At 64.1% G+C, this 223,874-nt stretch carries 220 protein-coding genes, 1 tRNA gene and 5 pseudogenes (1 of these 226 running past the window's edge); 116 read left to right on the top strand and 110 right to left on the bottom strand.

The genetic code is table 11. The features are described from left to right. The 8 genes in view from ABIB66_RS31810 to ABIB66_RS31775 are tightly spaced (at most 19 nt apart) and all read left to right on the top strand, a layout consistent with a single transcriptional unit that may run on beyond the window. Positions 1–712 carry the 3' portion of an ABC transporter ATP-binding protein gene (locus tag ABIB66_RS31810; protein ID WP_354204646.1) on the top strand. The gene continues 323 nt to the left of window position 1, outside the view, so the window shows 712 of its 1,035 coding nt (coding positions 324–1,035); its start codon lies beyond the left edge, outside the window; it ends in the stop codon at positions 710–712. After that, a complete protein-coding gene (locus ABIB66_RS31805) occupies positions 709–1,584 on the top strand; it encodes an ABC transporter permease (protein WP_354256934.1) in 876 nt (291 codons plus the stop codon). Before ABIB66_RS31810 ends, ABIB66_RS31805 begins: the two co-directional genes overlap by 4 nt. After that, positions 1,581–2,387: an ABC transporter permease gene (locus tag ABIB66_RS31800; RefSeq protein ID WP_354065880.1), complete on the top strand. Its 807-nt coding sequence runs from the start codon at positions 1,581–1,583 to the stop codon at positions 2,385–2,387. The genes ABIB66_RS31805 and ABIB66_RS31800 overlap by 4 nt, the downstream gene beginning before the upstream one ends. An 8-nt stretch (positions 2,388–2,395) precedes the next feature. Beyond that, a complete protein-coding gene (locus ABIB66_RS31795) occupies positions 2,396–3,532 on the top strand; it encodes an NAD(P)/FAD-dependent oxidoreductase (protein ID WP_354204651.1) in 1,137 nt (378 codons plus the stop codon). Between the two features lie 19 nt (positions 3,533–3,551). After that, positions 3,552–3,848, top strand: a complete 297-nt coding sequence (locus ABIB66_RS31790) for a (2Fe-2S)-binding protein (protein ID WP_007614350.1) — start codon at positions 3,552–3,554, stop codon at positions 3,846–3,848. Continuing rightward, positions 3,845–5,263 carry an FAD/NAD(P)-dependent oxidoreductase gene (locus ABIB66_RS31785; protein ID WP_354256930.1) on the top strand — a complete coding sequence of 473 codons (1,419 nt, stop codon included), beginning with the start codon at positions 3,845–3,847 and terminating at the stop codon, positions 5,261–5,263. The genes ABIB66_RS31790 and ABIB66_RS31785 overlap by 4 nt, the downstream gene beginning before the upstream one ends. After that, on the top strand, positions 5,260–6,381 hold the full coding sequence (locus ABIB66_RS31780; protein ID WP_354204655.1) for an NAD(P)/FAD-dependent oxidoreductase: 1,122 nt from the start codon (positions 5,260–5,262) through the stop codon (positions 6,379–6,381). The genes ABIB66_RS31785 and ABIB66_RS31780 overlap by 4 nt, the downstream gene beginning before the upstream one ends. A gap of 15 nt (positions 6,382–6,396) precedes the next feature. Continuing rightward, positions 6,397–6,744 carry a RidA family protein gene (locus tag ABIB66_RS31775; protein ID WP_007596366.1) on the top strand — a complete coding sequence of 116 codons (348 nt, stop codon included), beginning with the start codon at positions 6,397–6,399 and terminating at the stop codon, positions 6,742–6,744. A 264-nt stretch (positions 6,745–7,008) separates the two neighbouring features. Here ABIB66_RS31775 and ABIB66_RS31770 read toward each other — a convergent pair whose 3' ends face one another. Further along, positions 7,009–8,343, bottom strand: coding sequence for a dicarboxylate/amino acid:cation symporter (locus tag ABIB66_RS31770; protein ID WP_354204657.1), 1,335 nt, complete (start codon positions 8,341–8,343; stop codon positions 7,009–7,011). A 125-nt stretch (positions 8,344–8,468) separates the two neighbouring features. Between ABIB66_RS31770 and ABIB66_RS31765 the strand changes: the two genes are divergently transcribed. The 11 genes from ABIB66_RS31765 (at position 8,469) to ABIB66_RS31715 (ending at position 21,771) form a co-directional block, all read left to right on the top strand. Next, positions 8,469–9,788: a solute carrier family 23 protein gene (locus ABIB66_RS31765; protein ID WP_354256926.1), complete on the top strand. Its 1,320-nt coding sequence runs from the start codon at positions 8,469–8,471 to the stop codon at positions 9,786–9,788. Between the two features lie 72 nt (positions 9,789–9,860). Continuing rightward, on the top strand, positions 9,861–10,697 hold the full coding sequence (locus ABIB66_RS31760; RefSeq protein ID WP_354204661.1) for an SDR family oxidoreductase: 837 nt from the start codon (positions 9,861–9,863) through the stop codon (positions 10,695–10,697). A gap of 52 nt (positions 10,698–10,749) precedes the next feature. Next, positions 10,750–11,556: an NAD-dependent protein deacetylase gene (locus ABIB66_RS31755; protein ID WP_354204663.1), complete on the top strand. Its 807-nt coding sequence runs from the start codon at positions 10,750–10,752 to the stop codon at positions 11,554–11,556. A gap of 141 nt (positions 11,557–11,697) precedes the next feature. Next, positions 11,698–13,782, top strand: a complete 2,085-nt coding sequence (locus ABIB66_RS31750; RefSeq protein WP_354256923.1) for a hydantoinase/oxoprolinase family protein — start codon at positions 11,698–11,700, stop codon at positions 13,780–13,782. Positions 13,783–13,784: 2 nt separating this feature from the next. Continuing rightward, positions 13,785–15,443, top strand: coding sequence for a hydantoinase B/oxoprolinase family protein (locus ABIB66_RS31745; RefSeq protein WP_354204667.1), 1,659 nt, complete (start codon positions 13,785–13,787; stop codon positions 15,441–15,443). Between the two features lie 39 nt (positions 15,444–15,482). After that, a complete protein-coding gene (locus tag ABIB66_RS31740) occupies positions 15,483–16,481 on the top strand; it encodes a TRAP transporter substrate-binding protein (RefSeq protein ID WP_354204669.1) in 999 nt (332 codons plus the stop codon). 9 nt (positions 16,482–16,490) lie between these two features. After that, positions 16,491–17,084 carry a TRAP transporter small permease subunit gene (locus ABIB66_RS31735; protein ID WP_354204671.1) on the top strand — a complete coding sequence of 198 codons (594 nt, stop codon included), beginning with the start codon at positions 16,491–16,493 and terminating at the stop codon, positions 17,082–17,084. Positions 17,085–17,118: 34 nt separating this feature from the next. Next, entirely contained in the window at positions 17,119–18,423 is a 1,305-nt protein-coding gene (locus ABIB66_RS31730; RefSeq protein WP_354256920.1) for a TRAP transporter large permease, read from the top strand. Between the two features lie 358 nt (positions 18,424–18,781). Further along, positions 18,782–20,500: a pyrroloquinoline quinone-dependent dehydrogenase gene (locus tag ABIB66_RS31725; protein WP_275169622.1), complete on the top strand. Its 1,719-nt coding sequence runs from the start codon at positions 18,782–18,784 to the stop codon at positions 20,498–20,500. Between the two features lie 88 nt (positions 20,501–20,588). After that, the gene (locus ABIB66_RS31720) at positions 20,589–20,969 is read left to right on the top strand and encodes a c-type cytochrome (protein WP_354256917.1); all 381 of its coding nucleotides are present in this window, start codon (positions 20,589–20,591) and stop codon (positions 20,967–20,969) included. Positions 20,970–21,003: 34 nt separating this feature from the next. Further along, on the top strand, positions 21,004–21,771 hold the full coding sequence (locus ABIB66_RS31715; protein ID WP_354256914.1) for a substrate-binding periplasmic protein: 768 nt from the start codon (positions 21,004–21,006) through the stop codon (positions 21,769–21,771). Positions 21,772–21,858: 87 nt separating this feature from the next. Here ABIB66_RS31715 and ABIB66_RS31710 read toward each other — a convergent pair whose 3' ends face one another. Beyond that, on the bottom strand, positions 21,859–22,503 hold the full coding sequence (locus ABIB66_RS31710; RefSeq protein WP_275169619.1) for a glutathione binding-like protein: 645 nt from the start codon (positions 22,501–22,503) through the stop codon (positions 21,859–21,861). Positions 22,504–22,619: 116 nt separating this feature from the next. Between ABIB66_RS31710 and ABIB66_RS31705 the strand changes: the two genes are divergently transcribed. Continuing rightward, positions 22,620–23,264, top strand: a complete 645-nt coding sequence (locus tag ABIB66_RS31705) for a TetR/AcrR family transcriptional regulator (RefSeq protein ID WP_354204681.1) — start codon at positions 22,620–22,622, stop codon at positions 23,262–23,264. Between the two features lie 113 nt (positions 23,265–23,377). Here ABIB66_RS31705 and ABIB66_RS31700 read toward each other — a convergent pair whose 3' ends face one another. Beyond that, a complete protein-coding gene (locus ABIB66_RS31700) occupies positions 23,378–25,345 on the bottom strand; it encodes a methyl-accepting chemotaxis protein (protein ID WP_354204683.1) in 1,968 nt (655 codons plus the stop codon). Positions 25,346–25,463: 118 nt separating this feature from the next. Continuing rightward, a complete protein-coding gene (locus tag ABIB66_RS31695; protein ID WP_275169616.1) occupies positions 25,464–26,429 on the bottom strand; it encodes a 2-hydroxyacid dehydrogenase in 966 nt (321 codons plus the stop codon). Between the two features lie 143 nt (positions 26,430–26,572). On the opposite strand from ABIB66_RS31695, the gene ABIB66_RS31690 reads away from it, so the two are divergent. The 4 genes from ABIB66_RS31690 (at position 26,573) to ABIB66_RS31675 (ending at position 29,336) form a co-directional block, all read left to right on the top strand. Further along, complete coding sequence (locus ABIB66_RS31690; RefSeq protein WP_275169615.1) at positions 26,573–26,941, top strand: YciI family protein; 369 nt, start codon at positions 26,573–26,575, stop codon at positions 26,939–26,941. After that, on the top strand, positions 26,938–28,248 hold the full coding sequence (locus ABIB66_RS31685) for an RNA polymerase sigma factor (protein WP_275169614.1): 1,311 nt from the start codon (positions 26,938–26,940) through the stop codon (positions 28,246–28,248). Before ABIB66_RS31690 ends, ABIB66_RS31685 begins: the two co-directional genes overlap by 4 nt. A gap of 99 nt (positions 28,249–28,347) precedes the next feature. Continuing rightward, positions 28,348–28,884, top strand: a complete 537-nt coding sequence (locus tag ABIB66_RS31680) for an SRPBCC family protein (protein WP_354065926.1) — start codon at positions 28,348–28,350, stop codon at positions 28,882–28,884. 38 nt (positions 28,885–28,922) lie between these two features. Then, complete coding sequence (locus tag ABIB66_RS31675; RefSeq protein WP_354256910.1) at positions 28,923–29,336, top strand: VOC family protein; 414 nt, start codon at positions 28,923–28,925, stop codon at positions 29,334–29,336. A gap of 107 nt (positions 29,337–29,443) precedes the next feature. On the opposite strand, the gene ABIB66_RS31670 is transcribed toward ABIB66_RS31675, so the two are convergent. From ABIB66_RS31670 to ABIB66_RS31655, 4 genes and pseudogenes are all read right to left on the bottom strand, one after another. Continuing rightward, positions 29,444–29,797 carry a hypothetical protein gene (locus tag ABIB66_RS31670; protein WP_275169611.1) on the bottom strand — a complete coding sequence of 118 codons (354 nt, stop codon included), beginning with the start codon at positions 29,795–29,797 and terminating at the stop codon, positions 29,444–29,446. Positions 29,798–30,326: 529 nt separating this feature from the next. Continuing rightward, positions 30,327–30,764 carry a hypothetical protein gene (locus tag ABIB66_RS31665; protein WP_275169610.1) on the bottom strand — a complete coding sequence of 146 codons (438 nt, stop codon included), beginning with the start codon at positions 30,762–30,764 and terminating at the stop codon, positions 30,327–30,329. An 82-nt stretch (positions 30,765–30,846) separates the two neighbouring features. Continuing rightward, positions 30,847–31,636 (bottom strand): annotated as a pseudogene (locus tag ABIB66_RS31660) (SDR family NAD(P)-dependent oxidoreductase). Positions 31,637–31,754: 118 nt separating this feature from the next. After that, positions 31,755–33,419 (bottom strand): methyl-accepting chemotaxis protein, encoded by a 1,665-nt coding sequence (locus tag ABIB66_RS31655; RefSeq protein WP_275169608.1) that lies wholly within the window; start codon positions 33,417–33,419, stop codon positions 31,755–31,757. A 314-nt stretch (positions 33,420–33,733) separates the two neighbouring features. Here ABIB66_RS31655 and ABIB66_RS31650 point away from each other — a divergent pair, with 314 nt between their 5' ends. The 5 genes from ABIB66_RS31650 to ABIB66_RS31630 all read left to right on the top strand — a co-directional run bounded on the left by ABIB66_RS31650 (position 33,734) and on the right by ABIB66_RS31630 (position 36,519). Then, positions 33,734–34,096 (top strand): nuclear transport factor 2 family protein, encoded by a 363-nt coding sequence (locus tag ABIB66_RS31650; RefSeq protein WP_354065931.1) that lies wholly within the window; start codon positions 33,734–33,736, stop codon positions 34,094–34,096. A gap of 100 nt (positions 34,097–34,196) precedes the next feature. Beyond that, entirely contained in the window at positions 34,197–34,604 is a 408-nt protein-coding gene (locus ABIB66_RS31645; protein WP_354065933.1) for a YciI family protein, read from the top strand. Between the two features lie 66 nt (positions 34,605–34,670). Then, positions 34,671–35,036 carry a YciI family protein gene (locus tag ABIB66_RS31640; RefSeq protein WP_354065935.1) on the top strand — a complete coding sequence of 122 codons (366 nt, stop codon included), beginning with the start codon at positions 34,671–34,673 and terminating at the stop codon, positions 35,034–35,036. Positions 35,037–35,172: 136 nt separating this feature from the next. Beyond that, the gene (locus ABIB66_RS31635; protein WP_063994768.1) at positions 35,173–35,913 is read left to right on the top strand and encodes a TetR/AcrR family transcriptional regulator; all 741 of its coding nucleotides are present in this window, start codon (positions 35,173–35,175) and stop codon (positions 35,911–35,913) included. A 120-nt stretch (positions 35,914–36,033) separates the two neighbouring features. Next, the gene (locus ABIB66_RS31630; RefSeq protein ID WP_007596323.1) at positions 36,034–36,519 is read left to right on the top strand and encodes a DUF2852 domain-containing protein; all 486 of its coding nucleotides are present in this window, start codon (positions 36,034–36,036) and stop codon (positions 36,517–36,519) included. A gap of 189 nt (positions 36,520–36,708) precedes the next feature. Here ABIB66_RS31630 and ABIB66_RS31625 read toward each other — a convergent pair whose 3' ends face one another. Continuing rightward, the gene (locus ABIB66_RS31625) at positions 36,709–37,872 is read right to left on the bottom strand and encodes an acyl-CoA desaturase (protein ID WP_354256907.1); all 1,164 of its coding nucleotides are present in this window, start codon (positions 37,870–37,872) and stop codon (positions 36,709–36,711) included. 313 nt (positions 37,873–38,185) lie between these two features. Here ABIB66_RS31625 and ABIB66_RS31620 point away from each other — a divergent pair. Next, positions 38,186–38,945: pseudogene (locus ABIB66_RS31620) on the top strand (serine acetyltransferase domain-containing protein). A 35-nt stretch (positions 38,946–38,980) separates the two neighbouring features. Here the strand turns inward: ABIB66_RS31620 and ABIB66_RS31615 are convergent. Continuing rightward, entirely contained in the window at positions 38,981–39,499 is a 519-nt protein-coding gene (locus ABIB66_RS31615) for a DUF2231 domain-containing protein (RefSeq protein WP_354204693.1), read from the bottom strand. Positions 39,500–39,912: 413 nt separating this feature from the next. Here ABIB66_RS31615 and tolQ point away from each other — a divergent pair, with 413 nt between their 5' ends. The 11 genes from tolQ (at position 39,913) to ABIB66_RS31560 (ending at position 53,796) form a co-directional block, all read left to right on the top strand. Next, positions 39,913–40,629, top strand: coding sequence for a protein TolQ (gene tolQ, locus ABIB66_RS31610; RefSeq protein ID WP_007596319.1), 717 nt, complete (start codon positions 39,913–39,915; stop codon positions 40,627–40,629). A 43-nt stretch (positions 40,630–40,672) separates the two neighbouring features. Beyond that, positions 40,673–41,122: a protein TolR gene (gene tolR, locus ABIB66_RS31605; protein ID WP_018453789.1), complete on the top strand. Its 450-nt coding sequence runs from the start codon at positions 40,673–40,675 to the stop codon at positions 41,120–41,122. 3 nt (positions 41,123–41,125) lie between these two features. Next, complete coding sequence (gene tolA / locus ABIB66_RS31600) at positions 41,126–42,085, top strand: cell envelope integrity protein TolA (RefSeq protein ID WP_354065944.1); 960 nt, start codon at positions 41,126–41,128, stop codon at positions 42,083–42,085. A gap of 41 nt (positions 42,086–42,126) precedes the next feature. After that, complete coding sequence (tolB, locus tag ABIB66_RS31595) at positions 42,127–43,470, top strand: Tol-Pal system beta propeller repeat protein TolB (RefSeq protein ID WP_275169703.1); 1,344 nt, start codon at positions 42,127–42,129, stop codon at positions 43,468–43,470. Positions 43,471–43,713: 243 nt separating this feature from the next. Further along, positions 43,714–46,044, top strand: a complete 2,331-nt coding sequence (locus ABIB66_RS31590) for a putative bifunctional diguanylate cyclase/phosphodiesterase (protein WP_354204695.1) — start codon at positions 43,714–43,716, stop codon at positions 46,042–46,044. 161 nt (positions 46,045–46,205) lie between these two features. Beyond that, complete coding sequence (locus tag ABIB66_RS31585) at positions 46,206–46,970, top strand: N-acyl amino acid synthase FeeM domain-containing protein (protein WP_275169598.1); 765 nt, start codon at positions 46,206–46,208, stop codon at positions 46,968–46,970. A 270-nt stretch (positions 46,971–47,240) separates the two neighbouring features. Then, positions 47,241–47,729, top strand: coding sequence for a peptidoglycan-associated lipoprotein Pal (pal, locus tag ABIB66_RS31580; RefSeq protein WP_026232595.1), 489 nt, complete (start codon positions 47,241–47,243; stop codon positions 47,727–47,729). Between the two features lie 187 nt (positions 47,730–47,916). Then, on the top strand, positions 47,917–48,972 hold the full coding sequence (ybgF, locus tag ABIB66_RS31575) for a tol-pal system protein YbgF (protein WP_275169597.1): 1,056 nt from the start codon (positions 47,917–47,919) through the stop codon (positions 48,970–48,972). A 76-nt stretch (positions 48,973–49,048) separates the two neighbouring features. Then, positions 49,049–50,101 carry a tRNA lysidine(34) synthetase TilS gene (tilS, locus tag ABIB66_RS31570; protein WP_354204698.1) on the top strand — a complete coding sequence of 351 codons (1,053 nt, stop codon included), beginning with the start codon at positions 49,049–49,051 and terminating at the stop codon, positions 50,099–50,101. Between the two features lie 266 nt (positions 50,102–50,367). Beyond that, positions 50,368–52,290 carry an ATP-dependent zinc metalloprotease FtsH gene (gene ftsH, locus ABIB66_RS31565; protein WP_007596301.1) on the top strand — a complete coding sequence of 641 codons (1,923 nt, stop codon included), beginning with the start codon at positions 50,368–50,370 and terminating at the stop codon, positions 52,288–52,290. 291 nt (positions 52,291–52,581) lie between these two features. Then, complete coding sequence (locus ABIB66_RS31560; RefSeq protein WP_354204700.1) at positions 52,582–53,796, top strand: ABC transporter substrate-binding protein; 1,215 nt, start codon at positions 52,582–52,584, stop codon at positions 53,794–53,796. A gap of 889 nt (positions 53,797–54,685) precedes the next feature. Here the strand turns inward: ABIB66_RS31560 and ABIB66_RS31550 are convergent. Continuing rightward, a complete protein-coding gene (locus ABIB66_RS31550; protein WP_354256903.1) occupies positions 54,686–56,167 on the bottom strand; it encodes a hypothetical protein in 1,482 nt (493 codons plus the stop codon). 298 nt (positions 56,168–56,465) lie between these two features. Between ABIB66_RS31550 and ABIB66_RS31545 the strand changes: the two genes are divergently transcribed. Beyond that, positions 56,466–56,630 carry a Flp family type IVb pilin gene (locus ABIB66_RS31545; RefSeq protein ID WP_106941974.1) on the top strand — a complete coding sequence of 55 codons (165 nt, stop codon included), beginning with the start codon at positions 56,466–56,468 and terminating at the stop codon, positions 56,628–56,630. Between the two features lie 233 nt (positions 56,631–56,863). Here the strand turns inward: ABIB66_RS31545 and ABIB66_RS31540 are convergent, their stop codons facing one another. Continuing rightward, entirely contained in the window at positions 56,864–57,847 is a 984-nt protein-coding gene (locus ABIB66_RS31540; RefSeq protein WP_354204707.1) for a phosphatase PAP2 family protein, read from the bottom strand. Positions 57,848–58,117: 270 nt separating this feature from the next. Here ABIB66_RS31540 and ABIB66_RS31535 point away from each other — a divergent pair, with 270 nt between their 5' ends. After that, positions 58,118–58,798: a TetR/AcrR family transcriptional regulator gene (locus ABIB66_RS31535; protein ID WP_063994778.1), complete on the top strand. Its 681-nt coding sequence runs from the start codon at positions 58,118–58,120 to the stop codon at positions 58,796–58,798. 151 nt (positions 58,799–58,949) lie between these two features. Here ABIB66_RS31535 and pyk read toward each other — a convergent pair whose 3' ends face one another. After that, positions 58,950–60,386 (bottom strand): pyruvate kinase, encoded by a 1,437-nt coding sequence (gene pyk, locus ABIB66_RS31530; RefSeq protein ID WP_354065960.1) that lies wholly within the window; start codon positions 60,384–60,386, stop codon positions 58,950–58,952. Continuing rightward, a complete protein-coding gene (locus ABIB66_RS31525) occupies positions 60,383–60,976 on the bottom strand; it encodes a DUF1036 domain-containing protein (RefSeq protein WP_354204709.1) in 594 nt (197 codons plus the stop codon). Before ABIB66_RS31525 ends, pyk begins: the two co-directional genes overlap by 4 nt. Positions 60,977–61,153: 177 nt before the next feature. Here ABIB66_RS31525 and ABIB66_RS31520 point away from each other — a divergent pair, with 177 nt between their 5' ends. After that, positions 61,154–61,456 (top strand): DUF1244 domain-containing protein, encoded by a 303-nt coding sequence (locus tag ABIB66_RS31520; protein ID WP_354204711.1) that lies wholly within the window; start codon positions 61,154–61,156, stop codon positions 61,454–61,456. Between the two features lie 210 nt (positions 61,457–61,666). After that, a complete protein-coding gene (locus tag ABIB66_RS31515) occupies positions 61,667–61,939 on the top strand; it encodes a DUF2312 domain-containing protein (RefSeq protein ID WP_007596286.1) in 273 nt (90 codons plus the stop codon). Between the two features lie 61 nt (positions 61,940–62,000). Here ABIB66_RS31515 and ABIB66_RS31510 read toward each other — a convergent pair whose 3' ends face one another. From ABIB66_RS31510 to ABIB66_RS31500, 3 genes are all read right to left on the bottom strand, one after another. Then, a complete protein-coding gene (locus tag ABIB66_RS31510; RefSeq protein ID WP_354204713.1) occupies positions 62,001–63,623 on the bottom strand; it encodes a peptidoglycan L,D-endopeptidase MepK in 1,623 nt (540 codons plus the stop codon). 287 nt (positions 63,624–63,910) lie between these two features. Beyond that, entirely contained in the window at positions 63,911–66,064 is a 2,154-nt protein-coding gene (locus tag ABIB66_RS31505) for a L,D-transpeptidase scaffold domain-containing protein (RefSeq protein WP_354204715.1), read from the bottom strand. A gap of 347 nt (positions 66,065–66,411) precedes the next feature. Further along, the gene (locus ABIB66_RS31500; protein WP_354204717.1) at positions 66,412–67,905 is read right to left on the bottom strand and encodes a sigma-54-dependent transcriptional regulator; all 1,494 of its coding nucleotides are present in this window, start codon (positions 67,903–67,905) and stop codon (positions 66,412–66,414) included. A gap of 127 nt (positions 67,906–68,032) precedes the next feature. On the opposite strand from ABIB66_RS31500, the gene ABIB66_RS31495 reads away from it, so the two are divergent. The 11 genes from ABIB66_RS31495 to ABIB66_RS31445 all read left to right on the top strand — a co-directional run bounded on the left by ABIB66_RS31495 (position 68,033) and on the right by ABIB66_RS31445 (position 81,520). Next, positions 68,033–70,045, top strand: a complete 2,013-nt coding sequence (locus ABIB66_RS31495) for a M3 family oligoendopeptidase (RefSeq protein WP_354256900.1) — start codon at positions 68,033–68,035, stop codon at positions 70,043–70,045. Positions 70,046–70,320: 275 nt separating this feature from the next. Continuing rightward, entirely contained in the window at positions 70,321–73,287 is a 2,967-nt protein-coding gene (locus ABIB66_RS31490; protein WP_354204721.1) for a patatin-like phospholipase domain-containing protein, read from the top strand. Between the two features lie 141 nt (positions 73,288–73,428). Continuing rightward, complete coding sequence (locus tag ABIB66_RS31485; RefSeq protein WP_007596280.1) at positions 73,429–73,581, top strand: aa3-type cytochrome c oxidase subunit IV; 153 nt, start codon at positions 73,429–73,431, stop codon at positions 73,579–73,581. Positions 73,582–73,718: 137 nt separating this feature from the next. Further along, positions 73,719–74,846: a Re/Si-specific NAD(P)(+) transhydrogenase subunit alpha gene (locus tag ABIB66_RS31480; protein WP_354204723.1), complete on the top strand. Its 1,128-nt coding sequence runs from the start codon at positions 73,719–73,721 to the stop codon at positions 74,844–74,846. 11 nt (positions 74,847–74,857) lie between these two features. After that, a complete protein-coding gene (locus ABIB66_RS31475) occupies positions 74,858–75,175 on the top strand; it encodes a proton-translocating transhydrogenase family protein (RefSeq protein ID WP_007596278.1) in 318 nt (105 codons plus the stop codon). A gap of 42 nt (positions 75,176–75,217) precedes the next feature. Then, the gene (locus ABIB66_RS31470; RefSeq protein WP_085349147.1) at positions 75,218–76,615 is read left to right on the top strand and encodes an NAD(P)(+) transhydrogenase (Re/Si-specific) subunit beta; all 1,398 of its coding nucleotides are present in this window, start codon (positions 75,218–75,220) and stop codon (positions 76,613–76,615) included. Between the two features lie 164 nt (positions 76,616–76,779). Continuing rightward, complete coding sequence (locus ABIB66_RS31465) at positions 76,780–77,577, top strand: alpha/beta hydrolase (RefSeq protein WP_354204726.1); 798 nt, start codon at positions 76,780–76,782, stop codon at positions 77,575–77,577. Further along, positions 77,531–79,012, top strand: coding sequence for a sodium:proton antiporter (locus ABIB66_RS31460; protein WP_354204728.1), 1,482 nt, complete (start codon positions 77,531–77,533; stop codon positions 79,010–79,012). The genes ABIB66_RS31465 and ABIB66_RS31460 overlap by 47 nt, the downstream gene beginning before the upstream one ends. A gap of 50 nt (positions 79,013–79,062) precedes the next feature. Beyond that, the gene (locus tag ABIB66_RS31455; protein ID WP_275169582.1) at positions 79,063–80,160 is read left to right on the top strand and encodes a calcium:cation antiporter; all 1,098 of its coding nucleotides are present in this window, start codon (positions 79,063–79,065) and stop codon (positions 80,158–80,160) included. A gap of 35 nt (positions 80,161–80,195) precedes the next feature. Then, positions 80,196–80,480 carry a cupin domain-containing protein gene (locus tag ABIB66_RS31450; protein WP_354204730.1) on the top strand — a complete coding sequence of 95 codons (285 nt, stop codon included), beginning with the start codon at positions 80,196–80,198 and terminating at the stop codon, positions 80,478–80,480. A gap of 92 nt (positions 80,481–80,572) precedes the next feature. Beyond that, positions 80,573–81,520: a prolipoprotein diacylglyceryl transferase gene (locus tag ABIB66_RS31445; RefSeq protein WP_354204732.1), complete on the top strand. Its 948-nt coding sequence runs from the start codon at positions 80,573–80,575 to the stop codon at positions 81,518–81,520. 27 nt (positions 81,521–81,547) lie between these two features. Here the strand turns inward: ABIB66_RS31445 and ABIB66_RS31440 are convergent, their stop codons facing one another. Further along, on the bottom strand, positions 81,548–82,198 hold the full coding sequence (locus ABIB66_RS31440; RefSeq protein ID WP_354204734.1) for a tetratricopeptide repeat protein: 651 nt from the start codon (positions 82,196–82,198) through the stop codon (positions 81,548–81,550). A gap of 125 nt (positions 82,199–82,323) precedes the next feature. Further along, entirely contained in the window at positions 82,324–82,632 is a 309-nt protein-coding gene (gene rpsU, locus ABIB66_RS31435) for a 30S ribosomal protein S21 (protein WP_007596265.1), read from the bottom strand. A gap of 260 nt (positions 82,633–82,892) precedes the next feature. On the opposite strand from rpsU, the gene aqpZ reads away from it, so the two are divergent. Continuing rightward, positions 82,893–83,615, top strand: a complete 723-nt coding sequence (gene aqpZ, locus ABIB66_RS31430) for an aquaporin Z (protein WP_354059752.1) — start codon at positions 82,893–82,895, stop codon at positions 83,613–83,615. A gap of 36 nt (positions 83,616–83,651) precedes the next feature. Here the strand turns inward: aqpZ and ABIB66_RS31425 are convergent, their stop codons facing one another. Together ABIB66_RS31425 and purE are read right to left on the bottom strand one after the other, a co-directional pair. Beyond that, on the bottom strand, positions 83,652–84,758 hold the full coding sequence (locus tag ABIB66_RS31425; protein ID WP_354204737.1) for a 5-(carboxyamino)imidazole ribonucleotide synthase: 1,107 nt from the start codon (positions 84,756–84,758) through the stop codon (positions 83,652–83,654). Next, positions 84,755–85,243, bottom strand: a complete 489-nt coding sequence (gene purE, locus ABIB66_RS31420) for a 5-(carboxyamino)imidazole ribonucleotide mutase (protein ID WP_354204739.1) — start codon at positions 85,241–85,243, stop codon at positions 84,755–84,757. The genes ABIB66_RS31425 and purE overlap by 4 nt, the downstream gene beginning before the upstream one ends. A 141-nt stretch (positions 85,244–85,384) precedes the next feature. Here purE and ABIB66_RS31415 point away from each other — a divergent pair, with 141 nt between their 5' ends. Then, positions 85,385–86,158 carry a GGDEF domain-containing protein gene (locus ABIB66_RS31415; RefSeq protein ID WP_354256897.1) on the top strand — a complete coding sequence of 258 codons (774 nt, stop codon included), beginning with the start codon at positions 85,385–85,387 and terminating at the stop codon, positions 86,156–86,158. Here ABIB66_RS31415 and ABIB66_RS31410 read toward each other — a convergent pair whose 3' ends face one another. From ABIB66_RS31410 to ABIB66_RS31400, 3 genes are all read right to left on the bottom strand, one after another. Further along, positions 86,159–86,410: a hypothetical protein gene (locus tag ABIB66_RS31410; RefSeq protein WP_354204743.1), complete on the bottom strand. Its 252-nt coding sequence runs from the start codon at positions 86,408–86,410 to the stop codon at positions 86,159–86,161. A 23-nt stretch (positions 86,411–86,433) separates the two neighbouring features. Continuing rightward, complete coding sequence (locus tag ABIB66_RS31405) at positions 86,434–86,652, bottom strand: hypothetical protein (protein WP_275169573.1); 219 nt, start codon at positions 86,650–86,652, stop codon at positions 86,434–86,436. A 116-nt stretch (positions 86,653–86,768) separates the two neighbouring features. Further along, positions 86,769–86,975, bottom strand: a complete 207-nt coding sequence (locus ABIB66_RS31400) for a YdcH family protein (RefSeq protein ID WP_027519980.1) — start codon at positions 86,973–86,975, stop codon at positions 86,769–86,771. Between the two features lie 328 nt (positions 86,976–87,303). Between ABIB66_RS31400 and ABIB66_RS31395 the strand changes: the two genes are divergently transcribed. Next, positions 87,304–87,483, top strand: a complete 180-nt coding sequence (locus ABIB66_RS31395) for a YdcH family protein (protein ID WP_007596254.1) — start codon at positions 87,304–87,306, stop codon at positions 87,481–87,483. Between the two features lie 166 nt (positions 87,484–87,649). Here ABIB66_RS31395 and ABIB66_RS31390 read toward each other — a convergent pair whose 3' ends face one another. Beyond that, positions 87,650–88,753, bottom strand: coding sequence for an NAD(P)/FAD-dependent oxidoreductase (locus ABIB66_RS31390; protein WP_354256894.1), 1,104 nt, complete (start codon positions 88,751–88,753; stop codon positions 87,650–87,652). 202 nt (positions 88,754–88,955) lie between these two features. Between ABIB66_RS31390 and ABIB66_RS31385 the strand changes: the two genes are divergently transcribed. The 5 genes from ABIB66_RS31385 (at position 88,956) to ABIB66_RS31365 (ending at position 96,116) form a co-directional block, all read left to right on the top strand. Beyond that, a complete protein-coding gene (locus ABIB66_RS31385; protein WP_354204748.1) occupies positions 88,956–91,643 on the top strand; it encodes an EAL domain-containing protein in 2,688 nt (895 codons plus the stop codon). 39 nt (positions 91,644–91,682) lie between these two features. Continuing rightward, complete coding sequence (locus tag ABIB66_RS31380) at positions 91,683–93,143, top strand: glycerol-3-phosphate dehydrogenase (protein WP_354059767.1); 1,461 nt, start codon at positions 91,683–91,685, stop codon at positions 93,141–93,143. A 75-nt stretch (positions 93,144–93,218) separates the two neighbouring features. Further along, on the top strand, positions 93,219–94,388 hold the full coding sequence (locus tag ABIB66_RS31375) for an ABC transporter ATP-binding protein (RefSeq protein WP_354059769.1): 1,170 nt from the start codon (positions 93,219–93,221) through the stop codon (positions 94,386–94,388). Continuing rightward, positions 94,385–95,299, top strand: coding sequence for an ABC transporter permease (locus ABIB66_RS31370; RefSeq protein ID WP_354059771.1), 915 nt, complete (start codon positions 94,385–94,387; stop codon positions 95,297–95,299). The genes ABIB66_RS31375 and ABIB66_RS31370 overlap by 4 nt, the downstream gene beginning before the upstream one ends. A 4-nt stretch (positions 95,300–95,303) precedes the next feature. Further along, positions 95,304–96,116, top strand: a complete 813-nt coding sequence (locus ABIB66_RS31365; protein ID WP_354059773.1) for an ABC transporter permease — start codon at positions 95,304–95,306, stop codon at positions 96,114–96,116. Here the strand turns inward: ABIB66_RS31365 and ABIB66_RS31360 are convergent. From ABIB66_RS31360 to ABIB66_RS31335, 6 genes are all read right to left on the bottom strand, one after another. Beyond that, entirely contained in the window at positions 96,049–96,843 is a 795-nt protein-coding gene (locus tag ABIB66_RS31360; RefSeq protein WP_354204753.1) for a hypothetical protein, read from the bottom strand. The genes ABIB66_RS31365 and ABIB66_RS31360 overlap by 68 nt on opposite strands. After that, positions 96,828–97,040, bottom strand: a complete 213-nt coding sequence (locus ABIB66_RS31355) for a hypothetical protein (protein ID WP_354204755.1) — start codon at positions 97,038–97,040, stop codon at positions 96,828–96,830. Before ABIB66_RS31355 ends, ABIB66_RS31360 begins: the two co-directional genes overlap by 16 nt. Before the next feature lie 113 nt (positions 97,041–97,153). Next, positions 97,154–98,005, bottom strand: a complete 852-nt coding sequence (locus ABIB66_RS31350) for a carbohydrate ABC transporter permease (protein ID WP_007596245.1) — start codon at positions 98,003–98,005, stop codon at positions 97,154–97,156. Beyond that, positions 98,002–98,874, bottom strand: a complete 873-nt coding sequence (locus ABIB66_RS31345; protein ID WP_354059779.1) for a carbohydrate ABC transporter permease — start codon at positions 98,872–98,874, stop codon at positions 98,002–98,004. Before ABIB66_RS31345 ends, ABIB66_RS31350 begins: the two co-directional genes overlap by 4 nt. A 94-nt stretch (positions 98,875–98,968) precedes the next feature. Then, positions 98,969–100,354 (bottom strand): ABC transporter substrate-binding protein, encoded by a 1,386-nt coding sequence (locus ABIB66_RS31340; RefSeq protein ID WP_354204757.1) that lies wholly within the window; start codon positions 100,352–100,354, stop codon positions 98,969–98,971. A 206-nt stretch (positions 100,355–100,560) separates the two neighbouring features. Beyond that, on the bottom strand, positions 100,561–102,489 hold the full coding sequence (locus ABIB66_RS31335; RefSeq protein WP_354205507.1) for an AsmA family protein: 1,929 nt from the start codon (positions 102,487–102,489) through the stop codon (positions 100,561–100,563). A 288-nt stretch (positions 102,490–102,777) separates the two neighbouring features. On the opposite strand from ABIB66_RS31335, the gene ABIB66_RS31330 reads away from it, so the two are divergent. The 3 genes from ABIB66_RS31330 to ABIB66_RS31320 are packed head-to-tail and all read left to right on the top strand — an operon-like array spanning position 102,778 to position 104,812. Continuing rightward, the gene (locus ABIB66_RS31330; protein WP_354204759.1) at positions 102,778–103,485 is read left to right on the top strand and encodes a CoA transferase subunit A; all 708 of its coding nucleotides are present in this window, start codon (positions 102,778–102,780) and stop codon (positions 103,483–103,485) included. Between the two features lie 18 nt (positions 103,486–103,503). Further along, the gene (locus ABIB66_RS31325; RefSeq protein ID WP_354204761.1) at positions 103,504–104,154 is read left to right on the top strand and encodes a 3-oxoacid CoA-transferase subunit B; all 651 of its coding nucleotides are present in this window, start codon (positions 103,504–103,506) and stop codon (positions 104,152–104,154) included. A 22-nt stretch (positions 104,155–104,176) separates the two neighbouring features. Continuing rightward, positions 104,177–104,812 carry a GNAT family N-acetyltransferase gene (locus ABIB66_RS31320; RefSeq protein ID WP_354204763.1) on the top strand — a complete coding sequence of 212 codons (636 nt, stop codon included), beginning with the start codon at positions 104,177–104,179 and terminating at the stop codon, positions 104,810–104,812. A 43-nt stretch (positions 104,813–104,855) separates the two neighbouring features. Here the strand turns inward: ABIB66_RS31320 and ABIB66_RS31315 are convergent. The 3 genes and pseudogenes from ABIB66_RS31315 to ABIB66_RS31305 all read right to left on the bottom strand — a co-directional run bounded on the left by ABIB66_RS31315 (position 104,856) and on the right by ABIB66_RS31305 (position 107,323). Then, a pseudogene (locus ABIB66_RS31315) lies at positions 104,856–105,730 on the bottom strand (SUMF1/EgtB/PvdO family nonheme iron enzyme). A 51-nt stretch (positions 105,731–105,781) separates the two neighbouring features. Further along, complete coding sequence (gene nirK / locus ABIB66_RS31310) at positions 105,782–106,879, bottom strand: copper-containing nitrite reductase (RefSeq protein ID WP_354256889.1); 1,098 nt, start codon at positions 106,877–106,879, stop codon at positions 105,782–105,784. Between the two features lie 237 nt (positions 106,880–107,116). Continuing rightward, complete coding sequence (locus ABIB66_RS31305) at positions 107,117–107,323, bottom strand: hypothetical protein (protein ID WP_275169560.1); 207 nt, start codon at positions 107,321–107,323, stop codon at positions 107,117–107,119. Between the two features lie 156 nt (positions 107,324–107,479). Here ABIB66_RS31305 and hemN point away from each other — a divergent pair, with 156 nt between their 5' ends. Together hemN and ABIB66_RS31295 are read left to right on the top strand one after the other, a co-directional pair. Next, entirely contained in the window at positions 107,480–108,832 is a 1,353-nt protein-coding gene (gene hemN / locus ABIB66_RS31300; RefSeq protein ID WP_275169559.1) for an oxygen-independent coproporphyrinogen III oxidase, read from the top strand. A gap of 180 nt (positions 108,833–109,012) precedes the next feature. Then, complete coding sequence (locus ABIB66_RS31295; RefSeq protein ID WP_007596228.1) at positions 109,013–109,210, top strand: DUF1858 domain-containing protein; 198 nt, start codon at positions 109,013–109,015, stop codon at positions 109,208–109,210. 87 nt (positions 109,211–109,297) lie between these two features. On the opposite strand, the gene ABIB66_RS31290 is transcribed toward ABIB66_RS31295, so the two are convergent. After that, the gene (locus ABIB66_RS31290; RefSeq protein ID WP_275169558.1) at positions 109,298–110,008 is read right to left on the bottom strand and encodes a Crp/Fnr family transcriptional regulator; all 711 of its coding nucleotides are present in this window, start codon (positions 110,006–110,008) and stop codon (positions 109,298–109,300) included. Positions 110,009–110,136: 128 nt separating this feature from the next. Between ABIB66_RS31290 and ABIB66_RS31285 the strand changes: the two genes are divergently transcribed. Next, positions 110,137–111,348, top strand: a complete 1,212-nt coding sequence (locus ABIB66_RS31285; protein ID WP_354204770.1) for an NnrS family protein — start codon at positions 110,137–110,139, stop codon at positions 111,346–111,348. Positions 111,349–111,350: 2 nt separating this feature from the next. Here the strand turns inward: ABIB66_RS31285 and ABIB66_RS31280 are convergent, their stop codons facing one another. Beyond that, positions 111,351–112,379 carry an AraC family transcriptional regulator gene (locus ABIB66_RS31280; RefSeq protein WP_354204772.1) on the bottom strand — a complete coding sequence of 343 codons (1,029 nt, stop codon included), beginning with the start codon at positions 112,377–112,379 and terminating at the stop codon, positions 111,351–111,353. 203 nt (positions 112,380–112,582) lie between these two features. On the opposite strand from ABIB66_RS31280, the gene ABIB66_RS31275 reads away from it, so the two are divergent. Together ABIB66_RS31275 and ABIB66_RS31270 are read left to right on the top strand one after the other, a co-directional pair. Further along, complete coding sequence (locus ABIB66_RS31275; protein WP_275169555.1) at positions 112,583–113,203, top strand: response regulator transcription factor; 621 nt, start codon at positions 112,583–112,585, stop codon at positions 113,201–113,203. A gap of 168 nt (positions 113,204–113,371) precedes the next feature. Next, positions 113,372–115,048 carry a mucoidy inhibitor MuiA family protein gene (locus tag ABIB66_RS31270; protein WP_354059802.1) on the top strand — a complete coding sequence of 559 codons (1,677 nt, stop codon included), beginning with the start codon at positions 113,372–113,374 and terminating at the stop codon, positions 115,046–115,048. Here ABIB66_RS31270 and ABIB66_RS31265 read toward each other — a convergent pair. From ABIB66_RS31265 to ABIB66_RS31250, 4 genes are read right to left on the bottom strand one after another with little or no spacing between them, the layout of a single operon-like run. Further along, positions 115,045–115,854, bottom strand: coding sequence for a heme ABC transporter ATP-binding protein (locus tag ABIB66_RS31265; RefSeq protein ID WP_354256885.1), 810 nt, complete (start codon positions 115,852–115,854; stop codon positions 115,045–115,047). The two genes, ABIB66_RS31270 and ABIB66_RS31265, sit on opposite strands and share 4 nt — an antisense overlap. Beyond that, a complete protein-coding gene (locus tag ABIB66_RS31260) occupies positions 115,851–116,948 on the bottom strand; it encodes a FecCD family ABC transporter permease (RefSeq protein WP_354059806.1) in 1,098 nt (365 codons plus the stop codon). The genes ABIB66_RS31265 and ABIB66_RS31260 overlap by 4 nt, the downstream gene beginning before the upstream one ends. Then, positions 116,945–117,898, bottom strand: coding sequence for a heme/hemin ABC transporter substrate-binding protein (locus ABIB66_RS31255; RefSeq protein WP_354101499.1), 954 nt, complete (start codon positions 117,896–117,898; stop codon positions 116,945–116,947). Before ABIB66_RS31255 ends, ABIB66_RS31260 begins: the two co-directional genes overlap by 4 nt. Before the next feature lie 6 nt (positions 117,899–117,904). Then, the gene (locus ABIB66_RS31250) at positions 117,905–118,111 is read right to left on the bottom strand and encodes a hemin uptake protein HemP (protein WP_354060862.1); all 207 of its coding nucleotides are present in this window, start codon (positions 118,109–118,111) and stop codon (positions 117,905–117,907) included. A 257-nt stretch (positions 118,112–118,368) separates the two neighbouring features. Between ABIB66_RS31250 and ABIB66_RS31245 the strand changes: the two genes are divergently transcribed. The 6 genes from ABIB66_RS31245 to ABIB66_RS31220 all read left to right on the top strand — a co-directional run bounded on the left by ABIB66_RS31245 (position 118,369) and on the right by ABIB66_RS31220 (position 123,861). Further along, complete coding sequence (locus ABIB66_RS31245) at positions 118,369–120,765, top strand: TonB-dependent hemoglobin/transferrin/lactoferrin family receptor (protein ID WP_354204778.1); 2,397 nt, start codon at positions 118,369–118,371, stop codon at positions 120,763–120,765. Positions 120,766–120,899: 134 nt separating this feature from the next. Continuing rightward, a complete protein-coding gene (gene hmuQ / locus ABIB66_RS31240; RefSeq protein WP_354204780.1) occupies positions 120,900–121,232 on the top strand; it encodes a heme-degrading protein HmuQ in 333 nt (110 codons plus the stop codon). 29 nt (positions 121,233–121,261) lie between these two features. Then, complete coding sequence (gene hutX, locus ABIB66_RS31235; RefSeq protein WP_354204782.1) at positions 121,262–121,774, top strand: heme utilization cystosolic carrier protein HutX; 513 nt, start codon at positions 121,262–121,264, stop codon at positions 121,772–121,774. A 27-nt stretch (positions 121,775–121,801) separates the two neighbouring features. Further along, positions 121,802–122,581: a tonB-system energizer ExbB gene (exbB, locus tag ABIB66_RS31230; RefSeq protein WP_354256882.1), complete on the top strand. Its 780-nt coding sequence runs from the start codon at positions 121,802–121,804 to the stop codon at positions 122,579–122,581. A 3-nt stretch (positions 122,582–122,584) separates the two neighbouring features. Then, on the top strand, positions 122,585–123,031 hold the full coding sequence (gene exbD / locus ABIB66_RS31225) for a TonB system transport protein ExbD (protein ID WP_354204786.1): 447 nt from the start codon (positions 122,585–122,587) through the stop codon (positions 123,029–123,031). After that, positions 123,031–123,861: an energy transducer TonB family protein gene (locus ABIB66_RS31220; RefSeq protein WP_354204788.1), complete on the top strand. Its 831-nt coding sequence runs from the start codon at positions 123,031–123,033 to the stop codon at positions 123,859–123,861. Before exbD ends, ABIB66_RS31220 begins: the two co-directional genes overlap by 1 nt. Before the next feature lie 164 nt (positions 123,862–124,025). On the opposite strand, the gene ABIB66_RS31215 is transcribed toward ABIB66_RS31220, so the two are convergent. The 7 genes from ABIB66_RS31215 to ABIB66_RS31185 form a co-directional block, all read right to left on the bottom strand. Then, on the bottom strand, positions 124,026–125,381 hold the full coding sequence (locus tag ABIB66_RS31215) for an esterase-like activity of phytase family protein (protein ID WP_354204790.1): 1,356 nt from the start codon (positions 125,379–125,381) through the stop codon (positions 124,026–124,028). A 103-nt stretch (positions 125,382–125,484) separates the two neighbouring features. Next, on the bottom strand, positions 125,485–126,489 hold the full coding sequence (locus ABIB66_RS31210; RefSeq protein WP_354204792.1) for an alpha/beta fold hydrolase: 1,005 nt from the start codon (positions 126,487–126,489) through the stop codon (positions 125,485–125,487). A 50-nt stretch (positions 126,490–126,539) separates the two neighbouring features. Further along, a complete protein-coding gene (locus ABIB66_RS31205; protein WP_354204794.1) occupies positions 126,540–127,511 on the bottom strand; it encodes an MBL fold metallo-hydrolase in 972 nt (323 codons plus the stop codon). Between the two features lie 132 nt (positions 127,512–127,643). After that, positions 127,644–128,540 (bottom strand): carbohydrate ABC transporter permease, encoded by an 897-nt coding sequence (locus ABIB66_RS31200; protein ID WP_106942023.1) that lies wholly within the window; start codon positions 128,538–128,540, stop codon positions 127,644–127,646. After that, complete coding sequence (locus ABIB66_RS31195) at positions 128,533–129,489, bottom strand: carbohydrate ABC transporter permease (RefSeq protein WP_354204797.1); 957 nt, start codon at positions 129,487–129,489, stop codon at positions 128,533–128,535. Before ABIB66_RS31195 ends, ABIB66_RS31200 begins: the two co-directional genes overlap by 8 nt. A gap of 136 nt (positions 129,490–129,625) precedes the next feature. After that, positions 129,626–130,969: an ABC transporter substrate-binding protein gene (locus ABIB66_RS31190; RefSeq protein ID WP_354059826.1), complete on the bottom strand. Its 1,344-nt coding sequence runs from the start codon at positions 130,967–130,969 to the stop codon at positions 129,626–129,628. Positions 130,970–131,056: 87 nt separating this feature from the next. Then, the gene (locus ABIB66_RS31185) at positions 131,057–132,100 is read right to left on the bottom strand and encodes a C-terminal binding protein (protein ID WP_354256879.1); all 1,044 of its coding nucleotides are present in this window, start codon (positions 132,098–132,100) and stop codon (positions 131,057–131,059) included. Between the two features lie 251 nt (positions 132,101–132,351). On the opposite strand from ABIB66_RS31185, the gene ABIB66_RS31180 reads away from it, so the two are divergent. After that, positions 132,352–134,037, top strand: coding sequence for a methyl-accepting chemotaxis protein (locus ABIB66_RS31180; RefSeq protein WP_275169539.1), 1,686 nt, complete (start codon positions 132,352–132,354; stop codon positions 134,035–134,037). 154 nt (positions 134,038–134,191) lie between these two features. Here ABIB66_RS31180 and ABIB66_RS31175 read toward each other — a convergent pair whose 3' ends face one another. Both ABIB66_RS31175 and ABIB66_RS31170 read right to left on the bottom strand, forming a co-directional pair. Next, on the bottom strand, positions 134,192–135,169 hold the full coding sequence (locus tag ABIB66_RS31175) for a Bug family tripartite tricarboxylate transporter substrate binding protein (RefSeq protein WP_354256875.1): 978 nt from the start codon (positions 135,167–135,169) through the stop codon (positions 134,192–134,194). 97 nt (positions 135,170–135,266) lie between these two features. Beyond that, positions 135,267–136,202 (bottom strand): DMT family transporter, encoded by a 936-nt coding sequence (locus ABIB66_RS31170; protein WP_354204802.1) that lies wholly within the window; start codon positions 136,200–136,202, stop codon positions 135,267–135,269. Between the two features lie 105 nt (positions 136,203–136,307). On the opposite strand from ABIB66_RS31170, the gene ABIB66_RS31165 reads away from it, so the two are divergent. Beyond that, a complete protein-coding gene (locus ABIB66_RS31165) occupies positions 136,308–136,697 on the top strand; it encodes a DUF1330 domain-containing protein (protein WP_473320591.1) in 390 nt (129 codons plus the stop codon). Positions 136,698–136,748: 51 nt separating this feature from the next. Here ABIB66_RS31165 and ABIB66_RS31160 read toward each other — a convergent pair whose 3' ends face one another. Next, a complete protein-coding gene (locus ABIB66_RS31160) occupies positions 136,749–137,681 on the bottom strand; it encodes a DMT family transporter (protein ID WP_354204806.1) in 933 nt (310 codons plus the stop codon). A gap of 368 nt (positions 137,682–138,049) precedes the next feature. Here ABIB66_RS31160 and ABIB66_RS31155 point away from each other — a divergent pair, with 368 nt between their 5' ends. Beyond that, on the top strand, positions 138,050–139,342 hold the full coding sequence (locus tag ABIB66_RS31155; RefSeq protein WP_354204808.1) for an adenylosuccinate synthase: 1,293 nt from the start codon (positions 138,050–138,052) through the stop codon (positions 139,340–139,342). A gap of 37 nt (positions 139,343–139,379) precedes the next feature. Then, positions 139,380–141,005 carry a hypothetical protein gene (locus tag ABIB66_RS31150; RefSeq protein WP_275169533.1) on the top strand — a complete coding sequence of 542 codons (1,626 nt, stop codon included), beginning with the start codon at positions 139,380–139,382 and terminating at the stop codon, positions 141,003–141,005. A gap of 160 nt (positions 141,006–141,165) precedes the next feature. Here the strand turns inward: ABIB66_RS31150 and ABIB66_RS31145 are convergent, their stop codons facing one another. The 3 genes from ABIB66_RS31145 to ABIB66_RS31135 form a co-directional block, all read right to left on the bottom strand. After that, positions 141,166–141,441 carry a hypothetical protein gene (locus tag ABIB66_RS31145; RefSeq protein ID WP_354059840.1) on the bottom strand — a complete coding sequence of 92 codons (276 nt, stop codon included), beginning with the start codon at positions 141,439–141,441 and terminating at the stop codon, positions 141,166–141,168. Between the two features lie 259 nt (positions 141,442–141,700). Continuing rightward, positions 141,701–141,928: a hypothetical protein gene (locus tag ABIB66_RS31140; protein ID WP_007614124.1), complete on the bottom strand. Its 228-nt coding sequence runs from the start codon at positions 141,926–141,928 to the stop codon at positions 141,701–141,703. Between the two features lie 37 nt (positions 141,929–141,965). After that, positions 141,966–142,211, bottom strand: a complete 246-nt coding sequence (locus ABIB66_RS31135; RefSeq protein WP_247431606.1) for a hypothetical protein — start codon at positions 142,209–142,211, stop codon at positions 141,966–141,968. A gap of 143 nt (positions 142,212–142,354) precedes the next feature. On the opposite strand from ABIB66_RS31135, the gene ABIB66_RS31130 reads away from it, so the two are divergent. Both ABIB66_RS31130 and ABIB66_RS31125 read left to right on the top strand, forming a co-directional pair. Beyond that, on the top strand, positions 142,355–142,780 hold the full coding sequence (locus tag ABIB66_RS31130) for a DUF5413 family protein (protein WP_275169530.1): 426 nt from the start codon (positions 142,355–142,357) through the stop codon (positions 142,778–142,780). Positions 142,781–142,841: 61 nt separating this feature from the next. Next, positions 142,842–143,399, top strand: a complete 558-nt coding sequence (locus ABIB66_RS31125; RefSeq protein WP_354204812.1) for a DUF4112 domain-containing protein — start codon at positions 142,842–142,844, stop codon at positions 143,397–143,399. 79 nt (positions 143,400–143,478) lie between these two features. Here ABIB66_RS31125 and ABIB66_RS31120 read toward each other — a convergent pair whose 3' ends face one another. From ABIB66_RS31120 to msrA, 4 genes are all read right to left on the bottom strand, one after another. Then, positions 143,479–143,772, bottom strand: coding sequence for a hypothetical protein (locus tag ABIB66_RS31120; protein WP_007596188.1), 294 nt, complete (start codon positions 143,770–143,772; stop codon positions 143,479–143,481). 210 nt (positions 143,773–143,982) lie between these two features. Continuing rightward, positions 143,983–144,147 (bottom strand): DUF3309 family protein, encoded by a 165-nt coding sequence (locus ABIB66_RS31115; protein WP_354059843.1) that lies wholly within the window; start codon positions 144,145–144,147, stop codon positions 143,983–143,985. Positions 144,148–144,256: 109 nt separating this feature from the next. After that, positions 144,257–144,676: a peptide-methionine (R)-S-oxide reductase MsrB gene (msrB, locus tag ABIB66_RS31110; protein ID WP_354204814.1), complete on the bottom strand. Its 420-nt coding sequence runs from the start codon at positions 144,674–144,676 to the stop codon at positions 144,257–144,259. Positions 144,677–144,719: 43 nt separating this feature from the next. After that, positions 144,720–145,424 carry a peptide-methionine (S)-S-oxide reductase MsrA gene (gene msrA / locus ABIB66_RS31105; protein ID WP_354204816.1) on the bottom strand — a complete coding sequence of 235 codons (705 nt, stop codon included), beginning with the start codon at positions 145,422–145,424 and terminating at the stop codon, positions 144,720–144,722. A gap of 245 nt (positions 145,425–145,669) precedes the next feature. On the opposite strand from msrA, the pseudogene ABIB66_RS31100 reads away from it, so the two are divergent. Further along, positions 145,670–147,320: pseudogene (locus ABIB66_RS31100) on the top strand (tetratricopeptide repeat protein). A 99-nt stretch (positions 147,321–147,419) separates the two neighbouring features. Here ABIB66_RS31100 and ABIB66_RS31095 read toward each other — a convergent pair. From ABIB66_RS31095 to napE, 6 genes are all read right to left on the bottom strand, one after another. Further along, the gene (locus tag ABIB66_RS31095; protein ID WP_007596183.1) at positions 147,420–148,535 is read right to left on the bottom strand and encodes an ATP-dependent DNA helicase; all 1,116 of its coding nucleotides are present in this window, start codon (positions 148,533–148,535) and stop codon (positions 147,420–147,422) included. Positions 148,536–148,635: 100 nt separating this feature from the next. After that, positions 148,636–149,289, bottom strand: coding sequence for a NapC/NirT family cytochrome c (locus tag ABIB66_RS31090; RefSeq protein WP_354256871.1), 654 nt, complete (start codon positions 149,287–149,289; stop codon positions 148,636–148,638). Then, positions 149,286–149,756 carry a nitrate reductase cytochrome c-type subunit gene (locus ABIB66_RS31085; protein WP_354204822.1) on the bottom strand — a complete coding sequence of 157 codons (471 nt, stop codon included), beginning with the start codon at positions 149,754–149,756 and terminating at the stop codon, positions 149,286–149,288. Before ABIB66_RS31085 ends, ABIB66_RS31090 begins: the two co-directional genes overlap by 4 nt. Continuing rightward, a complete protein-coding gene (napA, locus tag ABIB66_RS31080) occupies positions 149,753–152,266 on the bottom strand; it encodes a nitrate reductase catalytic subunit NapA (RefSeq protein WP_354204824.1) in 2,514 nt (837 codons plus the stop codon). Before napA ends, ABIB66_RS31085 begins: the two co-directional genes overlap by 4 nt. 16 nt (positions 152,267–152,282) lie before the next feature. Further along, entirely contained in the window at positions 152,283–152,597 is a 315-nt protein-coding gene (locus ABIB66_RS31075; protein WP_007614109.1) for a chaperone NapD, read from the bottom strand. 26 nt (positions 152,598–152,623) lie between these two features. Continuing rightward, complete coding sequence (napE, locus tag ABIB66_RS31070) at positions 152,624–152,809, bottom strand: periplasmic nitrate reductase, NapE protein (protein WP_007596178.1); 186 nt, start codon at positions 152,807–152,809, stop codon at positions 152,624–152,626. A gap of 273 nt (positions 152,810–153,082) precedes the next feature. Here napE and ABIB66_RS31065 point away from each other — a divergent pair, with 273 nt between their 5' ends. The 10 genes from ABIB66_RS31065 (at position 153,083) to ABIB66_RS31020 (ending at position 161,970) form a co-directional block, all read left to right on the top strand. Beyond that, complete coding sequence (locus tag ABIB66_RS31065; protein ID WP_007596175.1) at positions 153,083–154,288, top strand: LLM class flavin-dependent oxidoreductase; 1,206 nt, start codon at positions 153,083–153,085, stop codon at positions 154,286–154,288. 37 nt (positions 154,289–154,325) lie between these two features. After that, positions 154,326–154,685 (top strand): DUF2200 domain-containing protein, encoded by a 360-nt coding sequence (locus ABIB66_RS31060; protein ID WP_354204827.1) that lies wholly within the window; start codon positions 154,326–154,328, stop codon positions 154,683–154,685. Between the two features lie 116 nt (positions 154,686–154,801). After that, entirely contained in the window at positions 154,802–155,590 is a 789-nt protein-coding gene (locus tag ABIB66_RS31055; RefSeq protein ID WP_354256867.1) for a helix-turn-helix transcriptional regulator, read from the top strand. 77 nt (positions 155,591–155,667) lie between these two features. Beyond that, positions 155,668–156,834 carry a cytochrome P450 gene (locus ABIB66_RS31050; RefSeq protein ID WP_354204831.1) on the top strand — a complete coding sequence of 389 codons (1,167 nt, stop codon included), beginning with the start codon at positions 155,668–155,670 and terminating at the stop codon, positions 156,832–156,834. 360 nt (positions 156,835–157,194) lie between these two features. Beyond that, on the top strand, positions 157,195–158,145 hold the full coding sequence (locus ABIB66_RS31045) for a sulfonate ABC transporter substrate-binding protein (protein ID WP_354204833.1): 951 nt from the start codon (positions 157,195–157,197) through the stop codon (positions 158,143–158,145). Between the two features lie 142 nt (positions 158,146–158,287). Then, positions 158,288–159,445: an FMNH2-dependent alkanesulfonate monooxygenase gene (gene ssuD, locus ABIB66_RS31040; RefSeq protein WP_354204835.1), complete on the top strand. Its 1,158-nt coding sequence runs from the start codon at positions 158,288–158,290 to the stop codon at positions 159,443–159,445. After that, positions 159,442–160,248: an aliphatic sulfonate ABC transporter permease SsuC gene (gene ssuC / locus ABIB66_RS31035; protein ID WP_354204837.1), complete on the top strand. Its 807-nt coding sequence runs from the start codon at positions 159,442–159,444 to the stop codon at positions 160,246–160,248. Before ssuD ends, ssuC begins: the two co-directional genes overlap by 4 nt. Before the next feature lie 20 nt (positions 160,249–160,268). Next, complete coding sequence (locus ABIB66_RS31030) at positions 160,269–161,105, top strand: ATP-binding cassette domain-containing protein (protein ID WP_354204839.1); 837 nt, start codon at positions 160,269–160,271, stop codon at positions 161,103–161,105. 31 nt (positions 161,106–161,136) lie between these two features. Next, on the top strand, positions 161,137–161,718 hold the full coding sequence (locus tag ABIB66_RS31025) for a flavin reductase family protein (RefSeq protein WP_354256864.1): 582 nt from the start codon (positions 161,137–161,139) through the stop codon (positions 161,716–161,718). Positions 161,719–161,811: 93 nt separating this feature from the next. Then, the gene (locus tag ABIB66_RS31020) at positions 161,812–161,970 is read left to right on the top strand and encodes a hypothetical protein (protein WP_018453881.1); all 159 of its coding nucleotides are present in this window, start codon (positions 161,812–161,814) and stop codon (positions 161,968–161,970) included. 151 nt (positions 161,971–162,121) lie between these two features. Here ABIB66_RS31020 and ABIB66_RS31015 read toward each other — a convergent pair whose 3' ends face one another. From ABIB66_RS31015 to ABIB66_RS30975, 9 genes are all read right to left on the bottom strand, one after another. Beyond that, the gene (locus ABIB66_RS31015) at positions 162,122–163,270 is read right to left on the bottom strand and encodes a M20 family metallopeptidase (protein ID WP_354256861.1); all 1,149 of its coding nucleotides are present in this window, start codon (positions 163,268–163,270) and stop codon (positions 162,122–162,124) included. A gap of 327 nt (positions 163,271–163,597) precedes the next feature. After that, entirely contained in the window at positions 163,598–164,983 is a 1,386-nt protein-coding gene (flbD, locus tag ABIB66_RS31010; RefSeq protein ID WP_275169513.1) for a sigma-54-dependent transcriptional regulator FlbD, read from the bottom strand. A gap of 44 nt (positions 164,984–165,027) precedes the next feature. Next, a complete protein-coding gene (gene fliN, locus ABIB66_RS31005; RefSeq protein WP_007614079.1) occupies positions 165,028–165,378 on the bottom strand; it encodes a flagellar motor switch protein FliN in 351 nt (116 codons plus the stop codon). 3 nt (positions 165,379–165,381) lie between these two features. Next, positions 165,382–166,002, bottom strand: a complete 621-nt coding sequence (locus ABIB66_RS31000) for a FliH/SctL family protein (RefSeq protein ID WP_219681649.1) — start codon at positions 166,000–166,002, stop codon at positions 165,382–165,384. After that, positions 166,002–167,093: a flagellar motor switch protein FliG gene (fliG, locus tag ABIB66_RS30995; RefSeq protein WP_275169511.1), complete on the bottom strand. Its 1,092-nt coding sequence runs from the start codon at positions 167,091–167,093 to the stop codon at positions 166,002–166,004. The genes ABIB66_RS31000 and fliG overlap by 1 nt, the downstream gene beginning before the upstream one ends. 17 nt (positions 167,094–167,110) lie before the next feature. Beyond that, positions 167,111–168,721 (bottom strand): flagellar basal-body MS-ring/collar protein FliF, encoded by a 1,611-nt coding sequence (gene fliF, locus ABIB66_RS30990; RefSeq protein ID WP_354204844.1) that lies wholly within the window; start codon positions 168,719–168,721, stop codon positions 167,111–167,113. A 192-nt stretch (positions 168,722–168,913) separates the two neighbouring features. Beyond that, on the bottom strand, positions 168,914–169,189 hold the full coding sequence (gene sciP / locus ABIB66_RS30985) for a CtrA inhibitor SciP (RefSeq protein WP_002714638.1): 276 nt from the start codon (positions 169,187–169,189) through the stop codon (positions 168,914–168,916). Positions 169,190–169,558: 369 nt separating this feature from the next. Continuing rightward, complete coding sequence (locus tag ABIB66_RS30980) at positions 169,559–170,266, bottom strand: flagellar hook assembly protein FlgD (RefSeq protein WP_275169509.1); 708 nt, start codon at positions 170,264–170,266, stop codon at positions 169,559–169,561. Between the two features lie 13 nt (positions 170,267–170,279). Further along, complete coding sequence (locus tag ABIB66_RS30975) at positions 170,280–171,914, bottom strand: flagellar hook-length control protein FliK (RefSeq protein ID WP_354204847.1); 1,635 nt, start codon at positions 171,912–171,914, stop codon at positions 170,280–170,282. A gap of 348 nt (positions 171,915–172,262) precedes the next feature. Between ABIB66_RS30975 and mnmA the strand changes: the two genes are divergently transcribed. From mnmA to ABIB66_RS30950, 5 genes are all read left to right on the top strand, one after another. Next, complete coding sequence (gene mnmA / locus ABIB66_RS30970) at positions 172,263–173,444, top strand: tRNA 2-thiouridine(34) synthase MnmA (RefSeq protein ID WP_354204849.1); 1,182 nt, start codon at positions 172,263–172,265, stop codon at positions 173,442–173,444. Between the two features lie 21 nt (positions 173,445–173,465). Beyond that, positions 173,466–174,104 (top strand): class I SAM-dependent methyltransferase, encoded by a 639-nt coding sequence (locus ABIB66_RS30965; RefSeq protein WP_354059888.1) that lies wholly within the window; start codon positions 173,466–173,468, stop codon positions 174,102–174,104. 44 nt (positions 174,105–174,148) lie between these two features. Then, positions 174,149–174,505 (top strand): hypothetical protein, encoded by a 357-nt coding sequence (locus tag ABIB66_RS30960; protein ID WP_027519907.1) that lies wholly within the window; start codon positions 174,149–174,151, stop codon positions 174,503–174,505. Positions 174,506–174,854: 349 nt separating this feature from the next. After that, a tRNA-Met gene (locus ABIB66_RS30955) sits at positions 174,855–174,931 on the top strand. A 426-nt stretch (positions 174,932–175,357) separates the two neighbouring features. Beyond that, positions 175,358–175,627, top strand: coding sequence for a hypothetical protein (locus tag ABIB66_RS30950; RefSeq protein ID WP_354256858.1), 270 nt, complete (start codon positions 175,358–175,360; stop codon positions 175,625–175,627). A gap of 109 nt (positions 175,628–175,736) precedes the next feature. Here ABIB66_RS30950 and ABIB66_RS30945 read toward each other — a convergent pair whose 3' ends face one another. Then, on the bottom strand, positions 175,737–176,465 hold the full coding sequence (locus ABIB66_RS30945; protein ID WP_354204853.1) for a DUF72 domain-containing protein: 729 nt from the start codon (positions 176,463–176,465) through the stop codon (positions 175,737–175,739). 44 nt (positions 176,466–176,509) lie between these two features. Next, positions 176,510–177,436 (bottom strand): non-homologous end joining protein Ku, encoded by a 927-nt coding sequence (gene ku / locus ABIB66_RS30940; protein ID WP_275169476.1) that lies wholly within the window; start codon positions 177,434–177,436, stop codon positions 176,510–176,512. A 1,262-nt stretch (positions 177,437–178,698) separates the two neighbouring features. Here ku and ABIB66_RS30935 point away from each other — a divergent pair. From ABIB66_RS30935 to ABIB66_RS30925, 3 genes are read left to right on the top strand one after another with little or no spacing between them, the layout of a single operon-like run. Next, entirely contained in the window at positions 178,699–178,893 is a 195-nt protein-coding gene (locus ABIB66_RS30935) for a hypothetical protein (RefSeq protein WP_275169475.1), read from the top strand. Between the two features lie 22 nt (positions 178,894–178,915). Next, positions 178,916–179,317, top strand: coding sequence for a hypothetical protein (locus ABIB66_RS30930; RefSeq protein WP_473322740.1), 402 nt, complete (start codon positions 178,916–178,918; stop codon positions 179,315–179,317). 57 nt (positions 179,318–179,374) lie between these two features. Further along, positions 179,375–181,201: an SDR family oxidoreductase gene (locus ABIB66_RS30925; RefSeq protein ID WP_354204858.1), complete on the top strand. Its 1,827-nt coding sequence runs from the start codon at positions 179,375–179,377 to the stop codon at positions 181,199–181,201. Here the strand turns inward: ABIB66_RS30925 and ABIB66_RS30920 are convergent. The 12 genes from ABIB66_RS30920 to ABIB66_RS30865 form a co-directional block, all read right to left on the bottom strand. Then, entirely contained in the window at positions 181,161–183,560 is a 2,400-nt protein-coding gene (locus ABIB66_RS30920; protein WP_354256853.1) for a glucose/quinate/shikimate family membrane-bound PQQ-dependent dehydrogenase, read from the bottom strand. The two genes, ABIB66_RS30925 and ABIB66_RS30920, sit on opposite strands and share 41 nt — an antisense overlap. Before the next feature lie 5 nt (positions 183,561–183,565). Further along, positions 183,566–183,934, bottom strand: coding sequence for a c-type cytochrome (locus tag ABIB66_RS30915; protein WP_354204862.1), 369 nt, complete (start codon positions 183,932–183,934; stop codon positions 183,566–183,568). Between the two features lie 19 nt (positions 183,935–183,953). Next, on the bottom strand, positions 183,954–184,589 hold the full coding sequence (locus ABIB66_RS30910) for a c-type cytochrome (protein ID WP_354205509.1): 636 nt from the start codon (positions 184,587–184,589) through the stop codon (positions 183,954–183,956). Then, positions 184,589–185,428 (bottom strand): substrate-binding domain-containing protein, encoded by an 840-nt coding sequence (locus tag ABIB66_RS30905; protein WP_275169470.1) that lies wholly within the window; start codon positions 185,426–185,428, stop codon positions 184,589–184,591. The genes ABIB66_RS30910 and ABIB66_RS30905 overlap by 1 nt, the downstream gene beginning before the upstream one ends. After that, on the bottom strand, positions 185,412–187,247 hold the full coding sequence (locus tag ABIB66_RS30900; protein ID WP_275169469.1) for a methanol/ethanol family PQQ-dependent dehydrogenase: 1,836 nt from the start codon (positions 187,245–187,247) through the stop codon (positions 185,412–185,414). Before ABIB66_RS30900 ends, ABIB66_RS30905 begins: the two co-directional genes overlap by 17 nt. A 111-nt stretch (positions 187,248–187,358) precedes the next feature. Then, on the bottom strand, positions 187,359–188,150 hold the full coding sequence (locus tag ABIB66_RS30895) for a GlcG/HbpS family heme-binding protein (protein WP_275169468.1): 792 nt from the start codon (positions 188,148–188,150) through the stop codon (positions 187,359–187,361). A 58-nt stretch (positions 188,151–188,208) separates the two neighbouring features. Continuing rightward, a complete protein-coding gene (locus ABIB66_RS30890; protein ID WP_354204867.1) occupies positions 188,209–189,147 on the bottom strand; it encodes a cytochrome c oxidase assembly protein in 939 nt (312 codons plus the stop codon). Beyond that, positions 189,135–189,488 carry a hypothetical protein gene (locus tag ABIB66_RS30885; RefSeq protein ID WP_354059975.1) on the bottom strand — a complete coding sequence of 118 codons (354 nt, stop codon included), beginning with the start codon at positions 189,486–189,488 and terminating at the stop codon, positions 189,135–189,137. Before ABIB66_RS30885 ends, ABIB66_RS30890 begins: the two co-directional genes overlap by 13 nt. Beyond that, positions 189,485–190,084 (bottom strand): cytochrome c oxidase subunit 3, encoded by a 600-nt coding sequence (locus tag ABIB66_RS30880; RefSeq protein ID WP_354204869.1) that lies wholly within the window; start codon positions 190,082–190,084, stop codon positions 189,485–189,487. The genes ABIB66_RS30885 and ABIB66_RS30880 overlap by 4 nt, the downstream gene beginning before the upstream one ends. Beyond that, positions 190,081–191,994, bottom strand: coding sequence for a cytochrome c oxidase subunit I (gene ctaD, locus ABIB66_RS30875; RefSeq protein ID WP_275169464.1), 1,914 nt, complete (start codon positions 191,992–191,994; stop codon positions 190,081–190,083). Before ctaD ends, ABIB66_RS30880 begins: the two co-directional genes overlap by 4 nt. Continuing rightward, positions 191,991–192,965 (bottom strand): cytochrome c oxidase subunit II, encoded by a 975-nt coding sequence (coxB, locus tag ABIB66_RS30870; protein ID WP_275169463.1) that lies wholly within the window; start codon positions 192,963–192,965, stop codon positions 191,991–191,993. Before coxB ends, ctaD begins: the two co-directional genes overlap by 4 nt. 150 nt (positions 192,966–193,115) lie before the next feature. Then, on the bottom strand, positions 193,116–193,238 hold the full coding sequence (locus tag ABIB66_RS30865; RefSeq protein ID WP_275169462.1) for a hypothetical protein: 123 nt from the start codon (positions 193,236–193,238) through the stop codon (positions 193,116–193,118). Positions 193,239–193,369: 131 nt separating this feature from the next. On the opposite strand from ABIB66_RS30865, the gene ABIB66_RS30860 reads away from it, so the two are divergent. Both ABIB66_RS30860 and ABIB66_RS30855 read left to right on the top strand, forming a co-directional pair. Beyond that, positions 193,370–193,588 carry a DUF6894 family protein gene (locus ABIB66_RS30860; RefSeq protein ID WP_354059982.1) on the top strand — a complete coding sequence of 73 codons (219 nt, stop codon included), beginning with the start codon at positions 193,370–193,372 and terminating at the stop codon, positions 193,586–193,588. A gap of 14 nt (positions 193,589–193,602) precedes the next feature. Continuing rightward, a complete protein-coding gene (locus tag ABIB66_RS30855; protein WP_354204873.1) occupies positions 193,603–194,070 on the top strand; it encodes a metallophosphoesterase family protein in 468 nt (155 codons plus the stop codon). Positions 194,071–194,321: 251 nt separating this feature from the next. On the opposite strand, the gene ABIB66_RS30845 is transcribed toward ABIB66_RS30855, so the two are convergent. After that, positions 194,322–194,891, bottom strand: coding sequence for a DUF1236 domain-containing protein (locus ABIB66_RS30845; RefSeq protein ID WP_354204875.1), 570 nt, complete (start codon positions 194,889–194,891; stop codon positions 194,322–194,324). A gap of 150 nt (positions 194,892–195,041) precedes the next feature. On the opposite strand from ABIB66_RS30845, the gene ABIB66_RS30840 reads away from it, so the two are divergent. Continuing rightward, positions 195,042–195,215 (top strand): hypothetical protein, encoded by a 174-nt coding sequence (locus tag ABIB66_RS30840; protein ID WP_354059987.1) that lies wholly within the window; start codon positions 195,042–195,044, stop codon positions 195,213–195,215. Between the two features lie 779 nt (positions 195,216–195,994). Here the strand turns inward: ABIB66_RS30840 and ABIB66_RS30830 are convergent. Together ABIB66_RS30830 and ABIB66_RS30825 are read right to left on the bottom strand one after the other, a co-directional pair. Beyond that, positions 195,995–196,210: a hypothetical protein gene (locus ABIB66_RS30830; protein WP_354204879.1), complete on the bottom strand. Its 216-nt coding sequence runs from the start codon at positions 196,208–196,210 to the stop codon at positions 195,995–195,997. An 88-nt stretch (positions 196,211–196,298) separates the two neighbouring features. Next, on the bottom strand, positions 196,299–196,778 hold the full coding sequence (locus ABIB66_RS30825; protein WP_354204881.1) for a DUF4142 domain-containing protein: 480 nt from the start codon (positions 196,776–196,778) through the stop codon (positions 196,299–196,301). Between the two features lie 227 nt (positions 196,779–197,005). On the opposite strand from ABIB66_RS30825, the gene ABIB66_RS30820 reads away from it, so the two are divergent. The 5 genes from ABIB66_RS30820 to ABIB66_RS30800 all read left to right on the top strand — a co-directional run bounded on the left by ABIB66_RS30820 (position 197,006) and on the right by ABIB66_RS30800 (position 199,920). Beyond that, entirely contained in the window at positions 197,006–197,515 is a 510-nt protein-coding gene (locus ABIB66_RS30820; RefSeq protein WP_354256848.1) for a DUF2243 domain-containing protein, read from the top strand. Further along, entirely contained in the window at positions 197,487–197,651 is a 165-nt protein-coding gene (locus tag ABIB66_RS30815) for a hypothetical protein (protein ID WP_354256845.1), read from the top strand. Before ABIB66_RS30820 ends, ABIB66_RS30815 begins: the two co-directional genes overlap by 29 nt. 74 nt (positions 197,652–197,725) lie before the next feature. Further along, positions 197,726–198,511, top strand: a complete 786-nt coding sequence (locus tag ABIB66_RS30810; protein WP_354059995.1) for a succinate dehydrogenase iron-sulfur subunit — start codon at positions 197,726–197,728, stop codon at positions 198,509–198,511. A 74-nt stretch (positions 198,512–198,585) separates the two neighbouring features. Further along, positions 198,586–199,059 (top strand): NUDIX hydrolase, encoded by a 474-nt coding sequence (locus tag ABIB66_RS30805; RefSeq protein ID WP_354204884.1) that lies wholly within the window; start codon positions 198,586–198,588, stop codon positions 199,057–199,059. Further along, complete coding sequence (locus ABIB66_RS30800; protein WP_354204886.1) at positions 199,060–199,920, top strand: SIR2 family NAD-dependent protein deacylase; 861 nt, start codon at positions 199,060–199,062, stop codon at positions 199,918–199,920. A gap of 153 nt (positions 199,921–200,073) precedes the next feature. On the opposite strand, the gene ABIB66_RS30795 is transcribed toward ABIB66_RS30800, so the two are convergent. Continuing rightward, positions 200,074–200,310, bottom strand: coding sequence for a DUF3551 domain-containing protein (locus ABIB66_RS30795; protein WP_354059999.1), 237 nt, complete (start codon positions 200,308–200,310; stop codon positions 200,074–200,076). A gap of 162 nt (positions 200,311–200,472) precedes the next feature. Here ABIB66_RS30795 and ABIB66_RS30790 point away from each other — a divergent pair. Next, positions 200,473–200,889, top strand: a pseudogene (locus tag ABIB66_RS30790) (NADH-quinone oxidoreductase subunit D-related protein). A gap of 316 nt (positions 200,890–201,205) precedes the next feature. Here ABIB66_RS30790 and ABIB66_RS30785 read toward each other — a convergent pair. The 4 genes from ABIB66_RS30785 to ABIB66_RS30770 all read right to left on the bottom strand — a co-directional run bounded on the left by ABIB66_RS30785 (position 201,206) and on the right by ABIB66_RS30770 (position 204,183). Next, the gene (locus ABIB66_RS30785; protein WP_027566451.1) at positions 201,206–202,093 is read right to left on the bottom strand and encodes a manganese catalase family protein; all 888 of its coding nucleotides are present in this window, start codon (positions 202,091–202,093) and stop codon (positions 201,206–201,208) included. A 204-nt stretch (positions 202,094–202,297) separates the two neighbouring features. Beyond that, positions 202,298–202,639 carry a hypothetical protein gene (locus ABIB66_RS30780; RefSeq protein ID WP_354060001.1) on the bottom strand — a complete coding sequence of 114 codons (342 nt, stop codon included), beginning with the start codon at positions 202,637–202,639 and terminating at the stop codon, positions 202,298–202,300. 72 nt (positions 202,640–202,711) lie between these two features. Continuing rightward, positions 202,712–203,566, bottom strand: coding sequence for an MBL fold metallo-hydrolase (locus ABIB66_RS30775; RefSeq protein WP_354060003.1), 855 nt, complete (start codon positions 203,564–203,566; stop codon positions 202,712–202,714). 29 nt (positions 203,567–203,595) lie between these two features. Then, positions 203,596–204,183: a NuoB/complex I 20 kDa subunit family protein gene (locus tag ABIB66_RS30770; RefSeq protein ID WP_354060005.1), complete on the bottom strand. Its 588-nt coding sequence runs from the start codon at positions 204,181–204,183 to the stop codon at positions 203,596–203,598. A gap of 227 nt (positions 204,184–204,410) precedes the next feature. On the opposite strand from ABIB66_RS30770, the gene ABIB66_RS30765 reads away from it, so the two are divergent. Continuing rightward, entirely contained in the window at positions 204,411–204,908 is a 498-nt protein-coding gene (locus tag ABIB66_RS30765; protein WP_354204891.1) for a ferritin-like domain-containing protein, read from the top strand. Positions 204,909–205,040: 132 nt separating this feature from the next. Beyond that, on the top strand, positions 205,041–205,301 hold the full coding sequence (locus ABIB66_RS30760; protein ID WP_275169442.1) for a hypothetical protein: 261 nt from the start codon (positions 205,041–205,043) through the stop codon (positions 205,299–205,301). A gap of 43 nt (positions 205,302–205,344) precedes the next feature. Here the strand turns inward: ABIB66_RS30760 and ABIB66_RS30755 are convergent, their stop codons facing one another. The 15 genes from ABIB66_RS30755 to ABIB66_RS30685 all read right to left on the bottom strand — a co-directional run bounded on the left by ABIB66_RS30755 (position 205,345) and on the right by ABIB66_RS30685 (position 221,045). Then, the gene (locus tag ABIB66_RS30755; protein WP_275169441.1) at positions 205,345–206,412 is read right to left on the bottom strand and encodes a UDP-glucuronic acid decarboxylase family protein; all 1,068 of its coding nucleotides are present in this window, start codon (positions 206,410–206,412) and stop codon (positions 205,345–205,347) included. A gap of 11 nt (positions 206,413–206,423) precedes the next feature. Beyond that, on the bottom strand, positions 206,424–207,548 hold the full coding sequence (locus ABIB66_RS30750; RefSeq protein ID WP_354204894.1) for a CgeB family protein: 1,125 nt from the start codon (positions 207,546–207,548) through the stop codon (positions 206,424–206,426). After that, positions 207,545–208,633, bottom strand: coding sequence for a CgeB family protein (locus ABIB66_RS30745; protein ID WP_354204897.1), 1,089 nt, complete (start codon positions 208,631–208,633; stop codon positions 207,545–207,547). Before ABIB66_RS30745 ends, ABIB66_RS30750 begins: the two co-directional genes overlap by 4 nt. After that, entirely contained in the window at positions 208,630–209,760 is a 1,131-nt protein-coding gene (locus tag ABIB66_RS30740; protein ID WP_354204899.1) for a CgeB family protein, read from the bottom strand. Before ABIB66_RS30740 ends, ABIB66_RS30745 begins: the two co-directional genes overlap by 4 nt. Beyond that, the gene (locus ABIB66_RS30735) at positions 209,757–210,860 is read right to left on the bottom strand and encodes a glycosyltransferase family 4 protein (RefSeq protein WP_354204901.1); all 1,104 of its coding nucleotides are present in this window, start codon (positions 210,858–210,860) and stop codon (positions 209,757–209,759) included. Before ABIB66_RS30735 ends, ABIB66_RS30740 begins: the two co-directional genes overlap by 4 nt. Further along, positions 210,857–212,143, bottom strand: a complete 1,287-nt coding sequence (locus ABIB66_RS30730; protein ID WP_354204903.1) for a TIGR04295 family B12-binding domain-containing radical SAM protein — start codon at positions 212,141–212,143, stop codon at positions 210,857–210,859. The genes ABIB66_RS30735 and ABIB66_RS30730 overlap by 4 nt, the downstream gene beginning before the upstream one ends. Beyond that, positions 212,140–213,204 carry a GDP-mannose 4,6-dehydratase gene (locus ABIB66_RS30725; protein ID WP_354204905.1) on the bottom strand — a complete coding sequence of 355 codons (1,065 nt, stop codon included), beginning with the start codon at positions 213,202–213,204 and terminating at the stop codon, positions 212,140–212,142. Before ABIB66_RS30725 ends, ABIB66_RS30730 begins: the two co-directional genes overlap by 4 nt. Continuing rightward, positions 213,204–214,316: an NAD-dependent epimerase/dehydratase family protein gene (locus tag ABIB66_RS30720; RefSeq protein ID WP_354204907.1), complete on the bottom strand. Its 1,113-nt coding sequence runs from the start codon at positions 214,314–214,316 to the stop codon at positions 213,204–213,206. Before ABIB66_RS30720 ends, ABIB66_RS30725 begins: the two co-directional genes overlap by 1 nt. Positions 214,317–214,526: 210 nt before the next feature. Then, positions 214,527–215,732, bottom strand: a complete 1,206-nt coding sequence (locus ABIB66_RS30715) for a phosphopentomutase (RefSeq protein ID WP_354256840.1) — start codon at positions 215,730–215,732, stop codon at positions 214,527–214,529. Continuing rightward, on the bottom strand, positions 215,720–216,673 hold the full coding sequence (locus ABIB66_RS30710; RefSeq protein WP_354204911.1) for a glycoside hydrolase 5 family protein: 954 nt from the start codon (positions 216,671–216,673) through the stop codon (positions 215,720–215,722). The genes ABIB66_RS30715 and ABIB66_RS30710 overlap by 13 nt, the downstream gene beginning before the upstream one ends. Continuing rightward, positions 216,670–217,437, bottom strand: a complete 768-nt coding sequence (locus tag ABIB66_RS30705; RefSeq protein WP_275169432.1) for a TIGR04290 family methyltransferase — start codon at positions 217,435–217,437, stop codon at positions 216,670–216,672. The genes ABIB66_RS30710 and ABIB66_RS30705 overlap by 4 nt, the downstream gene beginning before the upstream one ends. After that, positions 217,434–218,243: a nucleotidyltransferase family protein gene (locus ABIB66_RS30700; RefSeq protein ID WP_354204913.1), complete on the bottom strand. Its 810-nt coding sequence runs from the start codon at positions 218,241–218,243 to the stop codon at positions 217,434–217,436. The genes ABIB66_RS30705 and ABIB66_RS30700 overlap by 4 nt, the downstream gene beginning before the upstream one ends. Positions 218,244–218,245: 2 nt before the next feature. Further along, positions 218,246–219,349: a CgeB family protein gene (locus ABIB66_RS30695; RefSeq protein ID WP_275169430.1), complete on the bottom strand. Its 1,104-nt coding sequence runs from the start codon at positions 219,347–219,349 to the stop codon at positions 218,246–218,248. After that, the gene (locus tag ABIB66_RS30690; RefSeq protein WP_275169429.1) at positions 219,346–219,945 is read right to left on the bottom strand and encodes a histidine phosphatase family protein; all 600 of its coding nucleotides are present in this window, start codon (positions 219,943–219,945) and stop codon (positions 219,346–219,348) included. The genes ABIB66_RS30695 and ABIB66_RS30690 overlap by 4 nt, the downstream gene beginning before the upstream one ends. Next, entirely contained in the window at positions 219,945–221,045 is a 1,101-nt protein-coding gene (locus ABIB66_RS30685; RefSeq protein ID WP_275169428.1) for an inositol-3-phosphate synthase, read from the bottom strand. The genes ABIB66_RS30690 and ABIB66_RS30685 overlap by 1 nt, the downstream gene beginning before the upstream one ends. Positions 221,046–221,415: 370 nt before the next feature. Here ABIB66_RS30685 and ABIB66_RS30680 point away from each other — a divergent pair, with 370 nt between their 5' ends. Both ABIB66_RS30680 and ABIB66_RS30675 read left to right on the top strand, forming a co-directional pair. Beyond that, positions 221,416–221,703 carry a hypothetical protein gene (locus tag ABIB66_RS30680; RefSeq protein WP_354204916.1) on the top strand — a complete coding sequence of 96 codons (288 nt, stop codon included), beginning with the start codon at positions 221,416–221,418 and terminating at the stop codon, positions 221,701–221,703. Between the two features lie 14 nt (positions 221,704–221,717). Further along, a complete protein-coding gene (locus ABIB66_RS30675; protein WP_275169426.1) occupies positions 221,718–222,668 on the top strand; it encodes a glycosyltransferase family protein in 951 nt (316 codons plus the stop codon). On the opposite strand, the gene ABIB66_RS30670 is transcribed toward ABIB66_RS30675, so the two are convergent. Further along, positions 222,634–223,416: a Crp/Fnr family transcriptional regulator gene (locus ABIB66_RS30670; protein WP_275169425.1), complete on the bottom strand. Its 783-nt coding sequence runs from the start codon at positions 223,414–223,416 to the stop codon at positions 222,634–222,636. The genes ABIB66_RS30675 and ABIB66_RS30670 overlap by 35 nt on opposite strands. Positions 223,417–223,874 lie beyond the last annotated feature (458 nt).

Here is a 223,874-nt window from a genome sequence, read left to right as displayed (position 1 = left end):
TGAACGGACCGAGCGTGTCCGCGCCGCGCTTGCGATGGTCGGGCTTGCCGGCTACGAGGAGCGTCATCCGCGCCGCATGTCCGGCGGCCAGCAACAGCGCGTGGCGCTGGCGCGCGCGCTGGTGATCAAGCCGAGCGTGCTGCTGCTCGACGAGCCGCTATCCAATCTCGACGCCAAGCTGCGCGAGGAGATGCAGATCGAGCTGCGCCAGATCCAGCGCACCATCGGCACCACCACGATCCTCGTCACCCACGACCAGAACGAGGCGATGTCGCTGTCCGACCGCATCGTGGTGATGAGCCAGGGCCGGATCGAGCAGATCGGCACGCCGCAGGAGACCTATGAGAAGCCGGCCTCGGCCTTCGTCTCGCAGTTTTTGGGCAAGACCAACGACTTTGCCGCGACGATCGATCGAACGAGTGCGCCTGCGCGATTGATCGCGGGCTCGTGGAGCGCGCTCGCGCCTGCCGGGCGCAGCGGTGCCGTCACCATCAGCATTCGCCCCGAGCGGATCGACTTTGGCGACGCAGGCCTCAGCGCAAAGATCGTCACGCGCATCTTCCAGGGTAATCACTGGCTGTTCCAGTGCGAGAGCGAATGTGGCCCGGCGACCGTGATCCGCCAGAATGACGGCCAGTCGCAGCCGGTCGAAGGCGAGGCAGTTCACCTCACCTGGCGGCCGGAGGACATGGGCGTGAGGGGCGCCGCATGAGCGCTTCTGCCGAGGAACGAAACGCGCGCACGCCCTGGGTGCTGACCGCGCCCGCTTTGATGCTGTTCGTCGGCGTGCTCCTGATTCCGCTCGCAATGACCGTGATGCTGTCGTTCCACGACTGGGGCCAGTACAAGGGCATCGAGCCCGTCTTCATCCTCAAGAACTGGCATGAGATCGTAACCGATCCCTATTACGCCGAGATGTTCGGACGGACGTTTCGCATCGCGATCCTGACCACGCTGCTCACCGCCGTGCTCGGTGCGCCCGAAGCCTACATTCTCAACCGCATGAGCGGACGCTGGAAGAGCGTTTTCCTGCTGGTCATCCTGGGGCCGCTGCTGATTTCCGTGGTGGCGCGGACGCTCGGCTGGGCGCTGCTGTTCGGCGGCAACAACGGGCTCGTCAACAAGCTGCTGATGTCGGCCGGGGTGATCCGCGCGCCTATCCCCTTCATGTTCACCGAAACCGGCATGGTGGTCGCGCTCGCGCACGTGATGATGCCGTTCATGGTGCTGTCGGTGTGGGCGGCGCTGCAGCGTCTCGATCCGCAGATCGAGAATGCCGCGCTGTCGCTCGGCGCCGGCCCCTTGACCATCATCCGCCGCATCATCATGCCACAGATCATGCCGGGCGTGCTGTCGGGGGCGATCATCGTGTTCTCGCTCTCGGCCAGTGCGTTTGCGACGCCCGCGATCATCGGCGGTCGCCGGCTCAAGGTCGCGGCGACGCTCGCCTATGACGAATTCCTCAACACGCTGAACTGGCCGCTGGGTGCGGCGGTCGCCACGCTGCTGCTGGCCGCGCTGGTCTTGATCGTCGTCGGCAGCAACGCACTGATCGAGCGCCGTTACGCCGAGGTGTTCCGATGAGCCGGAACGGGCCGCTCGCGCTGATCTTCCACACCATCTTTGTCATCGTCATGGTGGCGCCGATCCTCGTCGTCTGCCTCGTTGCGTTCACGCCTGAAGGCTTCCTGTCGCTGCCGACAAACGGCTTTTCGCTGCGCTGGTTCAGGGCGATCGCCAACTATCCCGAATTCGTCCATGCTTTCTGGGTCAGTCTTGGTCTTGGCGCACTGTCCTCCTTCGTGGCGCTGCTGTTCGCGGTGCCCGCGGCGCTGGCGATCGCGCGCTATCGGTTCCGCGGTCGAGACACATTGGCGGCGTTGTTCCTGTCGCCGCTGATGATCCCGCATGTCGTGCTCGGCATCGCATTCCTGCGCTTCTTCACCTCGGCTGGACTCGGCGGCAGCTTCGCCGCGCTGATCATCGCGCATGTCATCATCGTGTTTCCGTTCGCGCTGCGGCTGACGCTGGCGGCGGCGACCGGTATGGACCTCTCGGTCGAGATGGCGGCGGTCTCGCTCGGCGCCGGCGGCTGGACGCTGTTCCGCCGCGTGACGCTGCCGTTGATCCTGCCCGGCGTCATCAGCGGCTGGGCGCTCGCCTTCATCCAGTCCTTCGACGATCTCACCATGACCGTCTTCCTCGCGGCACCCGGCACCGAAACACTGCCCGTGCGCATGTTTCTGTACATCCAGGACAACATCGATCCACTGGTGACGTCGGTCTCGGCCTGCGTGATCGCGATCACCATGACCGCCCTCATTCTGCTCGACCGCTTCTACGGGCTCGACCGCGTGCTCGCCGGCAAGGGCGATACAGGGCGATAGGAGAATCCATGCGAACAGATTACGACGTCGCCGTCGTCGGCGGCGGATTGCTCGGCTCCGCCATCGCCTGGGGCCTCGGCCGGCTCGGCAGACGCGTCGCCGTGCTCGACGAAGGCGACATCTCCAAGCGTGCCTCGCGTGCCAACTTTGCGCTGGTCTGGGTGCAGAGCAAGGGGCTCGGCATGCCGGCCTATACGGTGTGGACCGTGCAGGCGTCACAGGCATGGGGAAGGCTTGCCTCGGAGTTGAAGCAGCAGACCGGCCTCGACGTCTCGCTTCAACAAAATGGCGGCTTTCACCTCACCCTCGGCGAAGACGAATTCGGCCAGCGTACCGAGCTGGTCAAGCGCATGCACAACCAGACAGGCGCCGCCGACTACAAGATGGAGATGCTGCCGGCGTCCGAGGTGAAGAAGGTGCTGCCGCTGATCGGGCCTGATGTCTCCGGCGGTAGTTTTTGTCCGCTCGATGGTCACGTCAATTCGCTGCGCACGTTCCGAGCGTTCCACACCGGCTTCAAGGCATTCGGCATCGATTATCATCCGGAGCGTCCGGTCTCGGCGATCAGCAAGAGTGGCGACGAATTCCGCCTGACCACGCCGCAGGGCGAGCTCCGTGCCGCCAAGATCGTGCTCGCCGCCGGCAATGCCAACCAGACGCTGGCGCCGATGGTCGGTCTCTACGCCCCGATGGGCCCGACCCGTGGCCAGATCGTGGTGACCGAGCGCACCATGCCGTTCCTGCCGCATCCGCTGACCACGATCCGCCAGACCGACGAGGGCACGGTGATGATCGGCGACAGCAAGGAAGACGAGCTCGACGATCGCGCGATGAAGCATTCGATCAGCGCCGTGATGACCGATCGTGCGCAGCGGATGTTTCCGCATCTCGCGCGGCTCAACGTGGTCAGGAGCTGGGCCGGCATCCGCGTCATGCCGCAGGACGGCTTTCCGATCTACGACCAGTCGGAGACGCATCCCGGCGCCTTCGTCGCCTGCTGCCATTCCGGCGTGACGCTCGCCTCCAACCACGCTTTCGAGATCGCGCGGATGGTCGCGCAGGGCGCGCTCGAGCCGGACCTGGTCGGCGCGTTCTCGGCCAGCCGTTTTGGTGCCGCCGGTGCTGCGAACAACAGCGGCTACTAGAGATATTGAAGGAACCCAGATGTTCAAACGATCCGAGCAGGACAAGCGGCCGCCGGTGCAAATCTTCGTCGATGGCGTCGCCGTCGCGGCGCGGCAGGGCGACACCGTCTCCGCGGCGCTGCTGGCCTCGAGCTGCGATGCACGCCGTTCGACCGCGGTGAGCGGCGCGCCGCGTTTGCCCTATTGCATGATGGGCGTGTGCTTCGATTGCCTCGTCACCATCGACGGCGTCGGCAACCGACAGGGCTGCCTGGTGCCGGTCACTGAGGGCATGCAGATCGAGATTCAGAAGGGCAAGCGGGAGATCGGGAAATGACTGTGGCTCCCAAACGCGAAGAATACGACGTCGTGGTGATCGGGGCCGGGCCCGCCGGCCTTGCCGCTGCTACGACGTCCGCCGAAGCCGGCCTGTCGACGTTGCTGCTTGACGAGAATGTCGGGCCCGGCGGCCAGGTGTTCCGCGCCATCTCCTCGACACCGGTGACCGAGCGCAATCAGCTCGGCGCCGACTACTGGGTGGGCGCCGAACTCGTGCAGGCGCTGCGCGGGAGCGACGCCGAGGTCATCCACCGTGCCACCGTCTGGAGCCTCGACCACAACCTCGATATCGCCGTCTCGATCGGTGGCGCCTCCGCGTTCGTCAAGGCGAGGCGCGTGATCCTCGCGACCGGAGCGCTGGAGCGGCCGTTCCCGATTCCGGGCTGGACGCTGCCGGGCGTGATGACCGCGGGTGCCGCGCAGACGATGTTGAAATCATCGGCCCTGGTGCCGGACGGCCGCGCGGTGATCGCGGGGCAGGGGCCGTTGCTCTGGCTGCTCGCCGCGCAGATTTTGCGTCTCGGTGGCCGCATCGATCGCATTCTCGACACCACCGAGCGCGGCAATTATTCTGCGGCTCTCCCCCACGCCTTCGCGTTTCTGACCTCGCCCTATTTCGCCAAGGGCCTGTCAATGATGCGCGAGGTGAAGGCGAAGGTGCAGGTCGTCTCCGGCGTCACCGAACTTTCGGCATCCGGCGACGGCCAGCTCGCGAGCGTGAGCTATGTCGCCGGCGGCAAGCGCGAGACCATACCTGCGGATCTCTTGCTGCTGCATCAGGGCGTCGTGCCCAACGTCAATCTGGCGATGGCGGCCGGAATCGAGCATCGCTGGGATGATCTGCAATTGTGCTGGTCTCCGGTGCTCGATACCAGCGGAAATTCGTCGGTCGCGGGCATTGCGATTGCTGGCGACGGCGCCGGCATCGGCGGTGCGAACGCAGCCGTGGTGCGCGGCCGCATCGCGGCGCGCGCGGCCGTGGAGGCGTTGGCGCCTGCGGCCGCCGCGAAGCTTCCAGCAATGGCGAGCCTCCGCGCCGATCTTGCCAAGGCCGAGCGTGGCCGCGTTTTCCTCGACACGCTGTTCCGTCCGGCGCCGCAGTTTCGCATTCCCGCGGGCGACACCATCGTCTGTCGCTGCGAGGAGGTCACTGCCAAGGATATTCTCGACGCCGTCGCGATCGGCGCGACCGGGCCGAACCAGCTCAAGGCCTATCGCCGCACCGGCATGGGTCCGTGCCAGGGCCGGCTCTGCGGCCTCACGGTCACCGAGCTGATGGCGCAGGCGCGGGGCAAGAGCCCGCAGGAGATCGGCTATTACCGGCTGCGAGCGCCGGTCAAGCCGATCACGCTCGCCGAGCTTGCCGCCGTGCCGAAGAGCGAAGACGACATCAAGGCGGTGGTGCGCGGATGACGAAAAACGTGGATGCGATCGTCGTCGGCGGCGGCATCCACGGATGCTCGACTGCGCTGCATCTGTGTCTGGCCGGCCTGAAGCCGGTGCTGATCGAGAAGGACTATGCCGGCCGGCACGCCTCCGGCGTCAACGCCGGCGGCGTGCGCCAGCTTGCGCGGCACATCCCCGAAATCCCGCTTTCGATCCGCTCGATGGGAATCTGGGAGAAGATCACCGATCTCCTCGACGACGATTGCAGCTTTGAGAGCTATGGCCAGGTCCTCGTCGCAGAGAACGAGGAGGAACTCGCGATCTGCCGTGCACGTGTGGCCGAGCTCAACGCGCTCGGCTTTACCCACGAGGAGCTGATCGATGCGGCCGAGCTGCGGCGCCTCGTGCCTGCGGTCGCCGAGACCTGTCCCGGCGGCGTGGTCTCGCGCCGCGACGGCGCCGCCAATCCAGCGCAGGCGACGACCGCGTTCCGGCGCAAGGCCGGGCAGCTCGGTGCGACCGTGCGCGAGGGCGTTGCCGCCACGAACATCCGGCACATCGATGGCCTCTGGCATGTCGATGTCGGCGCCGAGACCTTTGCCGCGCCGGTGCTCGTCAATGCCGCCGGCGCCTGGGCCGGGACCATCGCAGCCGCGCTTGGTGAGCCCGTTCCGGTCGAAACCGTGGCGCCGATGCTGATGATCACCTCGCGCGTGCCGCACTTCATCGATCCCGTCGTGATCCTGCGGGGGCGCAAACTGTCCTTCAAGCAATTCAAGAACGGCACGGTGCTGATCGGCGGCGGCCATCTGGCGACGCCCTATCAGGATCGAAACGAGACGGTGCTGGACTGGAAGAGTCTCGCGACCAGCGCCCGCACCGTGTTCGAGCTGTTCCCGGTGATGCGCGACGCGACGATCATGCGGGCCTGGGCCGGTATCGAGGCGAAGATGAAGGACGACATCCCGGTGTTCGGACCGAGCAGCCGCCACAAGGGCCTCTATCACCAGTTCGGATTTTCGCTGCACGGTTTCCAACTCGGCCCCGGGGCGGGCGCCGTCATGGCGGAGCTGATCGTCAACGGCGGCACTCAAACCCGCATCGGCGATCTCGGCATCGACCGTTTCCACCCTTCCACGCTCTAGCATCAAGAGGACATCATGAGCATTACCCGCAGCATCCGCACCCCCATCATGCACCGCGCCGTCGAAGCCAACGGCTTCGTCTTCATTGGCGGCACCATCGCCGACGACACCTCGGTCTCGATGGGCGAGCAGACCCGCAACATCCTCGGCAAGATCGCCGGATATCTGAAGGAAGCGGGCACCGACAAGTCGCGCGTCGTGAGCACCTCGATCTTCGTCACGGATCTTTCCAAGAAGAAGGAGATGGACGCGGTCTGGACCGAGTTCTTCGGCGACAATCTGCCGACCCGCGCGACCGTCGGCGTCGCCGATCTCGGCGGCAGCGCGCTGATCGAGGTCGTGGTCACCGCGCTCAAGGGCTAACGGCGTCTGCCGATGTGGACTGAAGCCCGGCGTCCAGCCGCAGGAACGACGATGCCAATCCAGGCCGTCGACGGCGCGCCGGTCCCGGCGCGTCGTCCCTTGCAGTGATTTTCAAAAACCCGACGCCCTGCCCCCAGCGCGTCGGGTGGAAAACATGAGTATCAATCCGTGATCCCAACGCGATAGTTGTGACTCGCGGCGCGCCAATTGACCACTCCGGGAAACTACCGCGTTGGAACCGGGCTCCGCCAACCTGCGCGCGGCCTAGGAGGCGGCGCTGCCGCCCGGTTCAAGCGCCTCACCCATCTCCAGCGGATGGGCCATGGTCTCGTGCAGCGCATCGCGGTCGAGCTCGCCCTCGGAGATACTGATGACGACGCAGGCGACGCCATTGCCGATCAGATTTGTCAGCGCGCGGCACTCGCTCATGAACTTGTCGATGCCGACCAGGATCGCGATCGACTGGATGGGGATGTCAGGCACAATCGAGAGCGTCGCCGCGAGCGTGATGAAGCCCGCCCCGGTCACGCCCGAGGCGCCCTTCGAGGTGATCATGGCGATGCCGAGAATACCGAGCTCCTGCCAGATGGTCAGATGCGTATTGGTCGCCTGCGCCAGGAACAGCGTCGCCAGCGTCATGTAGATGTTGGTGCCGTCGAGGTTGAAGCTGTAACCGGTCGGAATGACGAGCCCGACCACCGAACGCGAGGCGCCGAGATGCTCCATCTTCTGGATCATCTGCGGCAGCACCGTCTCTGATGACGAGGTGCCGAGCACGATTAGCAGCTCGTCCTTGATGTAGGCGATGAAACGGAGGATCGAGAAGCCGGCGAGCCGCGCGATTGCGCCGAGCACGACCACAACGAACAGGATGCTGGTGAGATAGAACGTGCCGATCAGGGCCGCGAGGTTGAGCAGCGAGCCGAGGCCGTAGGCACCGACGGTGAAGGCCATCGCGCCGAACGCCCCGATCGGGGCGACGCGCACGATGATGCGGATGATGCCGAAGAACATCTTTGCGGCCTTGTCGATCGCTTCCGCAATGGGCTCGCCTGCCTTGCCGAGAAAGGCGATGGCGAAGCCCGACAGGATCGAGATCAACAGCACCTGCAACAGATCGCCGCGTGCGATGGCGCCTAGATAGCTGTCGGGGATGATCGCCATCAGATGGGCGACGATGCCTTCTTCCTTGGCCTTGGTGACGTAGGTCGCCACCGACTTCGGGTCGATCGTGGCGGGATCGATGTTGAAGCCGTGTCCGGGCTGGAGCACCTCGCCGACCAGCAGGCCGACCGCGAGCGCGACGGTCGAGACCGTCTCGAAATAGATCAGTGACTTCAGCCCGACCCGGCCGACGCGCTTGAGGTCGCCCATCGAGGAGATGCCGTGCACCACGGTGCAGAAGATCACCGGCGCGATCATCATCTTGATCAGCGCGATGAAACCGTCCCCGAGCGGCTTCAGGGCCTTGCCGAGATCGGGATAGAAATAGCCGACTAGCACCCCGAGTGCGATCGCGATCAGCACCTGGATGTAGAGGATCTTGTACCAGGGCTGGTGCCGCCGGTGGATGGCTGGCTGAATCGCGATCTGTGTCATAGAATAGGCCCCGGAACGTATTGATCTTATTTGATTTGCATCATGTGATGGCCGCTGCAGAAGCGACAATCACATTTTTGTCTGTTCGCACGAAGATCGGTCGCTGCACCGCAACTGGGGGGAACATGCCGATTGCAACGGGCTCCGACGAGCGAGCGCGAGGCTATTTCCCGCATTGGACTCTGAAGTCCTCCGGCGTGATCATGCCCGAGGAACGGCTGCCGCTTGGCCAGACCGTCGTCTCCGGTCTCCAGCATTGCGTCGCAATGTCGGGCTCCACGATCATCGCGCCGCTGCTGATGGGGTTCGATCCAAATGTTGCGGTGCTGTTTTCAGGCGTCGGCACGCTGATCTTCTTCGTCATCGTCGCGGGGCGCGTGCCGAGCTATCTCGGCTCAAGCTTCGCGTTCATTGCCGTCGTGATCGCGGCCACCGGCTACGCCGGGCACGGGCCGAACCCGAACCTGTCGGTTGCGCTTGGCGGCATCGTCGGGGCCGGCGTGCTCTACGGCGTGATCGCGCTGATCGTGATGTGGTCGGGGGTTGGCTGGGTCGAGAGGCTGTTGCCGCCGGCCGTCACCGGCGCCGTGGTCGCCGCGATCGGCCTCAACCTCGCGCCGGTGGCGGTCAAGGCAGTGAGCGCCAATGCATTCGACACAGGAATCGGGCTCGCGACCGTTCTGATCATCGCCGTGGTTGCCGTTGGCGCACCGGGCCTGTGGCGCCGCCTGCCGATCATTCTCGGCGCGATCGGCGGATATCTTGTGTACTTGCTGTTCGCGAACGGCCTCGGCTTCGGCAAGCCGATCGACTTCACCCAGCTTGCGGCCGCGCCGTGGATCGGCCTGCCGAGTTTTACCACGCCGACCTTCCAGACCGATGCGATCGTCCTGATCGCGCCGGTCGCGATCATTCTCGTCGCCGAGAACCTCGGTCACATCAAGGCCGTCGGCGCCATGACAGGCCGGAGCCTCGATGACTATCTCGGCCGCGCCTTGCTCGCCGACAGCCTCGCAACCATCGTGGCTGCTTTCGGCGGCGGCACCGGCGTTACCACCTATGCCGAAAACATCGGCGTCATGGCGGCCACGAAGGTCTATTCGACCTTGCTGTTTGCGTTCGCGGCCATGGTATCCATCCTGCTCGGCTTCTCGCCGAAATTCGGCGCGCTGATTCTGTCGATCCCTGGTCCCGTCATCGGTGGGCTCTCGATCGTGCTGTTCGGATTGATTGCCGCGATGGCCGGCCGGATCTGGGTCGAGAACAAGGTCGACTTCTCAAGTCCGGCAAACCTGATCACCATCGCGGTCGCGCTCACCGCAGGCGCCGGCGATCTCACGCTCAAATTCGGCGCCTTCACGATCGGCGGGATCGGCACCGCAACCTTTGGCGCTATCATCCTGTATCAGATACTGACCTCGCCATTCGCGCGCCGCGCCGAATGAATCGCAGCGATGCGCTGAGGGATGGAACAAAAAGCCGGTTCCGTCGCTGATCAGGCATCCCGGAGAGAACCCATGCCACAAACCGCTCGCTCGACCTCGTTTCACTCGCGTCTTGTCGGCCAGCACGCGCTGGTGACCGGCGCCTCACAAGGCATCGGCCGTGCCGTCGCCATCCGGCTCGCTCAGGAGGGCGCGACCGTCGCCATCAACTATTTCGGTCACCCTGAAGGGGCCGAGGAGACGCTCGCGCTGGCACGGACGGCATCGGGTGATCGCGGCCACGGCAGGCTCGATCACATTATCGTCAAGGCCGATGTCGGTCATGAGCAAGAGGTCGCCGCGATGTTCGAGACCATTCTGGCGCGCTGGAAGCGCCTCGACTGCCTCGTCAACAATGCCGGCTTCCAGCGGGAATCGCCGAGCGAAGCGCTCGACATCGAAACTTACCGCCGCATCATCGACGTCAATCTCAACGGCGCCGTGTTCTGCGCCCAGAAGGCGCTCGCCCATTTCGTCGCGCGCGGCGCAGACGGCAGCATCATCAACTGCTCCAGCGTGCACCAGATCATCCCGAAACCCGGCTACCTCGCTTATTCCATCAGCAAGGGCGGCATGGCCAATCTGACGCGCACGCTGGCGCTGGAATTCGCCGGCCGCGGCATTCGCGTCAATGCGGTAGGGCCCGGTGCGATCGATACGCCGATCAACGCGGCCTGGACCGGCGATCCGGAAAAGCGCGGCGTGGTCTCCAGCCACATTCCGCTGGGTCGCGTCGGCACGCCGGAAGAGATCGCTGCGGTGTTCGCCTTCCTCGCCTCGGATGATGCCAGTTATATCACGGGGCAGACCATCTACGCCTGCGGAGGCCTGACGCTGTTTCCCGAATTCCGCGAGAACTGGGCAAGCTAGCGGGCTTCCTCGCCATCTGGCGAAACCGGCCTGCGCAGACTACATCTGCGCCATGACAAACCATCCGCTCCGGGATTTCGTCGGCCAGCACGAAAATCTGTTCGTGCTGACCGGTGCTGGCTGCAGCACCAATTCGGGCATTCCCGATTATCGCGACAGTCACGGCAACTGGAAGCGAACCCAGCCGGTGAACTTCCAGGCGTTCATGTCTGAAGAGCATACGCGCCGGCGCTATTGGGCGCGCAGCCTGATCGGCTGGCGGCGGTTCGGCCAAGCGAGGCCGAACGATGCGCATCACGCGCTCGCCCGGCTCGAGACGAGCGGGCGTTGCGGAATGCTGCTGACCCAGAACGTCGACCGGCTGCATCAATCCGCCGGCCACCGCCAGGTGATCGACTTGCACGGAAGGCTCGATCTGGTCCGCTGCATGGGCTGCGGCCGAAAGACGCCGCGGAGCGAATTCCAGGAGACGCTCGGCCACGCCAATGCGGAATGGTTGACGCTCGATGCCGCCGACGCACCCGATGGCGATGCCGACCTGGAGCATGCGGATTTTTCGTCGTTCCAGGTGCCTCCTTGCGAAGCCTGCGGCGGCATCCTCAAGCCCGATGTCGTGTTCTTCGGCGAGAACGTCCCGCGCGACGTGGTCGCTACCGCGCAGGATCATCTGGCGCAGTCCGACGCCATGCTCATCGTCGGCTCGTCACTGATGGTCTATTCCGGCTTCCGCTTCGTGCAGGCTGCTGCGCAACGGCAAATCCCGATCGCTGCGGTCAATCTCGGACGCACCCGGGCCGATGATCTCCTCACCCTGAAGGTCGAGGAGCGCTGCGAAGCGGCGCTTGCATTCCTGCTCTGATCGCGCGGGCTGCGAACACGCCTTGCCTATTGCATAGGTGCCAAGCAGAATAGCTGGACACAGCATGTTCCTTGTCATCCATGGCATGGAAATTGCTGCGCTTTTGTCCTCAGTCTTGACGATCAGCACGGAGAATTTGGAATGCTTGAGGGAGCCGAGGTGCGGCTTGCCGTTGATATCGGTGGCACGTTCACGGACATCGTGCTGGACGTGGGGCAGGATCGCAAGACGCGCAAATTGCTGACGACGCCGCAGCGGCCCGAACAGGCGGTGCTCGATGGCATGCGGCTCATTCTCGCTGATGCGCGTGCCCATATCAGCGACATCGACGTCTTCATTCACGGCACGACACTCGCGACCAACGCCATCATCGAGCGTCGCGGCGCCAAGACGGCGCTGATCGCGACCGAGGGCTTTCGCGACGTGCTCGATATCGGCACCGAGAGCCGCTACGACCAGTATGACCTCACCATCGACAAGCCGAAGCCGCTGGCGCCGCGATCCCTGCGCTTCACCGTGCCGGAGCGTATCGACGCCCACGGTGGCGTCCGCCTCCCGCTGGACGAAGCTGCGGTGCGTGCGCTCGCGCCAAGATTGCGTGCGTTGAACGTGAAGAGCGTCGCGGTCGCCTTCCTGCACTCCTACGCCAATCCCGAGCACGAGCGCCGCACGGCCGCGATCATCAGCGAGGAGATGCCCGGCATTTCCGTGACCGTATCGTCCGCGGTGTGCCCGGAGATCCGCGAATATGAGCGGACATCGACTGCGGTGGCCAACGCGTATGTGCAACCGCTGATCGACGGTTATCTTGCCCGCATGTCCGATGCCTTGCAGGTCGAGCAGTACCGCGGCGCGATCTATCTCGTCACCTCCGGCGGCGGTGTCACCTCGATCGAGACGGCGCGGCGCTTTCCGGTGCGCCTCGTCGAATCCGGTCCTGCCGGCGGCGCCATTTTCGCGGCGCAGATCGCGGCGCGTCTCGGCGAGAGCAAGGTGCTGTCCTTCGACATGGGCGGGACCACGGCAAAGATCTGCCTGATCGAAAAATACCAGCCCGAGACCTCGCGCGTGTTCGAGGTCGATCGCGCTGCACGCTTCCTGAAAGGTTCGGGTCTGCCGGTGCGGATTCCCGTGATCGAGATGGTCGAGATCGGCGCCGGCGGCGGCTCGATCGCCCATGTCGATGCGATGAAGCGCGTCACGGTCGGCCCGGAGAGTGCCTCCTCGGAGCCCGGGCCCGCCTGTTACGGCCGCGGCGGCCTGCGCCCGGCCGTGACGGATGCCGACGTTGCGCTCGGCATGATCGATCCCGACGACTTCGCGGGTGGAACGATCAAGCTCGACCCTGAACTCTCGAAGCAGGCCCTGCTGCGCGCCGTGGGCGAGCCGCTCGGTCTGTCGGCGGAGACTGCGGCCTATGCCGTGCACGAGGTCGTCTGCGAGAACATGGCGAGCGCGGCGCGCGTGCACGCGGTCGAGCGCGGGGAGATTGTCGGTCAGCATACGCTGATCGCCTTCGGCGGCGCGGCACCGCTGCATGCAGCGCGCGTCGCCGAGAAGATCGGTGTCTCTCGCGTGATCGTCCCTTCCAATGCCGGCGTCGGTTCGGCCGTTGGCTTCCTTGCGGCTCCGATCGCCTATGAGCTGGTGCGCAGCCGTCATGTCCGGCTCGACGATTTCGACACCGATGGTGTTTCCGACCTGCTCCAGGAGATGGTGACCGAGGCGCGTGCGCTGGTCGAAACCGGGGCAGCAGGTGCGCCGGTGCGCGAGCGCCGCGCCGCCTTCATGCGCTATGTCGGCCAGGGCCATGAGATCTCGATCGAGTTGCCGAACCGGCGGTTGGCGCCGACCGATCTGGCCGGCCTGCGCCAGAAGTTCGAAGCGGATTATGCGGCGATGTTCGAGCGATCGATCCCGGGTGCGGCGATCGAGGTGTTGAGCTGGTCCGTGCTTGCGACGACCGAGGCGCGCAATCCGGCTACGGTCGCGGCCGTCACGCGCAGGCCCGCCGGGAAGGCGACCGGCAGCCGCAAGTTCTTCGATGGCCGGGCGGGGGAGGTGATCGAGATCCCGCTCTACCGCCGCGAGGATATGGCGCCAGGCGCGACGATTGCAGGTCCCGCCGTGATTGCGGAGGACGAAACGTCCACCTTCGTCTCCAACAGTTTTGACGCGCATATCGACGGTGCCGGCAGCATCGTCATGGAACGGAAGGCGGCCTGATCATGAGCAAGGCAAGCGGCGCGAGCCTGATCGACCTTCAGATCATGTGGCACCGGCTGATCGCCGTGGTCGAGGAGCAGGCGCAGGTGCTGCTCCGCACCGCCTTCAGCCCGATCGTGCGCGAATGCGGCGACCTCTCGGCCGGCGTGTTCGACCTCAAGGGACGGATGCTGGCGCAGGCGGTGACCGGCACGCCCGGCCACGTCAACTCGATGGCGGAATCCGTCAAGCACTTCATCGCCCACTTTCCGATCGAGACGATGAAGGAGGGCGACGCCTATATCACCAACGATCCCTGGATGGGCACCGGCCATCTCAACGATTTCGTCGTTACCACGCCCTGCTTCAAGGACGGCAAGCCGGTCGCGCTGTTTTCCTGCACCAGCCATCTCATGGACATCGGCGGCATCGGCTTCGGACCCGACGCCACCGACGTGTTCATGGAGGGGCTCTACATCCCTATGCTGAAGCTGATCGACCAGGGCGTCGTCAACGAGACGCTGATGGCGATGATCCGCACCAACACGCGGCTGCCGATCGACACCGAGGGCGACACCTACTCGCTCGCCGGCTGCAACGACGTCGGCTGCGAGCGCCTGGTCGAGATGATGACCGAGTTCGGCATCGACACGCTCGATGCGCTCGGCGACTACATTTGCGACCGCTCGCGCGAGGCCGTGCTGGCCGAGATCGCCAAACTGCCGAAGGGCACCTGGCGCAACACCATGGTGGTCGACGGCTATGACGCGCCGGTCTCGCTTGAGGCGACGCTGACGATCTCGGACGAAGGCATCCACGTCGATTTCGACGGCACCTCGGCCGCGTCCAGGTTCGGCATCAACGTGCCTCTGTCCTACACCATCGCCTACACCGTGTTCGGTCTCGGGTGCGTCGTCGCTTCGCAGATCCCGAACAATGCCGGCTCGCTCTCGCCGCTGACGGTGTCGGCTCCCCCAGGCGCGATCCTCAATGCGCCGAAGCCGGCGCCGGTCGCCTCGCGTCACATCATTGGCCAGATGCTGCCCGACGTCGTGTTCGGCTGCCTGCGCCAGATCATTCCGGAGCGCGTGCCCGCGGAAGGCACCTCGTGCCTGTGGAATCTCAACGTTCGCGGACAGACCCGCTCGGGCGCCGGCGGCAATTACGGATTCTCGATGGCGGTGACCTCCAATGGCGGCACCGGCGCGCGTTTTGCGAAGGACGGGCTGTCGGCGACTGCCTATCCCAGCGGCGTGCGCGGCACGCCGGTCGAGATCGCCGAGACGCAGACGCCGCTGATCTTCTGGCGCAAGGAGCTGCGTCCGGATTCCGGAGGAGCAGGGCGCACCCGCGGTGGCCTAGGCCAGATCATCGAGGTCGGCAGCGGCGTCGATGCGCCGTTCGACATCCTGGCGGCGTTCGACCGCATCGATCATCCGCCGCGCGGCCGCGATGGCGGCAAGAACGGCGAGGCCGGCTATGTCGGCCTGAAGTCCGGCAAGAAGCTGCGTGGAAAGGGCTTTCAACAAGTGCCGCCGGACGACCGGCTGGTGGTGCTGACACCAGGCGGTGCCGGCATCGGCGATCCCCGGGAGCGCGCGCCGACAGCCGTCAACGACGACATCGAAAGCGGCCTCGTGTCTGCCGACAACGCGGTTGCAGTTTATGGGCATACGCGATGACGCCTGAGGCGTCATGCGCGTAGCAAACGGAGGGGCTCAATGATCACGCGACGGAATTTTACAGCGGGCGCAGCGACGCTGCTCGCAGCCGGCCACATCTCGACCCGCGCGCGGGCGGCGACGGTGAGCTGGGACATGTCGACGGTATGGCCCGACGGCAATTTCCACACCCAGAACGCGTTTGCCTTCGCGGAAGAGGTGAAGAAGCAGAGCGGCGGCTCGGTCGCGATCACCGTGAAGGCCGGTGGCCAGCTCGGCTTCAAGGGCCCCGAGCATCTGCGCGCCGTGCGCGACGGCCTGGTGCCGCTTGCCGACGTCCTCAACATCCAGCAGGTCGGCGACGAGCCCTTCATGGGCGTCGAAAGCATTCCCTTTCTCTGCGGCTCGATGGACGAATTGAAGGTGCTGCACAAATATGTGCGGCCCGAATACGAGAAGGTCGCCGCGCGCAACAACCAGAAGATCCTCTACATCGTGCCATGGCCGACGCAATATCTGCATCTCAAGGTCAAGGTCGCCGATGTCGACGGGTTGAAGAACATCAAGATCCGCGTGCCCGACAAGAACGCCGTCGATATGCTTGCCGTGGTCGGCATGGCGCCGGTGATGATTCCCTGGGGCGAGACCATCCCGGCGCTGGCCTCCGGCGCGGTCTCGGGCGTCTCCACTTCGGCCGTGTCGGGCGTCGACGGAAAATTCTGGGAATTCCTGAAATACATTTACCCGACCAACCACGTCTGGTCGTCGCAGATGCTCACCGTCAACCTCGATTCCTGGAAGGCACTGAGCGCCGATCAGCAGCAGCTCGTCGCCGGCATCGCCGCGAAGATGGAGCCGGGCTTCTGGGCGAACTCGCTCAAGGCGGACGTCGACAGCCTCAATCGCCTCAAGGAAGGCGGCATGGAGGTGGTACCGGTCTCGGAGGCCATGATCACCGACATTCGCGCCAAGACGGCGCCGCAGCTTGACGCTTTCGTCAAGCGCGTGCCGACGGCCGACAAGCCGGTGCGGGCCTATCTCGCCGAAATGAAGCGCTGAGGCCGGGCCGTGGTCAGCGTTTCGCCGGCAGCTCCGCAGAGTCTCAACGCAGCGGCGCCGGCGCCGCTGCGCATCCTGCTCGACGGCATTGACCGTCTTGGCCGGCTGGACGGCTGGATCGGTGGCGGCTGCCTTTTGATGCTGACGCTGCTGATGCTGTGCGAGGTCGCAACGCGCTTCCTCTCGAACTTCCTGCCGTTCTTTCCGCCCACGATCTCGATCGCCTGGGAATATTCCTCCTATCTGATGGCGGCGTCCTTCACCTTCGGCGCTGCCATGACCCTGCGCGTCGGCGGCCATATCCGTGTCGTGCTGCTCCTGAAGAACGTCCCGGCTCCGTTTCAGCGCGCGCTCGAAATCCTGTCGGCCGCCGCCGGCTTCGCCTTCATGGCCTTCCTGACATCGTCGATGGCGAAGTTCGCCTTCGGCGCCTATGTGCGCGGCCAGGTTTCGACCTCGAGCGACACCCCGCTATGGTTTCCGCAGGCCGTCGTCACATTCGGCATGCTGCTGCTGACGCTCCAGTTCCTGGCGCGCGCGATCCAGGCCGTGTTCGGCCTGCCGCTGGAGGATCACCGCATGAAGGCCTCGCCCGTCGAATGATCGCCCACGCGCCAGCCAGCGGACACCGGGCCCCATGACCATCGAAGTCGTTGCTCTCTTCGCGATGCTGTTTGCGCTTCTGGCGTGCGGCGTATGGATTGGCCTGACGCTTGCGCTCACTGCGACGCTGCTGCTGGCGATGTTCCGTTCGATCCCGCTCGACAAGCTGCTGCCGCAATACGCCTGGAACATCTTGACGACGCAGGAACTGCTGGCGTTGCCGCTGTTCATCCTGATGGGCGAGTTGCTGTTTCGCACCCGTCTGTCACGTTCGCTGTTCCAGGGGCTCGCGCCCTGGGCGGGGCTTCTGCCGGGTCGTCTTTTGCATGTGAACGTGATCGGCTGCACCATCTTCGCGGCGATCTCCGGCTCGTCGGCGGCGACGACGCAGGTGATCGGCCGCATGTCGCTCAACGAACTCACACGCCGCGGCTATTCCCGCGACATCGCGATCGGCTCGCTCGCCGGCGCCGGCACGCTCGGCTTCCTGATCCCGCCGTCCAACATCATGATCATCTATGGCGTGCTGGGCGACGTCTCGATCCTGAAACTGTTCACGGCCGGCGTGCTGCCCGGCCTGCTGCTGGCCGCCACCTTCATGGGGTGGGTGATGCTGCACACGACCCTCAACCCCGGCATGGTGCCGGAGACGGAAGCCAAACTCTCGCAGGTGCCTTGGCGCGAACGTTTTGCGGCGTTGAAGGACCTCGCGCCGGCGCTGTTCCTGATCGCCTGCGTGCTCGGCTCGATGTATGGCGGACTGGCGACGCCGTCGGAGGCCGCAGCTGTCGGCGTGTTCGGCGCGGCGCTGGTCGCCTGGGCGCAGGGCTCGATGTCGCAGCAGGTGATGCGTGACGTGCTGATCGGCTCGGTCGTGACCTGCTCGATGATCGCGCTGATCGTGCTCGGCGCCTCGATTCTCGGCAACGCTGCGGCCTTCCTCGGCATCCCGCAAACAGTCGCCGCCTTCGTCAAGGGGCTCGGGCTGTCGCCCTTCATGCTGATCGTGGTGCTGATTTTATTCTATCTGATCCTCGGCTGCTTCCTCGATGGCTTCTCGATGATCGTGATGACGCTGCCGATCGTGCTGCCGATCGTGAATGGCGCGGGTTTCGACGAGATCTGGTTCGGCATCTTCCTGGTGCTGGCGGTCGAGATGGCTCAGATCACGCCGCCGGTCGGCTTCAACCTGTTCGTGATCCAGGGCCTGACCGACGACGGCCTCGGCTACATCGCGCGTGTCACGATGCCCTATCTCCTCATCATGGTCGGCTTCGTGCTGCTGCTGACGCTCTGGCCCGGCATCGTCACGATCCTCCCGAGGGTGCTGTACGGATAAATCCGTCGTCGGAGCCCTGGCGTTACCGCCCCGCACGCAGCAGTCTGAGATCTGCGAGGCGAAACGAACCGGTCAGCGCACCTGACGTTTCCAATCTGCGCCGCGCGTCAAATTCGCTCCGTGCACGTATTGTATCTTTGCGCTCCTCGTCATCCGGCGTACGCTGCCGGAGCGAGGATAAGCGCAACTGCAACCAGTCCAGAGAACGTAGCACCTTTTGGCGATGTCCGCCGAGAGAGGTCGAGCCGTTCGTGGCTCGTATCGGATGGAGAAGAACCGACAGATAGCGGACTGCAGCATCCCTCGCGGCGGCATCTGTGAGACGCACGTTAAGCAAACATAAAAGCGGGAGGAACGGATGAAGAAGCGTTGGTGTAAGTCTGGTCTACCTCTTGTTGCCGGCGCGACGCTGATGGTGTCGTCAGCCTTTGCCCAGTCCGTGGATACTGCGCGGATCGAGAACGGCGGTCAGAACGATTGGCTGACCTATCACGGTTCATACAAATCCTATCACTACAGCCCGCTGGCGCAGATCAATGCAAACAACGTCGGCAATCTGAACGTTGCCTGGACCCATATTCCAGGACGCTCGACCCGCGGCCTGCAGTCGATGCCGCTCGCGGCGGATGGCGTGCTCTATTACTCGGGTTCTTACAGCCGGGTCTTTGCGCTCAACGGCGCGACAGGCGAGGTGATCTGGTCCCATTTTCCGGAGCTCGACGAGGCGCTGATCTCCCGTCAGACCCATTCCCCCTATAATCGCGGCGTAGCGCTCGGCGAGGGCAAGGTTTTCGTCGGCACCATGGATGGCAGGGTTCTTGGCCTGGATATGAAGTCGGGGAAGGTCCTCTGGGAAACCAGGCTGATCGACTCGCAGAAGCTCACGGTCGGTTTCACCGGTGCGCCGCTTTACGCGAAGGGCACGGTGGTCATCGGAGCGCAAGGCGGTGAATGGCCGGGCCGCGGCCCGATCTTCGGCCTGGATGCCACCACCGGGAAGAAGAAGTGGGAGTTCTTGACCGTCGCCGGCACCGACGAGGCCATGAAGACGTGGGGAAACGATTCCTGGCGCACGGGCGGGGGCGGTGGCTGGATGCCGGGCACTTACGATTCCGAGACCAATACAATCCTGTGGGGCACCGCAAACCCGGCGCCGCTCTACGATTGGTCGGGCGCCGATTACAAGACGCAAGGCGCGCGTCCGGGCGACAATCTCTACACGAGTTCGGTGATCGGTCTCGACGTCGATACCGGCAGGCTGAAATTCCATCATCAGGAGTTGCCGCACGACGCCTGGGATTTCGACAGCGCGGTCGGCGAGTTTGTGATGCTCGAACGCGACGGTCAGAAGTTCGTGGTTCACCCGAACAAGGGCGGTTTCGTCTTCGTCTATGACCGCAATCTCGCCGTGAAGAATGTCTGGCGGCTCGTTGAGAACATCAATTTCGTCAAGGATATCGATCCCAAGACGGGTGCCTTGATCGGCCGTCGCGACTTCACGGCCGGGAAGGTTACCGAACCGCCGCTGTGCCCCTTCATTGGCGGCGGCGTCAGCTGGAATGCCGGCTCCTACAACCCGAAGACCGGCCTGTACTACAAGATCGGCCAGGAATGGTGCATGACGCTCGACGTCCAGAAGACGACGCCGGTCACAGCGCCCCAGGTCCAGCTTAACATTGGCGCCGATTTCAAGATGGTACCCCCTCCGGGCGGAGAGATTTATGGACATCTCGACGCGCGCGACCCCATCACCGGCGCCAAGAAGTGGGAGGTTCGCTATCCCGAGCCGCCGCTCGGAAGCGTGCTGTCGACTGCGGGCAATCTCGTATTCGTGCCCGACTCCCGCGGCATCCTTCATGCTTACGATGCCGAAACCGGGGCCGAGCTGTGGAGTCACAACAACGGCACCGGCCACCAGGGCGGCATCGTCAGCTATTCCGTCAACGGCAAGCAGTACATTGCCGTGGCCGCTGGCTTTGGCGGCATGCTGGCGGACGAATACGCGCCAAACTTCGGCGGCGTCTACAAGAGCATGCCGCGTGATGACGGGGCGCTCGTCGTCTTCAGCTTGAAATAAATCATCGCAGATTGCCGGGGAGCAGGCGCAAGCTTGCTTCCCGTGCATTGGAATTTTCGGGTGTGCTTCAGGACTCGTGCTTCGGGGCGTGGCGCTTCAGGATATGGAGCTGGATACCTTGAACTTGCATGTGAAGAAGATCACCGCGCTGCTATTGGCGGTGCTGGGCGCCTCGTCGCTGTATGCCGCACCGGTTCAGGCGCAGTCTGCCACTCCTGCACCCGACAACGTGACGTTCGACGTCGAACAGCTATTCGCGGGGACTTGCGGCTTTTGTCACTCTGCTGGCGGTCGGGCCGCCGGCAAGGGACCGCAATTGATGGATTCCCCACGCGACGACGACTTTCTGCACAGCCGCATCAAGAACGGCAAGTCCGGTGCGATGCCGGCATTCGGCGGGGCCTTCACCGACGCGCAGATCGACCAGATCGTCAAATATATCCGCGCCCTGAAGCCGCGCGAGGGCTGAATCGACCAGGCCGATGTCGATACGAGGACGCGGAATGAAGACAGTTCTCCCGCTTGTGGTCGGCGCCGTGATCGCACTGCTGAATCCTGCGCAGGGGCGAACCCTGGACGCGATCCGCGCGTCCGGCGTGCTCGGATTGTGCGCCCATCCGAACTCGCTTCCGTTCGCAAGCAAGGCCGCCGATCCTCCCGGCTTTCAGATCGAATTGGGCGAGGCGCTGGCACACGAGCTCGGCGTCTCCCTGCGACTCGATTGGATCATCACCCAGTACCAGATGCGGAGCGCCGGTTGCGACATCGTTCTGGATGTCATCGCCGACCGCGAAGCGCAGGGTGAAACCCGCTTGAGAATCTCAAAACCGTATTATCGCACGGGCGTCGCACTCGCCGTCCCCTCATCCAGCGCGCTCGCCTCGTTCCAGAGCCTCAACGAGCATACCAAGGTCGGGGTGCAGGTCGGCTCCGTCGCTGCCATGATCATCAGTCAACGGCACGTCCCGACGTCGACTTTTGGCTTCGAGAGCGACAGCCTCGATGCCCTGTCAAACCATGAGATCGATGCCGCTGCGGTCACACCCGCCGCGGCGAGTTATTTCAACCTGACGCATCCGGACAAGGCATTCCGCATCCTGGATCGCGACGAGTCCATAGCCGATCTCAACTGGAACGTCGCGGTCGGCATGGTCCGTCCGGATGATGCATTGCGCGACACCATCGATGGAACGGTTGAACGGCTGCGAAACGATGGCACGATCGATCGGATATACCGACGCTACGGGGTCGTACTCCACACGCCGAAATAGCCAATTGTTCCGGTGAGCGGTCTGTCGCGCTGTTTAACCGGTCGTCCCGGCCGCATTGGCCGGAACGACGGGTCGTTTCGAGTGCCGCTACGCCGCAGCCTTCTTCCGCGCCTGCTCGGCCTTGTACAGCTCGAACTCTTCCGCGATCGCTTTGGCGATCGACGGCCGTTGACGCAGGCGTTCGTAATAGGCCTTCACGTTCGGCCATTTGGCGAGCTCGATCGGCGGCGTCGCCATGGTCCAGTTGATGACCGTGACGAGATAGGCGTCGGCGACGCTGAAATGGTCGAGCAGGAAGTCGCGCCCCTTCAGGTAATTGTCGAGATAGTCCAGCCGCGACAGGTTCTTCTCCAGCGCATAGGCTTTCGTCTCCTGCGGCGCCTTGCGGTCGAGCACCGGGATGAACAGGCCCTTGTGCAGCTCGGTGCCGATGAAGCAGAGCCATTGATGCAGCCGCGTGCGATCGATGCCCGCTGCGGCGCCGAGGCCCGATTGCGGGAAGCGGTCGGCGATATATTGCAGGATCGCGGCGTTCTCAGTTAGCACCACGCCCTCATCGGTCCGCAGTGTCGGCACCAGGCCGATCGGGTTCACGGTTCGAAAGTCAGTGCCGTCGCTCAGCACTGTCTTGGTCGGCGGGTCGACTTCGAGATAATTCGCTTCGGCGCCGGCTTCATAAAGCGCGACGCGGGTCGCCATCGAACAGGCGAGCGGCGAGAAATAAAGATCCATCTTGAGCCTCCTTGGGCAATTCCTCGATGTGACTTCTGGAGTGTCGCTCAACCCGGCCAGATTGATTTTTGTACTGTCTTGCATATTATAGCGGCGGTCAAGGATTAAATTGCGAAATGGTACAAAAACAGAAGCCGCCAGCTGCTGCCAGCGAACCCAAACGCCGCGGCCGTCCGCGCGCCTATGAGCCCGACGTCGCGCTTGGCAAGGCGCTCGACCTGTTCCGCACGCAGGGTTTCGCCGCGACCTCGCTCGACGATCTCAGCGAAGCCACCGGCATGAATCGCCCGAGCCTCTATGGTGCCTTCGGCGACAAGCGCGAGCTCTACATCAAGAGCTATCAGCGCTACCGCGAGGAAGCGCGCGCATCGATGGTGGAGATCTTTCGCCAGGAGATGCCCGTGCGCCAGCGGCTGGAGCGCATCTTCGCCGCCGCGCTGAACATCTATCTCTCCGGCGAGGCCGGCCCGCGCGGCTGCTTCACCGTGGTCACGGCGGCTTCCGAGGCGGTCGGCGATCCCGACATCCGCGCGATGGTGCTCGATGGCCTCAACGAGCTCGACAAGGCATTTGCGAGTTGCTTCCGCCGCGCCAAGGAGAAAGGCGAGTTGCCCGAGAGCGCCGATCCCGCCGTGCTGGCGCAGCTCGCTTCAGCAACCGTGCACTCAATCGCTATTCGCTCCCGCGCGCGTGTGTCGCGGAAGGAGCTCGAGGCGATCGTAAAGGGGACGATCGACGTGATAGTGGGAGGAAAGAGCTAGATCCACCGAATCTGGTTTGGCGAAGATTTGGAGTTGACGCCGTCGCGCCGCAGTTCCTCATTGGGGTAATGGGTCCTGGCTTTCGCCAGGACGACACTGAGTTTGTAGCCTCGCTACGCAGCGCGAATATGCGCGAGGAAACGATCCACCTCGTCGCGCAGCCGCTGCGATTGTTTTGACAGCTCGATCGCCGAGCCCAGGACTTCCTCCGCTGCTGTTCCCGTCGCGGCGATGCCGGCGGTGACGCCCGCGATGTTTTGCGAAACCTCGCCGGTGCGAGCGGCTGCCTGCTGGACGTTCTGCGCGATCTCCTGCGTCGCGGTGCCCTGCTGGCCGACGGCGGCGGCAATCGCCGCGGAGATCTCGTCGACCTCCTGGATCGTGGCGCAGATCGACTGGATGCCGTCCACCGCGCCGGTGGTCTCGCCTTGGACCGCCGTCACCTGCGCGCCGATCTCCTCGGTCGCCTTGGCGGTCTGGGTTGCCAGCGCCTTCACCTCGGAAGCGACCACCGCAAAGCCGCGGCCGGCTTCGCCCGCGCGCGCCGCCTCGATCGTCGCGTTGAGTGCCAGCAGATTGGTTTGCTCGGCAATGCCGCTGATGAAGGAAACGACGTCGCCGATTTTCTGCGCGGCGTCGGCCAGACTCTGCACGCGCTCATTCGACCGTCGTCCGTCGCTCGCAGCTTTGCCGACCACCGCGGTCGCGTGCGCAAGGCGCCGGCTGATCTCTGTCATCGACGACGACAGCTCTTCCGCGGCGGCAGCAACCGTCTGCACATTCTCCGAGGCGAGCGCCGAGGCCGACGACACCGTGCCGGTCTGCTGCCGTGACCGCTCGACGATATCAGACATCGAGCGCGCCGTGTTCTCCATCTCGACCGCGGCCGAGGAGACCGTGGTGACGACGTCGCGGATGCTGGCTTCGAAATTGTCGGCGAGCGCGGCGAACGCGCGTCGCTTCTCCGCTTCGGACTGCACCTTGGCCTCGAGCTGATCGGTCTGGAGCTTGTTGAAGCTCATCGCATTGTCACGGAACACCGCGACCGCCCTCACCATCGCGCCGACCTCGTCATTCGCCTTGCTGGCGGGGACGGCAACATCGAGATGTCCGTCGGCCAACTCGCGCATCACCGTGGTGATGGAGATAATCGGACGCGAGATGCTGCGGGCGATGAGATAGCCGACGATTGCGGCGAGCACGAGCCCGAGCGCGGCGATGCCGAATGCCAGCAGCCAGGCACGGTCGGCAGAGGCCACATAGTCGGCATTATCCATCACCAGTTCGACCGCGCCGAGGGGCTTGCCGGAAAAATCCCTGATCGGTCCGAGCAGCGCGGCCACCGGCGTTGTGTCGAGCTTGGCCTGCCGCATCGTGAAGTCACCGCCGGCGGCGCGGCCGTAATCGGTCGCGTCGAAGAAGCTCTTGCCCTTCAGCGTGCCGCCGAACAGCTTGAAGCCGCCGCCGTCCGCGAGATGGAAGGCGATGTCGACATGGCGGTTGGTCTTGAAGTCGTCCAGGAAGGACTGGCCGAAGGTCAGGCCAAATTCCACTGAGCCGAGATGCTTGCCGCCTTGCGCGATCGGCACCACGCCGCGGATGCCGAGCCCGGCCAGGCCGCCCTCCAGGCCAACCACGACCTTGTGCTCCTGATTGGCCATGATCACGGTTTTGCGGAAGCCGGAGAGGTCATCGCCGAATTTAGCAGGCTGGTGCACGCGCAGGAACGAGGTCGCGGGCGCCACGTGGAACTGGAACTGTTCGACTCCGTACTCCGATTTGGTCGCGGCAAACACCGGCCCGAACAGGCTGACCAAGGCATTGCGATCCTGCTTGGCCATCGCGTCCTGCGTCGCCGGCATCGCGGCGACGACGGCGCTCATGGCGGCGGCGCGGCGGGACTCCTCGGCGATGCGCGATTGCAGGGCATCGTAATGGCTGCGCAGCTCGCGCTGGTCGGCGCGGTCGATGATCCCCGCGATGATCCACATTGCACCGAGCACCGCAAACAGCGCGGTCGCGGCAGCCGTCACCGCCAGCGCAACCGTGATCCGCATCCTGAGGCCGAGCGTAAAGCGCATGTCCGACTCGTTCGTTGAGCGTTGATTAACAACGCGTATCAACTTCTCGCTAAGAGAGGGTGAACGGGATACCGGCCGGCGATCAGTGATTTTACGGGCTCGGGTGGCACATGAGGTCTCAATACCCCCGCGCCCGGTCCACCACGTTCTCCAGCACACCACCCGCCTCGAACCGCGCGATCTGCTCAGCGACATAGGCCGAGATCGCATCGGCGTCGGTATCGGCGGCGTTGTGCGGGGTCAGCAGCACCTTGGGATGGGTCCAGAACCGGCTGTCGTTCGGCTGCGGCTCCTGCACGAAGACGTCGAGCGAGGCGGCGCCCAGCGTGCCGTCGTCGAGGCAGGCCAGGATGTCGGCTTCGTTCTGAAGGCCGCCGCGGCCGGCGTTGATCAGCACGGGCGCACCGAGTGGGCTTTTGCGGTTGAGCTTGGTGAAGACGTCGCGGTTGAGGATGCCGTGTGTATCGGGCGTCAGCGGCAACAGGCTGACGAGAATATCGGTCGTGCGCAGGAACGCGTCGATCTGCCCGGCGCCATGGAAGCATTCGACGCCCGCGATGGTGCGCGGGCTGCGGCTCCAGCCGGCGACACGGAAACCAAGCCGCCGCAGCACTTCGGCCGCATCGGTGCCGAGCGTGCCCAGTCCCATGACACCGACCGTGACCGCGCTCGCCGGCCATTGATAGGTCGGCTCCCAGCGCTTTTCGCGCTGCGACTGGCGCAGATAAAGCTCCTGGCGGTGGTGCATCAGCACGTGCTGAACGACGTATTCGGTCATGCGGCCGGTCAGATCGGGCACGGCCACGCGCACCAGCGGCACGTTCGGAAGGCTCTTGTCCGCCATCAGCGCGTCGACGCCGGCGCCTAGATTGAAGATCGCACGCAGATTGGGGAAGGAGCCGAGATCGCCCGGCACCGGCTTCCACACCGCGGCATAGTGCACCTCGGCCGGATCGAGCCCGGCATCGGGCAGCAGCACCACGCGGCGGCCGCCGCCGACCGCGTCGAACCGGGCCTTCCAGCGCTCCGGCAGCCAGTTTTGCTGCGTGCTGTTGATCAGGACGGCCAGTGTGCCCACTGTCATTCGAAGTGCCTCTTGAGGTTCCGCTTTGATGGCCCTCCTTGCCACGATCTGTCGGATTTTTCTTGCAATTTTTTTCCGCAGCCGTGTCGGGGCGAGGCATAGTAGATCGTCTTCAAAACAAGCGTTCAGAGAAGGTACTGCCCATGCTTTATGCGATCCTTTGCTATCACGACGAGGACTTCGTCGGCTCCTGGAGCAAGGACCAGGATGAAGCCGTGATGAAGAAGCTCGCCGTGGTGCAGGAGAAGCTGACACAGCAGGGCCGGCTCGGCCCGGTGGCGCGGCTGCTGCCGACCACTGCGGCAGCGACGCTGCGCAAGGAAGATCCGCCGTTGGTGCTCGACGGCCCCTATGCGGAGACCAAGGAGCAGTTGCTCGGCTTCTATATCGTCGATTGCAAGAACCTCGACGAGGCGCTCGACGTTGCGCGTGACCTCGGATCGGCCAATCCGGGTGGCGCCTATGAGGTACGCCCGGTAGGCGTGTTCAGGCCCGGAGGGAATCTGACGTGAGCGAGGCCGATACCGCCTGGATCGAGACCGCGCTGACCTCGGCGCGCCCCCAGGCGGTCGGCGCGCTGCTGCGCTATTTCCGCGATCTCGACACCGCCGAGGAAGCGTTTCAGAACGCCTGCCTGCGCGCGCTGAAGACCTGGCCGCAGAACGGACCGCCGCGCGATCCCGCGGCCTGGCTGATCATGGTCGGCCGCAACGTTGCGATCGACGAGGTGCGCCGCACCCGCAAGCAGCAGCCGCTGCCGGAGGACGACCAGGCGATCTCCGATCTCGACGACGCCGAGGGCGCGCTCGCCGAGCGGCTCGACGGCTCGCACTACCGCGACGACATTTTGCGACTGATGTTCATCTGCTGCCATCCAGGGCTGCCGGCGACGCAGCAGATCGCGCTGGCGCTCCGTATCGTCTGCGGCCTGACGGTGAAGCAGATCGCGCGCGCCTTCCTGGTGTCGGATGCGGCGATGGAGCAGCGCATCACGCGTGCCAAGGCCAAGGTGGCGGAGGCCGGGACGCCGTTCGAAACGCCGGGCGCGGTCGAGCGTTCGGAGCGGCTCGCCGGTGTGGCCGCGATGATCTATTTGATCTTCAACGAGGGCTATTCCGCGAGCGGCGACACCGCCGAAATCAGAAAACCGCTGTGCGAGGAAGCGATCCGGCTGGCGCGGCTGCTGCTGCGGCTGTTCCAGAGCGAGCCAGAGATCATGGGGCTCACGGCGCTCATCTTGTTGCAGCATGCTCGCAGTGCCTCGCGCTTTGCCGCGGATGGCTCGCTGATCCTGCTGGACGACCAGGATCGTTCGCTGTGGAACGGCACGATGATCGCGGAAGGCCTCGCGCTGATCGACAAGGCGATACGCCATCGCCGCAGCGGGCCCTACCAGATCCAGGCAGCGATCGCCGCGCTGCATGCCCGCGCGTCGACGCCTGAGGAGACCGACTGGGCTCAGATCGACCTGCTCTATGGTGCGCTGGAGGTGGTGCAGCCGTCGCCGGTGGTGACGCTCAACCGCGCGGTCGCGATTTCCAAGGTGCGCGGCCCGCAAGCCGCGCTCGACCTGATCGAGCCGCTGGCGCCAAAGCTTGCCAATTACTTCCATTTCTACGGCGTGCGCGGCGCTTTCCTGATGCAGCTCGGCCGCAACGACGAAGCCCGCATCGCATTCGACCGCGCCATCGCTCTCGCCAACACGTCCGCAGAAGCGGCTCACATCCGCATGCATCTCGATCGCCTGATCCGGGACAGCCAGCCCAAGGTCGCAAATGGCGGCGCAAGGCAAGACGCCAAAGTCAAGGCGCCAAGGTGACGTAGGGAGCGCCTGCTTCGGGCGTAGCAAAATTTCCGCCTCGCCTTGTCGGGCCCGGCGCCCTCCCTTCGTCCTAGGACCGTATCCAGGGAGCCATTCATGCTGAAAGCTATTGCCGTCATCGCCGTCCTGTTCGTAGTCGGAATCGTGGGCGTGCTCGTCTTCGCCCTGACGAAGCCCGACACATTCCGCGTCGAACGCAGCCTCGCCGTGAAAGCGCCAGCCAATGCGATCTATCCGCAGGTCGCCGATTTCCATCGCTGGACCGCCTGGTCACCCTACGAGAACCGCGATCCTGCGATGAAGCGGACGTTTGGCGGCACCGCGCAAGGCAAGGGCGCGACCTATGCCTGGGACGGCAACAACAATGTCGGCGCCGGCCATATGGAGATACTCGAGGCGAGTGCGGCGTCAAAACTCCGCATCAAGCTCGATTTCGAGCGGCCTTTCGAAGGCCACAACACCGCCGAGTTCACCTTTGTGCCGCAAGGCGATGCCACACTGGTCACGTGGGCGATGTCCGGTCCGGCCCCGTTCCTGTCTAAGGTCATGCAGGTGTTCATCAACATGGACAACATGATCGGCAAGGATTTCGAGGCCGGCTTGGCGAGCCTGAAGAAGCTCACCGAGAAGTAGCGCCGTCACCCCGAACGAAAGCCAAAAGGAGAGAAACGATGCTCAATGCATATCTGTTCTACCAGGACACCTGCGAGGTGGCGTTCAATTATTACGCCAAGGTTCTCGGCGGCAAGATCGATGCCATGATGCGTTCGTCGGACGCACCGCCGGACATGGCGGCTGCGCCCGGCCGCGAGAAGACGATCATGCATGCGCGGATGTCGCTGCCCGACGGCGGCGTGCTGATGGGGTCGGATGCGCCGCCCGAGCATTTTCACAAGCCGCACGGCTTTTCGATCTCGCTCACGGTCGCGGACCCCGCGGAGGGCGAGCGCAAGTTCAACGCACTCGCCGATGGCGGTAAGGTCACCATGCCCTTCAGCAAGACCTTCTGGGCCAAGGGTTTTGGCATGTGCGTCGACAAGTTCGGCATTCCCTGGATGGTGAACTGCCCGGCCGAGGGAATGTGACAGGCGCGATCGCCTGACGCGCCAAGCGGCGATCCCCTCTCCCTGACGACGCGGGAGAGGGGCGCGCATGAGGCCGTTGCGTCATGCGCCGATCGACAGCATGTCCATCAGCGGATTGATCCTGTCACGTCATTGCTCGGTGATTGGGACGACGGAACGCAGCGCGGGCAGATCACGAGCTTGGTCCCGAGCTGCCTGTCGTTCTCCGCTTCGATTTCGTCATGGATTGCCCACCACGCCGCGGAGTACGGGCGCAAGGTGCCGAGTACTTTTTCCCGCTCCTGATTCGGATCACTCGCCGCGGGAGCTTGGGTCGCCACACGACGCTTCATGACAGAGGGACGGTTCGGATCCTGACCGAGGCCGTCCCATGCGATCGGACGGCGTTCCTGCGCAGGCGCGACCGCGCATCCCATGAGTGTTGCGCAAAAAGTGAGCAAGACAAAGCCGTGTCGCATCATGCCGGACCCTTGGGTGTTGTATGCGACGCGCCAACTCCGCTTGCCGAAGCTTGCGTCGCACCGCTCAAATGGAACCTAAGGGAAACGCGTGGCCGACATGGCCGAATATGGATTCTCCTGTCGCACCACATTGCGAGAGCAGTGAGGCCGCTTCGTGAAATGATGCGGACCGCATCGCACAACAACTGGCGCAATATTAGGCTGTGAACTCCGGGACAGAATCGTTATTTATTTCGTCATAAATCTAAAAACTGGGGCGGGCGGACTTGGAAGGGGAGCGACCGATGGCGGCGGCGCTGCAGATCAACTTTGCACTTTGGGGTATGCTCATCTGCGCGAGCATGGAATTGAGCCAGCTGATCCAGAGTTATTATTAGGGCTCACGAAGCGCGTGACCGGCCCAATTTTGCCGGCGCGCTTGTTTGCTGGCTCACGAAGCAACGCGATGAGCGTGAAGCTGACGCTCGCGATCATCGAAACGATGTGGTTGCGCGGCGCTGCGGTGCGGGCGCTTGGGTCCGCCTGATCATCACCGGCAGCGCGGATAGATCGCGGCGAGGTCGCGCCCCTTCAGCAGAAGCAACCGCGACGACAGGCCGCCGCGGCGGCTGATCCAGTCGCGCACCGGGCCGGGATAGGCCGCAAGCACCGCATCTGATGCTTCCGGCTCGGCGTAGAAGCGCCCGCGTCGATCGACCGAGCGCGCCGCATGGAAGCCGAGCACGGCACGCTTGGTGACGCAAATCCGCTCGCCCGGCACGATGCTCAGCAACAGCGTGCAGGCGGACAGGCAGGGACCGTCGATCACGACGCGCTCGCCGCTCTCGCGCACCTTCTCGAACAAATCGAGGAACGGCCCGACCTGTCCCCCGGGCGACTGGATGATGCGGATTTCGGCCAAGGCAGGCGTGGCGGCGAGCAGCGCGGATGCGAGCATCAAGGCCTTGATGAGGGTGACGCGTCGCATGAAGCCTCCGCGAATTCGAGTCCATAGGATAGGTCAACGAGAAGAGGTGGGTGACGCTTCGCTAAGCCAACCTACGCCGTGTCTATCCGTTCCGCCGTTCGCCGCGCAGCGTCGGCAGGCCGATGCCCGCCGCATCGAAGCCGCCATCGACGGCCAAAATTTGGCCGGTGATGTAGCTCGATCGTTCCGAGCAAAGGAAGTAGATCGCTTCGGCAAGTTCCTCTTCCAGGCCGTAGCGGTTGAGCGGGATGGCGTCGTGATAGTCGGCGCGGATCTCCCTGGTGTGCACCTGCTTTGCCATCGCGGTGTCGACCGGCCCCGGCGCGACCGCGTTGACGCGGATGTTGAGGGACGCAAGCTCGACCGCGAGCTGCTTGGTGAGGTGCGCGAGGCCCGCCTTGCTGGTGCCGTAGGCCGAGCGCAGCGTCGAGGCGCGCACCGCCGAGATCGAGGTGATGTTGACGATGGCACCGCCATTGCCGTCGCGCATCAGCGGCACCGCCGCCTTGGTGCAGAGGAACGGACCGAGTGAGGTTGACCTCGAGCACGCGCCGCCAGTCGGTCTCCGACGTCTCCATCAGCGGCGCGAACACGGCAATGCCGGCATTATTGACGAGCGCGTCGAGCCGGCCAAACCGCCGTTCGAGCATCGCCATCGCGGCGGCAACCGCGGCTGCGTCCGAGACGTCGCAGGTCAACGCCAGCGTGGTCTCGTCCCGGCCGATCTCGGCGACCGCGCGGCCGAGCAGCTCACCCTCGATGTCGAGCAGCGCCACCCGCCAGCCCTCGGTCAAAAACTTCTTCGCGGTCGCAAGCCCGATGCCACGCGCGGCTCCGGTGACGAGGGCGATTTTCTGCGGGGAGGCGGTCATAGCTTATCCGTGGTTCGGGAGTTGAGGCGGTCTCCCTACCATGAAAGCCGTGAGGAGACGCGACAAACTATCGCGCCTTTGCTCTTCGAGGCTCTCCTTTTGCGGCCGCGCAGGGCGCCTAAGCAAGCTCCGCCGTGGCGCGCTGCATGTTGGCCGACATGTCGGCCGTCACGATGCTCTGTTCCTCGACCGCGGCGGCGGTGGAGGCGATGAACTCGTTGACGCCGGCGATCGCGACCTTGATCGCGGTCAGTGAGCTTGCAACGTCGCCGGAGATGGTGTTCAGCGCGTCGATTTCGGAGGTGATGGTGTCGGTCGCCTGCTTGGCCTGGTTGGCGAGGCTCTTCACCTCGGAGGCGACCACGGCGAAGCCGCGGCCGGCTTCGCCCGCGCGCGCCGATTCGATCGTGGCGTTGAGCGCGAGCAGGTTGATCTGGCCGGTGATGCCCGAGATCATCTCGACGATGCCGCTCATCGCCTGCGCCGCCGCGTTCAGCCGCTGCGCTTGGCCGTCGGCGGCCTCGACGCGGGTGGTCGCGACCTTCGAATTCTCGCGTGACTTTGCCATGGTCGCGGAGATCTCGCGAATCGAGGCACTCATCTCTTCGCTGCCGGCCGCGACCGCCTCGATCAGACCGCGCGCGTTGTCGGCCTTCTTGCGGCCGATCGCCTGCGCGGTGATGTCGGTGGCATATTTCACCACCTTGTAGGGTTTGCCGTTGAGGTCGAGGATCGGGTTGTAGGACGCCTGGATCCAGATTTCGCGGCCGCCCTTGGCGATCCGCTTGTATTCGGCGGCCTGGTATTCACCGCGGTTGAGCGTCTCCCAGAACTGGCGATAGGCCGCCGAATTCTTTTCGTTCGGCTCGATGAACATGGAGTGGTGCTGTCCCTTGATCTCCGCCAGCGAATACCCCATCGCCTTCAAGAAATTCTCGTTGGCGGTGCGGATGGTGCCATCCATGTTGAACTCGATCACCGCTTGCGATTTCTGGATCGCGGCGAGCTGTCCGTCATTGTCGGCCGCCTTCATCTTCTGCGCGGTGACGTCGGTCGCGAATTTCACCACCTTGAACGGCTTGCCGGTCTCGTCGAGGATAGGGTTATAGGTCGCCAGAATCCAGATTTCGCGTCCGCCCTTGCCGATCCGCTTGTATTCGGCGGCTTCGAACTGGCCGCGGTTCAGCCGCGCCCAGAAGTCGGCGTAGGCCGAGCTCGCGCGATCTTCCGGCGTGACGAACATGCTGTGGTGCTTGCCCCGGATTTCGTCGAGCGAGTAGCCCATTGCGCCCAGGAAATTCTCGTTGGCGGCGACGATGGTGCCGTCCATGTTGAATTCGATCACGGCCTGGGCACGGCTGATCGCGGCGATCTTGCCCGCGTCCTCCATGGTCTTGACCTTGTATGCCGTGATGTCGGTGGCGAACTTGATGAAGCTCACCACCTTGCCGTTCTCGTCGCGCAGCGGCGCGTAGGAGGCGTGGACCCAGACTTCCTTGCCGTTCTTGCCGAACCGCTTGTATTGCGTGGTCTGGAACTCGCCGCGGTTCAGGCTGGCCCAGAAGTCGCGGTAACGGGCGCTCTCCCGTTCAGTCGGGCTGACGAAGATACTGTGATGCTTGCCCTTGATCTCCGAGAGCGAATAGCCGCTCATCTTGAGGAGATTTTCATTGGCATCGAGAATGGTGCCGTCGAGGCCGAATTCGATCACGGCCTGGGACCGGTCGAGCGCCTCGACCTCCGCGACTGCGTGCCTGACTTTCTTGCTCTGGAAATTGAACACGTAAGCTCCGCGTCATGCTGAGGGGCGAATCAGCCGGATTGTCATACCGTTCGCTCAAGCCGAAAAGTTGCATGCTGTTCTTGAGCAACTGTAAATTCCTGCACGAGGCGGCACCCGTTCAGTCATTTCACGTGCGCGCGCCATGTTGCTCAGGTCGCAAGCATTCTCGATTCATATGCACGGCGGAGTTCATAGGAGGCCCGTATTTGTACGGCCGCCGCGTTGCATTATTTTTCGCATGGTTGAAGCCGTGCTCGATGTCGGCGCGGCCGTGCGTCGACCGTCTTCAAGACGATTGTCCATGGAACCGCTCGATGACCGACCCCGAACACCTGATTCGAGACCTCTTCGCCGCCTATCTCGGCAACGACCGGCAACGGGTCGCCGACGCGTTGGCGGACGACTTTCGCTTCACCAGCCCGTTCGACGACGACCTCGAGAAGGCGGCCTATTTCGAGCATTGCTGGAGGGACACCGGCTGGATTGCGCGGCACGACATCGAGCGGATTTTCGTCCAGGGCGACGAGGCCTTCGTCACCTATCTCTGCTTGGCGACAGATGGCAGGAGCTTTCGCAACACCGAGTTCTTCACCTTCGCCGGCGGCAAGGTTCGTCGTATCGAGGTCTATTTCGGCGCTGCCCGGCAGGACGGTCGTTTCCTGCCGCAGGCGCGCTAGCGGCCAGCGCAATCATCTCCAGAATAATTTTCGTCACCTGTCGGTTTCGTCAAGGTTCGCTCGTCTTGGGTAAGGGCGACTAAGCAAGCAAGGAACCTCCATGCGATTCATGATGCTGATGATCCCGCTCGGCTACGAGACCGCGCCGCCGGATGTCCAACTCGATCCCGAGCGTGTCGCCGCGATGATGCGCTACAACGAGGCGCTGAAGGACGCCGGCGTGCTGATCACGCTCGACGGCCTGCATCCGCCGTCGATGGGTGCGCGCGTCTCCTTTGCGACCGGTGAGCCTGTTGTGACCGACGGCCCCTTCACTGAGGCCAAGGAAGTCTTGGGCGGCTACTGGATGATCGAGGTCGATTCGCGTGGCGAGGCGATCGCCTGGGCCAAGAGATGCCCGGCCTCAGCGAACGAAATTATCGAGATCCGGCAGGTGCAGGAGATGGTCGATTTTTCACCCGAGGTGCAGGAGGCTGCCGCCGGGTTTGCCGACCTGAGGAGCAAATAACCAAGGCGACCGCCGCGGCCGAAGTCCCGAATTTTTCTCCAACCCACCAAACCTGAGGACACCCCCATGAGCACCGAACACACGTTTCTCGCCGTCTATCTTGGCAGCATGACCGGCACGAAAATGGCAGCCTGGCACGCGATGCCTGAGGCTGAACGGAAGGCGAAGGAGCAGGAAGGCATGGCTGCCTGGCACGGCTGGGTCGAAAAGCACAAATCCGTCATCGTCGAGATGGGAGGCCCACTCGGCAAGACCCGCAGGATCGACGCCGGCGGTGTCACTGAGGTCAGCAATGCGCTGACCGGCTTTACGGTGGTGCGCGCGGCCTCGCAGGAGGCCGCTGCAGAACTGTTCAAGAACCACCCGCATTTTGCGATCTTCCCGGGCGAATCCATCGAGGTCATGCCGGTGCTGCCGATCCCGGGGCGTTAGTCCCCGGGGCGCCAGGCCTGGCATCATTCCGGGGTCCGATGGTTCGGATCGGCCCGGAATGACTGCGGGAAATACGGGCTGATCAAACCGTTGCCGCTAGTGACCTTCATGCCCGGCTCATGTAAAGCTCGTTCACATGAGCTGGCGCAAGGAGACGCGCCGCGCCGAGCGCGGCTATCACCACGGCAATCTGAAGGAAGCCCTGTTGCAGGCCGCCCTTGGGCTGATCGCCGAGAAGGGCGCGGCCGGCTTCACCTTTGCCGATGCCGCGCGCATGGCCGGCGTCAGTGCGGCGGCGCCGTACCGGCATTTTCGCGACCGCGAAGAACTGCTGTCCTCCATCGCGCAACGCGGCTTCGAGCAGTTCGAATCGCGCCTGACCGCGGCCTGGGACGACGGACGGCCCGACACCGTCACGGCGTTCGAGCGTGTCGGCAGGGCCTATCTCGCCTTCGCCCGCGAGGAGCCCGCGTTCTATAACGCGATGTTCGAATCGGGCGTGCCGGTGGATTCCAATCCGGCGCTGCAGGCCGCCAGCGAGCGTGCTTTCAACATTATTCGTGCCGCGGCGGAGCGGCTTGCCGCGCTGGCGCCACCGGGCACGCCGCGGCCGCCGGCGATGATGATGGCGTTGCACATCTGGTCGATGGCGCATGGTGTGGCCTCGCTGTTCTCGCGCGGCGATGCCGCGCGTCGAAAGCTGCCGATGTCGCCGGACGAGCTGCTCGAAGCTGAGGTGCTGATCTATCTGCGCGGTCTCGGCTTCCCGACCGATCGCCGTCCTCCGGCGAAAAGCGCCGAGCCGCCGCCGGTGCCACCGGAGGCATCCTCCGGTTCAGGCGTGCCGCCCGGTGGCCCCTGGGGCAAGCCGAAATAAAGTTACCCAAATAATTCCCGCGCCCTGTCAGGCGGTCGGCTTGACAAAATCGCGGGATGATCTACCTATGTAAATGTTATTTACATTCACAACGGCGCTGATGCCGTCATGGAGAGGGAAATGGCCTACACCGCTGATGTCAATCGATGGCGCGGCCCTTCGGACCAACACTACGAGCGCCCCCACATGCTCAATACGCCCTGGCATCCCGGCTGGATCGCCGTGACCATCCTCGGCTTCATCATCTGGTGGCCGATCGGACTTGCCCTTCTCTTTTTCACACTCGGGAGCAGAAGAATGTCGTGCTGGAGCAACCAGGATCGCTGGCAGAACAAGATGGAGCGGATGCAGTACAAGATGGACCGTATGCGCGGCCGAATGGAGCGCCACGGTTTCGGCTTTGGCTTCGGCCCGCCCTCGAGCGGCAACCGCGCCTTTGACGAGTACCGCACCGAGACGCTGCAGCGGCTCGAGGAGGAGCAGGTCGAGTTCAAGAACTTCCTCGACCGTCTGCGTCACGCCAAGGACAAGGAAGAGTTCGACCAGTTCATGGCGCAACACAAGACACGCCCGACCCCGCCGCCGACCGACCAGCAGCAGGGTTGATCTCAAGGTTGATCTCGGGACTGACGCCTCTCAAAGCCGTCAGGCGCATGCCCCCAAAGTCCTGATGGCCCCGAGCCGCCCGCCTGCGCAACCCGCAGGCGGGCGGTTTGGTTTTGGGAATGCGCGGCAGGCCGCCGCGACCGTCTGGAAAGTCCTGGCCCGGAGAGCCCCGGTCCGGAGAGACCTTGGTCAGCGCGCCGTGGCGAGCTGCGCGCGAACCGACTCCAGGAAGTGTTCGTAAGCGTAGTCCACGATCTCATTGAGTGATCGCGTTCGCGCGAACATCGCCTTGGCCTCGGCGAGAAACTCCTCGCGGGTCGGAATCTTCGGCAAATGCAGATGCGTCAGTGCATCGACGCCTTCGTGCGCGCGACTTAAGATCTCGTGCATCGTCGGCAGTTGCAACTGGGCCAAATCGGCCCGGCGTAGTGCTGACGAGATCGCGTGCGCCAGTGTCTGCGCATCGAACCGTCCGGCCAGCTCGCGGGCCGCCCGGTTGATGACGCGTGCGCCGAGCGGCTGCTCGTTGCGCAGCACCTGCTCGGGCGGCGATTTCATGTTCCAGACAACGCCGAACCAGGACAGCACCTTCAAGATGTAATAGGTGACGTCGATTTCCCACCAGCGAAAGCCTTGCCGCACGCTGCTCTGATAGGCGTGGTGATTGTTGTGCCAGCCCTCACCGAGGGTGAACAAGGCCAGCAGCCAATTGTTGCGGGAATCATCGCCGGTCACGTACCGCTTGCGTCCATGCACATGGGCGAGGGAGTTGATGCAGAACGTCGCATGATAGACCAGCACGGTGCTCCACAGGAAGCCGACGACGAGACCGGACCATCCGGCAACCAGGAAGCAGAGCGCAGCCAGCGTAACGGCCGGCAGCAGCTCCAGGCGATGCAGCCACATCAGCTCCGGATAGGCGGCGAAATCGCCGACTTTCACGAGGTCGGTGCCATCGTGCTCCCGGTAAAAAATCCAGCCGAGATGGCTGTAGAGGAAGCCTCGATGACGCGGCGAATGCACGTCGTCTTCGGTATCGGAATGGAGATGATGATGTCGATGCTTGGCCGCCCACCACAAAACGCTTTTCTGCGCGGTGCTTTGCGCGAGCCAGGCCAGGATGAACTGAAACACCCGGCCGGTTGCAAAAGCCCGATGGGAGAAATAGCGGTGATAGCCTGCTCCGATTGCGAACATGCGCACGACATACAGCGAGGCGCAGATCGCGAGGGCTTGCCAGGTAACGCCGGTCCAGATGGCTGCAACGCAGCCGAGATGGACCAGCAGGAACGGCAGGGCGGAGGGATACATGATGTCGTCGTGTTGGTCGTCGGCGGAGGCGTTGGGCGACATGTATTGGCGTGACCTTGGATGACGGGGATTCGGGATTCGCTTCGGCAGCACTGAGAGCCGCTGTGTACGACAAACCCGGGGATGCGGACCACTGCGGGGTGTTGAATGAGATACTTTGCCTGAACACTCGGGCCAGCGCGGCAGCACGAACCTCAGACCATAGCTTCGGCCGGGAACTCGACTGACTTCATATATATGATCGCCGCCGCCTGGCATGCAAGCTCGTAGCCTCACGGGGAGCGTGGCGTGCGGGCTGCCGACGGCCTATATCCGACAGTGAAAAGGAAGCGTCAAAACACCGCAGGCGGCAACGATGACGGAAGCTGCGATCATGCCGAGCGAGAGCCTCTGGCAGAAAATTCGCGACGAGGCGCAGCGCGCAGCGGCAGCGGACCCCATCTTCGGCAAGGCTCTTGTCGGTCTCATTCTCGCCCATGACGATTTTACCGCCGCACTTTCCGATCTGATCGGACGCCGGCTTGGCGGCAGCGCGGCCGAACGCGAGCGCTTCACAACATTTTCCCGCGACGCCTTTGATAGCCAGCCGGATCTGATCGAGGTGGCCGGCCGCGACCTGCAGGCCATCGTGCTCCGCGATCCCGCCATCGCGGGACTGTTGGCGCCGCTGCTGCACTTGAAGGGCTACGTCGCCCTGCAGGCCTGGCGCGTCTCGAACTGGCTCTGGCATCATGACCATCGCGACGCGGCGCTGCTGTTTCAGAACGAGGCATCGAACGTCCTGCAGGTCAGCATTCATCCGGCGGCGAGCCTGGGATCGTCGGTGTATCTCGACCACGCCACCGGCATCGTGATCGGTGCCAATCGGCGACGAGGCCACCATCCTTCAGAACGTCAGCATCGGCCGCAGCACGGAACTGCCGGCCCGCTCGCCTCGCATTGGTCGCGGCGTTTTCATCGGCTCCGGCGCGACAATTCTCGGCGACGTCAGGATCGGCGATTTTGCAAAGATCGGCGCCGGGACGGTCGTGACGAGCGACGTGCCCCGGGGCTGCACCGCAATCGGCAATCCCGCGCGGCTGACCAATCGCCCCGAGCCTGCCGCGGCGGTCTGACTCGCCCTCACGTCATCAAGCGACGTGCTCCTCGTTCAGGCGGCGCGGCGGTGGCTCTCGCCGCCATGATGCGGCGTGACCGGCTCCGAACTGGTCTGGCCCGGCGCGTCAAGTACCGCGACATGATGCCGGTAGACCATTTCCCAGCCCTTCCATCCCGTGAACAGCAGGATGCCGACCACGATCAGCGAGAGCGCCACGCCCCACGGCTTGACCGCAGCCTCCGCGCCTTGCGCGTAGCGAAGGTAGAAATTGATCACGGCCAGCACGACGGCCACGAGATTGCCGATCATGTGATACCAGGCATCGTTGAGACCGCGGATACGCGGCTCGCTGAAAAAGTCGACAAAGCCCGCCACGGCGGCAACGAGCGCCATGACGATGCCGGCGCCGATCAGCCACATGGCGGCTCTGGCCCAGAAGCCGTCACCGGTTCCGATGAAGGCGAGATCGGCGATGGGCGCGCCGACCAGGAAGGCGATGGGGAACGGGATGATCATGGGGTGGAGCGGATGATCGCCGATGGCGGCGGTCGTCTTGGGGTTGATGCTCATGGCAAACCTCGCCGAAGGTTGATTTTCCGGACAATCGCCAAGGTAAGGGCTGGTTCCTCCGCCGCGATGTCAGCAACCGCCGGGGCCGGCAGCTTGCCAACCGCCTGCAACGCCTGGCTTTCCTGCAGCCAAATTCGGTCCCGGTAATCCCGCATTAACCATCGCCGGGCTCTGGTAAGGGCGGACAATCGCGCCCAAAGCCCGAAGTCAAGCCGCTGGGGTCGAGGCCCATAGTTTTGACATCTTGGCAGGGAATGCAGGCGGCCGGCTTTGGACGAGCCCCCTGCACCCCAAAAAGATTAAGGCTTTGAGCGGGCTTGCCGGTCGCGCCGGTGCTAGCGCGGCAGTTGGGAACCGGCGGTGATTTGCCGGCCGGGACATTAGGTAACGATCGCCTTGAGAGGATGCCGCTTATGAATCCGGCCGACGTGGCTCAGTCAGCCCTTCCGGTTGCCGCTTCCGCGGACGTGTCGCTGATCGCGCTGTTCTGGCAGGCTCACTGGATCGTGAAAGCGGTGATGCTGGGGCTTCTCGCCTGCTCGGTCTGGGTCTGGGCGATCGCCATCGACAAGATCTTCCTGTTTGCCCGCACCCGCCGCTCGATGGACCGCTTCGAGCAGGCTTTCTGGTCCGGCGAGTCGATCGAAGACCTCTATCGCACGCTCTCGGCCAAGCCGACGCATTCCATGGCGGCCTGCTTCGTCGCGGCGATGCGCGAGTGGAAGCGTTCGTTCGAGAGCCAGGCCCGCTCGGTCGCAGGCCTTCAGATGCGCATCGACAAGGTCATGAATGTCTCGATCGCCCGCGAGGTCGAGCGGCTGGAACGCCGGCTGCTGGTGCTCGCCACCGTCGGCTCCGCTGGCCCCTTCGTCGGCCTGTTCGGCACCGTCTGGGGCATCATGTCGAGCTTCCAGTCGATCGCGGCGTCGAAAAATACCTCTCTGGCGGTGGTGGCCCCCGGCATCGCGGAGGCGCTGTTTGCGACCGCCGTCGGCCTTATCGCCGCCATTCCTGCCACTATTTTCTACAATAAGTTCACCTCCGAGGTGAACCGGCAGGCCCAGCGGCTCGAAGGCTTCGCCGATGAATTTTCAGCCATCCTGTCACGCCAGATCGACGAGCGGGGCTGACGGACGGCATGTATAGTGTGAAGGGCAATTTGGGCACCAGACCATGGGCATGAACGTTGCGAGTTCGTCCGGAGGCGGTGGGCGCCGTGGCCGGCGCAAGCCGGTCGTGGCCGAAATCAACGTCACGCCGATGGTGGACGTGATGCTGGTGCTGCTCATCATCTTCATGGTGTCGGCGCCGATGCTGACGGTCGGCGTGCCGCTCGACCTGCCGCAGACCCAGGCCAAGAGCCTCGAAAACAACGACCAGAAGCCGATCCAGATGTCGGTCGACATCAAGGGCAAGGTGTTCATCAACGACGCCGAGATCGCGATCAACGAACTGATCCCGAAGCTGAAGGCGATCACGGACGCGCGCGGCGGGCTCGAGGAACGCATCTATCTGCGGGCCGACAAGAAGGCCGATTACGGGACGGTGGCCAAGGTGATGGGCCAATTGTCCGGCGCAGGATTCAAGAAGCTGGCGCTCGTCACGGAAGCGGATCAGGGGTAGACCGTGAAGGTGAAGGTCGACAAAACACTCGTTGCGTCGATTGCCCTCCACGTCCTCGTGCTGGGATGGGGGCTCGTCACCTTTAGCAGCAGGGCTTTCGTCGCGCCGGAAGAGTCGCTGCCGATCGACATCATCTCCACCGACCAACTCGCGCAGATGATGTCGGGGCAGAAGACCGGCGACAAGAAAGAGCCGAAGCCGAAGGTCGAGAAGATCGCGGAAGCCAAGCCCGAGGAAGACGCCGTCGGCAAGGTCACCGAGAAGAAAGAGCTGATCAAGACCAACTCGACACCCGAGCCGCCGCCCAAGCCCGTCGAGAAGCCGGTTGAGAAAAAGCCAGAGCCGCCCAAGCCCGTGGCTGAAGCCAAGCCCAAGGAAGAGCCGAAGCCGCCGGAAAAAAAGCCTGACCCGGCCAAGGAAGATCCGATCGCCGAACTGCAGAAGAAGCTCGAAACCAAGAAGCCGCCGCCCAAGCCGCCCGAGCAAAAGGTCGCGGCGGTGCAGCCGCCGCAGCAGCCGAAACCCAAGGAGCGCAGCTTCGATCCAGCGCAGATCCAGCGCGATCTCGACAAGCGCGCCGCGACCCGGCACGAACTCGCCGGCTCGACGCTGAATGCGTCGGCCTCGCTGGGATCGACGACCGGAACGGCCGCCAACAACATTGCGACCTGGCGGGGAGCGTTCCAGGGGGCGGTGAAGCGCTGCTTCACGCCGACCTATAACGGGCAGGATGCGGATCAATACGAAGCCGACATCGACATTCCCATGAAGATCGACGGATCGCTCGCCTCCGAGCCGATCGTCGTTGCGGTGAGGGGACCGTCGCGGTCGATCGCACAGGCGGTGGCGGAGAGTGCCAGACGCGCCATCGTGCAGTGTCAGGTCTATTCGTTCATGCCGAAGCAGCAATACGAGAGCTGGAAGCTCATTCCGATGACTTTCGGCCTGAAAGACATGTTGTGACATCCGAACAAAAGAATTTTGCGATGAATGACGTTCGATCGATGAACCGCCGCCGCTTCATGACCCTGACCGGATCGACGCTCGCGATGCTGGGGGGCGGCCACGCCTTCGCCCAGGGTCAGCCGCGGCTTCGCATCGATCCCACCGAGTTTCGGCCGATCCCGATTGCGATCACCAACTTCGTGCCGGGCTCGCCGGCCGACGGCGATGTCGGCAACGGCGTCACACAGGTCATCACCAACAATCTGAAGCGCTCGGGCCTGTTCGCGCCGGTCGACCAGGCCGCTTTCATCGAGCGCATCAGCAACATCGACGTCGCGCCGCAATTCGAGAACTGGAAAACCCTCAACGCGCAAGCCCTCGTCACCGGCCGCATGACGCGGCAGCCGGACGGACGCCTCAAGGCCGAATTCCGCTTGTGGGACGTGGTCACCGGCCAGCAGCTCGCCGGCCAGCAATATTTCACCTCGCCGGAATATTGGCGCCGCATCGCCCACATCATCTCCGACCAGATCTATGAGAAGCTGACCGGCGAGAAGGGCTATTTCGACAGCCGCGTGGTGTTCGTCGACGAGACCGGGCCGAAGGAGCGCCGCGTCAAGCGGCTCGCGATGATGGACCAGGACGGCGCCAATGTGCGCTATCTGACCCGCGGCTCCGACCTCGTGCTGACGCCGCGCTTCTCGCCGAACTCGCAAGAGATCACCTACATGGAGTTCGGCCAGGGCGATCCGAAGGTCTACCTGTTCAACATCGAGACCGGCCAGCGCGAGATCGTCGGCAACTTCCCGGGCATGACCTTTGCGCCGAGGTTCTCGCCAGACGGCCAGCGCGTCATCATGAGCCTGCAGCAGGGTGGCAATTCCAACCTGTTCGTGATGGATCTGCGCTCGCGCTCGACCACGCGCCTCACCGACACGCCCGCGATCGACACCTCTCCGTCCTACTCCCCGGACGGCACCCGCATCTGCTTCGAGTCCGATCGTGGCGGCAGATCGCAGATCTATGTCATGGCCGCAGGCGGCGGAGCGGCGCAGCGCATCTCTTTCTCCAAGGACGACAACAACGCCACCTATTCGACGCCGGTGTGGTCGCCGCGCGGCGATTACATCGCCTTCACCCGGCAAGGCGGCGGGCAGTTCTCGATCGGCGTCATGAAGCCGGACGGCTCCGGCGAACGGCTTCTTACCTCCGGCTATCACAACGAAGGTCCGACCTTCTCGCCGAACGGCCGCGTGCTGATGTTCTTCCGCGATCCCGGCGGCAGCGGCGGGCCGTCGCTGTTCTCGGTCGACATCTCGGGACGAAACGAGTTGAAAGTGCCGACGCCGGGCTTCGCCTCCGACCCGGCATGGTCGCCGTTATTGTCCTCGACATCGGGCTAGCCGCCCGTCCTCGGTGCGCGATGATTTGACCGCGCGCCTTTTTCGAAAACTTGGCGCGATGTTTCCCCGCGATAATTGTTCTTTAAGGTTGCACTCGGCAAACTTTTCCCATCGGTTTGTTTCTATTGATGTATTTCGACTATTGGTCGCTCAAAACAACTCGACTTTAACGATGTTCCCTCAGAAAGACTTCATACCGGATCGGTAAAACTGCGCTCCAGACAGGACGCGCGTAAACACCAGATGCAGTTTGCAAGTCAGAGCGGAGAGCCGGAACAGCGGCCGCCGAAAACTTCGGCGGCGCAAATCGATTCGCTGTTCGAAGCGCCTGGTCCGCTGCTGGCAGGACTCATTTTCGTGTCGATCGGTGCGGCCCTCACCGCCCTGAGGACGGGCGAGCCGCTGATCTGGGCGTGTGTCGCGCTTCTTGTCCTGGCCGGGTCCGCACGGGCGATCGACCTGCGCCTCTATCAGGCACGTCAGTCGGCCATGACAGTCGAGGCGGCCGCACGCTGGCAGAAGCGCTATCAGATCGGAGCCAAGATCCAGGCGGCTGCGATCGGCATCTGGTGCGCCACGGCCCTGTTGGCCACGGACGACGCCGTGGCCCACATGATCGCCTTGTCGGTCACCACCGGAATCGCGGCGGGCGGCGCGGGCAGGGCATATGGCCGGCCTGCGATCTTCCACCTCCAGGCCGTGCTGATTTTCGGTCCGGCCGTGCTTGCCTTGGCACTGCGTGGAACGCCCTACTACATCGCGATGGCGCTGGTCAGCGCCGCGTTCCTGATGGCGATCATGCAGCTCTCGGTGAATCTGCACCGAATCTTCATGGGAGCGGTCGTGGCACGGGAGCGTGAAGCCGCGCTCGCCGGCCAGTTCGATACGGCGCTGAACAACATGCCGCACGGCCTCTGCATGTTCCGCGTCGACGGACAGCTGGCGGTCATGAACCACCGCTTCGGCGCAATGATGAATCTGCCGGAAGGTCTTGCGCAGCGCGGCGTCAACGCGCGTGACATCGTCGCGGCATGCGTCAGCGCCGGATCCATCTCGGCTGGGAGCGGCGAGCGGATCGTCGCGGACATCGAGAGTTCGCAAGCCACGGAGATCATCACCGCCGACCCCGATACGCAGCGAAACCGGTCGTTGTCCTGGACTGTCCAGCCGATGGCTGACGGTGGCGCAGTGGTGCTGCTCGAGGACATTACCGACCGTCGCAGCGCCGAAGCCAAGATCACGCATCTGGCGCGCTACGACGACCTCACCGCGCTGCCCAACCGCGTTCATTTCCGCGATGAGATCGAACGGCTGCTGGCGATCTCGCACGATGCCGAGCGCCTGTCTGCGCTCTTGTTCGTCGACCTCGACCAGTTCAAGCAGGTCAACGACACGCTCGGCCATCCCTGCGGCGACCAGCTCCTGTGCGCGGTCGCCAACCGTCTGCGCGAGATGCTGCGCCCGGAGGATTTCGTCGCCCGCTTCGGCGGTGACGAATTCGTCGTGTTCCAGGAGAACATCTCCTCGCCCGAGGACGCCGCTGCGCTGGCGCGCCGGATCGTCGAACGGCTGAGCGAGCGCTACCGCATCGACAATCATCTGGTCGAGATCGGCGCCAGCGTCGGCATCGCGTTGACCGCGCCCGAGGGCATCAGCGCGGACACGCTGCTCAAGAACGCCGACATGGCGCTGTATCGGGCCAAGGCCGACGGCCGCGGCACCTTCTGCTTCTTCCGCGACGAGATGGCGGCGACCGTCGAGGCGCGCCGCATCCTCGAGCTCGATCTGCGGAAGGCGCTCGCTAACGAGGAGTTCGAGCTGTTCTACCAGCCGCTGGTCAATCTGAAGTCCGGCAAGATCACGACGTGCGAGGCGCTGCTGCGCTGGAATCATCCGGTGCGCGGCACGGTCTCGCCGGTCGACATCATCCCGGTCGCCGAGGACATGGGCCTGATCGTCGATCTCGGCCGCTGGATCCTGCGCCGCGCCTGCATGGAATGCATGAAATGGCCGGAGGGCGTCAGCGTCGCCGTCAACTTCTCGCCGCAGCAATTCCACCAGCGCGACGTCTTGAGCGAAATCCGCTACGCGCTCGAGGTTTCGGGGCTCCCGGCGCATCGGCTGGAGATCGAGATCACCGAATCCTCGCTGTTGCGCAACACCCAGCTCACGCACGACATCCTGTCGCAATTGCATGCGATCGGCGTGCGCATTTCGCTGGATGATTTCGGCACCGGCTATTCGAGCCTCAGCTACCTGCATAATTTCCCGATGCAGAAGGTGAAGATCGACCGCTCCTTCCTCGAAGGCATCGATGCCGACCGGCCGCTGACGCTGCTGCGCGGCGTGGCGCGGCTATCGGCCGATCTCGGCATGGCCGTCGTGGTCGAGGGCATCGAGACCAATGATCAGCTCGAGCTGATCAGCGCCGACGGCACCGTGACCGAAGGGCAGGGCTATCTGTTCAGCCGGCCGGTGCCGGCGGTCCGGATTCGCCAATTGCTCAATGCCTCGCATGGCCGTCGCGGGGCTGAGGACCAGATCGTCATGGTGTCCTCGCGATCGATCGCCTGATCTTTCACTGCCTGCTCCCTCAACGCCCTTGGCTCTTGTTCGCCCGTGTTTTTGCGGGCTGCAAAGGTTAACCCTAACGTTTCTAAGCCTTTGCAATTCCGTTAATGAACCATTAATCTCGTCACACTCGCAGAAGTTGCTTTGGAGTGTAGGGGTACTGGATGACGTCTGGAGCTGAACCGCAAACGGTGCTCCTTCCGCGGGGAGCCGCTCTGTTTGACCGCATCGATTACCGCCTGATCGAAACTCCTGAGGACCGAGACAACCTCTATCTGATGCGGTACCGGGCCTATCTGCACGCCGGACTGATCGAGCCGTCGGAGTCGCGGCGCGTGACCGATCGCTTCGATGATGCGCCCAACACCTGGAATTTCGGGGTCTATGTCGATGGAGAGCTCTGCAGCTCCGTTCGCATTCACGTCCTGACGTCGGACTGGCGGATGTCCTACACGACCGAAGTGTTTGGCGACGTCCTGCATCCCCGCCTCGACCGCGGCGAGGTTCTCATCGATCCATGCCGGTTTGTTGCTGATCCCGAAAAGCACCAGCGTTTTCCGGAGCTGCCCTATCTGACGGTGCGGCTGGCTTTCGTGGCTTGCGATCATTTCAACGCCGACACCGGGCTGGCCATGATCCGGACCGATCATCAGGCGTTTTATCGTCGCATCTTCCTGCACGAGACCATTTCACCGGAGCCCCGCGGGTTTCCGGGCTGGCCTACCAAGAAGGCCGTGTTGATGGCGTCCGATTTCCGCAACCAGCGGGAAAAGGTCCTGACGCGCTTTCCGATCATGCGCTCCAGCGCTTTTGAGCGGCGCATGTTGTTTCAACGCAGCAGCCCGCGCCAGGCGGCCCCGCGCCCGGTGTCGCTGGCCACGCAGCGGACCCCTGATGTCGCCGCCTCGGCAACCGGTTCTGCCCGCTAGGCCCCAGGGTCTGGCCTCAGGGTCTGGGCCGAGGGGCTCCACGCGACGAGCCTAAATTCCAGCAAAGGCCGCGGTTTTTGCCGGTCGGCGCAGCTTGCCTTCACCATCGCGCCACATTTACAACCCATTAACCATGACGTTTGCTTTTCGCTGGTTGGGGGCATTTGACCGGCTGTGGCAAGGTTCCATCAAGGTTGACGGAACGTTCGCTTAACCAACCCCCTGTAGACCGGACAGCAGTGGACGAAACGTGAGCGTGGAGGCTCCGGAATGAAACATCCTATGCGCATCCTCCAGGGATTGAAGCTGGCCGCGGTGCTTGCCGTCGCGTTGTCGATGGGTGCCTGCGCCAACAAGAACTCTGCCACGGATGCGATGGCCAACGCGGCGACGCCGGGCAGCCAGCAAGACTTCGTCGTCAATGTCGGCGACCGCGTGTTCTTCGAAAGCGACCAGACCGATCTGACCCCGCAGGCGATCGTGACCCTGGAGAAGCAGGCGCAGTGGCTCCAGAGCTATCCGCGCTACAGCTTCACCGTCGAAGGTCATGCCGACGAACGCGGCACCCGCGAATACAACATCGCGCTCGGCGCTCGCCGCGCCCAATCGGTGCGTTCGTTCCTCGCCTCGCGCGGCATCGATCCGAACCGCATGCGCACGATCTCGTACGGCAAGGAGCGGCCGGTGGCCGTTTGCAACGACATCTCCTGCTGGTCGCAGAACCGCCGCGCCGTCACCGTGCTGAACGCGAGCTCCTGACGACCGGTCAGGCGCCGTTCATCTTCAGAAACCGATTATGCCGGCGCCCTTTCGGGCGCCGGTTTCGTTTCAGCGATCTGTGACAGAAACCCGTTTGTTACAGTCACAGTTTTGGCGTACTCCCCTTCAATGTGTGGCGCGTCGAATGTTCGGTCGCAGGCCATTTCGCTTTCGTCGTCAGGGCAAGATGTCATCCAGATTTAAGGTCTTCACCGGCACCGTGGCGATCGCCGCGCTGCTCTCTTTGTGCTCGCCCGCCCTCGCACAGTCGGACGATGCAGATCCCGAGATGCGGATCGAGCGGCTGGAGAACCAGCTGCGCCAGCTCACCGGCCAGAACGAAGAGCTGCAATATCGCAACCGCCAGCTCGAAGAGCGGCTGCGAGCGCTTGAGGGCGGCGCGCAAGGTGCGCCCGGCCAGGCGGCGGTCCAGCCCAACGTCGCGGCCATGCCGCCCGCGCAAGCCGCGCCGGCCTATCGCCAGCAGCCGCCGCACCAGCAAGCGGCCCAGCCGAATTACGAGCAGCCGCAGATCGCCTCTCCCGCGCCGATCGTTCAGGAGCAGCCAGCGCCCGGCGCGCCGGGCACGCGCCGCCGCGGCGATGCCTTTGACCCGAACCAGAGCCCGAATGCGCCGGGTGCGCCGCGCGCGCTCGGCGGCGGGCAGCAACCGATGCCTGCAGGTGCCCCAAGCGGCGCGCCCGGCGGCCGTGGCGCCGGCGAACCGCTTGATCTCGCCAACACCGGTCCGCGCTACCAGCAAGGGGTGCCGCCGGCAGCGCAGCCCGGTTATCCGCCGGCCCAATCCGGATCTCCGGCATCATCAGGCGCCCCGGCGCTGACGACCCTGCCGCCCTCGGCCACGCCGCGCGACGAATTCGACCTCGGCATCGGCTACATGCAGCGCAAGGACTATGCGCTGGCCGAGCAGACCATGAAGAATTTCTCGCAGAAATATCCGAGCGACCCGCTGCTCGGCGACGCGCAATACTGGCTCGGCGAGAGCTATTTCCAGCGCCAGCAATATCGCGACTCCGCGGAAGCCTTCCTCGCCGTCACCACCAAATACGACAAATCCGCCAAGGCGCCGGATGCGCTGCTGCGGCTCGGCCAGTCGCTGGCCGCGTTGAAGGAGAAGGAGGCCGCCTGCGCCGCCTTCGGCGAAGTCGGCCGCAAATATCCGCGCGCTTCCGCCGGCGTCAAAGCCGCGGTCGACCGCGAGCAGAAGCGGGTGAAGTGCTGACCCGCGGCGATTGATCCTGACAAGGCGGATCGCGCTGCGCTAAACATTCGGTCCATCCGCGGACGATTGCAGCGTCATGTCAGACGACAACTCACCGATCTCGGCGCGTGAGGCCAAGCGCCTCTTCGCAGGCCTGAAAGGCGCGCAGGGACTATTGCTCGCGGTCTCCGGAGGGCCCGACTCCGTCGCGCTGATGTGGCTTGCGGCGCGCTGGCACCGCAGCCTCGCGCGCGGCCCGCGTCTCAGCGTCGTCACCATCGACCACGGCTTGCGGCCGGAGGCGGCGCGCGAGGCGCGCGAGGTCAAGCGTCTGGCGACCGGGCTTGGCTTGCCGCACCGGACCGTGCGCTGGCGCGGGGCAAAGCCGAAAACGGGACTGCCGGCCGCCGCGCGCGAAGCCCGCTACCGTCTGCTTGTGCAGGCCGCGCGTGTCGCCGGGGCGAGCCACGTGCTGACCGCCCACACCCGCGACGACCAGGCCGAGACCCTGTTGATGCGTCTTGTCCGCGGCAGCGGATTGGTCGGGCTGTCGGCGATGGCCCGTCTCACCGAGCGCGGCGGCGTCGTCCTTGCGCGTCCGCTGCTCGATGTTCCGAAGGCGCAGCTGATCGCGACCTTGAGGAGGGCGAAGATCAGCTTTGCCGACGATCCCACCAACCACGACGCTGCCTTCACCCGGCCGCGGCTGCGTGCGCTGCTGCCGCAGCTCGCGGCGGAGGGCGGTGATGCCCGCAGCCTGGCTCGGCTCGCGGCAAGGCTGGCGCGCGCCAATGCGGCCGTCGAGGTGCTGACCGATGGAGCCGAGCGCTTCCTCCGTTTGCGGGATCGCGGCGATGCGCCGCAGGCCGGCCTTCGAAGCCTCGAGGCCTCCGCGTTTGCCGCCCTGCCGGAGGAGGTCCGGCTGCGGATCCTACTGCGGGCCATCAACGCGTTCGGGCACGAGGGACCGGCGGAACTCGGCAAGGTCGAATCCCTCCTGGCCGTACTCGATCAGGCCATTGCCTCGCGTCCCCGCGCACCCGCAAATGGCCGGCCAGCCCTGAAGCAGACGCTTGCAGGAGCCCTGATCAGCCTTGCCGGGGAGCGTATCCACATCGCGCCGGCGCCGGCCCGGCGCAAGGGGGGATAAGGCGGATCATGGCACCGGCTCGTTTCGCGACCGCGCCGTGAGGACACCTTAACCAGGCCGGAAAAAGCGGGATCAGGGCGCCATTATTTCAGCGGGAATCGGACTAAGATGGGCTAAATAGTCCCATCTCGTTCCCTTGGCAGCGACCGGAGCGACACCTAGATTGTATCCGTCTAACCGAGAGGATTCCTTGGGGATTTCCTCGCGCTGCCCAAATAACTGCCCAAGGCTCAGGCCGCGATCCGCGCGACCACGAAGGAAGATCGATGAACGCCAATCTGCGCAATTTCGCCCTCTGGGTCATCATTGTCCTGCTGCTGTTGGCGTTGTTCACGCTCTTCCAGAATCCGGGTCAGCGCGCCTCCTCGCAGGACATCGCCTTCTCCCAGCTCCTGAGCGAGGTTGACCGCGGCAATGTGCGCGACGTCGTGATCCAGGGGCCGGACATTCACGGCACCTTCACCAACGGCTCGAGCTTCCAGACCTATGCGCCGAGCGATCCGACGCTCGTGAAGCGCCTCTATGACAGCAAGGTGCAGATCACCGCGAAGCCGCCCGGCGACAACGTGCCGTGGTTCGTCTCGCTCTTGGTCTCCTGGCTGCCCTTCATCGCGCTGATCGGCGTGTGGATCTTCCTGTCGCGACAGATGCAGGGCGGCGCCGGCAAGGCGATGGGCTTCGGCAAGTCGCGCGCAAAAATGCTGACTGAAGCGCATGGTCGCGTCACCTTCGAGGACGTCGCGGGCGTCGACGAAGCCAAGCAGGACCTGCAGGAGATCGTCGAATTCCTGCGCGACCCCGGCAAATTCCAGCGCCTCGGCGGCCGCATTCCGCGGGGCGTGCTGCTGGTCGGCCCTCCCGGCACCGGCAAGACCCTGATCGCGCGTGCGGTCGCGGGCGAAGCCAACGTGCCGTTCTTCACCATTTCGGGTTCTGACTTCGTCGAGATGTTCGTCGGCGTCGGCGCCAGCCGCGTCCGCGACATGTTCGAGCAGGCCAAGAAGAACGCGCCCTGCATCATCTTCATCGACGAAATCGACGCCGTCGGTCGTCATCGTGGCGCTGGCCTCGGCGGCGGCAATGACGAGCGCGAGCAGACGCTGAACCAGTTGCTGGTCGAGATGGACGGCTTCGAGGCCAACGAGGGCGTGATCCTGATCGCCGCGACCAACCGTCCCGACGTGCTCGATCCCGCGCTGCTGCGTCCCGGCCGCTTCGACCGTCAGGTCGTGGTGCCCAACCCGGACGTCGTCGGCCGCGAGCAGATCCTCAAGGTCCACGTCCGCAAGGTGCCGCTGGCGCCGGATATCAACCTCAAGACCATCGCGCGCGGCACCCCGGGCTTCTCCGGCGCCGACCTGATGAACCTCGTCAACGAAGCCGCGCTCACCGCCGCCCGCCGCAACAAGCGGATGGTGACCCAGGCCGAGTTCGAGGAAGCCAAGGACAAGGTCATGATGGGCGCCGAGCGCAAGTCGCTCGTCATGACCGAGGAAGAGAAGCTGCTGACGGCCTATCACGAGGGCGGCCACGCCATCGTCGGCCTCAACGTCGTCGCGACCGATCCGATCCACAAGGCGACGATCATTCCGCGCGGTCGTGCGCTGGGTATGGTCATGCAGCTGCCCGAGCGCGACAAGCTGTCGATGTCGCTGGAGCAGATGACCTCGCGCCTTGCCATCATGATGGGCGGCCGCGTCGCCGAAGAGCTGATCTTCGGCCGCGAGAAGGTGACTTCGGGTGCGTCGTCGGACATCGAGCAGGCGACGCGTCTGGCGCGCATGATGGTGACGCGCTGGGGCCTGTCCGAGGCGCTCGGCACCGTGTCCTACGGCGAGAACCAGGACGAGGTTTTCCTGGGCATGTCGGTGTCGCGCACCCAGAACGCATCGGAGGCGACGGTTCAGAAGATCGACACCGAGATCCGGCGCTTCGTCGAAGAAGGCTACAACGAGGCAACGCGTATTCTCACCGAGAAGCGCGCCGATCTCGAAGCTCTCGCCAAAGGCCTGCTCGAATTCGAGACGCTCTCCGGCGACGAGATCATCGACCTGCTCAAGGGCAAGAAGCCGAACCGTGAGTCCGTGCTTGAGCCGACCACCCCGCGCGCCTCCGCCGTGCCGCCGGCCGGCAAGTCGCGCCCGCGGCCCGATCCGGATCCCGGCCTGGAGCCGCAGCCGCAGGCGTAATCGAGAGCGGCAGATGGAATTGAAAAACGCGGCGGAAACGCCGCGTTTTTTGTTTGAGCGGCGCTTTTCAAACGTGGGCAGCTGAGTATCTCGCGACGAATAGGTAGGTGCGCAAAGCCGCCCTTGCGCAGTGCCGACCATCCATGGGGCGCCGCCGTTGCCGGCACCCTTACCTTTGCTCGCTCTCCGATCCCCGCGACTCATAGCGATTGGAGTCTGCGATGATGTCGTGGCATGCTCTCCTCAATGAACGCGCGGCTCGACCGCGCAGACAAAGGGGAGGGCAAGCCGATGCGTTTTGCGAGGGCATTGGGCGCGCTTGGCGCCGTATCGTTCGTGACATTCTCGTTCCTGTCCGCCCCATCCGCCGCCGCCGAAATGCGCGGCGTCAGCGCGACCGAGATCAAAATCGGCCAGACCATGCCCTACAGCGGGCCGGTGTCGGCCTTCGGGGCGCTCGGCAAGGGCGAGGTCGGCTATTTCAAGATGCTGAACGAGAAGGGCGGCATCAACGGGCGCAAGGTCAATCTGATCTCGCTCGACGACAGCTATGCGCCGCCGAAATCGGTCGAGCAGACCCGCAGGCTGGTGGAGAGCGACGAGGTGGCACTGATCTTCTCCTCGATCGGTACCGCCCACAACACGGCGATCGCGAAATACCTCCAGTCCAAGAACGTGCCGCAGCTCTTCATCGGCTCCGGCGCCTCGAAATTCGCCGACCTCGCGCAATATCCGCAGGCGACGATGGGCGTGCAGGCGCCGTTCCGCTATGAAGCGCGGCTCTATGCGCGTTACGCGCTGGCGAAGAATCCGAACGCGAAGTTCGCCGTTATCTCGCAGAACGACGATTACGGCCGAGACTATCTCGCCGGGCTGAAGGACGTGCTCGGTGCAAACTACGATAGCGTCGTCACGGGCGCGACCTACGAGATCCAGGACCCGACCATCGATTCCCAGATCGTGAAGCTCAAGGCCTCGGGCGCCGACGTATTCGTGATCGCGGCGACGCCGAAATTCGCGGCGCAAGCGATCCGCAAATCCTTCGAGATCGGCTGGCGGCCCATGACGTTCCTGTCCAACGTTGCGGTGTGGGTTTCGACGGTGATGGAGCCTGCGGGACTGGAAGCCGGCACCGGCATCCTCTCCACTGCTTACGTGAAGGACCCCGACGATCCCGCCTGGAAGGACGATTCCGGCGTCAGGGGCTGGCGCGAGTTCATGACCAGATATTTGCCGGAGGCCGACCAGCACGACACCAATTACGTCAACGCCTACAACAGCGCCATGGCGCTGGAGGCGGTGCTGAAAGCCTGCGGCAATGATCTGTCGACCGAGAACATCCTCAGGCAGGCGTTTGCGATCCGCGATCTCGAATTGCCGATGCTGCTGCCCGGCATCAAGGTCAACACCGGCACCACCGACCATGTCCCGGTCGACCAGATGCAGTTCATGCGCTTCAATGGCAAGAGCTGGGAGCGCTTCGGCGAACTGCAGACGGGCAATTGATGATTGATGAGGGATCGGCTTTTTGGTCGATCCACTGCGAGTCCGGAACTCGATCATCTCTCCCGATTGGGGAAGGTTTGACTTCCTGGACGCCCAATTCAAAGCGCTGAGACGGGTACTGAAATCCCGATCAGCCCGCGAACACTTGCTATGTCCGCTACGCCCACGGAAGCGAAGAGCGGCAACTTGCCTTGGCGCGTCGACTACGGGGCCAACAGCAGAAATACCTGCTATCGTTCGACGTATGTTGCGAACACACAATTGGATAACGACAACCGGCGGTCCTCACCTGCTGATTGCTGACGAACAACTCCCGCATTGGCGGGGTATCGAAGGATGGCGCGGTCATGAAGATCCGGCCGACCAAAGCGACTATGCCCGTGCATGCAGAGTGAGAACTTGGCTGGGATCAATTGCCTGCTACCAAGGCAGCGCTGTTGTGCTATCTGGCGATGCCGGCGACATCGCGTGGTGCTCCAGTGGTCACCGTGACAGGGGCTTTCTCGTCAATGGCTTGGGGTTGATGACGAAAGACTCATCGAACCTGCGTTGCAAAGTCCACAACTGCGGAACCTTCTGAAAAGTTCAAATGCTGAACGCCTGGAATTCGGCACAGGTGCGTCCGGTGCAATGTGGTTGCTAGATGCATCGGATAGAGGAGACGATTTGCGCAGTAAACATCAGGTTCTGGCGTTACGACCAGGAAGCTATCTCGCGAGAGCCGCTTGCTACCGATCTGCCGGGCTTGCGATCGTCGTTCGCGAAATTTGCTGGATCGGTCCACTTTCCGACGAAGTCGGCTAAGGAGCAGACGGCGAGGTGGCCCGAGCGCCTGTTCAGGTCTGCTTCACGCTTTGAAGCGGACGTCCCATTCACGGGAGCTACGTTTTCACTTCGGCGGCGTCACAGCCGCATCGTCCCGAACATGGATCACTGCGATGTCGTCCGTATAGATCCGCTTCCAACCCTTGAGCATGTCCAGGATCTGCGGTCCGGGCGCATCGGCGGTCAATAGCGTTGCGTCGATCTTGTATTCGTCGAGCAGGCGCGGAAGCAGCTCGGGCTTCCTGCCCTCGGTCGCCTTGAAGAAGTCCATGACGAATTTCTCGCCATAGAGCTCGGCGCGGCCGTCGACGTAAACAGGGACGTCGCGCGAGATCAGATAGCCGCCGAACTGGTAGGCGTTGAAGATGCGCTGGACCTTGCGTTGTTCGAGCAAGTCGACTGCCGCGACCGGGGTCTGCGTCATGGTGAAGGTGAAGTGGTGATGCCGCATGTAAAGCGAGGTCGAGGTCCAGCTCGCGGCCACGATCATCAGCGCGCCAAGCGCGGTGACATAGCGGGCCGGCCAGCGGTCGGCACCGGTTGCGTCCGGCTGCGGGCGCGAGGCCAGCTGGCCCAGCGGCTTCGCCAGCACCAGCGGCACCAGGAACGCGAACGCCTCGATGCTCCTGACGTGGGTCAGCGCACTCCAGGTCAGGAACAGGATCAGGAATATCCTGGGCGCCGAGAGCACGAGGCCGCGATAATAGCCGAATGCGATCAGACCGAGCAGGGCGCCCTCGAACGAGGAGAAGGTGGCAAAGTTCGCCGGCATCCATTCGTAGATCAGCGAGAGCAGCTCGCCCAGGCTCAGGATGTTGGTCGCGCCCAGCAGCGTTCTCCAGCCGTACGGCGTACAGCAACTCGCGACCAGTGCACCGATCCCGAACAGCACCCAGCGCAGGAACAGCTGCAGCCGCCGTCCTTTCTCGGCGTGCTCGATGGCCTCGAGTGAGATCGGACCGATCAGCGCCAGACCGAGCACGAAGCCGCCATGCAAGTTCGCCCACAGCGCCATCAGCGGCAGCCAGTACCAGGACGGTGCGCTCCTGCGGTCGGCAGCCGCCATCAATAGGCCGACCCACGCCACCATCACAGGCAGCGCCAGGATGTGGGGACGCGCCAGGACGTGATGCAGCGACAGCAGCAGGGCCAGCATCGCAAACAGCACTGCGCGGGGTGCCTCGATCTGTGCCTCGAGCAGATGGACGAAGATCGCGGCCGTGAGCGCGACTCCCATCGCGGTGATGATGACGGGACCTGCCCAGCCCCCTTGCGCATGAGCGAAAGCGAACAGCACTTGCGACAGCCACGACGTTGAAATCCACGGCGCGCCCGTCCGCGTGAAGGAAAAGATGTCCGTGTACGGCATGGCGCCGTGATCCAGGATCCATTGTCCGATCTTGATCTGCCAGAACGAGTCAGAGTCCTGAAGCAGCGTGTCGCCGACATACACGAAGAAGAGATAGGCACCCGCACCGACGCACAGCGGCACCAGGGTTCGCGCACGACCCTGCACCGTGATGCTGTTGGCAAAGGAAAGGGACATGCCGCCTCGTCGTCCTGTTGTTTCTGTCGGGGTGCCGAGCGGTCGACATTGGACCACGGCGGTCATAATTCCGGGTAAACCGGTCGTGCCGGGCGGCTTGAATGTCTCAACATTTAACGGATCGTTTTAGATTTCGGTTTACCATCGGCGAATACACGCAAACCGCTCTGTGTTTCCGCAGTCGAATTAACTGCGGCGCAATTCTTTGCCACTACGTTCGGTTCCATGGTCAAGCGGCGCTGGGAAGCCCAAAAAGACCAGATCAGTTGTAGCCTCGTGTACTCATTTGGAGCTCTTTATGAAGAACCTCGTTGCGCGTTTCGCGAAGGATGAATCCGGCGCCACCGCCATTGAATACGGTCTGATCGCCGCCGGCATCGCGCTGGCGATCATCACTGTCGTCAATAACCTGGGCACCACGTTGAACGCCAAGTTCACCTCGATCTCGACCAGCCTCAAGTAAGGCCGGACAGATCGCGAATTTAGAGAGCCCCGTCCTTGACGGGGCTCTCTGCTTTTGGCCGACGATTTCCGGATCTGGGAGGTCGTGAAGCTGTAGCAAGCTTGTGATGCGGCAAAGCGTCTGCCGCAGCTCCAAGAGCGCAGACGGAAGTGCTCGCACCGTTGAGAACATTGAAGGTTGAAAGTTGCTGGTGGGACAGCGCTACGCGCGGACCCTAGGCAACTTGCCGCCCGTCATTCCGCGAGGCCGGTCTGCCAGACCGCCGACGGTGCAGGCGCGGCAGACGTTTGCTGCGCGCGGCGCTGCCATTCGAGATAGAATTTCGCCGCCCAGATCGACGCTGCGGCGACTGCGATGCCGCCGGCGACGTCGATGACGTAATGCGCGCCGATCACCGGAGTCGCCGCGATCATCAGCAGATTGAGCGCGGCCGCGATGCCGCCGAGGCCGCGCACCGGCCACAACGCCCACATGTAGAGCACGGCGGACGCGGCGTGGAAGCTCGGAAACGAGACAATGCCGGCGAGGAAGAACAACCGGAGCTCGTGCAGGCTACCGTCGCGAAGCGCGAGAATGTCGCGCAACTGCCCGGCATAGATCGCGGTGTTGATTTCGGGAAAATGCGCGGCGGACAGCTGCAGCCCCCAATAGGTGCCGATCGCGGGCACGACGGCGGAGATCGCGATGGTGACTGCGAGCGCGAGGCTCATCGCAAGCATGAACAATTGCAGCCGCATATAGTGCGCCGTCAGTGCCAGCACGACGGGGATGCCCAGCAGCGGCAATTTGATCAGCCCGTATCCGCGAGCCAGACAGTCCGCGAGCCAGGGATGGTCGTTGACGTATCGCGCGATCGGTTCGGGATCGAGGCCGAGAGCACGGTCGATCGCAAGCAGCGCCTGGTCCTGCAGTGGCCAGTTCAGCTTGGCCGCCACATAGCTGAGCGGTCCGACGATGGCGCAGGTGAGAATGATCTGTCCGATCGTGCCGAGCGAAAACAGCAGCTTCGGGTCGGCAAGCTCGCCTTTGACGATGCGGTGGCCATAGGCCACCGCGAGCAGGAGTGCAGCGACTGCCAGCGTCACGCCGTAGGCGACCGGTTCGAGGCTCAGGCCGGTGAAGGAGAGACCGAGCGCCAGCAGGGTGCCCATGGCTGCGATGGGAAGCCAGTTCAGGTGGAAGAGCTGCCAGGCGGTCCGGGCGTCCGTGTCGACCATGCTGCACCGAGGTGGGATCGCAATACCGCAGCACAGTCGCGGAGCAGGTTTAAGATGGCGGTAACGATCGTGGTTACCCCTTCACCAAAGCAGTTCGCGAGGTTTTCAGCTGTTTGAGCTCGCACTTATTTTTGGCGTGACGCTTCATGCATTTGCACCTTGTCATCCACTCTGAATAGTTGTTCAGTCCTTGCGGGGCGATTTGCGACATCAGTGACGAAGCGTTCGGCCGCAGGGCGTGCGGCTGGCGTGTGGGACAGGAAGCGCGCCATGGTTTATCGGCGGACGCATCAAGTGGTGAAGCGCCTTGCGGCTCGGCGCAGTGCGATACTGGCGGCGGCGCGGGAGGCAGCGGCGGAAGGCGGGATGGCGGCGGTGCAGATTGCGCCGGTCGCGGTTCGCGCCAGCGTCGCGGCGGGTACGGTCTACCGCTACTTCCCCTCCAAGGCCGATTTGATTTCCGAATTGATCGCCGAAGTCTCGCGCGACGAGCTCACGGCGATCCGGCGAGCCGCCGATGCCGCGCCGGGGCCGTCCTCGGCGCTGGCGGCAGCCGTGACCACCGTGGCGGTCCATACCCTGTCGCAGCGCAGGCTCGCCTGGGGCATCCTGGCCGAGCCGGTCGATGTCGATGTCAGCGCTTCACGCCTCGCCAGCCGGCGCGAGATCGCGGGCGAGATGGCCTCCCGGATCGACGCCGCCGTGCGCGCCGGCCACCTGCCGGCGCAGGACACTGCGCTCGCCGCCACCGCGCTGCTCGGCGCACTGCACGAGGCCCTGGTCGGACCGCTTGCGCCGGACAATCTCGACGACCCCGCCAGGATGCGCGATGCGGTGCAGACCGTGACGCTACTGGCGCTCCGCGCGGTCGGCGTCATGGACGCCCGCGCCAGGGGTCTCGTTGTGCAGCAGACGCTGCTGCCGACGGCGAAAGCGCTGGTTGGGGCCTAAAACGTCCGCCTGATCGACCGGCGGACCTGATCGCGCCCAGGCCATTGCCCGAGTTCGCCTTTGCGACAAACCCCAGTACATTCGCCGGACCCGCCGGCTACTGTGCATGGGGTTGTTTTCGACGTTTTTTGTTTGCCGCGTGCTGGCGGACCTAGATATTCGCTTCGCCCTCGGGGCCGACCGAGGCGATGCGCACCATGTTGGTGGTGCCGGGGATGCCGAGCGGCACGCCGGCGACGATGATCACGCGCTGGCCGGCCCGGACGAAGCCGTCGCGGAACGCGATCTGGCCGGCGCGGCTCACCATGTCGTCCTGGTCGCGCGCGTCTTCCGCCACCACGCAATGCACGCCCCAGACGACCGACAGCCGGCGTCCAGCCGCGACGTTCGGCGTGATCGCCACGATCGGCGGCTTCGGCCGCTCGCGCGCCACGCGCACGGCGGTCGATCCCGAGCTGGTCCAGCAGATCAGGGCCGGCAGGTCGAGCGTCTCGGCGATCTGCCGCGCGGCGTCCGCGATGGCGTCGCCTGCGGTAGCTTCCGGGGCGGGACGCTGTGCGGTGATGACGGAGCGATAGATCGGGTCGCGCTCGACCTCCTCGCCGATGCGGTTCATGGTCGAGACGGCCTCGACGGGGAATTTGCCGGCCGCCGATTCCGCCGACAGCATGATGGCGTCGGCGCCTTCGTAGACGGCGGTGGCGACGTCGGAGACTTCGGCGCGGGTCGGCACCGGCGACTGGATCATCGATTCCAGCATCTGGGTCGCGATCACCACCGGCTTGCCGGCGCGCCGCGCCATGCGCGTCATCTGCTTCTGCAGGCTCGGCACGCGTTCCAGCGGCAGCTCGACGCCGAGATCGCCGCGCGCCACCATCAGGGCGTCGGAGGCGTCGATGATGTCGGCCAGGCGATCGATCGCCTGCGGCTTCTCGATCTTGGCCATCACCGCGGCGCGGCCGCGGATCATCTTCTTGGCCTCGAGCACGTCGTCGGCGCGCTGCACGAAGGACAGCGCGATCCAGTCGACGCCGGTGACCAGCGCCGCCTCGAGGTCGGCGCGGTCCTTCGGCGTCATTGCCGAGACCGGCAGGTCGGTGTCCGGCAGGCTGACGCCCTTGCGATCGGACATCCGGCCGCCGACCACGACGCGCGTCACCGCGTGCTCCTTCGAGGTCTCCTCGGCGATCAGCCGCACCTTGCCGTCGTCGAGCAGCAGCGAATGGCCCGGCCGCAGCGCGGCCAGGATCTCCGGATGCGGGAGCTGGACGCGGGTGGTGTCACCCGGCGCCTTGTCGGAATCCAGCGTGAAGGTCTGGCCGTTCTGGAGCTGGACCGCGCCTTCGGCGAACGCGCCGAGTCTGAGCTTTGGTCCCTGGAGATCGACCAGAATGCCGATCGGCCTTCCATAGCTGCTCTCGACGTTGCGGATCGTCGCCACAAGCTCCCGCATCTTGTCATGCGGGGTGTGGCTCATGTTGATGCGGAACAGGTCGGCGCCGGCCTCGAACAGGCGGCGGATCATCGCGAGGTCCGAAGAGGCGGGTCCAAGGGTCGCGAGAATCTTGATACGGCGAAGACGCCTCATGGCTTACTTCCAGACGGGGGCGAGGGAGCTGGCGGGAGGCCAGGCGCGGCGGGGGGCGTACCACCGGGCGGGCCATTGGGCAAACCGGGAACCCCCGGACCAACCGGGCCGGGTAGACCGGGCACGCGCTGCTGTTTTGACGGCTGCTCGTTGGCATCGGTGAGCTGCACCGTCCAGGCCCGCTGCTCGCCGGTGTCGACCTCGAAATAGCCGGTCCGGTCATAGCCGCGCGCAAGGCAGTCCTCGGTGCCGCGGATGGTGAACTCCTTGTCGCGCGAGCACATGAAGGCCTGCCCCGACCATTCGCCGCCGCGGTCATAGTCGATGGCGTAGATGTAATAGAAGCGGGCCACCAACGTTCCCCGCAGCAGCGTCTCGCAGGAACGGGACGAGATGTTCCACCAGCCCTCGGTGGTCCAGCCCTCGGCATCCTTGTAGCCGAGCGCGATGCCGACCCGGCTCGATGTGTTGTTGCAAAGCCGGAAATCGGCGGAGGCCGGGCTGGCCCAGAGGCACAGCAGGCCAACCACCAGCACCGGGACCAACCGGGCGAGCAGGCGAAGGCGGGAGCGGGGAGATTCGGCGATCATTGTCGCGGAAGCTATATCAGATCATTGACGATTTGGCGTAGGGCCCGGGAACTGTCCCGAAGCCGGCTTCGCGCCCGTCTGCGCCGCGATATGGCAAAATCTGTGACAGGCCCCACCTGATCTCGTAAGGGTGACCCATCCAGGTCACAGCCAATTCGTAAGCCGAGGGATCCAGCCATGGCAATCGACGACAAAACCAGAACGGAACTCGAGGCTGCCGCTTTCCGGCGCCTGGTCGATCATTTGAAGACACGGACAGACGTCCAGAACATCGACCTGATGAATCTCGCGGGCTTCTGCCGCAACTGCCTGTCCAACTGGCTCAAGGACGCCGCCGACGCCCAAGGCGTCGCCTTGAGCAAGGACGAGAGCCGGGAAGCCGTCTATGGCATGCCCTACGACGCCTGGAAGTCGAAATACCAGGGCGCGGCCACGCCTGAGCAACTCGATGCTATGAAGAAGGTTCATCCCGGGCACTGAACGGCCTCGCCGGCAGCCCGATAATGCGGTGCCCTTGAGTCGCATCACACAACAGCTTTCTTCGACGCGCCGCAGGAAGGTGTGGGCGCGCTGTGGACGAGCGCGATGCTGCCTTGAACGCGAGAGGTCCGAACCCTAAGGGTCTAACCAGCACGCGCGGTGAGGATGCCGGCGTCACCTCGTTTTGCCAGTTCCATTGGGAGTACCAAGATGGCCACCTCCGCCGCCGTCCGCGACGACGAGCCCGCGACGAAATTTGCCAAGGACCAGCTCAAGTCCATCATCGAGCGCATCGAGCGGCTGGAAGAAGAGAAGAAGGCGATCTCCGACGACATCCGCGACGTCTTCGCCGAGGCCAAGGGCAACGGCTACGACGTCAAGGCGCTGCGCACCATCGTGCGCATGCGCAAGCAGGACCCGAACGAGCGCGCCGAGGCCGAGACGATTCTCGAGACCTACATGCAAGCTCTGGGGATGATCTGAACTATCGCGGTCGTCCTGGCGAAAGCCAGGACGGCTGCGGAGGTTCTTGAAGGCCCGCGCCTCAGCGCAGCGAAGCTGTCCGCATGACGAACGATGTCGTCTCGAGCTTGGCGGTCGCGGTGCCCGAGAAAGTGTCGCAGGACAGGCCCTGCATCGGGTCGTCGGCAAAACCCATCGCGATCACGGACTGCGGCTTGACGAAGTAGGCGCGCATTGCGGCCGTGTCGAGTTCGCCCATCAGCGTCACCGACATCGCGCGGCTGGCGCTCGGCGATAGCATCACGATCTTGAGCCAGATGCTTTCGCCCTTGGCTGCGGAGAGCCGGGTCGCGGTTGCGACCATGCCGTCGACGCGCTTGCCGACAACCGTGTTGATCTCGGTCGCGGGCGCAACGTTGCGCGACGCGGAGGCGGGACGGGCGGAGCGCGGGATCGGCGCGGAGGCGGCGACGACGTTGGCGCGGTCGACCGGGGAGGCGGATGCCGGCGCGTAGGCCAGGGCCTGATAGGCGGCACTGGACACGCTCGCGGTCGGCTGCGGATCGGTGGCGGCCGAAAGCGCCTGGCGGGCCTTCAGCGCAGCCACTTGAGCAGGCGTCGCCTGCTGCGGCGTAGCCGGGGCGTCCCAGAAGCCACGGGCATTGATGATGTCGGCGGGGGTCTCGGGCTTGGCATCAGCAGATTTGCCGGCGGCCGGCTTGTCAGCCACGGGCGCGGGCTTCGACTTGGGCAACGCGACGATCTGCGCATCGGCCGAGGCGAGCTGAATGGTCGCCGCGACTGACGGCTTGGCGCGCGGCGTCGGCACCGGATCGGCCGGCTTGGTCGCGGCGGCGACCACGGTCGGCGCGACAGTCTTCGCGGCCGGCGCGGGCGCGCCCTCGTCATCCTCGTCGTTGCTCGCGGCGGCCGGAGCCGGCTTGCCCTTGAACAGGTTGGCAAAGAAATTCGATTTGCTGCCGGAATCCTCGCCGCTGCCGCGCCGCTCGATCTCGGCCTTGGCCAGCTCATAGCCCTTCAGCGGCGTGCCGTCGGTCGGGACGTGGACGGTGCGTCCGTCCGGGAAGACCCGGGCGAGTTGGTCATGCGTCATGCGCGGCCAGTGCCGGATGCTGCCGGTGTCCAGATGCACGAACGGCGAGCCTGAGGTCGGGTAGAAGCCGACGCCGCCGCGCTGGAGGCGCAGGCCGGCGAAGCGGATCTGCTCCAGCGGCACGTTCGGGATGTAGAAGTCCATCGCATGCCCCAGCATGTGCTGGCTGAAGCGCGCCACGCCGGAGGAGCGGCGGCGGAGCATGGAGTTGGTGGCGGGCGAGCGGTAGGCGGAGATGATCTGGATCGGCTGCTTGCCGTCGACGTCGCGATAGACTTCCCAGAGGATGTCGAAGAGGTGACGGTCCATGACCGTCTCGTCCTGGCTGCGCCAGTCGCGCAGGAAGTGGTTGAGCTGCTTCAGCGCCGCTTCGTCGTAGCGCCCGTCGCGCTTGAAGGTGACGGTGAGGTCTTCGCCGGAATGGGTGTGGTGGAAGGAGAGCGTCTTGGTCTCGTTCAGCGCGGCAGCGTCATGAACTGAACCCGCGGCAGCAAACAGCAATACGGCAGCGAGGCCGATCCTGGATCCGGCCTTCACTCCCGCATGGGACAACGACAGCACAGCGAATTGGCGTGCGATACCAGTCAGCACGTTAGAGCCCACCCAGTCGACGAGCGTTCAAAATGGACTCTCCCGCAAACCCCTAAGCGCGCGAAAGAGGATGAACGCTTTGTTAAAGCGAGAAGGTTAATTCGAGGTTGACCTTCCCGCCCCCAAACCAAGTCAGATTGCGAACCTAACCGGGTGAGTGTGGCGAAAAAACGCCCGCTGCCCGAGGTTAGGTGGAGAATGGTTAACGTTAAGCGACCCCATCCAGAGGATGAGGTCGCTGACTTTATTGGAGAATTTCAGGAAATCAGGGGTCGGGGGGGCCTGCCTCAGCGGGTGAACACCCGCTGCTGCTGGGGACGGCGGCCGACCGGAGCCGGCGGCGGGGTCGGGGCTCCGAACAGCCGCTCGAAGAAATTCGGGCCGGACGAGCCGCCATTGTTGGCTGCCAGCACGCCGTTCGGCAGCGTCGTTGCCGGGCGTGAATAGCTCGGCTGGGAGTGCGCCACGACGTTCTCGAGATCCTTGCCGCGGCCGTTCTTCAGGATGTTGATCATGGTCGCGTCGCGGCCATAGACGTCCTTGCGGAATTGCAGCTTGCCGCCATCATCCACGAATGCGGTCTGATAGGTGATGTTGACCGGGATCGGGGTCGGGAATTTCAGGTCGATCTCGCTCTTGCCGTACATGCTGCGCACGCGCTCCGGCGTGTACTTCTCGTTCGGCAGCGCGATGTTGAGCAGGACCGAGGCGTACTGATCCGGGTTCTGTACGCGCATGCAGCCGTGGCTAAAGGCGCGTTCGTCCCGGGCGAACAGGTTCTTGTCCGGCGTGTCGTGCTGATAGACTAGGAACTTGTTCGGGAAATTGAAGCGGATGCGGCCGAGCGCATTGGCTTCACCGGGCGGCTGCGAGATGTGCACCGAGCCGTCGCGGTTCTGTTCGAGCTTGAGCCCCATCCGCTGGAGCACGGTCGGGTCCTGCTGAAGCGCCGGCAGATATTCGTTGTAGACGATCGACGGCGGCACGTTCCAGGTCGGATTGACCGTGATGTACTTCATCGTCTCGGTGAGCAGCGGGGTCGCATGCGTGCCGGGCTTGCCGGTGACGACGCGGGTGGTCCAGACCTGCTGGCCGCGCTGCATCACCTTCAGCGTGTAGTCGGGAATGTTGAGGATGACGTAGGCATCGCCGAGCGAGGGAACGCCCAGGTCGCGCGGCAGCCAGCGCCAGCGCTCCATGTTCACCAGCACCACGTCGATCTGCTTGTCGCGCTTCGGGGTGTTGATCGCCTTGACCGTCTTGTCGTCGAGGATGCCGGTCGGCTTGAGCTCGGCGCTGTTCTGGAACTTGCGCACGGCTTCGGCGACCGCCGCGTCATAGCGGGTGTCGCTGGCGTTCTCGGCGATGCCGAGCTTCGCGCGCAGCTGCGGCACGCGCGGATCTTCAACGACGATTTCAGCCTGCTTCTTGCCGGCCGGGGTGTATTTCAGCGTCGGACCATCGGCGATCTCGATCATCGGGCCGTTGCCCTGGCCGCGGAGCTCCGCGAGCTTCGCCTTCAGCTCCTTGTAGAGCTTGTGCGGCGGATTGTAGCTGTCGAGCGCCGCGGAGGCGTCCGCCGCGGTCGTGACCTTGGCGAGCACCTCGTTCGGATCGACCGGATGCTCGGGATAGAGGATGTCGCCGCTGACCTGCGACCAGTGCATGCGGCCGCTCTGGGCCTGGCGCGCATAGTCGAACATGCTGGCGGTGAGCTTGAGCTCGGCATCGGCGAGCGCATCGGGCGTCGTGGCGGCGGCGAAGTCCGGCAGCGGGTAATCGGCGGGATTGAGACCGTCGGAGGCCGCATCCTTGAGCCGGGCGATCACGCCCTTGGCTGCAGCGGTCAGGCTGCCGCCTTGGGTCCAAACTGGTGCGAAATCGCGTGCGCCGTAAAACTTCTCGATCGCCGCGCGCTCGTTCTTGCGGTCGAAATAGCGCGCAGTCTTGGCGCCGACGATGTCCTTGAGCTTGTCGGCGACCGGCTGGTCGGCCGCGGGAACGTTGCTCGCGGCCTTCACCGGCTCCGAGGCCGGAGCAGCAGCGGTGGCGGGCGCGGCCGGCGTGTCGGCCTTGGCAGGTTCGGTCTTCGCCGTCTCGCTCTTCGGCGCCTCGGCGGCGGGCGTGGTGGCGACGTCGGAAGGCTTGGTGTCGACCTTGTTTGGCGCGGGAGCGGCTTCCGCATTCACGGGTTCCTTGACCGGCTCCTTTGCCGAGTCCTGAACCGTGGCGGTGGTGTCGAGCTTGATATCGGATGCGGTCGGGGGCGGGACGTTTGCGGGTTCGGGACGCGGGATCGCAGCTTCAATCGCAAGTTCGGCAGCGCTGCTGCGCGCCTGATCCTGCGCCAGGGCCGAGCTGGCCGATACCGTGAGGAAGGTCGCCGCGACCGTCATCAAGACGCGGTCAAAGCCTGCACGGTGGTTCAAACAGTCACGCATTGTGTCGCACCCCTCGGGTGAACTGTCCCCCATGGAACAGCTTCGTTATCGCCTATTGAGCTTCGGCTAAACCGCGCCGGCCTCTCGAAAGTTGCACGCCTGCACGCAACGATTCCCACGCAGACGATATACAGGCCCCGATTTCGCGGCCAGCGCTACCCGGGACAACTCACGACAAACTGACTTCAAGGAGGCCTCTTGGCAACGGATTGTGCGCTTCTGCCACGCGCTTTTCCCTGTGTCTGTCACTTACAAGTCACGGTTCAAATCGCAGTCGAATTCCGTCGTCATGCGAACGGCTTACAGTCGTATCGCACCGCCCGGACGAACCTCTGTTCGCGTCAGGCTCAGTGCGTCTCCTCACCGCTTTTGCCGCCATGGCCGGGAACCCCGGCTTCATCGAGTTTGCGGTAGAGGGTGGACCGGCCGATTTTGAGGCGGCGGGCGACCTCCGACATCTGCCCGCGATAATGCGAGATCGCGAAACGGATGATCTCGTTCTCGATCTCCTCCAGCGGCCGGACGTCGCCGGTCGCGGTCAGCATGGAGAGAGCACCAGCTTGGGGCAGCGGCGCAATCGGTATTTCATTACCTGACACAACGGAGGGGGCCGCGACTGGCTCCAGCATCAGCGGCGCGGTTGGAATGTCTGTTCCGGGATACGGCTGCGAGGCGATCAGGGGGAAGTCGTCGAGGCCAAGCTGGTCGCCGTCGCTCATCACCACGGCGCGGTAAACCGCGTTTTCGAGCTGGCGGATGTTGCCGGGCCAATCGAGCTGGGCAAGGTGCGCCACGGCCTCGCCGCTGATGCCGGTGATGGAGCGGTTCTCCTCGGCGGCAAAGCGGGCCAGGAAATGCCTGAGCAGATGCGGAATGTCCTCGCGCCGGGCGCGCAGCGATGGGATCGTCAGCGGCAGCACGTGCAGCCGATAGAACAAGTCTTCCCGGAAGTGGCCCTGCTTGACCCGCTCAAGCAGCTTGCGGTTGGTCGCCGAGATGATGCGGACGTCGACCTTGACGGGTTTGCGGCCGCCGACCGCCTCGACCGCGCCTTCCTGAAGCGCGCGAAGCAGCTTGACCTGCGCGCTCAGCGGCAGCTCGCTGACCTCGTCCAGGAACAGCGTGCCGCCATGGGCTTCGACGAACTTGCCGGTGTGGCGTTCGGTGGCGCCGGTGAAGGCACCCTTCTCGTGACCGAACAGGATGGACTCGACGAGGTTGTCGGGGATAGCGCCGCAATTGACCGCGACGAACGGCTTTGCCTTGCGCTCGCCGCTGCCATGAATGGCACGCGCGAACATCTCCTTGCCGACGCCGGACTCGCCCTCGATCAGCACGGGGATCGAGGAGTTTGTTGCTTTCTGCGCCGCGCGCATCACGCCCGCCATCGCCTCGGCGCGGGTGATGATATCGGAGAAGGTCAGCCGACCTTCGCGGCTGTGACGGATGCGCTGCAATTCGCCCTTGAGCGCGGACGAATTGAGCGCGTTGCGAAGAGAGACCTGGAGCCGCTCGAGGCCGACCGGCTTGACCACGAAATCGGCCGCGCCCGCGCGCATCGCCGAGATAACATTGTCGATGCCGCCATGGGCCGTCTGCACGATGACCGGGATGCTGAGGCCCGCTTCGCGGATTTTCGCCAGCACGCCCATGCCGTCGAGGCCGGGCATCACGAGATCGAGGACGACGCCGTCGATGGCCGCGTCAGGGGCGGTGAGGGCGGCGATCGCCGCGTCGCCGGAGTCCACCACGATCGTCTCATAGCCGCATTTCTGCACCATGTTTTCGACCAGCCGGCGGGCTACAGCGTCGTCGTCGGCGATCAAAATACTGGCAGCCATGGTGTTCCCCGCACGCTACTACTATCTGTCTCGAATCGGGGCACTCTGGCCGAAGCCGATTAACGCACTGTTAAATCCTGATGCCCCCGCCCGCCGTCGCGATTGTTGAACACAGGTTTCCCACACAATGAATTCGCGCTCCAAGTCTGCAGTTAAGAAGTCCGCCATCAGCAAGCCCGCTCTTCGCAAGCCGAACACCAAGACATCCGCAGCCAAGGCAAAACCCTCCAAGCGTTCACCCACCAAGCGTTCACCCACCAAGCGTTCACCCACCAAGCGTTCACCCACCAAGCGTTCACCCACCAAGCCTTCACTCGCCAAGTCTTCACTCGCCAACTCTTCGCCTGCCAAGCCTGCGAGCAAGACCGGCAAGCTTCCGGAGTGGAACCTCGCCGACCTCTATTCCGGGATCGATGCGCCGGAAGTGGCGCGCGATCTCGAAAGGATGGACGCCGATTGCGTCGCGTTCGAGACGGACTACAAGGGCAAGCTCGCCACAGGAACAGCAAAGGAAGATGGCGGAAAATGGCTCGCTGAAGCCGTGCGACGCTATGAGGCGATCGACGACCTCGCCGGCCGGCTCGGCTCGTACGCCGGCCTCGTTCATGCCGGCGACAGCGTGGACCCCAAGATTTCAAAGTTTTACGGCGACGTTTCCGAGCGCCTGACGACGGCATCGACGCATCTGCTGTTCTTCGCGCTCGAGCTCAATCGAATCGATGACGATATTTTGAACCGCGCGATGCAGGCCGCTGAGCTCGCGCACTACCGTCCCTGGATCGAGGATCTGCGCAAGGAGAAGCCGTACCAGCTCGACGACAAGCTCGAGCAGCTCTTCCTGGAGAAGTCGCAGACCGGCTATTCAGCCTTTAACCGGCTGTTCGACCAGACCATCTCGAGCCTGCGTTTCAAGGTCGGGCCCAAGGAGCTCGCGATCGAGCCGACGCTCAATCTTCTGCAGGACCGCGACGGCGCCAAGCGCAAGGCCGCGGCAGAGGCGCTCGCAAAGACCTTCAAGGCCAATGAGCGCACCTTTGCGCTGATCACCAACACCCTGGCCAAGGACAAGGACATCTCCGACAGCTGGCGCGGCTTCAAGGACGTCGCGGATTCCCGGCATTTGAACAACCGCGTCGAGCGCGAGGTAGTGGATGCGCTGGTCGCCTCGGTGCGCGCGGCCTATCCGAAATTGTCGCATCGCTACTACGCGCTGAAGGCACGCTGGTTCGGCAGGAAGCGCCTGGCCTATTGGGATCGCAACGCGCCGCTGCCTTTTGCGGCCACCGACATCATCGGCTGGCCCGACGCACGAAGCATGGTGCTCTCCGCCTATCGCGGCTTCTCGCCAAAGATGGCTGATATCGCCGAGCGCTTCTTCACCGACCGCTGGATCGACGCGCCGGTGCGTCTGGGCAAGGCGCCGGGTGCCTTCTCGCATCCGACCACGCCGTCCGCGCACCCCTACGTGCTGATGAACTACCAGGGCAAGCCGCGCGACGTGATGACGCTCGCCCACGAGCTCGGCCACGGCGTGCACCAGGTGCTGGCGGCCAGGAACGGCGCGTTGATGGCGCCGACGCCGCTGACGCTGGCGGAGACCGCGAGCGTGTTCGGCGAGATGCTGACCTTCCGGCGGCTGCTGGCGCAGACCAAGAGCGCAAAGCAGCGCCAGGCGCTGCTCGCCGGCAAGGTCGAGGACATGATCAACACCGTGGTGCGGCAGATCGCGTTCTATTCCTTCGAGCGCGCGGTCCACACCGAACGCAAGAACGGCGAACTCACCGCGACGCGGCTCGGCGAGATCTGGCTCTCGGTGCAGGGCGAGAGCCTTGGTCCGGCAATCGAGATCAAAGCGGGCTACGAGAACTACTGGATGTACATCCCCCACTTCATCCATTCGCCGTTCTACGTCTACGCCTATGCGTTCGGCGATTGTCTCGTGAACTCGCTGTACGCCGTCTACGAGAACGCGGCCGAAGGCTTTGCCGAGCGCTATCTCGACATGCTCGCCGCCGGCGGCACCAAGCATTATTCCGAACTGCTGCGGCCGTTCGGGCTCGATGCCAAGGATCCAAAGTTCTGGGACGGCGGCCTGAGCGTCATCGCCGGCATGATCGACGAGCTGGAAGCGATGGGCTGAGGCAGGCACGAGCCGGCTATCACCGGAGCGGCACGAGACGAGCCAGCCGGCTCAGCGAGCGGCCCGCCCCGGCGGACCGGTCTCGAACGAGCAGGCGCCGGCGGCGGCGCCATATTTTCAGCCAGCGCATTTCGCCGCGACGTTCGAGACGGCCTCGATATCCTGGTAGGGAGTATTGAACGTCCGAGCCCGAGGCGAGACTAACCCCGTAGATACCCGCTTTATTTTTACAATTATTGATTGCAGATCACCCTCTTGCCGCTCGGGAGGCCCGCATGCCCGATCAAGGACAGGTCCGCCTACCTGGCGCGCGGAACGCCGCTGCCTTCGAAGAGGAAACGCCCTGGTGCGAGAAGCACCAGCAGATCGTCCGCGACGAAATCGAGGCGATCAACACGCGCCGCGAAGAGGCGCGGCAAGTCGATCCGGAGGGCACAGAGGCGTGCCAGATGCTCGACGTGGTCGGGCTCGCGCTCTCCGGCGGCGGGATCCGCTCCTCGGCCATGTGCCTCGGCGTGCTCCAGGCGCTGAACCACCACGATTTGATCGGACGGATCGATTATCTGTCCACCGTGTCGGGCGGCGGCTACATCGGCACCTCGCTCAGCACGACCATGACGGTGACAGGGCGGTTTGTGTTCGGCCAGCGGTCCGCCGGGAGAGCTGCGACCGCCAGCGAGATCAGCGATACGCCATCGGTCGGACATATCAGGAATTATTCCAACTATCTGATCCCGGCCGGCTTCCGCGATCTCTTGACCGGGATTGCAATCGTGGCGCGGGGCCTGATCGCCAATATCGGATTGACCCTACCCGTCGTGCTGCTGCTCGCAGCTGTCACGATCTGGTCGACGCCGCTGCGGAGCTGCCTCACGGTCGCAAATTTCTTCGGCGTCGATATCGCCGAAGGCGCTTTGCCGCAGTGTGAGCTGCATCATTTCGGCTGGATCGCGGACCGCTTCGGGTTCACTGCGATCGGGGCGATCGTCGCGCTGGCGCTGCTTGCTTGCGGCGGGATCGCTTATCTGAGCTCGCGCACGGAGCGGGGCATCGGCCCGACCATCTTCCTGACCTATGCTGCGGCCATCGCGTTCCTGCTCGGCATCGCATGCGACTTCGCGCGCGTCCTTCAGATCGCGCATTTCGCGCTGACGCTGGCAACGGCGATCATCGGCGTCGCCCTGTTCTTCGGCTGGGCGCTCAAGCAGTCATTTGCAAGTCCCGAAAAGCGTCAGGAGTTCCGCTCGCATTGGCCGACCGCCGGCGCGACTTTCTTGGTCCTGCTTGCCGCGATTGCGTTCTTCGAATTCCAGCCCTTCATGCTGTCGCAGATGTTCGATGTCGCCGACAGCAACGCGATCGGCGGGCCGGTCCGCGGCGTCGCGGTCACCTGGATTCAGTCGCTGGCTGCAATTGCCGCGCCAATCGGTGTTTTCGTTACTGCTTTCAGGCAGCAATTCGCCGAATTCCTGAAGGGAGACAGCGTATCCTCGCAATGGGGCTCGATGATGCTCGCGATCATTGCCAAGGTCGCGTTGTGGACCGCCGGATTGGCGCTGCCACTGATCATCTGGGTCGCCTTTCTCTACTTGTCTTATTGGGGCATCGCCAACGATCCGATCGAAAAATGCCAGGCGCCTCTGACCGCCATGGCGCAGAAGGGTTGCCTAGCGGCCAACAAATCAACCGTGCCCGCGTCGGGCAATCTGTCGGGCAAGATCGAGTTCGACGCGAGCGCCGGCACCTTCTCGGCCGAGATCACGCCAACGGCCGCCGCAACCACCGCGACCACGGACTGGCTGACGCCCGTATCCCACGTTCCGGCCTGGCTCAGGTCTGGCGCGAGCAATATCGCACGACAATTCGACTGGTTGGATAGAGGCTCCGGCTATGCGCACAGCCTGCCCGTGGTGATCCTGTATACGCTCGTCGGCCTGCTGCTGTTTGCGATCTCATGGTCGCTGACGCCCAACGCGAATTCGCTCCACCGGCTTTACCGCGACCGGCTGAGCAAGGCTTTCCTGTTCGATCCGGGCCGGTCGGCAGACGGCAATATCGCGCGCGCCGAGGCCAGCCTCGATCAGGGACGCGATTTCAAGCCGCTCGATCGCATGAGGTTGAGCGAGCTCTATGCGGCCCCGAGTGACCAGGTCGCGACGGGGGACCGGCCTGCCGCGCGGAAGCTGGGGGCGCCCTATCATCTCATCAACACGGCGCTCAACATCCAGGGGTCGGACTTCGCCAACCGGCGCGGCCGCAATGCCGACTTCTTTGTGTTCTCGCCGCTCTATGTCGGCAGCGAGGCGACGCGCTACGCCAAGACCCCGGCGGTCGAGCATCTTGAGCAAAGCCTCGACCTCGCCACCGCAATGGCGATCTCGGGGGCGGCGGCGTCGTCGAACATGGGCTCGAACTCGATCAGGGCGCTGACGCCGACGCTCGCGCTGTTGAACGTGCGGCTGGGCTACTGGCTGAGCAATCCGCGCTATGTCGAGGCCACTGTCCGGCCGCAGCGCCGCTCCACGCCGCTCTTCCTGTGGTCGGAAATCTCGGGCCGTCTCTACGAGAATAGCGACGGCGTCTACCTCACCGACGGCGGCCACATCGAAAACCTCGGCGTCTACGAGCTGCTGCGCCGGCGCTGCAAGGTGATCGTTGTGGTCGACGCGGAAGCCGACGCGGCGATGAATTTCTCCTCGCTGATGAAGCTCCAGCGCTACGCCCGCATCGATCTCGGCGTCCGGATCGATTTGCCATGGACGCCGATCCGCGACCGCACGCGCGCCATCATGGCGGCGAACGCCGACAAGAAGTCCACACGAACCTCTCCTGAGACGCCGGACGAGGCCGGCGAGCACGTTCATGTGGCGATCGGCACCATCGACTATGGTGGCGATGACAGGGGCTATCTCGTCTACATTAAGTCCTCGCTCTCCAACGACGAGAACGACTACATCCGCGACTACGCGCGGCGTAACGATACGTTCCCGCACGAGACCACCGGCGATCAGTTCTTCTCGGAGGAGCAGTTCGAGGTCTATCGCGCGCTTGGTTTCCACATGACCCATGGCTTCTTGGCCGGGGACCACGTGGTGGCGGTCGGCCCCGGGACGGCCCCGCGGATGGCTCGATTCACCGAAGCAGGCGAGCCGGCGGTTGACGCGGTCCGCGAGGCGCTCGGTCTCCCGGTACCCCAGCGAGCGGCCGTGAACATCACCGCCACGATGATTGATCAGGGCTGAGCGGCTGTAGCGCGGGGCTTTCCCGCCAATCGGAATTCCAAATGACCTGATTTGCCGGGAAACCGCGCCCCCGTGCCGTTGCCCTGCCCGAAAGTTTGCGGTATCCAGCCATGAAATTCGACTTTCGACTGGGGACAATTCATGGCCGACCATAGCGAAGTGGCGTACAGCACCGCCGACGGCAACGACTACGTTGCCCACGAGCAGACCTACGAGGGCTTCATCAAGCTGGTGAAGTACGGCACGGTCTCGGTCGCGCTTATCGTGATCCTGATGGCGATCTTCCTGACCTGATCCATCCCCTGCAGCACCGCCAGCGTCGTCGGTGCCCATAAAATTTGCAATCAAGCCGGATTGAAAACCGGTATCCAACGTTGCGGGAGTAACGCTAAGTTCGCGTGCGCGCTTCTTCCCGCGTCGCCGGAGGGCCTATGAAGATCGCCGTTGCCAAGGAAATCGATCCGTCGGAGCCGCGGGTCGCCGCTTCGCCGGATACGGTGAAGAAGTTCAAGGCGCTGGGCGCCGAGATCGCCATTGAGCCGGGCGCCGGCCTCAAGTCGGGCCTGCCGGACTCCGAATTCACCGCCGTGGGCGCCACCGTCAGCGCCGACGCGCTGAAGGACGCCGACATCATCATCAAGGTGAAGCGCCCTGAAGCCTCGGAGTTGGCGCAGTACAAGCGCGGCGCGCTCGTCATCGCCATCATGGACCCCTACGGCAACGAGGCCGCGCTGAAGACGATAGCCGATGCCGGCGTCTCCGCCTTCGCGATGGAATTGATGCCGCGCATCACGCGCGCGCAGGTGATGGACGTGCTGTCCTCGCAGGCCAACCTTGCCGGCTACCGCGCCGTGATCGAGGGCGCCGAGGCCTTCGGACGCGCCTTCCCGATGATGATGACCGCGGCCGGCACCGTGCCCGCCGCAAAAGTGTTCGTGATGGGCGTCGGCGTCGCCGGCCTCCAGGCGATCGCGACCGCGCGCCGTCTCGGCGCCGTCGTCACCGCGACCGACGTCCGGCCCGCCACCAAGGAGCAGGTCGAATCGCTCGGTGCGAAATTCCTCGCCGTCGAGGACGAGGAATTCAAGAACGCCCAGACCGCCGGCGGCTACGCCAAGGAAATGTCCAAGGAGTACCAGGCCAAGCAGGCCGCGCTCACCGCCGAGCACATCAAGAAGCAGGACATCGTGATCACCACCGCGCTGATTCCGGGACGGCCTGCGCCGAAGCTCGTCACGGCCGACATGGTCAAGTCGATGAAGCCGGGGTCGGTGCTGGTCGATCTCGCCGTCGAGCGCGGCGGCAATGTCGAAGGCGTCAAGGCGGGCCAGGTCGCCGAGGTCGATGGCATCAAGATCGTCGGCTACACCAACGTCGCCGGCCGCGTCGCGGCGTCGGCCTCCAGCCTCTACGCGCGCAATTTGTTTAACTTCATCGAAACGATGGTCGACAAGACCAGCAAGGCGCTGGCCGTGAACTGGGACGACGAACTCGTCAAGGCGACTGCGCTGACCCGGGACGGCGCCGTCATCCACCCGAATTTCCAGCCGAAAGCGTAAGGAGAGCCGTCATGGAGCATATTGCACAAGTCGTCGACCCCTTCGTCTTCCGGCTGTCGATCTTCGTTCTCGCCGTCTTCGTCGGCTATTTCGTGGTGTGGTCGGTGACCCCTGCGCTGCATACGCCGCTGATGAGCGTGACCAATGCGATCTCCTCGGTGATCGTGGTCGGCGCGCTGCTGGCGGTCGGCGTCGGCATGATCTCGAGCGGTTCGGGCTGGGCGCGCGGCTTCGGCTTCATCGCGCTCATTTTCGCCTGCGTGAATATCTTCGGCGGCTTCCTTGTCACCCAGCGCATGCTGGCGATGTACAAGAAGAAAGTGAAATGAGCGGCGTGCACCTCGGGGTGACGAAGACAAAGGGGACCTGAGATGAACGCCAATCTGGCTGCAGTTCTGTATCTCGTGGCAGGTGTGCTGTTCATCCTGTCACTGCGCGGGCTGTCCAGCCCCGCCTCATCGCGGCAGGGCAATTTCTTTGGCATGATCGGTATGGCGATCGCGGTCGCCACCACGCTCGCCAGCCATCCGCCGGCGGACGGCCTCGCCTGGATCCTCGTGATCCTTGGTATCGCGATCGGCGGCAGCGTCGGCGCGGTGATCGCCCGTCGCGTGCCGATGACCTCGATGCCGGAACTGGTCGCCGCCTTCCATTCGCTGGTCGGTATGGCCGCGGTGCTGGTCGCTGCCGGTGCGTTCTACGCGCCGGAAGCCTTCGACATCGGCAGCCCCGGCAACATCCATCCGCAGAGCCTGGTCGAGATGTCGCTCGGCGTCGCCATCGGCGCGCTGACCTTCACCGGTTCGGTGATCGCGTTCCTGAAGCTGTCCGCGCGCATGAGCGGTGCCCCGATCATCCTGCCGTTCCGTCACATCATCAACATCGCGCTTGCGATCGCCCTCGTCGTCTTCATCGTCGGGCTGGTCATGACGGGCAGCGCGCTCGACTTCTGGCTGATCGTCATCATCGCGCTGGCGCTCGGCGTGCTCATGATCATCCCGATCGGCGGCGCCGACATGCCGGTCGTGATTTCGATGCTGAACTCTTACTCGGGCTGGGCCGCGGCCGGCATCGGCTTCACTCTCGGCAATTCCGCGCTGATCATCACCGGGGCGCTGGTGGGATCGAGCGGCGCGATCTTGTCCTACATCATGTGCCACGCGATGAACCGCTCCTTCATCTCCGTCATCCTCGGCGGCTTCGGTGGCGAGACCGCGGCGGCGGGCGGTGGCGGCGGCGAGCAGAAGCCGGCCAAGCTCGGCTCGGCCGACGATGCGGCCTTCATCATGAAGAACGCGCAGAAAGTCATCATCGTGCCCGGCTACGGCATGGCGGTGGCGCAGGCTCAGCATGCGCTGCGCGAAATGGGCGACATCCTGAAGAAGGAAGGCGTCGAGGTGAAATACGCCATTCACCCGGTCGCCGGCCGCATGCCCGGCCACATGAACGTGCTGCTGGCCGAAGCCAACGTGCCCTATGACGAGGTGTTCGAGCTCGAGGACATCAACTCCGAATTCGCGCAGGCCGACATCGCCTTCGTGATCGGCGCCAACGACGTCACCAATCCGGCGGCCGAAGAGGACAAGACCTCGCCGATCTACGGCATGCCGGTGCTCCAGGTCTGGAAGGCCGGCACCGTGATGTTCATCAAGCGCTCGCTCGCTTCGGGCTATGCCGGCATCGACAATCCGCTGTTCTATCGCGACAACACCATGATGCTGCTCGGCGACGCCAAGAAGGTCACCGAGAACATCGTCAAGGCGATGTAGCGCGGAGGCATGTGGGCGAATGCGACGCGCGAGCACGCGTCGCATGGAGCGCCGCTCAGCAGGCGGCGTGCGGCCGCCGCGCCTTTCCGGCGCGCCCTCGGGCGATGTCATGAAATTGCTGCGGAGCTGTCGCAAGCCCTGAACGGGGGCCGGGCCGCGTCATCATGACCATCGTCAAGTGGATCGCCATCCTGCTCGTGACCGTCTATTTCGCCGGTCTCCTCGTGCTGTATGTCAGGCAGCGCGAGATGCTGTTTCCGATCCCGCCCGTCGGTCGCACCACGCCGGACGCCGCGGGCCTCCCTGAGGCCGAAGAGCACGTCCTGACCACCTCCGATGGCGAGAAGGTCATCGTCTGGCACGTGCCGGCGAGGCTTGGCCGGCCCGTGATCCTGTATTTTCCCGGCAATGGCGATTATCTCGCCGGTCGCATCAGCCGTTTCAAGGCCATGACGGCGGACGGCACCGGCCTCGTCGCGCTGTCCTATCGCGGCTATGCCGGCTCGAGCGGGGCGCCGAGCGAGACGGGCCTGCTGCGCGATGCCGCGGCCGCCTACGCCTTCACCACTGTGCGCTACGCGGCGGAACGAATCGCCGCCTGGGGCTTTTCGCTCGGGACCGGCGTGGCGGTCGCAATCGCCTCGGAGCATCGTATTGGAAAACTCATCCTGGAAGCTCCCTACACATCGACGGCCGACATTGCAGCTTCATCGTTCTGGTACGTTCCGGTGCGCCTGCTGATGCGCGATCCATTTCATTCCGACGAGCGTATCCCGCGCGTCACTGTGCCGCTATTGGTGATGCATGGCACCAATGACCTTGCCATTTCGATCGTGTTCGGAGAGCGTCTGTTCGCGCTCGCGCACGAACCGAAGCAGTTCGTTCGCTTTGCAGGCGGGGGACACGACAATCTCGATGCGTTCGGTGCGATCGAAACGGCGAGGCGCTTCATTGCTTTCTAGACGGCTTGTCGTTCGGCGCGAGAGCGGGTTCATCGCCGCGATCCTCGTCGTGTTGTTGCCACAGCACGCATGGGCTGCGACCGGGCTCGACGGCGCGGCGATGGGCTGGCCCTATGCGCTGCCCTTTGCCGGCCTCCTGCTGTCGATCGCGCTCGGGCCGCTGCTGTTTGCAAAAATCTGGCACCATCATTACGGCAAGATCGCCGCGGCCTGGTCGCTGCTGGCACTCGCTTCGCTTGTCATGCTTGCCGGGAGCATGGCGACGCTGGCTGCGCTCGTTCACGCCATGCTCGCCGAATATCTCGGCTTCATCGTGCTGCTGTTCTCGCTCTATGTCGTGGCGGGGGGCATTCTCGTGACGGGCGACATCAAGGCGACCCCGGCGGCCAACGCCGGCATCCTCGCGCTCGGTACGGCGATGGCGAGCGTCGTCGGCACCACCGGGGCGGCCATGATCCTGATCCGCCCTCTGATCCGCGCCAACCGGCCGCGGCGCTACAACGCCCATGTCGTCATCTTCTTCATCATCCTGGTCGCCAATGTCGGCGGCGCGCTGAGCCCGCTCGGCGATCCCCCGCTGTTCGTCGGTTTCCTGCATGGCGTCGACTTCTTCTGGACCACGCGGACCATCTGGCTGCAGACGGCGATCGTTGCCGGACTGCTGCTCGCGATCTTCGTCGTCATCGACGTCTGGCGCTTCCGTAGCGAACCCTTGCTCGGCGCCGCCGGCGCCGCGAAGCCGGTCCGCATCCGCGGCCTCGTCAACCTGGTGCTGATCGCAGCCATCGTCGCGAGCCTGCTGGCCTCGGCGATGTGGAAGTCCGGCATCGCCTTCGACATTCTCGGAACCAGGCTGGAGCTGGAAGACATTGCCCGCAACGCGGCGCTGCTGGCGATAGCGGCCCTGTCGGTGTGGTTGACGCCGGACGAGCACAGGCAGGCCAACGGCTTCACCTGGGAGCCGATCCGCGAAGTCGCAAAGCTGTTCGCCGGCATTTTTATCGCGATCATCCCGGTCATTGCCATGCTCGATGCCGGCCATCACGGCGCGTTCGCCTGGCTGTTGTCGGCTGTGACCGGGCCGGACGGCGCGCCGCGCGAGGTTGCCTATTTCTGGTTCACCGGCCTGATGTCGGCGTTCCTCGACAATGCGCCGACCTATCTGTTGTTCTTCGAGCTCGCCGGCGGCGACCCGCAGGTGCTGATGCACGAGCTTTCGGGCACGCTCGCCTCCATCTCCATGGGAGCAGTCTACATGGGCGCGCTCACCTATATCGGCAATGCGCCGAACTTCATGGTGAGCAGCATTGCGAGCGAGAACGGCATCGAGATGCCGAGCTTCTTCGGTTATTTCGTGCGTGCCAGCGCGGTGCTGATCCCGCTATTCTTGCTGCTGACGCTACTACCGTTCGCGCCGATCCTGCGCTGGCATTGAATCTGCCGCCCGATTTGCTACTGCTCGGCTGAGACGATTGGAGCCGATGGATGAGCGCGCATAATCCGATGCCTCGGTCGGCCTGGATCTTTCCGGCGCTGGCCGTGCTGCTGTTCGTGGCCGTCAGCGCGACGGACTATGTGTTCACGCTGTCGTTCGGCGGGCTCGTCTTCGCCCTCCTGCTCCTCGTCATCCTGTTCGGCACGGTGTTTGCCGCGGTCCATCATGCCGAAATGATCGCCGAGCGGGTCGGCGAACCCTACGGCACGCTGGTGCTGACGCTCGCGGTGACCATCATCGAGGTGGCGCTGATCACCACGATCATGCTGGGCGACAAGCCTGCCCCGGAACTTGCGCGCGACACCGTGTTCGCCGTTGTCATGATCGTCTGCAATGGCCTCGTCGGGCTCTGCATCTTCATCGGCGGCCTGCGGTATCGCGAGCAGGGCTTTCAGCTCTCCGGCGCCAACGTCTATCTCAGCGTGCTGTTCGCGCTCGCGACCATCACTCTGATCATGCCGAACTACACGACGACCACGCCGGGCCCGGTTTATTCGGCGGTTCAACTCGGCTTCGTCGACGTGGTCACGCTCGCGCTGTATGGGGTGTTTCTCTACACCCAGACCGTGCTGCACAAGGATTACTTCGTTCACGAGCGGGCGGATGGCGGCAGCGGCGAGGGGCATCGGTCGGGCCGGACCATGGTGCTCAGCGTCGTGCTGCTGCTGATTGCGCTGCTGGCGGTCGTGCTGCTGTCCAAGAAATTCTCGCTGGTCGTCGATGCCGTTGGGGCCAGGATCGGTGCGCCGCCTGCCTTTGCCGGACTTCTGGTCGCGCTCCTGATCCTGCTGCCGGAAGGCGTCGCGGCCGTGTCGGCCGCCCGCAAGAACGACCTCCAGAAGAGCATCAATCTCGCGCTCGGCTCGTCGCTCGCCACCATCGGGCTGACCATCCCGGCCGTCGGTGTCGCAACCTATGCGCTCGACAAGGAGCTCACGCTCGGCCTCAGCGACCAGGGCAGCGTGCTTTTGCTCCTGACCTTCTTTTTGAGCATGCTGACCTTCGGTACGGGCAGGACCAATGTCCTGTTCGGGCTGGTCCATATGGTGGTATTTGCCGTCTACGTGTTCATGGTTTTCGTGCCCTGAACCGGTTTTCCGGACGTGCCCCCAGGAGAGTTCCGATGCTTGCCGCCAAGTCCGAAGTTCAGGTCGACAATGAGCAGGTTCGGGTGACCGAGTGGCGGCTCGCGCCAAACAGCGCCACCGGGCATCACACCCACGGCATGGACTACGTCATTGTTCCCGTGGTCGCAGGGGAAATGACCATCGTGGCACCCAGTGGCGAGCGGTCCAAGGCACAGCTCGCGGCCGGAAAATCCTATTTTCGCAAGGCCGGCGTCAAGCACGACGTGCTTAACGAAACCGCAACCGAGATCGTGTTCCTTGAGGTCGAGCTGAAGCCGTAATTCCGGCGTACCCCTTTGCCATTGATCCGTCGCAGTTGATCCCTCACTATGCCTCAAAGTTCCCGCATCAGATCGCGCGGGGAGTGGCCGGAATGCTGAAATACATCGCTAAAATCTCGATGGACATCTTCCCCTCGGTGCTCGCAACGATCATCGGGGCATACATCGTTAATCATTACATCAACGCCAAGCCGGCGGCGGATGCACCCGCGGCCGTGATGGCGCCCGCCGAGGCTGGCAAGAACGGCAAGCCCGCCGATCTGGCAAACCTGCCCGCGCCAGGCGTCAAGGCCAAGGGCATTTCCGAGAAGAAGGTGGCGGACAAGCCGGCGGCCGAGAAGGCTGCCGATCAGCCCACCGCGGAGTCGAAGACTTCTACGGCGGACGTGGCGCCGGCCGAGGCCACCCCGCGCGGCAAGCCGTCCGCGCGCGACAAGGCAGTCGCCAAGTCCACCCCGGCCGTCAGTGCACCCGCTCCCGCCACCCCGGTGGTGGAGGCTAATTCGGCGCCGGCTGCTGCCGCGCCGGCCGCCACCCCCGACGCCAATGATCTCGTGCGCGCCGCGATCGAGCGCCTGCGTAAGTCGCCTGAGGGCAAAGCGGTTGAGGCCAAGTCGATTGAAGCCAAGTCGGTTGAGACCAAGTCTTCGGAGGCCAAGCCGCCCGAGAAGACTCAGGAGCCTGCGGTGCGCGAAGCCGCCCGCACTCCGGAGGCCCCGCGTATCATCCCTCTGGATCCGTCAACGGTGCGTCCGTTGCCGCCGCCGATCACGGTCTCGACGCCCGCAGCCGAGGCCTATGGTAATGGCGGCTCGTCGCAGGCGAGCCCGCCCTACACGGCCTCGGTCGGCAACGAGAACCCGAGTCGGCTGACGCCTCCGGCTGATATTCCGGTCCCGATGATTGCGCCCCCGCTCGATCTACGCGCCGATGCCGGCGGGTCCATGCCGCGGCCGAAGACCAATGTCGCCGAAGACATGCTGTCGGGCGTCAAGTCCATGTTCCACTCCGTTCTGCCGAAGAGCGTCACCCCGGATTAAGACGGCGCCTGCGCTGCGCCAGGATCGTCAGCCGCCGACGCGGGCAAGGCCGCTGCGGGCGGCGTCGTCGCGTGGACGAAGCGAGACCGCCTTGGTGTAGGACGCCGCCGCCTTGGTCCTGTCGCCCAGCCGTTCATAGGCTTGCCCGCGTATGGTCCAGACCTGGGCATTGTGGGGATCGGCCTCGGAAGCCTCATCCAGATCCGCCGCGGCCTCCTTGACCTTGCTGAGGGCGAGATAGCTGATGGCGCGGCCGAGCAGCGGCTCGACCTTCTGCGGGTTGAGTCCGCTTGCGGCGCTGAAATCGGCGATGGCGAAGTCGTGCTGGTTCTTGCCCTGATAGATCAGGGCGCGGCCATAGAGCGCCTGCGCATTGTAGGGATCGAGTCCGACCGCGTGATTGAATTCATCGAGCGCAGCAGCTGCGTCGCCGGACTTTGCCAGGGCCTGGGCCTTTGCCGTATGGGCCTGGGCTTCGCTGACATTGCTGGCGCTGACCACGTTCTCGGCGGTCGTAGCCGCCTTGGGTGCCTCCTGCGGCTTGTCCTTCTCCGGCGTCAGCGACCCCAGGTCGAAGGAGCAGCCGCACAGCGAGATTCCCATCAAAGCCAGCGCAAACGGCTGCAGCAGGATCTGGCGTAACCGCGCCAAGCCGCGCTTGGGGAAAGGGGAGGCCATCTACGGTTCGCTCGCGCCAGTGCCGCATCGGTAGTGCCCCATCCCAGGAAGGCACCGCTCACAAAACAATAACGCGGGCCAGGGGCCCGCGTCATCGAAAACTGATGTGTCTCAAGTCCGGTAAATCAGCGCGGTCCGCGCGGACCGGCACTTGCACCGGCACCCGGGCCGCCGCGACCGCCACGATCACCGCCGGGGCCAGCGCCGAAAACCGGCTTCGGCTTCATCGGCAGCAGGCCTTCGCGCTGCAGCTTCTTGCGGGCCAGCTTGCGTGCGCGACGCACGGCTTCGGCCTTTTCGCGGGCCTTCTTCTCGGAGGGCTTTTCGTAGTGACCGCGGAGCTTCATCTCGCGGAAAATACCCTCGCGCTGCATCTTCTTCTTCAGCGCCTTGAGAGCTTGATCGACATTGTTATCGCGAACGAGAACCTGCACGCGGCATCCTCTTCAGTGGATCGGATTTGAATTCTGGTAAGTCAAAGGGGATGGCGAAACGCACAAGCCCTTAACCTTGAGGGCGCGGATGTATCAGACAAAACCTGGGATGTCCACCGGCCAAGCGGGTTTTCGGGCCAAGTTCAGCCATTAAATGAGGCGAAATACCTCTGTGCGGCCCTGATTTGGGAGATTTGACGCCAAGGGTGGGGCCGTTTTCGGAGCTTTGTTCCGGAATCTTTGAAAGCAGGGGACGACACATGGATATGAAGAAATACGCAGCCGAAGCTATCGGCACCTTTTGGCTCACATTCGCAGGTTGCGGAAGTGCGGTGATCGCAGCCGGCTTTCCGCAGGTTGGCATCGGTCTGGTCGGTGTCTCCCTGGCATTCGGGCTGAGCGTGGTCACCATGGCCTATGCGATCGGCCACATCTCAGGCTGCCATCTCAATCCGGCCGTCACCGTCGGTCTCGCCGCCGGCGGGCGCTTTCCGGCCGGGCAGATTCTACCTTATGTGATCGCACAGGTGGCCGGCGCGATCGTGGCCGCGTGGCTGCTCTACGTCATCGCAAGCGGAGCTCCCGGCTTCGACGTCAGCAAGGGCTTCGCGTCCAACGGCTACGACGCCCATTCTCCCGGCCAGTACAGCATGATGGTATGCTTCCTCACCGAGGTGGTGATGACCATGATGTTCCTGTTCATCATCATGGGCGCCACTCACGGCCGCGCGCCGGCGGGCTTTGCACCGCTGGCGATCGGGCTCGCGCTGGTGATGATCCATCTCGTCAGCATCCCCGTCACCAACACCTCGGTGAACCCGGCGCGCAGCACGGGTCCCGCGCTGTTCGTCGGCGGCTGGGCGCTGTCGCAGCTCTGGCTGTTCTGGGTCGCGCCTCTGATCGGCGGCGCGCTGGGCGGGGTGATCTATCGCTGGCTCAGCGACGAACCCTCTGGCGTCGTCGCGGGCGCGAAGACGGCGTAGCTGCAAAGCGGGATCGCGGCATGTGCCGCGGTCCCGTTACTTGCCAGTCGTGGGTCGCACTTCAGTGACGTGGCCCATCTTGCGGCCGGGACGCGGCGCGCCCTTGCCGTAGATGTGCACGGTCGCGCCCGGCACGCTCAGCCACTTGTCATAGTCGTTGATCTCGTCGCCGATCAGATTGGTCATGGTGACGACTTCGCCGTGGCGCACGGGCTTGCCGAGAGGCCAGCCGGCAATGGCGCGGATGTGCTGCTCGAACTGCGAGACGGACGCACCGTCGAGCGTCCAGTGTCCGGAATTGTGCACGCGCGGAGCGATCTCATTGACCAGCACCTTGGGTCCGGTGCCGTTGGCGAGCACGAACATCTCGACGGCAAGCACGCCGACATAATCGAGCGCGCCCGCGATCTTGCCGGCAATGCTCCGCGCTTCCTCGGCGAGCTCGTCCTGGATCCGGGCGGGCGCACGGGAGATCTTCAGGATGTGATCTCGGTGCTCGTTTTCGGTGACGTCAAAACACTCGACCTGGCCTGTGGCCGAGCGGGCGGCGATGACGGAAATCTCACGTTCGTAGGGCACGAAGGCTTCCAGGATCGCCGATTTGGTGGCGAGACTGGTCCACACTTTCGCAATGTCGTCGCCCTCGCGGATGATGGCTTGGCCCTTGCCGTCATAGCCGAAGCGGCGGGTCTTCAGCACCGCCGGAAGGCCGATCCTGGCGATCGCCTCGCGCAACGACGGGACCGAGGTGACGTCGGCATAGGCTGCGGTGCCGATGCCCAGCCGCGTCACGAAATCCTTCTCGGCGAGCCGGTCCTGGGTGGTCTCGAGGATCTTGCGGTTGGGCAGCACCGGGCGGCGAGCATCCAGCACCATCGCGGCCGCGGACGGCACGTTCTCGAATTCGTAGGTGATGACGTCCACGTCGTTGGCGAACAGCTCGAGCGCTTCGACATCGGCATATTCGGCGCAGGTCGCATTCAGGACGACGTCGAAGGCCGGTGAGTCCGGATCGGGCGAGAACACTTGGCAGCGCAGGCCGAGCCGGGCCGCCGCCATCGCCAGCATCCGCCCTAATTGTCCGCCGCCGAGGATGCCAATGGTGTCGCCGGGTTTCAGCTTCAACTGCTTTGCGTCAGTCACGCCTTGTCCTCCGGGCGCTCGGCAACGGCCTCGGTCTGCGCCTTGCGCCAGGCGGCGAGGCGGTCGGACAAGGCCGGGTCGGACAAGGCCAGCACGGCTGCCGCCAGCAGCGCCGCATTGATGGCGCCGGCCTTGCCGATGGCGAGGGTGCCAACCGGGATGCCTGCGGGCATCTGGACAATCGAATAGAGCGAATCGATGCCCTTGAGCGTCCGGGATTCGATGGGAACGCCGAACACGGGCAGTTCCGTGAGCGCCGCCGCCATGCCGGGCAGATGGGCTGCGCCACCCGCGCCGGCGATGATGACCTTGTAACCAGCCGTCTTGGCGCCCTTGGCGAACGCAAACAGCCGGTCGGGGGTGCGGTGTGCCGAAACGATGCGGGTGTCGGTGACAACGCCGAGCGCTGCAAGCGTGTCGGCGGTATGCCGCATCGTGTCCCAGTCCGACTGGCTTCCCATGATGATGGCGATTGGCGCGGTCATGACGTCAATTGTGCTCGAAAAACAGGAAGATAGGCCAGATTAGCGGTTCCGGCCGGTGGCTCGCAAGGCGGTGGCAAGGAGAAGGGAATGCACTATCCTGTCTTGGTGAATCCCCGCAAGCCTTCATTGAGCAGGATGCCCATGAAGAAACCGAAAAGGGCGAGCGCTGCGAAGGCCAAAAAGGGCCCGAAAATCGGCGCCGGTCGCTCCAAAGTTGCTCTCAAGCGTCAGGGCAAGAGTCCGGCCAAGAGTCCCGCCAAGAGTCCAGCGCGGCGTCCGAGCAGGCCGCCGCGGCGCGAAGCGTCTGCCGATGACGGCGCCAAGGCGACCATCAAGCCGGCCATCAACGCGACCATCCGTGACCTCCGGAGCAAGCTCAAGGGGGCGCTGCGGCGGGTCGCGGAGCTGGAGGCGGCCGCCGACACCGACTTCCTGCTCGAAATTCCGAACCGGCGCGGCTTCGAACGCGAGCTCGCACGCGCCGTCGCCTACATGAAGCGCTACAGCGCCAGCGGCGCCCTTATCGTGCTCGACGTCGATCGGCTGAAGCCGATCAACGATTCCTTCGGCCATGCGGCCGGCGACGAGGTGCTGAAGGCGATTGCCACCACGCTGACGCGGCAGATCCGCGCCTCGGATGTGGTCGGCCGGCTCGGCGGCGACGAGTTCGCGCTGCTGCTCTGGAACCTCAGCGAGACCGACGCCAGGGCGAAGGCCGCGGCCTTCGAGCAGGCCATCGACGAATTGTCCTTTGTCTTTCGCGGCCAGCACGTGAGCGCGGGCGCCTCCGCCGGGGTCGCCCTGCTCGGAGTGCAGTCCGACGCCGCGCGCGCCCTGGAGGAGGCCGATGCTGCCATGTATGTGCGCAAGGCCCATCGGCGACACGAGCCGCGCATCAGGCTCGTCAGCAGCTAATTACAGCGTGCCGAGGTCTTTCGGTACGTTGCCGAAGCTGCGGAGCAGTTTGGCGTCACCGAATTCGCCGGTCATGGGATCGCCGCTGCGGCTGAACGCGACCGCGCCGGTGTGGCCGGCGCCGTGCGACATAATCTCGGCGCGCCGTAACGCGGCCGCCACGCTCTGGCATTCCTCGGCCGCACCTGCGACCGGCGATCCGTCCTCGTCGGTGAGGAAGGGTAATGCAACGTAGTAGGTGACATCGGACATGGTCGGCTCCGATAGTTGACAGCTCAGGCGGCGCTGCTCTTGCTCCGCATCTTGCTGCGCGAGGTCTCCGGAATGCAGCCGGCGGAAATCGCCGCCTGCAATTCCTCCAGCTCGGCCTCCAGATATTCGTTGGCCATGATTAGCGCCTTGATGGTGCTGCGCAGATTGCCGTCGCACATCGCGATCGCCTGATCGCAGGCCTGTTCATAATGGCTGTTGTCGAGAAGGACGGTTGCCGACATCTGCGTTTTCCTTGGACGGTTTTCCGGGGCGTTGGTGCTCAAATGTTCTTATTTTGTTCCTTTCGAGTCAAGCGGATTCAGGTGCGGCGGGGCCGCCCTAAAGTTCTACCTGTGGATCAGGCGATGATGTCGGGCGTGATCTGGTCTTCGATGAACGCGATACGGTCACGCAACAACAGTTTGCGTTTCTTCAACCGCTGTAACCGCAACAGGTCGGGGGCGGGCGATTGATGCAGTGCATCGATCGCCGCATCGAGATCTCGGTGTTCCTGGTGCAACCGGGCGAGCTCGGATTCGAGTTCGCGCGCATCTTCATTGGTCATGTCTGCGGTGGCCGAAAAACCGATAGGCGTGAGATTAAGGCTGTGGATGCCCTGTGGAAACTATCGTCCTTGCGCGCCGTGATCGCAAGCGATCTCGGGCTGTCCCGCGTCGATCTCCCGCGAGATATTTCTGCGGTCGCTCCCGAGTTGCGCAAGCGCATTGATATCACGGATTTATCCCGCGTGGTTCCCTTACTCACGCTTCGTTACATATGAATTTTCAAAAATGACAGTGCGACGACGGATACCCCATCGACAGAACGAATCGGTGATGTACACTTCGTTGTCCGGTCGAATCCAAGGTTCCCCCCTACCGAGGAGGTTTCGAATGACAATTCAGGCACATCTGGTTGAATTGGAACGGAAGCATAAAACTCTCGAAAACGAATTGCACGAAGCTCTCGTGCACCTTTCAACAGACGACCTGCAAATTGTTGAGTTGAAGCGCCGGAAGTTGATGGTCAAGGACCAGATCGAGCGTCTCAGGCACGGCGACACGCTCCACTAGTAACCCCTGCAACAGCGTAGAGTTGAACGTACCCTTTCTGGCAGGGATGGGAGCCTTTGCGCTCATCCCTGCTGCGAGGTGCATCGTGCAAGGATTTGCGCGGCTCTAGATTCGTGTCTGGGCGCGGTTCTTCACGCGCAACCGCAATCCACTTCGCTTTAGAACACTAGATGTTTGCGAGCTCGGCGACGTGATCCGCGATCGCGAGCGATGACGTCAATCCCGGCGACTCGATGCCGAACAGATTGATCAGGCCTTCGACGCCGTGATCGCGCGGACCTTGCATCAAGAAATCCTGCGTGGCCACCGCCGGCGGCACGATCTTCGGACGGATGCCCGAATAGCTCGGCATGAGCGCGCCGTCAGGCAGCGTCGGCCAGTATTTGCGGATGGCCGGGTAGAAGCGTTCGGCGCGCGACGGATCGACCTCATAGTCGATCGTTTCGATCCACTCGACGTCGGGGCCGAAACGTGCCTGCCCTGCCATGTCCAGCGTCAGATGCACCCCTAGGCCACCGGGCTCTGGCACCGGATAGATCAGGTGCGAGAACGGCGCCCTGGCATTGCAGCTGAAGTAGTTTCCCTTGGCGAGGTAGGCCGTCGGAATCCGTTCCAGCGGCATGCCCTCGATGTTGCGCGCCACCGCGGTCGCCGAGAGCCCGGCGGCGTTGACGAGGAGGCTGCATTGCAGCGTCATCGGCGCTTCGCCGCCCGCCTCGATCTCGATCACGCCGGCGGTTGCCTTGGCACGGATCAGCGGGGTGTGAAACGCGAAGGCCGCGCCCGCGTCCTCGGCTTCGCCGCGCAGCGAGAGCATGTAGGCGTGGCTGTCGATGATGCCGGTCGACGGCGACAGCAGCGCGGCGTCGCAGGCGAGCGCCGGCTCCAGCGCAGATGCCGCATCGCCCGCGAGCAGCTGCATGTCGAGCACGCCGTTGGCCTCGGCATGCGCCTTGATCGATTGCAGCTTCTCGGTCTCTTTCGGATTGGTCGCGACGATCAGCTTGCCGCAATTCCTGTGCGGGATGCCGCGCTCGGAACAGTAACGGTAGAGCGCGTGCTTGCCGTCGACGCACATGCGCGCCATCCAGCTTCCGGCGCGGTAGTAGATGCCGGCATGAATCACCTCGCTGTTGCGCGAGGAGGTGATGGTGCCGATGGCATCGGCTTCCTCGAGCACGATCACCTCGCGCCCGGCCTGCGCCAGCTTTCGAGCCACCGCGAGCCCGATCACGCCGGCTCCGATGACAACGCAGTCGACCCTATCCATGGTTGTGCAGGACGTCCGTTCGAAGCGACGATGGCCTCACGCCTGGGGACGGCGGCGCGGGGGCGTTTTCCGTTAAGGAAGCATTTATCATGTCAGGGCAATTGCCGTATTTGATGCCACATTTTTCCGTTGCGCGTACAGGCGTTTACCCGATCCAAACCCGCGAGGCCAGACAATCCGACGTTGAAATCGCGGGTGGCTGATGGCTGAGAAGAACTGGCACGCGGGCAGCGCGCTTCCGATTGCGGTGCAGGCCGTCGTGTGCCTGGTCGCAGCGGTGGCGCCTGCGCGCGCCTTTGCCCTCTCCGACAGCTTCACTCCTCCGAGCTATCTCGGCCACCTCGATCCCGACGTGATCTGGGAAGCCCTGATCGCCGGCGTCGTGATCTGCTCGTTCCTCGTCGCGGTCGCGCTGTGGATCCATTCCTCGCTGCGCCGGACCAGGCGCCTGCAGCTGCGGCGCAATGCCTTCGTCTCATCCGCGATGAACAACCTTAACCAGGGCGTGGTGATGACGGATGCGCAACGGCGCATCATCTTCTGCAACGACCGCTATCTCGATATCTACGGCCTGATGCGGTCGGACATCTGGGCCGGAATGACCGGCCATGACATCCTTGAGCTGCGACGCAAGCGCGGAGTGCTCGGCGGCGCCTCCGACGAGGAGTTTTACGAGGAAGCGGCAAGCACCAACGGCCTGATCACCGAACTGCCGGACGGCCGGGCCATCCTGGTGAAGTATTTCGTGCTGCCCAATGGCGGCTCGGTGGCGACGCATCTGGACGTCAGCGAGCAGCGCAGGCTGTCTCGGCAACTCGCCTCCACCAAGCAGTTCCTGGAAACATTGCTGGACCACGTGCCGGCCTGCGTGGCCGCGAAGAACATCGATGATGGTCGCTACATCTTCGCCAATAGCGCCTATGAGCGCTTCTGGGGATTTTCGCGGGACCAGGTTGTCGGCAAGAACGCGCGCGAGCTGTTCGGGCCAAATTCGGCGGCCACCATCGAGGCGACCGATCGGGCGGCGCTCATCGCGCCCGCCGGCCAGTACCGCAACGAATTCGAGGTCGAGCGCGGCGCGACCCAGCGCATGGTAGCCTCGATCCGGATCGTGGTTCGCAACGAGAGCAACAAGCCTGAATTTCTGCTGGTGGTGTTCGAGGACATTACCGACCGCCGCTCGCTGTCGCAGGAGCTGGAGAGCACGAAGAAGTTCTTGGAGCTCGTGGTCGACAACATCCCGGTGGCCCTGATCGTCGAGCAGGTCAAGGACGGTCGCTATCTGCTCGCCAACCGCAGCGCGGAGACGATCCTCAACCGCAGGCGCGAGGAAGCCACGGGCCTGACCGCGTCCGACATCTTCAATCCCAAGGAAGCCAAGCTGATCATCGCGCGCGACGAAGCCGCGATCAAGAAGCGCGGGATGATCACCGAAGAGCACCCGATTTCCACCAAGGACGGGCTGCGGCTGTTCCTCACCCGCCGTGCCACCGTGCTGAGCGACACCGGCGAGCCGCAATATCTGATCAAGACCCACGAGGACGTCACCGATCGCCGGCAGACCGAGTCGCGCATGGCGCACATGGCCTATCACGACGGCCTCACAGATTTGCCGAACCGTGCCGCTTTCCTGCAGGCTTTGACCCAGATGATCGAGGCCTGCGAGGGCACCGGCGAAGAGTTCGCGGTTCTGTGTGTCGATCTCGACGGCCTCAAGGAGGTCAACGACGTCTTCGGTCATGCGCACGGCGACAAGCTCCTGGTCGAGGTGGCCCAGCGGCTCCAAGATTCCGCGCGCGGCGGCGTGGTGGCGCGCCTGTCCGGCGACGAGTTCGGCCTGATCATCGACGGCAAGCAGCCGGAGGCAGGTCTCGCGCTGGCGCAGCAGATCGGTAAAGCCATCGCCGAGGAATTCCAGATCGACGGCCGCCCGGTCCGCGCCGGTGTCACCACCGGCATGTCGATCTTCCCGCACAACGGCGCCGACGCCGCCTCGCTGCTCGCCAATGCCGGCGCGGCGCTGTTCCGCGCCAAGCAGAAATCGCGCGGCACGATCAGCCTGTTCCAGCCGGAGATGGACCAGCAGATTCGCGATCGCCGCGTACTGCACCAGGACCTCTCGATGGCGATCAAGAACGGCGAGCTCTCGCTCGCCTTCCAGCCGCAGGGAGCCGCGGGCCACAGCGTTGCGGAGAGCGAGATCATCGGCTTCGAGGCGCTGGCGCGCTGGCAACATCCGGTGCGCGGCCAGGTCTCCCCGGTCGAATTCATTCCGATCGCGGAGGAAAGCGGCCTGATCGTCGAGATGGGCGAGTGGATCCTGCGCGAGGCCTGCCGCGAGGCAGCGTCCTGGCCGACGCCGCTTCAGATCGCGGTCAACCTGTCGCCGGCGCAGTTCATGCACGGCGACGTGGTCGGGCTCGTCCATTCCATCCTGATCGAGACGGGTCTCGCACCCGGCCGACTGGAACTCGAGATCACCGAGGGCGTGCTGATCGAGGACTTTGATCGTGGTCTTGCGCTGTTGCGCCGGCTCAAGGCGCTCGGCGTGCGCATTTCCATGGACGATTTCGGCAGCGGTTATTCCTCGCTGAGCTATCTCCAGGCGTTCCCGTTCGACAAGATCAAGATCGACCGCGCCTTCATCATCAATCTCGGCCGCAACCCGCAATCGGCGGCGATCGTACGCGCGGTGATCGATCTCGGCCATGGCCTGGACATGTCGATCGTTGCCGAGGGCGTCGAGACGCTCGAACAACTCGCCTTCCTCGCCGCGGAAGGATGTGACGGCGTGCAGGGCTATCTGCTCGGCAAGCCCTTGCCGATCGGGAAATATGCCGGCCTCGTCGGCCGCGCCGAAGTCATGGAGCTCGCGCTCAAGACCGGCTAGTGAGGGTGGGCGCTTCTTTCGCTCTCATTCGACGGCCTCATGGCGGATTACGACCTTGCGATCATCGGCGGCGGCCTGAACGGTGTCAGCCTCGCGCGCGATGCTGCCGGCCGCGGCCTGCGGGTCATCCTGTTGGAGCAGGGCGATCTGGGCGGCGCAGCGTCCTCGGCAACACCGCGGCTGATCCATGGCGATCTCTCGGTCCTGGAACGGCGCGGCTTCCGACGGGTGCGCCGGGCGCTCGCCGAACGGCGGACCTGGCTTCGGATCGCGCCGCATCTGGTTCGGCCGATGCGATTCGTGATCCCGGCGCATTCCGACGAGCGCCCACCATGGCTGCTGCGCGTTGGCCTGTTCCTCTACGACAGCCTCACCAGCCGGAGCGGCCTGCCTGCAACGGCGGTCCTCGACATCACGCATCATCCGGTCGGCAACGCGCTGAAGCGACCGTTCGGCACGGCCTTCGAATATTCGGACTGCGTCGTCGACGATTCCCGACTGGTCGCGCTCACGGCACTGGATGCGGCCGAGCGCGGCGCCGTGATTCGGACTGGAGCGCGCTGTGTGCGCGCCGACCGAACCGACACATGGCGGCTCGCGGTGGTCGACCGCGGCCATCGCCGCACGATAACGGCCCGGGCACTGGCCAATGCCACCGGCGGCTGGACATCGATGGTCGCCGAGACCGTGCTGCGGCAGCCGCAACCCGCCATGGCGGCGATGCAGATGAGCCAGATCATCGTCCCGCGGTTGTTCGATTCCGATAACGTCTACGTTTTCCAGAACAGCGATGGCCGGTTGATCTTCGCGAGCCCTGTCGAACGCGATTTCACGCTGATCGGCACAGTCACGCACGATTTCACCGGCGATCCCGCGATCGTCGCGATGCCGGGGGCCGACATCGGCTACCTCTGCGAAGCGGCCAGTCGCTATTTCCGCGAGCGTGTCGCCCCGACCGACGTGGTGCGCGCGGTCTCCGGCGTCAACCTGACGCTTGCGTCCGCGCGCCGACGTGACGGCACGACGCTGTTCCACGCGCGGCGGCGCAAGGCGCCGCTGATCACGATGTTCGGCGGTGACGTCACCACCTCGCGCCTGCGGGCGGAGCGCGCGGTGGCGAAGTTGACGCCGTTCTATCCGATGTCGCCGCCCTGGACGGCTGGCGCTGCGCTGCCGGGCGGAGATTTTGCCTGGGATCGTTTCGACACCGAGGTCGATCTTGCGCGCGACCGCTGGCGCTTTTTGTCGGAGACGCAGGCCCAACGCCTCGTCGCGGCCTATGGCTCGCGGTTATCGGCTGTGCTTGCCGAGGCGAAGACCCGCGACGATCTCGGCCCCGCCTTCGGTCCCGAGTTGACCGGCGCGGAGGTGCGCTATCTCGTGACCCACGAATGGGCGCGTTTTCCCGAGGACATCCTGTGGCGCCGCTCCAAGCTCGGCCTGACGATGTCGGCGGAGGGATGCGATGCGCTGGCTGCGTTCATGGCGAATCCGATGTGAACGAACCGCCTCTAACCGGTTGAGTGAGGAACGATCGGCCGCTAGCGTGCGGCGGGATTGGGGTTGGCAGGGACCATGACTGACGAGTTGCCCGGAACAGACGCTATTGCGGAGGCGGTCGGAGAGAGGCAGTTCGCGGCCGGCGAGCCGCTGCTGCGCATTGAGGGCGTCGCCAAGGCGTTCGGGACGTTCCGTGCCGTGGATGGCGTGTCGCTCGACATCAAGGCCGGCGAGTTCTTTGCACTGCTCGGGCCGAGCGGCTGCGGCAAGACCACGCTGCTGCGCATGCTCGCCGGCTTCGAAGCGCCGGATCAAGGCCGTATCCTGCTCGGCGGCAAGGACATCGCGCAGGCGCTGCCGCATGAGCGGCCGATCAACATGATGTTCCAGAACTACGCGCTGTTTCCGCACCTGTCGGTGCGCGACAACATCGCCTTCGGCCTGAAGCGCGCCGGCATGGCGCGCGTCGACATTGCCACGCGTGTCGCGGAGATGGTTGCGCTTGTGAAGCTCGACGGGCTCGAGAAGCGCAAGCCCGACCAGCTCTCCGGCGGTCAGCGCCAGCGCGTGGCGTTGGCGCGCGCACTGGCGCGACGCCCGCAGCTCCTTCTGCTCGATGAGCCGCTCGCAGCGCTGGACAAGAAGTTGCGCGAAAGCACCCAAGGCGAGCTGATGGAGCTGCAGCGCCGGCTCGGCATGACCTTCATCATCGTCACCCACGACCAGGAAGAGGCGATGACGATGGCGAGCCGGATCGGCGTGATGAGGGACGGCAAGCTCGCGCAGGTCGCGAGCCCGCGCGAGCTCTACGAGGCGCCACGCTCGCGCTGGATCGCGGAGTTTGTCGGCGACATCAACCTGTTCGACGCCGAGTCCAAATTGCGCGACGGTCATCGTCTGGTCATCGGCACGCGCGATGCGGGACCGCTGGTGGTCGCGGAGCCGCGCGAGCCGCTCGGCGAGGTCAGATTATCGGTCGCGATCCGCCCCGAGAAGGTCAAGCTGTCGCGCCGTGGTCCCGTGAGGGAAGCCGGTCATGAAACGGCGATCAACCAGCTGGACGGCATGATCGCCGACATCTGCTATCTCGGCGGCACCACCACTTACAAGGTAAAGCTCGACGCCGGCGGGATGCTGCAGGCTTCGGTCGCCAACAGCGCGCGCCTCGACGTCGATGCCTACAGCCTGAACCAGCCTGTCGTCGCCTGGTTCACGCCCGACGACTGCGTGGTGCTGCCGTCATGAGCGCGCGCCGCATTTTTGCGCGACCGGCTCGCCTTGCCGCGATAGCGCCCTATGTCTGGATGGTGCTGTTCTTCCTGGTGCCGTTCGGCTTCGTGCTGAAGATCAGCCTGTCGCAGACGGCGATCGCGCAGCCGCCTTACGAGCCGGTGTTCGACCTGATGGCGGGATGGGGGGCGCTGAAGGCCGCCTTTGCCGCGCTCTCGACCGACAATTTCAAGCTGCTCGCCTCCGACGACATCTACGTGTTCGCCTATGTGCGTAGCCTCACAGTCGCCGTCACCGCGACCGCGCTGTTGCTCCTGATCGGCTATCCCATCGCCTACGGCATGGCGCGGCTGCCGGCGCGCTGGCAGGCCGTAGCGATGGTGCTGGTGATCGTGCCGTTCTGGACTTCGTTCCTGATCCGCATCTATGCCTGGATCAACATCCTCCAGCACGACGGACTGCTCAACCAGATCCTGCTGGCGCTGCATCTGGTCGGCCAGCCGGTGGTGTGGCTCTCGACCGACAGCGCGATGTATATCGGCATCGTTTATTCCTATCTGCCGTTCATGATCCTGCCGCTCTACGCCACGCTGGCGAAAATGGAGCCGGTGCTGGAGGAGGCCGCCTCCGATCTCGGCGCGCCGCGCTGGCAGGTGTTCTGGCTGGTCACCTTCCCGCTGTCGCTGCCCGGCGTCGGCGCCGGCGTGCTGCTATGCTTCATCCCCATCGTCGGCGAGTTCGTCATTCCGGATCTCCTGGCCGGCTCCAATTCCCTGATGATCGGCCAGACGCTGTGGCTCGAATTCTTTACCAACAAGGACTGGCCGGTCGCCTCGGCCGCGGCCATCGTGCTGTTGGTGGTGCTGCTGGTGCCGCTACTGCTGTATGAACGGCTGCAAAAGCGTCAGCTGGAACAGGGTCGGTGAGACGATGCGCAAGGTCTCCCGCCTGTCCCGCTTCAACGTCGCCTCGCTCTCGCTGGGTCTGGCCTTCCTCTATCTGCCGATCCTGATCCTCGTCATCTATTCCTTCAACGCCTCGCGGCTGGTGACGGTGTGGGGTGGCTGGTCGCTGCGCTGGTATCACGAGTTCTTCAATGATCGCGCCATGATCGAGGCGGCCTGGATGAGCCTGCGCGTCGCCGTTTCGTCGGCGACCATTGCGACCCTGATCGGCACGCTCGCCGCAGTGGCCCTGTCGCGCGGCGAGCGGTTCCGCGGCCGCACCCTGTTCTCCGGCATGCTCTATGCGCCGCTGGTCATGCCGGAGGTAATCACCGGCTTGTCGCTGCTGCTGCTGTTCGTGGCGCTGAATGCCGAGCGCGGCTTCTGGACGGTGACGATCGCGCACACCACGCTGACGATGTGCTTCGTCGCCGTCGTCGTGCAGTCCCGCCTCGGTTCGCTCGACCGTTCATTGGAAGAGGCCGCGATGGATCTAGGCTGCGATCCGGTGCGCGCGTTCGTGGCCGTGACGCTGCCGCTGATCGCGCCCGCGATCGTCGCGGGCTGGATGCTCGCCTTTACGCTGTCGCTGGACGATCTCGTGATCGCGAGCTTCACCACCGGCCCGGGCTCGGCGACGCTGCCGATCCGGATCTATTCGGAGGTGCGGCTGGGAGTGAAGCCCGAGATCAACGCGATCTGCACGCTGGTGATCGCCTTGATCGCGGTCGTCATCGTGATCGCCTCGCTCGCCTCGAAATTGTCGAGCTCGCAGGGCGAGAGCGCGGCGCCGCTGTAGCCGTTCGTCCGGTGAACCATGCGCGTACCGCGTCCTGAGCCGCAGCTCCAAGCTGCCGCAGCGCAAGGCTGTCGAGCGGAAATTCGAGCAGGATGTGGATCAGGCTCAGCGCCAGCAGGAAGGTGAAGCCGAAGGCGTAATCGTAGAAGTACAGCGCGGTCGAGACGGCGCTGTCGCCGGCCATCGCCACCAGCCGCGCCTTTGGCACAGCGGTCCAGCGGATCACGTCGGCTTTGATGAACCAGTTGAGATAGTGATAGGTATAGACGAAGGCGAGCAGGCTGGTCAGCCTGACATCGAGGACGAGTCCGGGCATGCCGAACAGCCGGCCGAGCGCCGGGCCGACATTGCCGAAATAATCCTGTCCGACGCGGGCAAAGCTCGTGATCCGGATTTCGGCGGTTGGCGGCAGCAGCAGGATCGTGGCGATCGCGACGAGGTAGACAGCCACCAGCGCGGCCTGCACGCGGCTGCCGGATCGGTAGGCACCGAGCACCATGAAAATCAGCGTGAACAGGCAGACGTGGATCAGGGTCGGAATCAGGATGCCGATGACCGCGAGTGACGACCCGCTCGAATACATGATCGCGGACAGCACGATGGCCGCCATGAACAGCAGCATGCTCTCGATCGCCGAGGTGGTGGCTGCCAGCATGGCGCACACGACCAGCGCGCCCCACATCGCAAAGCCGAACCATGACGCATTGTCGATCAGGGCGGCGACCACGGGACAATCGCCAGGACAGCGGCTATCCCGCGGTGAGGCAGATAGTAGCTGCGATCGTGCAGCCATGGGATCTCGGTGAAATAATGCGCCGGGCCGAGCACGACATAGGCCAGCAGCAACAGCTCGAACGGCACCAGATAGGACGCCGCGAGCGCCCCGAGCATCAGGCCGAGATGGAGTGCATCGTTGCTGCGCATGAGCGCCCCGCTGGCTTTGCGGGACGCAAGTTAGAGCAGACGCGAACAACTTGCAATTGTCCGCTAGCCTGCGCGAGCGCCTTGCTTGTGGCGTCCGGATCCGTCCTGTTGCGTCAGGACTTCACCGCACCTGCCGTGAGCCCGCCCACCATGTAGCGGCGGAAGGCATAGTAGATCGCCGCCGGCGGCAGCGCGTAGATGAAGCCGGTCGTCATCAGCAGCTCCCACGGCGAGTCGTCGGCGGCCAGGAAGTTGCCGAGTGCGACCGGCAGTGTGATCTCGCGGTCGTTCGAGAGCAGCAGGAACGCGTAGAGGTATTCGTTCCAGGCGAGCAGCACCGCGTAGGTGCCGATCGCGACCAACGAGGGCATCATCAGCGGCAAATAGACCAGGCGGAAGATCTGGAGGGTCGTCGCGCCGTCCATCACGGCGGCCTCGTCCAGCTCGACCGGCAGCTTGTCGGAGGCCTGCTTGAGCACCCAGATCGCGTAAGGGCTGGCGATCGTCACCATGGCCAGGATCAGCGACCAATGGTTGTTGAGCAGGCCGTAATTGCCCATGGTGCGATACATCGGCACCGCGAGGAACGCCGCCGGGATGAAATAGGTGAACAGCGCGAGGTTCATCACGATGCGCCCGCCGGGCACGCGCAGCCGCGAGATCGAGAACGCCGCCGCGGTCGCGATGACCAGTGTCAGCACGCCGACGGCCGCCGCGATCACCAGCGAATTCCAGAACTGCACATAGAAGTCGCGCAGGAAGTAATGCTGCTGTTTGAACACGATTTCGAAGTTGTGCAGCGTCGGATGATCCGGCCACAGCTTGCCCGAGAACGCGTCCTCCTTCGGCGAGATCGCGAACAGGAACATGTGATAGATCGGTATCATCGTCCAGAGCAGGACGGGAATGCCGATCAGGAGCAGCCGCGCCTCGGTCGCGACGTCACGGAGAGAGGGAAGCTTCATCGCGACAACCGTTTCATCATGAAGTACATCAGCGGCAGGACGAACGGTATCGCGCAGACGATGGAGGCCATCGCGAGCGAGAGCTGGTCGAGCCGGAGATAGCGGATGCCGAGTGTCGACAACACGTGCGTGAGGTCGGCCGGGCCGCCGCCGGTGAGCAGATAGACGCTGTTGAAGTCGCCAAGCGTCCAGATCATCGAGAGCAGCGTGCAGGTGATGTAGAGGGTCTGCAGCGACGGCCAGGTGATGTAACGGAATTTCTGCCACCAGCTCGCGCCGTCGACCTCTGCGGCCTCGAACAGGTCGTGCGCGATCGCAAGCCGTCCGGTCATCAGAATCAGCGTCCAGAACGGCAGCGACTTCCAGATGTGGACGCCGATCGCCATGGTCAGCGCCACCGTCGGGTCGTTCAGCCAGTTCGGACCGTCATCGCCGGTCAAGGAGAAGATGAGGTGGTTGACCATGCCCCATTCGGGGTTGAACATGAAGCGCACCGACAGAATGGTCGGGATCGACGGCACTGCCCAGGGCAGGATGAAGACCACCGAGAGCCATTTGATCCAGGTGCGCTGCTGCGCGAAGAAGCCGGACAGGAACAGCGCGATCAGCATCTTGATGTTGATGCCGATGACCAGGAAGATCAGCGTGTTGACGGCGGCGCGCGCGAAGATCGGGTCGTGATAGAGCGCGACATAATTCGACGGAGCCCGCGCCAGCCATAGTCCGTAACAGACGGGGTAGACGACGAAGGCGAGGAAAACGAGCAAATAGGGTGCGAGCAGCACGATGCCCCAGATTTGCGCCGGGGTCAGCCGCGACGACAAGGGCGGTGCGGGGATAGACTGATCACCAGAGAGCGTAATCGCCATTCTTTTTGGACTCTTCAAAGAGTTGCCGGCCGCGAAACGCGGCCGGTACTGTTCTTATACCTTCACCCGCAGGGCGGGGCGAGGGGATGATGACTTAACCCGCGACCTGCTTGATGCGGGCGATCAGTTCGTCGACGGCCTTGTCGACTGGAACCTTCTCGCTGACCACCCGGTTCATCGCCTTGGCCCACACGTTCTCGTTGTTGAGAATCGTGAACTTCCAGTTCTTGGTGAAGTCGAACGCAGCCGTGCCGCCGGTGAACTGGGCGTAGACCGCCTTGCGGTGCTTGTCGGCCTGCCAGAACGGGCTGGCCTGGCTTTCCTTCGTCACCGGGAACCAGCGGCCGAGCGCGCCCTCGATATAGGGCCGGACGTTCTCTTCCTGGAGCAGGAAGCTGATGAACTGCTTGGCCTCGGCCTTGTTCTTGGCCGCGGTGAACACCAGTCCGGTCTTGACGTCGGAGCGGTAGCGGATGGTCGAACCATCCGGCGCCTTCGGGAAGGACGCCGTAACGATGTCCTGCTCATAGGCCTTCTTGCCGGCGTCGCGCTGCTCCTGCGTCAGAGACTGATTCTGGGAATCCTCGAACCACTTCGCCGCGATCGAGATCGTGAAGTTGTGGGTCATCACGATGGTCTTGTTGTGGAAGGCGACGTTGTTGTCCGGATCCTTCCAGGTCGTGGAGGACGGCGGCGTGCAGCCCTTGATATAGGTGTCGGTGTAGTCCTTCAGCGCGCCGATCAGGTTCTCGCGCACCTTGGGATCGTCGACCGTGAGCTTGCCGTCGTCGTCGACCAGCTTGACGTGGTAGGCGTCCATGAAAGTGTAGAACGACTGGAAGGCGTCGGTGGATTCGACGCCCATCGGCTGGCCGACGCCATAGATGCGCTGGCCGGTGGCCTTGCGGATTCCCGGCTGCACCTTGTCGCACCAGAACGTCCAGTAGCCCGCCCAGTCGGTCGGGATGTCGGCGAGCTTGAAGCCGGCCTTCTCCAGCATGTCGTTCCAGATCTCGACATGCATGCTCTGCTGTTTCAGCGGGAAGCCGTAATAGGCCTTCTTCTTTGTGACGTCATTATAGAGGATCGACGCATCCAGCGTGTTCTGCACGAACCGATCCTTGATCGGCTCCATGATCTCGGAGAGGTCCTCGAGCTTGCCCTCATAGGCCCACTTGCCCTGCGCCTGCACGTCATAGGAGTCGGAATAGGCGACGTCGGGCACGGTGCCGGCATCGAGCGCGGCCACCGTCTTCGGAATCATGTCCTGGATCGCGTACTGCGACAATTCGACCTTGATGCCGGTCTTGGCTTCGAACTTCTTGATCGTATCGAGCAGCGCGTCGTCTTCGGAGCGGTAGAAGCCCTTGCCCCACCAGACCGTAATCGTCTTCTGCTGCGCAAATGCGGGTGCAGCGGCTGCGAACAGCCCGGCCGCAGCGACCGCCAGTGATACTGCGCCAATAACCTTGGATTTCACGTTTTTCTCCCTCAAACGGCCGGTGTTTTTAACCGGTCGTATAAAACACTAGCGCATGGCCGTGATACGATCTAGCGGCTTGTTGTCAGACATAGGTCGTGGGGGATCGCCCTGTGGAGATGCTTAATGTGCGCATCGATCCAATCGCCGCATCAATGCGCCCTGATCAATTCGCACGATCGGCTGGTGCCGCTTGATCGCCGTGCTTAATTGGACTTCGCGCCTTCCTTGGCGTTCTGCGCCGTCGGCGATTCGGCCGGTGCGGGACGTTTTCCGGTGCCGGTGATGCGCTCGATCGCGGAGCGCACCGCGTCGCCCGGCTTGCGGTCCTTCAGCATGTCGAGCAGGGGCGCAGAGGCCGGCGAGCGGCGGATCAGGCTTTCCGGATCGGGAAAGACGAGGGGATCGTCCCAGGGGCCCTGCACCACGAAGGGCAATTCGAACCCCGACGCGCTGTTGAGGCTGGCCACGCCCTTCATGTCGTATTCGCGCGTCGGCACCGAGGCGGTGCCGGTCATCGTGATCTTCGCTGCCGGTCCTTCGACGCGAATATCCTCGGCGGTGGCGACGCCGTCGGAGAACTTCACCGCGATCGTGAGATTGTCGTAAGGGGTGGAGCCGTTGCGGAAGTTGCCGCCACCGGACAGCGGCCGGCGCTCGAGCCGCTTCAGGAGTTGCTCGGCATTGAAGCCCGAGATCGCGCCGTCATGCCCGGTCACGGTGGCGCTGCCGTCGAGCGACTGCACGAGGCCGAACGGGCTCGAGCCGGACGCGAGGAGCGAGACGTTGATGTTGCCGCGCCCGGACAGCTTGTTGATACCGAACAGCTCGGAGGCGCAGGCCTGAAGGTCGACATCGGTGAACTGGAATTGCGCCTTGATGTCGGCGACGGTGTCGGAGCGCGCGATGCCGAACGAGCCCTTGGCGATGCCGCCATAGACCTGGGCCTCGCCGACCGAGAGCGCCAGCGTGCCGTTGCGTAGATTCGCGCCGATCGCGGTGCGGCCGAGTTTCGACGCCCCGACCGTCAGCTTGGCTGCCGACAGGCGCATGTCGAGGTCGGTGGTCGACAGGGCGTTGAGGTCGAACAGCTGCCTGTTCCAGTCGCGCGCGCCGCTCGCGAGCAGGCGGAAGGTCGAGATGTAGGGTGTGAAGTCGAGCGCGTCGGCTGCGAGCGTCGCCTGCAGCGTCTGCCGGCCGTTATTGGCGTAGGTCATCACGCCCTCGGCGGTGTTGCCGTCGAGCTCGACATTGACGTTGGTGAGTGCGATCGAGGCGCCGACGACATTGGCCCGTGCCTTCAGCGCGAAGCGGCCGAAGCCGCCGCTGGCGGGCTGCGGCTGGCCGGTCCAGCGCAACGCGTTGCGCAAGGACGGGCTGTCGATCGTGAGCGTGCCCTCCATCATCGGGCTGGTGCGGTTGGCGACGTTGCCGTCGAAGGCGAGCTTGAGCGGCGCGCTCGCGATCCGCGCCTTCAAGCCCGAGCGCTCGCCGGAGAGGGCGGCGACGAAATCGGAAAAGCTGATCGAGCCGTCGACCCGTTCGCCGCGCCAGTCGAACTGTCCGGTCGCGGCGAAGGAGCGCGAGATCGAGGGCCAGGCCAGCGACAGGTCGATGTCCTCGAACTTCTCGGTGCCGTGCGTGGCGGCATCCTCGTAATTGAGCACGCCGTCCTGGATCCGGATCTCGGAGAAAGACACCTGATTCTCGGCGCCGGGCTTCATGGTGCGCGCGATGGTCTGGATGAACGGCGTCCAATTGCTTTCGCCGTCCGGCTTCAGGCTGACATGGATGCGCGGCCGCAACAGCGTCAGGTCGGCGATCTCGAACCGTTGCAGCAGCAGCGGCAGCAGTCGCAGGTTCGCGGTAAGCACGTCGACACGGAGCGCGGGGTCGCTGGTGCCGCCGCCCTTCAGGCCGACGTCATGGAAGGAGATGTAGCTTGCCGGCAGCACCGAAATGTCGATCGCGCCTGCGACATTGACCTCGAGCCCGGTGACGTCGCGGATCTGCGTTTCCACGGCCTTGCGCAGCGCGTCGCGGTTGATGAGCCATGAGGTCGCGATCAGGGCGATCAGCGCCACGCCGAGCAGCGCCGCGATCGGCGTCCCGAGGCGCTTCATTCCTTGGGCCATGGTCAATGGCATGTCCTGATCGAGTTGGTCGCTGGAGCCAGAAGGCGGGCCGGGAAACCTGCGTGCCCCACGCCCAAGACCTATTGTGTTAAGTGCCGAAAGTTGATGGGTTTTCTTGTCGCTTTCAAGGCCGCGGGAACGGTTGCGCCCACAGCTTGGGCAGCTTCTATCACCCAGCGGCGGAGCGGAGAACCCCGTATCATTGACGGCTTTGGACGATTTCGCCTAATAATCGCCGCCAATAAGGCGCGACGCCTGCAAGCCGAAGGTTCAGTCGAGGTTTTTTGCATGAACAAGGTCTATCCCGACGCCAAGTCGGCTCTCGAGGGCGTTCTGAAAGACGGCATGATGATCATGTCGGGCGGCTTCGGCCTCTGCGGCATCGCCGACACGCTGTCGGACGCGATCCGCGACTCCGGCGTCAAGGACCTGACGGTGGTCTCAAACAATGCCGGTGTCGACGGCATCGGCCTCAGCCGCCTGCTCGAAACCCGCCAGATCAAGAAGATGATCTCGTCCTATGTCGGCGAGAACAAGCTGTTCGCCCAGCAATTCCTCGCCGGCGAGCTGGAACTCGAATTCAATCCGCAGGGCACGCTGGCCGAGCGCATCCGCGCCGGCGGCGCCGGCATTCCGGCCTTCTACACCAAGACCGGCGTCGGCACGCTGATCGCCGAGGGCAAGGAAGTGAAGGAATTCGACGGACAGAAATACCTGATGGAGCGCGGCCTGTTCGCCGACCTCGCCATCGTCCACGCCTGGAAGGGCGACACCGCCGGCAACCTCATCTACCGCAAGACCGCGCGCAATTTTAACCCGATGATGGCGACCGCCGCCAAGGTCACGGTGGCCGAGGTCGAGCATCTGGTTCCGGCCGGCGAACTCGATCCCGACCACATTCACACGCCCGGTCTTTTCGTAAAGCGCATCGTCGAGGTCGGAACGGCCAAGAAGCGCATCGAATTCCGCAACACCCGCCCGCGCACCGCCGCTTAAGCGTATCAGGAGAACCACATGGCCTGGACCCGTGAACAGATGGCTGCGCGCGCCGCGAAGGAACTGCGTGACGGCTATTACGTCAATCTCGGCATCGGTATCCCGACGCTGGTCTCGAACTACATCCCGGACGGCATGGATGTCAGCCTCCAGAGCGAGAACGGCATGCTCGGCATGGGCCCGTTCCCCTATGAGGGTGAAGAGGACGCCGATCTCATCAACGCCGGCAAGCAGACCGTGAGCGAGCTGCCGTCGACCTCGTATTTCTCGAGCGCGGATTCCTTCGGCATGATCCGTGGCGGCCACATGGATCTGTCGATCCTCGGCGCCATGCAGGTGGCCCAGAACGGCGATCTCGCCAACTGGATGATCCCCGGCAAGATGGTCAAGGGCATGGGCGGCGCGATGGATCTCGTCGCCGGCGTCAAGCGCGTGGTCGTGGTGATGGAGCATTCGGCCAAGGACGGTCCAAAGCTCCTGAAGCAGTGCAATCTGCCGCTGACCGGCGAGCGCGTGGTCGACATCGTCGTGACTGACCTGGCGGTCTTCACCATCGACAAGCACGGCAGCGGCGGCATGGCGCTGATCGAGCTCGCCGACGGCGTCTCGCTCGACGAGGTCAAGGCCAAGACCGAAGCCGAATTCCGCGTCGCGCTGAAGAATACATAAGGTCTTCGCGAAGGGGGCGCGCATGACGATACGGTCTGCGCGTCCCGAAGACGCCGATTTCATCGCACAAACCATCCTGTCATCGCAGCGCGGCTACCGGCTGCGCGGCTGGTTCGACGTTGCGCTCGGCTGGCCTGAAACACAGTGCCGCGAGTTCATCGCGCGTGTCGCGACCGCAGATGCAGTGTCGATGTGGCACGTCTCGCAATTTCTGGTCGCCGAGATCGATGGCAAGCCTGCTGCCGCCTTGTGTGCGCTACCGGCGGCCGGCACGGGACCAGCGGCCTGGCGTGCGATCGAGGAAGTCGCAGCCGCGTCCGGGCTCGCCCCGGCAGAGCTGGAGGCCATTCGCCAACGTGGCGGCTACACGCGCGCCTGCTGGGTTCAGGGCGGCGAGGGCGACTGGATGATCGAGCATGTCGCGACCGATCCCGCCTATCGCGGCCGCGGCCTGGTGCAGTCACTGATCGCGCATGCGCTGGAGAAGGGGCGGGCAGCTGGATTTGCCCGGGCGACGATATCGTTCCTGATCGGCAACGAGCCGGCCGAGCGCGCTTATGCCAAGGCCGGCTTCGTCCTTGCCGAGGAGAAGCGCGATCCTGCCTTCGAGGCGATCATCGGTGCGCCCGGCTTTCGCATGTTCGCGCGGGCGATGTGAATTCCCGGTGTCGTGCTGGCGAAGGCCATGACGCTACGATCCCTCACGACCTCGCTGCCCACGTCTTGCTCCACCGCGCCGACACGCTGGCGACCCACGACGTTTCCTCGCGAACCAGGCGGAAGCCGAGATTGGCGGGCGGGACGCCTTGCGCGCAGCCGCCGGCGCGGGCGTCGCGGATGAAATCGGTGACATAGGCGCGGTGCGCACCCTCGGCGACACGCACGCCGCAATTCACGGTGGGGCGGCCGGCATTGCCGGCCTCGTCGATCCGCGAGCGCACGAAGCAGGTCGAGGTCCACTCCCAGACATTGCCGGCGAGATCCTCGATGCCGTGCTCGTTCGAACCGAACCTGCCGAACTGATGGGCCGTCGTGTCGAAGAGGTCGCGCTCGGATTCACGCTCGTAGCGGCCGATCCAGCGCTTCGATGGATCTGCTGCGTCCACCGGAAGGCCGTCATCCTTGAATCTTGAGCCGGCCGCAAAAGCCCATTCCGCGTCGCTCGGCAGGCGGTAACTGTGACCGGACTTGCGCGAGAGCCAACCGGCATAAGCCTCGGCATCGTGCCAGCTCACCTGCACCGCGGGTCGATCGGAGGCGATTGCTACGTCGCGATCAAGCGCGCGACAAGCTCCCTCCTGCACGCAAATCTGGTAGTCGGATGACGAGACCTGATGCCGCAGTGCAGCGGCCTCTCGAAGCGCATCGCGCTCAGCGGCGCTTCCGCCTGCTGCCCGCCACGGGTGAAATCGCCGGCCTCGCGATAGGACAGGCTGCCTGGTGCGACCCTGACGATGGCGGGCTCCGTCACGGTGCCGCCAGGCCCGATGTCCGACACCAGCGGCGCTACCGCGATCGGCCCTGCGAGCCCGGCGGCGCAGGCGAGGAACAGTTTCAGCTTGAATGCGATCAGCATGGTCGTTCCCCAAGGAAAAAGGGGCCGGTCATCACCCGCCCCTCGTCGCGTCTAGTTGGTGTTGGGGGCCGGGATATCGGCAGGGGCCTTCACCTGCATCATCAGATCGTCGTTCCATTTGCCTTCGACCTTGAAGTGCGCGGTGGCGCCGAGGTCGGCGGCCTCGATCAGATTGTGCGTGACATAGGCGTAGATGCCGGGCTGCATGAACTTGTACAGCGCAGCTCCCGCCGAGCCGCCGCGGATGAACCAGGTCTCGAGCCCGGTCTCCGGCGCGTTGGAGAACTTGCCGGTCTCCCAGACATAGTCGCCATGGCCGCCGATCAGATGCGGACGGCTGTCGCGATTGGCCTGCGAATGCACGATCAGCACGTTCTCGCCGACATTGGCGGTGAGCGCGTTCTTGCCGGTGAGCGCGCCGATCTTGCCGTTGAACACGACATGGGAGGGGATCAGCTTCCTCATCACCTCTTCGGTGTCGGTGAAGGCTTCGCCGGGCGATTCATAGGACTTGAAATTGCCCTTGTCGTCGCGCGGCACGTACATGTCCTGCTCGCCGACATAGTAGACCTTGTCGTATTTCAGCGCGTGACCCTTGCCGTCGTTCAGTCCGTCGCGGGGCAGCACCATCACGGCGCCGTTCATTCCGGAGACGACGTGCCAGGGGATCATCGGACCGCCCGGTGCGCAATGGTAGACGAACACGCCGGTCTTGGTCGCCTTCCAGCGCAAGACGACCTGCTCGCCGGGATTGACCAGCGTGAGCGCGCCGCCGCCGAGCGCACCGGTCGCGGAATGGAAGTCGATGTTGTGCGGCATGGAGTTGGTTGCGGGATTGACCAGCGTCGTTTCGACGTAGTCGCCCTCGTGCACGACCATCATCGGACCCGGCATCGAGCCGTTGAAGGTCATCGCCTGGAATGTGGTGCCCTTCTCGTCGATGACGACCTTCTTCTCCTCGATCGTGAGCGTGAACTCCACGATCTTGGGGCCCTGCTTGGTCGCTTGCTCGTGCGCATGCACGAAGGGCGGAGCGACCAGCTCGACCTTCTGGCGCGGCAGTTTGAGATCGTCGGCAGCCAAGGCGGGGGTCGCCAGCATCAGGGCGGTTGCGGCGGCGCTGATCAATGCGGCTCGGCGGGTGAACATTGGAAGCATCCTTCATCTGAAATGGTCTTGATGACGGAATGCAGTGTGCGCCGATCGCGGCAAGTGTGTTTGTGCTGCGACAAGCTTTTGCCGAATTCGCCTCCGGTAAAATGCTTAGGCAGTTTGTTGAAGATCGCACCGGCGATACGAAAGACGCGATGGCGCCCGACGTCAGCCGCATCGGCCGCAAATCGCTCGCATGTTCAGTTGCGTTTATTGTGAATGGATTGTTGTCGACTAGAGCAGCTGGATCGCAATCCAGACCGTGCCCCAAACCGCGAGCGACAGCGCGGCGAAGACGGCGGCCGTGATGATCATCACGCGGACCACGTGGCCGGCGCCAATGGTGGGCGTAGAGGGGACGGGACGAAAATCGTCGAAGCGCGGGATATGGCCGCGAACGCCGGTGAGCCACAGAACGAGATCGAGCGCGAACGACGCCATAACCTGTCTCCAGAGGGCAATCATCAAATGTCACCATGGCTCCGATCCCGTGCTCGGACTTTGAGCGAGCGCAAGGTTTCGCACCCGAAAACGGGTAATTTGGTGCCATCCGGGATGCGCCCCGCTGCGCAGCATTGATTTACGAATGGGTAGGATATGAGGGCCGATCTTGCGGTGAGTTACGGCGAGGAACGACTGCCGCGCTACACGAGCTACCCGACCGCACCGCATTTCTCGCCGGCGATCGGCGCGGGTGCCTACGCCCGGTGGCTGGCGGAGCTCCCGTCGTCGGCCAGCGCGTCGCTTTATCTGCACGTGCCGTTCTGCCGCGAGATGTGCTGGTATTGCGGCTGCCATACCCAGATCGTTCGTCGAGACGGTCTCATCGCGGCCTATCTGCGTACGCTGCGCAGCGAGATCGCGCAGGTGTCCGAGACCATCGGCCGGCGCATCAAGGTCGAGCACATCCATTTCGGCGGCGGCACGCCAACGATCATGGCGCCGGAGGCTTTTGCCGAGTTGATGGCGGCGATGCGCCAATCGTTCTTCGTGGCCCCGTCGGCCGAGATTGCAGTCGAGATCGATCCTCGCACGCTGACCGCCGACATGGTCGAGGCCATGCGGCTCTCCGGCGTCAATCGCACGAGCCTGGGCGTGCAGAGCTTCGACCCTGTCGTGCAGCGCGCGATCAACCGGGTGCAGAGTTTTGAGCAGACGGCTTCCGTGGTCGACATGCTCCAGCGTGCCGGCATCAACGGGATCAATTTCGATCTGATCTACGGACTGCCGCACCAGACCGTTGCCTCATGCCTGGCTACGGTGCGACGTTCGCTCGAGCTTGGGCCCGACCGCTTCTCGGTGTTCGGCTACGCGCATGTGCCTGCTTTCAAGAAGCACCAGCGCATGATCAACGAGGCGGTGCTGCCCGACGGCCTTGCGCGCCACGACCAGGCCTGCGCGATCGCCAATGCGTTGAAGGAGGCCGGTTACGTGCAGATCGGGCTTGATCATTTCGCGCGGCCCAACGATGCCATGGCCGTGGCCTTCGAGCAACGCACGCTGCGGCGCAATTTTCAGGGCTACACCACCGACAAGGGCGAAGTTCTGCTCGGCTTCGGCGCGAGCGCGATCGGACATTTGCCGCAGGGCTATGTCCAGAACGAGGTGCAGATCGGCGCCTATGCGCAGAGCATTGCCGCGGGTCATTTGGCCACCGCGAAAGGCTATGGGCTCACCGACGACGACCGGCTGCGCGCCGACATCATCGAACGCATCATGTGCGAGTTCAGCGCCGATCTCGGCGACATCTGCGCGCGTCATGGCGCAGAGGCCGGGGCAATGCTGAAGTCGGCATCGCGTCTGAAGCCGCTGATTTCGGACGGCGTCGTGAGACTGGATGGCGACCGCATCGCAGTCGCCAAGGACTCGCGCTTTCTCGTGCGCAGCGTCGCGGCCGCATTCGACGCGCATCTCGATCCCGCGAAGCAGTTGCATAGCCGGGCGGTGTAGTCCCGTCATTCCGGGGCGCGCCACTTGGCGCGAGCCCGGAATCCATTTCACCTCTTGGTCTGCTGCCCGATGGATTCCGGGCTCGCGCTTCGCGCGCCCGGGAATGACAACCAGCTTGCGCTCCAACAAAGAAACCGCCGCCCACTCCGCTATCGTGGTTTCGGAACGGAGGTGGTGTCCATGCCTTTTGGATCCGACGATCTGGTCGATGACATCATGCGCACGGCGCCGCACACGATCCGCGTGTTTCTCGCCTTCAGGATGGCCTGCGTGGGCTGTCCGATCGCAACCTTTCACACGGTCGATGACGCCTGCCGCGAGCATGGCATCGATCGCGACAAATTCCTCGCCGCGCTGTGCGACCGCGTGCCGGCGTGAACCGGTCTGGACTTCGCGCGGGCCGCGCGCGGATTCCCGGGTGAGGGGCGCTTTCGCCGTAAGCGGACGCGACCCTCACCCCTGGCCTTAAGCCGCGCCGCTGTCCGGGCTTCGCTCCGCCAGCACGACGATCCCATGCGGATCGCGCAGGATAATGCGCTGACGGCCGCTTTCGACCAGCCCCTGCTGTTCCCAGCCGCTCAGGATCCGGCTCACGGTGTGCAGCGTGGTGCCGGTCATCTGCGCGATGTCCTGGCGGCTGATCGGGAAGTCGATCTCGATGCCGCGGTCGAGCTTCTTGCCGGATTGTTTGGCGAGGCGCAGCAGCGCATGCGCGACGCGCTGCTCGACCTGCTGGGTCGACATTTCCAGGATTCGGGTGTGGCTCTCCTGGAGCCGCGTGCCGACAGTCTGGAGCGTGTTGGCGGCGAGCGAGGGAAATCGCTCGACCAGTCGCGGCCAGGCCGAGGTCGGCCAGATCAGGGCGACGCTGTCGTCGACCGCGATCGCCGTGGCCGGATAGCGCGCGGCCCCGATCGCCATCGCGAGACCGAACGTTTCGCCCGGCGCGACATAGCGGACCACGATCTGCTCGCCGGTCGGTGTGGTCTTGGCCGCGCGAACATGGCCGTGCAGCAGCAGGAAGAAGGATTGCGCGTCCGCGCCCTGCTCGAAAATGGCGCTGTTCTTGGGATAGCGCGCCGAGCGGGCTTCGCGCAGGATCTCATCGAGGTCCTCCGGTTTGACACCCCCAAACAGCGGCAAATGCGCAACCAGCGATGTGTCGACCTTGGCCATCCTGCCTCCTTGGCGCTGAAAGTGTGATGACACCTGCAATCGTCAGGGTGTTTGCGATAGCTCAAAAACGAGCCGGCCGGACGGCAGTATTTTTCCAGGCGACGATTTGAATCGACTGGAGTTGACCCATGGCTGGCGCCCGATCCCGTAACTTTGAGGGCTGGCCGCTGTTTGCGAACAGCTTTCGGCCCTTTTTCCTGCTCGCCGCCATCCAGGCAGGGCTTTCGATCCTGGCCTGGCTGCCGATGTTCTACGGCGAATTGTCGGTGAGCTCCGCTTTCGCACCGCGCGACTGGCACGTCCATGAGATGCTCTACGGGTTCCTGCCGGCGGTGATCACGGGATTCCTGTTCACGGCGATTCCGAACTGGACCGGGCGGCTGCCGATCCAGGGGACGTCCTTGGGCGCGCTGCTGGCGGTCTGGCTCGCCGGCCGGGTCGCGGTGACGGTGTCCGCCGATATCGGCTGGGCGTTTGCGCTTGCCGTCGATGCAGCCTTCCTGACGCTGGTCGTCGCTGCAGCAACCCGTGAAATCATCGCCGGCGGCAACTGGCGCAATCTTCCCGTGGTGGTGCTGGTACTGGTGCTGCTCGCCGGCAATGTCGCCTTGCATCTCGAAGCGCATTATGCGGGTGCGGCCGATCTCGGCATCCGCGTCGGCATCGGCGTGGTCGTTTTGATGATCTCGCTGATCGGCGGCCGCATCATCCCGAGCTTCACCCGCAACTGGCTGGTCAAATTCAACCCTGGCCGTCTCCCGGTGCCGTTCGGGCGCTTTGACGGTGTGGTGATCGGCTGCAGCGCGCTGGCGCTCGTCTCATGGATTGTCGCGCCGTTGAGTACGGTCACCGGGGCGGCGATGGCCTTGGTCGGCGGGCTCCATCTGGTGCGGCTTGCGCGCTGGGCCGGTGACCGCACCTTCCGCGAGCGGCTGCTCCTGATCCTCCATGTCGGCTATGTCTTCGTGCCGCTTGGCTTCCTCCTGCATGCTTTTGCCGTCTTCGGCGCGTTGCCGCCGAGTGCGGGCATCCACGCCTGGATGGCGGGCGCGGCCGGGACCATGACGCTCGCGGTGATGACCCGTGCGAGTCTCGGCCATACCGGACAGGCGCTGACGGCTTCGCCGGCGACACAAGCCATCTATGCCGCGATCATCGTCGCGGCGCTGGCGCGGGTCGCGGCGGTGGCTTGGCCTGCGCACAGCGATGCATTGCTGCACCTTGCCGCCTGCGGCTGGATCGTTGCGTTCCTCGGCTTTGCCATCGCGTTCGGCCCGCTGCTCGCCGGCAGCCGTCGCCGCGCACTCGCCATCATGGGCGTGCCCGTCCCGGCACGCTGAATTCAAGCCGCGGTCGCCACGCTCGATGATTCCGGTGGCCGGACGCCTTTGCGCCATGCGGTGATGGTGCAGCCGAAGCGGCCGCGGAACCAGCGGGCCATGGCGCTCTGTGCGGAGAAGCCGAGCTGCACGGCGATGTCGGCCAGCGGCCGGCCGGGGTCGTGGATCAGCTGGACCACGAGATCGGCGCGCTGGGCGTCGAGAATGGCCGAGAAGCTGGTGCCGGCTTCGGCGAGGTGGCGGTGGATGGTGCGGCGGGTGCAGCCGAGGTGCTCGGCGACGCGCTCGACCGTGCAGTCGCCGCCGGCGAGCAGGAGACGCACGACCTCGTCGACCTTCTCCTCCCAGCTTGCCGGCCGCGTCTCGATCGCCTCGATCCGCTTCCGTAGATAGATCGCGATCAGCGGATGCGCGCTCGGGATCCGGCGCTCCATGTCGTGTGCCGACAACAGGATCGAATCGTCCTCCGCGTTGAAGGTCACACGACAGCCGTAGAACTCGCGGTAGCGCTTGCGGTCGTGCGGCGGTGGATAATGCAGGTGCACTTCCTGCGGCCGCCAATCGCTGCCGAACAGCGACTGGATGATGCGGTGGACGCTGCCGAGCGCCATGTCGATCGATTGGCGTGGCGCGGTCGGCTGCCGGCCGCGCAGATGCAGCGTGACGGTTACGGTTTGCTTGTCGCGGGTGACGTCCAGCTTCATGCCGTCGTGATGGATCGGGATGAAGCGCGAGAAGGCTTCGATGGCTTCACCAACCGTCGCCTGTTCACGCACGATCAAGCCGACCGCTCCGAAATTGGTCAGCCCGCCGCGCTCGGCAAGGCGCAAGCCGAAATCTTCGGCTCCGGACGCCTCTGCCGACAATTCGAGCAGACGTCGCAGGCCGGTGACGGCAATGGGCGTGTCGGGCTTGTCGAGGCAGGCTAGCGGCAGCCTGACCTTGCGCATCATTTGTTTGGGGTCGAGCCCGACCGACCGGGCGACCTCCGGGTAATAGCTCAAGCCTGCGCTACGAATGAGGTCGGTCATGCGACCCGTTCCTGCCAGCCATTCCCGCAGATGTCCCGAAATGTAAAGTTTATGTCCCGATCCGTCAAATCCGGGAACCAGGTGGAACATACATAAGTGAAACCGAAGCACGGGCGCGAATGCCGTGCATATGACGGCGCGGCGCGATGAGGCCCCGCTGCCGTCTCGGACCATTTGACCAAAGACATTGCTGGATCGGAATTATGCCGGGGAACATGCTTTCCAAGGGTGAGGTATTCGTCATCGACACCGATGCCGCCTCCCGCGAACAACTTTCCACCGCGCTTCAACAGAGCGCATACAACGTGATCTGCTTCGCCGACGGCGCATCTCTGCTCTCGGAAGCCAAGGCGCGGATGCCGGCCTGCGTGCTGCTGGAGATGCCGCCCGATCGCTCCGGTCTCGACGTGCTCAAGCGCCTGCGCGAGGAAAACTGCATGGCGCCGGTGCTGGTGACCGCGGCAAACGGCAGCATCGCCATGGCGGTCGACGCCATCAGGAGCGGTGCGGCCGACTTCATCGAGAAGCCGTTCCGCACCCGCGACATCGTCGACCGGATCGGTGCCGCCATCGACGAGTTCGCGCAGCCCGGCTCCAACCGGCAGCGCTGGTTGCCGGGCTGCGAACCCCTGAGCGCGCGTGAAGGCGACGTGCTCGAGCATCTCGCCGCCGGCCTGACCAACAAGGAGATCGCCCGGCGCATGCATCTGAGCGCACGGACGGTCGAGGGCTATCGCGCCGGCATTCTGAGGAAGGCCGGTGCCAAGAACGTGACAGACCTGCTTCGCCGCATCTTCGGGCAGGGTTCGTCCGCTCAGGATTAAGGGCTTCGTCGCGGGCCGACGACATATTGCGGGCCTTGCTGCCGCCGCGGCGACGCCCCACGGAAACCCCAATCGAACCAATTCCTTCCCTGCCGCGTCCAACCATGTTGGCGAGGCATTGGATCGCGCGTCCGGCTGGCGGCGGCGATGAGTTGGAGGAGGGACTTGATGCGCATCACCGCAAAATGTTTGGCAACGACGAGCCTGGTTCTGTTGACCACGGCATTCGCGTCGCCGTCATGGGCCGCAGAATTGGACGCCACATCGGCCATCGATACCGTCACCGTTTACCCCGATGGCGCGACCGTCACCCGCGTCATCGCGGTGGACCTGCCGTCTGGTGACTCGACGCTCATTGCCAAGGACTTCCCGCTTGGTCTCGACACCTCCTCGATCCGGGTGGAGGGCGAGGGGGGAGCGAAGCTCACCATCGGCACGATCGATGCGCGAACACCGCGTGCGGCGCCGGTCAATTTGCCGGAGCTGGACAAGCGCATCGAGGCGCTGAACGACCAGCGCGCCGACCTGCAAGGCGCGATCGACTCGGCCAATGCGCGGCGCAAATTCGCGGAGCATTTTGCGGAAGCGTCGCCCGCGGGCATTGGCGACAAGGGCGAGGCGCGGCCGATTGCCGAATGGCGCACGGCCTTTGCCACCGTCGGTGAGGAAATTGCGAGCGCCGATACCGCCGTCCGCGACGCCACGCGCAAGATGCGCGAGATTGATCGGCAGATCGCCCAGCTCGAAGTCGAGAGGAAGGCCAAGCCGCCGAGCAAGCTCGAAGTCCGCATGGACATCGCCGCGCCGGCAGCAACCAAGGCGACGTTGAGGGTCACCTACAATGTCCGCAACGCCCGATGGCTGCCGCTCTATGACGCCCGGCTCGACACCGGCGCCAAGGACCGCAAGCCGCAGCTCGAATTGGTCCGCCGCGCCGAGGTCACGCAATCAACCGGCGAGGACTGGTCCAACGTCACGCTCGGCGTCTCCACGGTCCGCATCGGCCGCGGCGGCAGCGCGCCGGAGCTGAATTCGCTGGTCGCACAATATCCGCAGGTACCGAGGCCGCGGGCGCTGGGTTCGCTTTCGGATTCGTCAATGCCTGCGGCGGCGCCAATGCAGCAGCGAAAGATGGAAACGTCCGCGGCCAAGGCGGCCGACGACATTCGCGAGCGCGCCGAAGAACAGCAGGCGGTCGCCGAGATCGGGGACTTCCAGGCTACCTACAAAATTCCCGGCCGCGTCAGCCTCGGCGCCGCCGAGGGCGCCAAGAGCCTGCGCATCGCCTCGGTGACCGTGCCCGCCGATCTCACGGTGCGCGCGGCACCGGTGATGGATCCCACCGCCTTCCTCGAAGCCAGCTTCAAGCAGGCCGACGACACGAGCCTGTTGCCGGGCAAGGTCGCAATTTATCGCGATGGAACCTTCGTCGGCCGCGGCAAGCTCTCGCCTTCGGCCAAGGACGATATTGTGCGGCTCGGCTTCGGCGCAGACGACAAGGTCAGGATCGAGCGCGCGGTGCTCAAGCGCAACGAAGGGTCGGCCGGTCTCCTGGTCACGACGTCGAAGACCGACGAGCGATCGTTCAAGACGACGATCCGCAATGGTCACGACTTCCCGATCAAGGTCGCGATCGAGGACCAGTTGCCGATCAGCGAGAGCGAGGACATCCTCGTCGAGATGCTGCCTGCGACCACGCCGCCGACCGCAAGCAACATTCGTGACCGGCGCGGCGTCCTGGAATGGTCGTTCGACGCCAAGCCCGGTGAGGTCAAGGACATCAACTTCGCCTGGCGCATCCGTTGGCCGAAGGACAAGAGTATGGTGATCGTGCCGGCGGGCTAAATTCCCGCCACAGGCGGCACCGCGCGCATCGATTGCGGCAACACGTAAGGTACGCCGTCGTCAGCCTGATGGACGACGGCGTCGATCTCGAAGATGTCGCGGATGGTCTCGCGTGTGACGACATCGGCGCGCGGGACGTCGGAGGCGAGCCGGCCGCGGTTCAGCACGACCAACCGGTCGGCAAATCGGATCGCAAGATTGAGATCGTGCAGGATCGCGATGACGGCGGTGCCATCCGCCGCGCGGCGGCGCGCGGCTTCGACGAGGTCGATCTGGTGACGCAGGTCGAGGCTCGAGGTCGGCTCGTCCAGCAGCAGAAGGCCCGGTCCGTGCTCGGCCTCGCCGCAGGCGAGCTGCACCAGCACGCGGGCGAAATGGGCGCGCTGCTGCTCGCCGCCTGACAGCGTCGGCAATTGTCGTTCGCGAAATTTCGTCAGGCCAACCTCGTCCAGTGCGGCATCGACAAGCGGACCGGGATCGCGCAAGCTGCGGTCGCCCGCGCCCATCAGCACGATCTCCCCGACCGTGAAGGGGAAGGTGACGTTGATGTGCTGGGACAACATCGTGCGGCGCGCGGCGAGTTCGCGTGGCGTATAGCTGCGGAGATCGCGCTGCTGCAGCCGCACCTCGCCTTCGCTCGGGCGGAGGTCGCCCGAGAGCAGCCGCAGCAGCGTCGACTTGCCGGCGCCGTTCGGACCGATGATGGCGACCATCTCGCCGGCCCCCACGCTCAGGTCGACGCCATCGAGTAGCGTCGCGCGTCCGGCGCGCTTGGTTAAAGCACGGGCTTCGATCACGGCGCTCATAGCGAGGCCAGCCCGCGCTGCCGCAGCAGAATCCCTAGGAAGAGGGGGGCGCCGACCGCGGCGGTCAAGATGCCGATCGGCATTTCCGCCGGCGCCACGATGGTGCGCGCCAGCGTGTCGGCGCCGACCATCAGGATCGCACCGAGCAGCACCGAGGCCGGAAGCAGCAGGCTGTGCGTCGGGCCGATGACGAGGCGCAACAAATGCGGCACGACAATGCCGACAAAGCCGATGACGCCGCTGATCGACACCGCGACGCCGGTCATGGCGGAGACCATGACGATCGAGATCCGCTTCAGCCGCTCGACGTCGACGCCGCCATGAAAGGCGTCGGCCTCGCCGAGCACCAGGAGATCGAGACCGCGCGCGATGTAGGTGCAGGCCAAGAGCCCGACGACCAGGATGGGCGCGAGCACGGCGGCCTTGGTCCAGGTCGCGCCGCTCATCGAGCCCAGCAGCCAGAACGTGATGTCGCGGAGCTGGCGGTCGTCGGCGACGAACACCAGCAGGCCGATGCCGGCATTGGTGATCGCGGTGATGGCAACGCCGGCGAGCAGGAAGATTGCGATCGAGGTCCGCCCCGAGCGGCTGGAGATGCCGTAGAGGGTCGCGGTCGTGACCAGCGATCCCGCAAAAGCCGCAAGCGGCAACAGCTCGGTCTGCAGGAAATGCAGCGTCTCGCCCAGGCGTGAATCGGTGAAGACAATGGCACTTGCGGCCGCGAGCGCGCCGCCGCTGGAGACGCCGACCAGCGCAGGATCGGCGAGCGGATTGCGGAACAGGCCCTGCATGATTGCGCCGGCCGCGGCGAGCAGGCCGCCGACTATCGCGGTCGCCGCGATCCGGGGGATGCGGATCGACCACAGTACGAGCTGGTCACGGGCAGTCATGGCATCGGCGGCTGCGTTGCCGGCAAAGCCGAGCGCGGCAGGCAGCCGCGAGAGGGGAATGCCGGCCGCGCCGACGGTTAGCGCAACGGTCGCCATGACGGCGAGCGCCGCGAGGAGAAGGGGAAGCGCAACCGACCCGAACCTGCGTCCCCTGCCGGCGCGTTGCGCAGCGCTACGCGCTCCAGTCCCGACCGCAACACTCATTGCCGGCAGTTCGCCGCCGACAAGGCCGAGGCGAACGTACCACCCCGGTCGGACAATGCCGGATAGAGCTTGACGGAGAGATCGCGCGCCGCCGCCGCGGTGCGCGGCCCGAAGCCGAGCAGGTAGAGCCCGTTCATCGTGATGAAACTCTTGTTGGCTGCGACCGGCGTCAACGCAAAGCCGGGATGGGCATAGATCGCGTCGGCCTGGAGTGAGTCCTTGCCGCGCTCGATCGAGAGCACGACATCGGGCTTCGCCGCTACGATCGCCTCGTCGCCGATGATCTTGTAGCCGTCGTAGTCGTCCACGGCATTGGCGGCGCCCGCGAGCTGGATGATCTCGTCGGCGGCGGTCTTGTGGCCGGCGACCATGGCGCGTCCGTTCTGGAGCGACATCACGAACATCACGCGGACCGGCTTCGTCACCTTGGCGCGCAGTGCGCGCAGCTGCGCGAGATCGGCGCTGACCGCCGCGCTCAGACATTCGGCGCGCGCGTCGACGCCCATGGCATGGCCGACCAGTCTTATTTTCTCGATCAGGCCGTCCTCAGTGAAAGTCTCCGGCACCAGCACCAGCGGCACCTTCGCCGTCTCCAGCAGGTCCATGGTCTCGCGCGGGCCCGACCCCTGGATCGCCAGGATCAGAGTGGGGTTGAGGCCGAGCACGCCCTCGGCTGAAATCTGGCGCATGTAGCCGACATTAGGTTTGTCGCGCAGCGCCGCTGCCGGATAAAGACTCGTGGTGTCGACACCGACCAGCCGGCTCTCGAGCCCGAGCGCATAGAGAATCTCGGTGATGGCGCCGCCGATCGAGACGGTCCGTGCAAAGTCGGCGACAGCGACATCGCGGTTGCGCGCGTCATGCACGGTGATACCGGCGGCGTACGCGCTGGACGCGAACGCGATCGTGCCGGAGAGCAGGAGCTTCTTGAGGGTGCGACAAAATGCCATTGCAGGTTACTTCGTCAGGATCAGCTTGTTCTGCGAGGTCAAACGCAGGCGATAATTGTCCTCGCCATGCGCGATGATGATCTCGCGCTCGGCCGCAAACAGCTCGCGGCTGTCGATCCGGCTCCCTCGCATAATGAGGGTTCTCGTTGTTGCAGAAGGGCTTTGTGTCGGCCCTGCCGCATCGCCGTCGCTGTCTCCGGACGTTGCTGACATGGTAGGTGTGATGCGCTTTCGAAATTTCAGATGCGTCTTGCTTGTATAAGCGGCGCGAAGCGCATTCCAACGGCGACGATTTACAATCGATATAAACTGCAACCTGATGTCATTGACCGTCGAAGTGTTGCCACGTAACCAATTAAGGCAGCGGACAGCTTGTCCGCGTCTCGAGAACATCAGCCAGCCAGTCGTTCGCTTTGCGAACGCACGCCAGCCAAAAGACTCCAAAAAGTGAAGTGCAGGCTGGGGCTGATATGGCTGACGGGGCTAGGTATTCGCGCGCCCTTATTTTGGGCGCGTCGGTGGTTTCAATTGCGGCATTGGTGACGGAGAGCGGCCTCGCGCAGACTGCTCAGCCGCAAGCCGAGAGTGTGTCGCCGGAGCGGCCGAAGCAGGCCAAGCGCAAGCAGCCCAAGCCGCGGGTCGCGCAGCAGGCGGCGCCCGATGCCATGAACGCCCGCGCCCAGGCCGGCGGCGTCGCGCCCGTTCAAGCGCTCGACACCATCACGGCCGCGGCCTCAAAGACCGAGGAGCGTGCCGTCGATGCGCTTGCGCCGGTCAGCGTCGTGACGTCGGCGCAGATCGAGGCGCGGCAGGCCAGTACCGTCGGCGATCTCATCTACAACGTGCCGGGCGTGTGGGTTCAGAATCGCGGCGACGAGCCGTCGACCTCGATCAACATCCGCGGCTTGCAGGATTTCGGCCGTGTCGCTGTCGTCGTCGACGGCGCGCGGCAGAACTATCAGCGGACCGGTCATTTCGCAAACGGCTCGTTCTTCCTCAATCCCGAGCTGATCGGCGGCATCGACATCGTCCGTGGCCCCACCGCCAACATCTACGGCTCCGGTGCGATCGGAGGTGTGGCGTCGTTCCGTACCAAGGACATCGAGGATGTCGTGCGCGCGGGAGAGCGATGGGGCGTGGACGTCAAGACCATCCTTGGCAGCAATTACGGGCGTGCGCTCGGCTCAGCCTTCGGCGGCGTCCGCGTCAATCCGGATGTCGACGTGTTCGCCGGCGGCACCTACTCCACGCAGGAGAACTACAAGGACGGCACGGGCTTCGAGGTTGCCAATACGGGCAACCGCCTCACGAGCGGCATCGCCAAGCTGACGGTGCGGCCTGCGGACGGGCACGAGGTCAAGCTCGGCACGATCTTCCAGGAAGACATCTACCGCGTGGGCCAGCCGCCACGGCGCGTCGGTGATCCCAACTCGACCAATGCGAACGGCACCAACAATCTCGGCGGCACGTCGATCTACGCATCCAATGTCAAGAACTACACCACGACGCTCGGCTGGAAATATTCACAGCCGGACAATCCATGGGTCGATTGGGACGCGAAGGTGTACTGGAATCGCACCGAGAACGATCAGGTCAAGAGCGCGCATACGAGCGTAACGCCGTCGGTCTATTGCGGCGGCGTGCCTGGAAATGCCGTGTCGGGCTGTATCGGCAGTAATCGCGGATATCTGCTCGACACGATTGGCGTCGACGTGCACAACACGTCGCGCTTCGAGACCGGAAGCTGGCGTCACGCGTTGACCTACGGACTGGACGCGTTCCAGGACAAGGTATCGTCGCGCGACACGACCGGCACGTCGGAGGTCACGACGCCCGGCGGTCAACGCACGGTGTCTGGCGGTTTCGTGCAGTGGAAGGCGAACTATACCTCGATGCTCGAGGTGATCGGCGCGCTCCGGTACGATAACTATCAGCTTTCCTCGGCTTCCTCGTCGTCCGGCGGCGATCGGCTGTCGCCGAAGATCACGGTTGCGCTTGTTCCCACCGCGGTCGTGACGCCGTATGTCAGCTATGCCGAAGGCTATCGCGCTCCATCGATCACGGAGACGCTGGTCAGCGGGCCGCATTCGGGTGCCACGATCAACGACTCCTTCTTCCGCTGTCCGTCAGGCACACCGGGACCGGGCGCGGATTCGACTTTCTGCTTCGTGCCCAATCCGAACCTGCGGCCCGAGGTCGGCAAGAACAAGGAGATCGGCTTCAACATCAAGAAGAATGACCTGTTCACTCCGGGTGATACGCTGCGCGGCAAGATCAACGTATTCCGCAACGACATAACGGACTTCATCGATCAGGTCGCCTACGGAAATCCCCTGGTCGTTCCCACCGGTCCGCCGCCGGCACCGAGCATCACCGTGCTGCCGTTCCTGCAATATCAGAATGTGGCGTCGGCACGCATTCAGGGCCTGGAAGCCGAGGCGATGTACGACGCAAACCTCTGGTTCCTCGGTCTCTCCGGCACTTATCAAAATGGCAAGAACCTGCAGACGGGGTTTGGCCTGTACAGCGTTCCACCGCAGAAGATCACCACGACGGCCGGCGTGCGCCTGCTCGACCGTACCCTGATCCTCTCGGTGATGTGGACATCGGCCATCGCCAATTACGACATCCCACTGAGCTACACTCCGGCGACCTCGTACGATCTCGTGAATCTCTATGCCCAATATCAGCCGACGTCGGACCTCACGCTCAATTTCTCGGTCGAGAATCTCTTCAACCGGTACTACCGGCCTTACGCCATTCCGGTCGGCAGTACCGGCGATACGCAGAACGACGTGAAATGGGCGAGCGCCGGCGCGGGGCTCGTGATCAAGGGAGGCCTCAAGTACCACTTTGGCGGCACCTAAACAGACTGCCGGCGATCCCGATGGGGGCCGCATCGGCCTCCAAAGCCACGCCGATGTCCCCGGCGTGGTTTCGGCGCGTTCTGAAGACCCGATCGGCGTTCGCCGATCTGCATGACTGACAGGAGAAGAGTCGAATGTTCATCGCCATGAACCGTTTTCAAGTGAAGAAGGGCGCGGAGACCGCGTTCGAAACCGTCTGGGCTACCCGGGAATCCTATCTCGGCAGCATGCCGGGCTTCGTCGAGTTTCATCTCTTGAAAGGCCCCGAGGCCGAGGATCACACGCTCTATTCCTCGCACACCACCTGGGTCGACAAGGCGACGTTCGAGGCCTGGACGCGCTCGGATCAGTTTCGTCGTGCCCATGCCCGCGCCGACAATCCGACCGGCGAGAGCCTCTATCTCGGCCATCCCAAGTTCGAAGGTTTCGAGGTGATCCAGAGCGAGCGCAAGGCCGCGGCTGCCTGAGGCAGCGCGAAACACGAAAGGAGCTGGACATGCTGAGCACCGATCTCGCCGATCTCAAGGCGTATATGGCCGACAACCCCGGCGCGGTGATCGAGGACGTCGCGCGCGAGCGCAAGGTCACGTCGCGTGCGGTGATCGAGGCGCTGCCGTCGTCGATGGTTCGGGTGGGGGGCGGCGGGCATTTCGTCGCCGCCATGCAGGACATTGCCGCGTGGGGCGAGGTGACGCTGATCGTGCACACGGATGACGCGATCTTCGAGTTCACCGGCGCGATTCCCGCGGGCGAGATCGGCCGCGGCTATTTCAACCTGATGCAGCCGAAGGGCTTGCACGGCCATCTCCGCCACGAGCGCTGTGCGGCCGTTGTTTTCGTCGAGCGTCCGTTCATGGGCAAGACTTCCGCCTTCGTCGCCTTTGTCAATGCGGACGGCGGCATCATGTTCAAGGTCTTCGTCGGGCGCGACGAGACTCGGGCGCTGCGTGCGGACCAGCTTGTGCGGTTCCGGCAGCTTGCGGATCGCACGGCCGCGCCGGCCGCGTAGCTTTCTCTGTCTGTCGGGAGATCAGGCATGCGAAGCATTTCCAGCCTTCGGCACATGATTGGATCCATCCTGCTGGCGGCGCTCGCACCGACTCCAGCTTTCGCGATCGACGAAGCGCTGTTGCCGCGCAATTTGTCGCCCTGGGGCATGTTCCTCGGCGCCGATATCATCGTGAAGACGGTGATGGTGGGGCTCGCCGTCGCCTCGCTGGTGACGTGGACTATGTGGCTCGCCAAGTCCATCGAACTACGCCGCAAAGGCGCGCTCGCCTTGCAGCGGACGCGCGCGCTCGAAGGCAACATCAAGCTGATCGAGGCGGCAGAACAGACCGGCGACGCACACGACGCCGTCGCCCAGCTCATCCAGTCCTGCGTGAAGGAAGCAGAGCTCTCCGGCGGTATCCTCGACGACGGCCTTCAGGAACGCGTGGCGTTGCGGCTGGAGCGGGTCGAAGCCGCGATGTCGCGGCAGATCGCGCGCGGCACCGGCGTGCTTGCGACCATCGGCGCCACGGCGCCATTCGTCGGTCTGTTCGGCACGGTCTGGGGCATCATGAATTCCTTCATCGGTATCTCCGAGAGCCACACCACGAGCCTCGCAGTGGTCGCGCCCGGTATCGCGGAAGCGCTGCTCGCGACCGCGCTCGGCCTCGTCGCCGCGATTCCGGCGGTCGTGATCTACAATCACCTCGTCCGCGGGATCGCCAATTACCGGGCGCTGTTGGGCGATGCCTCGGCGCAGCTCATGTTGCTGGTGAGCCGGCAGCGCGACCACAGGGAGTTCCGCATGGCGCGGGCGGCGGAGTAGGCCATGGCCGCGAAGCTCGGCGCACGGTCGGGATCGCCGCTCAAGCGCGGCGATCCGGATGATCTCGACGTCACCCATGAGATCAACGTCACGCCGTTCATCGACGTGATGCTGGTGCTGCTGATCATCTTCATGGTGGCTGCCCCACTTGCCACCGTCGACATCGGGGTCGAGCTGCCGGCGACCGCGGCCGAGCCGGCGCCGCGGCCGGACAAGCCGGTCTTCCTCACCGTGAAGCCGGATCTCTCGATCGCGGTCGGCGAGGACGTCGTCGCCCGCGATGCGCTCGGCACCTCGCTCGATTCCGCCACCAAGGGCCGCAAGGACGAGCGCATCTATCTGCGCGCCGACAAGGCCGTCTCCTATGGCGACCTGATGGAGGTGATGAACAGCTTGCGCAACGCCGGCTATCTGAAAGTTGCGCTGGTCGGCCTCGACGGACGCAGCTGATGGTCGCGAACGCCTTTGCCCTGCACGAGCCGCTCGGCGAGCGGGAGGGGGCACAATGGAGCGTAGCGGCCGCGGTGATCGTGGCGTTGCACGTCGCGGCCGCGCTTCTTGCGACGAGTTGGCTCAAATCGCAGCCCGAGCGGGGCGTCAGCCTGCCGGCGATCATGATCGATATGGCGCCGGTGACGTCGGCACCGCATTCGGTGCAGGACGACGTCGCGCCGGGACCGGTGATGCAGGAGGCCGACGCCTCGCCGCCGGAGCCGGTGCAGCAGCAGGCCGTCGAGGAGACCATCGCGCCGACGCCTCCGCAGGAGAAGCCGGACGTCGTCGCGCCGCCGGAGCAGAAGCTGGAGCCGACACCGGCCAAGCCCGAGCCGGCGCAGATCGCGCCGGTCGAAAAGCCTGCGCCGGCGAAGCCGAAGCTGGTTCGTCGCGAGGCCAGGAAGCCGTCGGAGGCGATGCCCGCACCGCGCACCAGCGCTCCGCCGCGCGCCGAGCGTGAGGTGCCGATGGCATCCGCGATGAGCGCCGGCGCGGTGGCCGCCGTGATCGCATCCTATAATCAGCGGGTTCGCGCGCATCTGATGCGCTTCCACCAATATCCGTCCGGCGGCGGCGGTCAGCGCGGCGTTGCCAGGCTCAGCTTCACCGTCAGCCGCAGCGGACAGGTCACGTCGAGCCGGCTCAGTGGCTCGTCCGGTGTTGCCGCGTTCGACGCCCAGGCCATGTCGATGGCCCGCCAGGCCTCGCCATTTCCGCCGATCCCGGACGAGATCAAGAACGGCGTGATGAGCTTTACGATTCCGGTGGAGTTTACGGTGAGGTAGCTCGGTCTCTTCACCTCGCCCGGCTCGCGGGGAGAGGTCGGCGCGAAGCGCCGGGTGAGGGGGGACTCTCCGCGCGTCGCACTATTGCCTGCTTCGTGGATAGAGCCCCTCACCCCAACCCTCTCCCCGCAACCGCGGGGAGAGGGAGAGGAGAGAGCGTCAGCTTATTTCGCCTTCAGAAAATCCGCGACATCGAGCAGCATGAACTCGTCGTCGTCGGCCTTGTTGGGATCGCGGCTGGACGAGAACGGCAGATTGTTGTCGTTGCCGACGATGATGTGGGTTTCATCGACACGATCGACGTTCTCGATGGTGAAGAACGGGAAGGTGTAGACGCCGTCATTGAGCGGCTTCTTCGCCTTCTTGTCGGGATCCCTGATCTTCAGGAGGTCGATATAGCCGATCTTGCGCACGGGCTTGCCGACATTGGCCTCCGTGAGCTCGATCTTGTAGACGCGCTTGAACTTGGCCACGTCAGGGAAGCAGTTCTCGCCGCGGGTGCCTTGCGGGCAGGCCTTGTCGGGCGTGCCTTCGCCGTTGTCGCGCTCGATGATCAGGCCGGCGCTCGGATCGATCATGTTGAAGTCGCCGATGGCATTGCCGTTCTGCTCGAACACATACTGCCAATAGCGGCCGGTGAACTTCTCCGCGGCGACGTCGAATTCGAGGATGCGCGAGGCTTCCTTGCCGTCGACTTTCTCCCAGTCCTTCTTCTCGGCATCCCACAGCGGGCCCTCGAGCAGGCCGTAGAGAAACTTGCCGTCCTTCGAGGAGGCGAAGCCCTCATAACCCTTGGAGCGACGCAGGTTGACGTTGCTGTAGGTTGCGCCCGGCGCGGCCGGGGTCGCCACCGCCCAATGATCCGGCGAGCGCACCGGCTTGCCGTCGGCGACCGTCTCGAACAGCCCGAGAATCTTGCCGGTCTTGTCGGCTTTCAGGATGTAGGGGCCGAACTCGTCGCCGATCCAGAAGGTGTCACCGATAATCTGAAAACCCTCGGTGTCGAAATCGGAGCCGGTGAGATAGCGCCTCTCGGTGTCTTCATGCACGATGCGAAACGGCACGCGTCTGTCGGGATCGTGCAGGAACACGGTTTCCATCCGCTCGATCTTGCCGCTGGCCCAATCCATCTTGTAGCGGTTGAGGTACAGCATCGAATCCGGTGAATTGGCGCGCGCGCCCATGCCGTTGTCGGTGATGACCCAGAAGGTGCCGTCCGGCATGGTCTTGATGCCGGAATGACCCTGCAGCGGCTGGCCCTTGAACGGCAGCGACACGCCGGTCGCCCGCTCATAGGACTTGCCCATCACCGTGCCGAGCGCGTCGACCCGCTTGCCGGTGGTGTATTTGCCGGATGTCTTGAGATCGGCGGGCGCGTCTGCCGGCGCGTCGATGAACGTGGCAGCCGGCATCACCACGTGGCCGGCGAGCTTGGCGGGGAATTCACCTTCGCTCTGCGCGAGCGCGGAGCTCGCGGTAAGAATGATCGTTGCGACGGTGCCAAGAAAAGTCGGGCGCATGTGCGTCTCCTGTTAACGGAGACCGTCTTATGCGGACTGCGCATTGCAGATTTGTGAAGCCGGGCCAAACGCCGCGGCCGACGGTTATTTTCTTCCGGAATGATCAGGCGATCTTGCGGGAGAGGAAGCCGCGGATCAGCGGGACCATTTCGTCGAACTTGTCCTCGAGCGCGAAATGGCCGGTGTTGATGAGGTGAAATTCCACTTGGGGCAGGTCGCGTTTGTAGGGATGGGCGCCATCGGCCGGGAAGATGAAATCGTTCTTGCCCCAGACGATCAGTGTCGGCGGCTTGTGCTTGCGGAAATAGGCCTGTACCGCGGGATAGAGCGGCAAATTGGTCCGATAGTCGTAGAACAGGTCCATCTGGATTTCGCTGTTGCCGGGACGGTCGAGCAGCGCCTGATCCTGCACCCAATTGTCGGGTGAAATCCGGCTGACGTCGGACATGCCGTCGGTGTACTGGAATTTCGTCGTTTCCAGCGTGACCAACTTCATCAATGCCTGCCGGCTGGCATCGGATCCGTCGGCCCAGTATTGCTTGATCGGATTCCAGAACTCCTTCAGCCCTTCATCATAGGCGTTGCCGTTCTGCACGATCAGGCCGCTGATGCGCTCCGGATTCTTGAGCGCGAGGCGCCAGCCCACGGGAGCTCCGTAATCCATGACATACATCGCATAACGGGTGACGCCGAGCTGGTCGAGCAGGCCGCCGACAAGCTCGCCGAAACGATCGAACGTGTACTTGAATGTCGCGCGCGGTGGCATCTCGCTCTGGCCATATCCAGGATAGTCGGGAGCGATCACGTGGTACCTGTCGGCCAGTGCCGGGATCAGGTTGCGGAACATGTGGGAGGAGGTCGGGAAGCCGTGCAGCAACAGCACAACCGGGGCGTCCTTTGGGCCCGCCTCGCGGTAGAAGATCTTGATCCCGTCGACGGTCGCGGTTCGATGATAGGTGACCGGATAGGCACTGGCGGTGTGTGCGTCGCGCTCCGGCTTCGCGGATGCTGCCGTCGAAGAAAATGCGACAGCCGCTCCGGACAACCCAAGAACGAGACGGCGACGATCGAGGAGCGATGGCTTGCGTGTGGTCTCCGCGGTTTTCATGTCAATGTCCTTTCAAAACGATGAGTTCGCCGATGGCCGCGAGGCGTTTTTCAAACGCCCTGATAGACCAGCCGGGTGAAGAAGCCGGGATCGATCACGAACTGCCCCCATATCGCGTCGAACGCCGCTGTCGGCTTCGCCGCAACGGTTTCATCCCGCGTTCGTCCCTGCTTCTTGAGGCGGGCGACGTTGTCGCGAATCCCGACGAGCATGTCGCGAAAAGCCTGGAACTCGGCTTTGTTGCCGACGGGTTTGCCATGCCCGGCGATGACGATCGTGTCCTTGTCCATCGCCGCGAGATTGGCGTCGCATGCAGCGATCATCCCGTCGATGCTGCCGCCGGTCGAATAGTCGATGAACGGATAGATGCCGTTCCAGAACATGTCGGCGACGTGAACGATGTTGGCTTCCGCGAAGGTGACGGAGATATCGCTGTCGGTGTGCGCGGGCCCGTAATACTTCAGGCCGATCGAGCTTCCGTTGAGCTTGAGCTCGCGGCTGTCGGCAAAGACTTCGCTGGGGATTCCGCCCGCGCCGAGCGGAAGGAAATTGTAGTCCCAGTCCTCGACCCGCTGCACTTCGGCAAGGTGTTTGCGGGTGTTTTCCTGCGCAATGATTTTGGCGCCGGCTGCATGCAGCCATTCGTTGCCATCGGCATGATCGAAATGCCAGTGGGTGTTGACGAGATGGGTGACGGGATCGGCGCCCAGATCAGCCAGCGCTTTGGTAAGCTGGGGGCGTGAGACGCGGATGCCCGCATCGATCAGGACTTTGCCATCTGGTCCGGTCAGCACGGCGATGTTGCCGCCGGAGCCTTCCAGCACGGTGATGTTGTTTCGGAGCTTGTGCGTGACAATCGGCGATACCGCAGCACTGTCCTTGATCAGGCTGACGATGCCTCGCGCTTCTGCGTAGGCTTGCCTGGGGCTGAGCCATCCCGAAGCAGCGGCGGACGCAGCGGCGCCGACGCAACACAGGCAGAAACCGCGTCGAGATAACGACGGGAGCTTTGGCGAACGCATGCAATTCTCGCTTTCTCGAGCGACAATCGAGGCGCCAATGATCGACCCCGCTGTCACGATGGAGCGTGGGGCCAATACAGCAAGCAGTCTATCACGATAGCACGATCGACTGCGCTTGCGCGCAGCCGCGGGTTACTCCTTTACCGCCCCCGTCAGCGACGACACGTAGTAGTCGACGAACAGCGAGTAGAAGATCGCAACCGGCAGCGAGCCGAGCAGCGATCCCGCCATCAGCGCCCCCCACTGGTAGACGTCGCCGGTGACGAGCTCGGTCAGGATCGCGACCGGCACCGTCTTGTTGGCGCCGCTCTGGATGAAGGCGAGCGCGTAGATGAACTCGTTCCAGGACAGCGTGAAGGAGAAGATGCCGGCCGAGATCAGGCCGGGCACCGCCAGTGGCAGCGTGATCCGGCGCAGGATCTGGAGCCGTGTGGCGCCGTCCACCAGAGCGCATTCCTCGAGCTCGTAGGGAATCGACTTGAAATAGCCGATCAGGAGCCAGGTGCAGAACGGCACCAGGAAGGTCGGATAGACCAGGATCAGGGCGAGCGGGCTGTCGAACAGGCCGAACTGCACGACCACGGTTGCGAGGGGAATGAACAGGATCGACGGCGGAACGAGATAGGCGAGATAAATGCCGAGGCCGACATAGGGGCTGCCGCGGAAGCGCAGGCGTTCGATCGCATAGGCGGCAAGCGTGCTCGCGATCAGCGACAGCGTGGTCGAGCCGATCGCGACCAGCATCGTCGTCCATAGCCAGCGCGGATAGGCGGTGTTGAACAAGAGGTGCTTGATGTGCGCCAGCGTCGGCGAGGAGATCCAGAACGGATTGTGCTCCTTGTAGTTCATCAGCTCTGCGTTCGGCTTGAATGACGTGATCGTCATCCAGTAGAACGGAAACAGGAGGATCAGCACGAAGCAGCCGAGCGGCAGATAGATCATCATCAGCCGCCGCAACCCGGAATCCCAGGCCATGGTGTCCGGCGGTGTGGTGGCGACGGCGGCCGGTTGGGCGGCGGTATCAGTCATTGCTCTCTCCCTGCTGCCATTTGCGGCGCGCCAGGCCGAAATAAGAGAACAGCGTCGCGAACACGAGGAACGGGATCATCGACACCGCGATCGCCGCGCCCTCGCCGAGCTCGCCACCGGCAATGCCGCGCTGGAAGGCCAGGGTTGCCAGCAAATGGGTCGAGTTGCCGGGGCCGCCGCGGGTGATGGCGTAAACGAGCTGGAAGTCGGTGAAGGTGAAGATGATCGAGAAGGTCATGACGATGGCGAGGATCGGCATCATCATCGGGAAGGTGATGTAGCGGAACCGCTGCCAGGCGCTGGCGCCATCGAGCATCGCGGCCTCGTAAAGCGAGGGCGAAATGGTCTGCAGGCCCGCCAGCAGCGAGATCGCGACGAAGGGAATGCCGCGCCAGATATTGGCGGCGATCAGCGAGAAGCGCGCCGGCCAGGGCGAGCCGAGGAAGTCGATATTGGTGGTGCGCCAGTGCAGCACGTCGACCAGAAGGTAGGAGATGATCGAGAACTGCGGATCGTAGATCCACCAGAACGCCAGCGCCGAGAGCACCGTCGGCACGATCCAGGGCATCAGGATGATCGCACGCAACAGGCTCTTGAACGGAAAATGGTTGTTGAGCAGCAGTGCGAGCCAGAAGCCCAGCGCGAACTTCCCGAAGGTCGCGATCCCTGTGTAGACCACGCTGTAGAACACCGCGTTCCACCACAGGGAATCGGTCAGCAGATACTGGAAATTCTCGAAGCCGACGAAGACGCCTTTCCTGCCGATCGTGGTGTCGGTGAAGGCGAGCCAGATGCCGAGGCCGAGCGGATAGGTCAGAAACACCGTGAGCAGCCCGATCGCGGGTGCGAGGCACATCACGATCAGGACCGGCTTGTAGTCGAACAGGCGCACCAGCCAGGACGGCTGCCGCTGTGCGAGGGCGAGAGTGGGAAGTGTGGTCACGGACATCGGTTTGTTGTCCCGTCTCTGGAAGTCACCACGCCCGTCATTGCGAGGAGCGAAGCGACGAAGCAATCCAGGCTGTGACCGCGGGAACAGGCTGGATTGCTTCGCTTCGCTCGCAATGACGTGCTTCTGTGCAGCGTTACTTCTGCCGCCGGAAGTACCGCTTGCAGCGCTGCTCGGCTTCCGCGGCCGCGGCTTCCGGCGTGGCAGCGCCGGTCGCGACGGATGCGAACATCTGGATCAGCACGTAGTCGGCGCTCACGGCACCGGTCGCAGTCGAGATCGGGCCCGCGTAACCGTCGTAATAGGTGCTGTTCATGGTGTTCTTGAACAGCTGCACCTTGGGATCCTGCGACCACACCGAGGCCTCGGCATAGGCGGCCAGCGGCTGGGACCAGTAGCCGGAATTGGCGTTGAGCCACGGCTCGTACTGGTCCTTTTCGAGCATGTATTGCAGGAAGGCCTTTGCGGCGTTGGGGTACTGGCTGTGCTTGAACACCATGGCGTTCAGCGTCAGGCCCGCCATCGGAGAGACCTTGGCCAAGCCCTTCGGCAGCAACTGATGCTCGCTGTCGTCGGCGATCGCCTTGGTCGCCGGATCGTTCTTCAGCGAGAAATACAGCGAGACGCCGTTGGCGGTCAGCGCGATCTCCTGCGCGGCGTAGGCGCGGTTGTTGCTGACGTCATTCCAGGACGTCGTGCCGGCGATGAACGTCGGGTAGAGCTGCTTGACCCAGTTCAGCGCGGCGATGGTCTCCTTGCTGTTGATGACGACGTTGCCCTCTTCGTCGAGCAGGGCCGCGTTGTGCGACCATAGCGCCCAACTTGCGAACCCGTTGCCGTCTCCCTTGGCGTTGCCGAGCGCGAAGCCCGCCGGCTTGCCGGCCTTCTGGAGCTTCTGGCAAAGGTCGAGAATTCCGGCATGGTCTTCCGGCACCTTGTCGAAGCCGACCGATTGCAGGATCGACTTGCGGTAGATCACGGGGCCCGCGGTGGCTCCGAACGGCAGCCCGATCCAAATGGGGCTCTTGTTCTTCTTGCCGTAGCGCTGCGCCAGCGGCAGCCAGCCGCCGTACCGCTTGCCGAGATAATCGGCGACGTCGGTCAGCTCGACCAGCTTGTCGACATAGATGTGCGGTGCGTCAGAAAAGCCGATGATGATGTCGGGACCGGCGCCGGAATTCGAGGTCACCGCGGTCTGCTGGTTGATGTCCTCCCAGCCGACGAAATCGACCTTGACCTCGACGCCGGTCTCCTTGGTGAATTTCGCCGCATTGGCGCGGAATACATCTTCGTCGGCCTGGACGAAGCGTACCGGTCGCAGCATGCGCAGGGATGCGCCTTTCTCGATCGGCAGTTTCGGTGTGGGGACGTCCGCGGCCTTGATCGCGGATTGGGCATTTGCCGGAGCACCGGTTGCCGCGATTGCCGCAGCGGACAGGCCCAGCGCCAAGGCATCACGACGTGTGATGTCGTTCCTCATCGGTTCCTCCCTATATGTTTCCCTTCCCGGCGTTGGTCGCCGGTGAAGGGTCTTTCCGGTTGCCGGCGCGCCTTCGCGGCCGCCCGCCTAGCTGTTCGGGCCGCGGTCCATGCTGACAGGCTGCCAGCGGCGGAGCGCGGTGTCTTGCAGCACCGACGGATTGACGCAGCTTACCGGCCACATGCCCTGAAGCACCAGTGACAATTCGTAGCCCACCCGGCGCTTGCGCGCCTCGTCAAACCGTGCCGAGGCGGAGGCGACATGGGCGGTCAGGGTGACGTTTTCCATGCCGAGCAGCGGATTGTTGTGCGAGGGCGGCTCTTTCTCCAGCACGTCGAGGGCGGCATGGGCGATCCAGCCCTCCTGAAGCGCCTTGATCAGGCTTTCCTCGTCCACGGTGGCGCCGCGGCCGGTGTTGATGAAGACCGAGCCCTTCTTCATCTGCCGGAAGTGCTTCTCGGTGAGCATGTGATGCACCTCGGGCCGTGCGGGGGCGTGCATCGAGAGGAAGTCGGATTGCGACAACACCTCGTTCAGCGTCGCCGGAATCACGCCGTGGTCGGACATCAGCGTTTCCTGGATGAAGGGATCGTAGGCCATCATCCGCAGGCCGAACGGAGCTGCGCGTTTCGCAACTGCACGCGCGACGCGGCCGAACGAGATTAAGCCGAGCGTCTGGCCCATCAGCCGCGGAATCTTCGACAGCGCCGGCCGGCCTTCGGCCCAGCGGCCGCTGCGTACCATCCGGTCCTGCTCGACCAGCCGGCGGAAGCCCGCGAGCAGCAGCATCATGGCATGGTCGGCGACCTCCTCGATGAAGGTGTCGGGGATGTTGGTGACGGGAATGCCGCGCGCGGTTGCGGCCTTGATGTCGACGCTGTCGACGCCGACCGAGCCGAGCGTAATGACCTTGCAGCTCTCCAGCGCGTCGATGATGGTCCTGGTGATCGGGATGCCCTTGGCGTAGATGGCGTCCGCTGTCTTCGCGGCGGCAATGAACCCGGCCTCGTCGGCCGGCGCCTCGACGATCTCGGCGTCGATCGGATCGAGCGCTTCGCGCTCGTAGGAATAATCGCTGCTCGCGACCGTGAAGCTCGCGCCCTTCGGCGTCACCACCCTGTATTTCGGCATATCCTGCTCCCGATTTGGTTTCTTGTTGTGACCCGGACTTTGCGCGGGCCTTTGCGTCTTTTACGCGAAATCAGGGCGGTTGCGTACAATCGGCGGTTGCCGTGGCGGCGATTTGTACGACGGCGCCGACGTTTCCTCCGGGCTTTTACGGGGCGCTCCGTAACAGGTTGCTAAGGGCTCGCCACTAAAAGTTGATTCAATTGCGATCGATTCCCTCGCGCGTCCTTATCCCTTTGTTGCCGGAGCATCCCGTGAAATTGAGCAATCTGAAGATCGCCCCCAAGCTCGGCATTCTCGTCGGCGTCACCTTGTTCGGCCTGTGCATCTCCGGATTTCTGGCCGGCTATTTGATGAAGCAGGAGATGGTGAACGCGCGTATCGAGCAGGCCAAGGCCATCGTCGACATGGGCCGTAACTATGCGGTGGCGCTGAAGAAGCGGGTGGATGCGGGCGAGATGACGAAGGACGCCGCGATGGCTGATCTTCGCCGCTACGGCAACGCGATGACCTATGACAAAGGCGCCGGTTATCTATTCGGGACGTCCTATGACGGTATCACGCAGCTGGCACCAGATCCAAAGCAGATCGGCACCAACCGCATGGAAGTTCTGACCAATGGCCGCAAACTGTCCTTGGAGCTGATGAACGGCGCGAAGGCTAACGGTTCAATCCTTTTGACCTATGAATACGCGAAACCGGGCCAGGAAGGCTTGATCCGGAAGATGGGCTACGCGGTGGCCGTCCCCGAACTCGAGATGTATCTCGGCACCGGCGCCTATCTCGACGACATCGACGCAAAGATGGGCCCGGTCTACTGGCTGCTCGGTCTCGCCATGTTCGGTATCGTCATCGTCGCCGGAAGCGTCGCCTGGCTGCTCGGCCGCAGCATCAGCCGTCCCTTGGCGCTGCTCGGCGCCCGCATGAAGGATCTCGCCGAGGGCAAGCTCGAGGGCGACATTCCCGGCGTGGGCCGTGGCGACGAAGTCGGCGCAATGGCGTCGACCGTCCAGATCTTCAAGGACAACGCACTGCGCATTCGCGACCTCGAGAGGACCGAAGCCGATGCGAAGGATCGTGTCGCGGAGGAGCGTCGCAGCGCGATGGAGGGCATCGCCAGCGAATTCGAACGCAGCGTCAACGGCATCGTCCGATCGGTCTCCTCGGCCGCAACGGGCATGCAAGCCACTGCGCAATCCATGACCGCGACCGCTAGCGACGCCTCTTCCCGTGCGGCGACCGTCGGCGCGGCCTCGCAGAGAGCGTCGGGCAATGTCGGCACGGTTGCCGCGGCGGCCGAAGAGCTGTCGAGCTCGGTTGCGGAAATCTCGCGCCAGGTCACCCGCTCGACCGAAGTGGCGAGCCGTGCCGTCAACGACGCCGAGCGCACCAATGCCACGGTGCAGGAACTCTCCACCGGCGCCGAGAAGATCGGCGAAGTGGTCAAGCTGATCCACTCCATCGCGGCACAGACCAATCTGCTCGCCCTCAACGCCACCATCGAGGCGGCGCGTGCCGGTGAATCCGGCCGCGGCTTCGCCGTCGTCGCTTCCGAAGTCAAGGCCCTGGCCAACCAGACCGCCAAGGCCACCGAGGAAATCTCCGCCCAGGTCGCGGCGATGCAGACCTCGACCAGCGATGCGGTCGCCGCCATCGGCGGCATCACCCAGACCATCGCCGAGATGAGCGAGATCACCGCGGGTATTTCCGCGTCGATCGAGCAGCAGGGCGAGGCCACCCGCGAGATCGCCCGCAACATCCAGTCGGTCGCCGCCGGCTCGAGCGAGATCAACGCCAATATCGGCAGCGTCACCTCGGCCGCGGAAGCGACCGGCACGGCGGCAAGCGACGTGCTCACCAATGCCCGCGAGCTCGACAGCCAGTCCGGCGCGTTGCGCAGCGCAGTCGACGGCTTCCTCGCCAAGATGCGCGCGGCGTAAGCCGCCACACCAGAGCGATCCATCTACTCCATCGTCATGCCCGGGCTTGTCCCGGGCATCCACGTTCTGGGACACCGTACGCGTCGATAGGCGTGGATGGCCGGGACAAGCCCGGCCATGACGGAAAATGCGGAGCGCGCAGCTTCGCGAGCCCCTACTGCTTCTCGATCCCCGCCTCCCGGATCAGCTTCTCCCACAACACCAGCTGTTCGTTCACGAACGTGCCGAGCTGCTCGGGCGTGCCCGAGAAGGCGTCCATGCCGAGGGTGGCGAGCTTGGCCTTGATCTCCGGCTGCTCGATGATCTTCCGGATCTCTGCATTGAGCCGCGTCACGATCTCCCTGGGCATGCCGGCGGGTCCGAAATAGCCCTGCCACGACGAGATGTCGAAGTCCCGCACGCCGGCCTCCTGCATCGAGGGCAGGTTCGGCACCAGCGGCGAGCGGTCCTTTGTCGTGACGGCGAGCGCGCGTAGCGCGTTGCCCTGGACATGCGGCAGGCCGGTCAGGATGTCCACGAACATCATCGAGACGCGGCCGCCCATGACGTCGTTGAGCGCCGGCGGCGAGCTCTTGTAGGGCACGTGCAGAAGATCGAGCCCGGCATTGTGCGCAAAGGTCGCGCCCGAGACGATCGCCGAGGACGAGCCCGAGGCGTAGCTCAGCTTGCCCGGATTTGCCTTGCCATAGGCGATGAGTTCGCCGACGGTCTTGGCCGGCACCTCCGGGTGGATCACCAGCATGAAGGGCAGGTCGCCGGTGCGCGCGATCGGGGTGAAGTCCTTGACTGGATCGTAGGTCAGGCTTTTGAGCAGATAGGGATTGGCCGAATGCGTGGTGTTGGTGGTCACCAGCAGCGTGTAGCCGTCGGGCGCGGCGCGCGCGACATAGGTGGCGGCGATCATGCCGTTGGCGCCCGCCTTGTTCTCGATGACGATGCCGACGCCGAGTGCCTGCGACAAATGCTGCGAGATCAGCCGCGTCGTGGTGTCGGTGCCGCTGCCGGCCGCGAACGGCAGCACCAGCGTGATGTTGCGGCTCGGATAGTTGTCGGCCTGCGCAGCGGATGCGGCGGCGAGACAAACGGCGGCCGTGCCGATGGCACGCAGGTTTCGGATCAACGCTGAAAGCATGTCTGTTCGTTCCCTCTTTTTTCGTTGGCGGGGAACCTAGCGTCTCCTCGTCGAAATCGGAAGGCGCGAGTTTGTCGCCTCGTCTCGCGGCGCGGAATTACTTCACCGCGGATCCCTGGCGCGAGGCGATCACAACGCCGGCGAGCACCAGCAGGTAGCCGATCAGGTGGAATGGCTGGATCTTTTCGCCCAGCAGCAGGATTGCCATCGCCGAGCCGAACACCGGCACCAGATGGAAGAACGGCGCGGCGCGGTTCGGGCCGATCAGCGCCACGCCCCGGTTGAAGAACAGATAGGCCAGCGTCGAGGGAAAGATCAGGATGTAGCCCAGCGTCGCCAGCGTCACCCCGTCGAGTTGCAGGACGCGGCCGCTCCAGGCCTCCCAGATCGCGGTCGGCAGCAGCATCGTCGCGCCGCAGCAGGTGGTGAAGGAGAGAAAGGACAGTTGGTGGATCTTCGGCCGCCGCGGGATGAAGGCGGAGTAGATCCCGAACGCCACCAGCGAGGAGGCGAACATGATGTCCCCCCTGTTGAAGCTGATGCTCGCGAGCGCGGCGAGATCGCCGCGCAGGATGATGATCAGCACGCCGAAAAGCGAGATCGCGATGCCGGCGAGCTGCGCACCGGTCAGCCGCACGCCGAACAGCACCAGCGACCACAGCGCCACGAACAGCGGTCCGGCCGACTGGATCAGCAGCGCGTTCAGCGCCTCCGTGTACTGCATCGCCCAGTACGAGATCGCGTTGTTGAAGGCAAAGCCCACCAGCGACAGGAACAGCATCAGGGGCAGGCTCTTGCGCAAATTCGGCCAGTCGCGCTTCAGGTGCGGCCAGGCGAAGGGCAGGAGGATCAGGAACACGCCGAACCATCGGATCGTGGTCACCGTCAGCGGCGGCACATGCGCACCGACGTGGCGCGCGAGCACGATGTTGCCGGCCCAGAACAGTGAGCTCAGGCTAAGCAGCAGATAAGGCTGGTTGTTGAGCCAACTGGCCGGATTGGAGGCCGGTGGCGCGGGCGAAGCGATCGTCATTGGCGTTGGATACAAGCTTGCGCCGGATGTACGTCGTGACACAAGTCACGCGGCCGCAATGCTACAATGCAGGCATGACCAGAGGAGGCGGGATTGGCGGTTAATATGTTGAACATCGACGGCCTGGAGCGGCTCGATCCGCATGCACCGGTGGTGATGTTGAACCTGATGCGCTTCCACGCGCGCTCGGGCGACGGCGACGGTTCCGGCTGGGACGCCTATTTGCGCTACAGTGCGGTCACGGTGCCGATGATCAAGGCGCGCGGCGGCACGCTGCTCTGGACCGGCGACGCCAAGGCGGTCGCGCTCGGCCCGCAGCAGGGCAACAACTGGGATTTCGCGGCGCTGGTCTATTATCCCACGGTTGCGGCTTTCGTCGACATGATGACGTCGGAGGCCTATGAGACCGAGGCCGATCCGCATCGCCTCAACGCCTGCGCCGAGCACGTCATCATTGCGACGAACGAAGCGTACAGCAAGTTCAAGACGAAATAGCCCTCGCTGCCGCGCCGCGCTTTTCCCTCTCCTACGGCGGAGAAGGAGGACCTATGCCGCCTGCTTCCGTGACGCCACGAACACGCCGGCCAGCACCAGCGCGAAGCCGATGAAGTGGAACGCCTGCGGGTGCTCGCCCAGAAATGCCATTGCCATGATGGAGCCGAACACCGGCACGACATGGAAGAACGGCGCGGCGCGGTTGGCGCCGATCAGGCGGACACCGCGATTGAAGCAGAGATAGGCGAGCGTCGAGGGGAACACCGCGACATAGAACAGGGTCAGGAGGTTCGGCCCGTCGAGCTTCATCACGGGGCGCGCGGACAACTCCCAGATCTCCAGTGGAATGAGACAGGCAGCACCGCAGCCGAAGGTGAAGGCGAGGAACGACAGGCCGTGCATCGGCGGCCGCTTCAGGGTCAGCACCGAATAGAGCGCGAAGATGATCAGCGCGACGACGAAGATGAGGTCGCCCTTGTTGAAATCGATGTTCGACAGCGTGGTGAAATCGCCATGCAGCAGAATGATCAGCACGCCGCACATCGACAGCAGCACGCCGAAGGCCTGCGCCACGGTGAGCCTGACACCGAGGATGGCGAGCGACCACAGCGCCACGACGAGCGGCGCGGCCGACTGGAGCAGCAACGTGTTGAGCGCCTGCGTATGCTCCAGCGCCCAATATTGCAACGTGTTGAAGGCACCGATGCCGGTGATCGAGAGCGTGACCATCAGGCCGAGCTTGCCGCGGATCGCGGGCCAGTCCTGCGCGAGGTGTTTCCAGGCGAACGGCAGCACCAGCAGGAAGGCGAAGAACCAGCGCAGGAACGACAGCGTCACCGGCGGGATGTGACCGGCGGCGAGCCGTCCGACGATGGCATTGCCGGCCCAGCACAGCGCGGTGATGCTGAGCAGCAGATAAGGCTGGTTGGCGATCCAGTTGTGGCCGGATGTTTCCGTGTTCGTGGTCTGGCCGGTGGCGGACATTGTGATTGTTGTGGCCCCGCGTCATGCGCCAAGCCTCCGGCCCGGCGGCACCCGGGCCGGCTCGTAACCCGGCTCCCTCAAAGACACGGAAATCGAGGTTGCATCAACGGGGGCCGGATGCATCGCGACCATGCAGCGGTGGAAGCAGCCTCTCACGCTTTGGTCGAAGCCATTGCGCTTGTCGCGAAGGGTTCTGAATTTTCCGGGGATATCAAAGGCTTGGAGCGCGCTCGCGGCCCCAAAAAGGCCCCGTTCTTGCTTGCTTACAGAGGCTGCATCCTTTATCCGGTTGGCTGCCTCGCGTTCGAGCGGCCCCGGCCGTGATTGGGCTGGGCGCATCTAACAGATTGCATAGGGATTACCCGCGAATGGCCAATGTTGTCGTCGTCGGCGCCCAGTGGGGCGACGAAGGAAAGGGCAAGATCGTCGACTGGTTGTCGGAGCAGGCGGACATCGTCGTCCGTTTCCAGGGCGGCCATAACGCCGGCCACACGCTGGTGATCAACGGCAAGACCTACAAGCTGGCGCTGCTGCCCTCGGGCGTGCTGCGCGAGCAGAAGCTGTCGGTGATCGGCAACGGCGTCGTGTTCGATCCCGCCGCCTTCCTCGACGAGGTCACCAAGCTGCGGTCGCAGGGCGTCGCGGTCAGCCCGGACAATCTGCGGGTCGCCGAGAACGTCACCCTGATCCTGCCGCTGCATCGCGAGCTCGACGCGCATCGCGAATCCGCCAATGCGGCGACCGCGATCGGCACCACCCGCCGCGGCATCGGCCCGGCCTACGAGGACAAGGTCGGCCGCCGCGCCATCCGCTTGATGGACCTCGCCGATCTCGACACGCTGCCGCACAAGATCGACCGGCTGCTGGCGCATCACAACGCATTGCGCCGCGGCCTCGGCCTGCCGGAGTTCGACGGCAAGGAGATCCTGAAGGAATTGACTGCGCTCGCGCCGCAGCTCCTGCCCTATGCCGAGACGGTGTGGCGGCTGCTCGACACCAAGCGGCGCGAGGGCAAGCGCATGCTGTTCGAAGGCGCGCAAGGCGCGCTGCTCGACGTCGATCACGGCACCTACCCTTACGTCACCTCGTCCAATACGGTGGCGGCGCAGGCCGCGACCGGCTCGGGCCTTGGCCCCGCCGCGGTCGGCTATGTGCTCGGCCTCTGCAAGGCCTACACGACCCGCGTCGGCCAGGGCCCGTTCCCGACCGAGCAGGACAACGCGACAGGCCGCAAGATCGGCGAGCGCGGCCGCGAGTTCGGCACCAATACCGGGCGGCCGCGCCGCTGCGGCTGGTTCGATGCGGTTCTGGTTCGCCAGGCGGTCCGGACCTGCGGCATCAACGGTTTGGCGCTGACCAAGCTCGACATTCTCGACGGCTTCGACACGATCGAGGTCTGCACCGGCTACAAGCTGGACGGCAAGGAGATCGATCATTTCCCGGCGGGCGAAGGCGCCCAGGCCCGGGTCGAGCCGATCTACGAGACCATCGAGGGCTGGAAGGAGCCGACCGCCAATGCGCGGTCCTGGGCCCAGCTGCCGGCCCAGGCGATCAAATATGTCCGCCGGATCGAGGAATTGGTGGGGTGCCCGGTCGCACTGCTTTCCACCAGCCCCGAACGCGAGGATACTATCCTGGTACAAAATCCGTTTGAGGCTTAACGATCTCTTACCGGGACGCGCGTATAATTGAGTAGAAATGGCTGATTACTATCCGCTGATCGCCCGCGCTATTGCCGCCCTGGACCCCAACGCTCCCGGCGAGAGCCGTCGCGCGCTCTACGAGCGGGCGCGTACGGCGCTGATCGCGCAGCTCCGCAGCGTGCAGCCGCCGCTCTCCGAATCCGAGATCACCCGCGAGCGACTTTCGCTGGAAGAGGCCGTCCGCAAGGTGGAATCGGAGGCTGCCCAGCGTGCCCGCGAGGCCTCGCGCCCGGGTGGCGGTGCCCGCAGCAGCGGTAGTGGCGATGCCTTCCGCCGCGCCAGCACCCGCGCCACCGAGGGCAACGCGCCCGCGCCCCAAACTTCTGCCCCGCCGCGCACCCGTCCGGCTCCGCCGCCGCCGCGCGCCGACCGGCCCTCCTTCAACGTCGATGACCAGGGCGAGGCCCCGCGCGCGCCGCGGGCTCCGCGTTTCGACGCGCCGCGGCAGCCGGGTCCGTCGGCACCGCCGTCGATGCCGGAGCCTCCGCCGCCCGGACGTGATCGCGCCAGCGGGCGCCGTCCGCCCGACATGGGACCTCCGCCGCCGCTGCCGCCGGCACCGGGCGTGCGCGGCTTCCGCGACATCACGGCCGACGCCAACGATCTCGGCGGCGCCGCCGCGCAGGCCAACCGTGCCGCGCGCCGCACTTACGCCAACGTGCCCTCGCCCTCGCCGGAATTCGACCGGCTTGAGCCGAGCCTGGAGAATCGCGCCGCCGGGGCGGACGCGCCCTACTCCTACGACGAATCGATCGAGGAGGCCGAGCGCTACGCGCCGCAGTCGCAGCCGCCGTCGCAACGTCCGCACATCCCCGTTCTCGACCGCGACACGAAGAAGAAGCGCGCCCGCACCGGCCGCGCCTTTCCGTTCAAGAGCGCGATCGCCGTCGGCATCGTGCTGATCCTGGTCGGTGCCGGCATCCTCTGGGGCAAGCAGCTGGTCCAGACCGCGACCAACCTGTTGAAGTCTTCGCCGACGCAAGTGGTGGAGGCGCCCAGGGATTCGTCTCAGCCGCAGAGCAAGCCCAAGATACCGGATCGCGTCGGCCAGCCCTCGGCCAGCGACCAGCCGGTCGCGCCGGTGGCGCAGAAGGTCGTGCTCTATGACGAGGATCCATCCGATCCGAAGGGCAAGCAGTATGTCGGCTCGGTGGTGTGGCGGCTCGAGCCGATCAAGGCGTCGGGCAACCAGAAGGCCGACGTCGCCGTGCGCGCCGACATCGAGATCCCGGACCGCAAGTTCAAGATGACGATGTCGTTCCGCCGCAACACTGACTCCTCGCTGCCGGCGAGTCATACCGCGGAGCTGACCTTCGTCCTGCCGTCGGACTTTCCGGGCGGCGGCGTCGCCAACGTGCCGGGCATCCTGATGAAGTCGAACGAGCAGGCACGCGGCACGCCGCTCGCAGGGCTCGCGGTCAAGGTCACCGACGGCTTCTTCCTGGTCGGCCTCTCCAACGTCGACGCCGACCGCAGCCGCAACGTCCAGCTCCTGAAGGAGCGTTCCTGGTTCGACGTGCCCCTGGTCTATGCCAACCAGCGCCGCGCCATCATCGCCATCGAGAAGGGCGCTCCCGGCGAGCGCGCCTTCAACGACGCCTTCGCGCAGTGGGGCGACTAGATCTCTACTCCGTGAGACCTCGGCCTGCATGGTTCGAGACGCCCGCCTAGGTGGGCTCCTCACCATGAGGGTTTGATATCTCGCCGCGAAACGCGACCTCATCCTGAGGGCCCGTCCTTGGGCGGGCGTCTCGAAGGATGGCCGCAGGTACGCTCTCTCTCTACTGCGCCGTGGCTTCCCGCTTGCGCGATCCTGTCGCGGCTGCGTGCTCGCGGTCCATCACGGCGCGACAGCCCGGGCTGACCTGAGCCTTCTTCTGCACCATGCAGGCCCTGATCCTGGGGATGTCGGGGATCTCACTCGAGCACAGCCGCATGGCATCGCCGGAGCACATCTGCTGCGCTTCGGACGAGAAGGAATGGCCGGGCGATGTCTGGAATGCGATGGCTGCGGTTGTGACGGCGAAGAGAGTTGCGATGGTCTGGTAGCGTGTCATGCGGAATGCGTCCCCGAGTTCCGTGGGTTGAGCCACTTGGTTTTGGGGCGCCGCACGCGGCTTGATCTGCCGCATGTCACAGCCTTCACGCCGGGACCTCAATCCCGCATGTGGTCGCTCGATCTCTCGTGATGTTCGAATCGAAAAGTGCTGCGCCGCCCGAATCAAGTATGCGCCATTGTCGCGCAGCTGCAATGGCGGGCAAAAAGGAATTCGCAATTGTTGCGCGCACGTCACGCACAATGCGACTCGCGTGCGATCAGATCAACCGATCGGAGGACACGCTCGCTTGTTCCGCATCGCTTGCGCCAAGCGCTGCGTGCTCCTCGACAGCAGTAACGCCCTTTGCCGTGAGCTCGAACAGATCGCCGTCCTTCATCACGTAACCGTCGGCGATCAGCTCGCCTATCTTGCCGTGCCGGTCGTCGGCAAAGGCAATGGATTGGCTGATGTCCCTGAGAATCGAGAGCTGTTCGTCGCGCAACATGGCTTCACTCTCCATTATCCGGGAATTGTTCCGGTCCTTACATGCCGTGGCTCTGAAACACCTTGCTGCAAGAGCGCGACAGCTTGGCTCTGTTGGCTTGCAAGCAGCCTTGCACCGCCATGTCATTGCCGAGGTCCTTGCGGCAGAAGCGCGAGGCGTCCCGCGAACAGGCCTGCTGCTCCTGCGGCGAACCCATATGGCCTTGTGCGAGAGCGGGCGCGTTCGACAGGCCGCTCACGGCCGTCAGCGCGATCGTCGCCAGGAAGAACAGTTTGCGGGACATCGGCGGCTCCAAATCTGACAGGTGAGTTTCAGGTCCTGTCTGAACTCGTCGCTGTGCCGCTTGTTCCCGACGCAGTGCCGTACCCCCGCTATTCAAGGTTCCCGCGGCCCTGCTATAAACGGGGCCAAGGATGAGGGTGCCTGATGAAACGCTATCTCGTGTTTGCGCTGGTCGGCCCGTTCGTGGGCGGGTTCCTGCTGCTGCTGACGACGACCTACCAGTCCGGCTATTGGACCCAGACCAGTCTCGGCGAGGTCGGCAAGCTGTTCGCGGTGTTCTTCAAAACCCTGCAATACAGCTATCTGTTCGGCTTTCTGCCCTCGCTGATGATCGGTGCGGTCGACGACATCCTGATCCACATCCGCCGGATCGGCCCGGTGCTGCGGATGCTGCTGGTCGGCGTGTTCGCCTTCATCCTGGCCTCGCTGACCTACAGCTCGCGCGGGCCGGACTCGGGCGCGGTGCAGTTCATCCTGTACGGCCTCGTCGGGTTCGTGCCGGCGGTGATTTCATCCTGGCTCGTGCATAGATATGTCGAGGAGCCGCAGCCGGCGGCGGCACAGACTTGAGGGCGCGACCTTCGATCACGCCGCAGCAACCTCCGCCGCGCTGGCGCGTTCCCTACAGGCCATGACCATGTCCGATGACGATATTCTTGCTCCGCGTCGATCCCGTTCGGGAAACCGCTCGGGTGCGGCCTCTTCGGGCATCGGGGGCCGTGGGCCGATCATCGATCAGGACGGTCACGAGATCCGGCCCGAAACGCTGGAGCAGGGCTTTCGCGAGTTTCGCTTCGAGTTCGGCAAGGACAGTCCCTTCGCTGGCAACCCGTTCGGCAATCTGACGCGCGAGCAGCGGATTGCGCGGATCGAGGCGATTGCAAAGCTGCTCGATGTCGCCTTCGTGCTGCCCGGGACCAATATCCGCTATGGCATCGATGGGTTGATCGGACTGATCCCCGTCGTCGGCGACATCATCACCACCGCGATCTCGCTCTGGCTGGTGCGAGAGGCGAGGGCGCTCGGGGCACCCTGGTACATCACCGCGCGCATGCTCGGAAATGTCGCCCTCGATGGCGTCGTCGGCATCGTTCCGTTCGCGGGCGACGCCTTCGATGTCATGTTCCGTGCCAACATGCGCAACGTGCGCCTGCTCCGCCGCTGGCTCGACAAGCAGCCGCGCATCTGACACCGCCCAAAACGCAAAAAGCGCGACGGCCTTTCGGCCATCGCGCCCTGAGCGCACATCGGAGTGGGCTTACGGAAACTTACGCCGCGTCAGCAGCGTCGGTGCTGGCTTCTACCGGCTTGCGGTGGCGGGGCAGCGGGAAGGCTTCGCTCTCATAGAGCGAGCGGATGCCGTTCTGGTCGAAGCGCGCTTCCTCGACCTGGAGATAGGCGCCGTTCAGCGAGTCCGTCGGCAACTGCTCCATCGCGAACTGGACGGCTTCGGCCGCGGTGCCGAACCGGCGATAGGTGAAGCCTGCACGCTTCTTCTTGCGGATCGCAGCGGGGAAGAGTTCGGCGGAAGTATTGAAGTTGAACGGACGCAGTGGACGCATGGTCAAAGACCTCGTGATCTCTCTGGGGCTTTAAGCGCGTGGGGTTTAGACGGGCAGAGGCCACGATTGAGTGGGCGCCGCACATGTCATTTTCGTCCTCTAATATAGCCCGTTTTGACAAAATTGCGACCCCCGCGATGCGAGATGATGAATCCGCGCATGGCAGCTCCGCAACCGAAAAAATCGTAATAATATCAGTGACTTGATTGGTTATAGCTTGCCAAGGAGCAGGAGCACGAGCAGCACCACCAAAACGAGGCCGCCGATCCCCATGCCGGAATGACCCATTCCGTAGCCGTAGCCACCGAGGCGGCCCGACAGGCCGCCGACGAGATAAATGATCACCAGGATGATCAGGATGGTCCCAAGCGTCATGGCATCCTCCCTGGCGGCCGCCGCAAGGCCATGGCCGGCCGCACCACCGGGGGAAGAAAAGCACATCGCGCCGCCGGGTTCCATGACGGAACCCGGCGGCGCGCAAGGTTTATTTGGGTTCGAGCTTCATCGCCGCGGAATTGATGCAGTAGCGCAAGCCCGTCGGTCCCGGGCCGTCGGGGAAGACATGGCCAAGATGGCCGCTGCATTTGGCGCACAGCACCTCGGTGCGGATCATGCCGTGGCTGACGTCCCGCTCCTCGTCGATATGGCCCTCGACGGCGGGCTGGGTGAAGCTCGGCCAGCCGCAGCCGGAATCGAACTTCGCGTCGGACTCGAACAGCACATTGCCGCAGCCGGCGCAGGTATAGGTGCCGGCGCGGTGGTCGTGCTCATATTCGCCGGAGAAGGGACGCTCGGTCGCCTTCTCGCGCAGCACCGCGTATTGCATCGGCGACAATTCGCTGCGCCATTGCTGTTCGCTCTTGATGACCTTGTCGTCCGTGGTTTTCGTCTTGGTGTCGGGCATGGGTCTCCCGTTTTTCGATGATCTTGTTTCGATGATCTCGCGATCAGTTGGTGGCCTTGCTGGCGCTCACCAGCGTCGGCTTCTCGATATAGTTATCCGCAAACAGCTTTTTCAGGTTCTCGACCTTCGGGAGGTCGTTGTAGGCGATATAGGGCTGGTTCGGGTGCAGGGTCAGATAATCCTGGTGATAGGGCTCCGCCGGATAGAACGCCTCAAGCGCGCCGACCTTGGTCGCGATCGGCTTGCTGAAGACCTTGGCGCCGTTGAGCTGGGCGATATAGGCCTCGGCCACCTTCTTCTGCTCGTCGGAGGTGGTGAAGATCGCCGAGCGATATTGCGTGCCGGTGTCGGGGCCCTGCCGGTCGAGCTGGGTCGGGTCGTGCGCCACCGAGAAGTAGATCTGGAGGATCTTGCCGTAGGAGATCTTCTTCGGGTCGTATTTGATCTCGACGGATTCCGCGTGGCCGGTCCGGCCGCTCGATACGGTCTGGTAGTCGGCCGTCGCCTTGGTGCCGCCGGCGTAGCCGGAGACCGCGTTGACGACGCCTGCGGTGTGCTGGAACACGCCCTGCACGCCCCAGAAGCAGCCGCCGGCGATCACGGCGGTCTGGATCCCGCTTGCGGGCGCCGCGTCAACCGCGGGAGCGGGGATCACGACCGCATCCTCTGCGGCCCGGGTCGGCGCGGCAAAGGCCAGCGTCAGGGCGGTGGTTGCGGCGAGCAGGGACAGGAGGGCAGGTCGGCGCATGGCGATCCTCTTTCCGAAGGTCTGACAGTCTAGGGCGGTTGGGGCCGGGCGAACAGCCTGCCCGGCATTTTCGGACATTCGAGATACGGGCGGACCGGGCGATTGTTACGGTCGGACGGACACGAGTCTGTGAAACGCGCCGCCTGGAGCAGCCCGGCTTGGCGAGGACAGGAACTCCGCGCTAGATGAACCGGCGCGATCGGTGATCGACTTAAAAGAATCGTGGCTGGAGCTGACCTGACAACATGCTGCGCGTCGCATCCCTGACCCTCGTCGCTGTGCTCGCCGTCCTGGCCGGCTGGAGTTCGATCGCGGCGGCCGATCCGAAACCCGGCGACGACCTCGCCCTTTGCCGCGACCGCCAGGCGGATGCGCAGGCGAGGGCGCAGGCCTGCGACAATTTGCTCAACGCCGACCGGCTCACCGGCAAGGACAAGGCCATCGCGCTCTCCGTGCGCGGCAATACGCTGATCAACAAGCGCGACTACATCCACGCGATCGAGACCTTGTCCATGGCCGTCGACCTCGATCCCGACAACGTCGTCACGCTCAATTTGCGCGGCCTCGCCTATGAGCGGACGGGCCAGGACGACCGTGCGATGGCGGACTACAACCTCGCGCTCCAGAAGCGCCCGACCTACGGTGTCCCCTATAACAACCGCGGCATCATCCAGGTGCGCCGGGGGGCGCTGCAAAGCGCGCTCGACGATTTCAACCTGTCGATCAAATACGCGCCCAAGTTTCTGCTCGGCTACACCAACCGCGCCCGCGTGCGCACGCTGATGAAGGATTTTGACGGCGCGCTCGCCGATTTCGCGGAGGCCGAGAAGATCGAACCGGCCGCGCCGCAGATCATTAGCAATCGTTGCATCACCTACGGCATGATGGGCAAGTTCGACCAGGCCTTCGCCGATTGCAACGGCTTGATCGAAAAGCAGCCGAAAAACGTGTACGCGATCAACAATCGCGCCGACGTCAACATGTTGAAGGGCGATTTCGACGCCGCGCTGAAGGACTACAACATTGCGATCCAGATCAACCCGAACAACGTCCGGGCACATTCGGGTCGCGGCCAGATCTACGGGCGCAAGAAGGATCTTGCCCAGGCCCGTGCAGACTATCGCGCGGCGGCCTATTCGTTGACGAAGTTCGACGAGTTCGATGTCGCGCGTGCCCGTGCGATCGCACAGGAGCGATTAGCCGCGCTGACCCCGCAGCCGTCGGCTGGATCCACGGGACGCCGCGTGGCGCTTGTGATCGGCAACGGTGCCTACAAGAACGTCCACGCCTTGCCCAATCCGCCACGTGACTCGAAAATGATCGCAGCCGTGCTGCGCGATGTCGGCTTCCAGACCGTGATATCCGTCAGCGACCTGACCCGCGACAAGTTCTTCGAAGCGTTGCAAACGTTTGCGGCCGAGGCGGAGAAGGCGGATTGGGCGGTGGTCTATTACGCCGGCCACGGTTTCGAGATCGGCGGCGTGAATTATCTCGTTCCCGTCGATGCCAAGCTCGCCGCCGACAGGGACGCCGAGACCCAGGCGGTTGCGCTGGAGCAGGTGATCGCGGCGGTGGGCGCTGCGCGAAAAGTGCGTCTGGTGATGCTGGATGCCTGCCGCGACAATCCGTTCGCGCCGACCATGCAGCGCACGCTGTCGCTGAAGCTGGTAGACAAGGGCTTTTCCAACATCGAGCCTGGCGCCGGCTTCATGGTGGTCTACGCCGCCAAGCACCACCGCGCTCGCCCGCGAAATCAAGGTGCCGCGCGTCGAGATCCGGAAACTGTTCGACATCGTCCGCGACGATGTCTGGCTTGTGACCAAGCACGTGCAGCAGCCGTTTTCATACGGCTCGCCGCCGGGAAGAGAGGATTTTTATTTCGTCGCGGGGAAGTAGGGATCGTAGGGTGGGTTAGCGAAGCGTAACCCACCACTGTTGCGATCCGAGGAGACAGAAGAGGTGGGTTACGCCTTCGGCTAACCCACCCTACGGGCCTCACACCACGATGCTCAGCCGCTTCGCCGCCCGCGTAATTCCCGTGTACAGCCACCTGGCGCGGCTCTCCTGAAAGGCAAAGCTCTCGTCGAACAGCACGACGTCGTCCCATTGCGAGCCTTGCGACTTGTGCACTGTCAGCACGTAGCCGTAGTCGAACTCGTCATAGGGCTTGCGCTGCTCCCAGGCGATCGCCTCGACGCCGCCCTCGAAGCAATCGGCGCGCACCGAGACCTTCGTCACCTTGTGGCCGAGATCCTCGTCCGGCGACAGCCTCATGCTGAGAATGCGGGATTTCGAGCGCGAGGTGTTGCGCGACTTCACGCGCCACAGCCCGCCGTTGAACAGGCCCTTCTTGCGGTTGTTGCGCAGGCAGACCAGCTTGTCGCCGGCGACGGGGAAGACGTCTTCGATGTTCTGGCGCTGACGCACCCGCATATTATACGCGCGCCGCGTGTTGTTGCGGCCGACCAGCACCTGGTCGGCGGCCATGACGCGATCGGGGTCGAGCTCCTTGCGCGATACCACCTCGCTCTCGCCGTAGCGGCCGATGTCGAGCTCGCGTCCCTCACGAACGTCCATCGACATCCGCACGATCGGGTCGTCCTGGGCCTGGCGGTGCACCTCTGTCAGCATCGCGTCCGGCTCGGTATTGGTGAAGAAGCCGCCGCCCTGGATCGGCGGCAGCTGCGCGGGATCGCCCAGCACCAGCAGCGGGCAGTCGAACGACATCAGGTCGCGGCCCAATTCGGCATCGACCATCGAACATTCGTCGATCACGATCAGCTTGGCCTTGGAGGCCGGGGCGTCGTCCCACAGCTCGAAGCTGGGTTGTTCCTCGCCGGATTCGCGGGTGCGGTAGATCAGCGAATGGATGGTGGAGGCTTCGTCGCAACCCTTGTTGCGCATGACCAGCGCCGCCTTGCCGGTGAAGGCGGCGAACTTCACCTCGCCGTCGACGCCGTCGGCGATGTGCCGCGCCAGCGTGGTCTTGCCGGTGCCGGCATAGCCGAACAGGCGGAACACCGGCGGCGTGCCGTTGCGCCCGGGTTTGGCCTTGAGCCAGTCGCCAACGGCCTTGAGCGCGGCATCCTGATGCGGGGTGAATGTGGCCATGTCTGTCTTGAGGAGGGGGCGAAACGGAGCGATTCGCCAGCCCCAAAACTAACCATTCGCACCGCCGGTTCAAGCCGCGCAAATCCGGTTGCCAGCGCCCCTATTGCCAGCCGGGAACGCCGCGCATGTCGGGCAGATGGTGGGCGATGCCCTTGTGGCAGTCGATGCAGGTCTTTTCCTTGGTGAACAGGAAGCGCTGGTGGGCGACCGAGGCCCGCGGCGACTGCTTGGTGATGTCCATGGAATCGGCGCTGTGGCAGTTGCGGCATTCCAGCGAATCGTTGGACTTGAAGCGCGCCCATTCATGCGCCGCCAGCTCGAGCCGGTGATCTTGGAATTTCTCGCGGGTGTCGATCGTGCCGAAGATCTTGCCCCAGACCTCCTTGGAGGCTTGCATCTTGCGGGCGATCTTGTCGGTCCAGTTGTGCGGCACATGGCAATCCGGACAGGTCGCGCGCACGCCGGAACGGTTGGCGAAGTGGATGGTCGACTTCAGCTCGGCATAGACGTTGTCCTTCATCTCGTGGCAGCCGGTGCAGAATTTTTCGGTGTTGGTCAATTCCAGCGCGGTGTTGAAACCGCCCCAGAAGATCACGCCGGCCATGAAGCCCGCCAGCACCAGCACGCCGAGCCCGAACACCGAGCTCGGACGGATCAGCACCTGCCAGAGCTCGCGCGCAAAGTCCAAGCTTCGCGCGACGAAACCGCCCTTGGCCTTCATTCCCTCCTCGGGCTCATCGGCGGTCGTCGTCATCGGCGGCCACCGGGGCTTGCGCGCGACAGCAGCGTGTCGATGTCGGTGAAGTCGTTGCTGACGGGTGGATTGGCGGTGTTCTGCGGCACGTGGCATTCGGTGCAGAAGAAGCGGCGCGGCGAGATCGAGGCCAGGAACTGGCCGTCGCGATCCATGAAGTGGGTGATCGAGACCATCGGCGCCTGCGATTCCGCGATGCGCGCCCGCGCATGGCAGGACAGGCACTTGTTGCCGTTGAGATCGACCTGATAGCCATCGATCGCATGCGGGATGACAGGCGGCTGCTCCGGATAGTTGCGCACTTCCCTTTCGGAGGTGTTGCGGTTCGGCAGCATCGGCGGCGCCGGCCCTTCGTCGTTGAGCGGCGTCGGGCCGCGCAGGCCTGACGTCACCGTCTGCGCGGTCAGCGAGCTCGCGCCAGCCGCGATCGCGATTGCGAGCAGCGCTACTCCAAATCGTTTCATCATGACACGTTCACCCGCTCGATGCGCACGGCGCACTTCTTGTAATCGGTTTGCAGCGAGATCGGATCGGTGGCGTCCAGCGTCACCTTGTTGATCAGCTTGGATTCGTCGAACCACGGCACGAATACGAGGCCACGCGGCGGCCGGTCGCGGCCGCGCGTCTCGACGCGAACACGGATGAAGCCGCGGCGGGAGACCACCTTCACCTCGTCGCCGCGGCGGATCTTCGCCTCCTGCGCGTCGTCAGGATGCATGAAGCACACGGCCTCGGGGAAGGCCTTGTAGAGCTCGGGCACCCGGCGCGTCATGGTGCCGGAATGCCAGTGCTCGAGCACGCGGCCGGTCGAGAGCCAGTAGGGATATTCGTTGTCGGGCGATTCCGCCGGCGGCTCGTAAGGCAGAGCGAAGATGCGCGCCTTGCCGTCGGGATAGCCGTAGAACTGCACGTCCGTTCCCTGCTTGACGTAGGGGTCGCTACCCTCGCGGAAACGCCATTTGGTTTCCTGGCCGTTGACGACAGGCCAGCGCAGGCCGCGCTCGCGGTGATAGGTGTCGAACGGCGCGAGGTCGTGGCCGTGGCCACGGCCGAAGGTGGCGTATTCCTCGAACAGGCCCTTATGGACGTAAAAACCGAACGCCTTGGACTCGTCGTTGAGGTAGCCCTGCTCGATGTCGGAGACCGGAAACTTGTCGACCTGGCCGTTCTTGTAGAGCACGTCGAACAGCGTCTTGCCGCGCACGTCCGGCTTCTTGGCGATCAGCTCCTCCGGCCAGACCTCCTCGATCTTGAAGCGCTTGGAGAATTCCATGAGCTGCCAGAGATCGGACTTCGACTCGCCCGGGGCAGCGACGAGCTGATGCCAGAACTGCGTACGCCGCTCGGCATTGCCGTAGGCGCCCTCCTTCTCCACCCACATCGCGGTCGGCAGGATCAAATCGGCGGCGAGCGCCGTCACCGAGGGATAGGCGTCCGAGACCACGATGAAATTGTCGGCATTGCGGAAGCCCGGATAGGTCTCCTCGTTGGCGTTGGGACCGGCCTGCAGGTTGTTGTTGACCTGCACCCAATAGGCGTTGATCAGGCCGTCCTTCAACATGCGGCTTTGCAGCACGGCGTGGGCGCCGGGCTTGTCGGGAATGGTGCCCTCGGGCACCTGCCAGATGTGCTCGGCCTTGGTGCGGTGCTCCTTGTTGGTCACGACCATGTCGGCCGGCAGACGGTGCGAGAAGGTGCCGACTTCGCGCGCGGTGCCGCAGGCCGAGGGCTGGCCGGTCAGCGAGAACGGGCTGTTGCCGGGCGAGGAGATCTTTCCGGTCAACAGATGGATGTTGTAGACGAGGTTGTTGCACCAGACGCCGCGGGTGTGCTGGTTGAATCCCATGGTCCAGAACGAGACCACCTTGGTCTTGGGGTCGGCATAGAGCTCGGCGAGGGCCTCCAAGCGATTGAGCGGAACGCCCGACATCTCGGCCGCCTTCTCCAGCGTGTACTCGGAGACGAACTTGACGTACTCGTCGTAGCTCATCTCGGTGGAATCGTTGGCCTTCGCCGCGCCCGTCGCCTTCTTCTGCAGCGGATGTTCGGGCCTCAAGCCGTAGCCGATGTCGGTCTGGCCGCGCCTGAAGATGGTATGCGCGGCAACGAAGTCCTTGTTGACCCGGCCGGTCTTGATGATGTGGTTGGCGATGGCATTGAGGATGTAGAGGTCGGTCTGCGGCTTGAAGATCATGCCGATGTCGGCGAGGTCGAACGAGCGGTGCTCGAAAGTCGAGAGCACGGCGACGCGGACATGCGGCGCGGAGAGCCGGCGGTCCGCGAGGCGCGTCCACAGGATCGGATGCATCTCCGCCATGTTGGAGCCCCACAGCACGAAGGCATCGGTGGCCTCGATGTCGTCATAACAGCCGGCCGGCTCGTCGATGCCGAAGGTGCGCATCATGCCGGCGACGGCGGAAGCCATGCAGTGGCGCGCATTGGGATCGATGTTATTGGTGCGGAAGCCGGCCTTGAACAGCTTCACGGCCGCATAGCCCTCCCAGACCGTCCACTGGCCGGAGCCGAACATGGCGACGCCGTTCGGGCCGCGCTTCTTGATCGCCTCCTTCCACTTCACCTCCATGATGTCGAAGGCTTCGGTCCAGGAGATGGGCGTGAATTCGCCGTTCTTGTCGTATTTGCCGGCCGTCTTGCGCAGCATCGGCTGCGTCAGGCGGTCGTGGCCGTACATGATCTTGGAGAGGAAGTAACCCTTGACGCAGTTGAGGCCGCGATTGACCTCGGCCTTGATGTCGCCGTGGGTGGCGACGACGCGATTGTTCTTGGTCGCGACCATCACGGAGCAGCCGGTACCGCAGAAGCGGCAGGCGGCCTTGTCCCATTTCAGTTCGGCGACGTCGCGCTCGGCGACGAGGTTGGCGGCGAGCACCGGTGCCGGCATGCCGGCGGCGGCAGCTGCGATTGCTGCAGCCTCCAGCTTGAGCATCTGGCGACGGTCGAGTTTTGGCGATGTCATGACGGCTCTCCCGGCCCTAAGCCGTTTCGATGGCGTGGAAGACCAGCGCTGCGGAATAGACGTCGGGCAGCGACTGGATGGTGTTAAGCAGGGTGCCGAGGCTGCCGGCATCAGGCGCCTCGGTCACGACGATGAGCTTGCCGCGCGCGTCGCGGCCGTGAATCTCGCAGCCGGCAAGGGCGGTGATCGCGGCTTCCAGCTGGTCCAGACGCTCGGGGCGAGCCTGCACGATGATGCTGGCGATTTCGCAACCGGGCGGCGCGACGATGCGGTCGGCGCTGAGCACCCGGCCGGTAATCAATGCGCGGCGGTTGAGTTTGGATTCGGCCATGATGCCTGTCTTTCGCTTCGAGGAGATCAATGCGGGGAGGGCGGCGGGCCGGGAGGGCCGGCGAACATCTGGTAGATCCAGACGCCGAGGCCGTATGAGCCGACCGTTCCGACCGCGAGGACGGGCATCACGATCGCGGTCAGGAACAGGAATGCGAAAATCTCCATGCGCTTGCGGCGCACGCGCGAAGTCGCGTCGTCGGGGGCCGACATATTCGGTCTCGTCTGAAATGTGGGGATTGGGACGGCATCCGGGCCGTTGCCTTGCTGCATTTTAGATGCAGCAGGGCCACCGACGCCTTGATCTGGATCAATCCGTCAGGTCGCCGGATTGTCGCAGCACGGCTTCTCGGACGGCGCGTTGCGACGCATGCGCGAAATCGATCTCCCGCACGGCGGAATTGTGTTCTCGTAGACAGCGCTGCCTCGCGCATTAAGATGAGCGCAACAAAGTAAGCGGGCAAAAAAATTGGGAGAGACGGCGTCATGAAGTTCGGCATCTTCTATGAGCTGCAACTGCCACGTCCCTGGGTGGCCGGCGACGAGCTCAGCCTCTACCAGAACGCGCTCTCGCAGATGGAACTGGCAGACCAGCTCGGCTACGATCACGCCTGGGTCGTCGAGCATCATTTTCTCGAAGAGTACTCGCACTCGCCTTCGCCGGAATCGTTTCTCGCAGCCGCGAGCCAGCGCACCAGGAACATCCGGCTCGGCCACGGCATCCTCCAGCTCACCACCAACCACCCTGCACGTGTCGCCGAGCGCGTCGCGGTGCTCGACCTGCTCTCCAACGGCCGCTGCGAATTCGGCATGGGCGAGAGCGCCTCCATCACCGAGCTGACGCCGTTCGGCCGCGACATGGAGACCAAAAAGGAGGTGTTCGAGGAGGCCGTCGCGGCGATCTTCCCGATGTTCAAGGACGCAGGAAGCGAGCACCACGGCAAGTATTTCGACATCCCGTTGCGCAACGTCGTGCCGAAGCCGGTGCAGAAGCCGCATCCGCCATTGTGGATGGCCTGCTCGCAACTCCAGACCATCGAACGCGCGGGACGGCACGGCTTTGGCGCGCTCGGCTTCCAGTTCGTCAGCGCGGACGCCGCGCATGCCTGGGTGCACGCCTATTACAACGCCATGACCAAGCGTCTCGCCAAGCTCGCCGATTACGAGATCAACCCGAACATGGCGCTAGTGTCGTTCTTCATGTGTGCAAAGACGGACGAGGAGGCCCGCGCCCGCGCCGACGGCGCCACCTTCTTCCAATTCGCGTTGCGCTTCTACGGCGCCTCGCAGAATCGCCAGCGTCCGGCGCCCTACACCGTCAACATGTGGGACGAGTACAACAAGTGGAAACGCGACAATCCGGAGGCCCAGGAGGCCGCGCTGCGCGGCGGCCTGATCGGCTCGCCCGAGACGATCCGCAGGAAGCTGAAGCGCTTCCAGGGCTCGCATATCGACCAGGTCATTCTGCTCAACCAGGCGGGCAAGAATAGCCACGAGCACATCTGCGAGTCCCTGGAGCTGTTCGGCCGCGAGGTGATGCCGGAATTTCAGAACGATCCCGCGCAGGCGGCGTGGAAGCAAGGCGTCATGAGCGGCGAGATCAAGCTCGAGGAAATCGACACGGAGGCCTTCACCGACCGCTACGGCAAGCTCGCCGTCAGCGTCGCGCCAGCGAAGGCGGCGGCGGGGTAGGGTGTCACGTCCTGCAACAAGCAATCCCGGAATGCTCATGACAAAACACCGGATCTATACCACCAGCTTCGCAAGCGTTTACCCGCTTTACGTTGCGAAGGCGGAGAAGAAGGGACGCACCAAAGCAGAGGTCGATCAGGTCATCTCCTGGTTGACAGGCTACGATCAGAAGCAACTGGAAGCTCAACTGGAGCGGGGGACGGACTTTGAAACCTTCTTTGCGAAAGCCCCCAAAATCAATCCTTCGCGGGCCCTGATCGAAGGTGTGGTTTGCGGCGTCCGGGTGGAAGATGTCAAAGAGCCGACGATGCGAGAGATCCGCTACCTGGACAAGCTGATCGATGAGCTGGCCAAGGGAAAGGCAATGGACAAGATTTTGCGAAAAAGTGCCGACTGAGGCGCTCCCTTCGTCCGCCTGCCTCGGCGACGTTGCGGCAGATATCCGGCGACACCCGCCTTCCGCTGCGCGGCCATTGCTGATAAATTTCATCAAAAGGCGATGGGGAGAAAACGATGCGCCCTCACGGGACGCCCGCAAATCCGGCAGCTGGCGATGTCACGCCCGCGGTGCTCGCCATCGGTCGACCGAATTTCCCTGATATCCTGATCGATACACTGCGCCGGGAGGCCGGGGTCGGGCATTGCATGGTGTTTTCGCTGAGCCGCGCGGGCGCCGCACACTGCCTGCTCGATGCCGGCAACATCCCGATCGGCGGCGATCTCGGCGCCGCCTATGCCGGGCAGTTCCACCAATCCGATCCCAACCGCGATGCGCTGTTCGAAGGCGAGGGCCGCGCGACGCTCGTGCTGCCCTCCTTCGCGCCGCGCATGTACGGCGCCCACTACCGAAAACTGTTCTTTGTGGATTCCGGCATCGTCGACAAATGCGCGACCGCGATCTGGGTCGACGACACCTGCTTCTACGTCAACTTCTATCGCATCGCTGTCCAGGGCCGCTTCAGCGACGTCCAGCGTGCGCGGCTTCAGGCCATCGCACCGGCCATCAGTGCGAGCGTGGCACGCCATTTCCAGCACAGCTCGGCGGCAACGACCGAGCAGTCTCTCGCCGCGCTCTTCGCGACGCGCGCGCCGCTCGCCAGCCTCACCCCGCGCGAGCAGGACGTTTGCCGGCGGATCCTCTCCGGCTTCAGCTCCGAGGCGATCTCGCAAGCGCTCGGCATCAGCCTGCATTCGACGCTGACCTATCGCAAGCGCGCCTATGAGCGGCTCGGCATCTCCTCGCAAAGCGAGCTGTTTGCGATCGTGCTACGCCTGCTCGCCGGCCCGCGCAGCCTGAACTGAAGCTGTCCCAATCGCTGGGGACAGACGGCGCCTCCTGAAGCCGCTAGCCTTGGCGGTGAACAGCAATGGAGCGAAGCTTGAGCACGGCGCCGCGCATCGACATCGACCCGGCCGCATTCTGGGCCGATCCCTATCCGATGCTCGCAAAGATGCGGAAAGAAGCGCCAATCGCCTTCGTGCCGCAGCTCGGCTCGACGCTGCTGACGTGCCGCGACGACATCTCGATCTCCGAGAAACAGATCGACGTCTTCTCCTCGCACCAGCCTGCAGGCCTGATGAACCGGCTGATGGGCCACAACATGATGCGCAAGGACGGCGAGGCGCACCAGGTCGAGCGCCGCGCGATGTTTCCGACGGTGTCGCCGAAGACGGTGAAGGCGCACTGGAGCGCGCTGTTCCAGGCCCATGCCAACTGCATCATTGACGCGATCGAGCCCGGGCGCATCGATTTCATGCGCGACTTCGCGCTGCCGTTCTCGGGCGAATGCCTGAAGTCGATCACCGGCCTCACCAATATCGGCTTTGCGGACATGGACGCCTGGTCACAGGGCATGATCGAGGGCATCGCCAACTACGCCGGCGATCCCGCGGTCGAGGCGCGCTGTCATGCGGCGACGTCAGGCATCGATGCCGCCATCGACGACATCCTGCCGGTGATGCGCAAGCATCCCGACCAGAGCATCCTCGGCGTGCTGCTCGCGTCGGGGATGGCGATGGCGAGCGTGCGCGCGAACGTGAAACTGGCGATCTCAGGCGGTCAGAACGAGCCGCGCAAGGCGATCGCCGGCACGGTGTGGGCGCTGCTGACCCATCCCGACCAGCTCGATCTCGTGCGCAAGGGCGAGGTGACGTGGCTCCAGGCCTTCGAGGAATATGCCCGCTGGATCTCGCCGATCGGCATGTCGCCGCGACGCATCGCAAAGCCGTGGACCATCCGCGACGTCGCATTCGAAACCGATGAACGCGTATTCCTGATGTTCGGCTCCGCCAATCGCGACGAGAAGCATTTCGAGCGCGCCGATCAGTTCGACGTGCGGCGTGACACGGCCAAGAGCGTCGCGTTCGGCGCCGGCCCGCATTTCTGCGCCGGCGCCTGGGCCTCCCGTGCCATGATCGCCGACGTCGCACTGCCGACATTGTTCGCCCGTGCGAGCCGGCTCGAGATCGCCGACGACGAACCGGTGCGGATCGGCGGCTGGGCGTTTCGGGGGCTGCAAAATCTGCCGGTGAAGTGGCTGCATTAGTCCGGCAAGGACCGGTCCATCCGCAACGCCGCCATGATGACATCCTGCTCCTGTTTTGCCCGACGAGTCAAACGCATTTCGGATAATACGTAAGTCATTGTTTTCGCACGGCCCGGCTACTGTGCATGGGGTTGTTTTCGCGATTTTTTTTATCTCGGCCGGGCGCGCGCGTTTTTTCACATTCGCGTGCGGAAAAATATCCGCTGCATTCGCTCCGTGGATTGAAAGATTAATCATGCGCTCCGCCACACCTGCAGTGCTTGCATCGCTATTTTTCCGCGCGTCTCGACACCTCCGATCAGCCGCACCATCATTCCCGAGCACGAATGAAGGACGGCCGCACGCGGTCGGGAGTGTCGGATGCAACGTCGGGACTTTCTCAAACTATCCGCTGGAACTGCGGCAGCCGCCGCATTCGCTTCAAGCGCCAAAGCACAAGGCGCGGTGAAGGAAATTCGTATCGGCTACCAGAAGACGGGCGTGCTGGTTATCACGCGTCAGCAGGCCGCCCTGGAAAAACATTTCGCGCCCTTGGGCATCGACGTCAAATGGGTCGAATTCTCGTCGGGACCTCCGATGATGGAAGCGATGAATGTCGGCAGCGTCGATTTCGGCGCGGTCGGGGATTCCCCGCCGGTGTTCGCCCAGGCTGCGGGCGCGGCGATCGTCTATGCCGCCGGCCAGCCCATCACCAACGGGCAGGGCATCCTGGTGCCGAAGGACTCGCCGATCCGCGGCATCGCCGACCTGAAGGGCAAGCGCGTCGGCTTCACCAAGGGCTCCAGCGCTCACAATATCGTGGTGCAGACGCTGGAGAAGGCGGGCCTCACCTATGCCGATATCACGCCGGTCTATCTGACGCCGCCGGATGCAGGGCCTGCCTTTGCCAATGGCAGCATCGAGGCCTGGGCGATCTGGGATCCGTATTTTGCGATCGGCGAGACCAAGCAGGGCGGCCGCATCCTGATCAATGCGCGCGACGTCACCAAGACCAATTCCTTCTTCATCGCCAATCGCGATTTCGCGAAGAGCCACGGCGCCATCCTGCAACAGATCATCGATGTGACGACCGCGGCTGGACAATGGGCCGAACAGCACCGCGATGAGGTCGCCAAATCGCTCGCCGCGATCACCGGCGTCCCGCTGGACATCCAGACCGTCGCCGCCAATCGCGCGAATTTCGTGGTCGGCCCGCTCACCGACGACATCATCACGACCCAGCAGGGCGTCGCCGACCGCTTCCACAAGCTCGGCCTGATCCCGAAGCCGATCGTCATTCGCGACATCGTCTGGCGCAACCCGGCAGCCTGATCGTGCCAACCAATCTCCCCATCTCAAAGGGTTTGAACATGAGGCGTATCGTTCAACGCGTAATCGCAGCCATCGTTATGTCGATCGGCATCGTCGCTGCCGCGGTCGGAACGACTTACGGCTAGGTTATCGGAGCACATCGATGAGCAACGCCAACATCCTCTGGTTTCTGCCGACCCATGGCGACGGCCGCTATCTCGGCACCGGCATCGGCGGCCGCGAGGTCAATTTCAACTATCTGCGCCAGATCGCGCAGGCCGCCGATCAACTCGGCTATTTCGGCGTGCTGCTGCCGACCGGGCGATCCTGCGAGGATTCCTGGATCGTCGCCTCCTCGGTCGCGCCGTTCACCGAGCGACTGCGCTATCTCGTGGCGGTCAGGCCGGGCCTGCAATCGCCGAGCGTGGCCGCGCGCATGACCGCGACGCTCGACCGCATCACCAACGGCCGGCTTCTGGTCAACGTCGTCACCGGCGGCGATCCCGTCGAGAACAAGGGCGACGGCATCATCCTGGCCCATGACGAGCGCTACGAGGTCACCCGAGAGTTCCTCAACGTGTATAGCGAGCTGCTCGCCGGCAAGACCGTCAATGTCGAGGGCAAGCACATCCATGTCGAGGGCGGCAAGCTGCTGTTTCCGCCTGTTCAGGCGCCGCGTCCGCCGCTCTATTTCGGCGGCTCCTCGGATGCCGGCATCGACGTCGCTGTCGACACCGTCGACAAATATCTCACCTGGGGCGAGCCGCCGGCGCTGGTTGCGGAGAAGATCGCCAAGGTGAGGGAAGTGGCCGCCGCACGCGGCCGAAAATTGTCCTTCGGCATCCGGCTCCACGTGATTGTCCGCGAGACCAGCGACGCGGCCTGGCGCGCGGCCAATGAGCTGATCAAGCATGTCAGCGACGAGACCATCGCGACCGCGCAGAAGAACTTTGCGCGGATGGATTCGGTCGGCCAGCAGCGCATGGCGCAGCTGCACGGCGGCAAGCGCGACCAGCTCGAGATCGCCCCGAACCTGTGGGCCGGCGTCGGCCTCGTGCGTGGCGGCGCCGGCACGGCGCTGGTTGGCGACGCCCAGACGGTCGCGGCCCGCATTAGGGAGTACCAGGACATCGGCATCGATACCTTCATCATGTCGGGCTACCCGCATCTGGAGGAAGCCTATCGTTTCGCCGAGCTGGTGTTTCCGCTGCTCTCGCTGGAGCAGCCCAGCAACGTGACCAGGCTTCACTTCAACGGCGGTCCATTCGGCGAGACCGTCGGCAGCGATTATCGTCCGCAGCAGCAGGTGTCGCAATCATGAGCCTGATCGACAGCGTTTCGCTTCCGCGCGGCTTGCGCCTGCCGCGCGTCGACGGCCTGATCCAGTGGGTCGTGCCGCTCGTCATCATCGCGATCTGGCAGGTCGCCAGCGTCACCGGCTTCGTGCCGACCCGGGTATTGCCGGCGCCGAGCGACGTCTTGCTTGCCGGCTGGAAGCTGCTGCTCTCCGGCGAGCTCGTGCGCAACATCTGGGTCTCGTTCTGGCGCGCCTCGATCGGCTTCCTGATCGGCGGCAGCATCGGCTTTGCGTTCGGCCTCGCCAACGGGCTGTCGCAGCTCTCGGCCAAGCTCACGGATACGACGCTGCAGATGGTGCGGAACGTGCCGCATCTGGCGCTGATCCCGCTGGTCATCCTGTGGTTCGGCATCGACGAGAGCGCGAAGCTGTTTCTGGTGGCGCTCGGCGTGTTCTTCCCGATCTACCTCAACACGCTGCACGGCATCCGCACCGTCGACCCGCAGCTGATCGAGATGGGTCGCATCTACGGCATGACCGATGGCGAGCTGTTCCGCCGCGTGATCTTCCCGGGCGCGCTGCCCTCGATCTTCGTCGGCATCCGCTTCGCGCTCGGCATCATGTGGCTGACCTTGATCGTCGCCGAGACCATCGCGGCGTCCTCTGGCCTCGGTTACATGGCGATGCAGGCGCGCGAGTTCATGTTGATCGACGTCGTGGTGCTCTCGATCCTGATCTACGCGCTGCTCGGCAAGCTCGCCGACAGCGCCTCCCGCGTGCTGGAGCGCCTGACGCTCTCCTGGCACCCCGCGTTCCAGAAACGTTGATCAGACATACTGGAAATCACATGCAGACAGCCCTTCGTACCTCCCTTCCGGAAACCGAGCTCGCCAGCCGCGCCAATTTCGCGCCTCACGCCCGCGTGGTGCGCGAGGAGCGCCCGGTGCAAACGAGCGGCCTGCCGCTCAGTATTCGTGGCCTGCGCAAATCCTATGGTGACAACGAGGTGCTGCGCGGCATCGACCTGCACATCCCCGCCGGCCAGTTCGTCGCCATCGTCGGCAAAAGCGGCTGCGGCAAGAGCACGCTGCTGCGCCTCATCGCCGGCCTGGAGAAGTTCGATGCCGGCAGCATCTCGCTCGGCGACGCCGTGAAGCCGGAGGATATCCGCGTGATGTTTCAGGAGCCCCGGCTGTTGCCGTGGGCCCGCGTTCTCTCGAATGTCGAGGTCGGCCTCGGCCGCGATCGCGCCTCGTCCGACGCGCATTCGCGCGCGGAGAAGGCGCTGACCGAAGTCGGGCTCGCCGACAAGCGCGACCAGTGGCCGTCGGTGCTGTCGGGCGGCCAGAAGCAGCGCGTAGCCCTTGCCCGCGCGCTGGTCTCGCGCCCCCGTGTGCTCGCCTTCGACGAGCCGCTCGGCGCGCTGGATGCACTGACTCGCATCTCGATGCAGCGGTTGCTGGAGCGCGTCTGGCGCGACCAGGGCTTTACCGCGATCCTGGTGACCCACGATGTCGCCGAGGCGGTCGCGCTGGCCGACCGGGTGCTGGTGATCGAGGAAGGGCGGATCGCCCATGACGTCGTGGTTAACACGGCCCGGCCCCGCGAACGCGGCTCGGCCGAGCTCGCGGGTCTCGAAGGCTCGATCCTGAGCCACCTTTTGTCGGCGGACGATCGTACCTAAATAGAGGGAACCCCGGTTCGGGGAGTATGCCATGAATGTAGTGCCCCGCGATCTCATGACTGAAATCCCCGTCTCGTCCGCCGATTTCCGCGGCGCCATGCGCCACCTCACCGGCGGTGTCAGCGTCATCACCGCCGGGCGGGGCAAGGACATCACCGGCATGACGGTCACCTCGGTCAGCTCGTTCTCGGTCGATCCGCCGACGCTGATCGTCAGCATCAACCGCGACGCCTCCTCCTTCCCGCTGATCCGGCGCCACGGCGCCTTCGGCGTGAACATTCTCGCGGCCGATCAACTCGACATCGCCGAGCGCTTTGCCGGCAAGGGCGGGCTCAAGGGTGCCGATCGTTTCGCGGGCGCCAGATGGGTGACCGCGGTCTCGGGTGTTCCGCTGCTGGTTGGCGCATTGTCCGCCGTCGATTGCGAAGTCGAGGAGATCATCGAGCGCCATTCGCACGGCATCGTCATTGGGCGGGTGCGCGACGTTAGGAATTCGACCCGCAACGCTGCGCTGGCCTATTGGCACGGTCAGTACGTGGCGGTGGATCAGGACGAAGACGCGGTCAGGCTTGCGGACGTCAGCGTTCCCACCCAGGTCCGGCGCGGCATTTGATCGCCGCCGGCCACAGTCCGTGCAGGCTGGCCTTTTCCCCGTCATCGCTCTAGAAGCGCTGCCTCAGCCTCCCGCCGGGACAGCAATGGAGCAATGATGAAACGCGTCGCGACCTGGGCCTTCTACGCGGTTGGCGCGCTCGCGATCGCCTATCTCGCGCTCTACGCCTATGCCATGTTCAGCGGCCATCCGATCGTGCCGGGCGACCCCATCCAGATCTTCCGCAGGCCGGATGCGCCGAGCTATTCGTGACGGCTCTCTCCTCGTCATGGCCGGGCTTGACCCGGCCATCCACGCGCAGCCGCGATTCCCGGAGAGACGTGGATGCCCGGGCTTCGCCTCGCCGAAGCGGCTTCGGCCGCGCAGGCGGGACAAGCCCGGCATGACGGCGGAGTGTGTGCGACTACCCCCGCAAAATCGCCAGCGCCAGCGCCTGCGCGCGCGGCACGATGCTGTCGAGCTCGAGATATTCCTCCGGCGTGTGCGCAAGTCCGCCGACCGGGCCGAGCCCGCAGATGGTCGGCGTCCCGACCGCGGCGGTGAACCCGGAATCGGCGCAGCCGCCGGAGAACTCGCCCTGAAGCGTGGTGAGGCCGGCCTGCTTTGCGGCGGCCTGATAGTTCTCGAACAGCGCATTTGAATCGGCGCTCTGCACCACCGGCACGAACTCGCCCTTGACCGTCAACATCGCGCTGGTGCCGGGCACGTAAGGTGTCGCGATGATCGTCTCGATCGCAGTCATCACCCTCGCGCGATCCGCGGGATCGACGTAGCGCAGGTCGATCTGCCCTTCCGCGTAAGGCGCCGTGGTGTTGACGGATTGCCCGCCCGAGACGAGGCCGACATTGAGCGTGATGCCCTTGTCGAGATCGGTCAGCGCGTGGATATGCACGATCTTGTGCGCGAGCTCGCCGATCGCGCTGAGGCCGGCGGCGAAATTCGCGCCGGAATGCGCGGCCTTACCCGTGATGGCGAAATGCATGAAGATGCCGCCCTTGCGTCCCGTGACGATATTGCCGGTCGGGCGGCCTGGCTCGGAATTGAACACGGCGCGCGCGCTGCGTCCTTCGCGCTCGATCACCGGCCGCGAGGACGGCGAGCCGATCTCTTCGTCCGAGGTGATCAGCAGCTTGATCGGGTGCGGGTTGCCGCCGAATTTGTGAAAGGCGGTTGCCACGAATATGTTCATGACGACGCCGGACTTCATGTCGGCAACCCCAGGACCATAGGCGCGCGTGCCCTGGATCGTGAACGGACGCCGTCCGGCCTCGCCCTTGCCGAACACGGTGTCGCGATGTCCCATCAACAGCACCGGCTTCTCGTTGCTGCCGGGCTTTGCCACCTCGGCATGGATCGCATCGCCGAAAGTACCGTGGCTTTCGCGCCGGAACGGAATGCCGTGCTCGGCGAAATGCCGCTCGAACCGCGCCCCGACCGCATCGACGCCTTCCTTGTCATAGGATCCGGAATCGATGTTCACGACATCGCGCAGCAGATCGATCATCGCCTGCCGCTGTGTCGCCAGCCAGTCCGTGATTTGAGCTTGAGACATGTTGACCCTCGCGTGGTTTCACGCGGAGTTATAGGGCCTTGCGGGGGCCTGACCTAGTCGCCGGATGCGGTGCGGCTATGTTGCGGTTCAAGGTGGGATATCTCTCCACCGTCGTCCCGGCGAAGGCCGGGACCCATACCGCGGAATCTATCGAGTACGGACGATAGGAGTACCGAACGACTAATCTTCGCCAAACTGCTCCCTGTGGCTATGGGTCCCGGCCTTCGCCGGGACGACACAGGGGTGTGGCGCGCGGTGGCGTTCTTCTCAAAGAAAAATGCCCGGGACCAGCCCGGGCATTCGTTTCTCTCAGTCAGCGTAGAGCGCCTACGCCCCCACCATCGGCATGCGCGGATATTCACCCGGCGTGCCGGCGGGGGTGATCGGAATGCCTCCGTCGGAATATTCGTTGAGCTTGTTGCGCAGCGTGCGGATCGAGATGCCCAGGATGTTGGCGGCATGGGTCCGGTTGCCGAGGCAGTGCTTCAGCGTCTCCAGGATCAGGTCGCGCTCGACATCCGCGACAGTGCGGCCGACCAGCGCCCGCGTCACCTGCTCGGCAGCCATGGTGGCATGCGCCACGGCCGGCGCGGTTTTGGCGAGGTCGAGGCGGTCGCCGTCGGGCGTGAGGATCGCATCGGCGCCGATCTCGTCGCCCTGCGCCATCAGGACCGAACGGTGCATGGTGTTTTCGAGTTCGCGGACGTTGCCCTGCCAGCGGTTGGTGGAGAGCACGCGGCGGGCTTCCGCCGAGATCGGGCGCATCGGCACGCCATTGGCTTCGGCGTATTTCTTCACGAAGTGCTGGGCGAGCTCGAGGATGTCGAGGGGACGCTCGCGCAGCGGCGGAATCTTCAGGTTCACGACGTTGAGCCGGAACAAGAGGTCCTCGCGGAACGTGCCTTCGCGCACGGCCTCGACCAGGTTGCGGTTCGAGGTCGCGATGATGCGGATGTCCACCGGGACGGGCTTGGTGCCGCCGACGCGGTCGATCACGCGCTCCTGGATGGCGCGGAGCAGTTTGGATTGCAGGCGGACGTCCATCTCCGAGATTTCGTCGAGCAGCAGCGTGCCGCCGGTTGCCTCCTCGAACTTGCCGATGCGGCGGGCGATCGCGCCGGTGAAGGCGCCCTTCTCGTGGCCGAACAGTTCGGACTCCAGCAGATGCTCGGGGATCGCGGCGCAGTTGATCGAGATGAACGGGCGCTTGGCGCGCGCCGAGCGGGTGTGGACGTAGCGGGCCAGCACTTCCTTGCCGGTGCCGGATTCGCCGGTGATCATCACCGAGGCGTCCGAGCCCGCGATCTGCTGGGCGAGCTTGATCACCTTGGCCATCGCCTCGTCGCGATAGACCAGCTCGCGGGAATCGTTGGCGACGGCAGCCAGCACCGCCGCGATCAGCTCCGGGTCCGGCGGCAGCGGGATGTATTCCTTGGCGCCGGCGTGGATCGCGGCGACCGCGGCGCGGGCGTCGTTGGTGATGCCGCAGGCGACGATCGGGGCGTGGATGTGCTCGGCCTCGAGCCGCATCACGAGATCGCGGATGTCGAGGGCGACGTCAACCAGCAGCAGGTCGGCGCCCTTGCCGCCGCGCAGCACGCGCATCGCCTGTTCGTTATCCTCGGCGTGGGTCACGGTGGCGCCGTTCGCCATTGCGATCTTGGTGGCGGTGGTGAGCTGGCCCTTCAATGTGCCAACGATGAGAAGCCGCATGTCAGTCTCCTGTCCGTCTGGTCGCGCTGCCGCGCGTCGTCGCTTTAGGCGCGTTCAGTCTTGATGATTTCGGTCATGGTCACGCCGAGCTTGTCCTCGACCAGGACGACTTCGCCGCGGGCGACCAGCTTGTTGTTGACGTAGATGTCGATGGCCTCGCCGACGCGCCGGTCGAGCTCAAGCACCGTCCCGGGTCCGAGCTTCAACAGCTCGCTGACGTCCATCTTGGAGCGGCCGAGCACGGCCGAAACCTGCACCGGCACGTCGAATACGGCCTCGAGGTCGGCGGCGGCGCGCGTCGCATATTCGTCCTCGTTGTAGCCGACGTCGGTGCCGGCAGGCGGCATCGGGCCGTTGAGATCGGGCAGCGGGACCTGTCCGTCGGTGTCGCTCATGGCTTAGCTCCCCCTGCGGGACGCAACATAGCGTCCCACCATTTCGTCAATCTTGGCCGCGATGGCGGCGCGCTCCAGCACGACGCCGCCATCGGCCCATTCGATCCGGCAGTCGCCGGTGGCAATCTCGGGCTCGGCCAGGATCACCAGCCGGCCTTCGAAGCCGTTCTGCCTGGCCAGCCGCTCGATGTTCTCGCGCGCGGAATCGTAGAGCGCGTCGTTGATGCGGACGACCAGATGCGGCGTCGCGACCAGATGCGAGAAGCAATCCTTGACCAGCGCGACGATCTCGCCGAGCGGCTCGGCGGCGACCAGATCGGCGCACAGCTTGCGCGCCACCGCGACCGCGACGTCGACCGCCTCGGTTTCCATCTTGGATTCGATGTTGCCGATGCCCGAGGCGATGCCCCGGATGGCGATGTTGATCTCTTCCATGGCAAGCGCGACACGGCGGTCGCTCTCGGCCTTGGCCTCGCGCTGGCCGGCGGCGAAGCCGTCCTGATAGGCGCGCGCCTCGGCTTCCGCGACCTTCTGGGCGATCTCGGCCGCGGTTGCGGCCTTCTCCCGCGTCCGGTCGGGCGCGGCGAAGTCGTTGTCGAACAGGAATTTTGCCGGAGCGGCCATCAATACACCAGCTCGTCGTCGGCGCGGTTCTTGGTCAGCATGATCTCGCCCTTGGCAGCGAGATCCTTGGCGAGGTTGACCAGCAGAGCCTGGGCCTCGTCGACGTCGCGCAGGCGGACCGGACCCATCGCCGCCATGTCGTCCTGGAGCATTTTTGCCGCGCGCGAGGACATGTTGCCGAAGAAGAAGTTGCGGACGTCCTCGTTGGCGCTCTTGAGCGCGACGCCGAGCTTGTCCTTGTCGACGTTGCGCATCAGGGTCTGGGCGGAGCCGGAATCGAGCTTCACGAGGTCGTCGAAGGTGAACATCAGCGCCTTGATGCGCTCGGCCGATTCGCGGTTGTCCTCTTCCAGCGAGGTGATGAAGCGGGTTTCGGTCTGGCGGTCGAAATTGTTGAAGATTTCCGCCATCACCTCGTGGGCGTCGCGTCGGCGGGTCTGTGACAAATTGGACATGAACTCGGTGCGCAGCGTTTTCTCCACGCTCTCGATCACTTCTTTCTGCACCGCTTCCATCTTCAGCATGCGGTTGACCACGTCGAGGGCCAGATCCTCCGGGAAGATGCCGAGCACGCGCGCGGCGTGTTCCGGCTTCAGCTTCGACAGCACCACCGCGATGGTCTGCGGATATTCGTTCTTGAGATAATTGGCGAGCACCTCTTCCTGCACGTTGGAGAGCTTCTCCCACATGTTACGGCCGGCGGGGCCGCGGATTTCGTCCATGATGCCGTTGACGCGCTCGGGGGCCAGGTATTGCTGGAGCAGCCGCTCGGTGGCGTCGAAATTGCCCATCAGCGCGCCGGAGGCCGACATCCGCGAGACGAATTCGAGCAGCATGTCCTCCACGGTGTCGACCTCGACGGTGCCGAGCGTCGACATCTCCAGGGAGAGCTGGCGCACCTCGTCGTCGTCGAGCAGCGACCAGATCTTGCCGCCATACTGCTCGCCGAGCGCCAGCATCAGGATCGCGGCGCGCTTCGGACCCGCCACCGCTTCGACCTTCGCGCCTGCACGGCTGCCGGCACGCTGACCGAGCGTGGAGATCACGCTGGTGATGTCGTTGGAATTGGCGTTTTGCAGGGCAGCGGCCATGTCAGATCACTTCTCGATTATTTCGTGGGTTCGGTCAGCCATTGGCGGATGATGGCGACGGTCTCGTTGGGATTGCGTTCGGCGAGTTCGCCGACGCGATGGACGGATTGGGCATGGACCTGGCCCTGGACGGTGGCGACGTCGATCGCGCTGGCGGCGCCGCTCGGCAGCAGCGGCTGGCCGGACGGGGCGGCCTCATCGCTCGCGGCGGGACCGGTGAGGACGCCGGAGATGGCGGCCGCGACTTCGTCGGATGCCAGGATGCGCCTGACCAGCGGCCGGATCACCAGGAACAGCACGACCAGGCCGAGCAGCATCATCACGCCGAGCTCGACGAAGTACATGACGTCGTCCTTGGTGAACTGGAGCATGCCGAGCAGGCCGCTTGGCTCCGCGATCGGGGTGGTGGAGGGGGCATCGGCAAAGCGCAGATTGACGACCTCGACCTGGTCGCCGCGCTTCTGGTCGAAGCCGATCGCCGAGCGCACCAGCGTGGCGATGCGGTCGAGCTGCTCCTTGGTGCGGTCCTGGTAGGCCAGATCGCCCTTCTCGTTCTTGGAGTAGATGCCGTCGACCAGCACCGCGACCGAGATGCGGTTGACCCGACCGGCCTCGGTCACCTCGGTCTTGGTGGTGCGGGAGATCTCGTAGTTGTTGGTCTCTTCGCTCTTCTTGCTCTGGTCCTTGGCCGCGACGCCGCCGTTCTGCTGGTTGCCCGGCAACTCGTTGTTGACGGTGACCTGGCCGTTGTTGTCGGCGGTCATGCTCTGCTCTTCGCGGGTCTGGCTCGAGCGCAGCACGCGGCCTTCGGGGTCGTACTTGTCCGAGGTCTGGGTGATCTTGTTGAAGTCGAAATCGGCGGAGAGCTGGACCCGGGCGCGCCCCGTGCCCACCACGGAGGAGACGATGTCCTCGACCTGCTTGCGCATCCGCTTCTCGAAGGCGGTGCGGCGCTCGTCGCCCATCGCCTGCTCCGGATCGGTCTGGGCGCCGTCGGCGAGCAGCTGGCCGGTCTCGTCGACGATCGAGACCCGCTGCGGCTTCAGCCCGTTCACGGCCGAGGCGACGAGGTGGCGGATGGCGCGGATCTGCTGGGCCTCCAGCGCGCCGCGGACCCGAACCACGATTGAGGCCGACGGCTCCGGCGCCTCGCGCGAGAACAGCGGGCGCTCGGGCAGCACCAGATGGACGCGGGCGGCCTGGATGCGGTCGATGGCGCGGATGGTGCGGGCGAGCTCGCCTTCCAGCGCGCGGAGATGGTTGATGTTCTGGACGAAAGAGGTGGTGCCGAGCGCATCCGACTTGTCGAACACCTCGTAGCCGACGCCGCCGCCCTTGGGTAGGCCGCCCTCGGCGAGCTTCATCCGCAGCCGGGTGACCTTGTCCTTGGGCACCATGATGATGGTGCCCTCGTTGCGCAGCTCGAACTGGATGCCCTGGCGCTCCAGGTCCTTGATGATGCCCGAGGAGTCCTCGACGCTGAGGTCGGTGAACAGCGTCGTCATCTGCGGCGTGGTGACGCGCATGATGACGAACGCAAAGAAGCCGACGAGCGCGGCGGTGACCGCGATCATCGCCCCGAACCGGGCGGCTCCGATACCCTTCAGAAAGTCCGCAAGACCTTGCAAGCAACCGCCCCGACAGATTCGGCTGCTTTCACAGGAAAGGCCGACTGGGCAATTATTGCCTAGGTGATGGTTTCGATATGGTTAACGAAGGTTAAGAGCTGCGACGAAAGTCGCGCCAAAACGAAACATGAAAAAAATCGGCCTCGCAAGGCGAGGCCGATTTTCGTCAAAAGCCGCAGATTTCCGGATTGCCTACTGGCGATATTGCTGGATACGGGTGGTGCGAAGTCCCGCCAGACCATGCTGGTCGATCGAAAACTGCCAGGAGAGGAATTCGTCAACCGTCAGGGTGTAACGGCTGCAGGCCTCCTCGAGGGAGAGAAGACCGCCACGGACTGCGGCGACGACCTCGGCCTTGCGGCGGATGACCCAGCGTTTGGTGCCGGGTGCAGGCAGATCCGCAATCGTCAACGGACTACCGTCCGGCCCGATGACGTATTTTACCCTCGGGCGATGGGGTTCTGTCATGGCGTACTCACAAACTCTCAACCACTGAACTCACTCAGGAACCCTACGCCCGCCGGCTTAAAAATCCGCTAAGCCTAAGGCTTCAATACAATTCTCGTTGAAAATGGCTGGAACGCAGCCGTCTCGACCGGCGGGACGGTGCGTCCAGGCGGGCCGAGGGGGTGTTCGTAAATACTTTACTAACGAACGAGGCCTGCGCGGGGTGTCGCAAGGCTCCAATTGTCGTCCTGGCGAAAGCCGGGACCCATTACCCCAGGGAGTAGTCGCTACGACGACTCGGGGTCACGTCCTCGCACCAAAACGGCTTGCGGTGGTTATGGGTCTTGGCTTTCGCCAGGACGACACCGATTATCCAGCGGCATTCCGCCTTTAATTGCTGGCCGTCGCGATGATGCTCTTGACCTGGCTCAATGTGTAGCTGGCGCCGTCGATGGTCAGCAGCGGCGGCGACTGGGTCAGGTCGACGGACGACACCGTGCCCTGCACCTGCGCGGCGATACCGACATTGTTGTTGGCGACATCCTTACCCGTGGCCGAGATCGTGTACTTGCCGTCGGGCCATTGCGTGCCGTCATTGCCCATTCCGTTCCAGGTGAACGGCACGTCGGTGCCCGCGCCGGCGGTGTATTTGCCGGTGAACACGGTCTGGCCGCTGGCATTGGCGATGGTGATGTCGACGGTGGCGTCGCTGGGCACGTTGAGATGCCAGGTCGCCGACGAATTCGTCATGGTCCCGGTCGTGCCGTCGACCAGGGCGGTCTTGCCGACGAAGCCGAGCGCCTGGGTCGCCTGCGTGGTCTGTTGCAGGGTGACGAGTTGGGACAGCGAGTCGTTGGTCTTGAGCTGCTGCTCAACGCCGGCGAACTGTACCAGCTGCTGGGTGAACTGGTTGGTGTCGAGCGGATCGAGCGGGTTCTGGTTCTGCAGCTGCGTCGTCAGCAGCGTCAGGAAGGTCTGGAAGTTGCCGGCCAGCGTCGCGCCGGTGTTCGAGCCCAGGCTCGTGTTCGACGAGGATTTCGGCAGGTCGGTCGTGCCGGAGACGACGGATGGGGCGGTGGCGGAATTCGTGGTGGTCATGTCTCGATACTCCTCACACTCTGATGTCGACGCCGCTGCTCGATCCGAGCATGCGGCCGTAGCTGCGCCCGACCGGGGCCGCGGGAACTGCGTCCTCGTCGCTGATGATCAGCCGGCGGGCATTGCCGCCATTGTCATTGTTCTGGCCGGAGTGCTGGCCCGATGAATTCTGGTCGCGCAGGCTGAAGGACAGCCCGTTGCTGCCGGTCTTGAGGCCGGCATCGTCGAGCGCGCGCTGCAATTGCGGCGCGTCCTGCCGCAGCATCTGCAGCGTCTCAGGCTTCTCGACGGTGAGATGCGACGTGACCTGGCCGTTGCGGTCGACATTGATGCGGACGTCGATGCGGCCGAGGTCGAGCGGATCGAGGCTGATGTCGAACTGGGTCTTGCCCGCGCGTGCGGCGGCGGCAATTTCGATCGGCACGCCGCTGATTGGAATGGCGTTGGCATTCGCCGCGGTCGCGGTGAGCGTCGCGGTCGAAGCGGTCGCGGCCGAAGTCGTATTGGTCAGCGGCGCTTGAATGGCGGAGGCCGCCTGCGCGCTGCTGTCGGTGGTGGGGACAGCGGCCTGCGTGCCCGCATGGGCATGATGAGTTGCCGTCGCCGGTGCCGCATCGGCGGTGCGGTCGGAAGTCCCAGCCTTGGCCTCGGCTGCGTTCGCGTCGATTGTCGGCTTGTCGGCTTGCGGATGCGCCGTGTTGGCGGACGCAGCCGTCGCCGAGGTCTGCGCGGCGTTTGCCTTGCCGGTGTCCTGGCCGATGTTGGAGACATCGCTCCCGCCTTGCGCGAGGGCTGCGGCCTTGAACGAGGTTTTTGGCGTGCCTTGGTCGACGGCGGCGATCAGGCCGCCATTGGTCTTCGCATCCGCCGCGGTCGAATCGGTCGCCCCGGTCGCGGCATCGGCCAGCGTTGCCGAGGTGTCGGCATCGACTTTGGCGCTTGCGGTCTTGGCGCTCTTGTCGCCCGGCGTCGCGGTATCGATCTTGGTGCCGGCGATCTGCGCTGCGATCGACGCACTGGCGGCGATGCCGGCGGCGGCGATCGCCAGCGGCGAGGAGGCAGCGCCGGCGCCCTGGTTCGCAGCCGCGTTGGGATCGACCGGCACGACCGCCGCGAGGGCGTTTGGATCGGGCACGCCGGCCAGCGTCGCGTCAATCTGCGCGGCGGCGGCGGTATCGACGGCGGCGGCGAGGCCATCAGTGCCGCCGGCCTCGTCCCCCTTGGTCTCGTCGGACTTGTCCGCAGACTTGTCGGCCGATTTGGCGTCGGACGCCTCCGGCTTGTCCTTGGTCTTGCTATCAGCCTTGGCCGCATCAGTGGTCGCGTCGTCCTTGGTGTCGCTCTTGGCGTCGTTTTTGGCGGACGCGGAATTGTCGGCGTCGTCGCTGGCCTTGCTCTGCGAGGACTTGTCGGTCGCAGAGCGATCGCGCGGGCTCTTGTCGGAGGCGGAGGACGATGAATCGGTCCGGCGCGGGGAGTCCTGCGCGGAGGACGCCGCGCTGTCGCTGATCGCCTGGGTGTTGCTGTCCACCAGCGAGCCGAAGGAATCGTTGGCGGAGCTCTCTTTCGGTGCTTGCGACCGGGCAGGCTTTTGCGGCGCGCTCTGGACTTGCACGCTTGCCACGACATCTGACGTACGACCGACCACAGGCAACCCCTTGGAAACATCTTCGCCATGAGAGGTAGCAAGGAGCGGGCCACCCTCGCGCGCAGCAATTTTATCAAGCAAAATCAAAGACTTGATTATTTGACGCTCTGCCGCTGGCCCTTCCCAAGCCCCGCCATTTCTGCCTCCCCGGCAAGAATTGCCGTAAACCTTGCGGGGTCCGTGATTGCTTCACCGGAAGGCCGCCTATATTAAAGAGACAGCTCTCAGCCGCTTTCGACCGGGCAGGCCGCGCCCTTCGGGAACTCTAGGTTCCCGGGGATCGCTTTTGTCCCGCCGGAAGCATCCAAGCGGATCGCCCAACGCGCCGTCCACAACGCTTTAAGGCCCATGCTCAACAGTCTGGATCTCGAAGGCCGTCCTGAGGATACCAGGGTCGTCGTTGCCATGTCGGGCGGCGTCGATTCATCGACGACGGCTGCGCTTTTGAAGGCGGAAGGCTACGACGTCGTCGGCATCACGCTGCAGCTCTACGACCATGGCGCTGCGACCCATCGCAAGGGCGCCTGCTGCGCCGGCCAGGACATCCACGACGCCCGCGACGTCGCCGCCAAGCTCGGCATTCCCCATTACGTGCTCGACTACGAGGATCGCTTTCGCGAATCCGTCATCGATAATTTCGCCGACAGCTACGCGCTCGGCGAGACGCCGGTGCCGTGCATCGAGTGTAACCGCTCGGTCAAGTTCCGCGACCTCCTGAAGACCGCGCGCGAACTCGGCGCCACCGCGCTCGCCACCGGCCATTACGTCGCCTCGCGCCGCCGCGCGGACGGCTCGCGCGCGCTGGTGTGTGCGGCTGACGCCGATCGCGACCAGAGCTACTTCCTGTTCGCGACCACGCAGGAGCAGCTCGATTATCTGCGCTTTCCGCTCGGCGACATGACCAAGCCCGAGACGCGCGAACTGGCGCGGCGCTTCGGCCTCGCGGTCGCCGACAAGCACGACAGCCAGGACATCTGCTTCGTGCCCACCGGACGCTACACCGACATCATCACCCGCCTGCGGCCGAACGCGATGGACCCCGGCGACATCGTCGATCTCGACGGCCGCGTGCTCGGCCGTCACAACGGCATCGCCAATTTCACCATCGGCCAGCGCCGCGGCCTCGGCATCGCAGCCGCCGCACCGCTGTTCGTGGTGCGGCTGGAGGCCGCCAACCGCCGCGTCGTCGTCGGCCCGCGCGAGGCGCTGAAGATGCACCGCATCGTGTTGCGCGACGTCAACTGGATCGGCGATGGCGACATCGACCGCGCCATCGGCAATGGTCTCGAAATGTTCGTGCGCGTGCGCTCGACCCGCGCGCCCCAGCCCGCTTGGCTGCGCGGTGCGAACGGTCATTACGAGGTCGAGCTCGTCGCCGGCGAAGAGGGCGTTTCGCCGGGACAGGCCTGCGTGTTCTACGACGCAGCCGGTGGCCAGGCCCGCGTGCTCGGCGGCGGCTTCATTCAAAGCGCCGCCGCGAAGGCCGCAAGCAGCACGACGAGGCCGCTCGCAGAAGCGGTCCGCGGCTAAAAAATATATAGGGCAGGGGGCATGGCAGCAGACATCTCGCGGGCCGGGGTCGAGAAGGCCTATGGCCGCTGGGCGCCGGTCTACGATCTCGTGTTCGGCAAGGTGTTCGACGCGGGAAGGCAGTCGACCATCGCCGAGGCCGACCGCATCGGCGGCCGCATCCTCGACGTCGGTGTCGGCACCGGGCTCTCGCTCTCCGACTATGCGCGCACCACAAGGATCTGCGGCGTCGACATCTCCGAGCCGATGCTGCGCAAGGCGCAATCGCGCGTGCGGAGCTTGCGGCTCTCCAATGTCGAAGTGCTCTCGGTGATGGACGCGAAAAACCTCGCCTTCCCCGAAAACTTCTTCGACGCGGTGGTCGCGCAATACGTCATCACCGCCGTGCCCGATCCCGAGGGCACGCTCGACGAGTTCGTGCGCGTCTTGAAGCCCGGCGGCGAGCTGATCCTGGTCAACCACATCGGCGCGGAAAAGGGTTTGCGAAAACTCTCCGAGCTCGCGTTTGCGCCGCTCGCCCGTCGCCTCGGCTGGCGCCCCGAGTTTCCATGGCAGCGCCTGGTCGACTGGACCGCCAAACACGGCGGCGTCACCCTGGCCGAGCGCCGCCCGATGCCGCCGATGGGACACTTTTCGCTGATCCGCTACCTCAAATCGTGATCGGGGGCGCGGAACACGCGGCGGCGCCCGCGCGTTTCCCTCCCATGCGCACCACATCAAAAATCATTCTGGCCAGCCTCCTGATCGCCGCCTCCGGCAGCGCGATCGCGCAGGCCCCGCCCGCCCCGGCGACGCCGCCGCAACAAACCGCGCCGCCATCCCCGCAACACGCCACCGGTTGTACGCCGCAGGACCGCCCGAACCGCTCCGCTGACGGCACCACCACCGGCCAGTCCCGGGAACCGCTCGGCGACAAATTGGCGAAATCGGACGGCGTGCTCTGCCCGCCCTCCGGCGTCGACCCCGAGATGCACGCCCCGGCGCCCAGCACGAACGGCGCCATGCCCGTCATCCCGCCCCCCGGCAGCCCCGGAGGCGACCCGACCGTACGGCCGAAATAGCTTGTCGCGCCGAAGCCTTGGCGTAGGCGGAGGCCTGTTCCGCATCCCCAATCTCGTCGTCATGCCCGGGCTCGTCCCGGGCATCTACGTTCTTGTGGCCCGCGAAGGTCGTGGATGGCCGGGAAAAGGTCGTGGATGGCCGGGACAAGCCCGGCCATGACGAATGTGGCCCGAGATTCGGTCCCAAAACACACCATCCATGCCTGCCCGCGGACTTGTCGCGCCGTAGCCTTGGCGAAGGCGGAAGCTTTAGCCAAAGCGGAAGCAAACTCGGATTGACAGCCCGCCGCCCCCTTCCTTATATGCCGCGCGTTCGCGAGATCGGCTGTTTCGGCCCTCGCGACCCTGTGGCGGGGTAGCTCAGCTGGTTAGAGCACGGGAATCATAATCCTGGGGTCGGGGGTTCGAGTCCCTCTCCCGCTACCAAAAAATCAGGCACTTCCTGCTAATCTGGGATCCTCGAACTTTCATGGTACCACATTAGTATCACGAGTTTTTCGCGAAGGCGGCGGTGGTACAGCGTTTGACGGTTCGGCGCCCGGAGTTGAAGCGTGGGCGCGCCTCAGCGGGCAGAACCCTTGCGATCTATTCTAAGGATGGGCCAGACCCACCAAGCACCGGGAAGCCAAGCGGGACAGCTATTGGTCCGAGTTTAGGATTTCCGGGAGTTTACGAACTGATCGAAACTTTCCGCGGCCTCTTCGGCCGAGCCGTGCTGCAGCCGAACGCGATCGTGCCAGAGCGCGGAACACGGGACAAACCTGAGCTCTGCCGATTGCGAATCCCTGCTGCGTGCTAACCGCTCGGAACGAGAAGACGGGCAAAAGGATTCGTCCGGGCGGAGCAAGTTCGATGCTGATGACGAAGGAAAGGCGGCCAGCGATCCGAACGCTGCGCGGATGGGCGCTCAGCGTGCTGCAGGAGGCGGGCGCCATCCACGAATGCGAGGAGCACGGCTGGGCGAAGGACCGGGCCGACCCGCATGCGCGCGAGCACGCATTGGATATCGTCAGGCAGGAACCACCCGAGGGCTTGTCTCCGGATCAGGCTGTCGGGCAAGTGGGCGAGGTTTTGCATTCGATTGGCGATACGTGCCCGGAGTGCCCGCCACGTTCCGATTAGGTCGCCTGCGCTGTCGCGCCGCTCGGATGGCAACGGATGCGTGCGAGCCTCAAAGCCTTCGACGAAGTTGGAGGACGTGAGGGATATCAACTGGCCGCTGCAAAGCCCTTCAAGCGAGCAAGTCTAGTGCGTTCTCGAGTGCTGCCCCGGCGGCGGTGTTGTCGAAGATGCACCAGGTCTCACTCGACAAAGACGCAGCACCGAGCCGCCGCTTCAGGGTCCGAAGGAACGCGCCGTCGTACGCGGAGTAGTAGATGCGCGGCGCTCCATGCAGTCGAAAATAGCACAGGCACGGCCACCCGCCCGGCAGGTCGGCATCGGGCACCCGCGCCGGATCCGCGGCGACGCGGCCAATCTGACGTTCCCTGAGCCAAGCGCCGACCTCGGGCGTGAACCAGCTGACGTGACGCGGCTCGCAAGCGAGAGCGGCCGAGGTCCTTTCCTGCAGTGCGCGGAACAGGAACTCCGCATCGGACTCAACGAACATTCTGCGAGGCGCAAACTGAACGAGCAAAACCCCGAGCTTCGCGCCAAGTCCGGCGCTCTCTTCGATGAATCGATCGAGTTCACCCCGCGCAAGCTGTGACGAATGAGTAACAGACTTCGGCACCTTTACCGAAAAGCGGAAATCATCTGGCGTCGCGTTCGCCCACTTCTCATAGGTCGAACGCCGGTGTGGCTTATGAAATGATGAGTTGATCTCCGTGGCATTCAACACCCGCGCGTAGCGTTCAAGTTGGCTACCTACCCCGCCAACTCTTTCCTTCGAGACTCGCGGAACATTCCATCCCGCTGTGCCGAGCCGCAGCTCAGCCCTGACATGCGCGACCTCTTCCATGTCAGTCCGTAACTGCCATCGGGCATCACCGGATGTTCACAAACTCACGCCGACTTCCTCCGCGCGCCTGCTGTCGGCTTCTTCGCCGCTTCCTTACCCGGCTTCTTACCGGCGATCGGCATCAGCATCTCCTTCTGAGCCGCGGCAGCCTTCTTCGTCTTCTTGGCAGGCTTTTTCGGAGCCTCGGTCTTGGCTGCTGCCCCGCCGACGCTCTTGCGTAGCGCGTCCATCAGATCGACGACGTTCTCGCCTTTCGGCCGATCCTTCGGCACGATCGGCTTGCCGGCACGCTTCTGGTTTATGAGCTCGATCAGCGCGGTCTCGTAGTGGTCCTCGAACTTCTCCGGCTCGAACGATCCGGCCTTCTGGTTCACGATGTGCTTGGCCAGATCGAGCATGTCCTTAGTGACTTTGACGTCCTGGATCTCTTCGAAGTATTCTTGCTCGCTACGGACCTCGTAGGGATACCGCAGCAAGGTGCCGACCAGGCCCTTGTCCATCGGCTCGAGCGCAATGATGTGCTCTCGGTTGGTGAGCACCACGCGCCCGATCGCAACCTTGTTCATCTCGCGGATGGTCTCGCGGATGACCGCGAAGGCGTCGTGGCCGACTTTTCCGTCCGGACGGATGTAGTAGGGGCGGATTAGGTAGCGCGGATCGATATCGGCCTTGTCCACGAACTCGTCTATCTCGATGGTCCGCGTGGATTCCAGCGCGATCTCCTCAAGCTCCTCCTTGGTCACCTCGATGAACTGGTCCTTCTCGAGCTGGTAGCCCTTGACGATGTCCTCGTTGGACACCTCGTCCCCGGTGTCGGCGTCGACTTTCACGTACTTGATCCGATGACCGGTCTGACGGTTGAGCTGGTTGAAGGAGATCTTCTCACTCTCCGACGTAGCCGGGTAGAGCGCCACGGGACAGGTGACCAACGAGAGACGCAAAAAGCCTTTCCAGTTCGCGCGGGGGGCCATGCTACGCAACACTCCATTACGGGGACTTGGACTCAAGACGAACGGCGCGGCACAGTTCCGACACCGCCCGCAGGTGTCCACCGCAAATTGATGCCACGTCCCGGTCAGGCGCTCGGAATACATGGCGGGCAGCCTTGACCGGCACGAACGAAATAAGAACACAGCGGTGACCAACCCATGGCAGATCCCTCGGTCATTAGACCTCCGTGGAAATCAGCCAATCCGTTGCTCTAAGGGGAGCGGCACCAGCCCCGTCGGGCAACACACCCCCGTCAACCCCTCTCCATAAAAATATTCCACTTTACCGAAATTCGGAATTGGCGTATGTGTCGCTCATCCCGGCTCATTCTTGAGGGGCGATCTTGTGGTCGTCACGTTCGCGAGCCGGGCTTGCGGTGGACGCGGCAGCGTTCGGGTGCGAGAGGCTAAGGGCAGGGCGGATTGCTCTCCGTGAGCCCAAGGCTTCGTTCCGACGAGCGGCGCTGCTAGGCTTCGTCTCGTCATCAGGTCGGCGGCAACGTGCACAACGTCGTCGAAACCGGTGGCGAAATGGCGGGCCGTGCGTACGGCAAAACCGTGTGGTCCTGGCCGTCGTTGCTACGGTCAAGCCCTGGCGAATGCGGCATCCGCGTCAACCGGCGCGGTGTCGGTGACTTTCGCGAGGACGAGGGAGGCCAAAAGGAACTCGGCTCCCGGGAGAGCACGGCATAAGCCGTCCAACCATCGCGCAGGGAAGGCCGAGTGATTGGCTACACCTGTATGCTGCTGTGCGGTTTCCTTGCGCTACATTTTCGCGCAGCGGACCGCGGGTGCCAGCCGGCACCCGGCCTTCCCTGTGCCCTCTTGGCTTTGAGGGTGGAGTGACCAGGCAAAGCTCGGGCGAAATGCGCCGCGAGAACGAGAACTCATGTCCACTGTTGGAAAGGTCGCTCTATCATTTGCCACGTGATTCCTTTTGGGAAAGCGGTTCGTTCTGCGGCTCTTGGAGATGGCCGCTTTCGTTCGGCATCCAAGGCTGTCGACCGGGGTCCGAGAATGGAAGCATCGCCATGTGCTTTTGCGATCGCATCCACCAAGCGTTTCCCTCTCCAACTGACCAAGCTGCTGCTGATGGCGCCATACCGCTCGTGGATCGCCCAGCAGCCGGAGACCCCGCCAAAGGCGACGGGGTGGCCAAGCCAGCAAATTTTCAGATCATTAACAATGTTGAATCACAGGCCGGAGCGGTTGCCCTACCGTGAACCTTTCCGCTGGGGCTTTCCATGATCGATACCGCGACCAAGGCGTTGTTGCGCACCGTTCTCGACGAGGTGTGTGAAGGTGTTCCACGCTGTGAGATTGGCGCCCGGACCCGCGTCGCATCGAAGCTTCTGGAGACTGCAAGCAGGGGTGACATCTGTGCGGATCGCCTCAAACAGGCGGCCCGCAATGCCCTCTCTGAAATCCCGACGATGTGACGATGGTCATGTGGGGGCGGGGGTGAATTTCCACGTGACGGTCCTCAAGATCCTGGTGAGCTACCCGGATGGGTTCGCCGCAATGGAGGATCTCAAGCGGGATATGGCCATTCTGGCGACCAGCGGTCGCGACTGGACGGAGCGTACCCGGCGGCTGGGCGCGCGGGTGCCCGGCCTGGACATCTTTTCGCAAGGGCTGATCGACCGGACAAATGGCGGGTGGCGCATCACGGCCAAGGGCCGCGCGGTGCTCGATCTGATGGAAGCTCGTCCGGACCAAGCCCCTATTGCGGCCGAACAACGCCACTCAGAGCCGGAGCTTGCCCCGGCAATCTCGCGGCACATTCCGGCGGAGAGGGTCCGAGGACGACTCGCGGCGCGCCGTCGCCGACGCAATGCCCGCAAGCAGGCTTGGGCTTCCTAGCGAGGAACGAGCGTCGCTCCCGAAGCTTGAGCAAACGCCTTGTGATGGAAGACGCTCATGCAAAGTTCCGACGCCACCTTGTCGACCGCCCGTCTGTCGCGCGCGACGGACGATATCTGGGTCGTGGACGACGCCCCGATCAGCGCCGCCGGTCTGAAACTCCCGGTGCGCATGACCGTCATTCGGCTGTCGAACGGCGATCTCGTGCTGCATTCGCCGGTGAGATATTCGCCGGCCCTCCGCGGTGAGCTGGAGCGGCTTGGGACGATAAGGTACTTGCTCGCGCCGAATATCGCGCACTGGATGTTCCTGTCCGACTGGCAGAAGGAGCTGCCACAGGTGACGATTTTCGCGGCGCGGGGCCTTTCGGCGCGCAGGCAAGTTCGAGCAGCACGCATCCGCATCGACCGCGAGCTCGGAGACACGACGCCTGAGGAATGGAGGGCCGACCTCGAAGCCGTCTCGGTGAACGCTCCGATGTTCTCCGAGATCGAGCTGTTCGACAAGCGCAGCCGGACACTGATCCTGACGGATCTCGTGCAAAATCTCGATCCCAATGATCTCAGCGCGCCAAACGAGGCCGCGGCGAACCTCCTCGGCATTTCCAAGCCGAACGGCACGGCGCCGGTCTATCTGCGGCTGCTGCTGCGCCTCGGCGGCCGTTCCGCGCGATCCGCAGCGGAGCGGCTCGTACGGCTATCTCCGGAGCGGGTGATCTTCGCGCATGGCGACTGGTTCGAAACGCATGGGGTCGAGCGCCTCCGGCGATCCCTGCACTGGCTGCTTCCGGCGAGCGGCTCCGGATCTGAGCCGCGGCAAATGACTGGCACGCGCGTCGTCATAACCGGCGCTTCCAGCGGAATCGGGCGTGCTGCGGCGCTGGCCTTCGCGGGCAAGGGCGCAAGCGTGGTCCTGGCGGCACGCCGTGCTGAAGTCCTGACGAGCCTCGCCGCAGAATGCCAGGCGCTCGGAGGCCGCGCGTTGGCGATCGCGACCGATGTCACCGATGCCGAGGCGGTGCAGCGACTGGCCCGGGAGGCCGACGACGCGTTCGGTGGCATCGACGTCTGGATCAACAACGCCGGCACGGGCGTTTTCGGGGCCTATCAGGATGCGGATATCGCGCTTCATCGCCGAACGATCGAGGTCAATCTCCTCGGCACGATGCATGGCGCTTTCGCGGTGCTTCCGATCTTCCTGCGCCAGAACCGCGGTATTCTGATCAACAACATCTCGCTCGGCGGCTGGGCGCCGACGCCCTTTGCTGCGGCCTATACGGCCAGCAAGTTCGGCCTACGCGGCTTCACCGCGAGCCTGCGTCAGGAGCTCAGGGCTCACCGCAACATTCATGTCTGCGGCGTCTTCCCGGCCATGGTCGACACGCCGGGCTTCGTCCACGGCGCCAATATGTCCGGCCGAACGCTCGATCCCGGTCCGCTGCTGTATCAGTCGGAGGACGTTGCCGAGACGTTCGTGAGCCTCGTTCGCGCACCCCGAGACGAGGTCGCCGTGGGCTGGCCGGCTCGTGCCGGCCAGATTGCCTATGCGATGGCTCCGCAGATCACCGAGAACATCGTGGGAGCTGCCTTCCGCTACCTGCTGTCGCGCGCGCACCCCGCAAAGAGCAGCGAGGGCACCATGATCGAAGCTGGTCCGCAGGGCACGTCGATCGACGGCGGTTGGCTGTCGCGCAAGCAACTCCCACCTGCCGGGGTCATCAGTCAGGGGCTCGCGGCGCTGGGACTAGCTGCGGGCGTGGCTCTCCTGGCTTCAGCAGTTGCGCGTCGCGCCGGCAGACCGGGACAAGGCGTGGGCAAGTACAAGCAAGTCCTGCCGAGGCAGATCACGGCAGCGCGTAGGCCCGCACGTAATCGCCGAGTTTAGTTCCGAACGAGCCGTGGCCGCCGTCGACCGTTACAACGTATTGCTTGCCGCCGGCCTCATAGGTCATCGGCGTCGACTGGCCGCCGGCAGGAAGGCGGTCCTGCCAAAGCTGTCGGCCATCGCGAACGTCAAACGCGCGGATGTAGTCGTCCATCGTTCCCGTGATGAAGATAATGCCGCCCGCGGTGACGATCGGACCGCCCAGCATGGGAACGCCGAGCTTGAATGGCAGCGGCAGCGGGGCCTGATCGCGGATCGTGCCGATGCGATGCTGCCAGACCACCTTGTGCGTTTTGAGATCGATCGCTGCGATATTGCCCCATGGCGGGGCAAGGCAGGGGATGCCGAGCGGCGAGAGAAAAATGCCGAGGTCGACGCCGTAGGGCGCGCCGTACATCGGCTGCACGCCGAGCTCGGTTCCCGGCGGATGCGCCGCATTCGGCGCGGCCGGATTGTCCTTCCCGCGCGGCACCAGGCGCGAGACGAAGGGAATCGATTGAGGGTTTGCGATCGCGATCTGGCGCTGCGGATCGACGGCAATGCCGCCCCATTCGAACATGCCGAAGTCTCCGGGAAACACCAGCGTGCCTTGTTCAGACGGCGGAGTGAACGGCCCCTCATAGCGCAGGCGCTTGAACTTGATCCGGCAGGCGAGCTGGTCGAACATCGTGCTGCCCCACATCTGCGCGTCCGTCAGCATGCCGGAGGGGCGGAAACTCAATTCCGAAAAAGGTTGGGTTGGCGACAGCCGGTCTCCCTTCGCGGCGCCCTGAGGCACCGGCTTCTCCGGTGCGGGCACCAACTGACGTCCGTCGCGGCGGTCGAGCACGAAGATGTCGCCGGTCTTTGCCGGGATGTAGATCGCAGGCGTGACGCCGCCGTTGGAGCGCAAATCGACCAGACTGGGCTGCGACGGCATATCCATGTCCCAGAGATCGTGGTGTACGTTCTGGAACGACCAACGCAGTTTTCCGGTCGAGACATCGAGCGCAATCAATGCCGAATCGTAGCGCTCGTTTTCGCGCGAACGGCCGCCGCCCCAGATATCCGGAGAACTCGAGCCGAGCGGCACGTAGACGAGTCCGAGCTTCTCGTCGACCGCCGAAATGCTCCACGAATTGGGTGAGCCGGCCGTGAAATGATGCGAGGCGGAGGGCATTTCGTTCGGATCGGAATTGCCGGCATCGAACGCCCAGATCAACCGTCCCGAATAGATATCGAAGCCGCGGATCACGCCCGACGGGACGCGATCGGAATAGTTGTCGATCACCGCTCCGCCGACGATCAGCACCTTGTCCGTGACCACGGGCGGCGAAGTGCCCTCGTAGAAGCCGAGTGTCTGGATCTCGCTGCCTTGCTTGAGATCGATCTGTCCCTGGTTGCCAAAACTCTGGCAAGGCACACCGCTCTGGGCATCGAGCGCGAACATCCGCCCGTCGTTGGTTGAGACGAAGATGCGTCCCGCACAATCGTTCAGGGCCGGCGCGCCGTTGGCAGTGACCGCGCCGGGCCTGGTCGCGTGATAGGACACGCCGCGGCAGGTCATGTGCTGGAACGCCTTGTTGTGCTGGACCTGCGGATCGAACTTCCAGCGCAGTTTTCCGGTCGCAGCTTCGAGCGCGAACACGATCTGGTGCGGCGAGCAAGTGTAGAGCAGATCACCCACCTTGAGCGGCGTTGCCTGGTTGGTGATCTCGTCGGGATCATCAGGGCCCTTGTGGTCGCCGGTGCGGAATTCCCAGGCGAGCTTGAGGTCCTTGACGTTGTCCTTGGTGATCTGGCTCAGCGACGAGAAGCGCGTACCGAAGCCGCTGCCGCCGTAGGCTGTCCAGTTCTCGCCGGCGTCAGGCCGGGTCGGCTCGGACCAGGCAACAGCGCCTGTCGTTTCGATCTCCGGTATCGTGCCGGCGATATCATGCCGGTCCCTCGCCAGAGAAACGCCGAGCACGACGACGGCTACGATCAGCACGAGGCCGAGCGCCCAACGTGCGGTCCGCATGCGCGGTGCCAGTCGACGCACAATGAAGGGCAACAGCAGCCAGACGCCGAGTGGTGCCAATACGTCGCCCCGCGGGGCGAGCGACCAGAAATCGAATCCGGCTTCCCAGATCGCCCACGCCATCGTCCCGCCCAGCAGCGCCGCATAAATCCAGAGCGCCTCGGCACGACGGCGCGCGAGCAGCCAGCTCGTGAGCAGAAGCATGATGCCCGCGATCAGATAGTAGATGGAGCCACCGAGGGCCGCGAGCCAGGCGCCGCCGGCGAGGAGGCCCAGTCCCATGATAGCGACGACCACGACGGTGACGGCCAGCAATGGCGCCTCACGGAACCAATTCGTCGAACGGTGTGTCGGTGTCATGATGGTCACTTCAGCGTGTAGAGAAACGCCGCGATGTCCCGCGCGTCCTTCTGCGGGATGCCCATTCGCGGCATGGCATTGCCCGGCAACGCCCGCTGTGGATCCTCGATCCAGTCAGCCATGTTGTCCGGCGAATTGTGGATGTAGCCGGCGATGTAGGTCCGCGTGCCGATCCGATGCAAGGGGGGGCCGACGTTACCGTCTGCACCGGCAATGCCGGGAATATCGTGACAGCCGCCGCACTGGTACTGCTTCACGAGGTCGGCGCCACGACGCGCGTCGCCCACGAAGTTGTCCGGGCCCGCAGCGTTGCAGGCGGCGCCTGTCGTAGCCAGCAGCGCGGTGACTAGCAATCTCGTGATCGGATTCACCATTGCTGCTCCGCTCGGCCGATCAGGGCTTCTGGCCGAAATTGAAAGACTTGGTGGCAGACCAGGGATCGGTCGTGGAGACCTGCTCGCTCGGGACCTGCTCGACCTCGGGCGACGGCAGATTGGCCGAAAAGGTGCGGCCCCATTGGTGGCTCGGCTCGTTGCTGATCTTGCCGATATAGGTGACCAGGTCCCAGATCACGCTGTCGGGCAGCACGCCGCCCCAGGCCGGCATTCCGTTTGGCCGCCCCTGGTAGATCGACAGAAAGATGTTCTCGGGCTGCGAGCCGTAAATAAAGATGTTGTTGCTCAGCGCCGGCCCCATGCCGCCACCGCCATTGGGCGCGTGGCAGCCGACGCAGTTGAAGTTGACATAGTAGGTCATCCCACGCTGCTGCGCGTTGGGATCGCCTTGCACTGGATTCTTGATTTGCGGCGGGTCCGGCTGCGCGCCGGGATGGAGGTGACTGACCGGAATCTGCATGAAGACGCCGGGGCTGCCATTGCCAACATTGCCACCGAAATTCGGGCGCGGGGACAGCGTCGGCATCTGCGCCTCCTGCGACTGCGGCAGGGTCTGCTGGGCGATTGCCGCGCCGTTCGGCACGGTCGCCAGCAGCAACGACAGGGCGCTCGCGCGCAGCACTGGAGCAGACATCATTCGTGTCCTCCCGATACCGGAGTCGGTTCGTCCACCAGCGGAACGCCGTAACTGCGCAGCAGTGACGCGATCTCAGTCCCGTGCTCGTCGATGAATGCATTGAGTCGGTCGCGCAAAACGTCGTCGCCTTTGCGCACCCCCATCGCGATGGCGAACCGGAATTGCTGAGATGGAAAGCGTTCGTAATCCCGGATCGGCGTGACCGTCAGGGGGACGGGAGAGCGCTGGGCGAAATATCCGCCGAGCGGCCCCCATGCTGCGGCGACATCGATCTTGCCGCTTTCGACCGCTTCGATCAGGCGTGCCGGCGGATCGGGTTGGCGATAATCACCGTAGATGGAGTAGCCGCGGAGGTTGTCGACGATGCCTTGGTCGCCGAGCGCCTGCGCGGGCGGCGGATTGTTGCCGTCATCGCCGATCAGATGCACGCCGATCACGAGGTGATGCAAGCGCGGGTCGAGCAGGGACGAAAGCTCGAGGTGCTGGTCCTGCCGTGTGACGAACACGTAGCTCGAGCGATAATAGGGCCTGGTCGTCTCGACGAGTTCATAGCCGGACGGCACGCCCATGACGACGTCGCATCTGCCGGCTTTCAGTGTGTTGCGGATGAAGCCGCGGCGCTGCGCCCACCAGGTGTAGGAGACCTGCTGGCCGAAATGCTCAGCCACCATGGCCGCGAGCCTGTTTTCGAATCCTGCTTCGGCACTGTTCGAGAACGGCAGATTGTTGGGATCGGCACAGACGCGAAGCTCACCCTCCGACGCTGCCGCTGCCGTTGTCGCGAGCGCGAAGAGAATGCCAAACGATATGCGGGGACGCCTATTTAGAGGGCGCATGGCTGGTGTCCTCACCATTTGCGCCGCCGAGTTTGAAGACCAGCAGCTCGCTCCCACCGGCGGTGTAGAACGGCAAATCCTGCGTCGCGCCGGTAAAGCCAAGGGCGCCGTTGCGCACCCGCGGATCGACCTCGGCATTGGCGACCACCCCCGGCCAGCCGCCGACGCCCGACAGGATCGCGATGTATTGCTGTCCGTCGGAGCCGCGATAGGAGATCGGCTGGCCGATGAACCCGGATCCAGCGCGGAATTGCCAGAGCACGCGTCCATCCTTGGCATCCACCACTTTGAAGAGCCTATCCATGGTGCCGTAGAACGCGACGTCGCCAGCCGTCACCAGCGCGCCGCTCCAGACCGGCAGCTTCTCGTGAATCTCCCAGACCTTCTTGCGCGCGATCGGATCCCACGCCATGAACTCGCCGCGATAGCCGCCGGGGCCGGCATACATGTCGACGTCTGCGCCGACATAGGGCGTCCCGGCGATGTAGCCGACTTGAGAAGCCTTGAAGCTCATGCAGAGATGCTGATGCGGAACGTAGAGAAGTTTTGTGCGCGGTGACCACGCGCTCGGCTGCCAATCCTTGGCGCCGGGCGCGCTCGGGCAGATGTTCTCGACTGTCTTGCCGACAAGCGGAGTCTTCTCCTCGTTCGGGATGATCTTGCCTGTCTTCAGATCGACGCCCTTGTAGCTGTTAACGAAATCATACGCGTCCGCCGAAATCACTTCACCGGTGGCGCGATCCATCACGTACATGTAGCCGTTGCGGCCGGGGTGGATCAGCACCTTGCGCGGCTGTCCATTCAGTTCGAGGTCGACGAGCACGTTCTCATTGATCTCGTCGTGATCGAACAGATCGTGCGGGTTGACCTGGTAGGCCCATTTCGCCTGGCCTGTGTCTGGATTTCGCGCGAAGATCGACGCGCTCCAGAGATTATCACCGCTGCGCTGGTTCGCGTTCCAGGGACTTGGATTGGCCGTGCCGTAATAGATCAGGTTCAGATCGGGATCGTAAGAGATCCAGCCCCAAACCGTGCCGCCACCGACCTGCCAGCGGTCGGCGGGCCAGCTCTTCACGCCGAGATCCTGGCCTTTGAGATTGTCGTAGAACGGCTTGAAATCGTCGCCGATCAGCACGTCCTTATCGGGCCCTGTTGAATAAGCGCGCCAGGCGATGGCGCCGGTGGTCTCGTCGAGTGCGGTGACCCAGCCGCGCACGCCCAGTTCGCCGCCGCTGTTGCCGACGAGAATTTTGCCTTTCACCACGATGGGAGCCATCGTGATGGTTTCGCCCTTGTTGATCTCGCCGAGCTTCGTGTGCCAAAGCTCTTTGCCGGACTTGGCGTCGATCGCGACGGTGTGGTTATCGAGCGTGTTGAGGAAAACCTTGCCATTGTCGAAGGCCAGTCCGCGATTGACGACGTCGCAGCAGGCAACGCCCGCGGCCGCGGGCTCCGGCTTCGGCGCGTAGGACCATTTCAATTCGCCTGTCGTGGCATCAAGCGCAAATACACGATTGGGGTAGGGTCCTGCATAGGGGCCGACCACATACATGGTGCCGTCCACCACGAGCGGCGCCGCCTCCTGGCCTCGATCGGCGCCCACCGAGAACGTCCATGCAAGCTGGAGGCGCGAAGCGTTGGACGTGTTGATCTGATCAAGGTCGCTATATCTGGTGTTGGCGTAGTCGCGCGCCGCCATCGGCCATTGGCCTGGATCCTTCATGCGGCTGGCCAGATCGGTCTGTGCCGAGGCGGATGACAGCAACGCGCAGGACGCGCACACCACGCTCACCAACTGCGTGAAGCTACGCACTAACATATGTAAAGATCTCCACGGCAGTGACGAGGCCGTGCGCCGTTGCAGGCCGGTTTACGGACGTACAAACGTTCCGCCTTTCCTTGGTTCCAAAATGCGGCGAGCGACGAAGCACTATCTCACGACATTGCCCGAAACGCCGGCGCCGAGATCTACCGCGATCTGATCCTCTTTGCCGTTGCACTTGGGATGACCGAATCCCGACGGGCTTTTGCCGTCAGGTCCGATGTCATAGATGATCGCGTCCTTCATGTTCGGGCTTACTCCGGCGGGCACCCGGTCGAGCCCGAGCTGGTGGCGCACGCGCCAGGCGACGTTGTGATCGGCGCAGGAACTGTCACCGCTCACACCCAGCGCACCGGCCACGCCGTTGCCGTCATAGAGCGCCAGCCCGCCTCCGAACACGATGGTGCCGCCGATCGGCTTGCCCACCATCGGATCCTGGGCCGTGCCGAAGCTGTCCGGAGATCCGGCGTACAAGGCTTCCGGGGACGGCGGGTTGCCGAGCGCCGCGCCGAACAGGAATCCGCCGGGCTGCGCACCGGCATAGAGATTGGCCGTCGCCATGGCCTTGTCCTTCAGGCTGAATGCATTCGCCGTATTGGCCTTCTCGGCTGCGATGGCCCGGCTGCCAAGCCACTGATCATCGGCCTCACTGCCGCTATAGGCGACGGCGCAGACGACACCCTGTCGATTGACGACGGCAGCCCATTCGTTGTTGTCGAGACCTCCGTTGCTCGGGCCGCCGCCCGGCTTGACACTCTTCTTGAGGATATCGGCGAGCTTGTCATGGTCGACCGGGCACGACATCCCTGGCCGGGGTGGGTCCTGCGCGTTCAAGGTTGCAGGCATCAAGAATGCCGCGGTGAAGATAGCCGTTGCCGCCATGACGGATCGTTTTTCCATGTGGCCTCCGTGGAGTGTCGCAGTCGACAGGCGAACGTCCGAACAGAAGTTGCGGTTCCTATGCAGCATCGCTCAGCCCGGATGTTGAAGAGAGCGGCAGGTGGGAATGGCCGCCGTTCGCAGTCAGCCACCGATGAGCGAAAAACAACGCCGCGCCGGTATAGAGTATTCCCATGGGCACCCACATCAGGATGCCGGCGAGCTGCTGATCCTCCAGTGCCGAGAGGCCGAATTCGCCAGCGAGGGCGCCCTGGCCCGGGATCCACAGCCGCGGCGACACCGTCAGCAGAGCCCCGAGCACACCCGAATGTAAAATCGTGATGAAGAGACACGCGACAGCGATGCCGTCACGAATTCGGGTGCTACGGCCCTGACCGCGGCCATGAAGCAGCACCCACCAGAACAACAGCGCGGTCGCGAAAAAGCTGATGTGCTGGAGACGATGGATCGCCGTATTCTCTAGCGCCCATGCATATAGCGGCGGTGCATGCCAGATCCAGAGCGCCGCACCGTGCAGGATGGTCGCGCTCATGGGGTGGCTTACAAAACGCCACGGCCACGCCAATATCGGCAGATTGAGCATGCGACCCGCCGCCGGGCGAAGCCGGGCCGGCAGGCTCCACAGCATCGGCCCATTGATCCGGGCGAACGCCATCAGCGGTGCCGCGACCACCATGAGCAGTTCGTGCTCGACCATGTGCGCGGTGAACAGACGCTCGCCGAGCCAGTGCAGTGGCGAGGTCACCGCGAGCGCGGCCACCAGCCATCCGGTCCAGAATGCCGCCACCTGGCGGAAGCTGACGCCACGGCCGCCGCCCGCATGGTGCCAGAGCCGCTGCGTTCCGACATAGAAGGCGATAGCGACGGCATACAGCGGGGCCATGAGCCAGGGATCGTAGCTCCACAGCGAGCCGGGATCGACCTCCGATAGTCCGTGCGCGGCGGCCGGTGCCGCGAGCAGCGCGAGCAGCAGTGCTGCGAAGCTCAGCGCAGGCATGGGCTGATCATGAGCGAGGCGGCGAACTGGTTCGCAATCACCAACGCAAACAGCACGCCGGAGCCGACGCCGAGCCAGGCCATGAACGTTCGTGGCCCGCCGCCTTGCGCATCCGTCCATTCAGCCCCAGCGCCGCGTTGAACGGCGCGGGCTGAAATGACAGTGCCTGCGAGAGCGACGATAGCTAGAACCGCACTCATGATCGCGCCACTGATCCTGGTCTGTTCGCAGGAGAAGTGCGCGAGCACGTAGACGCCCTGCAAATTGATACCCCAAGCGATGGGTCCGAGCGCAACGCCGGCCCAGTAAAGCAGTCTGGAATGTCGATCGGCTGCGGTCATAGGCGTGGCACCCAATCGAGCAAGACGTAGAGCGGCAGCCAGGCGAGCACGACGAAGTTCCAGTAGAACACGTTGTCGGTCACATCGCTGAACCGGCGCGGTTTCGCATGGCGCGTGAACATCAACACCGCCAGCACGACGGTGTCGCCGAGATCGGTGGCAAGGTGAGTCGTGTGCAGCCCCAGAATGAGCCATACGATCGAGCCGTAGGCTGAATTGTCCCATCGGGTGTTGAGATGCGCGAATTCGAAGCCGCGCAGCACCAGCAGAGCGATGCCGATCAGGGCCATCACGATCAGGCCGATCCGCACCTTCGCGAGATCCTGCCGGTGTGCGGCGCGGTTCGTGAACTCGTTGGGAATGATGCTCAACACATAGATCACCGTCTCGACCGTCCCCGGCCAGAGATCCGGCGGGGAGGCTCCGATCGGCCAGCTCGGGTTGACTGCGTAGAGATAAAGGTAGGCGCCGATGGCAACGGCAAAGCCCATGCCTTCGAGGGCCATGAAACCCATGGCGCCCCACCAGGGGCCACTGCGCGGGCCGTAGCCGTAAGTCGGCAGGTCCGAGACGTCGCGGACGATAGCCTGTCTCACTCCTCGTCCTCCTTGCTGCCGGTCGGCCAGAACCAGCCGATCAAAGTCACGGCCATCGGCGGCGTGCCCCAGAGCACCGCCCAGGGCGTGAAGATCGAGCCGATGAAGAAGATCGTCGTCGCGATCGCCGCGAGCAGTGGCCAGATGCTCGGCTCGGGCGATGCCTCGCGGATCTGCGGCTCCGCTTCCGCCAGCGAGGTCAGCAGGACTTCGCGCCGCTCTGCACTCAGGCCCGCGACCACGGGCAGGCTCTCGCTATCGGCCCACAGCGGATCGCGGTGCTTGACGACCGGAATGCGGTCGAAGTTCTGCGGCGGAGGTGGCGACGAGGTCGCCCATTCCAGCGTCGAGGCATCCCAGGGATTGTCGCCTGCGAGCTCGCCCTTGCGCAGGCTGTAGATCACATTGACCAGAAGCAACGCGAAGCTGAGCGCGAAAATCAGCGCACCGCCGCTGGACAAGAGGTTCAGGTGCGCCCAATCCATGTCGGCCGTGTAGGTGTAGACCCGGCGCGGCATCCCAATCAGCCCGAGGATGTGCATGGGAAAGAACGCGACGTTGAAGCCGATGAAGGCGAGCCAGAAGTTCCAGCGCCCAAGTCTTTCGCTCAGCATGCGGCCCGCGATCTTGGGAAACCAGTAGTAGACCGCGCCGATCAGCGGGAAAACAGCGCCGCCGATAAGGACATAATGGAAGTGGGCCACGACGAAATAAGTGTCGTGCACCTGGGTATCGATCGGGACCGAGGCGACCATGACGCCGGACAATCCGCCGAGCACAAAGATCACGATGAAGCCGATCACGAACAACAGCGGCGTCCGGTAGACCGGACGTCCGTCCCAGAGCGTTGCCAGCCAGCAGAAGATCTGCAGTCCACTCGGCACCGCGATCAGCATGCTGGAGGCGGTGAACAGGGCCGCGCCGAGTTGGGGCAGGCCCGTGACGAACATGTGGTGGACCCAGAGGCCGAACGACAGGAAGCCGGTCGCGATCAGGGAGAGGATCACGACGGGATAGCCGATCACCGGCCGCCGCGCGAACGTCGCGAGGATCGCCGAGACCATCCCCGTGCCCGGGATGAAAATGATGTAGACCTCGGGATGGCCGAAGAACCAGAACAGGTGCTGCCAGAGCAGGGGATGTCCACCCGATGAGGAATCGTAGAAGCGGGTATTGACGAGCCGATCCAGGATCAGTGACGTCGATGCAACCATGATCGATGGCATGGCGAACATCACCAGGAAGGCCGTCACCAGCATGGCCCAGACGAACAGGGGAATGCGGTCGAGCGTCATGCCGGGCGCGCGGAGCTTGAACACGGTGACGACGATCTCGACGGCGACTGCGAGCGCCGCGACCTCGGTAAAGGTGATCATCTGCGCCCAGACGTCGGCGCGCTTCGTCGGTGTGAACTGCAGGCTGGAGAGGGGAACGTAGGAAAACCAGCCGACATCGGGGCCGACATTGAACAGGAAGGAGATCCACAGGAAGCAGCCGCCGAACAGAAACATCCAATAGCTGAAGGCGTTCAGCCGCGGAAAGGCGATGTTCCGCGTGCCGACCATCAAGGGCACCAGATAGACGGCGAACGCCTCCATGACGGGCACAGCGAACAGGAACATCATCGTCGAGCCGTGCATCGTGAAGACCTGATTGTACTTGTCGGCGGAGAGAAACGTCTTCTCCGGCCCGGCAAGCTGAACGCGCATCAGGACCGCAAGGATGCCGCCGAGGAGCAGGAATACGAACGCCGTGACGATGTAACGGCGGCCGACCACCTTGTGGTCGACTGCCATCAGCGCGCCCATCCACCCGGACGGCGTGCGCCACACCCGCTCGAGCTGCGTCGAAAGCTGCAGGCCGTTCAGGACGTCATCCCGCAAATCATTTGGTTCAGCGGCGATGCTCACTTGAGCTGCTCCAGATAATGAATGATCGCGATCAGCTCATCCGATTGCAGCGGCATCTTCGGCATGAGATTGCCGGGCTTGATGTGCTGGGGATCGGCGATCCAGGCGCCGAGCGTCGCGGGAGTATTCGGCAGCGTCCCCGCCGCGATGGTCGTGCGGCTGCCGATATGCGTGAGATCCGGGCCGAGCTGCCCGCCGGCCAGCGTGCCGCTGATGTTGTGGCACAAGGCGCATCCGCGTCCCCGGAACAGAGCCTCGCCCTGTTTGCCGAGCTGATCCGCGGGGCTGTTCGCGCTCTGGTTTTCATGGTCACGCCAGCGGCCGAACTCGTCGGGAGACATCGCGATCACCGCGAACGCCATGTGGGCGTGCTGGATCCCGCAGAACTCGGCGCATTGTCCGCGATAGACGCCGGCATTCTTCGCCGTGAATTGCAGCTCGTTCTTCTGCCCGGGGATCAAGTCCATCTTGCCGGTCAGGCTGGGCACCCAGAAGCTGTGGATCACATCGGCGGATTCAAGCTCGACCTTCACGGGCTGGCCGGTAGGGATCCGGATCTCGTTGGCGGTCACGAAACTCTGGTGCGGACTGTCGGCCTCGTAGCGGACCTCCCACCACCATTGGTGGCCGATGATCTTGAGCGTGTGGGCTTTCTCGTCCTTGACGAAGACGGTGCGCTGACCGGCATAGCTGACAAGGGAGAGGCCGAGCACGATGACGGTGGTTGCAATCCCGAGCGCGAGGATGACGCGCCCGGAGCGTTCCTCAAACGCCTGGTGAAGATCGAGCGGCCGATCGGCCGAACGCTTCCGCCGCAACATTCCGATGCCCAGGACGATCACGACAGCGGTCCAGACCATCGCTGCCACGGCGAGAAAGATGAACAGCGTGTGCAAGATCTGACCGGATTGCGGCCCTTGAGGGTCAAGCGCCGACTGCCGGCCCGCGCACGCAGCAAGCGGCCAGGTCATGCACAACACCAGAACCCTTCGCACCCAGACCCGCATTGACGTTTTGTCGCACTCCGCTTCACAGGCGGAACCGGTCAGGCCTACAAAGGTTCCTATGCGCCAATCGGGGCGATCGGCCCAACAGGGATATGTCCGACATCGATCATCGGGCTAGAATGGCCAGCCCTTCACGGCGATCACGATCGCCGCGTCACCAGCGGCCATCAGCAACAGGACGGCAAGGCTGGCGATGATCGCGCCCGGCTGGGCAAGCACGCGCAACTCTCTGAGCATGTGTCGGCTCCAAAAACGCAGCAATGCCGCGATGACCCTGAGGGTTCCTGCGGACATGCCCGGAGTTGACGTGCGAGCGCCGGAACGAAGGCTTGAGATCGCGCGTTCCTGCGACGAATTTGAGGGTTCACGTGCCGCGCTATCATTTCGATCTGATCGACTCCAAGACCGTTGCAGACGAGGGGGGTGCTGAATTGCCTGACGACATCATGGCGCTGGATGTTGCCGAGGAGATCGCGAGGAGACTTCTTGCGGAGCGTCCCGAACTCAGGAACCGTCACTTTTCGATCCTGGTCACGAACCATGAGGGTGAGGAGATCGGGAAGGTACCCCTTGATGTCCTGCACTGAAGCCCTGGTCTGACATGGCATTGAGGATCGGAGTGATCTCCGACACGCACGGCCTTCTCAGGCCGGAGGCCGAACGCTGTCTTGCGGGAGTGTCGCATATCATCCACGCCGGTGATATCGGCGCGCCGGAGGTTCTGGAGAGGCTTTGCCGAATAGCGCCGGTCACCGCCATCAGGGGAAACGTCGACGTCGGCAGTTGGGCGATGCGCTATCCCGAAACCGAAACGGTGCACCTCGGCGCTCGTTGCTTCTACCTCCTGCACGATCTCAAGACGCTCGCCATCGACCCCGCAGCGCACGGTGTGAACGTGGTGATATCAGGACATTCGCATCGGGTGCAGGTCAACACGAGAGACAGAGTGCTTTTCCTGAATCCCGGGAGCGCCGGTCCAAGGCGCTTCAAGCTGCCGATCACGCTGGCGACGCTCGAACCGGATGAGGGCGGCGACCTGCGCCCCACCATCCATGAGCTCGACGGGTGAACGAAGTACGTGCGTGCCAGCTAGTGGGTATTCGATTTTTGCCACCGCTCCAGATCAATCGGGGGACGCTTTGGGTCGATCTGCTCCTTCTCGGGATTCCCCTGCCAAGGCTGGTCCGTCTGCCGGTGGGTCGGCAAATCGGTCTGCTGTCGCGGATCGTCGACCGGTGTTTCTCTCGGGTCGTTTTCAGGCGCTTTCGCTCTCGGCATAAGTTATCCTCTTTATGGTTCTGTCGATGCGGCGGCACGCGATCAGCGTACGCCAGCGATGATTGCCGCGACGCGGCGCGAATGCTGATCGACAATGACGAGATCCTTCCCAGCGATCAGGTATTGATCGCCCCAGAACCCGTTCAGCACTTGGGTGACTTCGGGCGGCAAGTCGGCCACCTCGGTCTGGCGCGGCACCGAAGTACCGATCATCATCTCGAAATTTGGACGATCCATCGTGGGGCCGTGCGCCGACGAGACGATGGCGCGGAGCTGTTCGCGCTGCTGATCGTTGAGGCCAGCCGGCTGGGCGGTCTGTTTGACGTCCCGCGCACGGGCGCCGGTCGTATCTTCATTGCCAGCCGGGTTTTCCTTCGCCGCTTTGCTGACCGCTTCGCGTTGCGTGGGAACTCCCGTGCCGACGGTTGTGGCAGGGGCACCTTTGTCGGCGCCTGTAGAGGGGCGGCCCAGATAGTCTGTTGTCCCGAACATCTGGGGCACGGCGAACCAGACGATGAAACCTACAAACAGGACGGCTGCCACCGCCGATCCCACCATCATCAGCTTCCGGGTGCCGTCCTTCTCCGCTTCACGCGATAGATCCTTGACCATGAACAAAAAGCCTTCGGTATGAACTGCGGGTCAACCCGCGCGGGAATCGTTCGTTCCTACGGGCATATGCATCAGCATCGATCAGGAACGACCGACGCCGCATCTCATTGCCAGCGCATGAGGTCGCGAGACTGAAACAAGGAGCATGCAATGACCAAAATGCCCCCCGTACCGCCAGAGCAGCGCAGCGACAAGGGACCCGGATCTGATCCAAAGATCGAGACGGACGAAAAGGTGCCCGGCCGCGAGAACTTCGACACGCAGGGACGTCACGGCAACATCAAGCAGAACACGACAAACCAAGGCTACCAGCAGGACCGATGAATGCCACACAAGAACTCAGACACTGAACGCTTCGGTGGTCCGGGCTCCTCGCGGCAGGACCGCAAGCACCCCGAAAAGGGTGGTCGCGAGCATGAGCGCCCTGCGCCGGGAACGCCCACCAACGACCGCAAATCACACGTCTCGGGAGGCGGTGGTGAGCGCGATCAACATCACACGCACAATGATCGTGAGAGGAGCTGAGCAATGCGTAGGACAAGTTCGAGCTTGATACTGATCGCCTTCCTGGCGAGCGCGTCGATAGGGGCCGCCTCGGCGCAGAGTGGCGGCGGCGGCGGTGGCGGTGGTGGTTCGGGCGGAGCAAGCGCGAGCGGCACGAGCGGCGGCGTCGGCGGTGCCTCAAGCCCTGGGTCGGCCGGCGGTGCCTCGAGCCTTGGGTCGGCAAGCCCTGGATCGGCAAGCCCCGGATCGGCAAGCCCTGGGTCGGCAGGCCTTGGCTCTGCAGGAGCTACAAACCAGACGGGGGATGTATCACCCAACCTGGGTAATCCAGCCGACGCGGCCGCGGCTTCGCGCGGCACGACGGCTACCGGCACGAACACCGCTGGAACGGCCCAATCAACCGGTGGCGGTCCGCGAGGATCGACAACCGTCGGGCGGGCCGGCAATCCCGCAGGAGGCACCAGCAGCGGGCGGATTGACGGAACTGCGACACCCGGTCCGTCGATGCCGGGCGACGCCGAAATACGCTCGGAGAACTCTCAGGACTCCCACGTCGATCGAAAGATCAAGAGCATCTGCAAAGGCTGTTAGATCGATGATCAGGACGCCGGGTTTCCCGGCGTCCAATCGAGGTCGTCTTCGCTTCGAGCTTCGGGGTCGGGCGAGCAGGGCTTGATCTGCAGGTCGTCCTCGAGCCTCGGCTGACCTCCGCCGCTTTCGACCAGACCGGCGTCGTCGGCCTTTTTCAGCGTTTCCTCTTTGGTTGAAAACGTCCGGCTGAGTTTTTCGTCGTCCTTGAACAGGGCATACGCCATATCGGCTCCTCGCGGTTTGAATCATCGACGACTTTGACGGCGGCCGTCACGCACGGCCCCGCCGCTCCTTTGTCGCTGGGGTAAAGCTCTAGCCGACTTCCCTGAGATTGCTCAGGATCGCCAAGTGACGCTGAATGATCGGCAGCGACATCTGTGCGACCTGCTGTTCGCCGGGGTTGCCGCCGGATCGCAAATACGACGCGTTGAGCGCGAGCAATTCACGGTGCCCGCGGATCTGCCCCTGCACATACATCCGGTCGAAGGGACCCGATGGTGTGGCCTGAAGGCGCTGAAAGAGGGCGGCATGATTCGGCCGCAGCGGTGCCGATCCCGGCGCTGCTCCGAGCGCGCTCGCGACCTGGACCTGTTCGGCGATCTCTGCATTCGCGAAGTTGACGATGTCGGGATTGCCGGTGCGCGTCAGGGCGAGCTGACTCGTCTGCATCGCAAACGCCCCACCCATCAGGTCGGCCGTTCGAAAATCCCGCTGTGGGGCTGGTTTGGATTGCGCAGCGTAGGTCGACAGTCCGAGTCCGCCCAAAGCAAGCAAGAACGATCTTCTCAGCATGATGAAGTCTCCAATGTTGAATTCACAAGACGCTGGGACCGTTTCGAACGTTCCTATCGTTGGCAGAGCAGCCGAGCGATGCTCCGCAAAGCGTCTTCGACGTCATGAGACGATCATGCAGGTTAACGCAGGTTATTGGCACCGGCAGTGCGTCATGATCATAGGAACGGCAGCGCTGAGGATGGTTTGTCCATCATCCAGATGCCGATCGGCGCACGAGTCAATTCATGCAAGACAACAATTCATCCAGCTTCCCGATTTCCGCGGGTGTCCTTCTCGGGCTTGGTCTGGGCGGATTTTTCGATGGCATCGTGTTTCATCAGCTGCTGCAATGGCATCATATGTTAAGCGGCTGGTACCCGCTCAACTCCATCGACAACATCAAGCTCAATACGACCTGGGACGGTATCTTCCACAGTGCGACCTATCTGCTTGTGCTGCTCGGCCTGTATGTCCTGTGGCAAAGGGCGCGCAGGTCCGACATTCATTTGTCGGGCAGCCGGTGTCTCGGAGCGGTCTTGCTCGGATGGGGCATCTTCAATCCGGTTGAAGGTGTGGTGGACCATGGGATCTTCAAGCTGCATCGGGTGAATGAGACAGTCCCCGACGAACAGCGCATCTTCTGGGATCTCGGCTTCCTGCTATGGGGTGCGGCCATGCTGGTTGTCGGCATCGCCATGACGCGTGCCGGCAAGCAAGGGAGGGTACATGCGGAAAGCAGTCTACAAGCTCGCTAGAGAGACTCCGCCGGCTCTGGTCCATGCCATTTTCATAGTGCTGCTGGCGCTCGCGACAGCACCAGCCTTTCGCATCGTGCTGTTTGGTGTGTCGCTGGATGATCTTCTGCAACTCCGTTGCTTCAATCTCGGCTGATGCGCGGTTCAGCTGCGCAAGTGGAGTTGAACGCCGCGGCCTTTGTCAACGCCTCATGTCCGCCCGGAGGTAACATGGTCGAGTTCAGGCTTCCGAAACACTCCCGCGTGGAAAAGGGAAGGATCTGGCCCAAGCCGGACAGCAAATCGTTGCGCGAATTCCAGGTCTATCGCTGGAATCCCGACGACGGTCGCAATCCCCGGCTCGACACCTACTTCGTCGATATGAGCGATTGCGGGCCCATGGTGCTGGATGGTCTGATCTGGATCAAGAACAACATCGATTCCACGCTGACGTTCAGGCGGTCCTGCCGCGAAGGCGTGTGCGGCTCCTGCTCAATGAATATCGCCGGCCAGAACACGCTCGCCTGCACCAAGTCTATGATCGAGGACGTCCCGCAAGGCGAGCCGCTGCGCGTCCTGCCTTTGCCGCACCAGCCCGTGGTGAAGGACCTCGTTCCGGACCTGACGAATTTCTACGCCCAGCTCGCATTGATCGAGCCTTGGCTGCAAACCGTGTCGCCCACGCCACAGAAGGAATGGCGGCAGAGCCATGAGGATCGGGCCAAGCTCGATGGACTGTACGAGTGCATTCTCTGCGCCTGCTGCTCGACATCTTGTCCAAGCTACTGGTGGAATTCGGAGCGTTTCCTCGGCCCAGCTGCCCTGATCCAGGCGGCCCGCTGGGTCAATGACAGCCGCGACGAAGCGACGGGCGAGCGCCTCGACAAGCTCGAAGACCCCTTCAGGATCTATCGCTGTCACACCATTCTCAACTGCGCGAAGGCGTGTCCCAAAGGCTTGAATCCGGGCGAAGCCATTTCCGGATTGCGCCTCAAGATGGTCGAACGGAAGTTCTGATCGGGGACGGACGCTACTGCGCAGAAGGAACGATGGCTGCGGCGTTGGCTTATCGACCAAACTGGAGGCGCCTGATGGGCAAGAAACAATTCGCCGCGTTGCCGTTCACGCTGAACAATTCCGAATTGCGCGTGATGCTGATTACGACCAGGCGCAAGGGCAGATGGAGTGTCCCGAAGGGATCGCCGATGCGCAAGACGGAGCCGCATCATACGGCTGCGCTCGAGGCGTACGAGGAGGCCGGTCTCGTCGGCGTCACCGCAAAGCGCGCGCTGGGCTCCTTCAAGCATCGTAAACGGAAGGGCGATCGCAAGCGGACCATGAACGTCGCCGTCTTTCCCATGAGAGTCCACGGGCAGGAGCGCTGGTGGCCGGAAAAGGGTGAGCGCGAAGCAATCTGGGTCTCGCCGAAAACGGCGGGCCGTCTGGTGCACAAGGCGCAACTTCGGCGTCTGATCGCCCGGTTCGCGGCGCAGACGGAGAAGACCGCTTCCCTACCGCTGGGCGATGGCCCAGGAACCCGCGTCTTGTCCAGCTATTCAAGGTAGATGAACCAGCAACCGACCGGACTAGCATTCGAGGAGCGACCGCCTCACGAGGTCCTGGCCGCTGCGATCAAGCGGCGCTGCGCCATCCTGTTCGTCGGCGCCGGCGTCTCGATGGCTGTCGGCCTGCCGTCCTGGCAATCTCTGATCGACCATCTGCTGGATGACCTTGGACTTGAGCGCGACGTGATCGATGGAATGCACGGCGGCTACCAGATGCTGGCGGAGTACTACCGGCTGAAGCGCGGCGGAATTGGCCCGCTCCGCAGCTGGCTCGATCGCAACTGGCGCGTCGACCCGGACAGGATCGCGGCCTCGCGCCTCCACAAGCTGATCGTGGAGCTCGATTTTCCGACCATTTACACCACGAACTACGACCGTAACCTCGAGACAGCCTTCGAGGTCCTGAAAAAGCCCTACGCCAAGATCAGCAACGCAAAGGACATTGCAGGCGCCCGTTCCGGCGTCACGCACATCATCAAATTCCATGGCGACTTCGACGACGATGCCTCGCTCGTCCTGACCGAGACCGACTTCCTCAACCGGCTCGCGTTCGATTCGCCGCTCGACATCCGGTTTCGGGCCGATGCTTTGGGAAGCACGTTGCTTTTCATCGGATACAGCATGTCAGATCCCAACATTCGGCTCCTGCTGCACCGTATTTGGCAGAGTTGGGACGAGTCGGGACACCGCCAGGACCGACCGAGGTCCTTCGTTTTCGTCACCCAGCGCAATCCAGTGCAGGAGGCGGTATTGGCGAACTGGGGCATCATCACTGTCGCGCCGCCTGACGGCGTCAGCCCGGATGATGGTGTTACCCGCTTTTTGCTGGACATCCGCGAACGTATCGACCGTAAGAAGTGAGGGCCTCGAACGCGCCGCCATGATACGCGCCAAGACCGAGACCGCCGGCGAACACGACGGCCGTGAGCGTTTGCTCTGATGCCATGGGGCGCTCGGCTCAGCGGCGGGATCGGTCAGAACGGGGGTCGATTGCCAGTCCGCAAGCGGGACTGGTCACCGATATCCTCTATAGCGCCGGGCATAGGCATAGCGCGGATTGACGCCGCAATAGGCGTTCGTTCCCGATGCAGTCGCCATGCACTGAGCGTAACTGGCGAACTGGCAGTTGCCCGGATAACCCCAGACGCGGCCCTGAAGGCAGTAGCGGTCTTGTGCGATGGCGGCCGTCGAGGAGCCGAAGCCCGTCACGAGCGCGAGAGACGCGGCAGCCAGGAGCAATCGATGCTTCATGGAAAATCTCCAATTTCAACATTGAACGTCTCTCGTGAAGCGGGGTTCCAAAGGGCAACGCTCACGGCTCCTTTTCTCCAGTTCGACGCGATCGTTAACCTGTGTGAAGCCGTTCGACGTCGATCGCGATTAAGGTGACCGATGTCCTCGATCGGAAGCGATATGCTTGACCAGTCTCCCAACTTGAGAAACTTCACCATCAACTTCGGTCCCCAGCATCCCGCCGCCCATGGCGTGCTGAGGCTCGTGCTCGAACTGGACGCCGAAATCGTCGCACGCGTCGATCCGCACGTTGGTCTTTTGCATCGGGGCACCGAAAAGCTGATCGAGGCCAAGACCTATCTTCAGGCGATCCCCTATTTCGACCGGCTCGACTATGTCGCTGTCGAGGCTCCGAAGGGCGAGTTCGGTGTGTTCCTCATCGCGGACGGCACGAACCGTCCCTACAAGTGCAAGATCAGGTCGCCGGGGTTCGCCCATTAGCAAGCGATGGACTTTCTCTGCAGGGGGCATTTGCTCGCGGACGTCTCCGCGATTCTTGGGTCGCTCGACATTGTCTTCGGCGACGTTGATCGCTGACTGGAAAACCGCACTGGAGGATCAGCATGGATATCAAAGAAAGCTCCGCCATGACCGAAGCGTCCGGTCTAGTGGACGATCAGTTCACTGCGCAGAGCGGCTCGCACGCGCCGCACGGTAATACAACGACAGGACTCGATGCGCCTTCCCAGGCGCCCTCGGCGCGATTGGCCGACCAACTGCGGAGGATGACCAGAGCAGCGCCACTGCAAGCGGTCTTTGCGGCGTTTCTGTTGGGCGTTCTGGTGGCTCGGCGTCGCCAGACGTCGGCCGGGGCCGTCCCTTTCGTCGGACGACCCCGGCCGTTACACGAGAATCAGGCCAACGCGTTCGTCACCGGCGGCTCGTTCATCTGCTCGACCTGTGCGCCGCTATCCGGCCGCGCCGGTCCGAGCACAGGCTCCTCGCCCAAAGGCTCGAACCCGGCGCGGAAGCTGAATGACCCCTGGCCGTCGAGCGAAGGGCCCTCGCAGTAGCGCCCCGGCTGCAGCGGTGCCGCATTGCGTTCGGTGCCCATGAACATGTAGCTGAATTCGGTCGCCTCCTTGCTGCGGTCGAAGCTGTTCGGAATGGGCAGGGCGGCATCCGCGCCCATTTCCTCGATCACCGCGAGCCATTGCTGTTGATGCATGGTGTCGCGCGCAATCAGGTAGCTCAGCATGTCCTGCATGCCGGGATCGCTGGTGGAATTGAAGAGACGCACGGCGAGGGTCCGGCCGGTGGATTCAGCCGCGACGTTGCAATACATGTCGGCGGCCAGATTGCCGCTGGCATAGACATGCGAACAATCGAACGGGACGCCGTCGCAATTGGCAGGGAAGGCGGCCATGCCGGTCGAGAGCAGATGCCGGTGCAGCATGCCCTCGATCACATGCCGCGGCCGCTCGCCGCCGTTCATCACCGCGCCGACGACCGGGTTGGCCTGCAGGCTGGTCTCCTGCATCGTTGCCGGCGCATTCTCCAGGTTCAACGCGACCGCGGTCGCGAGCATCTCGATGTGGCTGATCTCTTCGGTCGCGGTATTGAGCAGGACATCGCGATATTTGGCCGGCCCCCGCGCGCCCCAAGCCTGGAAGAAATACTGAAGGCAGACGCGGATCTCGCCTTCGACGCCGCCGATGGCTTGTTGCAGTTGGCGAGCGAAGATCGGATCGGGCTTCTCGACCCTGACCGGATATTGCAGTCGTTTGTCGAAATAGTACATGCGCAGCTCCTTTTGTGTTCACGCTATTGCGCAATGAGTGCTGCCGGGTTGCATTCCTATGGAGTTTCTAGCGACTATTTTGAAAGCCTTTAAGTTGAGACGTGAACGCGATGCGGCCCCGGCGAGGAGAGGGATCTCGCCGGGGCCGCTCTCATGCGCGCAACAGCAAGGAGCGTGCTTTAGAAAATTGCGAACCGTGAACCGCTAGCGGCGCGGCATGGTGCCGTTGGACGGAGGGGTCGTCTCGTTGCGCATGCCGGAAGGACTGGAGGCACCTTGTCCGCCCCGCTCGACATGCGTGATGCCGCCGCCACCCGATCCGCCGGCTCCGCCCGAGCCGGCTCCTGCACCGCCAGCTCCAGCACCGCCGGCACCTGCGCCGCCGGCACCAGCGCCCGCGCCGCCTCCGGCGCCACCCGCGCCAGCACCGGCGCCGCCGCCTGCGCCACCACCAGCGCCGCCGCCAGCACCTTGCGCGTATGCTGCGCCCACTGAAGCGCCTGCAAGCATCGCGGCCGTGAAGATCGTCAGGATTGTCTTACGCATGTTATTTCTCCTTGAGGTTTCGATGTCGGACAATCACGTGAAGCATCGACCGTTCCTAGCCGTGCCGTGTGATTAAGCTCCACGTCGATATTGCGAAGGCACGGCAACTTCGTCGAACCGTTGGGCGAGAGCATCGAGAGCCGCGCGCATCTGCGGCCCCTGCATGGCCGCGCCGTGCCCGGTGACGACGATCTCCGGGGCGAGCGCGGCAAGTGCGCGCACCGATCTCTTCGCGCTTTCCCAATCGGGGGTGAAATACATCGGGGGCCCGTGCATCTCCGGCGTTTGGGTCACTGCGGCGTAAGCGGATTCCTGCCGCGTCGTGATGAAGGCGTCGCCGGCGATCAGCACGCGATCGCCTTTGCGCCAGAGCGAGATATGTCCTGGGGTATGGCCGGGCGTATGGATCCACTGCCATTCCGGCATGAAGGGTACGCTGTGATCACAGGGAAGATCATAGAGGCGCGATGCGACGTTGACCGGCTTGGTCGGGAATAGCGGAGAGAGCCGAGCGAGCAGCCCGCCACCGACGCTGGGATCGGCCGACGGGTAGGATTGGCTTCCGTCAAGATAGGGATGCTCGGCCGCATGGGCATAAACCGGCACCTCCCACTCACTCGCCAGCGTTTCGAGCACGCCGACGTGATCGAAATGCCCATGCGTCATGATGATGCAGGCGGGCCGGCCGTTTCCTCCAAATCTGGCTTTCGCGGCGGAGCGGATGGCGCCAGCCGATCCGGGAATGCCGGCGTCCACAAGCACCCAATTGCCGTCGCCGGCGTTCTCGAAACCCACGAAAATGACGTTGACGATCGCAAGCTGACGATAGGCGACGTCAGCGACGATCTGCCGCGTGTTGTCGTTGCGGTCGAGGTCGGATTGCGGATGCTCCGCGTCGGCGGAAGAGGGAAGCGAGATCTGCGTCATGTCCATTCGGGTCCGATTTGGTCAGCTCACTAGCGCTCGATCGTGCCGATGCGCCGGATCTTCTTCTGAAGCAGCATCACGCCGTACAGCAGCGCCTCCGCGGTCGGCGGGCAGCCGGGCACGTAGATGTCGACCGGCACGACGCGGTCGCAGCCGCGCACGACCGAATAGGAATAGTGATAATAGCCGCCGCCGTTGGCGCACGACCCCATCGAGATCACGTAGCGCGGCTCAGGCATCTGATCGTAGATTTTGCGGAACGCCGGCGCCATCTTGTTGGTCAGCGTGCCCGCGACGATGATCACGTCGGATTGGCGTGGCGATGCGCGCGGAGCGAATCCGAACCGTTCGGCGTCGTAGCGCGGCATCGACATCTGCATCATCTCGACCGCGCAGCAGGCGAGCCCGAACGTCATCCACATCAGCGATCCGGTCCGCGCCCAGGTGATCAGCTCCTCCGCGGTCGCCGTGAAGAAGCCCTTGTCCGCAAGATCGTCGCGGATACTCATGAAGAACGGATCGGAAGTGTTGTCCGGTCGTCCCTCACCCGGCCGGCCAAGTCCAGGCCTGCCAAGCGAAGGGCCTGAGTTGCTGGCATGCGGAAAGCTGCCTGTCATTCTGGTCCCTGAACGCTGCGGTCGTTTGGAGATGCGACCACATGCTTCGGGAAACAGTCATTTGCATGCCGCGTTCCTGCGGCGGTAGGTGGATTTGTGTTCTGTTATCGCAGGTTAGCTTCGGGTCCGGCGGCCGGAACCCAGCGTTCGCGTCACGGATCACCCTAGGAACGATCCACCAAAACTGCGGTTGGCGGCAACAAGGCCCGTGAAATGGAGAATATGAGATGACGAACGCAGCCCGCGATACATTCGTGGTTGGACTACGCAATGCGCATGCGATGGAAGTGCAGGCGCGAGAGTTGATGGAACGTCAGTCGGAACGACTGGACGGATATCCTGAGGTCAAGGCCAAGGTCGCCGCCCACCTTCAGGAGACCAACGAGCAGCTGAAGCGATTGGAGAGATGCCTGGAAGCCTGCGGCGAGAGTACCTCCAGCCTCAAGGATACGACGCAATCCATGATGGCGAACATGCAAGCCATGGCACACTCGGTGGCCGGCGACGAGATTCTCAAGAATACGTTCGCCAACAATGCCTTCGAGAATTTCGAGATCGCTGCCTACAAGTCTCTGCTCGCCCTCTGCGGCGCCGCTGGGCTTGCGGAGGCCAAGGAGCCGCTCGAGACGTCCCTGAAGGAGGAGCAGCGCATGGCCGCCTGGATCGACTCGAACGTCGAGAAGGTGACGATGGAATATCTGGCGCATCAGCGCCAGGCGGCCTGATCGCACTCCATCCCCACCACGGCGAGATCGCCGGTCCCGCCGGTGCGAGACCGGCGGGTTCGGCCGCTGAGCCTGCCTGCGCTCTCATATGGGCCCGCAGGACCGAAACCCTCTCATCCGCGTTTTGCTGTCATGGCGCACATCATCTTCAGCGACTACCGCAGTCCTGCTGCCGAACAGGCCTATGAGATCGCATGGGACTTTCTGGCCCGCAGCGGGGCGATCCACGATGAGTTCGATGCGTGCGTATTTCTGGCTCAACGCATCACCATGATGGTCGAGGAAGGCCAGGCAAACCGGATCCGGATGGCCAACCGGGCGATCTCCGAATACCAGTACCATCTCGAAAACCTCTGCAAGCCGGCCCGTGGCGCGGCCGCTTCGCGGGCTTGAGGGCTCGCCCGGATTCCGCGGGCTCGTGGGCTCTTTCTGCCGTTTACTGCCGGTCGGCGATCGTCAGCTGGCCGCGTGCCCCGGTACGTCCGTTCCTGCGCGGTGCAATGGCCGGAACGAGTGCCGGCGCTTCCCCGGCCATGCGCATGGCAAAATAGGCGATGGTCGCGCGAAGACCGTCCTTGAGCGCCACGCGCGGGCGCCACCCCAACGCCTTCACGGCCGTGTCAATGACGGGCTTGCGGCGCTTCGGATCGTCTTTCGGCAGTTCCTCGAACCGGAGCGGGGAGGCCGATTCCGTATACGCCAGCACGTCGCGCGCGATCGCCTCGATGGTAACCTCGTGCGGATTACCCAGATTGCAGGGTCCGGTGACCGACGATGGACTCTCCATGAGCAGCTGAAGGCCGCGCACGAGATCGTCGACGAAGCAGAAGCTCCTGGTCTGCGTACCACCTCCATAGATCGTGATCGGCTCGCCGCGAAGCGCCTGCACGATGAAGTTGGAGACCACGCGCCCGTCGTTCTCCAGCATCCGGGGTCCGTAGGTGTTGAAGATGCGCGCGACCTTGATTTCGACCCCGTACATGCGATGATAATCGAACATCAGCGTTTCCGCGGCCCGCTTGCCCTCGTCGTAACAGGCCCGGGGCCCGATCGGATTGACGTTGCCGAGATAGGATTCCGGCTGGGGATGGACCTCCGGATCGCCGTAGACCTCGCTGGTCGATGCCTGCAGCACCCGGGCGCCTTTCCGTTGCGCGAGCTCCAGCATGTTGATGGTGCCGAGCACGCAGGTCTTCATCGTGCCGACCGGATCCTTCTGATAATGACGCGGCGACGCCGGGCAGGCGAGGCTGTAGATCCGGTCGATGTCGCCCTCGATCTCGACGGGATCGCGCACGTCGTGTTCGATGAAGCGAAAATTCGGATGATTGAGCAGCGGCCTGATGTTGTCGGTCGTTCCCGTAAACAGGTTGTCGAGGCAGATCACGGTGTGGCCGCGTTGCAAAAGCGCGTCGCAGAGGTGCGATCCGATGAAGCCGGCGCCGCCGGCCACCAGAACGGTGGGAGAGCGGCGGGACGCGTTGATGCGGGTCTGAACTGTCATGGTGCTGCCTTTCAGATTTGAGCGACCTGCATGGGACGCGAGGCGGGAAGTTGCGGGGCTTTCCGGCGGCGACGGACCGATGCCTCGGCGTAGTAGGTCTCCACTTGCCGAGCGCGATGGTCGGAGGTGTGGTCGGCCAGAACGCGGCGCCGTGCGTTTTCCGCGATCGTGCGCCTTCGCTCCTCGGGCATGTCGCGCAGGATCTCCACGACGTCGCGGGGGCTCGATGCGAGCAGGATCTCCCGGGAAGGTTCGAAGACGGTCTCGATTCCAGGCCACCGGTCCGAGATGACGGGCGTGCCGCACGCGGCCGCTTCGAACAGCCGAACGCTGGGCGAGAAGCCGAGCGCGCGCATGTCGGCACGGGTGGCGTTCAGCGTAAAGCGTTGCTCTGCGTAAAATCCCGGATGATGTTTGGGCGTAAGGTGCTCGATCCGGGCGACATTGGCCGGCCAGACCACCTCATCGGGATATTGCGCGCCGGCGACGACGAATTGCTCGCGCGACAGAGTGCGAGCGGGGGCGAGCAGCAACTGCTCCAGAACCGGCTGCCGGTCCTCGCTGTAGGTTCCGAGATAGCCCAGTGCCCACTTCTTCTCCGCGCGTTGCGGCGCATAGGTGTCGGTGTCGGCACTGCAATACAGCACCCGAGCCAGCGGACTGCCATAGTTCTCCTCGATCATGCCGGGCACCGGGCCACCGGCGAAGGACAAATAAAGGTCGAAGCGCGGGATCATCGCCGCGGAAAGATAGTCCAGGCCCTGCTCGAGCTTCGCAAGCGTGACCGGCGTGTCAATGTCGTAGAAGGCGGTAATCCCCCGGGCGTGGGTCGTGATCCATTCGGAGATCGCGATGCCGTCGGGCACGTAGGAGCCGATGACCACCAGATCGGCATCGCGGATCATCTTTCCAAAACGCTGCGGGATGTCCTTCAAGGATTGATAAAGCTCGACGGTCCAAGCGGAAGGCTTGGCAAGATCACGATGCTCGCGATACCAGGGAACGTCGCGTTCCAGAAACGTGACGTGGTGACCTCGTCGTGCCAGGGCTTCGATCAGGGCGCGATAGGTCGTGGCATGACCGTTGCCCCAGGACGAAGTGACCGAAAGACCGACGACGACGATGGTGAGGTTCATTCTGCTGCCTCGATTCGCGAACTGCTTGCGGCAAAGAGATCGTTGAACTGGCGCGCGCGCTGCCGGTAGGTGTGATGGCTCAGAACGCGCGCACGAGCGCGCGCTGCGATCGCCTGAGCCCGGTCGGGGCGCAGTGCAGCAAGATGCTCTGCGACCTCCGCTCCGGTCGCGGCCACCAGCACCTCGCGATCTGGCTCGAGAAAATGATCGATGCCGTCCCACTGGTCGGTGATCAGGCAGGCTCCGGCACCAATGGCTTCGAACACGCGTGTTGGCGGCGAGAAGCCGTAGCGCGCCATGCTGTCGCGATTGACATTCAGCGTAGCCAGACCGGAGCCGAAGAACGCGTTGTGGTCGCCGGTCCCGACATGCCCGACCTTGTGCAGATTGGCTGGCGTGTCTTTGGAGTCCCACCCCGATCCGCCGAGCACGAACGTCTTGTCCGGCAATTGGCGTGCGACGTCGAGAAAGAACCGCTCGACGCGCTGCTCGCGATCGGGGAGGCGGTTTGCCAGCAGGCTCAGGTCGCACGTGAAGTGCGCATTGGGCGGCGCAGGAAAGTGCGTGGCGGGGGCGAGCGCATTGTAGATCGGCACGCAGTCGCGCGCGCCGATGCCGCGATAGGCGGATACGACGGCATCGCCGCCGCCATAGGTCAAAACCATGTCGTAGGACCGGATCGCATGGCGTAGATGATGGTCTGGATTGTCCGCCACCGATTCCAGCGTCGCGGGGGCATCGACGTCCCAGTAGATGCGCATCGCATTCGACGGAATTTCGGCGACTGCGTTCTCCAGCTCCTGATCGAAGACGCCGACGCCGCTGGCCTTGACCAGCATGTCGGCCGAGCGGGCGGCTTCCTCAAGCGAGCTTCGCCACCCCTCGGGCGTCGCGGCGTAGACCACCACCTTCGCCCAGTCGGGATCGTCGATGTCGCGATGGGCCTGGCGCTCGAAAGCATCGGGCTCGAAGAATGTGACGTCGTGGCCGAGGGCCGCAATCTCCTTCAGCATGCCGCGGTAATAGGTGGCGGCACCGTTCCAGTAGGATGAGACGAGGCTGGACCCGAAGAAGCAGATCTTCATGCGGAGGCTCCGATGTATCGCTTGGGCTGTGTGGAGTGGCCTGTGGCCCGGAGGTCCTGCGCGATGCCGACAAGCTGCTCCGCCCGATGACGGCAGGTGTGACGCTCCTTGATCGTGCGGAGCCCGGTCTCCACCGTGGCGGACCACAACTCTCGGTCATCGAGCAGCGCACGAAGCGCCCGCTTCATTTCGGTGCCGTCGGAAGCGCTGAGATAGGCACCTTTCGGGAACAGGCCTTCCGCATCTGACCAGGGGGCCGAGACCAGTGGAATGCCGCACGCCATCGCTTCGAAGACCCGAATGGTCGGAATGCCCGGGAGCAAGCGGACATAGGGGCCGCGGGGAACGTGAACAGTCGCGCGTGCGCCGGCGAAAGCAATGGGAGCCCAGTGTGCGGGCAGCCAGCCGCCATACCGAATGCCTGCCGCCTGAATGGTCGCGAGCGCCGCATCTGAATAGCGGACGCCATAGACCCCCGCGCTCAGCTTCAGCTCGGCCACGGGTTCGACCAGAAATTCGTTGAGCTCGGCGCTGCGTTCGCCGTCGCCCCAATTGCCGATCCAGACGACATCGTCGGTGCGCTCGATATCTGGCAGCTGATGGTACAGGGCGATGTCGGCTGCCTCGTGCCAGGTGAAGGCCCGGTCGGCCCAGCCGAGCTTCAGATAGATTTGACGAAGGACCTCGCCGAAGGCGAGTACACCGTCGAAGCCGTCGAGGTCGAACTGCGCAAGCTCGTCCGGCGCGCTGACGGCGCGATGATGGGTGTCGTGGAACAGCAGCGTGAACGGACCGCCGTGAGCCCGTCTCGATCCGATGTCTGCGATCAGATCAGGCGAATTCCATTCGTGGACGACGACGAGATCGGCGCCGTGCAAGGCTTCATCGAGATCAAGGAAGGCGTCGTAGCGGCGGATGCCGATGCCGGGAAACAGCGTTGGAATATCCTCCATTGTCTGACTGCCACCCTCGCGGATCGCATTCAATCGGCTCCAGCCGTCGATCGGCTCGAACACCACGACCTCATGACCGAGCGCGTGAAGTTCGCGGGCGTAGCCGCGTAGGAAATGGGCATTGCCGTTGTTCCAGCAGGAGGTGAACGCATGGTAGAACAGAACGCATTTCATGCGCGTACCTCCATGGGGGCGGGCGCGCGATGGACGGCAAGCAGCTCCTCGTAGAGGCTGAGATAGGCGCTCGTGGTTCGGGTCAGCGAGTAGGTCAGGGAATGCTCAAAGGCGGCTCGTTGCAGCCGCACCCGCTCGCGATCGTCGGTGCACAGACCTCCGAGTGCCCGATGCAGCGCCTTGCTGTCGGTAGCGTCGACGAACACCGCAGCCCCGCTCCATAATTCCCCGAAGGTCGAAATGTCGGACAGGACGAGGGCGCATCCTGCCGCCGCGGCTTCCAGAACGGAGAGGCCGAACGGCTCATAGAGCGCGGGGCTGGCGAAGATGGCCGCGTGCTGCAAGTGCGCGCGCATGGCTTCGTGAGGCAAATGCCCAAGCCAGGTGACGGAAGCCGAAGGGCACTCATCCGCCGGCCCGGCGACCTGAACGGGCCAGTCCAGCCCAGGCGCCGCGGCCGCCAAGACCTCGATGTTCTTGGCGCGGTCCCAGAGCCGGCCCGCCGCAAAGATCATGTCTTGCTTCCGGCCCGCAAAGCCCTGAGGGCCAATTCCATTCCAGATCACGATGCCGCGCGAGCGAGGCCGATAGATTTCCGCAATGTCATCGTGGAAGGACTGGCTGGGACAAACCCAGGCCTGTGCCGTGTCGAGTGCGGCCGTCACCCGTTGGGTGTAGCCGCGCCATTTTGGTTCGCCGAGCCAGCTCGTATCGCGGCAGGCGAGCCCCCAGGAGTTGACGCAGGAATGCGCGACGACGACCACTGGAGCGCGCCAGGCGAAGGTCGCCTCGCGAAAACTATTGAGGTGAACGACGTCCGGCCTGATTCCGGCTTCGAGCTTCGCAAGGACGCGCCTGGCCTGGGACAGATCTTGTCCTTCCGGATCCTGCCACTCGAGTGCAAGGTCCGTTTCGATCAGGTGCACCCGCGAGCCACGCAGCCTCTCAAGCTGGCCGGCCCGCGCGCGGGGGCCCATCGTCACCAGGGTGACGTCGGCCCCCTGTGCAGCAAGGGACGAAGCAAGTGAGGACGAGTAGGTCCAGACGCCTCCGACGGTATCGGTCGTCATCAGGATCCTGAGCTGCGAGCTGCGGCTCATGATGCCACCTGCAGTTCGAGAGCCTCGAGCGGCACCGGACGATCGTTCTGCACGTCGCTGAACTGATCGAACATCGCGAGATAGTGCCGGTGTGCGCGCTCCCAGGCGTAATCGTCGGGCTCGCCCCACAGCTTCCGATAATCCGGCGAGCCCGGATAGGGATATAGCGGGACCGGATCGTTGGCCCAGATGCCGGCATCCTGCATGGTGCGGCGCCAGCGCTGCACGATGGGGTCATCGTCCTCTGGGACTTCGATCAAATTGGCCTGCACGAAAGGAACGTGACGGCGCGCCTCGACCAGCCGTTCGGCAAGCTGGTCGGTCGTCATCTTGCAGTTCTTGGCGAGCGCGGCGCGGCCCTCGACCGTGAGGCTCTCGATGCCGGCTTCAATCGAGACGCAGCCGGCGCGGCCAAGCAGATCCAGCATGTCCGGCTTCCAGAGGTCGATGCGGGTCTGCACCCCGAACTTCAGCCCGCGTGTGGTCAGCCCTTCCAGCAGTTCCGCGTTGGGAAGGAAAATCTCGTCGATGAAATAGACATATTCGATGCCCTGATGACGCAGGCCGTCGATCTCTTCGAGAACGATGGAGGCAGGCCGCTTGCGGTAGGCGTTGCGGAAGTTTTCCTTGGCGCAGAACGTGCAATTGTACGGACATCCCCTGGACGATTCGACCTCGGCGCCAGGTGCCTGTGGCTCGGCTTCGAAACGATGGTGGTGATGGTGATGCCGCCGGATCATCTCCTCCGGCCAGTCAAGCGGCGGCTGATCCTTGAATGCGACCGCCTGCGGGCCGCCATTGACGCGGAGCGATGCGCCATCGGCGAAGCACAGACCCGGAAAGTCCCGTTCGCCATTGGCAAGACGCAACAAGGAGGCCTCGCACTCGCCCATCACGATGAAGTCGGTGCCGAGCTTTCGAAGCGCGGCCCTTGGCACAGTCGAGCCATGGGGACCCACCGCGATGAGGATCGGAGCCAAGTCGCGCACCGCCATCGCAAGCTCTTGGGGAACGCGGAGCTCGGGAGGGGCGCAGCGCCAGAACAGATAGGTCGGTGCCGTCGTGATGACGATCTGATCGGGGCCAAACGCGCGCAGCTCGGCTTCGACATCGGCGAGAGAGAGGTCGAACATGTGGGCATCGAGCAGCAGCGTCTTGTGCCCGGCCGCTTTCAGGTAATGCTCGGAGATCCCGAGTTCGAGCGGAAGGTGAGGGGATCGGCAGCCGAAATAGATGCTGCCGCCAAAATCCCAGTTTGGGTTGATGAGGGCAACACGCGTCATGCCAGCGCCTCGCGGTTGCCTTGCGACGATCCGAACCGGCCGTCCAGCCAGCTGTGAAGGGATCGGAGGCCGTCTGCGAACGAAACCTGAGGGGCCCAGCCGAGCGCGCTGGAGAGCGCGCGCGTGTCGGTCACGTACCACGGCTGATCGCCGGGCCTCCAATCGGCAAAGCGATAGGCCACCTTGCGGCCGGTCAGATCGGTGATGCGGTCGATCAATTCCAGCAGACTGATCGCGTTGGCCGGACCGCCGCCGAGGTTGAATACGCGTCCACGGGCGAGCGCGATGCCATCGAGCACGGCGAGCCAGGCCGAGGCCGCGTCGGAGACGTGAAGCGCATCGCGGACCTGATGGCCGTCGCCATAAATCGTCAGCTCTTTGCTGCGGATGGCGCTCAGCAGGAAATGCGCGATCCAGCCCTGATCCTCGGTGCCGAATTGACGGGGCCCATAGATGCAGCTCATTCGCATCACCACGGTCTGGAGGCCGTAGACCCGCGCATAGTCGTGGACGTATTGATCGGCCGTTCCCTTGGAGCATCCATAGGGGCTGTAGAAGTCGAGCGGCGCATTTTCCGAGATGCCGGCGGCGAGCAGGCCGCTTGTCGGCGTGTAGCGGCGGCCGGTGAGCGCGATGTCGCCATCGTCGATCAGGCGTCCGTAGACCTTGTTGGTCGAGGCGAACACGATCGGCGCGGCGTTGTTGTGGAGACGCACCGCTTCGAGCACGTTCAATGTGCCCCGCGCGTTGATCTCGAAATCGGCGGCCGGATCGCTCACGCTGTCGGTGACGGCGACCTGGGCCGCCAAGTGCAGCACGGCGCGGGCTTCGCGGACGGCGTCGATCACCGGGATCGGCTCGCGAATGTCGGCCACGGTGATTGTGACCCGGTCGCCATGCCGGGACTTCAGCCACTGCGCATTCTCCCGCACGCCGGCGCGGGCGAGATTATCCAGGATCAGCACCGGCTCGCCGCGCTCCGCCAGCCGGTCGGCCAGGTTGCACCCGATAAACCCGCAGCCGCCGGTGATCAGGACGGGTCTGTTGTCTCGTTCACTCATCACGCGACCAATCCTCGTTGCTGCAGCTCCTTGGTGGCTCGCTCCGCCTGATCGTCAGCGATCTGGTCGGCGAGATATTCCGCCAGCTCTTCGAGCCCATCCCTGAATGCGACGCGCGGCTCGAAGCCGAGCACGTCGCGGGATTTTCCCATGTCGGCGAAGCAGTGCCGGATATCCCCGGCGCGATATTTCCGCGTCAGCTCGGGCGCAATGTCGCGGCGCCCCATGACTTCGGCCAGATCCTCCGCGACCGACAGAATGGTGCGACTCTGGCCCGAGCCGACGTTGAAGACATCGTGCGCGTGCTCCGCCTCCAGCGCCATCCGGCAGGCGCGGGCGACGTCATGCACATGGACGAAATCGCGGCGCTGCCGTCCGTCCTCGAAGACGAGGGGAGGGCGGCCGTTGAGCAGCCGGGCGGCAAAGATGGCCAGCACGCCGGTATACGGATTGGACAGGGCCTGACGTGGCCCGAACGCATTGAAGAAGCGTAGCGCCACGGTCGGGATGCCATACGCCTTGCCTGTGATCAGGCACATGCGCTCCTGCGCATATTTGTTGAGCGCATAGATCGAGCTCAGCGAAGGCTGCTTTGTCTCCGGCGTGGGAACGGGATCGAGCGGGTTGCCGGCGGCATCGCGCAGCTCCCAATCGCCGCGGCGAAGCTGCTCGACCCCCCGCTCCTCGCAGGCGACCACGCTCTGATCGGCGCTCCGGTAAAGGCCCTCGCCGTAAATACTCATGGACGACGCCACCACGAGCCGCGCGACCGGGCGCTTGGACAGTGTCTGCAACAGCACGGCGGTGCCGAGCTCGTTGGTCCTGACATAGGGTTCGATGTCGTACATGCTCTGGCCGACGCCGACTGCTGATGCGAGATGCAGGACCATGTCGGTGCCGCGCAACGCATGATCGACCGCGAGAGCGTCGGTGACGTCACCGACGACGAGCTCCGCGTCTTTGGCAAGATAGGCGGGACGCTGGCGGTTGCCTCCGTGGACCTGCGGCGAGAGATTGTCGAGCAGGCGGACTTCATAGCCGGCCGCCAGCAGCGCGTCGGCCGCATGCGATCCGATGAATCCCGCACCTCCAGTGATCAATACTCGCGTCATTCACCGCTCCGTGCCGCCGTGAGATCGATCCTGCGGGATCAATCCGTGATGAGAATGAAAGCGCGCTGCTGTTCTGGTCGGGCGACCGGCGCGCCAGTCACATTTGAAATTAGAAGCGATGCAAGGAATGTTCGTTCCTGCGAAACCTACAAACGAATATTTCTCTAACCTGGATCAATAACCCAGGTGAATCTGCCGAGTGCAGCGGAGCTAAAAATACACGCCGTGAACCGGCGCCTGCAGTTCGAGATGGCTCGCGACCGTCGCGCCAATGTCCGCAAATCCGGCGCGCTTGCCGATCGGAGAAGTTGACCGCGCGCTCCACGCCAAGATCGGCACCTGTTCCCGCGTATGATCGGTGCCGCTCCATGTCGGGTCGCAACCGTGATCGGCCGTGACGATCAGGAGATCATCGTCGCGCAGGCGGTTCAGCAGATCCAGAACGCGCGCGTCGAAGTTTTCGAGCGCCGCTGCATAGCCCGCCACGTCGCGCCGGTGGCCATACAGCGTGTCGAAATCGATGAAATTGGCGAACAACATTCCGCCCTCTGCGAGCGTGGCCAACCCATCGAGCGTGGCGTCGAACAGCGCTCGGTTGCCATCGCCGCGCAGGTTCCTCCCGGTCCCGCGATGGGCGAAGATGTCGTCGATCTTGCCGATCGTGACGATGTCACGGCCTGCGCTTTCCGCGAGATCGAGGATCGTCCGCTCCGGCGGCGGAACGGAAAAGTCCTTTCTGTGCGATGTCCGCTTGAAGTCGCCTGCCGACGTGCCGATGAAGGGACGTGCGATGACGCGCCCGATGTTGAGGGGATCGACCAGTCGGCGGGCAATGCGGCAGACCTCATAGAGGCGTTCGAGTCCGAACGTCTCCTCGTGCGCTGCGATCTGGAACACGCTGTCGGCCGATGTATAGCAGATCGGTTCGCCCGTTCTGATGTGACGCTCGCCGCATTCGGCGATGATCTCGGTGCCGGAGGCGTGACAGTTCCCGAGGATGCCTGGCAATCGAGCCTGTTCGCACAGGCTCTCCATCAGATCGCGCGGGAAGCACGGCTTGGCTCTTGGAAAATAGCCCCAGTCGAACGGCACCGGCACGCCGGCGATCTCCCAATGACCGGATGGCGTGTCCTTGCCTTTGGAGATCTCGCTCGCGCAGCCAAAGCGCGCATGCTCAGGCCGGCCATCCAGGCCCGGCGGCACGCGCCCGGTGGCAAGATGGCAAGCCTGGCCAAGTCCGAGCGCAACCAGATTGGGAAGTCGAAGCGGCCCCGCCCGGCGTGGTCCGTCGGCATTACCGGCCATGCACATTTCGGCAATATGGCCGACGGTGTCGGCGCCCTCGTCGCCGTAATTGATGGCATCGGGCGCGGCGCCGATCCCGACGGAGTCCATCACCAGGATCAGGGCACGCATGTCGGCTCCGAGATGGCCGGGCGCGAAGACGCTGCGGACGGCGCGAGCCCGGTTTTCGCGCAATAGCGTTCGACCATCTGTGCGCAGAAATCCGCGAACTCGTTCACGTCGAGCGGCGGGCTGGTGTGATGAGGCTCGATGCCCCGATGTTCCGGGGTGAAGCAGAAGGTCACCGTGACCTGAAACTCGGCCAGCGCGTCCATCTGCCGATCGAACCAGGCGAGCGCATTGGGACGGAAACTGTCGGCCCAGGACAGGCCGGTCCTGAGATGCTGCACGCCGAGCCGGCGCATCCAGCGCACGGCTTCATCGAGGCGGTGGTCCTCGAAATGAAACCACTGGCACAGGCCCATCGCAGCTGCATATTGGCTGAACAGGCCCGCGGCAGCTTTCGGCGTGCCGTCCTCGCGCAGCAGCCCCATGTGGAAGTGCCGGTAGTAGGAGGAGCCTTCAGCTTCCTTGTGCCGCGTGGTCGCCTCCCAACTCGAAGGAAGATCGTAGAGGCTGTACCAGTGAATCCGCGGCGCGCGGCCAGTCAACAGCTCGGCGGTCCGCGTCAGTCCCCAGGCCTGCACCTCCTCGGCACCGAAGGACGAGACTCCCACCTCCGTGACCCAGACCGGCAGCGAGGTGACCGCCTTGATCTCGTCGAGCTTGGCCGGCCATTCCGCGATCTGCCACAAGTTCCAGTCGAGCGGAAAGCCGTGCACGGCCACGGCATCGACATGATCGAGCACGCCGCGCGCCTGCATGTTGCGTATGAAGGACGGATCGATCGGCGATATGCCGCCAAGCACACGCGGGAGTGTGGGATGCGCGCTGCGGATCGCCTTTCCCGCAGCGAGCGCCAGGCTCGCGAACATGGTCCAATCCGGATCGATCAGGATGTCCCAGTGCGACTTGTTGTTGGGCTCGTTCCAGATCTTGGCGGCTTCGATCATCGGCCGGTCTCCCGCGACGGATAGACCGGACCTTCCGCCTGCGGCCTTGCCACCCGCTTGCAGAGATAGACTTCCTCTTCCGGATGCGCCGCGATCGCAAAGCCGGCGCTGCGCAGCATGGCTTCGGCGCAGGCGCGGTTCGGTACCCACCAATTGGTGGGGTCGTCGGCATATTTGTTCTCGATGAAGTGCAGCTTTGGATAGCCCGGCGAATCGAACTGATCGGTGGTCCAGAAGTCGTAGTTCTTGTCGAGGGAATCCACGCGGCTGTCGCCGCGCTGCATCGACTGGAACAGCAGGAGATCGCCGGCGACGTGCTCGTGGATCAGGTCGAGGGCCAGCAAAGGGTGCCGCAGGTGGTAGAGCACGCCCATGAAGATCACGAGATCGAACTTTTCGCGCAGCTGTCCGACATCATAGGCTGACATCTTGCGGAATTCGATCCTGAGACCGTTCACTTCGGCCGCGAAGCGGGCTTGCGCGAGATATTCGTCGTCGGTGTCCAGGCCGAGCACGCGCTCGGCGCCGCGCCGCTTCATCTCCATGGCGTAGAAACCGGCATTGCAGCCGATATCGAGCACGGTCTTGCCTTCGAGGCGGTCCGGAATGATCCCGGAAAAGCGGCGCCATTTCACGTTGGGATAGTCGCCGAGAAAATGTGAAGGCGCTGTCGGTACGCCGTTCAGGTCCAGATTGTGAAACCATGGCCCGAGCGCATCGACGCGCTGGCGGATTTCCTCGCGCGAGAGGGCGCCTCTGCTCATGCGGTCACTCCATTGTTCATTGCGTGGGCCGGGCGGGCTGCCTCCGGCGAACCGCCGGCCAGCAGTCGAGAGCGTCCGTTCCCGACGGAGCTTTCCGCGAGCAACGCCATTGCCGTCCGGTAGCCGTCGATGGTGCCGACGTCGACATAGGATTCGCCGGCCTTGACGCCGAGACCCTGGCCGCCGGCTGCGATGTAGGCATTGACCAGCGTCCCGAAATATTCATCCCGGCGCTCGCGCTTCGTCCACAGTGACTGGAGCTCGCGAAATCCGTTGCCGGACATCTTGAAGGCGCCCCATATCCATTTCGACGCCGCATCCGGCTGCTTGACCTGGATCTCCGTGACGCGGTCACCGTCGAGCACGACGGCATCGAAGAACTCGGGATGTTCGACCGGAAACAGCAGAAACGACAGGTCAGCGGCCGGCAGTGCCTGCAGGGCCGCCTTGGGGAACCAGACGGTATCCGGAAGTCCGACCAGGATGTCTTCGTCATGGCCAACGACCGTGCCCGCCCTGAACACGGCATCGCACAGCCCCGACGCATCGGGCTGCACGACATAGGCGAGCTGGGCGCTGCCATAATGATCGCCGAAATATTCGAGGATGTCCGATTTGCCGGGGGAGATCACGAAGCAGATCTTGTCGGCACCCCCAAGGATCAACCGCTCCAGCAGATATTCGGAGACGGCGCACGGACGGTCGATGCCGTCGTCCCGTTGGCTTCCGACCGGAAGCAACTCCTTGGAGAAGGCGAGCGGCTGGATGCGGCTGCCGCGGCCCGCGGCCGGAACGATGCCCCACATGATCAGGCCTCCTCGGGTTGCTGTCGGCGCGCGCCGAGGGATGCCGTCTGCTCGAGCAGCGAAATCAGTTCGGCCGCGCGCTTGTCGGATGTGTGCTGATCCATGGTCCGTTCATAGGCGCGTCCGGCGATGTGCTGAAGCTCGGCGTCGGCCATCGTCAACGCAGCAAGCGTGTCTTTCGCATCGCGTGCGATCAGGATCTCCTGTCCGGGTGCAAAGAATTGATCGATTCCCGGCCAGTCGTCGCTGAGCAGCGGGGCCTTGCAGGCGGCAGCTTCGAACAGGCGGCCGGAGGGGCACCAGCCCATCTCCGCCATGGCACGGCGCGTGACGTTGAGTGTCAGCCGGGACGACGCAAAGAACGCCGCGTGCTCCGAGGGCGGCAAGTGCTGCACGAAGTAGATGTTTGGCGACCAGGGAAAATCTTCCGGGTACTGTGCACCCCCGATCAGGAAGCGCCGATCCTGCCTGCTACGTGCGGGTTCGACGAACAGAGCCTCGAGCGCGCGCTGGCGATCCTGCGAATATGTGCCGAGATAGGACAGATCCGCACGGTAATGCGGCTGCGACGGCACGGGCCGATGGATGTCCGTATCGACATGGCCGTAGAGCGGACGGACATTGCAGGCGCCGAGCCTGTCGCGAAATTCGTTGCAGATGCGGGGACCGCCGGTGAAGCTCAGCACCAGCGCGAAATCCCGCAGGCCGCGCGGCCCGATATAGGGAACGGCCTCGCCGGCCATCAGCTTCGCCAGCGTGACCGGCGTGTCGAGGTCGTAGAACGCGGGCACCGCGCGACCCTCGGACAGGACAAGCTCCGTCGCGGCGATCGCGTCGGGACAATAAGAGGTCACGATCGCGACATCGGCATCTCGAATGTCGCTGCGCGCCAAAGGAAGCACATCGTCCCAGTTCGAGAACAGTCGCAGTTGGCCGCCGGGCAGTTCGTGCAAATCCCGCGCGCCGGCGTAGTAGGGCACGTCGCGCTCGAAAAAGACGACGCTGTGGCCGGCTTGCGCGAGATGCTTGCAAAGCCCTCGCCACAAGGTGGCGTGACCGTTGCCCCAGGACGAGGAAATTGTCAGGCCGAAAATGACGATCTTCACGCTGGCACCCGCTGATTGATCCCGGTGATCTTGATTCCGCGATTGTCCACGCTGAGGGTGCTGACGCTGCCGGGGTCGATCTCGATCGAGAGGAAGTCGTCGAGCTCTTTCCGGGAATAGTGCAGCAGCGCCGCGCGGATCGGTTCGGCATGGCTGACGGCGACAACGACGGTGCCGCTACCATGATCATTGCGCACCTGTTCCAGATGGGCGACGACGCGCTTCTGGAGCGACCGCATGCTTTCGCCGCCCGGCGGGCGGTTCGTTCCGCGTTGTTCGTTCCAGCGTGACCATCGGGGGTCCCGGGCGAGCGCTTCGAACGACAGTCCGGTCCATTCGCCGTAGTCGAGTTCGTCGAGTGCCGGCACGATCTCGACCGGCAAGCCGAACCGTGCCGCCAGGATGCAGGCCGACTGCATGCAGCGCCGCTGCGGGCTCGACTGAACCATGCTCGGTGGCGGCGTGAAGGTATCGGCGCATCGCGCGATTTCCTCACAGCCGAGATCATCGAGTTCTACGCCCTTCATCCGGCCACAGAGCGTGCGGCCGAGCAGGGCATGATGCCCGTGGCGGATCAGATGAATGATCTTCGCCATCAGGTGTACGCCTTGTCGTCAATGAAGGCGCGCGTTCGCCGTCCGGCTTCCTCGTCGGTGAACTGCTGAGGCGGCGACTTCATGAAATAGCTCGAAGGGCCCGTCAGCGCGCCGGCCTGCCCGCGGTCCATGGCAAGCTTGGCGCAGCGGACCGCGTCGATCACGACGCCCGCCGAGTTCGGGGAGTCCCAGACCTCGAGCTTGACTTCCGCGCTCAAGGGAACACCGCCGAACGTCGTGCCCTCCAGGCGGATAAAGGCCAGCTTGCGGTCGGTCAGCCACGGCACATGGTCGCTCGGGCCGACATGGATATTGTCGGCATCCATCGGCACGTCGAACTGGCTAGTCACGGCTTGCGTCTTGGAGATCTTCTTTGACGTCAGCCGCTCGCGCTCGAGCATGTTCTTGAAATCGGTGTTGCCGCCGACATTGAGCTGGTAGGTTCTGTCCAGCCGCACGCCGCGTTCGCGGAAAAGGTTGGCGAGCACACGGTGCAGAATGGTGGCGCCGACCTGGCTCTTGATGTCGTCGCCGACGATCGGCAGGCCTGCATCCTCGAAGCGCCGCCGCCAGTCGGGATTCGAGGCAATGAAGACCGGGATGCAATTGACATAGCCGCAGCCGGCCTCGATCGCGCGCGCGGCGTAAAATTCGCTCGCGCGCTGCGAGCCCACGGGAAGATAGGACACAAGTACGTCCGTGCGCGATGTCGCGAGCACTTCGGAGACGTCGGCTTCCGGAACATCCGCAATCGGAACGTCGTCCTTGAGATATTGGCCGACGCCGTCCATGACGGGGCCGCGTTGGACCATGACGCCGGTGGGTGCGACCTCGGAGAAGCGGTGCGTGTTGTTCGGTGCTGCGAAGATCGCCTCGGTCACGTCGCGTCCGACCTTGCCGGCATGGACGTCGAAGGCCGACGCGACCTGAATGTCGCTAATGTGGTAGCCGCCGAGATCGGCGTTCATCAACCCAGGCACCGGCTCATTCGATTTGGCGTCCCGGTAATAGGAGAGCCCCTGAACGAACGAGCTCGCACAATTGCCGACACCGACGATGCCGACGCGCACGCGCCGCCTGTCCTGAAGACGAGAATGCATGGATCTAGGCCCTCCGGAAGACGTGCAGCGTTAAGGCATGCAGTGTTGAAGGATATGCAGTGTTGAAGACTTGCAGTGTTGACGTAAGTACGTCGGCGAACGTGAGGAACGTATGTTCGTTCCTGAACTCACGGCACTATGTCCGCCTCACGTCAGATTCCGGCCAAAAAAATTTCGCGCCCTTAACCTGGGATAGAATCCCGGGCAGTTTGGCGGGAACGAAAAGCTTCCATGATGAAGATGAAGAAGATGATGCTCCGAGAGAGCCGACACCGCGAAAGAACAAATCCTTCCGTCCGGCGTTCACGGCGAACAGTCTGACGCGACGACCTATTCGTCGCTCGCTCTTTGTCAGCAGTCGAGGTGTCACATGTCAACCAAATCACAAACCAGCGAAGCCCAGCAGACCACCAGCCATAACGTCATCCGGAAATGGGCGGAGGAGCGCGGTGGAAAGCCCGCGACGGTCAAGACTACGGAGGAGGACGGACACGCCGGCATCCTGCGCATCGATTTCGATCCGCCCGACGAAGGTCTCGACCGGATCAGTTGGGACGAATTCTTCGCGAAGTTCGACGAGACCGGCATTGCGTTCCTTCACCAGGACCGCACCAAGGACGGCCAAGTGAGTCGCTTTCACAAATTCGTGCGGCGTTGATCGGATCGCCGCCCATGTCGGGCGGTTGGACGGAGGCGATGCGGGCAGGCGACTTCGAACGCGCCTGGGCGATCAGCGACCGCGATCTGATAATGCTTGCCTATCCACCAAAGCACACCGGGCCGCGTCACCTCCAGCGGATCTGGCGCGGCGAGGCCCTGGTGGGCAAGCATGTGCTCGTCCGTTGCTACCATGGGCTTGGCGATACCATCCAGTTCCTGCGCTTCATGCGACCGCTCCGTGATCTCGCGCGCAGCGTCACTGTGTGGTGCCAAGGCGAACTTCTGCCCCTGGTGGAGCGTGTGGCGGGCGTCGATCGTGCGTTTTCGATCCATGATGGTACGCCTGAGATCGACTTCGAGGTCGATATCGAGATTATGGAGGTGCCGCATGCTATAAGGGCGAAACGGGAGCAGGTCGAGATGCGTGCACCTTACGTATCGCTGCCGCCGGTGCTCGAGCTACCACTGCCACAAGGTCTTGCCGTCGGCCTGGTTTGGGAAGTCGGCAATTGGGACAAGCGAAGGACCATCCCGCCGTCCCTGCTAGGGCATCTTGCCGTTCCCGGCGTGACGCTCTGCTCGCTGCAACGAGGGGCCCGAACGTGCGAACTGGCCGAGATCGGCGCGAGGGACGTCAGCACGCCTGACATTACGGTTCTCGGTCATCTGCTTCAGCGGCTCGATCTGCTCATTTGCGTCGACACCATGGTGGCTCATCTTGCGGGCGCACTCGGCTGTGACGCGTGGGTCTTGTTGCATGCGGATTGCGACTGGCGCTGGCCGTCATGCGAGTCCCATTCCCCTTGGTATCCGAGCCTGCGCCTGTTTCATCAGAGGGCACCAGGCAATTGGGATGATGTCATTGGAGAGGCGCGGGAGGCCCTGATTGCACGCTCCGCAAATCTCCAAGGTGTCGTCGGAAACGGGCTCAAGCGAGCGCAAGATCCGCCGCGAGTGGTCTGAGACGCGAGGACGACGACTCGTCGCGGCTGGACGGAATGCCCAGGTAGGTCGGATCGAATCTTGCGAGCCGCACGAGTCCCGGCCAGTCCGTGATCGTTACCGTCTTACCCTGCCATCGCAGGAGGTTGCATCGTCGCAGTTCCTGAATTGTTCGGTTGGCGTGGACTGGGGAAATGCTGCACGCTGCAGCAAGGTCCGATTGGGTGAAGGGTGATGGCAGCCTGAGATCTCTCGCCAAGCCGACGCTTTGCAGGCGGGTGGTGATCTCGCACAGCAGATGCGCAACACGCGTCAAGGCATCGCGGCTACCCAGGTTCACTGTCCAGTTGCGCTGAATGGCGTGGCTGGTGAGCAGCATCAGCAGCAATGCGCGAGACATGGCGGGCGAACGCGCGGACAAATCGTGAAAGAAGCGGTGTGGCACGAGTGCGACGATGGCAGGGCCGAGCGCGATCAGGTTGCCGTCAACGCGAGGACGATACAGCGTGTGTAGATCGGCGATGTCACCGGGAACATGGAGCGACGTGATCTGCCCGTCCACGCTCTCGGCATCCTGCCAGGACAGATATCCCTGAAGCAGGAGACAGCAGTGGGTGGCATCGTCGCCATGCCGCAAAACGGCCTGACGCGAACTGAGATGCGCGATTGTGCTTGCCATGTCCGCAAGCAGGTGGAGATCGTCGGCCGTTACGGGAGTGAGGCTCGCCAACCGGTCGGCGAGCTTGGAGAACGCAAATCCTGCCTGCATTGGTCGCCTAATAACTCAGAGCCCGTCCCCAATCTGATCGATGAGAACGACCGAACGCATTAAACTTTGATACTTTCGCTCCACGCAGATCGTTGTCGGTCTCGGACGATCCGGGAACCGGAAGCGCGAGAGGCGCTCGAGTGGGCGAACGGCCTACCATCTGCGCCGAACCAAGATTTAGTATACTTACTTTCATATACTTAACTCTCGAGCCATCGCGTTTGTTCTGACTCCAAGGCTTTGACGGATGTGATGGCTGCCTGTCGGGCAACACACCCGCAATCCCGTCAACCCCTCCTCACAAAAATATTCCGCTTTACCGAAATTCGGTTATGGCGTATGTGTCGGCCGTCCCGGCTCAATCTTGAGGGGCGATCTTGTGGTCGTCACGTTCGCGAGCCGGGCTTGCGGTGGACGCGGCAGCGTTCGGGTGCGAGAGGCGTGGGCAGGGCGGATTG

It is taken from the genome of Bradyrhizobium sp. F1.13.3 (assembly GCF_040548265.1).
Lineage (GTDB): Bacteria > Pseudomonadota > Alphaproteobacteria > Rhizobiales > Xanthobacteraceae > Bradyrhizobium.
This window is presented reverse-complemented; position numbering and strand designations above follow the sequence as displayed.

Coding starts and splice junctions, on each gene's coding strand:
- ABIB66_RS31805 (WP_354256934.1), top strand. CDS start 709: ATGAGCGCTTCTGCCGAGGAACGAAACGCGCGCACGCCCTGGGTGCTG.
- ABIB66_RS31800 (WP_354065880.1), top strand. CDS start 1,581: ATGAGCCGGAACGGGCCGCTCGCGCTGATCTTCCACACCATCTTTGTC.
- ABIB66_RS31795 (WP_354204651.1), top strand. CDS start 2,396: ATGCGAACAGATTACGACGTCGCCGTCGTCGGCGGCGGATTGCTCGGC.
- ABIB66_RS31790 (WP_007614350.1), top strand. CDS start 3,552: ATGTTCAAACGATCCGAGCAGGACAAGCGGCCGCCGGTGCAAATCTTC.
- ABIB66_RS31785 (WP_354256930.1), top strand. CDS start 3,845: ATGACTGTGGCTCCCAAACGCGAAGAATACGACGTCGTGGTGATCGGG.
- ABIB66_RS31780 (WP_354204655.1), top strand. CDS start 5,260: ATGACGAAAAACGTGGATGCGATCGTCGTCGGCGGCGGCATCCACGGA.
- ABIB66_RS31775 (WP_007596366.1), top strand. CDS start 6,397: ATGAGCATTACCCGCAGCATCCGCACCCCCATCATGCACCGCGCCGTC.
- ABIB66_RS31770 (WP_354204657.1), bottom strand. CDS start 8,343: ATGACACAGATCGCGATTCAGCCAGCCATCCACCGGCGGCACCAGCCC.
- ABIB66_RS31765 (WP_354256926.1), top strand. CDS start 8,469: ATGCCGATTGCAACGGGCTCCGACGAGCGAGCGCGAGGCTATTTCCCG.
- ABIB66_RS31760 (WP_354204661.1), top strand. CDS start 9,861: ATGCCACAAACCGCTCGCTCGACCTCGTTTCACTCGCGTCTTGTCGGC.
- ABIB66_RS31755 (WP_354204663.1), top strand. CDS start 10,750: ATGACAAACCATCCGCTCCGGGATTTCGTCGGCCAGCACGAAAATCTG.
- ABIB66_RS31750 (WP_354256923.1), top strand. CDS start 11,698: ATGCTTGAGGGAGCCGAGGTGCGGCTTGCCGTTGATATCGGTGGCACG.
- ABIB66_RS31745 (WP_354204667.1), top strand. CDS start 13,785: ATGAGCAAGGCAAGCGGCGCGAGCCTGATCGACCTTCAGATCATGTGG.
- ABIB66_RS31740 (WP_354204669.1), top strand. CDS start 15,483: ATGATCACGCGACGGAATTTTACAGCGGGCGCAGCGACGCTGCTCGCA.
- ABIB66_RS31730 (WP_354256920.1), top strand. CDS start 17,119: ATGACCATCGAAGTCGTTGCTCTCTTCGCGATGCTGTTTGCGCTTCTG.
- ABIB66_RS31725 (WP_275169622.1), top strand. CDS start 18,782: ATGAAGAAGCGTTGGTGTAAGTCTGGTCTACCTCTTGTTGCCGGCGCG.
- ABIB66_RS31715 (WP_354256914.1), top strand. CDS start 21,004: ATGAAGACAGTTCTCCCGCTTGTGGTCGGCGCCGTGATCGCACTGCTG.
- ABIB66_RS31710 (WP_275169619.1), bottom strand. CDS start 22,503: ATGGATCTTTATTTCTCGCCGCTCGCCTGTTCGATGGCGACCCGCGTC.
- ABIB66_RS31705 (WP_354204681.1), top strand. CDS start 22,620: ATGGTACAAAAACAGAAGCCGCCAGCTGCTGCCAGCGAACCCAAACGC.
- ABIB66_RS31700 (WP_354204683.1), bottom strand. CDS start 25,345: ATGCGCTTTACGCTCGGCCTCAGGATGCGGATCACGGTTGCGCTGGCG.
- ABIB66_RS31695 (WP_275169616.1), bottom strand. CDS start 26,429: ATGACAGTGGGCACACTGGCCGTCCTGATCAACAGCACGCAGCAAAAC.
- ABIB66_RS31690 (WP_275169615.1), top strand. CDS start 26,573: ATGCTTTATGCGATCCTTTGCTATCACGACGAGGACTTCGTCGGCTCC.
- ABIB66_RS31680 (WP_354065926.1), top strand. CDS start 28,348: ATGCTGAAAGCTATTGCCGTCATCGCCGTCCTGTTCGTAGTCGGAATC.
- ABIB66_RS31675 (WP_354256910.1), top strand. CDS start 28,923: ATGCTCAATGCATATCTGTTCTACCAGGACACCTGCGAGGTGGCGTTC.
- ABIB66_RS31670 (WP_275169611.1), bottom strand. CDS start 29,797: ATGATGCGACACGGCTTTGTCTTGCTCACTTTTTGCGCAACACTCATG.
- ABIB66_RS31665 (WP_275169610.1), bottom strand. CDS start 30,764: ATGCGACGCGTCACCCTCATCAAGGCCTTGATGCTCGCATCCGCGCTG.
- ABIB66_RS31650 (WP_354065931.1), top strand. CDS start 33,734: ATGACCGACCCCGAACACCTGATTCGAGACCTCTTCGCCGCCTATCTC.
- ABIB66_RS31645 (WP_354065933.1), top strand. CDS start 34,197: ATGCGATTCATGATGCTGATGATCCCGCTCGGCTACGAGACCGCGCCG.
- ABIB66_RS31640 (WP_354065935.1), top strand. CDS start 34,671: ATGAGCACCGAACACACGTTTCTCGCCGTCTATCTTGGCAGCATGACC.
- ABIB66_RS31635 (WP_063994768.1), top strand. CDS start 35,173: ATGAGCTGGCGCAAGGAGACGCGCCGCGCCGAGCGCGGCTATCACCAC.
- ABIB66_RS31630 (WP_007596323.1), top strand. CDS start 36,034: ATGGCCTACACCGCTGATGTCAATCGATGGCGCGGCCCTTCGGACCAA.
- ABIB66_RS31625 (WP_354256907.1), bottom strand. CDS start 37,872: ATGTCGCCCAACGCCTCCGCCGACGACCAACACGACGACATCATGTAT.
- ABIB66_RS31615 (WP_354204693.1), bottom strand. CDS start 39,499: ATGAGCATCAACCCCAAGACGACCGCCGCCATCGGCGATCATCCGCTC.
- tolQ (WP_007596319.1), top strand. CDS start 39,913: ATGAATCCGGCCGACGTGGCTCAGTCAGCCCTTCCGGTTGCCGCTTCC.
- tolR (WP_018453789.1), top strand. CDS start 40,673: ATGGGCATGAACGTTGCGAGTTCGTCCGGAGGCGGTGGGCGCCGTGGC.
- tolB (WP_275169703.1), top strand. CDS start 42,127: ATGAACCGCCGCCGCTTCATGACCCTGACCGGATCGACGCTCGCGATG.
- ABIB66_RS31590 (WP_354204695.1), top strand. CDS start 43,714: ATGCAGTTTGCAAGTCAGAGCGGAGAGCCGGAACAGCGGCCGCCGAAA.
- ABIB66_RS31585 (WP_275169598.1), top strand. CDS start 46,206: ATGACGTCTGGAGCTGAACCGCAAACGGTGCTCCTTCCGCGGGGAGCC.
- pal (WP_026232595.1), top strand. CDS start 47,241: ATGAAACATCCTATGCGCATCCTCCAGGGATTGAAGCTGGCCGCGGTG.
- ybgF (WP_275169597.1), top strand. CDS start 47,917: ATGTCATCCAGATTTAAGGTCTTCACCGGCACCGTGGCGATCGCCGCG.
- tilS (WP_354204698.1), top strand. CDS start 49,049: ATGTCAGACGACAACTCACCGATCTCGGCGCGTGAGGCCAAGCGCCTC.
- ftsH (WP_007596301.1), top strand. CDS start 50,368: ATGAACGCCAATCTGCGCAATTTCGCCCTCTGGGTCATCATTGTCCTG.
- ABIB66_RS31560 (WP_354204700.1), top strand. CDS start 52,582: ATGCGTTTTGCGAGGGCATTGGGCGCGCTTGGCGCCGTATCGTTCGTG.
- ABIB66_RS31550 (WP_354256903.1), bottom strand. CDS start 56,167: ATGTCCCTTTCCTTTGCCAACAGCATCACGGTGCAGGGTCGTGCGCGA.
- ABIB66_RS31545 (WP_106941974.1), top strand. CDS start 56,466: ATGAAGAACCTCGTTGCGCGTTTCGCGAAGGATGAATCCGGCGCCACC.
- ABIB66_RS31540 (WP_354204707.1), bottom strand. CDS start 57,847: ATGGTCGACACGGACGCCCGGACCGCCTGGCAGCTCTTCCACCTGAAC.
- ABIB66_RS31535 (WP_063994778.1), top strand. CDS start 58,118: ATGGTTTATCGGCGGACGCATCAAGTGGTGAAGCGCCTTGCGGCTCGG.
- pyk (WP_354065960.1), bottom strand. CDS start 60,386: ATGAGGCGTCTTCGCCGTATCAAGATTCTCGCGACCCTTGGACCCGCC.
- ABIB66_RS31525 (WP_354204709.1), bottom strand. CDS start 60,976: ATGATCGCCGAATCTCCCCGCTCCCGCCTTCGCCTGCTCGCCCGGTTG.
- ABIB66_RS31520 (WP_354204711.1), top strand. CDS start 61,154: ATGGCAATCGACGACAAAACCAGAACGGAACTCGAGGCTGCCGCTTTC.
- ABIB66_RS31515 (WP_007596286.1), top strand. CDS start 61,667: ATGGCCACCTCCGCCGCCGTCCGCGACGACGAGCCCGCGACGAAATTT.
- ABIB66_RS31505 (WP_354204715.1), bottom strand. CDS start 66,064: ATGCGTGACTGTTTGAACCACCGTGCAGGCTTTGACCGCGTCTTGATG.
- ABIB66_RS31500 (WP_354204717.1), bottom strand. CDS start 67,905: ATGGCTGCCAGTATTTTGATCGCCGACGACGACGCTGTAGCCCGCCGG.
- ABIB66_RS31495 (WP_354256900.1), top strand. CDS start 68,033: ATGAATTCGCGCTCCAAGTCTGCAGTTAAGAAGTCCGCCATCAGCAAG.
- ABIB66_RS31490 (WP_354204721.1), top strand. CDS start 70,321: ATGCCCGATCAAGGACAGGTCCGCCTACCTGGCGCGCGGAACGCCGCT.
- ABIB66_RS31485 (WP_007596280.1), top strand. CDS start 73,429: ATGGCCGACCATAGCGAAGTGGCGTACAGCACCGCCGACGGCAACGAC.
- ABIB66_RS31480 (WP_354204723.1), top strand. CDS start 73,719: ATGAAGATCGCCGTTGCCAAGGAAATCGATCCGTCGGAGCCGCGGGTC.
- ABIB66_RS31475 (WP_007596278.1), top strand. CDS start 74,858: ATGGAGCATATTGCACAAGTCGTCGACCCCTTCGTCTTCCGGCTGTCG.
- ABIB66_RS31470 (WP_085349147.1), top strand. CDS start 75,218: ATGAACGCCAATCTGGCTGCAGTTCTGTATCTCGTGGCAGGTGTGCTG.
- ABIB66_RS31465 (WP_354204726.1), top strand. CDS start 76,780: ATGACCATCGTCAAGTGGATCGCCATCCTGCTCGTGACCGTCTATTTC.
- ABIB66_RS31460 (WP_354204728.1), top strand. CDS start 77,531: ATGCGTTCGGTGCGATCGAAACGGCGAGGCGCTTCATTGCTTTCTAGA.
- ABIB66_RS31455 (WP_275169582.1), top strand. CDS start 79,063: ATGAGCGCGCATAATCCGATGCCTCGGTCGGCCTGGATCTTTCCGGCG.
- ABIB66_RS31450 (WP_354204730.1), top strand. CDS start 80,196: ATGCTTGCCGCCAAGTCCGAAGTTCAGGTCGACAATGAGCAGGTTCGG.
- ABIB66_RS31445 (WP_354204732.1), top strand. CDS start 80,573: ATGCTGAAATACATCGCTAAAATCTCGATGGACATCTTCCCCTCGGTG.
- ABIB66_RS31440 (WP_354204734.1), bottom strand. CDS start 82,198: ATGGCCTCCCCTTTCCCCAAGCGCGGCTTGGCGCGGTTACGCCAGATC.
- aqpZ (WP_354059752.1), top strand. CDS start 82,893: ATGGATATGAAGAAATACGCAGCCGAAGCTATCGGCACCTTTTGGCTC.
- purE (WP_354204739.1), bottom strand. CDS start 85,243: ATGACCGCGCCAATCGCCATCATCATGGGAAGCCAGTCGGACTGGGAC.
- ABIB66_RS31415 (WP_354256897.1), top strand. CDS start 85,385: ATGAAGAAACCGAAAAGGGCGAGCGCTGCGAAGGCCAAAAAGGGCCCG.
- ABIB66_RS31410 (WP_354204743.1), bottom strand. CDS start 86,410: ATGTCCGATGTCACCTACTACGTTGCATTACCCTTCCTCACCGACGAG.
- ABIB66_RS31405 (WP_275169573.1), bottom strand. CDS start 86,652: ATGTCGGCAACCGTCCTTCTCGACAACAGCCATTATGAACAGGCCTGC.
- ABIB66_RS31400 (WP_027519980.1), bottom strand. CDS start 86,975: ATGACCAATGAAGATGCGCGCGAACTCGAATCCGAGCTCGCCCGGTTG.
- ABIB66_RS31395 (WP_007596254.1), top strand. CDS start 87,304: ATGACAATTCAGGCACATCTGGTTGAATTGGAACGGAAGCATAAAACT.
- ABIB66_RS31390 (WP_354256894.1), bottom strand. CDS start 88,753: ATGGATAGGGTCGACTGCGTTGTCATCGGAGCCGGCGTGATCGGGCTC.
- ABIB66_RS31385 (WP_354204748.1), top strand. CDS start 88,956: ATGGCTGAGAAGAACTGGCACGCGGGCAGCGCGCTTCCGATTGCGGTG.
- ABIB66_RS31380 (WP_354059767.1), top strand. CDS start 91,683: ATGGCGGATTACGACCTTGCGATCATCGGCGGCGGCCTGAACGGTGTC.
- ABIB66_RS31375 (WP_354059769.1), top strand. CDS start 93,219: ATGACTGACGAGTTGCCCGGAACAGACGCTATTGCGGAGGCGGTCGGA.
- ABIB66_RS31370 (WP_354059771.1), top strand. CDS start 94,385: ATGAGCGCGCGCCGCATTTTTGCGCGACCGGCTCGCCTTGCCGCGATA.
- ABIB66_RS31365 (WP_354059773.1), top strand. CDS start 95,304: ATGCGCAAGGTCTCCCGCCTGTCCCGCTTCAACGTCGCCTCGCTCTCG.
- ABIB66_RS31355 (WP_354204755.1), bottom strand. CDS start 97,040: ATGCGCAGCAACGATGCACTCCATCTCGGCCTGATGCTCGGGGCGCTC.
- ABIB66_RS31350 (WP_007596245.1), bottom strand. CDS start 98,005: ATGAAGCTTCCCTCTCTCCGTGACGTCGCGACCGAGGCGCGGCTGCTC.
- ABIB66_RS31345 (WP_354059779.1), bottom strand. CDS start 98,874: ATGGCGATTACGCTCTCTGGTGATCAGTCTATCCCCGCACCGCCCTTG.
- ABIB66_RS31335 (WP_354205507.1), bottom strand. CDS start 102,489: ATGGCCCAAGGAATGAAGCGCCTCGGGACGCCGATCGCGGCGCTGCTC.
- ABIB66_RS31330 (WP_354204759.1), top strand. CDS start 102,778: ATGAACAAGGTCTATCCCGACGCCAAGTCGGCTCTCGAGGGCGTTCTG.
- ABIB66_RS31325 (WP_354204761.1), top strand. CDS start 103,504: ATGGCCTGGACCCGTGAACAGATGGCTGCGCGCGCCGCGAAGGAACTG.
- ABIB66_RS31320 (WP_354204763.1), top strand. CDS start 104,177: ATGACGATACGGTCTGCGCGTCCCGAAGACGCCGATTTCATCGCACAA.
- nirK (WP_354256889.1), bottom strand. CDS start 106,879: ATGTTCACCCGCCGAGCCGCATTGATCAGCGCCGCCGCAACCGCCCTG.
- ABIB66_RS31305 (WP_275169560.1), bottom strand. CDS start 107,323: ATGGCGTCGTTCGCGCTCGATCTCGTTCTGTGGCTCACCGGCGTTCGC.
- hemN (WP_275169559.1), top strand. CDS start 107,480: ATGAGGGCCGATCTTGCGGTGAGTTACGGCGAGGAACGACTGCCGCGC.
- ABIB66_RS31295 (WP_007596228.1), top strand. CDS start 109,013: ATGCCTTTTGGATCCGACGATCTGGTCGATGACATCATGCGCACGGCG.
- ABIB66_RS31290 (WP_275169558.1), bottom strand. CDS start 110,008: ATGGCCAAGGTCGACACATCGCTGGTTGCGCATTTGCCGCTGTTTGGG.
- ABIB66_RS31285 (WP_354204770.1), top strand. CDS start 110,137: ATGGCTGGCGCCCGATCCCGTAACTTTGAGGGCTGGCCGCTGTTTGCG.
- ABIB66_RS31280 (WP_354204772.1), bottom strand. CDS start 112,379: ATGACCGACCTCATTCGTAGCGCAGGCTTGAGCTATTACCCGGAGGTC.
- ABIB66_RS31275 (WP_275169555.1), top strand. CDS start 112,583: ATGCCGGGGAACATGCTTTCCAAGGGTGAGGTATTCGTCATCGACACC.
- ABIB66_RS31270 (WP_354059802.1), top strand. CDS start 113,372: ATGCGCATCACCGCAAAATGTTTGGCAACGACGAGCCTGGTTCTGTTG.
- ABIB66_RS31265 (WP_354256885.1), bottom strand. CDS start 115,854: ATGAGCGCCGTGATCGAAGCCCGTGCTTTAACCAAGCGCGCCGGACGC.
- ABIB66_RS31260 (WP_354059806.1), bottom strand. CDS start 116,948: ATGAGTGTTGCGGTCGGGACTGGAGCGCGTAGCGCTGCGCAACGCGCC.
- ABIB66_RS31255 (WP_354101499.1), bottom strand. CDS start 117,898: ATGGCATTTTGTCGCACCCTCAAGAAGCTCCTGCTCTCCGGCACGATC.
- ABIB66_RS31250 (WP_354060862.1), bottom strand. CDS start 118,111: ATGTCAGCAACGTCCGGAGACAGCGACGGCGATGCGGCAGGGCCGACA.
- ABIB66_RS31245 (WP_354204778.1), top strand. CDS start 118,369: ATGGCTGACGGGGCTAGGTATTCGCGCGCCCTTATTTTGGGCGCGTCG.
- hmuQ (WP_354204780.1), top strand. CDS start 120,900: ATGTTCATCGCCATGAACCGTTTTCAAGTGAAGAAGGGCGCGGAGACC.
- hutX (WP_354204782.1), top strand. CDS start 121,262: ATGCTGAGCACCGATCTCGCCGATCTCAAGGCGTATATGGCCGACAAC.
- exbB (WP_354256882.1), top strand. CDS start 121,802: ATGCGAAGCATTTCCAGCCTTCGGCACATGATTGGATCCATCCTGCTG.
- exbD (WP_354204786.1), top strand. CDS start 122,585: ATGGCCGCGAAGCTCGGCGCACGGTCGGGATCGCCGCTCAAGCGCGGC.
- ABIB66_RS31220 (WP_354204788.1), top strand. CDS start 123,031: ATGGTCGCGAACGCCTTTGCCCTGCACGAGCCGCTCGGCGAGCGGGAG.
- ABIB66_RS31215 (WP_354204790.1), bottom strand. CDS start 125,381: ATGCGCCCGACTTTTCTTGGCACCGTCGCAACGATCATTCTTACCGCG.
- ABIB66_RS31210 (WP_354204792.1), bottom strand. CDS start 126,489: ATGAAAACCGCGGAGACCACACGCAAGCCATCGCTCCTCGATCGTCGC.
- ABIB66_RS31205 (WP_354204794.1), bottom strand. CDS start 127,511: ATGCGTTCGCCAAAGCTCCCGTCGTTATCTCGACGCGGTTTCTGCCTG.
- ABIB66_RS31200 (WP_106942023.1), bottom strand. CDS start 128,540: ATGACTGATACCGCCGCCCAACCGGCCGCCGTCGCCACCACACCGCCG.
- ABIB66_RS31195 (WP_354204797.1), bottom strand. CDS start 129,489: ATGTCCGTGACCACACTTCCCACTCTCGCCCTCGCACAGCGGCAGCCG.
- ABIB66_RS31190 (WP_354059826.1), bottom strand. CDS start 130,969: ATGAGGAACGACATCACACGTCGTGATGCCTTGGCGCTGGGCCTGTCC.
- ABIB66_RS31185 (WP_354256879.1), bottom strand. CDS start 132,100: ATGCCGAAATACAGGGTGGTGACGCCGAAGGGCGCGAGCTTCACGGTC.
- ABIB66_RS31175 (WP_354256875.1), bottom strand. CDS start 135,169: ATGCTTTCAGCGTTGATCCGAAACCTGCGTGCCATCGGCACGGCCGCC.
- ABIB66_RS31170 (WP_354204802.1), bottom strand. CDS start 136,202: ATGACGATCGCTTCGCCCGCGCCACCGGCCTCCAATCCGGCCAGTTGG.
- ABIB66_RS31165 (WP_473320591.1), top strand. CDS start 136,308: ATGTTGAACATCGACGGCCTGGAGCGGCTCGATCCGCATGCACCGGTG.
- ABIB66_RS31160 (WP_354204806.1), bottom strand. CDS start 137,681: ATGTCCGCCACCGGCCAGACCACGAACACGGAAACATCCGGCCACAAC.
- ABIB66_RS31155 (WP_354204808.1), top strand. CDS start 138,050: ATGGCCAATGTTGTCGTCGTCGGCGCCCAGTGGGGCGACGAAGGAAAG.
- ABIB66_RS31150 (WP_275169533.1), top strand. CDS start 139,380: ATGGCTGATTACTATCCGCTGATCGCCCGCGCTATTGCCGCCCTGGAC.
- ABIB66_RS31145 (WP_354059840.1), bottom strand. CDS start 141,441: ATGACACGCTACCAGACCATCGCAACTCTCTTCGCCGTCACAACCGCA.
- ABIB66_RS31140 (WP_007614124.1), bottom strand. CDS start 141,928: ATGTTGCGCGACGAACAGCTCTCGATTCTCAGGGACATCAGCCAATCC.
- ABIB66_RS31135 (WP_247431606.1), bottom strand. CDS start 142,211: ATGTCCCGCAAACTGTTCTTCCTGGCGACGATCGCGCTGACGGCCGTG.
- ABIB66_RS31130 (WP_275169530.1), top strand. CDS start 142,355: ATGAAACGCTATCTCGTGTTTGCGCTGGTCGGCCCGTTCGTGGGCGGG.
- ABIB66_RS31125 (WP_354204812.1), top strand. CDS start 142,842: ATGACCATGTCCGATGACGATATTCTTGCTCCGCGTCGATCCCGTTCG.
- ABIB66_RS31120 (WP_007596188.1), bottom strand. CDS start 143,772: ATGCGTCCACTGCGTCCGTTCAACTTCAATACTTCCGCCGAACTCTTC.
- ABIB66_RS31115 (WP_354059843.1), bottom strand. CDS start 144,147: ATGACGCTTGGGACCATCCTGATCATCCTGGTGATCATTTATCTCGTC.
- msrB (WP_354204814.1), bottom strand. CDS start 144,676: ATGCCCGACACCAAGACGAAAACCACGGACGACAAGGTCATCAAGAGC.
- msrA (WP_354204816.1), bottom strand. CDS start 145,424: ATGCGCCGACCTGCCCTCCTGTCCCTGCTCGCCGCAACCACCGCCCTG.
- ABIB66_RS31095 (WP_007596183.1), bottom strand. CDS start 148,535: ATGGCCACATTCACCCCGCATCAGGATGCCGCGCTCAAGGCCGTTGGC.
- ABIB66_RS31090 (WP_354256871.1), bottom strand. CDS start 149,289: ATGACGACGACCGCCGATGAGCCCGAGGAGGGAATGAAGGCCAAGGGC.
- ABIB66_RS31085 (WP_354204822.1), bottom strand. CDS start 149,756: ATGATGAAACGATTTGGAGTAGCGCTGCTCGCAATCGCGATCGCGGCT.
- napA (WP_354204824.1), bottom strand. CDS start 152,266: ATGACATCGCCAAAACTCGACCGTCGCCAGATGCTCAAGCTGGAGGCT.
- ABIB66_RS31075 (WP_007614109.1), bottom strand. CDS start 152,597: ATGGCCGAATCCAAACTCAACCGCCGCGCATTGATTACCGGCCGGGTG.
- napE (WP_007596178.1), bottom strand. CDS start 152,809: ATGTCGGCCCCCGACGACGCGACTTCGCGCGTGCGCCGCAAGCGCATG.
- ABIB66_RS31065 (WP_007596175.1), top strand. CDS start 153,083: ATGAAGTTCGGCATCTTCTATGAGCTGCAACTGCCACGTCCCTGGGTG.
- ABIB66_RS31060 (WP_354204827.1), top strand. CDS start 154,326: ATGACAAAACACCGGATCTATACCACCAGCTTCGCAAGCGTTTACCCG.
- ABIB66_RS31055 (WP_354256867.1), top strand. CDS start 154,802: ATGCGCCCTCACGGGACGCCCGCAAATCCGGCAGCTGGCGATGTCACG.
- ABIB66_RS31045 (WP_354204833.1), top strand. CDS start 157,195: ATGCAACGTCGGGACTTTCTCAAACTATCCGCTGGAACTGCGGCAGCC.
- ssuD (WP_354204835.1), top strand. CDS start 158,288: ATGAGCAACGCCAACATCCTCTGGTTTCTGCCGACCCATGGCGACGGC.
- ssuC (WP_354204837.1), top strand. CDS start 159,442: ATGAGCCTGATCGACAGCGTTTCGCTTCCGCGCGGCTTGCGCCTGCCG.
- ABIB66_RS31030 (WP_354204839.1), top strand. CDS start 160,269: ATGCAGACAGCCCTTCGTACCTCCCTTCCGGAAACCGAGCTCGCCAGC.
- ABIB66_RS31025 (WP_354256864.1), top strand. CDS start 161,137: ATGAATGTAGTGCCCCGCGATCTCATGACTGAAATCCCCGTCTCGTCC.
- ABIB66_RS31020 (WP_018453881.1), top strand. CDS start 161,812: ATGATGAAACGCGTCGCGACCTGGGCCTTCTACGCGGTTGGCGCGCTC.
- ABIB66_RS31015 (WP_354256861.1), bottom strand. CDS start 163,270: ATGTCTCAAGCTCAAATCACGGACTGGCTGGCGACACAGCGGCAGGCG.
- flbD (WP_275169513.1), bottom strand. CDS start 164,983: ATGCGGCTTCTCATCGTTGGCACATTGAAGGGCCAGCTCACCACCGCC.
- fliN (WP_007614079.1), bottom strand. CDS start 165,378: ATGAGCGACACCGACGGACAGGTCCCGCTGCCCGATCTCAACGGCCCG.
- ABIB66_RS31000 (WP_219681649.1), bottom strand. CDS start 166,002: ATGGCCGCTCCGGCAAAATTCCTGTTCGACAACGACTTCGCCGCGCCC.
- fliG (WP_275169511.1), bottom strand. CDS start 167,093: ATGGCCGCTGCCCTGCAAAACGCCAATTCCAACGACATCACCAGCGTG.
- sciP (WP_002714638.1), bottom strand. CDS start 169,189: ATGACAGAACCCCATCGCCCGAGGGTAAAATACGTCATCGGGCCGGAC.
- ABIB66_RS30980 (WP_275169509.1), bottom strand. CDS start 170,266: ATGACCACCACGAATTCCGCCACCGCCCCATCCGTCGTCTCCGGCACG.
- mnmA (WP_354204849.1), top strand. CDS start 172,263: ATGCTCAACAGTCTGGATCTCGAAGGCCGTCCTGAGGATACCAGGGTC.
- ABIB66_RS30965 (WP_354059888.1), top strand. CDS start 173,466: ATGGCAGCAGACATCTCGCGGGCCGGGGTCGAGAAGGCCTATGGCCGC.
- ABIB66_RS30960 (WP_027519907.1), top strand. CDS start 174,149: ATGCGCACCACATCAAAAATCATTCTGGCCAGCCTCCTGATCGCCGCC.
- ABIB66_RS30950 (WP_354256858.1), top strand. CDS start 175,358: ATGCTGATGACGAAGGAAAGGCGGCCAGCGATCCGAACGCTGCGCGGA.
- ABIB66_RS30945 (WP_354204853.1), bottom strand. CDS start 176,465: ATGGAAGAGGTCGCGCATGTCAGGGCTGAGCTGCGGCTCGGCACAGCG.
- ku (WP_275169476.1), bottom strand. CDS start 177,436: ATGGCCCCCCGCGCGAACTGGAAAGGCTTTTTGCGTCTCTCGTTGGTC.
- ABIB66_RS30935 (WP_275169475.1), top strand. CDS start 178,699: ATGATCGATACCGCGACCAAGGCGTTGTTGCGCACCGTTCTCGACGAG.
- ABIB66_RS30925 (WP_354204858.1), top strand. CDS start 179,375: ATGCAAAGTTCCGACGCCACCTTGTCGACCGCCCGTCTGTCGCGCGCG.
- ABIB66_RS30920 (WP_354256853.1), bottom strand. CDS start 183,560: ATGACACCGACACACCGTTCGACGAATTGGTTCCGTGAGGCGCCATTG.
- ABIB66_RS30915 (WP_354204862.1), bottom strand. CDS start 183,934: ATGGTGAATCCGATCACGAGATTGCTAGTCACCGCGCTGCTGGCTACG.
- ABIB66_RS30910 (WP_354205509.1), bottom strand. CDS start 184,589: ATGTCTGCTCCAGTGCTGCGCGCGAGCGCCCTGTCGTTGCTGCTGGCG.
- ABIB66_RS30905 (WP_275169470.1), bottom strand. CDS start 185,428: ATGCGCCCTCTAAATAGGCGTCCCCGCATATCGTTTGGCATTCTCTTC.
- ABIB66_RS30900 (WP_275169469.1), bottom strand. CDS start 187,247: ATGTTAGTGCGTAGCTTCACGCAGTTGGTGAGCGTGGTGTGCGCGTCC.
- ABIB66_RS30895 (WP_275169468.1), bottom strand. CDS start 188,150: ATGGAAAAACGATCCGTCATGGCGGCAACGGCTATCTTCACCGCGGCA.
- ABIB66_RS30890 (WP_354204867.1), bottom strand. CDS start 189,147: ATGCCTGCGCTGAGCTTCGCAGCACTGCTGCTCGCGCTGCTCGCGGCA.
- ABIB66_RS30885 (WP_354059975.1), bottom strand. CDS start 189,488: ATGACCGCAGCCGATCGACATTCCAGACTGCTTTACTGGGCCGGCGTT.
- coxB (WP_275169463.1), bottom strand. CDS start 192,965: ATGACCTGGCCGCTTGCTGCGTGCGCGGGCCGGCAGTCGGCGCTTGAC.
- ABIB66_RS30865 (WP_275169462.1), bottom strand. CDS start 193,238: ATGCTCAGAGAGTTGCGCGTGCTTGCCCAGCCGGGCGCGATCATCGCC.
- ABIB66_RS30855 (WP_354204873.1), top strand. CDS start 193,603: ATGGCATTGAGGATCGGAGTGATCTCCGACACGCACGGCCTTCTCAGG.
- ABIB66_RS30845 (WP_354204875.1), bottom strand. CDS start 194,891: ATGGTCAAGGATCTATCGCGTGAAGCGGAGAAGGACGGCACCCGGAAG.
- ABIB66_RS30840 (WP_354059987.1), top strand. CDS start 195,042: ATGACCAAAATGCCCCCCGTACCGCCAGAGCAGCGCAGCGACAAGGGA.
- ABIB66_RS30830 (WP_354204879.1), bottom strand. CDS start 196,210: ATGGCGTATGCCCTGTTCAAGGACGACGAAAAACTCAGCCGGACGTTT.
- ABIB66_RS30825 (WP_354204881.1), bottom strand. CDS start 196,778: ATGCTGAGAAGATCGTTCTTGCTTGCTTTGGGCGGACTCGGACTGTCG.
- ABIB66_RS30820 (WP_354256848.1), top strand. CDS start 197,006: ATGCAAGACAACAATTCATCCAGCTTCCCGATTTCCGCGGGTGTCCTT.
- ABIB66_RS30815 (WP_354256845.1), top strand. CDS start 197,487: ATGCGGAAAGCAGTCTACAAGCTCGCTAGAGAGACTCCGCCGGCTCTG.
- ABIB66_RS30810 (WP_354059995.1), top strand. CDS start 197,726: ATGGTCGAGTTCAGGCTTCCGAAACACTCCCGCGTGGAAAAGGGAAGG.
- ABIB66_RS30805 (WP_354204884.1), top strand. CDS start 198,586: ATGGGCAAGAAACAATTCGCCGCGTTGCCGTTCACGCTGAACAATTCC.
- ABIB66_RS30800 (WP_354204886.1), top strand. CDS start 199,060: ATGAACCAGCAACCGACCGGACTAGCATTCGAGGAGCGACCGCCTCAC.
- ABIB66_RS30795 (WP_354059999.1), bottom strand. CDS start 200,310: ATGAAGCATCGATTGCTCCTGGCTGCCGCGTCTCTCGCGCTCGTGACG.
- ABIB66_RS30785 (WP_027566451.1), bottom strand. CDS start 202,093: ATGTACTATTTCGACAAACGACTGCAATATCCGGTCAGGGTCGAGAAG.
- ABIB66_RS30780 (WP_354060001.1), bottom strand. CDS start 202,639: ATGCGTAAGACAATCCTGACGATCTTCACGGCCGCGATGCTTGCAGGC.
- ABIB66_RS30775 (WP_354060003.1), bottom strand. CDS start 203,566: ATGACGCAGATCTCGCTTCCCTCTTCCGCCGACGCGGAGCATCCGCAA.
- ABIB66_RS30770 (WP_354060005.1), bottom strand. CDS start 204,183: ATGACAGGCAGCTTTCCGCATGCCAGCAACTCAGGCCCTTCGCTTGGC.
- ABIB66_RS30765 (WP_354204891.1), top strand. CDS start 204,411: ATGACGAACGCAGCCCGCGATACATTCGTGGTTGGACTACGCAATGCG.
- ABIB66_RS30760 (WP_275169442.1), top strand. CDS start 205,041: ATGGCGCACATCATCTTCAGCGACTACCGCAGTCCTGCTGCCGAACAG.
- ABIB66_RS30755 (WP_275169441.1), bottom strand. CDS start 206,412: ATGACAGTTCAGACCCGCATCAACGCGTCCCGCCGCTCTCCCACCGTT.
- ABIB66_RS30750 (WP_354204894.1), bottom strand. CDS start 207,548: ATGAACCTCACCATCGTCGTCGTCGGTCTTTCGGTCACTTCGTCCTGG.
- ABIB66_RS30745 (WP_354204897.1), bottom strand. CDS start 208,633: ATGAAGATCTGCTTCTTCGGGTCCAGCCTCGTCTCATCCTACTGGAAC.
- ABIB66_RS30740 (WP_354204899.1), bottom strand. CDS start 209,760: ATGAAATGCGTTCTGTTCTACCATGCGTTCACCTCCTGCTGGAACAAC.
- ABIB66_RS30735 (WP_354204901.1), bottom strand. CDS start 210,860: ATGAGCCGCAGCTCGCAGCTCAGGATCCTGATGACGACCGATACCGTC.
- ABIB66_RS30730 (WP_354204903.1), bottom strand. CDS start 212,143: ATGACGCGTGTTGCCCTCATCAACCCAAACTGGGATTTTGGCGGCAGC.
- ABIB66_RS30725 (WP_354204905.1), bottom strand. CDS start 213,204: ATGAGTGAACGAGACAACAGACCCGTCCTGATCACCGGCGGCTGCGGG.
- ABIB66_RS30720 (WP_354204907.1), bottom strand. CDS start 214,316: ATGACGCGAGTATTGATCACTGGAGGTGCGGGATTCATCGGATCGCAT.
- ABIB66_RS30715 (WP_354256840.1), bottom strand. CDS start 215,732: ATGCGTGCCCTGATCCTGGTGATGGACTCCGTCGGGATCGGCGCCGCG.
- ABIB66_RS30710 (WP_354204911.1), bottom strand. CDS start 216,673: ATGATCGAAGCCGCCAAGATCTGGAACGAGCCCAACAACAAGTCGCAC.
- ABIB66_RS30705 (WP_275169432.1), bottom strand. CDS start 217,437: ATGAGCAGAGGCGCCCTCTCGCGCGAGGAAATCCGCCAGCGCGTCGAT.
- ABIB66_RS30700 (WP_354204913.1), bottom strand. CDS start 218,243: ATGTGGGGCATCGTTCCGGCCGCGGGCCGCGGCAGCCGCATCCAGCCG.
- ABIB66_RS30690 (WP_275169429.1), bottom strand. CDS start 219,945: ATGGCGAAGATCATTCATCTGATCCGCCACGGGCATCATGCCCTGCTC.
- ABIB66_RS30685 (WP_275169428.1), bottom strand. CDS start 221,045: ATGCATTCTCGTCTTCAGGACAGGCGGCGCGTGCGCGTCGGCATCGTC.
- ABIB66_RS30680 (WP_354204916.1), top strand. CDS start 221,416: ATGTCAACCAAATCACAAACCAGCGAAGCCCAGCAGACCACCAGCCAT.
- ABIB66_RS30675 (WP_275169426.1), top strand. CDS start 221,718: ATGTCGGGCGGTTGGACGGAGGCGATGCGGGCAGGCGACTTCGAACGC.
- ABIB66_RS30670 (WP_275169425.1), bottom strand. CDS start 223,416: ATGCAGGCAGGATTTGCGTTCTCCAAGCTCGCCGACCGGTTGGCGAGC.